Source organism: Enterobacter mori, from assembly GCF_025244905.1.
GTDB lineage: Bacteria > Pseudomonadota > Gammaproteobacteria > Enterobacterales > Enterobacteriaceae > Enterobacter > Enterobacter mori_A.
Window position 1 is genome coordinate 2,761,976 of record NZ_CP104285.1, and the last position, 227,055, is coordinate 2,989,030.

Annotated in this window: 227 protein-coding genes, 7 tRNA genes, 1 pseudogene and 1 other annotated feature (2 of these 236 only partly in view); of the genes and pseudogenes, 96 read left to right on the plus strand and 139 right to left on the minus strand. The window is 55.8% G+C overall.

Translation table 11 applies throughout. The annotated features are described in order from the left end of the window. Nucleotides 1-1,364 carry the 3' portion of a pyruvate kinase gene (gene pyk / locus N2K86_RS13025; RefSeq protein ID WP_010432595.1) on the plus strand. 79 nt of this gene lie to the left of the window's left edge, so 1,364 of the gene's 1,443 nt are visible here — the last part of the coding sequence; its start codon lies off the left edge, out of view; it ends in the stop codon at nt 1,362-1,364. 67 nt (nt 1,365-1,431) lie between these two features. Here pyk and lpxM read toward each other — a convergent pair whose 3' ends face one another. The 3 genes from lpxM to znuA form a co-directional block, all read right to left on the minus strand. Next, nucleotides 1,432-2,403, minus strand: a complete 972-nt coding sequence (gene lpxM, locus N2K86_RS13030) for a lauroyl-Kdo(2)-lipid IV(A) myristoyltransferase (RefSeq protein ID WP_260658874.1) — start codon at nt 2,401-2,403, stop codon at nt 1,432-1,434. A 119-nt stretch (nt 2,404-2,522) separates the two neighbouring features. Next, nucleotides 2,523-3,842 carry a murein DD-endopeptidase MepM gene (mepM, locus tag N2K86_RS13035; protein WP_260658875.1) on the minus strand — a complete coding sequence of 440 codons (1,320 nt, stop codon included), beginning with the start codon at nt 3,840-3,842 and terminating at the stop codon, nt 2,523-2,525. Nucleotides 3,843-3,857: 15 nt separating this feature from the next. Beyond that, nucleotides 3,858-4,802, minus strand: coding sequence for a zinc ABC transporter substrate-binding protein ZnuA (znuA, locus tag N2K86_RS13040; RefSeq protein ID WP_260658876.1), 945 nt, complete (start codon nt 4,800-4,802; stop codon nt 3,858-3,860). 77 nt (nt 4,803-4,879) lie between these two features. Between znuA and znuC the strand changes: the two genes are divergently transcribed. Both znuC and znuB read left to right on the plus strand, forming a co-directional pair. Then, a complete protein-coding gene (znuC, locus tag N2K86_RS13045) occupies nt 4,880-5,635 on the plus strand; it encodes a zinc ABC transporter ATP-binding protein ZnuC (protein WP_260658877.1) in 756 nt (251 codons plus the stop codon). After that, complete coding sequence (znuB, locus tag N2K86_RS13050) at nt 5,632-6,417, plus strand: zinc ABC transporter permease subunit ZnuB (RefSeq protein ID WP_260658878.1); 786 nt, start codon at nt 5,632-5,634, stop codon at nt 6,415-6,417. The genes znuC and znuB overlap by 4 nt, the downstream gene beginning before the upstream one ends. 88 nt (nt 6,418-6,505) lie before the next feature. Here znuB and ruvB read toward each other — a convergent pair whose 3' ends face one another. From ruvB to aspS, 6 genes are all read right to left on the minus strand, one after another. After that, nucleotides 6,506-7,516: a Holliday junction branch migration DNA helicase RuvB gene (gene ruvB / locus N2K86_RS13055; protein ID WP_260658879.1), complete on the minus strand. Its 1,011-nt coding sequence runs from the start codon at nt 7,514-7,516 to the stop codon at nt 6,506-6,508. A gap of 8 nt (nt 7,517-7,524) precedes the next feature. Further along, the gene (gene ruvA / locus N2K86_RS13060) at nt 7,525-8,139 is read right to left on the minus strand and encodes a Holliday junction branch migration protein RuvA (RefSeq protein WP_010432577.1); all 615 of its coding nucleotides are present in this window, start codon (nt 8,137-8,139) and stop codon (nt 7,525-7,527) included. A gap of 81 nt (nt 8,140-8,220) precedes the next feature. Further along, nucleotides 8,221-8,742 (minus strand): crossover junction endodeoxyribonuclease RuvC, encoded by a 522-nt coding sequence (gene ruvC / locus N2K86_RS13065; protein ID WP_003859749.1) that lies wholly within the window; start codon nt 8,740-8,742, stop codon nt 8,221-8,223. Nucleotides 8,743-8,776: 34 nt separating this feature from the next. Further along, nucleotides 8,777-9,517 carry a YebC/PmpR family DNA-binding transcriptional regulator gene (locus tag N2K86_RS13070; RefSeq protein WP_047345933.1) on the minus strand — a complete coding sequence of 247 codons (741 nt, stop codon included), beginning with the start codon at nt 9,515-9,517 and terminating at the stop codon, nt 8,777-8,779. Nucleotides 9,518-9,544: 27 nt separating this feature from the next. Next, nucleotides 9,545-9,988, minus strand: a complete 444-nt coding sequence (gene nudB, locus N2K86_RS13075) for a dihydroneopterin triphosphate diphosphatase (protein ID WP_260658880.1) — start codon at nt 9,986-9,988, stop codon at nt 9,545-9,547. 1 nt (nt 9,989) lies between these two features. Then, nucleotides 9,990-11,762: an aspartate--tRNA ligase gene (gene aspS, locus N2K86_RS13080; protein ID WP_010432570.1), complete on the minus strand. Its 1,773-nt coding sequence runs from the start codon at nt 11,760-11,762 to the stop codon at nt 9,990-9,992. 264 nt (nt 11,763-12,026) lie between these two features. Here aspS and N2K86_RS13085 point away from each other — a divergent pair, with 264 nt between their 5' ends. Genes N2K86_RS13085 through cmoB form a run of 5 tightly spaced genes read left to right on the plus strand, consistent with a single transcriptional unit; the run spans nt 12,027 to nt 15,608 of the window. Further along, nucleotides 12,027-12,593: a hydrolase gene (locus N2K86_RS13085; RefSeq protein ID WP_260658881.1), complete on the plus strand. Its 567-nt coding sequence runs from the start codon at nt 12,027-12,029 to the stop codon at nt 12,591-12,593. Continuing rightward, entirely contained in the window at nt 12,590-13,408 is an 819-nt protein-coding gene (locus N2K86_RS13090) for a DUF72 domain-containing protein (protein ID WP_260658882.1), read from the plus strand. The genes N2K86_RS13085 and N2K86_RS13090 overlap by 4 nt, the downstream gene beginning before the upstream one ends. Nucleotides 13,409-13,460: 52 nt before the next feature. After that, nucleotides 13,461-13,856, plus strand: a complete 396-nt coding sequence (locus N2K86_RS13095; RefSeq protein ID WP_010432562.1) for an MAPEG family protein — start codon at nt 13,461-13,463, stop codon at nt 13,854-13,856. Between the two features lie 40 nt (nt 13,857-13,896). Continuing rightward, on the plus strand, nt 13,897-14,640 hold the full coding sequence (gene cmoA / locus N2K86_RS13100; RefSeq protein WP_260658883.1) for a carboxy-S-adenosyl-L-methionine synthase CmoA: 744 nt from the start codon (nt 13,897-13,899) through the stop codon (nt 14,638-14,640). Beyond that, entirely contained in the window at nt 14,637-15,608 is a 972-nt protein-coding gene (cmoB, locus tag N2K86_RS13105) for a tRNA 5-methoxyuridine(34)/uridine 5-oxyacetic acid(34) synthase CmoB (protein ID WP_260658884.1), read from the plus strand. The genes cmoA and cmoB overlap by 4 nt, the downstream gene beginning before the upstream one ends. Before the next feature lie 181 nt (nt 15,609-15,789). On the opposite strand, the gene cutC is transcribed toward cmoB, so the two are convergent. Both cutC and N2K86_RS13115 read right to left on the minus strand, forming a co-directional pair. Beyond that, a complete protein-coding gene (cutC, locus tag N2K86_RS13110; protein ID WP_260661676.1) occupies nt 15,790-16,533 on the minus strand; it encodes a copper homeostasis protein CutC in 744 nt (247 codons plus the stop codon). Nucleotides 16,534-16,611: 78 nt separating this feature from the next. Then, the gene (locus tag N2K86_RS13115; RefSeq protein ID WP_260658885.1) at nt 16,612-17,172 is read right to left on the minus strand and encodes a VOC family protein; all 561 of its coding nucleotides are present in this window, start codon (nt 17,170-17,172) and stop codon (nt 16,612-16,614) included. A gap of 239 nt (nt 17,173-17,411) precedes the next feature. On the opposite strand from N2K86_RS13115, the gene argS reads away from it, so the two are divergent. After that, nucleotides 17,412-19,145 (plus strand): arginine--tRNA ligase, encoded by a 1,734-nt coding sequence (argS, locus tag N2K86_RS13120; RefSeq protein ID WP_260658886.1) that lies wholly within the window; start codon nt 17,412-17,414, stop codon nt 19,143-19,145. Between the two features lie 75 nt (nt 19,146-19,220). Here the strand turns inward: argS and bglB are convergent, their stop codons facing one another. From bglB to N2K86_RS13200, 16 genes are all read right to left on the minus strand, one after another. Next, nucleotides 19,221-20,360, minus strand: a complete 1,140-nt coding sequence (gene bglB, locus N2K86_RS13125) for a beta-galactosidase BglB (RefSeq protein WP_260661677.1) — start codon at nt 20,358-20,360, stop codon at nt 19,221-19,223. Between the two features lie 4 nt (nt 20,361-20,364). Then, nucleotides 20,365-21,948 carry an MFS transporter gene (locus tag N2K86_RS13130; RefSeq protein WP_260658887.1) on the minus strand — a complete coding sequence of 528 codons (1,584 nt, stop codon included), beginning with the start codon at nt 21,946-21,948 and terminating at the stop codon, nt 20,365-20,367. 261 nt (nt 21,949-22,209) lie between these two features. Beyond that, the gene (gene flhE / locus N2K86_RS13135) at nt 22,210-22,605 is read right to left on the minus strand and encodes a flagellar protein FlhE (protein WP_260661678.1); all 396 of its coding nucleotides are present in this window, start codon (nt 22,603-22,605) and stop codon (nt 22,210-22,212) included. Further along, nucleotides 22,602-24,680, minus strand: coding sequence for a flagellar biosynthesis protein FlhA (gene flhA / locus N2K86_RS13140; RefSeq protein WP_260658888.1), 2,079 nt, complete (start codon nt 24,678-24,680; stop codon nt 22,602-22,604). Before flhA (N2K86_RS13140) ends, flhE begins: the two co-directional genes overlap by 4 nt. Next, the gene (gene flhB / locus N2K86_RS13145; RefSeq protein ID WP_407065233.1) at nt 24,673-25,821 is read right to left on the minus strand and encodes a flagellar biosynthesis protein FlhB; all 1,149 of its coding nucleotides are present in this window, start codon (nt 25,819-25,821) and stop codon (nt 24,673-24,675) included. Before flhB (N2K86_RS13145) ends, flhA (N2K86_RS13140) begins: the two co-directional genes overlap by 8 nt. 148 nt (nt 25,822-25,969) lie before the next feature. Further along, nucleotides 25,970-26,614, minus strand: a complete 645-nt coding sequence (gene cheZ, locus N2K86_RS13150; RefSeq protein WP_029485121.1) for a protein phosphatase CheZ — start codon at nt 26,612-26,614, stop codon at nt 25,970-25,972. Nucleotides 26,615-26,624: 10 nt separating this feature from the next. After that, nucleotides 26,625-27,014, minus strand: a complete 390-nt coding sequence (gene cheY, locus N2K86_RS13155; protein ID WP_010432528.1) for a chemotaxis response regulator CheY — start codon at nt 27,012-27,014, stop codon at nt 26,625-26,627. Nucleotides 27,015-27,030: 16 nt separating this feature from the next. After that, nucleotides 27,031-28,080, minus strand: a complete 1,050-nt coding sequence (locus N2K86_RS13160; protein WP_010432526.1) for a protein-glutamate methylesterase/protein-glutamine glutaminase — start codon at nt 28,078-28,080, stop codon at nt 27,031-27,033. After that, nucleotides 28,077-28,943, minus strand: coding sequence for a protein-glutamate O-methyltransferase CheR (gene cheR, locus N2K86_RS13165; RefSeq protein ID WP_260658889.1), 867 nt, complete (start codon nt 28,941-28,943; stop codon nt 28,077-28,079). The genes N2K86_RS13160 and cheR overlap by 4 nt, the downstream gene beginning before the upstream one ends. Nucleotides 28,944-28,962: 19 nt before the next feature. Further along, a complete protein-coding gene (tap, locus tag N2K86_RS13170; RefSeq protein ID WP_260658890.1) occupies nt 28,963-30,564 on the minus strand; it encodes a methyl-accepting chemotaxis protein IV in 1,602 nt (533 codons plus the stop codon). 44 nt (nt 30,565-30,608) lie between these two features. Next, the gene (gene tar, locus N2K86_RS13175) at nt 30,609-32,276 is read right to left on the minus strand and encodes a methyl-accepting chemotaxis protein II (protein ID WP_260658891.1); all 1,668 of its coding nucleotides are present in this window, start codon (nt 32,274-32,276) and stop codon (nt 30,609-30,611) included. 84 nt (nt 32,277-32,360) lie between these two features. Continuing rightward, nucleotides 32,361-33,323, minus strand: coding sequence for a Csu type fimbrial protein (locus tag N2K86_RS13180; RefSeq protein WP_260658892.1), 963 nt, complete (start codon nt 33,321-33,323; stop codon nt 32,361-32,363). Beyond that, on the minus strand, nt 33,320-35,704 hold the full coding sequence (locus N2K86_RS13185; protein WP_260658893.1) for a fimbria/pilus outer membrane usher protein: 2,385 nt from the start codon (nt 35,702-35,704) through the stop codon (nt 33,320-33,322). Before N2K86_RS13185 ends, N2K86_RS13180 begins: the two co-directional genes overlap by 4 nt. After that, nucleotides 35,680-36,438 carry a fimbrial biogenesis chaperone gene (locus tag N2K86_RS13190; protein ID WP_260658894.1) on the minus strand — a complete coding sequence of 253 codons (759 nt, stop codon included), beginning with the start codon at nt 36,436-36,438 and terminating at the stop codon, nt 35,680-35,682. Before N2K86_RS13190 ends, N2K86_RS13185 begins: the two co-directional genes overlap by 25 nt. A gap of 16 nt (nt 36,439-36,454) precedes the next feature. Beyond that, nucleotides 36,455-37,003 carry a Csu type fimbrial protein gene (locus N2K86_RS13195; protein WP_260658895.1) on the minus strand — a complete coding sequence of 183 codons (549 nt, stop codon included), beginning with the start codon at nt 37,001-37,003 and terminating at the stop codon, nt 36,455-36,457. 12 nt (nt 37,004-37,015) lie between these two features. Further along, nucleotides 37,016-37,588 (minus strand): Csu type fimbrial protein, encoded by a 573-nt coding sequence (locus N2K86_RS13200; protein WP_260658896.1) that lies wholly within the window; start codon nt 37,586-37,588, stop codon nt 37,016-37,018. A gap of 429 nt (nt 37,589-38,017) precedes the next feature. Between N2K86_RS13200 and N2K86_RS13205 the strand changes: the two genes are divergently transcribed. Continuing rightward, entirely contained in the window at nt 38,018-39,283 is a 1,266-nt protein-coding gene (locus tag N2K86_RS13205; RefSeq protein ID WP_042716086.1) for a dicarboxylate/amino acid:cation symporter, read from the plus strand. A gap of 96 nt (nt 39,284-39,379) precedes the next feature. Here the strand turns inward: N2K86_RS13205 and cheW are convergent, their stop codons facing one another. The 6 genes from cheW to flhD (N2K86_RS13235) all read right to left on the minus strand — a co-directional run bounded on the left by cheW (nt 39,380) and on the right by flhD (N2K86_RS13235) (nt 44,800). After that, nucleotides 39,380-39,883 carry a chemotaxis protein CheW gene (cheW, locus tag N2K86_RS13210; RefSeq protein WP_010432502.1) on the minus strand — a complete coding sequence of 168 codons (504 nt, stop codon included), beginning with the start codon at nt 39,881-39,883 and terminating at the stop codon, nt 39,380-39,382. A gap of 19 nt (nt 39,884-39,902) precedes the next feature. Further along, complete coding sequence (gene cheA / locus N2K86_RS13215; protein WP_260658897.1) at nt 39,903-41,927, minus strand: chemotaxis protein CheA; 2,025 nt, start codon at nt 41,925-41,927, stop codon at nt 39,903-39,905. A gap of 4 nt (nt 41,928-41,931) precedes the next feature. Then, entirely contained in the window at nt 41,932-42,861 is a 930-nt protein-coding gene (gene motB, locus N2K86_RS13220) for a flagellar motor protein MotB (RefSeq protein WP_260658898.1), read from the minus strand. Further along, entirely contained in the window at nt 42,858-43,745 is an 888-nt protein-coding gene (gene motA / locus N2K86_RS13225; RefSeq protein WP_008500417.1) for a flagellar motor stator protein MotA, read from the minus strand. The genes motB (N2K86_RS13220) and motA (N2K86_RS13225) overlap by 4 nt, the downstream gene beginning before the upstream one ends. A gap of 123 nt (nt 43,746-43,868) precedes the next feature. Further along, nucleotides 43,869-44,453 carry a flagellar transcriptional regulator FlhC gene (gene flhC / locus N2K86_RS13230; RefSeq protein WP_172411157.1) on the minus strand — a complete coding sequence of 195 codons (585 nt, stop codon included), beginning with the start codon at nt 44,451-44,453 and terminating at the stop codon, nt 43,869-43,871. After that, on the minus strand, nt 44,450-44,800 hold the full coding sequence (gene flhD, locus N2K86_RS13235; protein ID WP_010432485.1) for a flagellar transcriptional regulator FlhD: 351 nt from the start codon (nt 44,798-44,800) through the stop codon (nt 44,450-44,452). Before flhD (N2K86_RS13235) ends, flhC (N2K86_RS13230) begins: the two co-directional genes overlap by 4 nt. Before the next feature lie 370 nt (nt 44,801-45,170). Here flhD (N2K86_RS13235) and N2K86_RS22670 point away from each other — a divergent pair, with 370 nt between their 5' ends. Together N2K86_RS22670 and uspC are read left to right on the plus strand one after the other, a co-directional pair. After that, nucleotides 45,171-45,245 (plus strand): LIM domain-containing protein, encoded by a 75-nt coding sequence (locus N2K86_RS22670; protein WP_407065286.1) that lies wholly within the window; start codon nt 45,171-45,173, stop codon nt 45,243-45,245. Nucleotides 45,246-45,594: 349 nt separating this feature from the next. After that, a complete protein-coding gene (gene uspC, locus N2K86_RS13240) occupies nt 45,595-46,020 on the plus strand; it encodes a universal stress protein UspC (protein ID WP_260658899.1) in 426 nt (141 codons plus the stop codon). 18 nt (nt 46,021-46,038) lie between these two features. Here uspC and otsA read toward each other — a convergent pair whose 3' ends face one another. The 6 genes from otsA to N2K86_RS13270 all read right to left on the minus strand — a co-directional run bounded on the left by otsA (nt 46,039) and on the right by N2K86_RS13270 (nt 52,837). Continuing rightward, a complete protein-coding gene (gene otsA, locus N2K86_RS13245; RefSeq protein WP_260658900.1) occupies nt 46,039-47,463 on the minus strand; it encodes an alpha,alpha-trehalose-phosphate synthase in 1,425 nt (474 codons plus the stop codon). Continuing rightward, nucleotides 47,438-48,241: a trehalose-phosphatase gene (gene otsB / locus N2K86_RS13250; RefSeq protein WP_260658901.1), complete on the minus strand. Its 804-nt coding sequence runs from the start codon at nt 48,239-48,241 to the stop codon at nt 47,438-47,440. Before otsB ends, otsA begins: the two co-directional genes overlap by 26 nt. A 152-nt stretch (nt 48,242-48,393) precedes the next feature. After that, nucleotides 48,394-49,374: an L-arabinose ABC transporter permease AraH gene (araH, locus tag N2K86_RS13255; RefSeq protein ID WP_216357614.1), complete on the minus strand. Its 981-nt coding sequence runs from the start codon at nt 49,372-49,374 to the stop codon at nt 48,394-48,396. A 14-nt stretch (nt 49,375-49,388) separates the two neighbouring features. After that, nucleotides 49,389-50,903, minus strand: a complete 1,515-nt coding sequence (gene araG, locus N2K86_RS13260) for an L-arabinose ABC transporter ATP-binding protein AraG (protein ID WP_260658902.1) — start codon at nt 50,901-50,903, stop codon at nt 49,389-49,391. 70 nt (nt 50,904-50,973) lie between these two features. Then, a complete protein-coding gene (gene araF / locus N2K86_RS13265) occupies nt 50,974-51,963 on the minus strand; it encodes an arabinose ABC transporter substrate-binding protein AraF (RefSeq protein ID WP_260658903.1) in 990 nt (329 codons plus the stop codon). 316 nt (nt 51,964-52,279) lie between these two features. After that, complete coding sequence (locus N2K86_RS13270) at nt 52,280-52,837, minus strand: DJ-1 family glyoxalase III (RefSeq protein WP_260658904.1); 558 nt, start codon at nt 52,835-52,837, stop codon at nt 52,280-52,282. 506 nt (nt 52,838-53,343) lie between these two features. On the opposite strand from N2K86_RS13270, the gene N2K86_RS13275 reads away from it, so the two are divergent. Then, entirely contained in the window at nt 53,344-53,847 is a 504-nt protein-coding gene (locus N2K86_RS13275) for a non-heme ferritin-like protein (protein ID WP_260658905.1), read from the plus strand. 149 nt (nt 53,848-53,996) lie between these two features. Next, a complete protein-coding gene (locus tag N2K86_RS13280) occupies nt 53,997-55,340 on the plus strand; it encodes an anaerobic C4-dicarboxylate transporter (protein ID WP_260658906.1) in 1,344 nt (447 codons plus the stop codon). 40 nt (nt 55,341-55,380) lie between these two features. Here N2K86_RS13280 and N2K86_RS13285 read toward each other — a convergent pair whose 3' ends face one another. The 3 genes from N2K86_RS13285 to N2K86_RS13295 form a co-directional block, all read right to left on the minus strand. After that, on the minus strand, nt 55,381-55,632 hold the full coding sequence (locus N2K86_RS13285; protein ID WP_006176098.1) for a DUF2766 family protein: 252 nt from the start codon (nt 55,630-55,632) through the stop codon (nt 55,381-55,383). 106 nt (nt 55,633-55,738) lie between these two features. Then, nucleotides 55,739-55,822, minus strand: coding sequence for a stress response protein AzuC (gene azuC, locus N2K86_RS13290; RefSeq protein ID WP_003859682.1), 84 nt, complete (start codon nt 55,820-55,822; stop codon nt 55,739-55,741). 234 nt (nt 55,823-56,056) lie between these two features. Further along, nucleotides 56,057-56,695: an RpiB/LacA/LacB family sugar-phosphate isomerase gene (locus N2K86_RS13295; protein ID WP_221550434.1), complete on the minus strand. Its 639-nt coding sequence runs from the start codon at nt 56,693-56,695 to the stop codon at nt 56,057-56,059. 247 nt (nt 56,696-56,942) lie between these two features. On the opposite strand from N2K86_RS13295, the gene yecR reads away from it, so the two are divergent. The 3 genes from yecR (at nt 56,943) to tyrP (ending at nt 59,407) form a co-directional block, all read left to right on the plus strand. Beyond that, the gene (gene yecR, locus N2K86_RS13300) at nt 56,943-57,281 is read left to right on the plus strand and encodes a YecR-like lipofamily protein (RefSeq protein ID WP_260658907.1); all 339 of its coding nucleotides are present in this window, start codon (nt 56,943-56,945) and stop codon (nt 57,279-57,281) included. 202 nt (nt 57,282-57,483) lie between these two features. Further along, the gene (gene ftnA / locus N2K86_RS13305) at nt 57,484-57,981 is read left to right on the plus strand and encodes a non-heme ferritin (protein WP_260658908.1); all 498 of its coding nucleotides are present in this window, start codon (nt 57,484-57,486) and stop codon (nt 57,979-57,981) included. 214 nt (nt 57,982-58,195) lie between these two features. Beyond that, nucleotides 58,196-59,407: a tyrosine transporter TyrP gene (tyrP, locus tag N2K86_RS13310; protein ID WP_260658909.1), complete on the plus strand. Its 1,212-nt coding sequence runs from the start codon at nt 58,196-58,198 to the stop codon at nt 59,405-59,407. A gap of 38 nt (nt 59,408-59,445) precedes the next feature. Here the strand turns inward: tyrP and N2K86_RS13315 are convergent, their stop codons facing one another. After that, nucleotides 59,446-60,114, minus strand: coding sequence for a YecA/YgfB family protein (locus N2K86_RS13315; RefSeq protein ID WP_010432448.1), 669 nt, complete (start codon nt 60,112-60,114; stop codon nt 59,446-59,448). A gap of 426 nt (nt 60,115-60,540) precedes the next feature. Here N2K86_RS13315 and N2K86_RS13320 point away from each other — a divergent pair, with 426 nt between their 5' ends. From N2K86_RS13320 to N2K86_RS13340, 5 genes are all read left to right on the plus strand, one after another. Further along, nucleotides 60,541-61,662 (plus strand): branched-chain amino acid ABC transporter substrate-binding protein, encoded by a 1,122-nt coding sequence (locus N2K86_RS13320; protein ID WP_089598424.1) that lies wholly within the window; start codon nt 60,541-60,543, stop codon nt 61,660-61,662. A 99-nt stretch (nt 61,663-61,761) separates the two neighbouring features. After that, nucleotides 61,762-62,676 (plus strand): ABC transporter permease subunit, encoded by a 915-nt coding sequence (locus N2K86_RS13325; protein ID WP_089598431.1) that lies wholly within the window; start codon nt 61,762-61,764, stop codon nt 62,674-62,676. Between the two features lie 11 nt (nt 62,677-62,687). After that, complete coding sequence (gene livM, locus N2K86_RS13330; protein WP_260661681.1) at nt 62,688-63,962, plus strand: high-affinity branched-chain amino acid ABC transporter permease LivM; 1,275 nt, start codon at nt 62,688-62,690, stop codon at nt 63,960-63,962. Next, complete coding sequence (locus N2K86_RS13335) at nt 63,959-64,834, plus strand: ATP-binding cassette domain-containing protein (protein WP_260658910.1); 876 nt, start codon at nt 63,959-63,961, stop codon at nt 64,832-64,834. The genes livM and N2K86_RS13335 overlap by 4 nt, the downstream gene beginning before the upstream one ends. A gap of 8 nt (nt 64,835-64,842) precedes the next feature. Continuing rightward, nucleotides 64,843-65,547, plus strand: coding sequence for an ABC transporter ATP-binding protein (locus N2K86_RS13340; protein ID WP_260411679.1), 705 nt, complete (start codon nt 64,843-64,845; stop codon nt 65,545-65,547). Nucleotides 65,548-65,630: 83 nt separating this feature from the next. Here N2K86_RS13340 and N2K86_RS13345 read toward each other — a convergent pair. The 6 genes from N2K86_RS13345 to uvrY all read right to left on the minus strand — a co-directional run bounded on the left by N2K86_RS13345 (nt 65,631) and on the right by uvrY (nt 69,166). Beyond that, nucleotides 65,631-65,717 (minus strand) — tRNA-Leu (locus N2K86_RS13345). A gap of 11 nt (nt 65,718-65,728) precedes the next feature. Beyond that, nucleotides 65,729-65,802: transfer RNA gene (locus N2K86_RS13350), tRNA-Cys, on the minus strand. A gap of 46 nt (nt 65,803-65,848) precedes the next feature. Then, a tRNA-Gly gene (locus N2K86_RS13355) sits at nt 65,849-65,924 on the minus strand. Between the two features lie 151 nt (nt 65,925-66,075). Further along, nucleotides 66,076-66,624, minus strand: coding sequence for a CDP-diacylglycerol--glycerol-3-phosphate 3-phosphatidyltransferase (pgsA, locus tag N2K86_RS13360; RefSeq protein WP_260658912.1), 549 nt, complete (start codon nt 66,622-66,624; stop codon nt 66,076-66,078). A 56-nt stretch (nt 66,625-66,680) separates the two neighbouring features. Further along, a complete protein-coding gene (gene uvrC, locus N2K86_RS13365; RefSeq protein ID WP_260658913.1) occupies nt 66,681-68,513 on the minus strand; it encodes an excinuclease ABC subunit UvrC in 1,833 nt (610 codons plus the stop codon). Continuing rightward, nucleotides 68,510-69,166, minus strand: a complete 657-nt coding sequence (uvrY, locus tag N2K86_RS13370; RefSeq protein WP_042714108.1) for a UvrY/SirA/GacA family response regulator transcription factor — start codon at nt 69,164-69,166, stop codon at nt 68,510-68,512. Before uvrY ends, uvrC begins: the two co-directional genes overlap by 4 nt. A gap of 399 nt (nt 69,167-69,565) precedes the next feature. Here uvrY and N2K86_RS22700 point away from each other — a divergent pair, with 399 nt between their 5' ends. Then, nucleotides 69,566-69,646 (plus strand): hypothetical protein, encoded by an 81-nt coding sequence (locus N2K86_RS22700; RefSeq protein WP_419716714.1) that lies wholly within the window; start codon nt 69,566-69,568, stop codon nt 69,644-69,646. Further along, on the plus strand, nt 69,633-69,857 hold the full coding sequence (locus N2K86_RS13375) for a DUF2594 family protein (protein WP_010432421.1): 225 nt from the start codon (nt 69,633-69,635) through the stop codon (nt 69,855-69,857). Before N2K86_RS22700 ends, N2K86_RS13375 begins: the two co-directional genes overlap by 14 nt. 65 nt (nt 69,858-69,922) lie before the next feature. Here N2K86_RS13375 and sdiA read toward each other — a convergent pair whose 3' ends face one another. From sdiA to N2K86_RS13415, 8 genes are all read right to left on the minus strand, one after another. Next, a complete protein-coding gene (gene sdiA / locus N2K86_RS13380; RefSeq protein ID WP_260661682.1) occupies nt 69,923-70,645 on the minus strand; it encodes a transcriptional regulator SdiA in 723 nt (240 codons plus the stop codon). A 223-nt stretch (nt 70,646-70,868) separates the two neighbouring features. Beyond that, nucleotides 70,869-71,621, minus strand: a complete 753-nt coding sequence (gene tcyN / locus N2K86_RS13385) for an L-cystine ABC transporter ATP-binding protein TcyN (protein WP_010432417.1) — start codon at nt 71,619-71,621, stop codon at nt 70,869-70,871. Next, nucleotides 71,618-72,286: a cystine ABC transporter permease gene (gene tcyL / locus N2K86_RS13390; RefSeq protein WP_010432414.1), complete on the minus strand. Its 669-nt coding sequence runs from the start codon at nt 72,284-72,286 to the stop codon at nt 71,618-71,620. The genes tcyN and tcyL overlap by 4 nt, the downstream gene beginning before the upstream one ends. 21 nt (nt 72,287-72,307) lie before the next feature. Continuing rightward, complete coding sequence (dcyD, locus tag N2K86_RS13395; protein ID WP_260658914.1) at nt 72,308-73,294, minus strand: D-cysteine desulfhydrase; 987 nt, start codon at nt 73,292-73,294, stop codon at nt 72,308-72,310. 107 nt (nt 73,295-73,401) lie between these two features. Then, the gene (tcyJ, locus tag N2K86_RS13400) at nt 73,402-74,202 is read right to left on the minus strand and encodes a cystine ABC transporter substrate-binding protein (RefSeq protein WP_100165996.1); all 801 of its coding nucleotides are present in this window, start codon (nt 74,200-74,202) and stop codon (nt 73,402-73,404) included. A gap of 86 nt (nt 74,203-74,288) precedes the next feature. Further along, a complete protein-coding gene (gene fliZ / locus N2K86_RS13405; protein ID WP_010432406.1) occupies nt 74,289-74,840 on the minus strand; it encodes a flagella biosynthesis regulatory protein FliZ in 552 nt (183 codons plus the stop codon). A gap of 54 nt (nt 74,841-74,894) precedes the next feature. Continuing rightward, nucleotides 74,895-75,614, minus strand: a complete 720-nt coding sequence (locus N2K86_RS13410) for an RNA polymerase sigma factor FliA (protein WP_260658915.1) — start codon at nt 75,612-75,614, stop codon at nt 74,895-74,897. A 162-nt stretch (nt 75,615-75,776) separates the two neighbouring features. Beyond that, complete coding sequence (locus N2K86_RS13415; RefSeq protein ID WP_260658916.1) at nt 75,777-77,042, minus strand: FliC/FljB family flagellin; 1,266 nt, start codon at nt 77,040-77,042, stop codon at nt 75,777-75,779. A gap of 269 nt (nt 77,043-77,311) precedes the next feature. On the opposite strand from N2K86_RS13415, the gene fliD (N2K86_RS13420) reads away from it, so the two are divergent. From fliD (N2K86_RS13420) to amyA, 4 genes are all read left to right on the plus strand, one after another. Next, entirely contained in the window at nt 77,312-78,724 is a 1,413-nt protein-coding gene (gene fliD / locus N2K86_RS13420) for a flagellar filament capping protein FliD (RefSeq protein WP_260658917.1), read from the plus strand. Nucleotides 78,725-78,754: 30 nt separating this feature from the next. Further along, nucleotides 78,755-79,165 carry a flagellar export chaperone FliS gene (fliS, locus tag N2K86_RS13425; RefSeq protein WP_010432394.1) on the plus strand — a complete coding sequence of 137 codons (411 nt, stop codon included), beginning with the start codon at nt 78,755-78,757 and terminating at the stop codon, nt 79,163-79,165. After that, nucleotides 79,165-79,536 carry a flagella biosynthesis regulatory protein FliT gene (fliT, locus tag N2K86_RS13430; protein ID WP_260658918.1) on the plus strand — a complete coding sequence of 124 codons (372 nt, stop codon included), beginning with the start codon at nt 79,165-79,167 and terminating at the stop codon, nt 79,534-79,536. The genes fliS (N2K86_RS13425) and fliT (N2K86_RS13430) overlap by 1 nt, the downstream gene beginning before the upstream one ends. Before the next feature lie 98 nt (nt 79,537-79,634). Further along, nucleotides 79,635-81,122, plus strand: a complete 1,488-nt coding sequence (gene amyA / locus N2K86_RS13435) for an alpha-amylase (protein ID WP_260658919.1) — start codon at nt 79,635-79,637, stop codon at nt 81,120-81,122. 63 nt (nt 81,123-81,185) lie between these two features. On the opposite strand, the gene N2K86_RS13440 is transcribed toward amyA, so the two are convergent. The 3 genes from N2K86_RS13440 to fliE (N2K86_RS13450) all read right to left on the minus strand — a co-directional run bounded on the left by N2K86_RS13440 (nt 81,186) and on the right by fliE (N2K86_RS13450) (nt 83,207). After that, nucleotides 81,186-82,172: an IS110 family transposase gene (locus tag N2K86_RS13440; protein ID WP_260658920.1), complete on the minus strand. Its 987-nt coding sequence runs from the start codon at nt 82,170-82,172 to the stop codon at nt 81,186-81,188. A gap of 231 nt (nt 82,173-82,403) precedes the next feature. Then, nucleotides 82,404-82,817 (minus strand): lipoprotein YedD, encoded by a 414-nt coding sequence (gene yedD / locus N2K86_RS13445; protein WP_260661683.1) that lies wholly within the window; start codon nt 82,815-82,817, stop codon nt 82,404-82,406. Nucleotides 82,818-82,892: 75 nt separating this feature from the next. Continuing rightward, nucleotides 82,893-83,207 carry a flagellar hook-basal body complex protein FliE gene (fliE, locus tag N2K86_RS13450; protein WP_010432385.1) on the minus strand — a complete coding sequence of 105 codons (315 nt, stop codon included), beginning with the start codon at nt 83,205-83,207 and terminating at the stop codon, nt 82,893-82,895. Nucleotides 83,208-83,435: 228 nt separating this feature from the next. On the opposite strand from fliE (N2K86_RS13450), the gene fliF (N2K86_RS13455) reads away from it, so the two are divergent. From fliF (N2K86_RS13455) to rcsA, 14 genes and pseudogenes are all read left to right on the plus strand, one after another. After that, a complete protein-coding gene (gene fliF / locus N2K86_RS13455) occupies nt 83,436-85,103 on the plus strand; it encodes a flagellar basal-body MS-ring/collar protein FliF (protein ID WP_260658921.1) in 1,668 nt (555 codons plus the stop codon). After that, a complete protein-coding gene (gene fliG / locus N2K86_RS13460; protein ID WP_089599455.1) occupies nt 85,096-86,094 on the plus strand; it encodes a flagellar motor switch protein FliG in 999 nt (332 codons plus the stop codon). Before fliF (N2K86_RS13455) ends, fliG (N2K86_RS13460) begins: the two co-directional genes overlap by 8 nt. Continuing rightward, nucleotides 86,087-86,794: a flagellar assembly protein FliH gene (fliH, locus tag N2K86_RS13465; protein ID WP_260658922.1), complete on the plus strand. Its 708-nt coding sequence runs from the start codon at nt 86,087-86,089 to the stop codon at nt 86,792-86,794. The genes fliG (N2K86_RS13460) and fliH overlap by 8 nt, the downstream gene beginning before the upstream one ends. After that, a complete protein-coding gene (gene fliI / locus N2K86_RS13470; RefSeq protein WP_010432376.1) occupies nt 86,794-88,164 on the plus strand; it encodes a flagellar protein export ATPase FliI in 1,371 nt (456 codons plus the stop codon). Before fliH ends, fliI (N2K86_RS13470) begins: the two co-directional genes overlap by 1 nt. A gap of 21 nt (nt 88,165-88,185) precedes the next feature. Continuing rightward, entirely contained in the window at nt 88,186-88,629 is a 444-nt protein-coding gene (fliJ, locus tag N2K86_RS13475) for a flagellar export protein FliJ (RefSeq protein ID WP_010432373.1), read from the plus strand. Continuing rightward, the gene (gene fliK, locus N2K86_RS13480) at nt 88,626-89,855 is read left to right on the plus strand and encodes a flagellar hook length control protein FliK (protein WP_260658923.1); all 1,230 of its coding nucleotides are present in this window, start codon (nt 88,626-88,628) and stop codon (nt 89,853-89,855) included. Before fliJ (N2K86_RS13475) ends, fliK begins: the two co-directional genes overlap by 4 nt. 106 nt (nt 89,856-89,961) lie before the next feature. Continuing rightward, nucleotides 89,962-90,432, plus strand: coding sequence for a flagellar basal body-associated protein FliL (gene fliL / locus N2K86_RS13485; RefSeq protein ID WP_010432366.1), 471 nt, complete (start codon nt 89,962-89,964; stop codon nt 90,430-90,432). A 4-nt stretch (nt 90,433-90,436) separates the two neighbouring features. Next, on the plus strand, nt 90,437-91,441 hold the full coding sequence (fliM, locus tag N2K86_RS13490; RefSeq protein WP_010432363.1) for a flagellar motor switch protein FliM: 1,005 nt from the start codon (nt 90,437-90,439) through the stop codon (nt 91,439-91,441). Continuing rightward, on the plus strand, nt 91,438-91,851 hold the full coding sequence (gene fliN / locus N2K86_RS13495) for a flagellar motor switch protein FliN (protein WP_003859592.1): 414 nt from the start codon (nt 91,438-91,440) through the stop codon (nt 91,849-91,851). Before fliM (N2K86_RS13490) ends, fliN (N2K86_RS13495) begins: the two co-directional genes overlap by 4 nt. Nucleotides 91,852-91,853: 2 nt before the next feature. After that, the gene (fliO, locus tag N2K86_RS13500; RefSeq protein ID WP_029485119.1) at nt 91,854-92,228 is read left to right on the plus strand and encodes a flagellar biosynthetic protein FliO; all 375 of its coding nucleotides are present in this window, start codon (nt 91,854-91,856) and stop codon (nt 92,226-92,228) included. Then, the gene (fliP, locus tag N2K86_RS13505) at nt 92,228-92,965 is read left to right on the plus strand and encodes a flagellar type III secretion system pore protein FliP (protein ID WP_042716760.1); all 738 of its coding nucleotides are present in this window, start codon (nt 92,228-92,230) and stop codon (nt 92,963-92,965) included. Before fliO (N2K86_RS13500) ends, fliP (N2K86_RS13505) begins: the two co-directional genes overlap by 1 nt. A gap of 10 nt (nt 92,966-92,975) precedes the next feature. Continuing rightward, the gene (fliQ, locus tag N2K86_RS13510) at nt 92,976-93,245 is read left to right on the plus strand and encodes a flagellar biosynthesis protein FliQ (RefSeq protein ID WP_003859587.1); all 270 of its coding nucleotides are present in this window, start codon (nt 92,976-92,978) and stop codon (nt 93,243-93,245) included. A gap of 7 nt (nt 93,246-93,252) precedes the next feature. Then, nucleotides 93,253-94,045: pseudogene (fliR, locus tag N2K86_RS13515) on the plus strand (flagellar biosynthetic protein FliR); the annotation flags it as partial. Nucleotides 94,046-94,335: 290 nt separating this feature from the next. Continuing rightward, nucleotides 94,336-94,959, plus strand: coding sequence for a transcriptional regulator RcsA (gene rcsA, locus N2K86_RS13520; RefSeq protein ID WP_010432341.1), 624 nt, complete (start codon nt 94,336-94,338; stop codon nt 94,957-94,959). 105 nt (nt 94,960-95,064) lie between these two features. Here the strand turns inward: rcsA and dsrB are convergent, their stop codons facing one another. Then, complete coding sequence (gene dsrB, locus N2K86_RS13525) at nt 95,065-95,253, minus strand: protein DsrB (RefSeq protein ID WP_010432339.1); 189 nt, start codon at nt 95,251-95,253, stop codon at nt 95,065-95,067. 128 nt (nt 95,254-95,381) lie between these two features. On the opposite strand from dsrB, the gene yodD reads away from it, so the two are divergent. Together yodD and N2K86_RS13535 are read left to right on the plus strand one after the other, a co-directional pair. After that, entirely contained in the window at nt 95,382-95,609 is a 228-nt protein-coding gene (gene yodD, locus N2K86_RS13530; RefSeq protein ID WP_120157917.1) for a YodD family peroxide/acid resistance protein, read from the plus strand. 298 nt (nt 95,610-95,907) lie between these two features. Then, nucleotides 95,908-96,708, plus strand: a complete 801-nt coding sequence (locus N2K86_RS13535; protein WP_260658924.1) for a mannosyl-3-phosphoglycerate phosphatase-related protein — start codon at nt 95,908-95,910, stop codon at nt 96,706-96,708. On the opposite strand, the gene dgcQ is transcribed toward N2K86_RS13535, so the two are convergent. The 3 genes from dgcQ to N2K86_RS13550 form a co-directional block, all read right to left on the minus strand. Next, on the minus strand, nt 96,693-98,393 hold the full coding sequence (dgcQ, locus tag N2K86_RS13540; RefSeq protein WP_260658925.1) for a cellulose biosynthesis regulator diguanylate cyclase DgcQ: 1,701 nt from the start codon (nt 98,391-98,393) through the stop codon (nt 96,693-96,695). The genes N2K86_RS13535 and dgcQ overlap by 16 nt on opposite strands. Before the next feature lie 54 nt (nt 98,394-98,447). Further along, nucleotides 98,448-98,630, minus strand: coding sequence for a YodC family protein (locus N2K86_RS13545; RefSeq protein ID WP_010432330.1), 183 nt, complete (start codon nt 98,628-98,630; stop codon nt 98,448-98,450). A 78-nt stretch (nt 98,631-98,708) separates the two neighbouring features. After that, nucleotides 98,709-99,620, minus strand: coding sequence for a DUF808 domain-containing protein (locus N2K86_RS13550; protein WP_260658926.1), 912 nt, complete (start codon nt 99,618-99,620; stop codon nt 98,709-98,711). Nucleotides 99,621-99,798: 178 nt separating this feature from the next. Between N2K86_RS13550 and yedA the strand changes: the two genes are divergently transcribed. Beyond that, a complete protein-coding gene (yedA, locus tag N2K86_RS13555; protein ID WP_108417542.1) occupies nt 99,799-100,713 on the plus strand; it encodes a drug/metabolite exporter YedA in 915 nt (304 codons plus the stop codon). Here yedA and N2K86_RS13560 read toward each other — a convergent pair. From N2K86_RS13560 to N2K86_RS13570, 3 genes are all read right to left on the minus strand, one after another. Beyond that, nucleotides 100,685-101,167 carry a very short patch repair endonuclease gene (locus N2K86_RS13560; protein ID WP_260658927.1) on the minus strand — a complete coding sequence of 161 codons (483 nt, stop codon included), beginning with the start codon at nt 101,165-101,167 and terminating at the stop codon, nt 100,685-100,687. The two genes, yedA and N2K86_RS13560, sit on opposite strands and share 29 nt — an antisense overlap. Further along, a complete protein-coding gene (locus N2K86_RS13565) occupies nt 101,148-102,563 on the minus strand; it encodes a DNA cytosine methyltransferase (RefSeq protein ID WP_313771647.1) in 1,416 nt (471 codons plus the stop codon). Before N2K86_RS13565 ends, N2K86_RS13560 begins: the two co-directional genes overlap by 20 nt. A gap of 61 nt (nt 102,564-102,624) precedes the next feature. Continuing rightward, the gene (locus N2K86_RS13570) at nt 102,625-103,326 is read right to left on the minus strand and encodes a phosphohydrolase (RefSeq protein WP_260661684.1); all 702 of its coding nucleotides are present in this window, start codon (nt 103,324-103,326) and stop codon (nt 102,625-102,627) included. Nucleotides 103,327-103,611: 285 nt separating this feature from the next. On the opposite strand from N2K86_RS13570, the gene ompC reads away from it, so the two are divergent. Further along, nucleotides 103,612-104,799: a porin OmpC gene (gene ompC / locus N2K86_RS13575; protein WP_260658929.1), complete on the plus strand. Its 1,188-nt coding sequence runs from the start codon at nt 103,612-103,614 to the stop codon at nt 104,797-104,799. 56 nt (nt 104,800-104,855) lie between these two features. On the opposite strand, the gene N2K86_RS13580 is transcribed toward ompC, so the two are convergent. Beyond that, entirely contained in the window at nt 104,856-105,719 is an 864-nt protein-coding gene (locus N2K86_RS13580; protein WP_260658930.1) for an N-acetylmuramic acid 6-phosphate etherase, read from the minus strand. A gap of 163 nt (nt 105,720-105,882) precedes the next feature. Between N2K86_RS13580 and N2K86_RS13585 the strand changes: the two genes are divergently transcribed. Further along, on the plus strand, nt 105,883-107,499 hold the full coding sequence (locus N2K86_RS13585; RefSeq protein ID WP_260658931.1) for a sensor histidine kinase: 1,617 nt from the start codon (nt 105,883-105,885) through the stop codon (nt 107,497-107,499). Continuing rightward, a complete protein-coding gene (gene dcuR / locus N2K86_RS13590) occupies nt 107,496-108,215 on the plus strand; it encodes a two-component system response regulator DcuR (RefSeq protein ID WP_260658932.1) in 720 nt (239 codons plus the stop codon). The genes N2K86_RS13585 and dcuR overlap by 4 nt, the downstream gene beginning before the upstream one ends. On the opposite strand, the gene N2K86_RS13595 is transcribed toward dcuR, so the two are convergent. Both N2K86_RS13595 and N2K86_RS13600 read right to left on the minus strand, forming a co-directional pair. After that, the gene (locus N2K86_RS13595) at nt 108,196-109,158 is read right to left on the minus strand and encodes an FAD:protein FMN transferase (protein WP_260658933.1); all 963 of its coding nucleotides are present in this window, start codon (nt 109,156-109,158) and stop codon (nt 108,196-108,198) included. The genes dcuR and N2K86_RS13595 overlap by 20 nt on opposite strands. 58 nt (nt 109,159-109,216) lie before the next feature. Beyond that, nucleotides 109,217-111,997 (minus strand): flavocytochrome c, encoded by a 2,781-nt coding sequence (locus tag N2K86_RS13600; protein WP_260658934.1) that lies wholly within the window; start codon nt 111,995-111,997, stop codon nt 109,217-109,219. A gap of 609 nt (nt 111,998-112,606) precedes the next feature. Here N2K86_RS13600 and N2K86_RS13605 point away from each other — a divergent pair. Both N2K86_RS13605 and fumA read left to right on the plus strand, forming a co-directional pair. Further along, on the plus strand, nt 112,607-114,115 hold the full coding sequence (locus N2K86_RS13605) for an anion permease (RefSeq protein WP_260658935.1): 1,509 nt from the start codon (nt 112,607-112,609) through the stop codon (nt 114,113-114,115). 52 nt (nt 114,116-114,167) lie between these two features. Continuing rightward, entirely contained in the window at nt 114,168-115,817 is a 1,650-nt protein-coding gene (fumA, locus tag N2K86_RS13610; protein WP_260658936.1) for a class I fumarate hydratase FumA, read from the plus strand. On the opposite strand, the gene N2K86_RS13615 is transcribed toward fumA, so the two are convergent. Continuing rightward, the gene (locus N2K86_RS13615; protein WP_260661685.1) at nt 115,806-116,687 is read right to left on the minus strand and encodes a LysR family transcriptional regulator; all 882 of its coding nucleotides are present in this window, start codon (nt 116,685-116,687) and stop codon (nt 115,806-115,808) included. The two genes, fumA and N2K86_RS13615, sit on opposite strands and share 12 nt — an antisense overlap. 118 nt (nt 116,688-116,805) lie before the next feature. Here N2K86_RS13615 and N2K86_RS13620 point away from each other — a divergent pair, with 118 nt between their 5' ends. The 3 genes from N2K86_RS13620 (at nt 116,806) to N2K86_RS13630 (ending at nt 120,464) form a co-directional block, all read left to right on the plus strand. Further along, the gene (locus N2K86_RS13620; RefSeq protein WP_260658937.1) at nt 116,806-118,101 is read left to right on the plus strand and encodes a serine hydrolase domain-containing protein; all 1,296 of its coding nucleotides are present in this window, start codon (nt 116,806-116,808) and stop codon (nt 118,099-118,101) included. Between the two features lie 260 nt (nt 118,102-118,361). Then, nucleotides 118,362-119,657: an MFS transporter gene (locus N2K86_RS13625; RefSeq protein ID WP_260658938.1), complete on the plus strand. Its 1,296-nt coding sequence runs from the start codon at nt 118,362-118,364 to the stop codon at nt 119,655-119,657. A 15-nt stretch (nt 119,658-119,672) separates the two neighbouring features. Beyond that, nucleotides 119,673-120,464, plus strand: coding sequence for a substrate-binding domain-containing protein (locus tag N2K86_RS13630; RefSeq protein WP_407065237.1), 792 nt, complete (start codon nt 119,673-119,675; stop codon nt 120,462-120,464). Here N2K86_RS13630 and N2K86_RS13635 read toward each other — a convergent pair. From N2K86_RS13635 to flgB, 20 genes are all read right to left on the minus strand, one after another. Further along, the gene (locus N2K86_RS13635) at nt 120,439-121,338 is read right to left on the minus strand and encodes a LysR family transcriptional regulator (RefSeq protein ID WP_260658939.1); all 900 of its coding nucleotides are present in this window, start codon (nt 121,336-121,338) and stop codon (nt 120,439-120,441) included. The two genes, N2K86_RS13630 and N2K86_RS13635, sit on opposite strands and share 26 nt — an antisense overlap. Before the next feature lie 101 nt (nt 121,339-121,439). Further along, nucleotides 121,440-121,961 (minus strand): chemotaxis protein CheW, encoded by a 522-nt coding sequence (locus N2K86_RS13640; protein ID WP_260658940.1) that lies wholly within the window; start codon nt 121,959-121,961, stop codon nt 121,440-121,442. Further along, nucleotides 121,958-123,913: a chemotaxis protein CheA gene (gene cheA, locus N2K86_RS13645; protein WP_260658941.1), complete on the minus strand. Its 1,956-nt coding sequence runs from the start codon at nt 123,911-123,913 to the stop codon at nt 121,958-121,960. The genes N2K86_RS13640 and cheA (N2K86_RS13645) overlap by 4 nt, the downstream gene beginning before the upstream one ends. Then, nucleotides 123,900-124,805, minus strand: coding sequence for a flagellar motor protein MotB (gene motB / locus N2K86_RS13650; protein ID WP_260658942.1), 906 nt, complete (start codon nt 124,803-124,805; stop codon nt 123,900-123,902). Before motB (N2K86_RS13650) ends, cheA (N2K86_RS13645) begins: the two co-directional genes overlap by 14 nt. Further along, a complete protein-coding gene (motA, locus tag N2K86_RS13655; protein WP_041909317.1) occupies nt 124,802-125,698 on the minus strand; it encodes a flagellar motor stator protein MotA in 897 nt (298 codons plus the stop codon). The genes motB (N2K86_RS13650) and motA (N2K86_RS13655) overlap by 4 nt, the downstream gene beginning before the upstream one ends. Nucleotides 125,699-125,782: 84 nt before the next feature. Next, a complete protein-coding gene (gene flhC, locus N2K86_RS13660; RefSeq protein WP_041909315.1) occupies nt 125,783-126,358 on the minus strand; it encodes a flagellar transcriptional regulator FlhC in 576 nt (191 codons plus the stop codon). Nucleotides 126,359-126,360: 2 nt separating this feature from the next. Then, a complete protein-coding gene (gene flhD / locus N2K86_RS13665; protein WP_260658943.1) occupies nt 126,361-126,711 on the minus strand; it encodes a flagellar transcriptional regulator FlhD in 351 nt (116 codons plus the stop codon). A gap of 367 nt (nt 126,712-127,078) precedes the next feature. Further along, complete coding sequence (gene fliA, locus N2K86_RS13670; protein WP_260661687.1) at nt 127,079-127,798, minus strand: RNA polymerase sigma factor FliA; 720 nt, start codon at nt 127,796-127,798, stop codon at nt 127,079-127,081. A gap of 158 nt (nt 127,799-127,956) precedes the next feature. Beyond that, the gene (locus N2K86_RS13675) at nt 127,957-129,582 is read right to left on the minus strand and encodes a methyl-accepting chemotaxis protein (RefSeq protein WP_260658944.1); all 1,626 of its coding nucleotides are present in this window, start codon (nt 129,580-129,582) and stop codon (nt 127,957-127,959) included. Between the two features lie 75 nt (nt 129,583-129,657). Further along, nucleotides 129,658-130,548 (minus strand): flagellar hook-associated protein FlgL, encoded by an 891-nt coding sequence (gene flgL / locus N2K86_RS13680; protein ID WP_260661688.1) that lies wholly within the window; start codon nt 130,546-130,548, stop codon nt 129,658-129,660. Nucleotides 130,549-130,558: 10 nt separating this feature from the next. Continuing rightward, nucleotides 130,559-132,199: a flagellar hook-associated protein FlgK gene (gene flgK / locus N2K86_RS13685; protein ID WP_260658945.1), complete on the minus strand. Its 1,641-nt coding sequence runs from the start codon at nt 132,197-132,199 to the stop codon at nt 130,559-130,561. A gap of 107 nt (nt 132,200-132,306) precedes the next feature. Next, entirely contained in the window at nt 132,307-133,227 is a 921-nt protein-coding gene (gene flgJ / locus N2K86_RS13690; RefSeq protein WP_260658946.1) for a flagellar assembly peptidoglycan hydrolase FlgJ, read from the minus strand. Continuing rightward, nucleotides 133,227-134,354 (minus strand): flagellar basal body P-ring protein FlgI, encoded by a 1,128-nt coding sequence (locus N2K86_RS13695; protein WP_313771628.1) that lies wholly within the window; start codon nt 134,352-134,354, stop codon nt 133,227-133,229. The genes flgJ and N2K86_RS13695 overlap by 1 nt, the downstream gene beginning before the upstream one ends. A gap of 1 nt (nt 134,355) precedes the next feature. Then, complete coding sequence (locus N2K86_RS13700; protein ID WP_260661690.1) at nt 134,356-135,042, minus strand: flagellar basal body L-ring protein FlgH; 687 nt, start codon at nt 135,040-135,042, stop codon at nt 134,356-134,358. 64 nt (nt 135,043-135,106) lie between these two features. Continuing rightward, entirely contained in the window at nt 135,107-135,889 is a 783-nt protein-coding gene (gene flgG, locus N2K86_RS13705; protein ID WP_260658947.1) for a flagellar basal-body rod protein FlgG, read from the minus strand. Nucleotides 135,890-135,910: 21 nt separating this feature from the next. Next, complete coding sequence (locus N2K86_RS13710; protein WP_260661691.1) at nt 135,911-136,648, minus strand: flagellar basal body rod protein FlgF; 738 nt, start codon at nt 136,646-136,648, stop codon at nt 135,911-135,913. Nucleotides 136,649-136,657: 9 nt separating this feature from the next. Beyond that, entirely contained in the window at nt 136,658-137,842 is a 1,185-nt protein-coding gene (flgE, locus tag N2K86_RS13715; protein WP_260658948.1) for a flagellar hook protein FlgE, read from the minus strand. A 23-nt stretch (nt 137,843-137,865) separates the two neighbouring features. Next, nucleotides 137,866-138,588 carry a flagellar hook assembly protein FlgD gene (locus N2K86_RS13720; RefSeq protein ID WP_260658949.1) on the minus strand — a complete coding sequence of 241 codons (723 nt, stop codon included), beginning with the start codon at nt 138,586-138,588 and terminating at the stop codon, nt 137,866-137,868. Nucleotides 138,589-138,596: 8 nt separating this feature from the next. Next, nucleotides 138,597-139,001, minus strand: a complete 405-nt coding sequence (flgC, locus tag N2K86_RS13725) for a flagellar basal body rod protein FlgC (RefSeq protein ID WP_252002138.1) — start codon at nt 138,999-139,001, stop codon at nt 138,597-138,599. Between the two features lie 6 nt (nt 139,002-139,007). After that, nucleotides 139,008-139,418, minus strand: coding sequence for a flagellar basal body rod protein FlgB (gene flgB / locus N2K86_RS13730; RefSeq protein WP_044856818.1), 411 nt, complete (start codon nt 139,416-139,418; stop codon nt 139,008-139,010). Nucleotides 139,419-139,655: 237 nt separating this feature from the next. Here flgB and flgA point away from each other — a divergent pair, with 237 nt between their 5' ends. The 3 genes from flgA (at nt 139,656) to N2K86_RS13745 (ending at nt 141,181) form a co-directional block, all read left to right on the plus strand. After that, a complete protein-coding gene (gene flgA, locus N2K86_RS13735; protein ID WP_260658950.1) occupies nt 139,656-140,354 on the plus strand; it encodes a flagellar basal body P-ring formation chaperone FlgA in 699 nt (232 codons plus the stop codon). Nucleotides 140,355-140,426: 72 nt separating this feature from the next. Then, complete coding sequence (flgM, locus tag N2K86_RS13740) at nt 140,427-140,720, plus strand: flagellar biosynthesis anti-sigma factor FlgM (RefSeq protein WP_044856816.1); 294 nt, start codon at nt 140,427-140,429, stop codon at nt 140,718-140,720. Nucleotides 140,721-140,737: 17 nt separating this feature from the next. Next, a complete protein-coding gene (locus N2K86_RS13745) occupies nt 140,738-141,181 on the plus strand; it encodes a flagella synthesis protein FlgN (RefSeq protein ID WP_260658951.1) in 444 nt (147 codons plus the stop codon). A gap of 705 nt (nt 141,182-141,886) precedes the next feature. Here N2K86_RS13745 and fliT (N2K86_RS13750) read toward each other — a convergent pair. The 3 genes from fliT (N2K86_RS13750) to fliD (N2K86_RS13760) are packed head-to-tail and all read right to left on the minus strand — an operon-like array spanning nt 141,887 to nt 144,126. Beyond that, entirely contained in the window at nt 141,887-142,207 is a 321-nt protein-coding gene (gene fliT / locus N2K86_RS13750) for a flagellar protein FliT (protein ID WP_260658952.1), read from the minus strand. Next, the gene (gene fliS, locus N2K86_RS13755) at nt 142,200-142,607 is read right to left on the minus strand and encodes a flagellar export chaperone FliS (protein ID WP_047362948.1); all 408 of its coding nucleotides are present in this window, start codon (nt 142,605-142,607) and stop codon (nt 142,200-142,202) included. The genes fliT (N2K86_RS13750) and fliS (N2K86_RS13755) overlap by 8 nt, the downstream gene beginning before the upstream one ends. Before the next feature lie 43 nt (nt 142,608-142,650). After that, complete coding sequence (fliD, locus tag N2K86_RS13760) at nt 142,651-144,126, minus strand: flagellar filament capping protein FliD (protein WP_260658953.1); 1,476 nt, start codon at nt 144,124-144,126, stop codon at nt 142,651-142,653. Between the two features lie 300 nt (nt 144,127-144,426). Between fliD (N2K86_RS13760) and N2K86_RS13765 the strand changes: the two genes are divergently transcribed. After that, nucleotides 144,427-145,959, plus strand: a complete 1,533-nt coding sequence (locus N2K86_RS13765; protein WP_260658954.1) for a flagellin N-terminal helical domain-containing protein — start codon at nt 144,427-144,429, stop codon at nt 145,957-145,959. Nucleotides 145,960-145,973: 14 nt separating this feature from the next. On the opposite strand, the gene N2K86_RS13770 is transcribed toward N2K86_RS13765, so the two are convergent. From N2K86_RS13770 to N2K86_RS13780, 3 genes are all read right to left on the minus strand, one after another. After that, nucleotides 145,974-146,162: a hypothetical protein gene (locus N2K86_RS13770; RefSeq protein ID WP_260658955.1), complete on the minus strand. Its 189-nt coding sequence runs from the start codon at nt 146,160-146,162 to the stop codon at nt 145,974-145,976. A 322-nt stretch (nt 146,163-146,484) separates the two neighbouring features. After that, entirely contained in the window at nt 146,485-147,648 is a 1,164-nt protein-coding gene (locus N2K86_RS13775; protein ID WP_260658956.1) for a methyl-accepting chemotaxis protein, read from the minus strand. Between the two features lie 113 nt (nt 147,649-147,761). Then, complete coding sequence (locus tag N2K86_RS13780) at nt 147,762-148,253, minus strand: DoxX family protein (protein WP_260658957.1); 492 nt, start codon at nt 148,251-148,253, stop codon at nt 147,762-147,764. 455 nt (nt 148,254-148,708) lie between these two features. On the opposite strand from N2K86_RS13780, the gene N2K86_RS13785 reads away from it, so the two are divergent. Both N2K86_RS13785 and N2K86_RS13790 read left to right on the plus strand, forming a co-directional pair. Next, entirely contained in the window at nt 148,709-149,530 is an 822-nt protein-coding gene (locus tag N2K86_RS13785) for a winged helix-turn-helix domain-containing protein (RefSeq protein ID WP_260658958.1), read from the plus strand. Beyond that, nucleotides 149,496-150,020, plus strand: a complete 525-nt coding sequence (locus N2K86_RS13790) for a hypothetical protein (protein WP_222567039.1) — start codon at nt 149,496-149,498, stop codon at nt 150,018-150,020. The genes N2K86_RS13785 and N2K86_RS13790 overlap by 35 nt, the downstream gene beginning before the upstream one ends. A gap of 3 nt (nt 150,021-150,023) precedes the next feature. Here N2K86_RS13790 and fliR (N2K86_RS13795) read toward each other — a convergent pair whose 3' ends face one another. From fliR (N2K86_RS13795) to fliF (N2K86_RS13855), 13 genes are all read right to left on the minus strand, one after another. Further along, complete coding sequence (gene fliR / locus N2K86_RS13795; protein WP_041909263.1) at nt 150,024-150,803, minus strand: flagellar biosynthetic protein FliR; 780 nt, start codon at nt 150,801-150,803, stop codon at nt 150,024-150,026. Continuing rightward, the gene (fliQ, locus tag N2K86_RS13800) at nt 150,803-151,072 is read right to left on the minus strand and encodes a flagellar biosynthesis protein FliQ (protein WP_041909262.1); all 270 of its coding nucleotides are present in this window, start codon (nt 151,070-151,072) and stop codon (nt 150,803-150,805) included. The genes fliR (N2K86_RS13795) and fliQ (N2K86_RS13800) overlap by 1 nt, the downstream gene beginning before the upstream one ends. A gap of 9 nt (nt 151,073-151,081) precedes the next feature. Beyond that, nucleotides 151,082-151,780 carry a flagellar type III secretion system pore protein FliP gene (fliP, locus tag N2K86_RS13805; RefSeq protein WP_260661692.1) on the minus strand — a complete coding sequence of 233 codons (699 nt, stop codon included), beginning with the start codon at nt 151,778-151,780 and terminating at the stop codon, nt 151,082-151,084. 29 nt (nt 151,781-151,809) lie between these two features. Further along, nucleotides 151,810-152,178, minus strand: a complete 369-nt coding sequence (gene fliO / locus N2K86_RS13810; protein WP_260658959.1) for a flagellar biosynthetic protein FliO — start codon at nt 152,176-152,178, stop codon at nt 151,810-151,812. After that, the gene (fliN, locus tag N2K86_RS13815; protein WP_148383978.1) at nt 152,178-152,561 is read right to left on the minus strand and encodes a flagellar motor switch protein FliN; all 384 of its coding nucleotides are present in this window, start codon (nt 152,559-152,561) and stop codon (nt 152,178-152,180) included. Before fliN (N2K86_RS13815) ends, fliO (N2K86_RS13810) begins: the two co-directional genes overlap by 1 nt. Nucleotides 152,562-152,568: 7 nt before the next feature. Beyond that, complete coding sequence (gene fliM, locus N2K86_RS13820) at nt 152,569-153,561, minus strand: flagellar motor switch protein FliM (RefSeq protein WP_148383980.1); 993 nt, start codon at nt 153,559-153,561, stop codon at nt 152,569-152,571. Nucleotides 153,562-153,566: 5 nt separating this feature from the next. Further along, entirely contained in the window at nt 153,567-154,073 is a 507-nt protein-coding gene (locus N2K86_RS13825) for a flagellar basal body-associated FliL family protein (protein WP_044856802.1), read from the minus strand. Nucleotides 154,074-154,202: 129 nt separating this feature from the next. Further along, on the minus strand, nt 154,203-155,252 hold the full coding sequence (locus N2K86_RS13830; protein WP_260658960.1) for a flagellar hook-length control protein FliK: 1,050 nt from the start codon (nt 155,250-155,252) through the stop codon (nt 154,203-154,205). Then, the gene (gene fliJ / locus N2K86_RS13835) at nt 155,249-155,698 is read right to left on the minus strand and encodes a flagellar export protein FliJ (protein WP_260658961.1); all 450 of its coding nucleotides are present in this window, start codon (nt 155,696-155,698) and stop codon (nt 155,249-155,251) included. The genes N2K86_RS13830 and fliJ (N2K86_RS13835) overlap by 4 nt, the downstream gene beginning before the upstream one ends. Nucleotides 155,699-155,710: 12 nt before the next feature. Beyond that, complete coding sequence (fliI, locus tag N2K86_RS13840; RefSeq protein WP_044856799.1) at nt 155,711-157,075, minus strand: flagellar protein export ATPase FliI; 1,365 nt, start codon at nt 157,073-157,075, stop codon at nt 155,711-155,713. Beyond that, nucleotides 157,072-157,776 carry a flagellar assembly protein FliH gene (locus tag N2K86_RS13845; RefSeq protein ID WP_260658962.1) on the minus strand — a complete coding sequence of 235 codons (705 nt, stop codon included), beginning with the start codon at nt 157,774-157,776 and terminating at the stop codon, nt 157,072-157,074. Before N2K86_RS13845 ends, fliI (N2K86_RS13840) begins: the two co-directional genes overlap by 4 nt. Beyond that, nucleotides 157,763-158,749 (minus strand): flagellar motor switch protein FliG, encoded by a 987-nt coding sequence (fliG, locus tag N2K86_RS13850; protein ID WP_260658963.1) that lies wholly within the window; start codon nt 158,747-158,749, stop codon nt 157,763-157,765. Before fliG (N2K86_RS13850) ends, N2K86_RS13845 begins: the two co-directional genes overlap by 14 nt. Then, nucleotides 158,749-160,428 (minus strand): flagellar basal-body MS-ring/collar protein FliF, encoded by a 1,680-nt coding sequence (gene fliF / locus N2K86_RS13855; protein ID WP_260658964.1) that lies wholly within the window; start codon nt 160,426-160,428, stop codon nt 158,749-158,751. The genes fliG (N2K86_RS13850) and fliF (N2K86_RS13855) overlap by 1 nt, the downstream gene beginning before the upstream one ends. Before the next feature lie 263 nt (nt 160,429-160,691). On the opposite strand from fliF (N2K86_RS13855), the gene fliE (N2K86_RS13860) reads away from it, so the two are divergent. Genes fliE (N2K86_RS13860) through N2K86_RS13895 form a run of 8 tightly spaced genes read left to right on the plus strand, consistent with a single transcriptional unit; the run spans nt 160,692 to nt 167,642 of the window. Next, nucleotides 160,692-161,015, plus strand: coding sequence for a flagellar hook-basal body complex protein FliE (gene fliE / locus N2K86_RS13860; RefSeq protein ID WP_260658965.1), 324 nt, complete (start codon nt 160,692-160,694; stop codon nt 161,013-161,015). Nucleotides 161,016-161,031: 16 nt separating this feature from the next. Further along, nucleotides 161,032-161,886, plus strand: a complete 855-nt coding sequence (locus tag N2K86_RS13865) for a CheR family methyltransferase (protein WP_260658966.1) — start codon at nt 161,032-161,034, stop codon at nt 161,884-161,886. Then, nucleotides 161,883-162,932, plus strand: a complete 1,050-nt coding sequence (locus N2K86_RS13870) for a protein-glutamate methylesterase/protein-glutamine glutaminase (protein WP_260658967.1) — start codon at nt 161,883-161,885, stop codon at nt 162,930-162,932. Before N2K86_RS13865 ends, N2K86_RS13870 begins: the two co-directional genes overlap by 4 nt. Before the next feature lie 18 nt (nt 162,933-162,950). Next, complete coding sequence (gene cheY, locus N2K86_RS13875) at nt 162,951-163,337, plus strand: chemotaxis response regulator CheY (protein ID WP_260658968.1); 387 nt, start codon at nt 162,951-162,953, stop codon at nt 163,335-163,337. 5 nt (nt 163,338-163,342) lie between these two features. Then, entirely contained in the window at nt 163,343-163,981 is a 639-nt protein-coding gene (cheZ, locus tag N2K86_RS13880) for a protein phosphatase CheZ (protein ID WP_260658969.1), read from the plus strand. A gap of 18 nt (nt 163,982-163,999) precedes the next feature. Further along, nucleotides 164,000-165,145, plus strand: coding sequence for a flagellar biosynthesis protein FlhB (flhB, locus tag N2K86_RS13885; RefSeq protein ID WP_260658970.1), 1,146 nt, complete (start codon nt 164,000-164,002; stop codon nt 165,143-165,145). Further along, complete coding sequence (flhA, locus tag N2K86_RS13890; protein WP_260658971.1) at nt 165,145-167,238, plus strand: flagellar biosynthesis protein FlhA; 2,094 nt, start codon at nt 165,145-165,147, stop codon at nt 167,236-167,238. The genes flhB (N2K86_RS13885) and flhA (N2K86_RS13890) overlap by 1 nt, the downstream gene beginning before the upstream one ends. Continuing rightward, entirely contained in the window at nt 167,235-167,642 is a 408-nt protein-coding gene (locus N2K86_RS13895) for a flagellar protein FlhE (protein WP_260658972.1), read from the plus strand. Before flhA (N2K86_RS13890) ends, N2K86_RS13895 begins: the two co-directional genes overlap by 4 nt. Before the next feature lie 42 nt (nt 167,643-167,684). Here N2K86_RS13895 and N2K86_RS13900 read toward each other — a convergent pair whose 3' ends face one another. Then, nucleotides 167,685-169,343: an autotransporter outer membrane beta-barrel domain-containing protein gene (locus N2K86_RS13900; protein ID WP_260658973.1), complete on the minus strand. Its 1,659-nt coding sequence runs from the start codon at nt 169,341-169,343 to the stop codon at nt 167,685-167,687. 87 nt (nt 169,344-169,430) lie between these two features. Between N2K86_RS13900 and N2K86_RS13905 the strand changes: the two genes are divergently transcribed. Further along, nucleotides 169,431-169,655 carry a hypothetical protein gene (locus tag N2K86_RS13905; RefSeq protein ID WP_260658974.1) on the plus strand — a complete coding sequence of 75 codons (225 nt, stop codon included), beginning with the start codon at nt 169,431-169,433 and terminating at the stop codon, nt 169,653-169,655. Nucleotides 169,656-169,996: 341 nt separating this feature from the next. On the opposite strand, the gene traF is transcribed toward N2K86_RS13905, so the two are convergent. Then, entirely contained in the window at nt 169,997-171,202 is a 1,206-nt protein-coding gene (traF, locus tag N2K86_RS13910; RefSeq protein WP_407065287.1) for a conjugal transfer protein TraF, read from the minus strand. A gap of 184 nt (nt 171,203-171,386) precedes the next feature. Further along, the gene (locus N2K86_RS13915) at nt 171,387-171,785 is read right to left on the minus strand and encodes a DUF1090 domain-containing protein (RefSeq protein ID WP_260658976.1); all 399 of its coding nucleotides are present in this window, start codon (nt 171,783-171,785) and stop codon (nt 171,387-171,389) included. A 294-nt stretch (nt 171,786-172,079) separates the two neighbouring features. On the opposite strand from N2K86_RS13915, the gene mtfA reads away from it, so the two are divergent. Then, entirely contained in the window at nt 172,080-172,877 is a 798-nt protein-coding gene (mtfA, locus tag N2K86_RS13920; RefSeq protein WP_260658977.1) for a DgsA anti-repressor MtfA, read from the plus strand. Here the strand turns inward: mtfA and N2K86_RS13925 are convergent. Further along, the gene (locus tag N2K86_RS13925; RefSeq protein ID WP_260658978.1) at nt 172,874-174,088 is read right to left on the minus strand and encodes an MFS transporter; all 1,215 of its coding nucleotides are present in this window, start codon (nt 174,086-174,088) and stop codon (nt 172,874-172,876) included. The two genes, mtfA and N2K86_RS13925, sit on opposite strands and share 4 nt — an antisense overlap. Before the next feature lie 138 nt (nt 174,089-174,226). Between N2K86_RS13925 and N2K86_RS13930 the strand changes: the two genes are divergently transcribed. From N2K86_RS13930 to N2K86_RS13955, 6 genes are all read left to right on the plus strand, one after another. After that, entirely contained in the window at nt 174,227-175,969 is a 1,743-nt protein-coding gene (locus N2K86_RS13930) for an IucA/IucC family protein (protein ID WP_260658979.1), read from the plus strand. After that, complete coding sequence (locus N2K86_RS13935) at nt 175,969-176,916, plus strand: GNAT family N-acetyltransferase (RefSeq protein ID WP_260658980.1); 948 nt, start codon at nt 175,969-175,971, stop codon at nt 176,914-176,916. The genes N2K86_RS13930 and N2K86_RS13935 overlap by 1 nt, the downstream gene beginning before the upstream one ends. Then, nucleotides 176,913-178,655, plus strand: coding sequence for an aerobactin synthase IucC (gene iucC / locus N2K86_RS13940; RefSeq protein WP_260658981.1), 1,743 nt, complete (start codon nt 176,913-176,915; stop codon nt 178,653-178,655). The genes N2K86_RS13935 and iucC overlap by 4 nt, the downstream gene beginning before the upstream one ends. After that, a complete protein-coding gene (locus N2K86_RS13945) occupies nt 178,652-179,977 on the plus strand; it encodes a lysine N(6)-hydroxylase/L-ornithine N(5)-oxygenase family protein (protein WP_260658982.1) in 1,326 nt (441 codons plus the stop codon). The genes iucC and N2K86_RS13945 overlap by 4 nt, the downstream gene beginning before the upstream one ends. Nucleotides 179,978-180,003: 26 nt before the next feature. Then, nucleotides 180,004-182,193, plus strand: coding sequence for a TonB-dependent siderophore receptor (locus N2K86_RS13950; RefSeq protein ID WP_260658983.1), 2,190 nt, complete (start codon nt 180,004-180,006; stop codon nt 182,191-182,193). A gap of 164 nt (nt 182,194-182,357) precedes the next feature. Beyond that, nucleotides 182,358-182,433, plus strand: a tRNA-Asn gene (locus N2K86_RS13955). A 54-nt stretch (nt 182,434-182,487) separates the two neighbouring features. Here N2K86_RS13955 and N2K86_RS13960 read toward each other — a convergent pair. From N2K86_RS13960 to N2K86_RS13975, 4 genes are all read right to left on the minus strand, one after another. Beyond that, nucleotides 182,488-182,820, minus strand: a complete 333-nt coding sequence (locus N2K86_RS13960) for a type II toxin-antitoxin system PemK/MazF family toxin (RefSeq protein WP_260658984.1) — start codon at nt 182,818-182,820, stop codon at nt 182,488-182,490. Then, nucleotides 182,821-183,078, minus strand: coding sequence for an AbrB/MazE/SpoVT family DNA-binding domain-containing protein (locus tag N2K86_RS13965; RefSeq protein ID WP_260658985.1), 258 nt, complete (start codon nt 183,076-183,078; stop codon nt 182,821-182,823). A gap of 265 nt (nt 183,079-183,343) precedes the next feature. Beyond that, nucleotides 183,344-184,303 (minus strand): quinone oxidoreductase family protein, encoded by a 960-nt coding sequence (locus N2K86_RS13970; protein ID WP_260658986.1) that lies wholly within the window; start codon nt 184,301-184,303, stop codon nt 183,344-183,346. A 46-nt stretch (nt 184,304-184,349) separates the two neighbouring features. Further along, nucleotides 184,350-184,739 (minus strand): RidA family protein, encoded by a 390-nt coding sequence (locus N2K86_RS13975; protein WP_260658987.1) that lies wholly within the window; start codon nt 184,737-184,739, stop codon nt 184,350-184,352. A 141-nt stretch (nt 184,740-184,880) separates the two neighbouring features. On the opposite strand from N2K86_RS13975, the gene N2K86_RS13980 reads away from it, so the two are divergent. Further along, nucleotides 184,881-185,801: a LysR family transcriptional regulator gene (locus tag N2K86_RS13980; RefSeq protein ID WP_260658988.1), complete on the plus strand. Its 921-nt coding sequence runs from the start codon at nt 184,881-184,883 to the stop codon at nt 185,799-185,801. A gap of 75 nt (nt 185,802-185,876) precedes the next feature. Here N2K86_RS13980 and N2K86_RS13985 read toward each other — a convergent pair whose 3' ends face one another. From N2K86_RS13985 to nac, 4 genes are all read right to left on the minus strand, one after another. Further along, nucleotides 185,877-186,179, minus strand: a complete 303-nt coding sequence (locus N2K86_RS13985) for a helix-turn-helix domain-containing protein (RefSeq protein WP_260658989.1) — start codon at nt 186,177-186,179, stop codon at nt 185,877-185,879. Between the two features lie 4 nt (nt 186,180-186,183). After that, nucleotides 186,184-186,537, minus strand: coding sequence for a type II toxin-antitoxin system RelE/ParE family toxin (locus N2K86_RS13990; RefSeq protein WP_062935980.1), 354 nt, complete (start codon nt 186,535-186,537; stop codon nt 186,184-186,186). Nucleotides 186,538-186,756: 219 nt separating this feature from the next. Continuing rightward, nucleotides 186,757-187,707, minus strand: a complete 951-nt coding sequence (gene cbl / locus N2K86_RS13995) for an HTH-type transcriptional regulator Cbl (protein WP_010432106.1) — start codon at nt 187,705-187,707, stop codon at nt 186,757-186,759. Between the two features lie 96 nt (nt 187,708-187,803). Next, the gene (gene nac, locus N2K86_RS14000) at nt 187,804-188,721 is read right to left on the minus strand and encodes a nitrogen assimilation transcriptional regulator NAC (RefSeq protein ID WP_010432103.1); all 918 of its coding nucleotides are present in this window, start codon (nt 188,719-188,721) and stop codon (nt 187,804-187,806) included. 320 nt (nt 188,722-189,041) lie between these two features. Between nac and N2K86_RS14005 the strand changes: the two genes are divergently transcribed. Continuing rightward, a tRNA-Asn gene (locus N2K86_RS14005) sits at nt 189,042-189,117 on the plus strand. A gap of 133 nt (nt 189,118-189,250) precedes the next feature. Here N2K86_RS14005 and ldtA read toward each other — a convergent pair. From ldtA to N2K86_RS14020, 3 genes are all read right to left on the minus strand, one after another. Then, complete coding sequence (ldtA, locus tag N2K86_RS14010; protein WP_260658991.1) at nt 189,251-190,147, minus strand: L,D-transpeptidase; 897 nt, start codon at nt 190,145-190,147, stop codon at nt 189,251-189,253. Nucleotides 190,148-190,208: 61 nt separating this feature from the next. Beyond that, on the minus strand, nt 190,209-192,902 hold the full coding sequence (locus N2K86_RS14015) for a cation-transporting P-type ATPase (RefSeq protein WP_260658992.1): 2,694 nt from the start codon (nt 192,900-192,902) through the stop codon (nt 190,209-190,211). A 47-nt stretch (nt 192,903-192,949) separates the two neighbouring features. After that, nucleotides 192,950-193,381: a universal stress protein gene (locus N2K86_RS14020; RefSeq protein ID WP_047652428.1), complete on the minus strand. Its 432-nt coding sequence runs from the start codon at nt 193,379-193,381 to the stop codon at nt 192,950-192,952. Between the two features lie 396 nt (nt 193,382-193,777). Here N2K86_RS14020 and N2K86_RS14025 point away from each other — a divergent pair, with 396 nt between their 5' ends. The 3 genes from N2K86_RS14025 to N2K86_RS14035 are packed head-to-tail and all read left to right on the plus strand — an operon-like array spanning nt 193,778 to nt 198,887. After that, nucleotides 193,778-194,863 carry an efflux RND transporter periplasmic adaptor subunit gene (locus N2K86_RS14025; protein ID WP_260658993.1) on the plus strand — a complete coding sequence of 362 codons (1,086 nt, stop codon included), beginning with the start codon at nt 193,778-193,780 and terminating at the stop codon, nt 194,861-194,863. Next, nucleotides 194,863-197,925 carry an efflux RND transporter permease subunit gene (locus N2K86_RS14030; protein WP_260658994.1) on the plus strand — a complete coding sequence of 1,021 codons (3,063 nt, stop codon included), beginning with the start codon at nt 194,863-194,865 and terminating at the stop codon, nt 197,923-197,925. The genes N2K86_RS14025 and N2K86_RS14030 overlap by 1 nt, the downstream gene beginning before the upstream one ends. Next, complete coding sequence (locus N2K86_RS14035) at nt 197,922-198,887, plus strand: acyltransferase (RefSeq protein WP_260658995.1); 966 nt, start codon at nt 197,922-197,924, stop codon at nt 198,885-198,887. The genes N2K86_RS14030 and N2K86_RS14035 overlap by 4 nt, the downstream gene beginning before the upstream one ends. Here the strand turns inward: N2K86_RS14035 and pagP are convergent. Further along, nucleotides 198,884-199,459: a lipid IV(A) palmitoyltransferase PagP gene (gene pagP / locus N2K86_RS14040; RefSeq protein WP_260658996.1), complete on the minus strand. Its 576-nt coding sequence runs from the start codon at nt 199,457-199,459 to the stop codon at nt 198,884-198,886. The genes N2K86_RS14035 and pagP overlap by 4 nt on opposite strands. A 256-nt stretch (nt 199,460-199,715) precedes the next feature. Between pagP and shiA the strand changes: the two genes are divergently transcribed. The 3 genes from shiA (at nt 199,716) to N2K86_RS14055 (ending at nt 204,348) form a co-directional block, all read left to right on the plus strand. Next, on the plus strand, nt 199,716-201,032 hold the full coding sequence (gene shiA, locus N2K86_RS14045; RefSeq protein WP_260658997.1) for a shikimate transporter: 1,317 nt from the start codon (nt 199,716-199,718) through the stop codon (nt 201,030-201,032). A gap of 73 nt (nt 201,033-201,105) precedes the next feature. Next, a complete protein-coding gene (locus tag N2K86_RS14050; RefSeq protein ID WP_260658998.1) occupies nt 201,106-202,560 on the plus strand; it encodes an AMP nucleosidase in 1,455 nt (484 codons plus the stop codon). A gap of 15 nt (nt 202,561-202,575) precedes the next feature. Then, nucleotides 202,576-204,348 carry an aminopeptidase P family protein gene (locus N2K86_RS14055; RefSeq protein ID WP_260658999.1) on the plus strand — a complete coding sequence of 591 codons (1,773 nt, stop codon included), beginning with the start codon at nt 202,576-202,578 and terminating at the stop codon, nt 204,346-204,348. 140 nt (nt 204,349-204,488) lie between these two features. Here N2K86_RS14055 and N2K86_RS14060 read toward each other — a convergent pair. Both N2K86_RS14060 and emmdR read right to left on the minus strand, forming a co-directional pair. After that, a tRNA-Asn gene (locus N2K86_RS14060) sits at nt 204,489-204,564 on the minus strand. A gap of 103 nt (nt 204,565-204,667) precedes the next feature. After that, the gene (gene emmdR, locus N2K86_RS14065) at nt 204,668-206,122 is read right to left on the minus strand and encodes a multidrug efflux MATE transporter EmmdR (protein ID WP_120157882.1); all 1,455 of its coding nucleotides are present in this window, start codon (nt 206,120-206,122) and stop codon (nt 204,668-204,670) included. 161 nt (nt 206,123-206,283) lie between these two features. Here emmdR and N2K86_RS14070 point away from each other — a divergent pair. Then, nucleotides 206,284-206,359, plus strand: a tRNA-Asn gene (locus tag N2K86_RS14070). Between the two features lie 53 nt (nt 206,360-206,412). Further along, nucleotides 206,413-206,745, plus strand: coding sequence for a gamma-glutamylcyclotransferase family protein (locus N2K86_RS14075; protein ID WP_260659000.1), 333 nt, complete (start codon nt 206,413-206,415; stop codon nt 206,743-206,745). Between the two features lie 49 nt (nt 206,746-206,794). Here the strand turns inward: N2K86_RS14075 and N2K86_RS14080 are convergent, their stop codons facing one another. From N2K86_RS14080 to dacD, 4 genes are all read right to left on the minus strand, one after another. Next, nucleotides 206,795-207,130, minus strand: coding sequence for a DUF496 family protein (locus N2K86_RS14080; RefSeq protein ID WP_010432067.1), 336 nt, complete (start codon nt 207,128-207,130; stop codon nt 206,795-206,797). Between the two features lie 158 nt (nt 207,131-207,288). Continuing rightward, the gene (locus tag N2K86_RS14085) at nt 207,289-208,347 is read right to left on the minus strand and encodes an FUSC family protein (RefSeq protein WP_260659001.1); all 1,059 of its coding nucleotides are present in this window, start codon (nt 208,345-208,347) and stop codon (nt 207,289-207,291) included. A gap of 91 nt (nt 208,348-208,438) precedes the next feature. After that, a complete protein-coding gene (gene sbmC / locus N2K86_RS14090) occupies nt 208,439-208,912 on the minus strand; it encodes a DNA gyrase inhibitor SbmC (RefSeq protein WP_010432063.1) in 474 nt (157 codons plus the stop codon). 118 nt (nt 208,913-209,030) lie between these two features. Then, entirely contained in the window at nt 209,031-210,203 is a 1,173-nt protein-coding gene (gene dacD, locus N2K86_RS14095; RefSeq protein ID WP_260661693.1) for a serine-type D-Ala-D-Ala carboxypeptidase DacD, read from the minus strand. A gap of 192 nt (nt 210,204-210,395) precedes the next feature. Between dacD and sbcB the strand changes: the two genes are divergently transcribed. Next, nucleotides 210,396-211,832, plus strand: a complete 1,437-nt coding sequence (gene sbcB / locus N2K86_RS14100; RefSeq protein ID WP_407065238.1) for an exodeoxyribonuclease I — start codon at nt 210,396-210,398, stop codon at nt 211,830-211,832. Nucleotides 211,833-211,940: 108 nt separating this feature from the next. Here the strand turns inward: sbcB and N2K86_RS14105 are convergent, their stop codons facing one another. The 4 genes from N2K86_RS14105 to N2K86_RS14120 form a co-directional block, all read right to left on the minus strand. Next, nucleotides 211,941-213,299: an APC family permease gene (locus N2K86_RS14105; protein WP_260659002.1), complete on the minus strand. Its 1,359-nt coding sequence runs from the start codon at nt 213,297-213,299 to the stop codon at nt 211,941-211,943. Continuing rightward, nucleotides 213,289-213,351, minus strand: coding sequence for a membrane protein YoeI (gene yoeI, locus N2K86_RS14110; protein ID WP_099458931.1), 63 nt, complete (start codon nt 213,349-213,351; stop codon nt 213,289-213,291). Before yoeI ends, N2K86_RS14105 begins: the two co-directional genes overlap by 11 nt. A gap of 219 nt (nt 213,352-213,570) precedes the next feature. Continuing rightward, a complete protein-coding gene (locus N2K86_RS14115) occupies nt 213,571-214,500 on the minus strand; it encodes a LysR substrate-binding domain-containing protein (RefSeq protein ID WP_260659003.1) in 930 nt (309 codons plus the stop codon). 41 nt (nt 214,501-214,541) lie between these two features. Beyond that, nucleotides 214,542-215,366: an SDR family oxidoreductase gene (locus N2K86_RS14120; protein WP_260659004.1), complete on the minus strand. Its 825-nt coding sequence runs from the start codon at nt 215,364-215,366 to the stop codon at nt 214,542-214,544. A gap of 173 nt (nt 215,367-215,539) precedes the next feature. Between N2K86_RS14120 and hisL the strand changes: the two genes are divergently transcribed. The 9 genes from hisL to hisIE all read left to right on the plus strand — a co-directional run bounded on the left by hisL (nt 215,540) and on the right by hisIE (nt 222,756). Further along, complete coding sequence (gene hisL, locus N2K86_RS14125; protein WP_099516347.1) at nt 215,540-215,590, plus strand: his operon leader peptide; 51 nt, start codon at nt 215,540-215,542, stop codon at nt 215,588-215,590. Beyond that, nucleotides 215,566-215,689 (plus strand) — a sequence feature (His leader region). Its footprint overlaps the gene before it by 25 nt. 45 nt (nt 215,690-215,734) lie before the next feature. Beyond that, nucleotides 215,735-216,634 (plus strand): ATP phosphoribosyltransferase, encoded by a 900-nt coding sequence (hisG, locus tag N2K86_RS14130; protein ID WP_028018500.1) that lies wholly within the window; start codon nt 215,735-215,737, stop codon nt 216,632-216,634. A 5-nt stretch (nt 216,635-216,639) separates the two neighbouring features. Further along, entirely contained in the window at nt 216,640-217,944 is a 1,305-nt protein-coding gene (gene hisD, locus N2K86_RS14135) for a histidinol dehydrogenase (protein WP_260659005.1), read from the plus strand. Next, a complete protein-coding gene (gene hisC / locus N2K86_RS14140; RefSeq protein WP_260659006.1) occupies nt 217,941-219,002 on the plus strand; it encodes a histidinol-phosphate transaminase in 1,062 nt (353 codons plus the stop codon). The genes hisD and hisC overlap by 4 nt, the downstream gene beginning before the upstream one ends. Further along, entirely contained in the window at nt 218,999-220,066 is a 1,068-nt protein-coding gene (gene hisB, locus N2K86_RS14145) for a bifunctional histidinol-phosphatase/imidazoleglycerol-phosphate dehydratase HisB (RefSeq protein WP_260659007.1), read from the plus strand. Before hisC ends, hisB begins: the two co-directional genes overlap by 4 nt. Continuing rightward, entirely contained in the window at nt 220,066-220,656 is a 591-nt protein-coding gene (hisH, locus tag N2K86_RS14150; RefSeq protein WP_260659008.1) for an imidazole glycerol phosphate synthase subunit HisH, read from the plus strand. The genes hisB and hisH overlap by 1 nt, the downstream gene beginning before the upstream one ends. Beyond that, nucleotides 220,656-221,393: a 1-(5-phosphoribosyl)-5-[(5-phosphoribosylamino)methylideneamino]imidazole-4-carboxamide isomerase gene (gene hisA / locus N2K86_RS14155; protein WP_260659009.1), complete on the plus strand. Its 738-nt coding sequence runs from the start codon at nt 220,656-220,658 to the stop codon at nt 221,391-221,393. The genes hisH and hisA overlap by 1 nt, the downstream gene beginning before the upstream one ends. After that, nucleotides 221,375-222,151, plus strand: a complete 777-nt coding sequence (hisF, locus tag N2K86_RS14160; RefSeq protein ID WP_260659010.1) for an imidazole glycerol phosphate synthase subunit HisF — start codon at nt 221,375-221,377, stop codon at nt 222,149-222,151. The genes hisA and hisF overlap by 19 nt, the downstream gene beginning before the upstream one ends. Next, nucleotides 222,145-222,756, plus strand: a complete 612-nt coding sequence (gene hisIE, locus N2K86_RS14165; protein ID WP_260659011.1) for a bifunctional phosphoribosyl-AMP cyclohydrolase/phosphoribosyl-ATP diphosphatase HisIE — start codon at nt 222,145-222,147, stop codon at nt 222,754-222,756. The genes hisF and hisIE overlap by 7 nt, the downstream gene beginning before the upstream one ends. Nucleotides 222,757-222,795: 39 nt before the next feature. On the opposite strand, the gene wzzB is transcribed toward hisIE, so the two are convergent. Then, nucleotides 222,796-223,776, minus strand: coding sequence for an LPS O-antigen chain length determinant protein WzzB (gene wzzB / locus N2K86_RS14170; protein ID WP_260659012.1), 981 nt, complete (start codon nt 223,774-223,776; stop codon nt 222,796-222,798). 193 nt (nt 223,777-223,969) lie between these two features. Between wzzB and N2K86_RS14175 the strand changes: the two genes are divergently transcribed. Continuing rightward, on the plus strand, nt 223,970-224,974 hold the full coding sequence (locus N2K86_RS14175; protein ID WP_260659013.1) for an NAD-dependent epimerase: 1,005 nt from the start codon (nt 223,970-223,972) through the stop codon (nt 224,972-224,974). Nucleotides 224,975-225,026: 52 nt separating this feature from the next. Here N2K86_RS14175 and ugd read toward each other — a convergent pair whose 3' ends face one another. Both ugd and rfbA read right to left on the minus strand, forming a co-directional pair. Beyond that, nucleotides 225,027-226,193, minus strand: coding sequence for a UDP-glucose 6-dehydrogenase (gene ugd, locus N2K86_RS14180; RefSeq protein ID WP_216357561.1), 1,167 nt, complete (start codon nt 226,191-226,193; stop codon nt 225,027-225,029). 228 nt (nt 226,194-226,421) lie between these two features. Beyond that, nucleotides 226,422-227,055, minus strand: partial view of a glucose-1-phosphate thymidylyltransferase RfbA gene (gene rfbA / locus N2K86_RS14185; RefSeq protein ID WP_260659014.1) — the 3' portion only. The gene runs 248 nt beyond the window's last position; 634 of the gene's 882 nt are visible here — the last part of the coding sequence; its start codon lies beyond the right edge, outside the window; it ends in the stop codon at nt 226,422-226,424.

Below are 227,055 nucleotides of genomic sequence, written 5' to 3' on the forward strand. Positions count from 1 at the left end.
TTATCGCCGCGGGTGCCAACGTGGTGCGTATGAACTTCTCTCACGGTACGCCAGAAGACCATAAATTACGTGCCGATAAAGTGCGTGAAATCGCAGCTAAACTGGGTCGCCATGTTGCCATTCTCGGTGACCTCCAGGGTCCCAAAATCCGCGTATCGACCTTTAAAGAAGGCAAAGTCTTCCTCAATATCGGCGATAAATTCCTGCTGGATGCCAATCTGAGCAAGGGCGAAGGCGACAAAGAGAAAGTGGGTATCGACTATAAAGGTCTGCCTGCTGACGTTGTGCCTGGCGACATCCTGCTGCTCGATGACGGACGCGTACAGCTGAAAGTCCTCGAAGTACAGGGCATGAAAGTATTCACCGAAGTAACCGTCGGTGGCCCGCTCTCGAACAATAAAGGCATCAACAAACTCGGCGGCGGCCTCTCAGCAGAAGCGCTGACCGACAAAGACAAAGCGGATATCGTGACTGCGGCGCAAATTGGCGTTGATTACCTTGCCGTCTCCTTCCCGCGCTGCGGCGAAGACCTGAACTATGCCCGTCGTCTGGCGCGTGATGCAGGCTGCGATGCGAAGATCGTTGCCAAAGTGGAGCGTGCTGAAGCCGTGTGCGATCAGGACGCGATGGACGACGTGATTCTGGCCTCTGACGTGGTAATGGTTGCCCGTGGTGACCTCGGCGTGGAAATTGGTGACCCGGAACTGGTTGGGATTCAGAAAGCGCTGATCCGTCGCGCGCGTCAGCTGAACCGCGCGGTGATCACCGCGACCCAGATGATGGAGTCCATGATCACTAACCCAATGCCAACCCGTGCGGAAGTGATGGACGTGGCTAACGCCGTGCTGGACGGTACCGATGCGGTCATGCTGTCTGCGGAAACCGCTGCGGGCCAGTATCCGGCAGAAACCGTGGCCGCCATGGCGCGCGTGTGTCTGGGTGCTGAGAAGATCCCAAGCATTAACGTCTCTAAACACCGTCTGGACATTCAGTTCGACAACGTGGAAGAAGCGATTGCGATGTCTGCGATGTACGCAGCCAACCACCTGAAAGGCGTGACTGCTATCATCACCATGACCGAATCTGGCCGCACCGCGCTGATGACCTCACGTATCAGCTCCGGCCTGCCGATCTTCGCCATGTCCCGTCACGAACGTACGCTGAACCTGACGGCGCTGTACCGCGGCGTTACCCCGGTTCACTTCGACAGCACCAATGATGGCGTCGCTGCCGCGCACGATGCAGTGAACCTGCTGCGCGACAAAGGTTACCTGGTGTCCGGTGATATCGTCATCGTGACGCAGGGTGATGTGATGAGCACCATCGGCTCAACCAACACCACCCGCGTATTAACCGTCGAATAATAACGGCTAACTGTGCGTTCCCCTCTCCCCTTTGGGGAGAGGGTCAGGGTGAGGGGGGGAAGTTTTTTTATTTCTTCGGGAAAAGCTCTTTACGCTTGTACGGCTCTGTTTCACCCGGTTTACGCGTTTTCAGCAGCTTAAGTATCCATGTGTACTGTTCGGCATGCGGCCCCACCAGGATTTCCACCTCTTCATTCATACGCCGCGCGATAGTGCGATCGTCTGCGGTCAGCAGGTCATCCATCGGCGGACGCACCTCAATGCTCAGACGATGCGTTTTGCCGTCATAGACCGGGAACAGCGGGATCACGCGAGCACGGCAAACCTTCATCAGGCGACCAATCGCAGGCAGCGTGGCTTTGTACGTTGCAAAGAAATCGACAAACTCGCTGTGCTCCGGGCCGTGGTCCTGATCCGGCAGATAATAGCCCCAGTACCCCTGACGTACCGACTGAATAAACGGCTTGATGCCATCGTTTCGCGCATGCAAACGTCCGCCAAAACGACGACGCACCGTGTTCCAGACAAAATCATAGATCTTGTTGCCCTGGTTATGGAACATCGCCGCCATTTTCTGGCCCTGAGAAGCCATCAGCATCGCCGGAATATCAACGCCCCAACCGTGAGGCACGAGGAAAATAACTTTTTCGTCGTTGCGACGCATTTCTTCGATGATTTCCAGCCCTTTCCAGTCGACGCGGTCGACGATCTTCTCAGGCCCTTTCAGCGCCAGTTCGGCCATCATCGCCATTGCCTGCGGCGCGGTAGTGTACATCTCATCAATGATGGCTTCGCGCTCGGCCTCGCTTTTTTCAGGAAAACAGTAGTAAAGGTTGATCTGCGCGCGACGGCGGGCGCTCTTGCCTAAACGCCCGGCCAGACGGCCAATTTTACCCAGAACGGGATCGCGCACGGAAGCAGGCAGCAACGCTATGCCAGCAAAGGCATAAACCCCAAGCCAGGCGCCCCAGTTGCGCGGATGGCGAAAAGATTTTTCAAACTCAGGAATGTATTCAATATTGTTTTTTTTGGTTTCCATGCTGGTTCCAGGGTCTGGTGACGCAAAAATATATTCAGATAGTGTAGCGAGGCAGCCGCTTGCGTACAAAAGAAAAAGCCGGCGCATACAGACGCCGGCTTCATTAACAAACAGATGGTTTAATCAAAGCGCAGCTGTGGCAACACCTCTTTGACCTGTGCCAGGTAATCGGTACGATCTTTACCCGTCAGACCTTCGGTACGCGGCAATTTCGCCGTCAGCGGATTCACGGCCTGCTGGTTGATCCACACTTCATAATGGAGATGCGGGCCGGTTGAACGACCGGTGTTACCCGAAAGCGCAATGCGGTCGCCACGCTTCACTTTCTGGCCAGGCTTAACCAGCAGCTTACGCAGGTGCATATAGCGCGTGGTGTAAGTACGACCGTGACGGATAGCCACGTAATACCCTGCCGCACCGCTGCGTTTTGCCATGACCACTTCGCCATCGCCAACCGACAGCACTGGTGTACCTTGAGGCATCGCGAAGTCTACACCACGGTGCGGCGCAACGCGTCCGGTGACAGGGTTAAGACGGCGCGGGTTGAAGTTTGATGAGACACGGAACTGCTTAGCCGTTGGGAAGCGCAGGAAGCCCTTCGCAAGCCCCGTACCGCTGCGGTCGTAGAACTTACCGTCTTCGGCACGGATCGCGTAATAATCTTTGCCATCAGAGCGTAAACGAACGCCCACCAGCTGGCTCTGCTCACGCTTGCCGTCCAGCATTTCACGGGACATCAGCACGGAGAATTCGTCGCCTTTTTTCAGTTTGCGGAAATCCATCTGCCACTGCATGGCTTTGATCACCGAGCTGATTTCAGCGCTGGTCAGCCCGGCATCGCGCGCGCTGGAAACAAAGCTCGCCCCGACGGTGCCGTTCATCACGCTGTTAACCCAGTCGCCCTGCTGCAGTTCGCTGGTCATTTTGAAACCGTTTGCAGTGCGATCGTAAGTGCGGGTTTCGCGGCGGGACATCTCCCAGGTCAGACGTTGTAAATCGCCATCTGCGGTTAAGGTCCAGGAGAGCTGTTGACCAATTTTCAGATTACGGAGATCTTTGTCCGAGGCCGCGAGCTGGCTGATATTCCCCATGTCGATACCGTACTGGTTGAGCACGCTGCTCAGCGTATCACCGGTTGACACGACATATTCATGGATACCTGCTTCATTGGAGATTTTATCGTCCAGTTCATCCTGCGGGATAGCTTCATCTTCCTGAGCAGCCTGGTCGATAGGTTCACTGGCCTCAGGCAACAGCGAACGGATCTCACTTTTCTCAAGCTCGATGGTTTTAATGATAGGGGCAGAACTCGGGTGGTAAACATAGGGCCGCCAGACGGCGACCGCTAAGGTGAGAACTGTAAGCGACCCCAGCATAACGCGATGGGGTCGAGGCAGATTGTTAAATGCCAGGGCGACAGAGCGGGCTATCTGTTGCACGTATTCACTTCCTCGTTAATCTCCTTTCAGGCAGCTCGCATACTGATTCGCCAGTTGGCTGAGGAACTGCGAATAGCTCGCTTTGCTCAACTGGATGTTCGTACCTAGCGGGTCAAGGGTTCCCATGCGCACGGATGTTCCCCTGGCCACGGCTTCTACGACCGCTGGCCTGAACTGTGGCTCAGCAAAAACGCACGTCGCTTTTTGCTCAACCAACTGTGTTCTGATTTCATGTAAACGCTGCGCACCAGGCTGAATTTCAGGGTTGACGGTAAAATGCCCCAGCGGGGTCAGGCCGTAGTGTTTTTCGTAATAGCCATAGGCGTCATGAAAAACGAAATACCCTTTTCCTTTTAGCGGTGCGAGCTCGGTAGCCACCTGCTTGTCGGTTGCAGCTAATTGAGCCTCAAACGCTTTCAGGTTGGCGTCGAGTTGGACTCGACTTTGCGGCATAAGTTCCACTAATTTGTCATGGATTGCAACCGCCGAGAGCCGCGCTATCTCTGGGGAGAGCCAGAGATGCATGTTGTACTCGCCGTGATGGTGATGCTCGTCACCTTTTTCGTCGTGAGCATGATCGTGGTCGTGTTCGTCACCCTCGTCCTCAGAGCCTTTCATCAGCAACGGTTTAACGCCTGACAGTTCGGCAATGGTGACCTGTTTGTTAGCAGGAACCTGTTTAGCCGACTTCTGCATAAACGCTTCCATTTCCGGACCAATCCAAACAACTAAGTCCGCGTTTTGTAAGCGTTTTACATCAGACGGGCGCAATGAATAATCGTGCTCGGATGCACCATCCGGGAGCAGAACCTCGGTCTCAGTCACCCCATCTGCAATGGCGGCGGCAATGAATCCAAGCGGTTTTAGCGAAGCGACAACGGCGGCGTTAACATCTTGTGCTGTTGTCCCCCAAAGCGCAGCGGATAATGCTGCGAAAAGAAGCGTATTTTTATGTAACATAATGCGACTAATCATCGTAATGAATGCGTGGAATGTGATATTATAACATTCGTTGACTTCTGCAAGCTTAAATTAACATGACGACTTTGGTTTCTCTTGAAAATGTGTCGGTATCATTCGGTCAGCGCCGCGTCCTTTCTGACGTGTCACTGGATCTAAAACCCGGCAAAATTCTTACGCTGCTTGGCCCTAATGGCGCAGGCAAATCTACGCTCGTGCGCGTGGTACTGGGTCTGGTGGCCCTCGATGAAGGTGTTATCAAACGTGAAGATAAACTGCGTATCGGCTATGTGCCGCAAAAATTACACCTGGACGCCACGCTGCCGCTGACGGTCAGTCGCTTTCTGCGTCTGCGCCCGGGTACCCGTAAGGCCGATATCCTCCCGGCGCTGAAACGCGTACAGGCAGGCCATCTTGTCGACGCCCCTTTACAAAAGCTTTCTGGCGGTGAAACCCAGCGCGTGTTGCTTGCCCGCGCACTGTTGAGCAGCCCGCAGCTGCTGGTACTGGATGAACCCACCCAGGGTGTGGACGTGAACGGTCAGGTTGCGCTTTATGATTTGATCGACCAGCTACGTCGTGAGCTTGATTGCGCGGTGTTAATGGTCTCTCACGATCTGCATCTGGTGATGGCGAAAACTGACGAAGTGCTATGTCTGAATCATCACATCTGCTGCTCCGGCACGCCGGAAGTGGTCTCGATGCACCCGGAATTCATCTCAATGTTCGGCCCGCGTGGTGCTGAACAGCTGGGGATTTACCGCCATCATCATAACCACCGCCATGATTTACAGGGACGAATTGTCCTGCGCCGGGGAAACGGACACTCATGATTGAACTGTTACTGCCCGGCTGGCTGGCCGGGATTATGCTTGCCTGCGCCGCGGGCCCGCTGGGCTCGTTTGTGGTGTGGCGCAGAATGTCCTATTTCGGCGATACGCTGGCCCATGCTTCTCTGTTAGGTGTGGCTTTTGGCCTGTTACTGGACGTCAATCCTTTCTACGCGGTGATTGTGGTCACGCTGCTGCTGGCGGCCGGTCTGGTCTGGCTGGAGAAACGCCCTCATCTTGCGATAGACACGTTGCTTGGCATTATGGCGCACAGTGCCCTCTCTCTCGGCCTGGTGGTCGTCAGTTTGATGTCGAATATCCGCGTTGACCTGATGGCATACCTGTTTGGTGACCTGCTGGCCGTGACGCCGGAAGACCTCATCTCTATCGCCATCGGCGTGGTGGTGGTGCTCGCTATTCTGCTCTGGCAGTGGCGTAATTTGCTGGCGATGACCGTCAGCCCGGACCTGGCGTTTGTCGACGGTGTGAAGCTGCAGCGCGTGAAGCTGCTGCTGATGCTGGTGACGGCATTAACCATCGGCGTGGCGATGAAGTTCGTCGGTGCGCTGATTATCACGTCGCTGCTGATCATCCCTGCGGCAACCGCGCGTCGTTTCGCTCGTACGCCTGAGCAGATGGCCGGTGTGGCCGTTATTATCGGGATGATTGCGGTAACGGGTGGGTTAACCTTCTCGGCGTTCTACGACACGCCAGCGGGGCCGTCAGTGGTGCTGTGTGCGGCGGCGCTGTTTATCTTCAGTATGATGAAAAAGACCGCGCAGTAGTCAGAATATCCCCGGTGGCGCTTCGCTTACCGGGGCTACAAAGGCCAAATTGTAGGCCGGGTAAGGCGTAGCCGCCACCCGGCATTATTTACGGCATTGCCGGTGGCGTAATGCCGAAATGGTTCCATGCCCGCACCGTTGCCATCCGCCCACGCGGCGTACGCTGCAGGAAGCCCTGTTGGATCAGATACGGCTCCAGCACATCCTCAATCGTCTCTCGCTCTTCTCCGATTGCCGCCGCCAGGTTATCCAGTCCGACCGGGCCGCCAAAGAACTTGTCCAGTACCGCCAGCAGTAGCTTACGGTCCATGTAATCGAAGCCTTCCGCATCGACGTTCAACATATCCAGCGCCTGGGCGGCGATCTCTGCGGAAATCGTGCCATCATGCTTCACTTCGGCAAAATCACGCACGCGGCGCAGCAGGCGGTTAGCGATACGCGGCGTACCGCGGGAACGCTTCGCCACTTCAAACGCGCCCTCTTCGCTCATCTCCAGACCCATATAGCGGGCGCTACGGCCAACAATATGCTGGAGATCGGGCACCTGGTAAAACTCCAGGCGCTGCACGATGCCAAAACGGTCGCGCAGCGGAGAAGTTAACGACCCGGCGCGCGTCGTGGCGCCAATCAGGGTAAACGGCGGCAGATCGATTTTGATGGAACGTGCCGCCGGACCTTCGCCGATCATGATATCCAGCTGGTAGTCCTCCATCGCCGGATAGAGCACCTCTTCTACAACCGGCGACAGGCGGTGGATTTCATCGATAAACAGCACGTCGTGCGGCTCAAGGTTGGTGAGCATTGCTGCCAGATCCCCCGCTTTCTCCAGCACCGGGCCGGAAGTGGTGCGCAGGTTAACGCCCATTTCATTAGCAACGATATTCGCCAGCGTGGTTTTACCTAACCCCGGTGGGCCGAAAATCAACAGATGATCGAGCGCATCGCCGCGAAGTTTTGCCGCCTGGATGAAGATCTCCATCTGGGAACGAACCTGCGGCTGGCCGATATACTCATCAAGCAGTTTGGGGCGGATCGCGCGATCCACCAGGTCATCTGCCTGAATTGTGCCTGCCGATACCAGGCGGTCTGCTTCAATCATCCTTTACCTCACAATGCAGCGCGCAGCGCTTCACGAATCAGGGTTTCACTGCTGGCATCCGGTTTAGCAATTTTACTCACCATACGGCTGGCCTCCTGAGGTTTATAGCCCAGCGCCACCAGCGCAGCAACCGCTTCCTGTTCCGCATCGTCATCCGACGCAGGCGCGCCTGGGGACGTCAGCACCAGGTCGGCCGCCGGGGTAAACAGATCGCCGTGCAGACCTTTAAAGCGGTCTTTCATTTCGACAATCAAACGCTCGGCGGTTTTCTTGCCGATACCCGGCAGTTTAATCAACGCAGCAGGATCTTCACGCTCAACGGCATTCACAAACTGTGGAGCGGACATGCCGGATAAGATCGCCAGCGCCAGCTTCGGTCCGACGCCGTTGGTCTTAATCAGCTCGCGGAACAGGGTGCGTTCCTGCTTGTTATTGAAGCCGTACAGCAGCTGAGCATCTTCACGCACCACAAACTGGGTAAAGACTATCGCCTCTTTGCCCGCGTCTGGCAGCTCGTAGAAGCAGGTCATCGGCATATGGACTTCATAGCCCACGCCACCCACTTCCAGCAGCACTAACGGGGGTTGTTTTTCAATGATGATGCCTCTGAGTCTGCCTATCACGTGACGCTCCTGCGTTCTGGAAAAATATTGACTGGCGACATAATAAAAAAAGGCTGGATGTTTATCCAGCCTGATTTGTCATTATCGTAACCTGCCTCTCGCCAGATTGAGCCGCGACTCGCTCATCTGCATCGCGTTCTGGCTGACGTGACAGTGGGTAATCGCAATGGCCAGCGCATCCGCGGCGTCGGCCTGCGGGTTCGCGGGAAGCTTCAGCAAAGTGCGCACCATGTGCTGCACCTGGCTTTTCTCCGCGCTACCAATACCCACCACCGTCTGCTTAACCTGTCTTGCAGCATATTCGAATACCGGCAAATCCTGGTTCACGGCAGCAACGATGGCAACGCCGCGCGCCTGCCCGAGCTTGAGCGCCGAATCGGCGTTTTTCGCCATAAAGACCTGCTCAATGGCGAAATAGTCGGGCTGAAACTGGGTGATGATCTCCGACACGCCCGCATAAATGAGCTTCAGGCGCGACGGCAGATCGTCAACTTTGGTGCGAATACAGCCGCTGCCCAGGTAGGTTAGCTGGCGTCCAACCTGACGGATAACGCCATAACCGGTGACGCGTGAGCCTGGGTCAATCCCGAGAATAATCGACATCACGCGTCTCCTGTAACGGATTTATACGCTCTCATTAGAGAGTCGCTGCAACCTCATCAGAGATTTCACCGTTGTGATACACTTCCTGCACGTCGTCGCAGTCTTCGAGCATGTCGATCAGACGCAACAGTTTTGGTGCAGTTTCTGCATCCATGTCCGCTTTGGTGGACGGGATCATGGAGACTTCAGCGTTATCCGCTTTCAGGCCAGCCGCTTCCAGCGCGTCGCGCACGGCACCCATCTCTTCCCACGCGGTGTAGACGTCGATAGCACCGTCATCAAAGGTCACCACGTCTTCCGCACCGGCTTCCAGTGCCGCTTCCATGATCACATCTTCGTCGCCTTTCTCGAAGGAGATGACGCCTTTTTTGCTGAACAGGTAAGCCACGGAACCGTCAGTGCCCAGGTTGCCACCGGTTTTAGTGAACGCGTGGCGCACTTCCGCAACGGTGCGGTTACGGTTGTCGGACAGGCACTCAACCATCACCGCCGTACCGCCAGGACCGTAACCTTCATAAATGATGGTTTCCATGTTCGCGTCTTCATCGCCGCCCACGCCACGTGCAATAGCACGGTTCAGGGTGTCACGCGTCATGTTGTTCGACAGCGCTTTATCCACAGCCGCACGCAGACGCGGGTTAGAAGCAGGGTCGCCGCCGCCCAGACGTGCTGCTGTCACCAGCTCGCGAATGATTTTGGTAAAGATCTTACCGCGCTTGGCATCCTGTGCCGCTTTGCGGTGTTTGGTGTTGGCCCACTTACTATGACCTGCCATAAAAAGTTCTCCAAAAATCGCGCCTTCTCAGGCTGCGTTAATTACAAATTCTTCAATCGCCTGCCGGTTGCTCCACGACTTGGTGAGTGCGGCGGCATCCGCCGCATTCACCCAGCGGTAGGTCAGGTGTTCAGTGAACACGACCTCCCGTTCGTGGGGTAGCGCAAGACAGAACCACGATTCCGTATTGCGTTCGATACCCGGCGCATAGCGATGACGTAAATGGCTAAAAATTTCAAACTCCACCGTGCGCTGACAGTCCTTCAGGGTCAGTTGCTCGCGAGCAACATCAATGGCGACCTCTTCCTTTACTTCACGCGCGGCGGCCTGCGGTGCGGTTTCCCCCTCTTCCAGACTGCCGGTAACCGACTGCCAGAAATCAGGATCGTCGCGCCGCTGCAACATCAGCACCCGCTTCGTGTCTTCTGCATAAATGACCACCAGGACAGAAACGGGAAGCTTATATGCCATATCAGTTTTTCTCTTCCTTCTTCACCACTTCAATGCCCAGCTCAGCCAGAGAGGCCGGGTTGGCAAAGCTTGGCGCTTCGGTCATCAGACACGCGGCAGCAGTGGTTTTCGGGAAGGCAATAACATCACGGATGTTATCGGTGCCGGTCAGCAGCATGGTCAGACGGTCAAGACCAAATGCCAGACCCGCGTGTGGAGGCGTGCCGTATTTCAGAGCATCCAGCAGGAAGCCGAACTTCTCGCGCTGCTCTTGCTCGTTAATGCCGAGAATGCCAAACACGGTCTGCTGCATTTCGCCGCTGTGAATACGCACGGAACCGCCACCCACTTCGTAGCCGTTGATAACCATGTCATAAGCGTTCGCGACCGCGTCTTCCGGCGCCGCTTTCAACTCTGCCGCGCTCATGTCTTTTGGCGAGGTGAACGGGTGGTGCATCGCGGTCAGACCGCCTTCACCGTCGTCTTCAAACATTGGGAAGTCGATCACCCACAGCGGCGCCCATTTGTTTTCGTCGGTCAGGCTCAGGTCTTTGCCGAGCTTCAGACGCAGCGCGCCCATCGCATCCGCAACGACTTTCTTATTGTCCGCGCCGAAGAAGATCATGTCGCCGTCCTGCGCACCGGTGCGCTCAAGGATCGCTTCCACGATGTCTGCGTTCAGGAATTTCGCCACCGGGCTGGTGATCCCTTCCAGACCTTTCGCGCGCTCGGTCACTTTAATATAGGCCAGACCTTTCGCACCGTAGATCTTAATGAAGTTGCCGTAATCGTCGATCTGCTTACGGCTCAGGGCAGCACCGCCCGGAACGCGCAACGCCGCCACGCGACCTTTCGGATCGTTCGCCGGGCCCGCGAATACCGCGAACTCAACGGCTTTCACCAGGTCTGCCACGTCCACCAGCTCCATCGGGTTGCGCAGGTCTGGTTTATCAGAACCGTAACGGCGTTCGGCTTCGGCGAAGGTCATGATTGGGAAGTCACCCAGCTCAACGCCTTTCACGTCGTTCCACAGGCCGCGCACCAGCGCTTCCATCACTTCACGCACCTGCTCGGCGGTCATGAAAGAGGTTTCGACGTCGATCTGGGTAAATTCTGGCTGACGGTCAGCGCGCAGGTCTTCGTCGCGGAAGCATTTCACGATCTGATAATAGCGATCGAAGCCGGACATCATCAGCAGCTGTTTAAACAGCTGAGGAGACTGTGGCAGCGCGTAGAATTTGCCTTTGTGGACGCGGGACGGGACCAGATAATCGCGCGCGCCTTCCGGCGTGGCTTTGGTCAGCATCGGGGTTTCGATATCGAGGAAACCGTGGTCATCCATAAAGCGACGCACCAGGCTGGTGATTTTCGCACGGGTTTTCAGTCGCTGAGCCATCTCCGGGCGACGCAGATCCAGGTAACGATACTTAAGACGCGCTTCTTCAGTGTTGACGTGGTTTGAGTCCAGCGGCAGCGCTTCAGCACGGTTGATAATAACGAGGTCAGACGCCAGGACTTCAATCGCACCGGTCGCCATGTCTGCGTTAACGTTTTTCTCGTCACGCGCACGCACGGTGCCGGTGACCTGAATGCAGAACTCATTACGCAGCTCAGAAGCCAGCTTCAACGCCTCGGCGCGATCCGGATCGAAGAACACCTGAACGATACCTTCGCGGTCGCGCATATCGATGAAGATAAGGCTACCAAGATCACGACGACGGTTGACCCAACCACACAGGGTAACCTGCTGCCCGACGTGGGACTGACGCAGCTGCCCGCAATATTCTGTACGCATGAGATATCCCTTAATTAGCCGCAGGCTGATTGTCGCCTGTCTTGCAGGCCACGATGTCGCAGCTTTCTGTATGTCACAACTGGATGAAAAAAGGCGGCTATTATACTGGAAATTCCGCCGGACGATAAGAGAGAAGCGCGGCCTGACGCTCGTTTGCTGCACTCTTATTGCGTATTCTCACAAAAATTAACAAAATTATCCGACCGATAACAGGCCATCACGTCGTAAGGTGTAGCCGACGCTATTCATTTAACTGGAGTAACTATGCTGACACTTGATGCCACCAAAACTGCACTTGTGGTGATTGATTTACAGGAAGGGATCCTCCCCTTTGCCGGTGGCCCACATACCGCTGACGATGTGGTCAGCCGTGCGGCCCGCCTCGCGGAAAAATGCCGCGCCAGCGGTGCGCCTGTTATCATGGTACGCGTCGGCTGGTCAGCGGATTTCGCCGAAGCCTTGAAACAACCGGTCGACGCACAGGCTGCCGCGCACGCATTGCCGGACAACTGGTGGACATATCCTCTCTCGCTCGGCAAACGCGACAGCGATATCGAAGTCACCAAACGCCAGTGGGGCGCGTTTTACGGCACCGATCTGGAGCTACAGCTGCGCCGTCGCGGGATCGACACCCTTATCCTGTGCGGGATCTCCACCAACATCGGCGTGGAATCTACGGCCCGCAATGCCTGGGAATTAGGTTTTAACCTGGTGATTGCAGAAGACGCGTGCAGCGCGGCATCTGCGGAGCAGCATCAGGGCAGCATGACCCACATCTTCCCGCGCATTGGTCGCGTTCGCAGCACAAGCGAGATTTTAAGCGCCTTATGATGTACGTGGGCCTGCCCCAGTGGTCGCACCCGAAATGGGTGCGTCTGGGCATCACCAGCCTTGAAGAGTATGCCCGACACTTCAACTGCGTCGAGGGTAATACCACGCTGTACGCGCTCCCCAAAGCAGAGATTGTCGAGCGCTGGCGGGAACAAACCACGGACGCGTTTCGCTTCTGCTTTAAATTTCCGGCGACGATCTCCCACAACGCCGCGCTGCGTAACTGCGGGGACTTAACCGAAGAGTTCTTTACGCGTATGTCCCCGCTGGCCAACCGGATTGGCCAATACTGGCTCCAGCTTCCTGCAACCTTTGGCCCCCGCGACTTGCCCGCGCTGTGGCAATTCCTGGATGCTCTGCCCCGTGAATTCACCTACGGCGTTGAAGTGCGGCACCAGGACTTCTTTGCGAAAGGTGAGGCCGAACGCGCACTCAATCGCGGTCTTCTAGAACGTTCCATTAACCGGGTGATCCTCGATAGCCGTCCGGTACACAGCGCAATTCCACACAATGAGGCTATTGTGGATGCCCAGCGCAAGAAGCCAAAAGTCCCGGTGCACGCCATCGTGACCGCAAAAAATCCAATGGTCAGATTCATCGGCAGCGATAACATGCAGCAAAATCAGGACATGTTTGCCGTCTGGCTGCAAACGTTAGCGAAATGGGAGCAAACGACCACGCCCTATCTTTTCCTGCATACCCCCGACATTGCCCAGGCTCCCGAACTGGTCGATGCTCTCTGGCAGGCCTTGCAGGCCGCGGTACCGTCCGTCGGCAGCGCCCCTTCTATTCCACAACAATCTTCTCTTTTTTAAGGAAGGCACTTATCATAGAGAGGTGCCATCTGCCAAATAACAGGGAGTTTGTATGGTCAGCGCGCTGTATGCGGTGTTAGGTGCATTACTGCTGATTAAGTTTTCATTTGATGTTGTGCGCCTGAGAATGCAATACCGCGTCTCCTACGGTGACGGTGGTTTTTCCGAACTGCAGAGCGCCATTCGCATTCACGGTAATGCGGTTGAGTACATTCCCGTCGCGCTGATCCTGCTGCTGTTTATGGAAATGAACGGGGCAGAAACCTGGATGGTGCACGTCTGCGGCCTGCTCCTGATTGCGGGTCGGTTAATGCATTATTATGGCTACCACCACCGCGTATTTCGCTGGCGTCGTTCCGGCATGAGCGCGACCTGGTGTTCGCTTGTGCTGATGGTGCTGGCTAACCTTTGGTATATGCCGTGGGAGTTGGTTTTCTCCTTCCGTTAGCGCACAATACGCCCCTTTATTTTTCCCGGATTTTTACGTTATGTCAGATCGCGACACGCTTTTTTCCGCGCCTATCGCCAGCCTGGGCGACTGGACCTTTGATGAACGGGTAGCCGAAGTCTTCCCGGATATGATCCAGCGCTCTGTTCCCGGTTACTCCAATATTATTTCTATGATCGGCATGCTGGCTGAACGTTTCGTTCAACCCGGCACGCAGGTCTATGACCTGGGCTGTTCGCTCGGCGCGGCAACGCTGTCGATCCGTCGTAACGTACGTCAGGATGACTGCAAAATCATTGCCGTCGATAACTCTCCGGCCATGGTAGAACGCTGTCGCCGCCACATTGACGCCTATAAAGCACCCACCCCTGTCGAGGTGGTGGAAGGCGATATTCGTGATATCGAGATCAAGAACGCGTCGATGGTAGTACTGAATTTTACCCTGCAGTTCCTGGTGCCTGAAGACCGCCAGCTGCTGCTGGACAAAATTTATAACGGTCTGAACCCCGGCGGCGCGCTGGTGCTCTCAGAGAAGTTCAGCTTTGAAGACGCTAACGTGGGCGAACTGCTGTTCAACATGCACCATGATTTCAAGCGTGCGAACGGCTACAGCGAGCTGGAGATCAGCCAGAAACGCAGCATGCTCGAAAACGTGATGCTGACGGACTCCGTAGAAACCCACAAGGCGCGCCTGCGCCAGGCGGGATTTGAGCACAGTGAACTGTGGTTCCAGTGCTTTAACTTTGGCTCTCTGGTGGCGCTGAAAGCTGAGGATGCAGCATGATTGAGTTCGGCAATTTCTATCAGCTGATTGCAAAAAATCATCTCTCCCACTGGCTGGAAACTCTGCCTGCGCAAATCGCCACCTGGCAGCGCGATCAGCAGCATGGGCTGCTAAAGCAGTGGTCCAACGCGGTGGAGTTTCTGCCGGAACTGACGCCGCACCGTCTGGATCTGCTGCACAGCGTGACGGCGGAAAGTGAAGAGCCGCTCCCTGCCGGGCAGATAAACCGCATCGAGACCCTGATGCGTAACCTGATGCCGTGGCGCAAAGGGCCGTTCTCGCTGTACGGTGTGGACATTAATACCGAATGGCGCTCAGACTGGAAATGGGATCGCGTTCTGCCACATCTGTCCGACCTGAGCGGGCGCACCATTCTCGACGTGGGCTGCGGCAGCGGTTATCACATGTGGCGCATGATTGGTGCGGGTGCGCATCTGGCGGTCGGTATCGATCCGATGCAGCTGTTCCTGTGCCAGTTTGAAGCGGTGCGTAAACTGCTGGGCAATGACCAGCGCGCGCACCTGCTGCCGCTGGGCATTGAGCAACTCCCTGCCCTGAAAGCCTTTGATACCGTCTTCTCCATGGGCGTGCTGTACCACCGTCGTTCCCCGCTTGAACATCTCTGGCAACTGAAAGACCAGCTGGTCAGCGGCGGCGAACTGGTGCTGGAAACGCTGGTGATTGAAGGTGATGAACATGCCGTTCTGGTGCCGGGCGATCGCTACGCGCAGATGCGCAACGTCTATTTCATTCCTTCCGCGCTGGCGCTGAAAAACTGGCTGGAAAAATGCGGGTTTGTGGATGTGCGGATTGCGGATGTCAGCGTGACCTCTCTCGAAGAACAGCGCCGCACCGACTGGATGATCACCGAATCGCTGGAGCAGTTCCTCGACCCGGCCGACCACAGCAAAACCATTGAAGGCTACCCGGCTCCGATGCGTGCAGTGTTGATTGCGACAAAGCCGTAGATTTTACCCCTCACCCCGGCCCTCTCCCCAAGACCGCTCCGTGCAGTCCCCTCTCCCCTTTGGGGAGAGGGTTAGGGTGAGGGGCAAAGAATAAAAAAAGGCCCCTGTTGAAATTGCAGGGGCCTGGTACAAGCAAGCATCATATTGGGCGACATGATGCGCGGTAAAAATCGGTACGTTGCTACACGTGATGACGTTCAATCAACGATTTCATTACCGCAACCGACTCTCCCTCTACACCGTAGCGTGAGTACTCATCCGCTTCAGCATCCGTCGACATAGACAACCCTGTATTGCGATAACGCATGGGTGACGGTATCCATTGACCTGCCGAGCTGTGAAGCTCTTCTACCCCTGCGTCTAAAAACAGTTCCAGATTGCTGGCGCGTACTCCTGCGCCCGCCATGATTATTGGAACACCGGAATGTGCTTTTAGTTCCGTAATTAATTGCAGTCCTTTTTCCGCTGACGACTGCTGACCCGATGTCAGAATGCGCGCCACGCCAAGTTCTCCAAGCGTTTCAAAGGCCTGAAGCGGATCTTTACACATATCAAATGCACGATGAAAAGTGACTACCAGCCCCTGCGCGGCGCTCATGACCTGACGCATGCGCGGTATATCAATATTGCCGTCTTCATCCAGTAGACCGGTAACCATCCCCGGGAACCCCAGTTCCCGAACGAGCGCGATATCATCAAGCATGGCACTGAACTCGCCCGCCGTGTAACAAAAATCACCGCCGCGCGGACGAATAATCGGGTGAACGGGAATGGTGATGGCCTGACGGGCAGACTTCAACACGCCGCAGGAGGGCGTCAGCCCGCCCTCTTTCGGTGCCGCGCACAGTTCAACGCGGTCAGCTCCGTGTTTTTGCGCGGTGACGGCACACTCCACGCTGTAACAACAAATCTCCAGCAGCGCCATGTAATCCTCCTTAAATTTCACTCAACGCACCATCATGGCACGCCGCCCTATTTCAGTCCTGGCGTGAATTCACAACTCTTACGCTTCACTGGCGACGATCTGTTCGATCGTCCACGGATGGAACTTCACCGTCACCTGTCCGTCCGTCACCGCAAGCGTCGGGTTGGGTAAACGCTCGCGCTCACCTTTCGGGGAACTCGTTTTCACAAAAATGCCCGGCTGGCTTAAGCCCTCGTCGGATAACAGCGCCAGCGCGCGCGCGCTCAGCGTTTCAGGCTCGCCCGGCAATACAATTTCGATGTGCTCCCAGCCTTCATGCGGATAACGTTTCTCACCCGGCCACGGCAGTTCGACCACGGTGAATTGCCAGTGCGCGACACACACCGGTTCATGCAGTTTGAACAGGCAGATTGGTCGACCGTTAATGATATTCTCAGATAGCAGTTCACCGCACTGCTCGAAACCGCGACGCCAGCGCTCGGCTGTCGCATTCTGGTGACAGCGCAGAGAGATGTGATCGGCCTCAAGCGGTGCGATCTCCAGACCCAGGCGGGTGGCAAGTTCTGTGAACGCCTGAGTGAAGCGCGGTAAATCTGCGGAAATATCATGCAGTTCGTCAATGGTTTGCCAGTTCGCCATATGTCAGTCTCTTATCATGTCGCAAAGCCGCTAATTTACTCTGTTCCCCTCTTTCGACCAACCGCAGAATAGGGGTTTTTACGACTGCATGATTATGCACACCTTCTTAGCCTGGATTCTGTACTATCTTCAGCCCCCGCAATGCTGACGCCAGAGGGCATTTGCAGTATACTCCCGCCCTAAATTCTTTAACGGGCGCGGGTCGTTGTTCCCCCGCACCAAAAACGTAAGGTATCCAGGTGAATATTCAGGCTCTTCTCTCAGAAAAAGTCAGTCAGGCACTGATTGCCGCAGGCGCGCCTGCGGATTGCGAACCGCAGGTTCGTCAGTCAGCAAAAGTACAGTTTGGCGACTATCAGGCTAATGGCGTGATGGCAGTGGCTAAAAAACTGGGCATGCCGCCGCGACAGCTCGCTGAGCAGGTACTGACGCATCTGGATCTTTCCGGCATTGCCAGCAAAACCGAAATCGCCGGTCCGGGCTTTATCAACATCTTCCTCGAGCCTGCGTTCCTGGCAAGCCACGTTGACGCTGCGCTGAAATCAGACCGTCTCGGTGTGAGTCAACCGAAGGCGCAGACCGTCGTGATCGACTACTCCGCGCCAAACGTGGCAAAAGAGATGCACGTTGGCCACCTGCGCTCCACCATTATCGGTGACGCCTCCGTGCGTACCAATGAATTCCTCGGTCATAAAGTGATCCGCGCGAACCACGTGGGCGACTGGGGAACCCAGTTCGGCATGCTGATTGCTTACCTGGAAAAACAGCAGCAGGAAAACGCAGGCGAGATGGCGCTGGCGGACCTGGAAGGGTTCTACCGTGAAGCCAAAAAACACTACGACGAAGACGAAGCCTTTGCCGAGCGCGCACGTAGCTACGTGGTAAAACTGCAGGGCGGCGATCGATACTTCCTCGAGATGTGGCGCAAGCTGGTTGACATCACCATGTCCCAGAACCAGCTGACCTATAACCGCCTGAACGTCACCCTGACCCGCGACGACGTGATGGGTGAAAGCCTCTACAACCCGATGCTGCCTGGCATTGTGGCAGACCTGAAAGCCAAAGGTCTGGCGGTAGAGAGCGAAGGTGCAACGGTTGTGTTCCTTGATGAGTACAAAAACAAGGAAGGCGAACCGATGGGCGTCATCATCCAGAAAAAGGATGGCGGCTATCTCTACACCACCACCGATATCGCCTGTGCGAAATACCGTTACGAAACCCTGCATGCTGACCGCGTGCTGTATTACATCGACTCCCGCCAGCACCAGCACCTGATGCAGGCGTGGACTATCGTACGTAAAGCCGGTTACGTGCCGGATTCCGTACCGCTGGAACACCACATGTTCGGCATGATGCTGGGTAAAGACGGTAAGCCGTTCAAAACCCGCGCGGGCGGTACCGTTAAGCTCTCCGACCTGCTGGACGAAGCGCTGGAACGCGCCCGTCGCCTGGTCGCGGAGAAGAACCCGGACATGCCTGCTGACGAGCTGGAAAAACTGGCTAACGCTGTCGGTATCGGCGCGGTCAAATACGCGGACCTGTCCAAGAACCGTACCACTGACTATATCTTCGACTGGGATAACATGCTGGCATTCGAAGGCAACACTGCGCCCTATATGCAGTATGCCTACACCCGCGTGCTCTCCGTGTTCCGTAAGGCAAGCATCGACGAAAGCGTGCTGGCGAACGCCACGGTGAGCATCACCGAAGATCGCGAAGCACAGCTGGCAGCGCGCCTGCTGCAGTTCGAAGAGACGCTGACGGTTGTGGCACGCGACGGTACGCCGCACGTGATGTGTGCTTATCTGTACGATCTGGCGGGTCTGTTCTCCGGCTTCTACGAGCACTGCCCTATCCTGTCCGCAGAAAGCGAAGCGGTTCGCAACAGCCGCTTGAAGCTGGCGCAGCTCACGGCGAAGACCCTGAAGCTAGGTCTGGATACCCTGGGTATCGAAACCGTAGAACGCATGTAAAAACAAAACCCGGCGCAAGCCGGGTTTTGTTTTGTAGCCCCGGCAAGCGCAGCGCCACCGGGGATATCCACAGGTTCAGAAGTATTTCCGCAAATACTCCGTCAAACAGAGAATCGCCATCGCCTGCCCATACGGCATCGACGTCAGCGGGATCTGGCGATAAAACTCAAGATCGCTTCCCATCCCCGTACCGAAGGACGTTTGCAGCAGCTCCCCTTCCGGTGAGATATTCTTCACGATACCGCGAATGGCTTTTTCTGCCACTTCGGCATACTCCGCGCCGACATAGCGCTTGCGCACCGCTTTCAGAATGCCGTAGGCAAACCCGGCGGTGGCTGACGCCTCAAGATAAGAGTCTGGATCGTCCAGCAGCGTATGCCACAGCCCACTCTCGTCCTGACATTTCGCCAGCGCCGCAACCTGCGCGTTCAGCACCTGCACCAGATAGCGGCGCACGGCGTTGTTTTCCGGCAGGTCCACCAGCTCGAGAAAGTCCGGGATCACGATGGTCAGCCAGCTGTTTCCGCGCGCCCAGCGGGCATTGGCGAAGTTATGGTTGCCGTCATAGCTCCAGCCGTGGAACCACAGGCCGGTCTCCCGATCCATCAGGTTTTGCACGTGCAGCAGGAACTGATAGACCGCCTCTTCAACGTACTCCGGTTTATTGAGCAGCTTGCCAATTTTCGCCAGCGGCAATACCGTCATCATCAGCGTATCATCCCACATCTGCTGATGGTTCTCTTCCGCGAGGGTGATGTGCTGCATGCCGCCGCGATCGGTACGCGGCATCTCATTCATCGCCCATTCCGCCCAGCTTTCCAGCCACGGCAGCCAGGCCGGGTTTTTCGTCTCTTCGTAGCGATAGGCCAGCGTCAGGAACGGTGACATGGTATTGACGTTTTTGGTGGTTGCGCCTTCCGCAAAACGGTCGGCAAACCAGCCGTCGATAATCTCGCGCATACCTTCGTCGCCCGTCTGGCAGTAGTACTGCCAGATCCCGTACAGGCCGACGCCGTGCGTCCATTCCCATCCGGCCCAGCCTTTGGTGTCGATCACGCGCCCGTCGTCCAGCCGCAGCAAAAATTGCCCGGTTTTGTCGTGGATATTGACCAGGTTATGCGTCACCTTTTGAATCAGCGACTTCAGCTCATCCCTGGCGATAAAGCGCTCGGGCTGACGCAGTAACGGGCTATGTTTGACAGGCCAAACTTTCATCATCTTAACCTCTGTTGTATGTCGAATTCAGTACCGCGCGATCCTTCAGCGAAGGTGCCGCCGGTTTATTACGATTCAGATAACCAATATTGTTGTTGCCCCACAGTGACTCGTAGGGCATACCGGCCAGCATTTCCACGGTCTCGCGGGCCTGCGGCGTGGCAGCGTCTGGCATCGCCCGGCCGGACTCCCGCATTTTCGCGGTCTCTTCGCGCAGCGTGCTGTGGGTCTGCAAATTGAGTTTGAAGCACAGGGAAACGAGGAAGCCGCAGAACAGCACCAGAATGGTGCCCACGCTCAGGATCATCAGAATGGTGTGGCTCACTTCCGCAGGCTGCACTTTCTGGCCGCTGACAAAGCCGGACATCTGCATCACGATGCCCACCAGCATTACCGCACCGGCCTGAGACGCCTTACGGGTCAGGGTCATGATGCCGGCAAAGATCCCCTCGCGGCGCTGGCCGGTGATCACTTCATCGACGTCAGCAATGTAGGTGTAGGTATTCCACGGAACGTAGTTGATACCGCCGCGACCCAGCCCAGCCACCGCAGAGATCAGCAACAGCAGTGAGTAAACGTCGCTCAGACCCGCGTAGTAGAGCACGGCGTAAGAAATCGATGCCAGACCAAACAGCACCACCACCATGCGATAAGACGGCGCAGGCCCGAAGCGAATGCACAGCGGGATCATCCCGATTACCGCCAGGAACTGGAAGATGGCCATCGTGCCCAGCAGGTTAGACGCCATTGACGCTTCCTGCATCAGCACGAACACCACGTAGTAGGTGAACACCGCGTTAAAGACGTCCTGCGCGATGTAGCCGCCGAGGTACATGCCCAGATGCTGGCGGAAAATCTTGATGCGCAGCGTCGAGCTTAATTCCACAAACAGACGGTTCAGGCTCTGGCCCAGCGTCAGCTTCTTCTTCTCTTCTTCGGCACGGAGCGCCGCTTCAGACCACTCCTCACGCGGGCGCTCCCAGGTAAAGAACCAAACGAAGGTCAGCATCAGCGCGCAGAGCACAGAGAAAACCAGGCTTGCGTAGAAGAAGGAAACCGCATTGTCTTTCCCGAAGTGGGTCAGCAGGATCCCCGGCAGGAAGGAGGCCAGAATGGCGGACATCTGCGCCATAGAGATACGCGCCCCGGAGAACTTGGTTTTCTGTTTAAAGTCGTCGGTCATTTCCGGCACCAGCGTTTCGTACGGCACCAGAATCATGGTGTAGACAATATCAAACACCAGATAGGTCAGCAGGTAGTACCAGAAGCTCATGTCCCCCACCCACATCAGCGAGTAGCTGAACACGCACGGAATACCCAGCAGGATAAAGAACTTACGGCGACCAAAGCGCTTACCGAGCCATGTCGAACCAAAGTTATCCGTCAAAAAGCCCATCAGCGGGCTGACAACGGCATCCAGCACCCTTGCGGCGGCAAAGATGAACGTTGCTTCAATCGGTGTGAGTCCACAGAAGGTGGTATAAAAATACAAAAGCCAGGCCGCCGTCAGCGCGGTGGTACCCGCCCCGAGGAAATCGCCTGACCCGTAAGCAAGATAATTTGCGAGTCCAATTTTACGTGTTTTCATTGCCGTCCACCCTAATCAGTTTTGGGAGACTCCCTGTAAGCAAACCTCGTCCGGGAGTTTTTACACGGCTACAGTAAAAGTATCGACTTATTGAAACCTTTCTGTTTCTGCCATCGCACAGGGGTGAATGGCAAAAATGCAAAGAGTATCGTCACGCGTGTCACTGATTTATAAAACAGCGTTTCTATTTCATCAAAAGGTGAGGTCAATTTTGCGAGCCAGCCATCAGATTTGATTGAAGGCTGGCGAAAAGGCAGGCAATTAACGGTAGTTGACGATGACGGAATTGCTCTGAACTTTCAGCGCCGGGATCAGGCGACCGCCACCCGGCACCTCCCAGATAAAGCGTAAAGGCTCGACGGCGGGCACACCGTTGAACGCCTGGGTCGTACCGCTTTCACCGTCTATTTCGGTACAGCGCGTCTGGGAGCAGAGACGCACCCGCAGCCCGGCGGGCGTTGGGCCAATCAGCTTATAGTTCCAGACCACCAGCGTCATGAGGCCAGAAGCCGGTTCCGACGGCGACAGCGGACGCGAAGACATTGCCACCCCGCGATTGCTGAGGGTGACGCCCATGCTGCTGGCCTGCCACGTCCCCTCACCTGCGGCCTGGGTCGCCAGCGGGAAAATGAGTATCCATAGCCACTTGCGCATTATTTTCCTCCAATGGTCGCCGTCATACGAATATGGCGATTGTCCGACAGCTCCATATTCGACAGCACCACCAGCTGGTTCAGGCTACGGCGCAGGAAGCGTGAAAGCAGCGGCCGCAGAGCATGATTGACCAGCAGAACCGGCGGCGCACCGAGCATCTCCTGACGCGCCAGCGCCTCCTGGGTCTGCGCCAGCAAGCGGTCGGCCAGACCCGGCTCAAGGCCACCACCGCCCTGCAACGCCTGCAGCAGCAGACGCTCAAGCGGCGTATCAAGGCCAATCACCTGCACTTCTCCGGTGCCAGGGAACCACTGCTGGGTGATCGCACGGCCCAGCGCCACGCGTACCACCGCCGTCAGCTCGTGCGGATCGCTTTGCAGCGGCGCATGCTCGGCCAGTGTTTCCAGGATGGTGCGCATATCGCGGATCGGCACCTTCTCATCGAGCAGGTTCTGCAGCACCTTGTGCAGCGTGGTTAACGTCAGCACGCCCGGGACCAGATCTTCCGTCAGCTTCGGCATCTCCTGCGTCACGCGGTCAAGCAACTGCTGCGCTTCCTGACGCCCAAACAGCTCGGCGGAGAACTGACCAATCAGATGGTTGAGGTGGGTCGCCACCACGGTACTGGCTTCAACAACGGTATAGCCCTGAATCTGCGCCTGCTCTTTCAGGGCGCTCTCAATCCAGATAGCCGCCAGGCCAAAGGCAGGATCGATGGTTTGCTCGCCTGGCAGCGTGCCCGCGGCGGTGCCGGGGTTGATCGCAAGCCAGCGGCCCGGATAGGCATCACCGCTGCCAATTTCGACCCCCTTCATCAGAATGCGGTAGCGCGCGGGCGGCAGGTCCATATTGTCGCGAATGTGGACAACCGGCGGCAGGAAGCCCATATCCTGGGCGAATTTTTTACGGATGCTGCGGATACGCCCCAGCAGTTCGCCATCCTGCTGGAAGTCCACCATCGGGATCAGGCGATAGCCCACTTCCATCCCCAGAGAATCTTCCAGCTGCACGTCGTTCCAGGTGGCCTCTACGGCCTGGGTATTCTCCGGCATTTTCACCGGCACGGGCTCTGCTGCCGGTTTCATTTCACGACCGCGCATCCACCAGGCCAGGCCCAGCAAACCCGCGGTGAACAGCAGGAACACCAGGTTTGGCATGCCCGGTACCAGGCCGAGCAGGCCCAGCACCGCCGCCGCCAGCAGCATCACGCGCGGGTTGCTGAACAGCTGCCCCACCATCTGCTCACCCACGTCCTGATCGGTACTGACGCGGGTGACGATAACACCCGCTGCGGTCGAGATAACCAGCGCCGGGATCTGGGCGACCAGACCGTCACCGATGGTCAGCAGCGTATAGCTTTCCGCCGCGTGGCCCATGTCCATCCCGTGCTGAAGGACGCCGACAAGCAGCCCCCCGACCACGTTGATGACCATGATCAGGATGCCTGCGATGGCATCGCCGCGCACAAACTTACTGGCACCGTCCATCGAACCGTAGAAGTCCGCTTCCTGCGTCACCTCCGCGCGGCGCTTTTTCGCTTCATCTTCTGCGATAAGCCCGGCGTTCAGGTCGGCGTCGATCGCCATCTGCTTGCCCGGCATCCCGTCCAGCACAAAGCGCGCACCGACTTCCGCGATACGACCCGCACCTTTGGTGATAACCATAAAGTTGATGATCACGAGGATGACAAACACCACGATACCGATGGCAAAGTTACCGCCCACGAGGAAGTGGCCAAAAGCCTCAACCACTTTACCCGCCGCCGCCGCGCCGGTATGGCCTTCCATCAGAATGATACGGGTAGACGCCACGTTCAGCGCCAGTCGCAGGAGCGTGGTAAACAGCAGAATGGTCGGGAACGCCGCAAATTCCAGGGTGCGCTGGGTGAACATCGCCACCAGCAGCACCATGATGGACAATGCAATGTTGAATGTGAAAAGCAGATCGAGAATGAATGCCGGGAGCGGCAGTACCATCATCGACAGTATTAGCAGGATGAGAATCGGCCCGGCAAGGATCTGCCATTGGGTCGATTTCAGGTTGCCGGGCAGGCGCAACATTGCCACCAGATTAGCCATCAGTGTCCTTCTCGTTCAAAAAATCCAGCGCGTCAGGCACCGGAAGGTTTTCAGGTTTCACAGGTCGTTGACCGCCAGCCAGACGCCAGCGTTTTAATTGCCATACCCAGGCCAGCACTTCCGCCACGGCGGCATAAAGTTGACCTGGGATCTGCTGCCCAATTTCCGCATGGCGGTATAAGGCACGCGCCAGCGGCGGCGCTTCAAGAATGGGAACACGGTTTTCGGTCGCGATTTCACGGATACGCAGCGCAATCAGCCCTGCCCCTTTCGCCACCACTTTCGGCGCGCTCATTTTGTTTTCGTCATACTGCAGCGCAACGGAGTAGTGTGTCGGGTTGGTGACAATCACATCGGCTTTAGGCACGTCTTCCATCATGCGTCGGCGGGCAGCCGCACGCTGCATCTGGCGGATACGCCCTTTCACGTGCGGGTCACCTTCCATCTGCTTATATTCATCACGAATATCCTGACGTGACATGCGCAGCTTCTTGAAATGGCTATAAAGCTGGAAGATAACGTCGAAGCCCACCATCGGGATGATACTGAGCACCACCAGCAGCGAGCACAGGCCTATGAGGTTCATGGCATTGCTCATGGCACTCAGCGGCGATTCGCTGATAAGGCGCATCATATCTGGCCAGTTGTGCAGCAGATAAAACCCTGCGGCGCTCCCCATCAGGGTGGATTTGAGGATCGCTTTAATCAGTTCTGCCCCGGTCTGGGCAGAAAACATACGCGCAATACCGGGAAACGGATTGAGTTTAGAAAACTTGGGTTGCAGTGACTTACCGCTGAACACCAGCCCGCCCAGCATGATCGGCGACACAATCGCCACCAGCACCACGCCGGTAATCAGCGGCAGTAAAGCGATCATCGCGCCTTTAATCAGAATAATAATTTGGCCAAGAATGAGATTGGGATCGTTGACCATGCTGTGGTCAAAACGTAACCCCGCAGAGAGCATGCCCGCCAGTCTGCGGGCAAGCGACTCCCCACCCAACCAGATAATGCACACGCCTACGATAAGGATCAGCAGGGATGTCAGTTCTCGGGATCGGGGGATCTGCCCTTCCTCACGCGCTTTTTCAAGTCGGTGGGGTGTGGGGGCTTCCGTTTTGTCGTCGTTCTCTTCTGCCACAATGCATGCTCAGCCCATTACGTCACGGGTATCATGCCAGCACGAGGAAAATCCAATGGCGGGAAAAGCCCGTTTATTCGGGCTCTTTTCGGGGATTCTGTCGTAAAACGCCTCAGGCAGCGTGAGCCCCCTGAGGCGGAATAGCGCATCAGAAACCGAGACTGTCCAGCAGGTCGTCCACCTGGTCCTGGCTTGCCACAACGCCCGCTTTGGTGGCGTCGAGCTGTGGGCCATTGAGGAGGCTTTCGTTCTCGCGTTTCGGACGGGCAGCCGGTTCCGGGATGTTCTCCAGCAGCACCATCAGCAGCTGACGTTCAATCTCCTGAATCACATCCATCATGCGCTTGATAACCTGACCGGTGAGGTCCTGGAAATCTTGCGCCATCATGATGTCCAGCAGCTGCGCGTTGGTGAAGCTGGTGTGGCCCGGCACATCGCCCAGGAACTGGCGGGTATCCGTCACCAGTTCGCGCGCGTCAGCCAGCTCGATAGGATTTTCAAACCACTCATCCCAGCGCTGGGTCAGCGCTTTCGCGCCCTTCTCCATCGCGTCCTGGTGCGGCTGTGACGCTTCAACGCTGTTCAGCGCACGCTCAGCGGCCTGCGCGGTCATCTGCACAACGTAGTCCAGACGGTCACGTGCATCAGGAATCGCTTCTGCAGCTTCAGCGATAGCCTGATCCAGCCCCAGTTCACGCAGGCTGTCGCGCAGCATGCGCGTCAGGCTACCAATGCGGGCGATAATGTCGCTCGGTGAATGTTCTTCAACGGGTTTCATAGCAGGTTGCAACATATCCATCACCTCACATGCCGAGTTTCTCGAAGATCTTGCCGAGCTTCTCTTCCAGGGTTGCTGCAGTGAATGGCTTCACCACATAGCCGCTTGCGCCCGCCTGGGCGGCTGCAATGATGTTCTCTTTTTTCGCTTCTGCGGTCACCATCAGCACCGGCAGTGACGCCATACCGGCATCCGCACGAATGGTTTTCAACAGTTCCAGACCGTCCATGTTCGGCATGTTCCAGTCGGAAATCACAAAACCAAAGCCACCCGCCTGCAGTTTGTTCAGCGCATCAACGCCGTCTTCTGCTTCTTCAACGTTGTTGAAGCCCAGCTCTTTCAACAGGTTACGCACGATGCGACGCATGGTGGAAAAGTCATCCACAACCAAAAATCTGAGCTCTTTGTCCGCCATAAAACTACACTCCTCTTTAAATACGTATTGCCTGTCCGGCACTGATTTTCGCCAGCATCTGCTGGCTTACCTGGCTAAGATCGACCACTTCGCTCACGCCACCCATATTGATGGCCTCGCGCGGCATGCCGAACACCACACAACTTGCTTCATTCTGCGCAATCGTCCAGGCGCCAGCCTGGTGCATCGCAAGCATTCCGGCGGCACCGTCGTTGCCCATCCCCGTCAGGATCACCCCCACGGCGTTGCGCCCCGCATGTTTCGCCACCGAATGAAACAGCACATCCACTGACGGACGGTGCCGGTTAACCGGCGGTCCGTCATGAATTTTGATTTGATAGTTCGCGCCGCTGCGCGACAGCTCCATATGCTTATCGCCCGGCGCGATGTACGCATGTCCCGGAAGCACGCGCTCGCCGTCTTCAGCTTCTTTCACGCTGATCTGACACAGTTTGTTCAGACGTTCAGCGAACGAGCGGGTAAATCCCGGCGGCATATGCTGCGTAATGAGAATACCCGGACTTGAAAGCGGCAATGGCTGGAGTACATGACGAATTGCCTCTGTTCCTCCGGTTGACGCCCCAATCACCAGCAGTTTTTCCGAGCTGAGTAACGGACCGGCCTTCAGTGTTGCCGGTGCCGACATCGGTTTGTGCGCCGCAAGCTTCGCCCGAGACGCGGTGCGGATCTTCTCAGCAATCATCTCGCTGTAGGCCAGCATCCCTTCGCGGATGCCGAGCTGCGGCTTGGTAACAAAGTCCACCGCCCCCAGCTCCAGCGCGCGCAGGGTGATTTCCGAGCCCTTCCCGGTCAGGGAGGAGACCATCACCACCGGCATCGGGCGCAGGCGCATTAATTTTTCAAGGAAATCGATGCCATCCATGCGCGGCATTTCGACATCCAGCGTCAGTACGTCGGGGTTATATTTTTTAATTAAATCCCGCGCTACCAGAGGATCAGGGGCGGTCGCCACCATCTCCATATCGCTGTGGCTATTGATGATTTCAGTCATGATCTGGCGCATCAGCGCCGAATCATCGACAGACAATACCCTGATTTTACTCATGCTTTTTCCTTACTCAGCGCATATACCGTTTGCCCACGCAGGCTAAACTCACGCACGAGGTTGCTGAAGTTTTCCGAGTGCCCGGCAAACAGTAAACCGTCAGGCAAGAGCTGCGGAACAAAGCGACGCAAAATGTCCTGCTGCGTCGTTTTATCAAAATAGATCATGACGTTACGGCAAAAAATGGCGTCGAAAGGACCCGGCACGTTGTACTGCTTATCCAGCAGGTTAACGGGCGCGAATTCGACGCAGTTCGCCAGCTCCTGGCGTACGCGTACCAGGCCTTCATGCGGGCCCGTGCCGCGCATGAAGTAACGCTGCAGCTGCTGAGGCGAAAGCGTTTTCAGTTCATCCTGCCGATAAACACCATTACGCGCCTTCTCCAGCACCTCGGTGTCGATATCGCTGGCGTAGACTTTCCAGCGTCCTGGCGCCATACCCAGCGTGTCTGCAAGGGTGATCGCCAGTGAGTACGGCTCTTCACCCGTCGAGGCGGCCGCACTCCAGACGCGATACTCGCCGCTGCGTCGACGCGCGTGGTCCGCCAGCACCGGGAAGTGGTGAGCTTCACGGAAAAACGCCGTCAGGTTGGTGGTTAACGAGTTAATAAAAGCCTGCCATTCGGCGCTGTTCTGGTTCGCTTCAAGCATGCTCAAATAGCGACCAAAATCATCCAGCCCAAGCGTGCGCAAGCGCCGCACCAGTCGGTTGTAGACCATGTCTCGCTTATGATCCGCAAGCACGATCCCCGCACGCTGGTAGATTAACTGACATATCCGACGAAAATGCGCGTCGGACAGCGCGAGGCGCTGTGTCATCTGTAACAATAATGACGTTTGCCCTGAGGGCGTGGGTGATGTCATAGCGCCTTCTTAATCACATTCAGGATACAACTGGCACGGCCTGTGACCGCCCGACTTCTGTTACTGCTTCAACGTGCTCTTTGACATTAAACACCGCGACCAGCCCGGTGAGATGGTCGGCCTGGTTTGCCAGCTGGTCGGTCGCGGCTGCCGCCTCTTCCACTAACGACGCGTTCTGCTGCGTGACCTGATCCATCTGGCTGACGGCCTGGGCCACCTGCTCGATCCCACGGCGCTGCTCATCCGACGCCGAGGCGATTTCCCCCATGATGTCGTTAACCCGGGTGACGGAAGTGACTATTTCAGTCATGGTTTTCGCCGCCGTATCGACCAGGGCAGATCCCTGCTGAACACGGGAGACCGACTCTTCTATCAGCCCTTTAATCTCTTTCGCCGCGTTGGCGCTGCGGCTCGCCAGGTTGCGCACTTCGCCCGCAACGACCGCAAACCCGCGACCCTGCTCGCCCGCACGCGCCGCTTCAACGGCGGCGTTGAGCGCCAGAATGTTGGTCTGGAACGCGATACCGTCAATCACGCTAATGATGTCGCCAATTTTCTGCGAACTGGCGGCGATATCCTGCATGGTACTGGCCACGTGAGAGGCCTGGTCGCCCCCTCGCTTCGCCGTCATCGCCGCCTGTTTTGACAGATCCGACGCCTGACGCGCGTTGTCGGCGTTCTGGCTTACCGTCGCGGTCAGTTGCTCCATACTGGCCGCCGTCTGCGCCAGCGAGGCCGCCTGCTGTTCGGTACGGGATGAGAGATCGTTATTGCCTGCTGCAATCTCAGAGATCCCGGTGTGCATGGCATAACTGCCCTGCCGCACGTCGCTCACCGTTTCCCGCAGCGAGCCCTGCATCGCCTTCAGACTGGCAAAGATTGCCGAAATTTCGTTCTTCCCGTACACCGCCACCGGACGCGCAAGGTTGCCTTTTGCGATGCTGTCGAAGTGGCTGCTGATAATCGCCAGCGGTTGCACAATCATCCTGCGTGCCCAGAACAACGCGCCGCCGGTCAGCATCCCCGCCAGAATCACGACCACGGCAAAGATCACGCCCGACATGTGATAGCTGGTACGGCTCGCTTCACCGGCACGTTGAACAGACTGGTTAATATCCTGCTGCCACGCGTTAAAGCTGCCGTCAAACGCCGCCTGAGACGCCTGTACCGGCGCGGTCATGAAATCCGAAAGCTGGTTGTTCTCAAGCCAGGTCGCCTGGTGATCCAGATCGCTGTACCACTGTTCAAAATTCTTTTTCATGGCCGCTTTCAGCGCTTTCTCTTTCTCGCTGTCGGTGGCCTGCGCCGTGAAGGCTTTAAACTGCGCGTCAGCCTGCTTCAGGCTGTCGCGCGCGGTCGCCATCAGCGCCTTGATGTCATCCGGCGGATAGCTCAGCGCGGTCAAGGTACCTGCCTTGTTCAGCGCAGTGCTTGCCTGCAGCAGCACGGCACGGGTTTGTGCCAGCGCGGAGCGCTGCTGATTACTCGCCTCGACTTCCTGCAAATTCTGATAACCATCGCGAAACGCCCAAAAAGACAACCCGTTACTGCCAACCTGCAACACACCGCAAAGGATCAGAATCAAAAACAGTGTGGTCGAGATACGAATACGATTTAACATCCACGCTCCCATCAAGCGGCAAGCAGCCGCGGTTTAATTGTCAGTCAAAATGTTTCCCAGTTTTTATCTTGTCCGGTCGTCGCGGTACGCGTAGGTGTTGCTGCCGTTGCTGCGGCGGGCGCACGATACATCGTATGTGAATCGACCGTTTTTGCTGCGAGTGAAGCGAGACGAAACGCCGAGACGGCCATCTTCAGACGGCTCGCCTGGTCCTCCAGCGCAGCGGCCGCCGCAGCGGACTCCTGCACCAGCGCGGCGTTTTGTTGTGTCACGCGATCCATTTCCGATACCGCCAGGGCGACCTGGTCGATACCACGACTCTGCTCATCAGATGCAGAGGCGATTTCACCCATGATGTCCGTTACGCGGGTAACGGCATTCACGATGTCATTCATGGTCTCCCCTGCGCTTTCTACCAGCACGGAGCCGGTATCCACGCGGGAGACAGAATCTTCAATCAGGGCTTTGATCTCTTTCGCCGCATTGGCGCTGCGGCTGGCGAGATTACGCACTTCACCGGCCACCACCGCAAATCCGCGGCCCTGTTCTCCGGCACGGGCCGCCTCAACGGCGGCGTTCAGCGCCAGGATGTTGGTCTGGAAGGCAATGCCGTCGATAACGCTGATGATGTCGGCGATTTTCTTCGAGCTGTCGGCGATTTCGTGCATGGTTTTCACCACACCATCCACCACGCGACCGCCGCGCTGCGCCGTCTCAGAGGCGCTTTCTGCCAGCTGAGACGCCTGACGGGCGTTGTCGGCGTTCTGCTTCACGGTGGCCGTCAGTTCTTCCATGCTGGCTGCGGTCTCTTCCAGAGCAGACGCCTGCTGTTCCGTACGGGAAGAGAGGTCGTTATTCCCCATCGCAATTTCGCTGGTGCCGGTATAGATAGCCTCGGATCCGTTACGCACGTTGGTAACGGTCTCCACCAGCGAGCGCTGCATATGGTCAACGCTGTTTGCCAGTTCGGTGATCTCGTTGCGCCCGGAAACGGTCAGCGTTTTGGTCAGATCGCCTGAGGCGATGTCGCGGATATGCGCAATCACGCGGCCCAGCGGGTTGAGAAGAATGTGACGAATGCCGTACCAGACGGCCACCAGCACGATGACCAGCGCCAGCGCCAGCACGGCCATCTGCCATTTGGCGAAACGGTAGTCGTTCTGGCTTTCAGTAAATGCGGAGTGGTACAAGTTGCTGCTGGCTTTAGCATACTCACCCAGCGCCGCGCCGAGTGCGTTTTGCATCCCCTGCGTCGGCTGAGCGAAATAGGCATCCATGTTGCCGCTCTCCAGGAACTGGATCAGCTCCGTCAGCCCGGCAAAGTAGGCGTTGTATTTCTCATCAATGTTGGCGCTCGCCTGCTCCATCGCAGGCTGCGGGGCAATCTTTTTGAAGGCGTCGTAATGTTTTGCCGCGTCGGCAAGCGTGGCACGCGCGTTTTTCAACAGATCCGTTTTCGCGCTGCTCTGCTGATTGTTTGGATCCATCATCATGCGCGCGGACGAACGGCTCAGGTTAATACGCGTTTGCAGCATCAGATCCCACGTCGTGGTCAGTTCACTCTGCTGCAGCCGCAGATCGTTCGAGGCCACGAAGCTGTCCTGGTTCTGTTTTAACGACGAGAAAAAGAGGCTACCGGAAATAAGCTGAAGAAGTGCGAAAATGACCAGCACCATCATGAGCATTGTGACAACGCGGATACGGTTCAACATACAACACCTTCTCATAGATTTATTAACGGTGTTATCGGCACAGGCCACAGGAACTTTACATTTGCGAAAGGGAAAAGCGCGGGCTTAAAACGCCACGTCGACAATCAGCGTATCGGTGTAGGTTCCGGCGGGAGGCGTGGCCTGGCTGGTCAGGACTTTTGCGGTGTAGTTATAGGTACGCAGTAAACCGTCGGTGCTGACCTGCGACGATGTCGCGCTGGTCCAGCGTTCGCTGCCGCTGCTGCCCCAGCGGTTGGTGGTGGCTTCTTTATAAATGTCATAACTCATGGTGTTACTGCCGCTGACCATCCGGCGGACATTATTGAGGGCGTTGGCACCATTATTAATGCCAATGGTGTAGGTGCTGCCTTTGGTGCAGGTGACGGCAATGGCCTGCGAGACGGTAGGGAAACTTTGTACCAGCGGTGCGCTGTTGAAGTTCACGTCCGGCGTGGTCATGGCGCTGCAGTCGTTGGTGACGGTCATGTTAAGCAGAATGCTGGTCGTTGCGGTTCCCGTTTGTGGGGTGGTACACAGACCCAACACGCCAATCGAGCAGACGTTATAGTTGATGCTGAAGGTCAACAGCACCTGATACGGACCGGCCGTGACGTTTTGTCCGGGCACCGTTCGGAAATAAAGAGGAATGTTGTACCGTTTTGACCCCAGCAGGCCGAGGAGCGTGTTACCACTCCATGTATATGCCTTACTGATTTGCACTTCACTGCTGCTTGCACATCCCGACAAACCGCATAAGCGCGTGGGGATCACATCCGTAATGGCCGCGTTGTCGGTGCGCTTCATCGTGGCACGACTGTTCCCCGATACGGACGCCGCTGTGTAGTTAAGCGTCACCGAGTCATTGGTCAGGAGATTGAGCACGGCATCACACGCCACCACCAGCGTGCCGGTCGTTTCAACCTCGCCCGTGCCGCTAAGGGCGAACGAGGTGACGCTACCAAACGACGCATTGACCGTACTGACGGTGCACGCCGCCCAGCCGCCGCCGGAAAACAGCAGCAACATCCACAGCAGCAGGCGCCTCATGGCCCCTCCCGGCACACCAGTGGACCGTAGGTTTGCAGCTTGTGCTCCGGATTGGCGCCCACGGTCAGCGTGGCTTTGCAGCGTTTTCCGTTAGGTGATATCACCTCGAGCGGATTCACGTCGCTGAGATTTTCCAGCCAGGCGATGCCGTCATACCCCACCACCGCGTTGCTGCGCGAGACGCGTCGGACCTGGCTTCCCACCGGCAACGCTTGTCCGTGCTCATCATGCAGAATAACGCTGGCCACCCGCTCCTGCTCCATCGGGAAATCGACCAGATAGCCGCTGTGACGGCGAATGGCGATCCGGCGCTCCGTCTCTTTCAGGCGGGTATCCGCGGGGAGATTCAGGGTATCAATCCGGTAACTTGCCGGGTAATACGCCGACACCCCGCTCACCAGCAGGTAACCGTTGTTATTGGTTTTACCGACGGGCTGGTTCTCATAGCTAACGGGCACGTCCGGGTGACCGTCGGTACTGATTACCACAAACGCATCGTTGATTTTGTTCGCCGCAAACAGCTCGCCGTCCATAAGCACAACGGATCCCATCGCCTCGCCCCACCAGGTCATGGTGTCCCTTTCGCCATAGCCGCCGCCCTGCAGCTCTATGTTGTTATTGCGCCAGCCCAGCGTCCCCTGTTGATAATCACTGGATCTTGACTGGTTGGCCCAGGCCATGTTCCAGCTGAACCCTCCGTCAGAGGGCATGGAGTGGTTGTAGTTAATGCGCTGGGTGCTGCCTGCGTCCGGGGTGTTTTCAACGGTGACGGCAGCGCTATCGCGCTCCCCTAGCGGCACCTGTAGCGACAGCGCGACGGTCCAGTCTCCGCGCTGCCGATCCCGGCTGCCGGCGAGATAAATACTGCTTGCGCCCCACAGGTTGCGGCTCCAGGAGAGATTAAGCAGCTCGGTTTTTTGACCGTCAAAACTCTCCACGCCGATCCAGGCCGCGCCGATGTTGCCGTACTGTCCCAGATTGAAGGTGAGAGAATACTGGTCCGTATTGCGGCTGAAGCTGGCAATGGGTTTATCGTTTTCGTCATAGACCGTCGGCTGGTCGTAAAGGGCGAGGTTGCCAAAGCCGCGGTCGCGACGCGTGTGCTGGGTGGCGACGCTAAACTCGCTGGTACTGTACTGGTAGCCCCAGTTGATTTGCCCACCCTCGTCACCGCGCATGCGGCTTTGCGAGTAAGCGGTATTCACCACGCCAAGCTGACCGAGTTTTATCACCGTTCCCGCCCCGCCCAGCGCCAGCTCCTGCGCCCCTTCCGCATGACCCTCCAGCGTCAGCCAGTCCGTCATCCCATAGCGATACGAGCCGCTGCCTGCTGCCGAACCGTAGTCAAAATTCTTGATACCGTAATTACGCCGCAGGCTGCCCAGGGTCACGGCACCGTCGCTCAGCCCTTGTTTAAGCAAGTCGCTGGTGACGTAAAACGGGAGCGTGGTGCTCACCTGTCGCCCCAGCGCATCCGTCGTGACCAGCACCGCATCCCCGGCGCCGTTGATATAGGGCAGATTAGTCAGGGTGAAGGGGCCAGGCTGAAGCTGCGTTGAGCCGGAACGATAGCCGTTGATAAAGAGATCGACCGAAGTGGGTACCGCGGCTTCCCCCGCGAACTCGGGCAACGGCCATGTCACCAGGTCTGGGCGCAGGGAGAAATCCCGCCCGACACTCACCCCGCCCATCCGCACGCTGGAGCTCCAGCTCAGGGCATCGCTGATCACATCCCCGGCGCTCCAGCTCATCGCGTCATCTTCATTCGTGAACAGCAGGGTCGTGTCATAGCGAACATACCCTTCCTGCTGGCCGTCGTTACCGGTGAAGTTTTCCCGGGCGTAGCCGGTGGAGGAAAAAGAGCCGTTCTCGTTGAAGTAGCGGAACTCATGCCAGAGGGACGCCTGACCGCCGATATGTTCCGTGTGGTTGGTGTAGAGATCGTAATTCAGCAGCGCCCCGCGCCCGAAGTGCGGTTTGGCCTGTGCCGTTTGCGCGCTGAAAGGGGTCACGCGGGCCGTCACCCAGTCGCGGGGAACGGTCAGCAGCAGACGCTGCGCGGCGCTGTCGTACTCCACACGAACCCGATCAAGCGAGGAGAGATTCACCTCTCCGGTGGGAACATGCGCAGGCGGCAGCCCCGCGCGCAGCAAATCGGCGCTGGAGATAAAGAAAGCGCCTTTACGCTGCGTCACCGGCACCACCAGACCGGTATCGTAGTGGTTAAGCACGAGGGCAAGCTGGAAGACTGCTTCATCATTTATCGCCTGTGCCTGGGGAGGCGGCGGCAAACTATCGTCGCCGGGCTCGGCCAGGGTCGCGGAACTGACGCAAAGCAGTATCATCATCGCTGGCTTCAGTTTACGGGCGTCGACTGCCATTGTGCGTCCCTGGCATTAATCTGCGCGCTCATCCGCTCTGGCTGACGAACGCCAGCGGGTACCGGCCAGCTGCGGGTACTGCCCGGGAGGACGTAACCCAGTAATCCCTCCGCTACCGTGCGTTTCTGCCCCCCCTGCTCCAGCGTCACCTGGCTCAGCCTGACATGAACATCCCCCCGGTTTCGGACCTCCAGAGCAGGCTGTCCACTCGCCTGCGTCACCCGCCAGCTCAGGTTTTGGGTCTCAGCCAGCGCGTGGTGTGCGCCCTCTTTTATCGTCGGAACCCCTTGCCCATACACAAACAGAGGGATGGAGTAGCGCATCTGCAATTTGAGGCCGATGCTGGGTTCGGCTTTAGCATCTGGCTGGGGAATTTCATCCACGATGATGCGGTAAGCCTGTTCGATACCTGCGGGAACTGAAGTCTGTTTGATAAGGCGAATAAGCTGCTTGCTGCCAGTGCCAATCGTGACGATCGGCGGGCTGGCGACCACGTCCTGCTGCGCGGTATAACGCTCGTGTCCGTCCACCTGTTTCCAGCGCACGATGCGGACCTGCATCGTCGTGGCGCTGTTTCCCTGGTTCTGGATCCACAGTTCGGTGGCGTTGGCGTCCGCAGCCAGCCACGGATCGATCGGCCACAGCAGGATGGTGGCCGCCGCCTGCGCCTGCCCGGTTGCCACCGTTATGCTCAACGCGCCCGCCAGACAAACGGGTCTGAAAAATGGCTTCATCAACACTCTCCCTTTATTACCATGACAAGGTCACGGTGAGCTGATCGGAATAGGTTCCCGCCGGGCTAAAACCGGTCAGTAGCGCCACGCCAAAAAGCGGCAGCGCGATGTTATTGCTGTTGGTATAGGTCACCGGTATCGCCTGGTTGACGCCAATTTCGCTGTTCGCGGCCAGCGAACTGCTGCTGTAGAGCCGGTACGGCACCAGTTCCGTTCCACCGGACCGCTTCATGCGGCGAACGGATGAATAATTTTGACCGCCATTAATGCTCATGCTCAGCGCCACGCCCGGCGTACAGGCGATGGACAGCGCCCCGTTTGGCACAAAGCTGGTACTGACCGGCGCGCTCTCGACGCCGTTATGGCTGCCAAAATCCAGCGTGCCGAAAAGCCCGCCGCTACCGGTAGCCACCGCACATCCGGGTACAATCGTCGCGCTGACCTTAAAGGACTGAGATGTCACCGCCTCCGCCGTCGGCATCATGAGCAATACGACCATCAGCGTGAAAAAAGGGTGCACGCGTCCCTCTGCGCGTTTGCGCAGACGTTTCAACGTTGCCTTCATTGCGGTGGAGGACTAGTAGGTGACGCTGACGTTAATCGTGTCGGTGTAGGTCCCCGGTACGACCGTCACGCTGTTGCCGCCGCCGGTAATACGCCCGTAGAGGGTATAACTATCCACCCCTCCGGCCGTAGAGGCGATCGGCAACGCGGCGTTATTGGCAATCACGGTATTAAACCCGCTGTCGCTGTACAGGCTGTAAGCCACGCCCTGTGCCGTATTGGACGTGTTAACCAGATAGCGCGCAGGGGTTCCTGGCGTGCCGACAACGGTGCCGGGGGCCGTGGAGTTGGTGTTGCCGACGATTGCCACCGTATAGCTGGCGGTTGTGCACTGAATGGTGAAGGTGTTTCCGCCGCTGGCACCGGAGAGCTGCGTGGTCAGGGTAGAAAACGTGGCGGGATGGGTCCCGAAATCGAGTGTCCCGAAGTTAATGCCGCTTTGCGCGGGCGATCCGTTTATCAGACACCCGTTTGTCAGCGTCAGCGTCGCGCCGATGGTGCCGCTGCTGGTCACGGCCAAAGCCTGAGGGGCTATTATCGCAGCCAGTAACGAGCCTGCGCAGATCAAAAGGCGTTTTCTTTTCATTTACCACTCTCCAGAAGACGTCGCCGTTCCCTTGCCACATTTTATTTTTGCTGTTCAAGATGTTAGCCCCGCTTAAGGTTCCTCTGAGGGGGTTATTGAGAATTTAGTTTACGGATATCGCTTCGACCACCTTCCCCTTTACACATAAGCCATATGTCTTATTGACTCCCTATTTTCATAAATAACAGGGAGTTAAATTGATTCAGGCGGCGATTTTGTTTGATCAGCAGAGAATATATCCATTAAAGTGTGATCTTAATCACAATATATCGTCGGCACATTCACAACAAATTTAATAAAACTTAAAAAGGAGTTGTATCCCCCTACGCTTTGCGTCAATTTATGGGCCGAATAATTTCCCGCTTCGTAATAAAAAATTTATATGTATCGACGCGGGCAACATCTGAAGCGCATAGAGGGTCCTTTTTCGTGGCAAGTGCAAACAAACTCACACTCTTCATCGTGATATTCATGCTGGCGGGTATTCTTTCAGGGGCAGCAATTCATGAATATGCATCTGCGGATGCCATCAAAGCCTGGTCGGATAATATTACCCTTCTGACCGATATTTTCCTCCGTCTGATCAAAATGGTGATCGCGCCCCTTGTCTTCAGCACGCTGACCGTTGGCATTATGAAGCTGGGCGAAACCTCCACCATTGGCCGCGTAGGCGGCAAAGCGATGGTGTGGTTTATCAGCTCATCCGTGCTCTCTATTCTGGTGGGGCTGTTTATCGTCACCCTCGAGCATCCCGGCAGCGGTCTGAACCTGACGGTTCCGACAGAAGCTGTGGATACCGGCCTGGCCGTCAGCGGCATGACGCTGAAAGCCTTCCTGTCGCACACCATTCCGACCAGTATCGCTGGGGCGATGTCGAACAATGAGATCCTGCAGATTGTGGTGTTCTCGATGTTCTTCGGCATTGCTGGCGCATCGCTGGGGCAGAAATTCAACGCGCCGCTGGTGGCCGCGCTGGATGTGGTTTCCCATATCATGCTGAAGGTCACGGGTTACGTGATGTACGTTGCTCCGCTGGCCATTTTCGCGGCGATCTCTTCCGTCATCGCCACGCAGGGTCTGGGCATTCTGCTGAACTACGCCTCCTTTATCGGCGGCTACTATGTGGCGATCCTGCTGACCTGCATGGTGCTGCTGGCCGTGGGTTACATGGTGCTGAAAAAAGAGGTGTTTCGCCTGGTCAGCATGCTGAAAGATCCGGTCCTGGTGGCCTTTACCACCAGCAGCTCTGAAGCCGCCTACCCTAAGACGCTGGAACAGCTGGAGCGTTTTGGCTGCTCGCGCAGTATTGCCTCTTTCGTCCTGCCGATCGGTTACTCCTTTAACCTGGTAGGCTCGATGGTGTACTGCTCTTTCGCTTCGATGTTTATCGCCCAGGCATACAACATTCACCTGAGCTTCTCGGAAGTGACGGTTCTGATGCTGACCCTGATGCTGGCGTCAAAAGGCATTGCGGGCGTACCGCGCTCGTCGCTGGTGGTGCTGGCGGCAACGATCCCAAGCTTTAATATTCCGGTGGCCGGTATTCTGCTGCTGATGGGCATCGACCACTTCCTGGATATGGGCCGCTCGGCGATTAACGTTCTGGGGAACGGGATTGCGACGGCGATGCTGTCGCAGAATGAAGGTGCGCGGGAAGCGGAAGCAGAAGCTGAGCTGGTAAAGCAGGAAGCGTAATGGCATGAAAAAGCCGGGTGGCGGCTTCGCCTTACCCGGCCTACAAATGGCTCGAACACGTAGGCCGGGTAAGCGTCAGCGCCACCCGGCTTTGTTTTATGCTACATGGCTCGCGGCGATATCCAGCAGCGCCATCTCGTCGCTGTTCAGCAGCTTCTCAATGTTCACCAGAATCAGCATACGCTCGCCGAGCGCGCCCAGGCCGGTCAGGTATTCGGTCGACAGCGTGACCGCAAATTCCGGCGCAGGACGAATCTGGTCAGAAGTCAGGGAGAGCACGTCAGATACGCCATCCACCACGATACCCACCACGCGCTGTCCCAGGTTGAGGACGATCACCACGGTGTTGTCGTTATACTCCACGTCGCCCTGGCTGAACTTCACGCGCAGATCGACGATAGGCACGATCACGCCGCGCAGGTTGGTCACGCCTTTGATAAACGCAGGCGTGTTAGCGATGCGGGTAACCTGATCGTAACCACGAATTTCCTGCACTTTCAGGATATCGATGCCGTACTCCTCATCGCCCAAAGTGAATACCAGGAATTCCTGCCCTGATGGCTCGCCCGCCAGCTTCGTTACATTACTCATACCGGTCATGTTTTTACCTTCTACTTAATCAGGCGGCTGTGTACGCCACACGTTGTTCACGATTTAATCCCTGAAGCGCCGACACATCGACGATCAGCGCCACGCTGCCATCACCCAGAATGGTCGCAGCAGAAATACCCGGCACTTTGCGGTAGTTGCTTTCGAGGTTCTTCACCACCACCTGGTGCTGACCAATTAGCTGATCGACCAGCAGCGCGTAGCGGCGACCGGCACTTTGCAGGATCACCACAATGCCCTGCGTGGCTTCGGTTTTGGCGCCGTCCACTTCGAACACTTTCCACAACTCAACCAGCGGGAGATACTCGCCGCGCACTTCCAGCACGCGCTCGCCGCCCGCCAGCGGATGCAGATCTTCTTCACGCGGCTGCAGAGATTCCATCACCGCGTTCAGCGGCAGAATGAAGACTTCGTCCGCCACTTTGACTGACATACCGTCAAGGATCGCCAGCGTCAGCGGCAACAGGATGCGAATGGTGGTGCCAGAGCCCTGTTTAGACTGGATCTCAACGTGGCCGCCCATCTCCTGGATGTTACGTTTCACCACGTCCATGCCCACGCCGCGCCCGGACACGTCGGTCACCTGCTCGGCGGTTGAGAAGCCCGGCGCGAAGATCAGCATGCCCACTTCTTCGTCGGTCATGTTTTCGTTAACCGCCATGCCCTGCGAAATCGCCTTCGCGAGAATGCGCTCGCGGTTAAGACCCGCGCCGTCATCGGTCACTTCGATGCAGATGTTCCCGCCCTGATGCTCCGCGGAAAGAATCAGGTTTCCGACAGGTGATTTCCCCGCCGCCACGCGGTTTTCCGGCAACTCAATGCCGTGGTCGAGGCTGTTACGCACCAGGTGCGTTAACGGGTCAATGATGCGTTCAATCAGGCTTTTGTCCAGCTCGGTGGAGCTGCCCATCAGCGTCAGTTCAATCTGCTTATTGAGCTTACTGGCCAGGTCGCGCACCAGGCGCGGGAAGCGGCTGAAGACGTATTCCATCGGCATCATACGGATGGACATCACCGATTCCTGCAGATCGCGGGCGTTACGTTGTAACTGACCCATGCTGGTGATGAGATCGCCGTGGGTCACCGGGTCCAGTTCGTTAGAACGTTGCGCCAGCATCGACTGGGTGATCACCAGCTCACCCACCAGGTTAATCAGCTGATCAACCTTCTCAACCGCCACGCGGATGCTGGTGGACTCGCTGGAGCGCGCGGCAGGTTTTTCACCGCGGGCCGGTGCAGCCGTATCTTTCGGCACGGCTTTCAATGCAGGCGTGGCCGTTACGACGGCAGGTGCGGCCGCTTCAGCGACCTCTTCCACTGCGACAGGGACGTCGACCGCCGCAGTTTCAGTTTCAAAGGCAATTTGGTCGGCTTCGATAACAAAGCACAGCACCGCCACAATATCGTCCTGACTGATACCGTCATCCAGCGTCGCGGCAAGGCTGTCTTTGCCTTTCACCACGTTGCTCAGTGTCGCCAGGTTACCCAGTTCTTCTTCGAGAAGGTTGACTTCGCTCTCTTTAAGACGGGACAACACCACGCGCAGCTTCGCCGGATGGGCGGCAACGGGCGCAGCGTCCTGCGCGGCGATGGCATCAACAACGCTCAGCTTCGCCGCCGGTACGGCAGCGACCACGTCACCTTTTGCTTCCAGCGCCAGCTGGCGCAGTGCATTGCAGATGTATTCAAAGCTGGCGGCATCAGGCTCTGCCGAACTTTTATAGGCGTCGAGCTGTTCCTGCATAATATCTTTGGTTTCCAAAAACAGGTTGATAATGTCGGTATTGAGCTGCATCTCACCGCGTCGTGCTTCATCCAGCAGGTTTTCCATTAAATGGGTCGTTTCCTGCAAAATGGTAAATCCAAAGGTCCCTGCACCACCTTTAATAGAATGCGCTGCACGGAAAATGGCATTGAGCTGCTCTGAATCCGGTGCTTCAGGCACCAGGTCCAGCAGGTGTTGCTCCATATCGGCCAACAGTTCATCGGCTTCATCAAAAAATGTCTGGTAAAAATCGCTAATATCCATGCTCACGCTATCACCTCGGATTGGCTGGTGGCGATGTTGGAACGGCAGCCGAAGGAACGGCCCCAGGCTGTTTTAAATCGTCCAGTGACTCATTCTGACTTTCGGCGTTTTCATGCAGGATGGCCTGCTCCGCCTGCTGGTTCAGCACTAAAAGACTGATACGACGGTTGATGGCGTCGTCCGGCCCGCGGTCGGTGACGCGCATGGTTGCTGCCATGCCGACCACACGCAGAACCTTGCCATCATCAAGCCCACCCGCCACCAGCTCGCGACGCGAGGCGTTGGCACGATCGGCAGAAAGCTCCCAGTTGCTGTATCCCTTCTCACCGCTGGCGTACGGGAAATCATCCGTGTGGCCTGACAGGCTGATTCGGTTAGGAATGCCGTTCAGTACCGGGGCGATGGCGCGCAAAATATCGCGCATATACGGTTCCACTTCCGCACTCCCGGTTTTAAACATTGGGCGGTTCTGGCTATCGATAATCTGAATACGCAGCCCCTCCTGCACCAGGTCGATTTTCAGATGCGGACGCAGCGCGCGCAGCTTCGGGTCCGCTTCAATCAGCTGATCGAGATCGCCACGCAGTTTTTTCAGGCGCGCCTGTTCCATCCGTCTTTTCAGCTCGTCGATGTTCGGCTCTTTTTTCACTTCACCCTTCTGCTGGGTGTAATCATCGCCACCGCCGGGGATCGGGCTGTCGCTGTTGGAGATACGCTGCCCGCCCGTCACCGCCGTTGCCAGCGGCGTTCTGAAATATTCCGCAATCTGGATCAGCTCTTTCGGGCTGGAGATGGAGATCAGCCACATCACCAGAAAGAACGCCATCATGGCAGTCATAAAGTCGGCGTAAGCAATTTTCCACGAGCCGTGGGAACCGTGTCCGTGCCCCTTATGCTTGCGCTTTTTTACGATGACGATCGGATGGGACTGGTTTTTCATGCGTCCTCAGTTGTCGTCTGTTGGTTTGGATTTTTCACCGCACGCACGTGTTCTTCAAGCTCGATAAACGACGGACGCTCGCTGGAGTACAGCGTCTTACGGCCAAATTCGACGGCGATCGGTGGTGCGTAACCGTTAAGGTTGGAGAGCAGCGTAATCTTCACGCACTGCATCATTTTGGTGGTTTCCGCGCTCTTTTGACGCAGCACGCTCGCCAGCGGAGAGATGAAACCGTACGCCAGTAAGATACCGAGGAAGGTACCGACCATCGCGTGGGCAATCAGCGCACCTAACTCAGCCGCAGGACGATCCGCCGAGGCCAGCGCGTGCACCACCCCCATCACCGCCGCAACGATACCAAACGCCGGAAGCGAGTCGCCCACCAGCGCCAGGCTGTTTGCTGGCACTTCAGATTCGCTTTCGTGGGTTTCGATCTCTTCATCCATCAGCGCTTCAATTTCGAAGGTGTTCATGTTGCCGCTGATGATGAGGCGCAGGTAATCGACGATAAAATCCAGCATCATCGCGTCAGCCAGGATACGTGGATAGCTGGCGAAGATTTCGCTCTCTTTCGGGTTTTCGATGTCACGCTCCAGCGAGAACATGCCCTGCTGACGGGACTTCGCCATCAGGCGATAGAGCAGCGCCAGCAGATCCATATACATGCTTTTGGTGTATTTCGAGCGACGGAACAGCAACGGAATCGCTTTCAGCGTGCCCTTGATCGATTTACCGTTATTACCAACGATAAAAGCCCCTACCCCTGCACCGCCGATGATAATAAGTTCAGCCGGTTGATAGAGTGCTCCAAGGTGCCCGCCGGTCATCATGTAACCGCCGAAAACTGTACCGAGAACTACCAGGTAACCTAATAAGATAAGCACGACATCATCCTTCCGCTAGTGACTAAGGCAGGACGTTCATTTCGACAGCGTTACCGAAATGCGGGGTAAAAAAAAGCAGCGGTAATTGCTTACCGCTGCTGGAATCTTGCCCACACGTTCGGGTTAAACAGCTTGTTCGATCTGTTCATCCAGCAGTTGTGGAATAATATCGGCAGCATCCCGGGAAAGTTTACGTCTTTTTACGGCACGGGATGGAGGCTGGCATAAACTACAGGCGAAGCTGCCAGCAGGCTGATGAGCATGGGTAATAAAATTGCCATCGCAGCAGTTGCAGCGAGACAGTTCAAGCATTCCGCTTTCAACAAAACGCACCAGCGTCCATGCGCGGGTCAGTGCCAGCAGGGGTCCATCTTCCTGCTGAGGGCATTGTTCAAGGTAAAGTTTATACGCTTTGATCACGGCATCGACGCCGCTACACAAACCGGTTTTCAGAAGGTACTGCCAGGCGTTACAGAACATCGACGCATGGATGTTCTGCTCCCAGGTCATAAACCAGTCCGTTGAGAACGGCAGCATTCCTTTAGGCGGTGGACTACCACGTAATTCTTTATACAGTTTGATGAGACGACCACGGCTCAGCTGAGTCTCGCTTTCCAGCATTTGTAAACGAGCACCCAGCGTAATCAGCTCCATTGCCAGCTGTATATCACGCGCTTCCTGAACAATGCTTTTCTCGCTCATTTTTATGCCCTTTTCTTACGGGCAACGTCATCAGGCTGGCTGATTTCGCTGAGCAATCGTGTGGAGAGAAGAATACCGGTATGGACCTGTTGAAGATCGTCAACGCGGGATTCCTGGGTCAGACGCGTGATTGTCTGCGGATTATCAAAGCGGAACTGGCAAACGAGTTGATTCGTTTCTGCCAGCTTGACCATTTGCGGGAGCGTTAATCCACCCAACATGGTTGCCATCTCTTCGTTAATACCCAGACGAAACATCGCGGACGCTTTGTCCTGACTAATCAAACGCTGCGCGAGCAGTAAATATGACAAATTGATGTCATAGATATGTTTTAGCAACTCGGATGTATGCATTGTTCCCATCCCGAATAACCAACTATTATTTTTATGCGGAAAGACCGCACCCCGTGATGTCGCCGGGAAATCACCCGGTATAAAAAAGAAAAGGCTAAATGCATAGTTGAATTTAGGTTTGTATTCAGCAAAACGTACAACAGCTGAAACGCAGCTGCGCCTCATATCGTTTTATCATTTCTTACAAATAACTAAGATTTTTCCTAATTCGACGCAAACTCTACTCGTCAGTTTTGACACATACAATGCAGCCATCCTCAAATTTAAAAAAAATGTGATCTACGTCACACAATTTAAGTGAATATTCTCCATAAATCCATCAGTATGACTTGTAATTTGGTCAATATTTAACCAAACAAGACTGTTTTATATTCTTGAAGAGCGAATACTCATGCAGGCGTATGAACAGATATGGCATAGCAATTGCTTTTTCTGCTTATATTGACTACGCCAATCATTCACATCGCGTACATCGGGCAGTCACACTTCAATTACTTAATAAAAACATACGGTTACGAAAGAAGGACATAAAATTCATTTCACTGCGTGATCATTCAAATTGTGTTTATAACAGGTTAAAACGATTTAACGCGACTGACTTAAAAAAGTGTGATTTACGTTAAGTTGTTAATTTTTTTCATTTAGACACAGTTTGCAATTATTCTTCTTATAAGAATAATTAATGAATAATTATGATAAGCTTCACACTAATGACTTATTCACCCCTTGCGGAAGTCTTGAAATCGGGGTAAAGCTGAAGAAACCTTGTTGTTCAGACATCAAAGGAGCGCGTGATGAGTTACACCCATCTTCTTGTTTCTGTTGCGGTTTCTCCGGAAAGTCATCAGCTCGTCGCCCGTGCCGTTTCTATCGCCAGACCCACCAATGCCCGCATCAGCCTGATCACACTGACAGCCGAACCCGAAATGTACAATCAACTGGCTGCCCCCATGCTGGAGGATATTCGTGAGGTTTTGCAGGAAGAAACACAGCAGTTTCTGCGAGAACTGGTAGAAAAGGCAAAATATCCGGTTCACCAGACCATTATTGCCACCGGGGAATTAAACGAACATATTCTTAGCCTGTGCCAAAAGCAGAATATTGATTTGGTGATCTGCGGTAATCATAACCAAAGTTTTTTTTCTCGTGCGGCATGTTCGGCGAAATCGATTGTCGCCTCAAGCCAGGTGGATGTGTTGTTGGTTCCTCTCGGGGGCTAATAAAGCCCCCGAGGAATATCACGCCAGTTTAGGGAAAGTCGCGATCTTTTTTTGCAGCTGTCCCTCATGGCTCTGCGGTTCAATTTCACGCAAATTGTCTATAAAACGTGCTTGCCAGTGGTTAATATCATTTTTACGGATGGTCTCCATCATCTCCGCATGGCGCGATATACGCTCCGCGAGCGGCATGGTTAAGGCGCGATGGAGGGCGTTCGCCACGTCATCGCGATCGTAAGGGTTAACGATGAGTGCTGAAGTAAGCTCATTCGCCGCACCGGCAAATTGAGACAGCACCAGTACCCCAGGGTCCGCAGGATCTTGTGCTGCGACATACTCCTTTGCCACCAGATTCATCCCGTCACGCAGGGGTGTCACCAGCCCGACATCCGCATAGCGGAAGACCTTCATCAGGATCTTGCGCTCAAAGTGTTGATTCAGATAGAAAAGGGGTGTCCAGCCCAGCTGTCCGTAGCGGCCGTTGATGCGCCCTGCTTCGGTCTCCAGCTGGTGACGAATATCCTGATAAGCCTGCACCTCGCCGCGTGACGTCGGCGCTATCTGCGTATAGCGAATTTTGCCGTGATGCTGCGGATATTTCTCCAGTAACGTCTCATACGCCAGGAAGCGCTCCGGTAAGCCTTTGGAGTAATCGAGGCGCTCTACTGAAAAGATATTCTTAACGTTTTTAAGCTCATTCTTCAGCTGTGCCAGTTTTGGCGGCAGCGGGCCAGACGCTTGTTCGGCGATCTCTTCCGGCTCGATGCCGATAGGATAAACCTCTGTATGGAAGGTTTTACCCCAGGCCGTGTGCGATTTTCCGCCATGCGTGACCAGCCGCGTTTTACCCGACACGCTGTCGAGGAACGCCAGCCTGTCATTTTCAGTCTGGAAGCCCAGCAGGTCGTAATCCGCCACCGCCTCCAGGATCTCGTCATGCTGCGGCAGCGCGGTGAAAATCTCCGGCGTCGGGAACGGGATATGCAGGAAGAAGCCGATACGGTTGTTGACGCCGCGTCTTCTCAGCTCTCTGGCAAAGGGCAAAAGATGATAATCGTGGATCCATAAAATATCGTCTTCTTTAATTAAAGGCAGCAGTTTATCGGCAAGCAGCGCATTGACGCGCATATAGCCTTCATAAGACTCCCGTTGGAATTTGACCAGGTCCAGGCGGTAGTGGAAGGCTGGCCACAGCACGGCATTGGAGAACTCGGAATAGTATTCGTTATAGTCCTGTTCGTTCAGGGCGAAAGAGGCCCACGTAATGTTGCCGCGCGAAACTTTCTTAAGCGGCTTCTCTTCGTTACTGATTTCCCCACTCCAGCCAAACCAGAGTCCTCCAGCGGCTTTTAAGGCACCTAATACCCCCACCGCCAGGCCACCCGCGCTGGCTTTTTTATCATCCGGCGGTGCAATGCGATTAGAGACGACGATTAAGCGACCCATATAGATTTCTCCCGTTGTGTTGCGCTATTTGTTGTTGTTGCTGGTTAGCGACGTCAGATATCCACTGCCAGACGCTGGCGACGCTTTCCAGCCGCCATCCGGCACACGTTTCTCCAGGCCCGACTTTGACAGACATCCCGCCGGCCTTATTTACCACCATAAACCCGGCCTCATCGGTCAGGTCATCCCCCAAAAATACCGGCTTTCGCCCCTGAAAAGGCGGCTCGGCCATAAACGCCGCAATAGCAGCGCCTTTGTTGATCCCTTCAGGTTTAATTTCAATGACACACTTCCCCGGCTGCAATGCGAGTTCCGGGTGCGCATCGGCCACGCTGCGGGCAATGGCAAAGACTGCCGCTTCGTGATGCGGTGCCTGACGATAGTGCAGAGCAAAGGCCATACCTTTGGCTTCCAGCTCGGTACCCGGCAGCGCCTCCAGAGCAGAAGAGAGATGAATATGCAGCGACTGAATTAAGGCATCGGGGAGTGAGACAATATGCTGTTGATCATGGATATCGCGGCGCTCCGCTCCGTGTACACCGGCCAGCGGAAAGTGATATGGACTGGCGAGCACGTCCAGCTCGGCCATTGAGCGCCCTGAAATCAATGCCAGTGCTCCCTCGTTCATCCGTGAGAGCTGCTGCAAATTCTCTAACACCGTATCCGGTACGACGACCTCATCAGGATGCGGTTTTATCCCGGCGAGTGTTCCGTCGAGGTCAAAAAAGAAAGCAAATTTTCCGGGCAGTACAGGCGGTGCGGTTAACAAGTCAGCCACCCTTTTCCTCCTTACAGTGAGTAAACAGCCATGTAAGTATAGACAGTGTGACGGTGCTCGCCATTTGACAACCGCCCCGACAGTAAAACTGGCGGGGCGGTTAAAGGGTCAACTATGGTTATTAGTTGACCAATAAAAAGCGCGGGAAGGCGTTAAAGGGTACGCTTCGCTTTTTGCTTGTAACGGTCGAAAATCACGGCTGCGAGCAGGATCAGACCACGCACCACGTACTGTGAGAACGGCGAAATATTCAGCAGGTTCATGGCGTTCTCCACCGTCCCCAAAATCAGGATACCGGCCACCACATATGAGATTTTTCCGATGCCGCCTTTCAGGGAAACGCCCCCTAAAACGCAGGCTGAGATGACGATCAGCTCATAACCAATGGAGGTCATCGGCTGGCCGCTGGTCATGCGCGACGCCAGAATGATCCCTGCGGCTGCGGAGACCAGCCCGGAGAGCACAAAGATAATGATCTTGGTGCGCACCACCGGAACCCCCGCCAGACGCGCCGCCTCTTCATTCCCGCCAATCGCCAGGGTGTTACGGCCAAACGTGGTGCGGTTAAGCAGGAAGCCAAACAGGATCAGGCACGCGACCGTCAGCCAGATTGGCGCGGGCAGACCCAGCCAGTTGGCATAGCCCAGGGTAAAGAAGCGCTCGTCTTCGATCCCCACGGCTTTCCCGTCGGAGATGATATAGGCCAGACCGCGCACAATTTGCATGGTCGCAAGCGTCGTGATCAGGGCGTTAATCTTCAGGCGGGCAATCACAAACCCGTTCACCAGGCCACTCAGCACGCCGAGCATCAACCCTGCAAAGACGCCAATCCACAGGCTCTCGGTCATGTTGATGACGACTGCCGTGGTCACGCCTGCGCAGGCGATGACCGAGGCCACCGACAGGTCAAAATCGCCCGACGCCAGGCAGAACAGCATGCCGCAGGCCACCATGCCGGACATGGAGATTGCCAGCCCCAGCCCCTTCATATTAATGAAGGTGGCAAAGTTCGGCACAAAAATCGCGCAGGCGAGGAACAGCGCGGCAAAGACGACCAGCATACCGTACTGGTCCCAGATGCGGCCAAAACTGAAGGCCGACTTCGGCGCTCCGGATGTAGTTACAGAGGACATCATTGACTCCTTACTCAGGCGACAGCCTGGCTAACTTTAGGCATGGCGAGACTCAACGCCTGTTGTTCATTCGCCTGTTCATGCAGCAACTCACCGGCAATTTCACCTTCACGCATCACGACGATGCGGTCGGCAACGCCAAGCACCTCCGGCAGATCGCTGGAGGCGAACAGCACCGCCACGCCGCGTTTTGCCAGTTCATAAATCACGTTGTAGATTTCGTGTTTCGCCCCCACGTCGATACCGCGCGTCGGCTCATCCAGCAAAATGACCTTCATATCTTCCGACAGCCAGCGGCCCAGAATGGCTTTTTGCTGATTACCTCCGGAGAGATTCATGATCAGCTGCTCCGCCCCCGGCGTTTTGATGTTCAGCGAGCGGATATGGTGGTCGGCGTTGCTCGCTTCCCAGCCGTCATTGATCAGGCATCCCGCGCGGATGTATTTGCGTCTTGCAGAGATATTGATGTTGTCGCGTACCGAGTGGACCGGAATGATCCCCTCCGCCTTGCGATCTTCCGGGCAGAGCATCATGCCCGCATTGATCGCGTGAGCGGGCTTCTGGATATCGATTTTTTGCCCGTCAATGTAAACCTGCCCCTGTGCGATCCGCGTGCCGCCAAACAACCCTTTCATCAGCTCGCTGCGCCCTGCCCCGACAAGACCAAACAGCCCGACGATTTCCCCGCTGCGCACCGAAAGAGAAATCGGCGTGCGCACGCCGGGCGCTTTAACGTTATCCAGACGCAGGCGCTCCGGGCCGTACTCGCGCGGCTGCCAGTGGTAAATATCGCCCAGCTCGCGTCCGACCATCGCCTGAACCAGCTGGTCATGGTTAACCTGCGCCATGTCCGTGAACGTCCGCACGTAGTGACCGTCCTTAAACACGGTGATGGCATCGCTTAGGGCAAAGATCTCCTCCATACGATGCGAAACGTACAGAATAATGCGCCCTTCTTTGCGCAGCTCGCGGATCACGCGGAACAGATTTTCAATTTCACGGGCAGAAAGTGAACTGGTCGGTTCATCAAAGGCGATAATCTTGGCGTTACGCGCCAGCGCCTTGGCAATTTCAACCATCTGCCACTGGCCGATGGAGAGATATTTGAGGGGCGTTTGCGGATCAACATCCAGCCCAAGGTGTTTAAGCTGCAGCCCCGCTTCGTAATTGAGTAGCGAACGATTCACCACGCCGCTTTTGTGCGGAAGCTGACCTAAATAGATGTTCTCTGCCACGGTCATTTCAGGAATGAGGTGCAGTTCCTGATAGATGATGGCGACCCCGGCATTGAGTGCCGCCGTCGTATCGGCAAATGCCACTTCTTCGCCGCGTATAGCCAGCGTGCCGGTTGTGGGGGTGTAGTTACCGCTGAGAATTTTCAACAGCGTGGATTTTCCCGCGCCGTTCTCCCCCATCAGCGCGTGAACCTGACCGGCATGACAGTCGAAGCTGATATCGGTCAGCGCGTTAACACCGGGGAACGTTTTCCCGATGCCGCGAAAAGAGAGATAGGGATCTGACTGTTGCATAACGACTCCGTGATTCCTGTAGTGTGTACGTCTGGCCCCTCAGGTGAATGAGGGGCACAATCACAGCGTATTACTTACCGCCCAGTCCTTTTTTCGCCAGCTCCTCTTTGAAGTTGTCGCGGGTGATCAGCACCACGTCGGTCACTTCGGTGAATTTCGGCGGTTCAGCCCCTTTGGTCACCCAGTTGTAGAGCATTTCGCTCGATTTGTAGCCGTGAACATCCGGGCTTGGCAGCAGCGAGCCATAGAAGCCGGTCGCCTGCGCTTTGGACAGTTCGCTGACCGCGTCCACGCCGTTGATGCCGATGCCGATAACATCAGGCGCTTTGAAGCCCTGGCCTTCGGTTGCGCGCACGCCGCCCAGCACGGTGTTATCGTTCATGCCAACCACCAGCCAGTGTTTCACTTCAGGATGCTGAACCAGCATGGAGTTTGCTGCATCAAAGGCACCGGGAATGTCGTTAGATTTGGTCGGCACTTTATAGATCTGCTTTTCCGGGAAGCCGGCCGCTTTCAGGGCGTCCATTGAACCGGTAGTACGACGACGCGCCGTGTCCAGCTCGTCAGCGGTAATCGCCATCACGCCGGTTTCTTTTACATCCCAGCCGCGTTTTTGCATCTCTTTATAGAGTTCCTGGCCCTGACGTTCACCGATTTTGGTCGCCGCCATCATCACCAGCGGTACGCTATCCATCGGCTTGCCTTTGGCATTGACGAACTGGTCATCAACGGCAATGACCTTCATGTCGTAACCGCGCGCCTTCGCGGCAATGGCAGAACCCAGCTTCGGATCCGGCGTACAGATAACGAAACCTTTCGCCCCGCTGGCCGCCAGGCTGTCAATGGCATTCAGGGTTTTTTCACCGTCCGGCACGGCGATTTTAATGACTTCAAAACCTAAATCTTTCCCGGCCTTATCGGCGAATTTCCACTCCGTCTGGAACCAGGGTTCTTCGGGCTGTTTTACCAAAAAACCGAGTTTTAAATTCTCAGCCATAGCGGATTGTGACATAACGGCAGCCAGACCGATGGCCGCCAGCGCTTTAGTAAATTTGTGCATGGTAAACTCCAGCTTTAGTATTCTTTTCTGTAGGGAATATCAGCGTGCTTCGTATTTAATCGGACTTAAAACAAGGCATTAGCGCTTACCTCGTTATAAGCGTTAGTGCTGGTGATAGTTTTAGCGGGAAATTAATCATCCATAAGAGAGCGGCATCACACCGCAGAATTACAGTAATTGCGTACATAAATTCAGCGGAAAATGACATAAAAACGGCAGGAATTGTCAGACAATTAAAATGAGGTTAAGCAGAATAATCCATAAGATTAGCCAAGAAGTCCCTGACAGCCGGACGCTGCAGCGCCCGGCGAGAAATTTACCAGGCGTAATAGATGTGATCCGCGTGATCGCGGGCAGGCGCTTCGTCACCCAACAGGCGAGCAGAAAGGGTCAGCGCGAAGTCAAACGCGTGGCCCAGGCCTTTACTGCTGATCAGGTTTTTATCCTCTACGACTGGCGCATCAACGTATTCTCCGTCAGTGACCGTCTCCCATAATTCTCCCGAGCATACGTAACGCCGCCCCTTCAGCAGCCCATTTCCGCCGAGCACGCGCGCCGCGGCAGAACAGATTGGGCAGATCAGTTTACCGTTTTCATCATGGGTGGACACGAAACGGATAACCTCCGGGCTAGCGGCCAGATTGACGCTGCCCTGCGGGCCTCCGGGTAAAACCACCGCGTCATAAAGCGTGTCCAGACGTTCGGCCAGGGTACTGTCAGCCACCATCGGAATATTATGGTAGCTCACCACCGCACGGGACTCTGCGCAGGCCAGGGTTTCCACCTCAATATTCAACCGACGCAGAATATCAATCGTAATAATTGCTTCTGCTTCCTCAAAACCAGGTGCCAGCAGCACCGCAACGTTCGCCATGTTAACCTCAGTGAATGGAACACATTAAAACACTGTTTCATTTTCACAAAGTCATCAGGAACAATCCTGCACGGCGATCACATTACTGGCATTTTTCCAAAAATTGATTTAGCGCAACTTTACGCCTATAGAATATATTATGAATTAATCATGCATATTTGTTCTATTCGCAGAATATTCTTTTATCAGACTATTTAACGCTGTAATTCCAGAGCAGTAAATATATCAACACACTGCAAAATCAATCACTTATTGATATGTTAATTTATATCTATCTGTTTGAGATTCTGTACTATATTAAAATTTGTAATGTATGGTAAATACGGGAGGATTAAGAGTTTTCTTAATCCAGAGAAAAGGGTATGCTTATTTATATCGAACACAGGATGTGAATATTCGGTCAACTTCCGTCAATGCAGAATGCCCTTCTGCCATGTGATTTTATGTACCTGCCGGGTCAGGTTTAGCTGCGGACATCACGTCCCACAGTCAATAAGGATATGAGTATGACTACCCAAACGATGATGCAAAAACTGAATGCCCAAATGAACCTGGAGTTCTACGCCTCCAATTTGCACCTGCATTTGAGTGCGTGGTGCTCCGAAAACAGTCTTACTGGTTCAGCCACGTTCTTTCGTACTCAGGCACAAAGTAACGTCACGCATATGATGCGCGTCTTTAACTTTCTGAAAGCTGTAGGGGCAAACCCTATCGTAAAAGCCCTGGACACGATCGACGATAGCTACACTTCGCTGGAAGAATTGTTCCAGAAAACGCTTGAAGAGTATGAACAGCGTTGCAACACACTCAGCAAACTGGCCGATGAAGCCAAAGCGCAGCACGACAGTATTACCCTGAAATTCCTGCGCGATATGGACAAAGAGCAACAACAGGACGGCACGTTGCTCAAAACGCTTGCGGACGAACTCCGCAATGCGAAACATGCCGGTTTATGCCCGGAGCAGACTGACCGTCATCTGCTCGACATTGTCACCGTTCAGCGTCACTGAGCGTTACTGACCTGCTCCTGACCGGGGCAGGTTCCTCTCACAACCTCCTGCTTTGTCTGAGATTTAACAAATCAGATCTTGCTCCCAATGAATAACCCTACATCGTGTAATGATTTATTTAATTACATAATGTTTGACGAGGGAGCATCATGATCACCATTGAGTTTATTGTTGTTATTGCCTGTCTGCTGGTCGGGACCCGCTTTGGCGGGATGGGACTGGGGCTAATAAGCGGTATTGGCCTGTTTATTCTGAGCTTCATTTTTGGGCTTCAACCCGGCAAACCGCCGGTTGACGTGATGCTGACCATTCTCGCGGTGATTGGCTGTGCGGCCACCCTGCAGACTGCCGGTGGTCTGAATGTGATGATGCAGTTTGCCGAACGTCTGTTGCGCAAACACCCTCAGCACATCACGCTCCTCGCCCCCTTTACCACCTGGATGCTGACCTTTCTGTGCGGTACGGGCCACGTGGTGTACACCATGTTCCCCATCATTGCGGATATTGCGCTGAAAAAAGGGATCCGCCCGGAACGCCCCATGGCGGTAGCCTCCGTGGCCTCGCAAATGGCCATCACCGCCTCGCCTGTATCGGTCGCGGTTGTGTCGCTGGTGTCGATTCTCGGCGCGCAGCACGGAATCGGTCACGCGTGGGGGATCCTGGAAATCCTCGCCGTATCAGTTCCCGCCTCGCTGTTTGGGGTAGCGATTGCGGCCCTGTGGAGTTTGCGTCGCGGCAAAGATTTAGCGGATGACGTGGAGTTTCAGGAAAAACTGAAAGATCCGAAACAGCGAGAATTTATCTATGGCAGCACGGAAACGCTCATGAATCAGCGCTTCCCGAAACAAGCCTACTGGTCGACCTGGATCTTCTTCACCGGGATTGCCATCGTGGTTCTGCTCGGTGCCGTACCTGAATTGCGCCCTGCTTTTGAGGTAAAAGGCAAAATGGCGGCGCTTTCGATGAACCTTGTCATTCAGATGATGATGCTGATTGCCGGTGCTGTCATGCTAATGGCCTGCAAGGTGAATGCCTCTGCCATCTCGAACGGTGCGGTGTTTAAAGCGGGAATGGTCGCGATCTTCTCGGTGTTTGGCGTAGCGTGGATGAGCGATACCTTTTTCCAGGCGCATCTGGATGAACTGAAAATGGCGCTGGAAGGGGTCGTCAAAAGCCACCCGTGGACCTATGCCATTGTACTGTTTCTGGTTTCTAAACTGGTGAACAGCCAGGCGGCGGCGTTAACTGCGGTTGCACCGATGGGGTTAATGCTGGGCATCGATCCGAAAATGCTGATCGCCTTCTTCCCGGCCTCCTACGGCTACTTTGTCTTACCGACCTACCCCAGCGATCTGGCCTGCATTGGCTTTGACCGCTCAGGCACCACCCGCATCGGCAAATTTATCATTAACCACAGCTTCATCCTGCCGGGGCTGATTGGCGTGAGCTGCGCCTGTGCGGCGAGCTACCTGCTGGTCCAGACTTTCTTCTGATCGTATCTCGGGCGACTGACAGGGTCGCCCGTTTCACGGCTTAGTGAGACTCGCCCTGCGGGGTGAATCGCAGCTCAATCAGTGCGATGGCTTTCTGAATTGCGCGAAGCGTAACCGGATCGGCCGCCGCGGGATGGCTGGTAAAATCGATGTTTTTCAGCTGGGTCGACATTTTTTCACGCACTTCGACAGGCGCGATAACGTCAATCACATCAAGGATTTGCTTAATAACCAACTGACAGGCAACGACGTCAGAGACCAGTTCCTGATCGGCGCTCAGGTTTTGTGACATGGGGTTTCTCCTTAGTTAAAGGCCGCCATAGTAGCAAACCGAGCGCCCTTTCATCTCTTTCTCGTCACCCGCAGGCATAAAAAAACCTGCCGAAGCAGGTTTTTTATCAGAACATCGCACCCGGTGGGACGTCTTTGAAAGTCGTGCAGTAGTTAGCCCACATGCTTTTCAGGATTTTGCGCAGTTTCATTATGATGCTCCAGTAACGTGTTATGCAGGTGTTATTGTCAATGCGCTTATAATATGACCGCCATCACAAAAATCAATCATTTTGTGATGAACATCACACCAACAAATCCACCAGTGCTACAACAATGTTACGAAAAAAGCCGCAAAATCCACAGGTTACGTCCATATAAATTCCAGTAAATTTTTATAAAAAATTTTGATACGTCTGGAAAATTATGGATGCCATCGCAAATTGTTAACCAACAATCCCACGCACGAAAGCTTCGATCTCTTTATCCTGGCAGTTTTCAAAGAAACACTGCTGGAAGCGCTGGCCGGATACGGCGGTTTTCACCAGTTCAGGATCGATGGCGCGCAGGGTATCGAGGTAATTTTCTTTCACCACCGCCGCTTTCACCTGATTCAGGATCCCCGCGTTACGCACCTGCGGCTCTTTACGCTCTGGCGGATAACCCTCGCCGTTACGACCCGTGAAGGCTTTCTCAAAGATAAAGCGCACGTTCAATTCAGCGCCCCAGCCAAAACCTTTGGCAAATGGCAGGGACAGCGCGTTGCCGTTGTTGATCTGCGCAAACAGGAAGGCGTCAGCAGGATCGATGCAATAGCCGCAAATCACGCCCGGATGGATATTCAGCGACATCAGCGCCCCCTGGCCGGTACCGCAGCCGGTCACGACAAAATCCACGGCTCTGGCATTCAGCAGAATGCTCGCCATAATGCCCAGATGGATATAAGTAAGATGGTGATCGTTCTCGTCGCTCATCCCGACGTTATACACCGGGAAGCCTTTTTCATCGGCAACGGCTTTTAGCTCATTGAGGATGATGGGGTTTTTAGCTGCCTGGCTGTTTTCCATCATCAGCGCAATTTTCATCGTGTCTCTCCTGAATGTGTGGCGGACAAGCCCGCTGTGGATACCTTATCCTCTTAACCTTACTATCAAACAAACACTCTTTCAAATTAAGTGAAAATGTGTTTTAAAAAACGCAATTGGGCTCACAGTTTCGTGACCTGATGCTGTTCGTTGCGAAGAGAAAGGCTTGATCTTCGGGCTATTCGAGGCATTGACTGGAACGGTGGAAGTTAAAATAGCGTATTTCCCTCTTCACGCAGAGTGAACCATGAAAAGAGTAATCATCGCCGGAACGATCCTGCTTGTCGCGGGGTGCAACGTTAACCGTCAGGCGGAGGTCAGTCACCTTGACGCCCCCAACGGGATTGTCCGACTGGACTACGGCCAGGCCATGCTGCAAAACGCCCATTCCGACGCGTATGTGAATAACGGCACCGCAGTAAAAGCCTGTCAGAGCATGGGGTATGCTACCGCCTCCGCCTACGGTCAGCCTGTCAAAACCTGTACCCTGATTAGCGGATCGCTGTGCCTGAACGAGAGCATGACCATTCAGTATAAATGCATGGGCTATGCCGTTAATCCTAACGCCACGAATCCATGGTATTAATGTCGTCTGCCAGCACCGCTGGCAGTTTTTTTAATTAAGAACACAAATAATTCTCATTAATAAATATAAAAAGTGCCAATGCGTGTTATTCCCATTCGTATTTTTAAATAAACAAATATTTATTTTACGTTTTGCAAATAATTAAATAACAAATTATAGTGTCGCTCATTGTGAACCAGAAATAATAAACCGGAGCGCCACCATGCTGAAAACTGAAATGATCGACAAGCTCAATGCTCAAATGAACCTTGAGCTTTATTCATCCCTTCTTTACCAGCAGATGAGCGCCTGGTGCAGCTATCACAGCTTTGAAGGGGCCGCCGCGTTTCTGCGTCGTCACGCACAGGAAGAGATGACGCACATGCAGCGTCTCTTTGATTATCTGACGGATACGGGCAGCCTGCCGCACATTGATACGGTTGCCTCTCCGGTTGCTGAATACGGTTCTCTTGATGAACTGTTCCGCGCCACTTACGAGCACGAACAGCTGATCACCCAGAAAATTAATGAACTGGTTCACGCTGCAATGACCGGCCAGGATTATCCGACCTTTAATTTCCTGCAATGGTACGTCGCTGAGCAACACGAAGAAGAAAAACTGTTTAAATCCGTGCTGGATAAATTGTCTCTGGCCGGTAAATCAGGAGAAGGTCTTTACTTTATTGATAAAGAACTGGCGACCCTCGATACGCAAAATTAATTCCCACACGGTGCTGAACTCTCAGCACCGTTTTAATGCCCCCCTCTACTTATTACCTCTCCCGTTCGCCTCCACAATTCAACATATGCCTCCCCCTCGCCAAGTCGTAAACTTAAAATTACACACGTTGTAACGGTGATTTGACGAGTTCACACTTTTCCCTTACTCTGCGCCGCAGATTAGGTCGCGATTAAGAATCGTTGTAGAGGAAAGCGTGAAAAACAGAGCTCTGGGAAGTATTTTCATCGTCGCAGGAACGACGATTGGCGCAGGAATGCTGGCCATGCCGTTGGCGGCCGCAGGCGTCGGATTTGGCGTAACGTTATTGCTTCTCGCCACACTCTGGGCGTTGATGTGTTACACCGCTCTGTTGTTACTGGAGGTTTATCAGCACGTCCCTGCCGATACGGGTTTAGGTTCGCTGGCTGCACGCTACCTGGGACGTTATGGCCAGTGGGTTACCGGCTTTAGCATGATGTTCCTGATGTACGCCCTGACGGCTGCCTACATTAGCGGAGCCGGAGAACTGATCGCGTCCAGCGTCAATGACGGGTTTGGCACACACATTACGCCCGGCACAGGCGCTGTCTTTTTTGCGCTCATCGGCGGCGGCGTGGTGTGTATCGGCACATCGCTGGTCGATCTCTTTAACCGCTTTCTGTTCAGCGCCAAAATTATTTTCCTGGTTGTGATGCTGGTTCTGCTCGCGCCACACGTTCACAAGATTAACCTGCTGACGCTGCCGCTGGAAAAAGGGCTGGCGCTTTCCGCGATCCCGGTGATTTTCACTTCGTTCGGTTTTCACGGCAGCGTGCCGAGTATCGTCAGCTATATGAATGGCGATACCCGCAAGCTGCGCCGCATCTTTATCATCGGCAGTGCGATTCCGCTTGTCGCCTACATTTTCTGGCAACTGGTCACGCTGGGCAGCATCGACTCCTCAACCTTTATCGGCTTAATGGCTGCGCATTCCGGCCTGAATGGTTTCCTGATGGCGCTGCGTGAGGTGGTGACCTCTCCACACGTCGAACTGGCGGTACATTTGTTCGCTGACCTGGCGCTGGCGACGTCGTTTTTGGGCGTGGCACTCGGCCTGTTTGATTATCTGGCCGATCTGTTTCAGCGCCGCAATACCGTTGCCGGACGCTTGCAAACGGGTGCAATTACCTTTCTGCCGCCACTGGCCTTTGCGCTGTTTTACCCGCGTGGCTTTGTGATGGCGCTGGGCTATGCGGGTGTGGCGTTATCCGTCCTCGCGCTGCTGTTGCCTTCCCTGCTGGCATGGAAGAGCCGTCAGCAGCATCCTCAGCAAGGTTATCGCGTGGCGGGGGGTAAACCGCTGCTGTGCATCGTGTTTACCTGTGGCGTGGTGATTATTCTGGTGCAATTCCTCATCGCAGCGGGAATGCTGCCGGAAGTGGGGTAATAAAAAAGGGGCTACGATGTGCCCCTTTCTTTTCTTTATTAATGCAAACAACAGCTCTTGAACTTCTTCCCGCTGCCGCACGGACAAGGATCGTTACGCCCGACCTTCGTGCCGTTAATAATCGGCTTTTGTGTTTCCTGCTGCTGCGGGTTGGCAACCCAGTAGTTGTATAAACGCAGCGCCGCGGGCTGGATGCTCTCGATGCTGGCGGTATACTCCTCTTCGGTCAGTTCATCCAGCTTTTCGCTGCCCTCTTCCGTCCCGTGCAGGGCAATCACATCCAGATCGGCTTTCAGTTCGTCTGGCAGGGATGACCAGTCGGTCAGCGCCACGCCGCGCATGTAGCCATAGCACCACTCCTCAACCACGGTGTAGCTCTGCCCATCAACGTCGTTAAAACCAAACATGGGCTCGAACTGATCCGGATACTCGCTCAGGCGCTCAGCAATGTCGTTCATATGCTTAAAGCAGAGATCGATAAAACGGTTCATTTCACGATCGTTTTTCCAGCGCGGAATGTACTTCTCGCCGCCCCAGACCGCTACCAGCCAGGCATCGGGTTCAACCACCCTTGGGCCGGAAAGCACTGCGGTAAGCATGCCGTCCAGTTCGGACACGTCAATCACGGACGCATCGTCATGACCGTAAGACATTAACGTCTCTTCCAGCCACTCCATTTCGCTTTCATTTAATGGGCCTTCAGTCATTGCTGACACTCCTGATAAAAAAGGAAAAGATCCTAACACATATCGTACGCCTTTCCTGGTTGAAGTTGCGGTCTTTATTGCTGCAAAAACGTGCAAATCGTGACCCTTGCACAACTTATGGGCTTTGTTGTTAACGAGATGTGATCTCCGCTGTAATTTCAGTGCGTCCCGCAAGGCAGCGTAAATCGGCGCTCTATACTCAACTATGTCGCAACCCGGTCAATGGGTTAACCATTCTGGCAACGATTTTGCTTAATGTTCTGCGCGCAAACTGCGCATGGAAACCTCGCCGTATTAAGCAGGATGTGGCCTGGATTTTGTTCGTTTAGTGCATGTTGTTCTCGATCTTATTTATAGATTGGCTGCGCCGTAGGGCGTTTGGGTTGACGCCGTGGTGCAAAAACCTCTTTGCTAAGGAACACAATAATGTCGCTGAAATTTATCAGAAGTCCTCTTTCTCTTGTGTTAGCCGGTTGTCTGGTGACGGCATTTTCCGCCCAGGCCGATATTGTGATTGGCGTGGCCGGGCCGTTTACAGGTCCAAATGCCACCTATGGCGATCAGTACTGGCATGGCGCAACGCAGGCCGCAGAAGACATTAACGCCGCGGGAGGGATCAACGGTGAGAAAATTAAGCTGGTTCAGGGAGATGATGCCTGCGAGCCTAAACAGGCTGTTGCCGTCGCTAACCGTTTAGTCGACCAGGATAAAGTCAATGCGGTTGTCGGCCATTTCTGCTCCTCTTCCACCATGCCCGCCTCAGAGGTGTATAGCGATGCGGGCATTATTGCCATCACCCCCGGTTCGACTAACCCACTCATTACCGAGCGCGGCATGAGCGATATGTTCCGCATGTGCGGCCGGGACGATCAGCAGGGGCAAGTCGCCAGCGACTTCATCATCGACAAGCTGAAGGCCAAACGCGTGGTGATCATTCACGATAAAGACACCTACGGTCAGGGGTTAGCGGACGCCACCAAAGCGGCGCTTGCCAAACGCGGCGTGAAGGATGTGATGTATGAAGGCTTATCGCGTGGGGAAAAAGACTTTAACGCGCTGGTAACGAAAATTGGCGCGCAAAAACCGGACGTGGTGTTCTTCGGGGGCTGCCACCCTGAAGCGGGACCGCTGGTGCGCCAGATGCGCGAACAGGGTGTACAGGCCAAATTCTTCTCAGGGGACTGTATCGTCAATGAAGAAATGGTCACCGCCGCGGGTGGCCCGCAGTACACCAACGGTATCTATATGACATTTGGTAAAGATCCTCGCCTGATCCCGGACGGTAAAGCGGTGATTGAGAAATTCCGCGCCGGTAAATTCGAACCAGAAGGCTACACCCTTTACTCCTATGCCTCCATCCAGGCCATTGCCGCTGCCTTCAAGGCCACCGGAGGCAAAGACTCCGCCAAAGCCAGCGAGTGGCTGAAAGCTAACGCCGTCGACACGGTGATGGGCAAAAAAGCCTGGGACAGTAAAGGCGATTTAAAAGTGTCTGACTACGTGGTTTATCAGTGGGACGACAAGGGAAAATATAAGGAAGTGCAGTAACGGGACGGAGTCACGCTCAACGTCGGCAGGTTCGCCTGCCGACGCGGAATACACATCGGGCTGCACGCGTCGTGCGGCCTATAAAAAGAGCGCGCGATGATGAGTACATTCTTCCTGCAACAGTTAATCAACGGATTAACGCTGGGCTCCGTCTACGGCTTAATCGCCATCGGCTACACCATGGTGTACGGCATCATTGGCATGATCAACTTCGCCCATGGCGAAGTGTATATGATCTCGGCCTATCTCTGCGCCATCGGGCTGGCCCTGCTGTCATTCTTCGGTCTCGAGTCGTTTCCCCTGCTGATACTGGGCACGCTGGCGTTCACCATTGTGGTGACGGGCGTGTATGGCTGGACGATTGAGCGCATCGCCTATAAACCCCTGCGAAACTCCACCCGACTGGCACCGCTGATCTCCGCCATCGGGATGTCGCTGATTTTGCAAAACTACGCCCAGCTGAGCCAGGGCCCCCGTCAGCAAGGCGTGCCAACCATGCTGGACGGCGTACTTCGCGTGCATCTGGGAGAAGGTTTCGTCCAGATCACCTACACCAAAATATTTATTCTGATCGCCTCGTTCGCCGGCATGCTGCTGCTCACCTGGATAATCAGCCATACCCGGCTGGGGCGGATGTGTCGTGCGGTGCAGCAGGATCGTAAAATGGCCTCCATCCTGGGGATCAATACCGACAGGATTATTTCGCTGGTTTTTGTGATCGGCGCGGCGATGGCCGGGCTGGCGGGCGTATTGATCACCATGAACTATGGCACGTTTGATTTCTACGTGGGATTTGTCATCGGGATAAAAGCCTTTACGGCGGCGGTGCTGGGCGGTATCGGCTCTCTGCCAGGCGCCATGCTCGGCGGGTTGATACTGGGGGTGGCGGAAGCGCAATTTTCCGGAATGGTGAACTCGGATTATAAAGACGTGTTCTCGTTTGGGCTGCTGGTATTGATCCTGATTTTCCGTCCTCAGGGTCTGCTGGGCCGCCCTGTCGTGGCGAAGGTGTGAGGGTGACGACGATGACATCTGCCGGTTTCTCCCTTAAACGCTGCATTCTGGATTCCGTATTTTCCGGACTGGTTGCTCTGATTATCTTCGGCCCTATCGCTGGGGTGGTTCTCGACGGTTACAGCTTTAACTTTGCCGGACAACGGCTGGCGTGGATGATTGCCATCGTCATGCTGGGCCGCTTTTTGCTGAGCATCTTCCTGCAGACCGCCCCTGGCGCACGTTTCCAGGCGAGGTTTGAAGCAGACAGCGCAGGGGTGTATGTCCGCCCTCCCGGATACAAGAGCCGCATGCGCTGGATTATTCCGCTGGTTATTACGCTTGCGATCTGCTTTCCGTTTGTGGCGACCAAATACGTGCTGACCGTCGCTATTCTGGGGCTGATCTATGTCCTGCTCGGCCTCGGGCTGAATATTGTGGTTGGCCTTGCGGGACTGTTGGATCTGGGGTATGTCGCCTTTTACGCGATTGGCGCGTATGGCCTCGCGCTGGGGTATCAATATCTGGGGTTAGGGTTCTGGAGCATGCTGCCGCTGGCGGCGCTGATGGCCGCCGCCGCCGGTGCGCTGCTTGGCTTCCCGGTGCTTCGCATGCATGGGGATTATCTGGCAATCGTGACGCTCGGGTTTGGCGAGATTATCCGCCTGGTGCTCAATAACTGGCTGACCTTCACTGGCGGCCCAAACGGCGTTTCAGCCCCTGCCCCAACCTTTTTTGGTCTGGAGTTTGGCCGACGCGCCAAAGAAGGCGGCATCCCCTTCCACGAGTTTTTCCATCTGACCTATAACCCGAACATGAAGTTTATCTTTATTTACGCCGTGCTGTTTTTGGTGGTGCTGATGGTGCTCTACATCAAGCACCGCCTGACGCGAATGCCGATTGGTCGGGCGTGGGAGGCATTACGAGAAGATGAAATTGCCTGCCGCTCAATGGGCCTTAATCACGTGCTGGTGAAGCTTTCTGCTTTTACGCTGGGGGCATCAACGGCCGGGATTGCGGGGGTATTCTTTGCCACCTATCAGGGATTCGTTAATCCCACCTCCTTCACCTTTTTTGAATCCGCACTGATTCTGGCCATCGTGGTACTGGGCGGGATGGGTTCCACGCTGGGCGTTGTGCTGGCCGCCTTTGTCCTGACCGTCACGCCGGAACTGCTGCGCAGCTTTGCCGAGTATCGCGTCCTGCTGTTTGGCGTGTTGATGGTGGTCATGATGATCTGGCGTCCACGCGGTTTGATCCGCATTAACCGCAGTGGCTATGCCGTGCGTAAGGGTGTTGCGCCATGAACGGAACCATATTACGCGTTGAGCACCTGATGATGCACTTTGGCGGGATTAAAGCGTTAAATGACGTCAACCTTGACGTACAACGCGGGTCGATTACCGCCCTCATCGGGCCTAACGGCGCGGGGAAAACAACCGTGTTTAACTGCCTGACGGGCTTCTACAGGGCGTCCGGCGGCTCTATCTTATTCAATACCCGCAGTAAAACCACCAATGTGATTCAGGTTCTCGGTCAAAAATTCCAGCCCGGGGACTGGATTAACCCGACCCGGCTAGGGTCGCGTCTTTTCTACAAAATGTTCGGCGGAACACACCTGGTTAACCGCGCGGGCCTGGCGCGCACGTTCCAGAATATCCGCCTGTTTCGCGAGATGTCGGTTGTCGAAAACCTGCTGGTTGCACAGCATATGCGTGTCAATCGCAATCTCCTCGCCGGTGTGCTCAATACCCCCGCCTATCGTCGGGCGGAAAGTGATGCCCTCGATCGTGCATTTTACTGGCTGGAAGTGGTGGATCTGGTGGATTGCGCCAATCGCCTCGCGGGCGAAATGTCTTACGGTCAACAACGACGCCTCGAAATTGCCCGGGCAATGTGTACGAGTCCGGAGATGATCTGCCTTGATGAACCTGCCGCAGGCCTGAACCCGGTGGAAACGCACAAGTTAAGTAACATTATCCGTTTTCTGCGCAACCACCACGACATCACGGTACTGCTGATTGAGCATGATATGGGGATGGTCATGGAGATTTCGGACGATATTATTGTGCTCGACCACGGAGACGTCATTGCACGGGGAAAACCAGAGCAGATCCAACATGATGAAAAAGTGATTGCCGCCTATCTGGGCACCGAAGAGAGCGAGGTTAACCTGTGAACGAAACGATGCTGGAATTTCGGGAGGTGGACGTTTTCTACGGCGTGATCCAGGCACTGAAACAGGTTTCCCTTGAGGTTAACAAAGGTGAAACCGTGGCGCTGATTGGCGCTAACGGTGCAGGAAAATCGACATTATTGATGTCTATATTTGGCCAACCTCGGGTCCGTAATGGGCAGATCCTGTTTTGCGGAGAGGATATCAGCCATAAATCCACCCACTACGTCGCGTCCGGCGGTATCGCCCAGGCGCCCGAAGGACGGCGTATCTTCCCGGATATGACGGTGGAAGAGAACCTGCTGATGGGCACAATTCCGATTGGAAACCAGTTTGCATCTGAAGATATGCAAAGCATGTTCGACCTTTTCCCCCGTCTCAAAGAGCGGCGTAAACAGCGTGCGATGACCATGTCCGGCGGAGAACAGCAGATGCTGGCGATTGCGCGTGCATTAATGAGCCGCCCTAAGCTGCTGTTGCTGGATGAGCCCAGCCTGGGATTGGCTCCAATCGTGGTGAAACAGATTTTCCAGACGCTGCGCGAGCTGGCACGCAACGGCATGACCATTTTTCTGGTTGAGCAGAATGCGCACCACGCGCTGAAGCTTTCCGACCGCGGGTACGTGATGGTCAACGGACAGATCCGGCTGAGCGGCAGCGGCGAGGAGCTGCTGGGGAATCAGGAGGTCAGGAAGGCGTATCTGGGTGGGGTTTGAGCGTTAAATTACAGGCACAAAAAAACCACCTTTCGGTGGTTTCACGACACTGCTTATTGCTTTGATTATTCTGCTTTTTCCCATGGTAGCCGGAGTGGGACTTGAACCCACACAGCGCGAACGCCGAGGGATTTTAAATCCCTTGTGTCTACCGATTCCACCATCCGGCCAGGGAAGAAAGTGGAGGCGCGTTCCGGAGTCGAACCGGACTAGACGGATTTGCAATCCGCTACATAACCGCTTTGCTAACGCGCCGTAAAACTTTTCATACTGACACCCGCTATTGCGCATGTCTTTAATCTGGAGCGGGAAACGAGACTCGAACTCGCGACCCCGACCTTGGCAAGGTCGTGCTCTACCAACTGAGCTATTCCCGCATGTCATCAAGTTGTTTCTAACCACTTGATTTCATTATCGTCCGGCTAGCTGTGCCGCCGTTCGATGCGTTGCATTCTACTGATATGTCGTTTTGAGTCAACGTTATTTTTTGCATCCCCGGATCGTTTGCTGAAAATTACGTCGAAACGATCACTGTTCAAGCAAATCTCCGCGCGCCGCGTTCAAATACTGCAGCATTGACCACAGCGTCAGCACCGCAGCAACCCACAGCAGACCGATCCCCGCCCACTCAACCCAGGCGTTAGGACGCCACAGCATCCAGACCAGCGACGCCATCTGCGCGGTAGTTTTTACTTTACCGATCCAGGATACCGCCACGCTGCTGCGTTTGCCCATCTCCGCCATCCACTCGCGGAGTGCAGAAATAATGATTTCGCGGCCAATCATGGTTGCAGCAGGCAGCGTGACCCACCAGGTGTGATAATGCTCGGCCACCAGCACCATCGCGATCGCCACCATGACTTTATCGGCCACCGGATCGAGGAACGCACCAAAGCGGGTGCTTTGATTCCAGCGGCGCGCAAGATATCCGTCAAACCAGTCCGTGACGGCGGCGATCAGGAAAATCAGCGCACAGGCGAAGGGAGCCCAGACGACCGGCAGGTAAAACGCCAGTACAAAGAACGGGATAAGCACGACGCGAAAAAGAGTGAGCAACGTAGGGATATTAAATCGCATGATGACGGTAACTGTCTGTTGTCAGTAAAATTTAGCTCTATGTTGCTACAGAGCCCTCAATGTTTCAACGAGTAGTAGATCTTTTCTGCCAGCCCTTGCGAAATACCCGGCACTTTTGCAATTTCCTCCATGCTGGCATTGAGTAATCCTTGCAATCCGCCCATATACTTCAGCAGCATTTGACGACGTTTTGGTCCAACGCCTTCGATGGTCTCCAGCGTGCTGGTATTTTTGACCTTCGCCCTTTTTTTACGGTGGCCGCCGATCGCGTGATCGTGCGATTCATCGCGGATATGCTGGATCACATGCAGCGCAGGCGAATCCGGCGGCAGGCTAAAGCCCTCACCTTCCGGCTCAAAGAAAAGCGTTTCCAGACCCGCTTTACGATCCGCCCCTTTCGCCACGCCCAACAGCAGCGGATGGTTTTTATCCCACTCGACGTCGAGTGATTCAAACACCGCCTTCGCCTGCCCGAGCTGCCCTTTTCCGCCGTCGATAAGGATCACGTCCGGGATCTTGCTCTCTTCGATGGCTTTACCATAGCGTCGACGCAGCACCTGGTTCATTGCGGCATAGTCATCCCCCGGCGTGATCCCGGTGATGTTATAGCGGCGATACTCCGCCCGCAGCGGACCGTTGGCATCAAATACCACGCAGGAGGCCACGGTCTGCTCACCCATCGTATGGCTGATGTCAAAACACTCCATACGTTTCACTTCCGGAAGCTTCAGAAGCGTAGCAAGCGCGGTTAAACGCTGATTGACCGTCGACTGCTGGGACAGTTTAGTCGTCAGCGCCGTCGCCGCATTGGTGCGTGCCAGCTTCAGATAGCGTGCACGGTCCCCGCGCGGTTTCGTTTGAACATTCACCCGACGCCCGGCCAGTTCAGACAGGGAATCCGCCAGCAGGGTTTTATCGTCGAGATTAAAATCAAGCAGGATCTCAGAGGGCAGCGTGCGCATCTGGCTGCCCTGAAGATAGAACTGTCCAACAAATGTCTCGACCACTTCACCCAGTTCCGTACCGCCCGGCACTTTCGGGAAGTAGCTGCGGCTGCCGAGCACTTTACCCTGGCGAATGAACAGGACGTGAACGCAGGCCAGCCCGTTGTCAAAGGCCACGCCAATCACGTCCAGGTCGTCACCGGTATTGGAGACAAACTGCTTTTCAGTTACGCGGCGTACGGCCTGAATTTGGTCACGAATACGCGCAGCCTCTTCAAACTCCAGCGCTGCGCTGGCTTTTTCCATTCGCGCGATAAGCCGGGTGAGAACCTGATCGTCTTTCCCCGCGAGGAATAAGCGGACATAGTCTACCTGCTGGGCATACTCTTCTTCGCTGACCAGACCCGCTACGCACGGACCCAGACAGCGACCAATCTGGTACTGCAGGCACGGACGCGAGCGGTTACGGTAAACGCTGTTTTCACACTGGCGGATCGGGAAGATTTTTTGCAGCAGCGCCAGCGTTTCACGCACGGCATAACCGTTCGGGAACGGGCCGAAATATTCACCCTTCGCATGCTTCGCGCCCCTGTGCATCGCCAGACGAGGATGGGTATCCCCGCTCAGGAAAATAAAGGGATAGGATTTATCATCACGCAGCAACACGTTATAGCGGGGCTGATACAGTTTGATGTAGTTATGTTCAAGCAGCAGCGCTTCCGTCTCGGTGTGCGTGACGGTGACATCAATATTCTGAATGAGTGCGACCAGCGCTTCGGTTTTGCGGGAGGCAAGATTGCTGCGGAAATAGCTGGAAAGGCGTTTTTTGAGATCTTTCGCCTTACCCACATAGATAACCGTACCGCCAGCGTCGTACATGCGATATACGCCTGGCTGGCTGGTGACGGTTTTTAGAAATGCTTTTGAATCGAACGCTTCATTCACTGACTTATTAACGACTCCGCATTACACAGACCATGACGAATGGCCAGATGAGTCAACTCGACATCACCGTGAATGTTCAGTTTACTGAACATCCGATAGCGATAGCTGTTCACCGTTTTCGGGCTGAGATTCAGCTGTTCAGAGATCTCATTCACTTTCTGACCTTTAGTGATCATCAGCATAATCTGCAACTCGCGCTCAGACAAACTGGCAAACGGCGATTCCGTTTTTTCAGGTTCAATCTGGCTCAATGCCATCTGTTGTGCAATGTCTGAGGCGATGTAACGCTGCCCGGCAAACACGGAGCGAATCGCATTCACAACTTCCTGTGGTGCGGCGCCTTTACTCAGATACCCGGCGGCCCCCGCCTGCATCACTTTCGCGGGCAGCGGGTTTTCGGTATGTACGGTCAGCATGATGACTTTGGTATCAACAAAGGTACGGGCGATTTTACGTGTTGCTTCAAGCCCACCAATGCCGGGCATGTTCATATCCATCAACACCACGTCGGCCGAGTTTGTGCGACACCATTTCACGGCATCTTCACCACAGCAGGCCTCACCGGCAACTTTAATACCCTTTATATCTTCAAGAATGCGTCGTATCCCTGCGCGCACCAGTTCGTGGTCATCAACAAGAAGGACGTTGATCAAAGGAAATGTCTCCAGAATAGGGATAACGCTACTGACTACTTATTGCGTTTATATTAACGGTTTTCCTCGCAAGATTAAAACGTTAAAAAACGTGCTATACGATTACGTTCTCGTTTTTGGAAATTAGCCTGTACAGCAAGCGGAAAGAAAACCCAGGCGGCCTGGGCTTTTGCGTCTATTTTTAAGCATCTGTATTCAAAAAGTTACAAAAACAGGGGCACAGCACCGGCTTAAAAACAGTTCTAAACTTTTTGTAACAACAATTAACGGCAAACGAACCGGCGATGACAATAAATTGGGAATATCGCAGAGGAGACATTAGCTGTGGGTATTGTTTACGTAAATAAACAAAATGCGGAAAAGTACGAAAAACAACCACTGCTTTTTTTGTCACGGCTTGTGGTATACTCCGCGGCCTTGACTTTCATCGTCGCGCTCGAGCGCTGTTTTATATTGAGGAAAATAAATGAGCTCACCTGATTTCGCCACTGCGGAAAATAACCAAGAACTGGCACAGGAAGTAAACTGTCTGAAAGCGCTGCTGACGCTCATGTTACAGGCAATGGGTCAGGCTGATGCGGGCCGTGTGATCCTTAAGATGGAAAAACAAATCGCGCAGATGGAAGACCAGGCTGAATCAGCCGTATTCGCCAATACTGTTAAGCAGATTAAACAAGCTTACCGTCAGTAAAAAAAACGGCTGGATGCGGTGCATTCAGCCGTTATCTCGTCTGTCACGCAGAACGTGTTGTCTCTTCAGATCAGTCCTGTCGCCGCCGCGTAACAGGCTATCTGCGTCTTGTTTGGCGCGTTAAATTTCTTCTGCATATTCTTCTGATGGAAATTAACCGTATTCTCCGATATCGAGAGAATAATCGCTATTTCTGCAGACGTCTTTCCTTCCGCAGTCCACTTCAGAATTTCCCGCTCACGCTTGCTGAATTTCATTTCAGGCGGCATGACCATCTCATGTTCAAAACGCAGCAGAGACGTTAAGGCCATTTGAACCAGCATTTGCAGGCGCAACTCTATTTCTTCGCAGCTTAACTTATCCGCCTGAGCGCGAGTACGTGATACAGACAGGAAACCGAGCGCATGATTAGGCAGCATCAAACACTGCGTAATTCCCGCACGCAAACCGTGGTCCCGCGCGCCGTCCCAGAGTGCCTGAGCATCAGCGAATAATTCATCCGTCCAGGGTAAATGCCCCTGAATGAAATTCTCTGGTTTCAGCACCGGATCGATGGCGAAAAAATTCTCTGACTTATATTGCGCCATCCATTCCTGCGGATAACTGGTTTGGACCGAAATCCGGGGGCGCGTAAAGGGGACAGGATGACGAACGCAAAGTGAGAAATAATCAAATTCGAGTGCCTGCGTTTGTCGCTGAAGTTCTTGATATACCTCGTCGGCACAGGACATTTCCTGAAACCGGAGGAAGCAATCCCGTCGCCAGTTGAAAAAGTCTGAATCCCTCATACTTACCGAATGAAGCCTCTGATAAAGATAATCATTATTATGGTGAATATAACCTAACACATAAATCTTATTTGTTTATACAAAATATCGTCCAACGTACCTTAATCTTTAGATTTAATACGGTTAATCTGAACACGGGTGGAATAAAAGAACTACGAACACGCGTTTAGAGGCGAATAATTTGCCCCAGAAGAAAAATCTGGAGCAAATTACTGCAAAAATGCTACTGCATGAGGAATTTTTCGAGGAACTGGCGGGTGCGGGGCTGTTGCGGGTTCGCAAACAAGCTTTTCGCTGGCCCCTGCTCAACAATGCGGCCCTGATCCATAAAAATTGCCCGGTCTGCAACATCACGCGCAAAGCTCATTTCGTGAGTCACAATCACCATTGTCCGTTTTTCCTGCGCCAGTTGGCGAATGGTATTCAGCACTTCCCCCACCAGCTCGGGGTCAAGCGCGGAGGTGGGCTCATCGAACAGGATTACATCCGGGCGCATCGCCAGCGCGCGCGCAATGGCCACACGCTGCTGCTGTCCCCCCGAAAGACGGCGCGGATAGCTGGTTTCCTTACCGGCCAGCCCAACCTTCGCCAGCAGCTCCCGTGCACGGGTGGTGGCCTCTTCTTTTGGCTCCCCCTTCACGATGACCGGCCCTTCAATAATATTTTCCAGCACCGTACGGTGCGGGAAAAGGTTGAAGTTCTGGAAAACAAAACCGACATGCTGACGTAGACGGCGAATTAAGCCTTTCTGCTGGCTAATGGATTTCCCGGTATCAATCGTGATATCCCCTACGCGGATCGTTCCGCCTTCAGGCTGTTCAAGGAGATTGATACTGCGCAGCAGCGTGGTTTTACCCGAGCCACTCGGCCCGATGATCGCCACCACTTCGCCCTGCTCTACTTCCAGATCGATACCGTGGAGCACCGTTTGTCCGTGGAATTTTTTCACCAGGTTTTTAACGTCGATTGCACTCATTTCGGATCACGCTCCTGGCGGTTAAGCTGGTTTTCAAAATAGTTCTGCAGGGCGGAAAGCACCGTCGCCATCACCCAGTAAATCAGTGAGGCCGCAAGATACATCGTGAACACTTCCAGCGTCCGCGAGGTGATCAGCTGCGCCTGACGGAACAGCTCCGGCACCTGAATGGTGGCCGCCAACGACGTATCTTTTACCAGGCTGATAAAGCTGTTGCTCAACGGCGGTAACGCTACGCGCGCGGCCTGGGGCAATATCGCCCGACGCAGGGTTTGCCACGGCGTCATCCCGATACTGGCTGCCGCTTCCCACTGCCCCTTATCAATGGAGGAGATGGCCGCACGCAGGGTTTCGGACGTGTAGGCTGCGGTATTTAATGACAGACCAATCATCGCCGCCGGAATGGGGTCAAGCTCAATACCGAACTGCGGCAAACCGTAGTAGATCATAAAGAGCTGGGCGATAAGGGGCGTGCCGCGGAATACAGAGATGTAAAAACGCGCCAGCCAGCGTACCGGCAAGACGGGCGACATGCGCATTAACGCCAGCACGAACCCAAGCACCAGGCCGAAGAACATCCCTCCGATACTGAGTTGAAGCGTAAACACCGCCCCCTTAAGCAGGAACGGCAGTGAATCAATAACCAGTTGAATACTTTCGTGCATTATTATTTTTCGACCTGATTTTTAGACATGAGGATGATAGGCAAACAGCGCAGGCGCCCCGCCAGTGTGTACAAACAAGATCGGACCTTCATCCTTAAAGCGCTTCTGTGCAATGCCGTCTATCAGCCCCGCCATCGCCTTACCGGTATAGACCGGATCAAGCAGAATGCCTTCGAGGCGTGCCAGCAATTTCACCGCTTCCATCCCCTCTTCATTTGGCGTGCCGTAGCCTGGCGCAAAATAGTCATCCCAGAGCAGAATGTCTGCCTTTGCTTTCAGTTCCAGTTGTTCTGCCACCGCCTGCTGTAAAGTAACCACTTTCGGCTTCTGATCTGCAACGCTGCGGGACACCGTCACGCCAATCAGCTCAACATCCGGCAGCTGTTGCTCCAGCCCCACCGCCAGCCCGGCATGGGTTCCGGCACTGCCGGAGGCGACAACGACGGATGAGAGATTCACCGCGCCCTCGCATTGCTGAGCAATTTCCAGCGCGCTTTCTACATAGCCCAGTGCGCCCAGCGCGTTCGAGCCACCGACAGGAATAACGTACGGACGAAAACCCTGTGCTTCCAGACGCGTGGCCAGTTCGTCGAGCTGCGCGGTCGGGTCGGTCAGGGCGTCGACCATTTCAACCTGCACGTTAAACAGATCCAGCAGGAGACGGTTACCGTTTGTCAGATAGTTTTCTGCGTGCGTCCCGATCGGGTTTTCCAGCAGCGCAACGCAGTGAAGGCCAAGTTTTGCCGCCACCGCCGCCGTCTGGCGCACGTGGTTAGACTGAATTGCCCCAGCGGTGATCAGCGTGTCCGCCCCTTCGCGCAGCGCGTCTGCCGCCAGAAACTCCAGCTTGCGCAGCTTATTGCCGCCCATCGCCATTGGCGTCACGTCATCGCGCTTGATAAAAATGTCGCGCCCTAAATAATCAGAAAATCGGGGTAAATACTCAAGCGGCGTGGGCGCGCCGATAAACTCCAGGCGGGGAAAGCGCGTTAAATTCTGCAGTGACATGGTTCCTCCGGTAACGCTAATTCATATGATATTTTTCATTATGCACGCAGACGCGTAAGAAATAAAAAAGGCGCTTTTAAAAGCGCCTTTTTTTATGGGTCAAAGACTTATTTGGTGACGTCAGCGCCGAACCATTTCTCAGAAAGCGCTTTCAGGCTACCGTCTTTCTGCATGTCAGCAATCGCGGAATCGATCGCTTTCACCAGGTCTTCGTTACCTTTACGGATGGCAACCCCTGCTTCCTGGCGAGAGAACGCATCACCCGCAACGGCCAGGGTATTGTTGGTTTTCTTCACCAGATCCAGCGCGGCCAGGCGGTCAACCAGAATGGCGTCGATACGGCCCACGCGCAGATCCTGGTATTTGGTCGGGTCATCATCATAGGTGCGAATATCCACGCCCTGCACGTTCTGGCGCAGCCACTCTTCATAGTTGGTACCCAGACCGACGCCGACTTTCTTCCCTTTCAGGTCCGCAGCCGTTTTAATCCCGCCTTCGTTACCTTTCTTCACCAGCGCCTGAATACCGGACACGGTGTACGGCGTGGAGAAGTCATACTTCTTCTTACGCTCGTCAGAAATGGTCACCTGGTTGATCACCACATCAATACGTTTTGAATCCAGCGACGCCAGCATGCCGTCCCATTTGGTCGGCTTCAGAGACGCTTTCACGCCAAGGTGTTTCGCCAGCTCTTCAGCAAATTCCACTTCGAAACCGGTCAATTTACCGTCGTCACCCTGGTAGCTGAACGGAGGATAGGTTCCTTCCAGCCCCACCAGCAGCGTACCGCGCTCTTTTACTTTATTCAGCAGGTTTTCCGCGGCGAACGTTTTCACGCTCATGCCCGCAACCAGCGCAACGGCCATAACACCCATCAGCGCCTGACGACCCAGAAGTGCAAATTTCATAAATACCCCGATATAGTGGAATTTTTACGTAGTGTAGAGAAATCGCCTGCAACGTCAAAGGCGACTGCGCTACATCTTATTCTTTTTTAATATATATCAGAAGTTGTTCCGGCGTGGGCTTTCTGCTTCACGACACCCGGCATCTGTACCTTATATTGTGCATACTTGCGCAGCGCAATCCGGTAGTTGTTGGTGCTGGTCGCAGGCAGCCACGGCTCCAGATTTTCATCCAGATAACCGGTTTTCAGCAGATCGCGAGAAATATTGTTGACGGTCAGATGTTGCCCAAGGCGTCGCAGGCGAACCACATATTCGCGAACGGTGCCGTGGCTCATCTCCGTTTGTTCAAACAGGAATTGCTTGAAGCCGATAATATCGAAGAAGTCGCTTTGCTCTTTGCAGTGGAGATCGCCACAGAAACGGCAAAGCGCCACCCACTCTTTTTGCTCTTCGAGCCAGGCGGCTTCATCCATCAACGTGTCGAGGCGGGATATCGCAATTTTGTTCACGATTTCGCCACGACGAACCAGCGTGATACGGTCGAGTAATTTATTACAGTGGGCGCAATGCGTCTGGCTGTGTTTAAAGTCTTTCAGGTAGCGGCTTAAAGGCCGTCTTTTAGATTGCTGCACCGTCATGATAACTCCTGGTTGTCAATACGTTGTGCGGCATTTCCCAGGTGAATCAATCACCTATAACTTACCCAGTTTCGTGCGTAAGCGCTTGATGGCCTGGCTGTGCAGCTGGCTAACCCGAGACTCCCCCACCTCCAGTACCGCACCAATCTCCTTGAGATTGAGCTCTTCCTGGTAATAGAGGGTCAACACCAGCTGTTCGCGCTCTGGTAAAGCTTCAATCGCTTCCATCACGCGCTGGCGTAAATTCCCTTCCATTAAATGGTGTAACGGGTTTTCTTGCTGATGCTCATCCGTCACCAGCTCGATGCTATCGCCATGCTCTTCGCGCCACTCGTCATAGGAGAAGAGTTGGCTATTATTGGTATCGAGCAACATCTGACGATACTCTTCAACAGCAATGCCAAGACGATCCGCCACTTCAGTTTCCGTCGCGTTACGCCCCAGTTCCTGTTCCAGCTGCCCCATCGCATGCGCCACTTCGCGCGCGTTGCGGCGAACACTGCGCGGCACCCAGTCTCGGCTGCGCAGCTCGTCCAGCATCGCCCCACGAATACGCTGAACTGCGTAAGTCGTAAATGCCGTTCCTTGCAGAGCGTCGTATCGGTCAACTGCATTCAATAACCCGATACCGCCCGCCTGTAGCAGATCGTCCAGTTCCACGCTCGCCGGCAAACGCACCTGGAGGCGCAATGCTTCGTGACGCACCAGCGGAACATAACGCTGCCACAGCGAGTGTTTATCCATTACACCATCAGCGGTATAGAGTGAATTCACGATAAACAGCCCTGCGTTAATTGAGTTATCGGCATGATTATCCGATTCTGCAGGGGTTTCAATTGGGTGAATAGTGGGTGAAATGAGGGGTTATTTGGGGGGTTATGCAAATAGCGCTAAATAAAAACCCCGCCGAAGCGGGGTTTAAGCATTATCAGGCGATTAGCCCTGCAGCAGAGACAGAACCTGCTGAGGAACCTGGTTAGCTTTGGACAGCACGGAGTTACCGGCCTGCTGGATGATCTGCGCTTTAGACATATTTGACACTTCGGTCGCATAGTCGGCGTCCTGAATACGGGACTGCGCTTCAGACAGGTTGGTGGTGGTGTTGTTCAGGTTGGTTACAGCAGAGCTCAGACGGTTCTGTACCGCACCCAGTGAAGAACGGAATTTATCAACAGACGCGATAGCTTTGTCCAGCAGAGCCAGTGGATCTGCAGTTGACACGCCTTTGAACTCGCCCGCTGCGTTCAGGGTAACAGTCTGTGCGTTGTTCAGAGTACCGCCCGCACCGCCATCAGCGATAGCAGCGCCAGTCAGGGAGTAGTTTTTACCCTGAACTTCAGCGTAACCTGCAGCAGCGCCAGCAGCGTCTGCGCCAACTTTAACTGCAACACCAGTCAGAGTACCGGTACCACCGTTAGCATCGGTATAGGTGATGTCAGCGGTGTTCACTTTCACGCTGCCAGTTGCATCGTCAACAGACACAGCGTAGTTGTCAGAACCAGAAGAAACCACGTAGGTCGCAGTAGATGCGCCAGCTGGAGTCTGCACGTTGTGCAGAGTCAGGCTCTTCGCGTCCACGCCCAGAGTAGTAGCAACTGCGCTCAGGTCAACATCTTTCAGAGCACCGCTCGCGCCAACCTGAGTGATAGAATCGCTCAGTTTCAGTGCGTTGTTAGAAACGGAGAAGCCGTTCAGACCCAGAGTAGAAGAGTCGATCTGCTGCAGGTCGATGGAGATAGTCTGGCCGTCGTTTGCACCAACCTGAATCGCCATAGAACCGTTTTTAGCCAGTACGTTCACGCCGTTGAACTGAGTCTGACCAGATACGCGGTCGATTTCAGACAGACGGGATTTGATTTCGTCCTGGATTGACGTCAGGTCAGAATCAGAGTTAGTACCGGTAGTCGCCTGAACGGTCAGTTCACGAACACGCTGCAGGTTGTTGTTGATTTCAGACAGCGCGCCTTCAGTGGTCTGTGCCAGAGAGATACCGTCGTTAGCGTTACGTGCAGCCTGAGTCAGACCTTTGATGTTAGACGTGAAGCGGTTAGCGATAGCCTGGCCCGCAGCATCATCTTTAGCGCTGTTGATACGCAGACCGGAAGACAGACGCTCAATAGAAGAAGACAGAGCAGACTGGTTCTTGTTGATGTTGTTCTGAGTGATCAGCGAGAGGCTGTTGGTATTAATGACTTGTGCCATGATTTCGATTCCTGTTGTTCATCAAATCTGTTTGGTTAGATTTGGGTTTCCACCCTTCGGCTTCATCGCCGTCAAAGGTGTTATCGTCTGGTCCAAAACAACCTTTAGATTTTTTTTCAGGATCTCGATAATTTTTTTAGCCACGGAAATACTCTTCTCTATTACCGTTATTCCCGCCATTAAAAAAAAGAAATTAACCGTAAACTTTCACGCATAAAGGCCGATAACCCCACTATTCGTTCTACGTGTCGATAGATTAAGGAATAAATATGGCAAGTATTTCATCATTGGGGATTGGTTCGGGTCTTAAGTTAGCAGACATTCTGGATAGTCTGACCACGGCCGAAAAAGCGCAGCTGACGCCGATTTCCAAACAACAGACATCTTATACCGCCAAGCTTAGCGCTTACGGCACGTTGAAGAGTTCACTGGAAGCGTTTCAGACCGCTAACACCGCGCTGAATAAAGCTGACCTGTTTACGGCCACCAGCACGGCGAGCAGCACCACGGCATTCAGCGCCACCACGACGGGCAGCGCCATTGCGGGTAAATACACCATTAGCGTCTCTCAGCTGGCGCAGGCGCAGACGCTGACCACTAAAAATACCCAGGCGGACTCTAAAACCGCCATTGCCACCGCGGACAGCAAAATTACGTTTACCGCTGGCAACGGTAAAGATCCGGTGACCGTGGATATCAGCGCGGCAAACTCCTCGCTGACCGGCATTCGTGATGCCATCAACAAAGCGGATGCGGGCGTGACCGCAAGTATTATTAACGTCGGTAATGGTCAGTATCGTTTGTCTATTACCTCTACGGAAACCGGTGCAGATAACGCAGTCAGCATCAGCGTGAGCGGCGATAGCGCCCTGCAAACCTTTATGGGTTACAACGGCACCAGCACCGACGCCAGCAACGGCATGACGGAAAGCGTTACCGCGCAGAACGCCAAGCTGAAGGTCAACAACGTTGATATTGAAAACAGCAGCAACACCATCAGTGATGCGCTGGAAGATATCACCCTGAACCTGAATGACGTCACCACCGGTAACCAGACGCTGACGATCACCAAAGATACGTCCAAAGCCGAAACGGCAATGAAAGCCTGGGTGGATGCGTACAACACGCTGCAGGACAGCTTTGCAACCTTAACCAAATATACGGCGGTGGATGCAGGCACAGATTCACAGGATTCCAGCAACGGTGCCCTGCTTGGGGACAGCACGCTGCGTACGATCCAGACCCAGCTGAAAACCATGCTCAGCAACACCGTGGGCGGTACCACCTATAAAACGCTGTCGTCATTGGGCATTACCACTGACCCAAGCTCCGGAAAACTGGAGCTGGACAGCGATAAGATGAAAAAAGCGCTGACGGATAACCCGACAGCCGTGAAAGACCTGGTTGTCGGTGACGGTAAAACCACCGGGATCACCACCACCATGGCCACCCAACTGACTGACTGGCTCTCCAGCAAAGGCATTATCCAGGCAGCCAAAGATGGCGTCAGCAAAACGCTGAACAAGCTGACGGATCAATACAACGCCGTGAGCGAGCGTATTGACGCACGCGTGGCACAGTATAAAGCCCAGTTTACTCAACTGGACGTACTGATGACCTCGCTGAACAACACCAGCAGCTACCTGACGCAGCAGTTTGAAAATACGTCCAGCAGCAAGTAGTAAACGCTAAACGAACCCGAGGGGGATAACATGTACGGCGCAAAAGGCACGCAAGCCTACGCAAAGATAGAGGTTGAAAGCGCGGTGATGAGCGCCAGCCAGCAGCAGCTGGTTATCATGCTATTTGATGGAGCCCTCAGCGCGCTGGTTCGCGCGCGTCTGTTCCTGCAAGACGGTAATATTCCGGCAAAGGGGTTGGCACTCTCGAAAGCCATTAACATTATTGAAAACGGGTTGAAGGTTGGCCTGGTGGACAATAACGGTGATGAGCTTACGCAAAACCTGATTGCCCTTTATGCCTATATGGTACGTCGCCTCCTGCACGCCAACGTGAATAACGACGCCAGCGCCATCGAAGAGGTGGAAACATTGCTGCGCAATATCGCTGACGGGTGGAAGGAGGTTGCGGGTACGCCACAACTGATGCAGGACGCCGTCTAATGAGTAATGCACCGCAACTCTATACCCTTTATCAGCAACTCCTTGAGCAGAGCCAGTTGATGTTGCGACTGGCTCGCCAGGGTTTATGGGATGATCTCATTACTTGTGAAACCGATTATGTCAACGCGGTGCACTCGCTGGCTCGTCTTACGCAGGAAGCGGAACCCTCTGCACAACTGCAGGAGCAACTTCGACCGACCCTGCGCGTGATCCTCGACAATGAAAGCCAGGTGAAAACATTGCTGCAGTCCAGAATGAATGAACTGGCTAAAATGGTGGGCCAATCCTCCATTCAGAAAACCGTTCTTTCCACCTACAGCAACCAGGGCGGTCATGTCCTGGTCCCGCAAAGTAATAGCGATCTCAATTAGCCATGTAGCTGGCGAACGAACGTTTCCCGCTTCGTTCGCCAGGCATTTCTGCAAAACGTACTCCATACTTGAGTTTCGCGACCTCATGGAGACGGTGCATGCGCAATCCAACCTTACTGCAATGCTTTCACTGGTATTACCCCGCTGGCGGTGAATTGTGGCGAGAAGTCACGGCTTTAGCCCCTAACCTCAACGAAATCGGCATTAACATGGTCTGGCTACCTCCGGCGTACAAAGGCGCATCGGGGGGATACTCGGTGGGCTACGACTCTTACGATCTGTTTGATCTCGGCGAATTCGATCAAAAAGGCAGCGTCGCCACCAAATACGGCGATAAAGCACAGCTGCTGGAGGCCATCGACGCGCTCAAAAGCAACCAGATTGCCGTGCTGCTGGATGTGGTGGTCAACCACAAAATGGGGGCGGACGAGAAGGAGCCTGTTCGCGTCCAGCGCGTTAATGAACAGGATCGCACCCAAATCGAAGAAGAAGTCATCGAGTGTGAAGCCTGGACGCGCTACACCTTCCCTGCCCGCGCCGGGAAATACTCGCAGTTCATCTGGGATTACAAATGCTTCAGCGGCATCGATCACATCGAAAACCCCGATGAAGACAACATCTTTAAAATCGTCAACGACTATACCGATGAAGGCTGGAATGACCAGGTCGATGACGAAATGGGGAATTTCGACTACCTGATGGGCGAGAACATTGATTATCGCAATCGCGCCGTCACCGAGGAGATCAAATACTGGGCGCGCTGGGTGATGGAGCAAACGCAGTGTGACGGTTTTCGTCTGGATGCGGTAAAACACATTCCGGCCTGGTTTTATAAGGAGTGGATTGAGCACGTGCAGGAGGTGGCGCCGCAGCCGCTGTTTGTTGTCGCGGAATACTGGTCGCACGAGGTGGATAAACTGCAGAACTACATCAATCAGGTAGACGGCAAAACCATGCTGTTTGATGCGCCGTTGCAGATGAAGTTCCACGAGGCGTCGCGTCAGGGGCGCGACTATGACATGAGCCAGATCTTCACCGGCACGCTGGTGGAAGCCGATCCGTTCCATGCGGTAACGCTGGTTGCCAACCACGATACCCAACCCCTGCAGGCACTTGAAGCCCCGGTGGAAGCCTGGTTTAAACCGCTCGCCTATGCGTTAATTCTGCTACGCGAAAACGGCGTGCCGAGCGTGTTCTATCCGGACCTCTTCGGTGCCAGCTACGACGATACCGGCGGTGACGGTGAGACATACCATATTGATATGCCCGTGATTGAACAACTGCATGAGCTGATCCTTGCCCGCCAGCGTTTTGCCCACGGTATTCAGACGCTGTTTTTTGATCATCCTAACTGTATCGCATTCAGCCGCAGCGGGACCGACGACGCGCCGGGTTGCGTGGTGGTCCTTTCCAATGGCGATGACGGGGAAAAAGTGATTTGTCTGGGAGAGAATTACGGCAATAAAACCTGGCGTGATTTTCTGGGCAACCGCGAGGAAACCGTGACCACGGCGGCGGATGGTGAAGGGACGTTCTTCTGTAACGGGGGAAGCGTCAGCGTGTGGGTAATAGAGGATACGCTTTAGTAACAATGCCGGGTGGCGGCTTCGCCTTACCCGGCCTACGGGACGGTACTTTTGTAGATACTGTTATGCCACGCAAGCATTTTCCTGATGCAACGTGACATCGAACGGGCGTCCTGACTTCAGGACGCCATACGCCACCTGCGCCAGCTTACGCATCATCGCTCCGATTATCAGCTTCGCTCCCTTACCGTTCTTTTCCAGACGCGCCCTGAATCCTTTTCCCCACTCCGTTTTGTACAGCGCCACCATCGCGGGCATATACAGCGCCCGGCGAAGCGAGACATGGCCAGCCTTACTCATCCTGCTTGCCCTGTTTACGCTGCTTCCGGATTCATGTTGCCGCGGTGTCAGCCCTGCGAACGCCGCGAACTGCCGCGCCTGCCCGAACCTGTCCTTCAGTCCCACATACGCCAGCAGCACGGCGGACGTCTTTTCACCGATACCCGGTATGCTGTCCAGCAGTTTTCGCCGGTGCTTCAGGTCCGGGTCGTCATCCGTCAGGTCCTTTATCTGTTTCTCCAGCCGCTTCAGCTCCGCTTCCAGCCACAGAAGGTGCGCATCAATGCTCGGCATCTGCACCTCCCGCGCCGTCTCACGGCGGTTCAGCTCCTGCGTGTGCATGTCCGTCAGGGACTGATGCCGCAGTACCAGCGCCCGCAACGCGCGCTCCACCGGATGCGGTGCCTCCCAGGCTGCCGGACGCTTCTGCCGGCAGAACTCTGCCAGCATACGGGCATCCACGGCATCGGTTTTACTGCGCAGGCCTTCGCTCTGCGCAAAGGCTTTACCCAGAGCCGGGTTGATGATGGATACGGTGAAACCGGCATCGCTGAGGGAAGCCGCGACGTCTTCCATATAGGTGCTGGTCGCCTCCATGCAGATGTGGGCCGGAGCCACATTATGGCTGCGGAGCCACCTGAGCAGCTCCTCGTGACCTTTAGGGGTGTTAGTAAACTTTTTGCTGCGGTGACGGCCATCAGGTCGCAACACATCGACATCCAGCTTAGCTTTGGAGACATCGATACCAATAAAGTGAAGTTCCTGTTCCATAGTGAAACCAACCTTGTGAATGCGGATTACCGGGAAAACCGGTCCATGATACTGTCCGGTTTGTCACTTGTGGAGAAGGGGCAGTCCACTGCAGGGATCTACAACACAGGCTCGAGGCCTAAGGCCGGGTACGGCATGTGGACTGCCTGACAGAAAGAACTGGCCGGTTCTTTCTGTACGGGAGGATAATACAAGGCCGGGTAAGCGTCAGCGCCACCCGGCAAAAAACGGCTAAGGAAGTTTACTCTCCAGCGGATTTTTGCTCAGGTAATTCGCACACTCTAGCGTTGGACGATCCACTTTTTGCAGTTCCATACCATCATACTCAAGCGTTGCGCCATCACGCTCCAGCGGATAGATATCCAGCTTGCTGGTCACGTTGTAGTAATCATCCGAACGCAGCATAATCTTGCCCGGCACCGCCACCACGCGCTGCCATTGACGGCAATCCAGCGTATCGCCCTCTTCCGTCACCACCAGCGTGGCAATCGCCTCCGGGCTCACCATCTTGCTTTGAGGCCCTTTTGACTGCCAGTACCCTGCCAGATGCGACGGTACAGGATGCTTGATGACTTCCTGATAATTATCAACCTGAACACAGCCGGTTAACGCCAGAAGCGCACCCACAATTGCTATTTTTTTCATCATCTTTCCTGCGTGGGAAGAAAAAAATATTGTGGCATTAAAGCGGTATGGGTGCCAGCGCAAGATCGGCAGGTTTTACACCTGCATGGACATCACGTCCTGATAGGCCGATACCAGCTTATTCCGCACCTGGAGGCCCATCTGCAGAGATACCGACGCTTTTTGCAGATCGGCCATCACATCATTGAGCGCCACGCCCGGCTCACCGAGCGTAAATTTTTCCGCCTGCGTCCGGGCGGCGTTCTGCTTGTCGCTGATACGGTCAAGCGCGGCGTGCAGTTGCCCCGCAAAGCTGATGGTTGAAGGTTCATCCATCACGTTCTGATTACGCGCCGTCATTGCCGTTGCCTGCAGCTGACTGATGACCCCTTCAATGCCCTGTATAGCCATGACTTTCCCCTGGATGGATTTTTACGCGGTCAAGACTAACAGCTTGTCAATCAGATAATGGCGGTAAATAGCGTTAAAAAACCAGGTTATTTGACGCATAGAAAATCCCGAATCATCAAATAATGGCAGGGCCATCAATATGGAACTTTTGTCGTGTTTGCCGACCCGGGAGTCAGTTTTGTTTCTCTACACGAATAACGTAAACCACCAGGATTTAAGAGGTGCGCAATGAGTGCAACAGCATCGACAGCGCCACAGAATAAATCACTCGAGTGGATGAACCGCCTTCGCGCGAACCCTAAAATCCCGTTGATCGTGGCAGGCGCTGCCGCCATTGCGATCCTTGTTGCGATGGTCCTGTGGGCGAAAAGCCCTGATTACCGCACGCTTTACAGTAACCTTTCCGATCAGGATGGCGGTGCCATCGTCACCCAGCTTACCCAGATGAACATCCCTTATCGCTTTGCCGATAACGGCGGCGCGCTTGAAGTGCCAGCGGATAAGGTGCATGAGCTTCGCCTGCGCCTGGCGCAGCAGGGCCTGCCGAAAGGCGGTGCGGTCGGTTTCGAACTGCTGGATCAGGAAAAATTCGGTATCAGCCAGTTCAGCGAGCAGGTGAACTACCAGCGCGCGCTGGAAGGTGAACTGGCCCGTACCATTGAAACCCTAGGCCCGGTGAAGAGTGCGCGTGTGCACCTTGCCATGCCTAAACCCTCTTTATTTGTTCGTGAACAGAAATCCCCTTCTGCCTCCGTAACCGTCAACCTTGAACCTGGCCGCGCGCTGGATGAAGGGCAAATCAGCGCGGTTACGCACCTGGTCTCCAGCGCGGTCGCAGGTTTACCGCCGGGTAACGTGACGCTGGTGGATCAGGGCGGTCATCTGCTGACGCAAAACAACAGCGCCGGTCGCGATCTGAACGACGCGCAGCTGAAGTACGCGGCCGATGTGGAAGGTCGTCTTCAGCGCCGTATCGAAGCGATACTGGGCCCGGTCGTCGGTAACAGCAACGTGCATGCGCAGGTTACCGCGCAGATCGATTTTGCAAATAAAGAACAAACGGAAGAGCAGTACAGCCCGAACGGCGATCCGTCTCAGGCGGTAATGCGTTCTCGTCAGATTAACTCGAACGAGCAGGTGGGCGGCCCCTACCCTGGCGGCGTGCCGGGCGCGTTGTCTAACCAGCCTGCCCCGGCTAACGCGGCACCGATTTCAACGCCTCCGGCCAACCAGCAGAATGCACAGCAGACAACCTCAACGGCAACTAACGCAGGACCGCGTACCAGCAGCCGCAACGAAACCACAAACTACGAAGTGGACCGTACTATCCGCCACACCAAACTGAACGTGGGGGATATTCAGCGTCTGTCTGTTGCCGTCGTGGTGAACTACAAAACCCTGCCGGACGGCAAGCCTCTGCCGCTGACGGCCGAGCAGATGAAGCAGATTGAAGATCTGACCCGCGAAGCGATGGGCTACTCCGAGAAACGCGGCGACACGCTTAACGTGGTCAACTCACCGTTCAACTCGGTTGATGAAAGCGGTGGCGAACTGCCGTTCTGGCAACAGCAGGCGTTTATCGATCAGCTGATGTCCGCAGGCCGCTGGCTGCTGGTGCTGATTGTCGCCTGGCTGCTGTGGCGTAAGGGCATTCGTCCTCAGCTCCAGCGCCGTGCTGAAGCCGAGAAAGCCGCACTGGAACAGATGAATAATCGCCAGGAAGTGGAAGAAGCGGTTGAAGTGCGCCTCAGCAAAGACGAGCAGGTGCAGCAGCGCCGCGCTAACCAGCGTATGGGCGCAGAGGTCATGAGCCAGCGCATTCGCGAAATGTCAGACAACGATCCGCGCGTCGTCGCGCTGGTCATCCGCAGCTGGATGGGTAACGAACATGAGTAATACGCTTACAGGTACCGATAAAAGCGTCATCCTGCTGATGACCATTGGCGAAGACCGCGCGGCAGAGGTGTTCAAACACCTCTCGCAAAGAGAGGTGCAAATCCTCTCTGCGGCCATGGCCAACGTGCGGCAGATCTCCAACAAGCAGTTGACCGAAGTGCTGGCGGAATTTGAGCAGGAAGCCGAACAGTTTGCGGCGCTCAACGTCAACGCCAACGAATACCTGCGCTCCGTGCTGGTCAAGGCGCTGGGCGAAGAGCGTGCCGCCAGCCTGCTGGAAGATATTCTGGAAACCCGCGATACCGCCAGCGGTATCGAAACGCTCAACTTTATGGAGCCGCAGAGTGCCGCCGATCTTATTCGCGACGAGCACCCGCAGATTATCGCGACCATTCTGGTTCACCTCAAACGGGGCCAGGCAGCCGATATTCTGGCGCTGTTCGAAGAGCGTCTGCGTCACGATGTGATGCTGCGTATCGCCACGTTTGGCGGTGTCCAGCCAGCCGCGCTGGCGGAGCTGACCGAAGTGTTGAACAACCTGCTCGACGGCCAGAACCTCAAGCGCAGCAAAATGGGCGGCGTGAGAACGGCGGCCGAGATCATCAACCTGATGAAAACGCAGCAGGAAGAAGCGGTCATCACGGCGGTGCGCGAGTTCGACGGCGAGCTGGCACAGAAAATTATCGACGAGATGTTCCTGTTCGAAAACCTGGTCGAAGTGGACGATCGCAGCATCCAGCGCCTGCTCCAGGAAGTGGATTCCGAATCGCTGCTTATCGCCCTCAAAGGTGCCGAGCAGCCGCTGCGCGAGAAGTTCCTGCGCAACATGTCCCAGCGTGCAGCCGATATCCTGCGCGACGACCTGGCCAACCGTGGTCCGGTGCGTCTGTCTCAGGTGGAAAACGAGCAGAAAGCTATCCTGCTTATCGTTCGTCGACTGGCCGAAACCGGCGAGATGGTGATTGGCAGCGGAGACGACACCTATGTCTAATGAGCTGCCGTGGACGCGCTGGACGCCCGACGATCTGGCACCTCCCCTCTCCGAGTTTACCCCCGTCGCGATCTCGTCCGATGAGGGCGAGATCGATACCGCGGTACCCGAGCTGAGCGAAGAAGAGCAGCGTGCGCAGATGCTGGCACAGATGCAAATGCAGGCGCACGAACAAGGCTTTAACGCCGGTCTGCACGAAGGACGGCAGAAAGGCCAGGAGCAGGGTTATCAGGAAGGGCTGGCAAAAGGGCTGGAGCAAGGCATCGAACAGGCGCGTCAGCAGCAGGCGCCGCTCAATGCCCGTATGCAGCAGCTGGTGAGCGAGTTCCAGCACACGCTGGACGCGCTCGACAGCGTGATTGCGTCGCGCCTGATGCAGATGGCGCTGGAAGCCGCGCGTCAGGTGATCGGCCAGACGCCAGCCGTCGATAACTCGGCGCTGATTAAACAGATTCAGGGTCTGCTCCAGCAGGAGCCACTGTTCAGCGGCAAACCGCAGCTGCGCGTACACCCGGACGATCTCCAGCGCGTGGAAGAGAGTCTTGGCGCGACGCTCAGCCTGCACGGCTGGCGGCTGCGCGGCGATCCCTCGTTACACCATGGCGGGTGCAAAGTCTCTGCGGATGAGGGCGATCTGGATGCCAGCGTCGCCACCCGCTGGCAAGAACTGTGCCGCCTGGCAGCACCGGGAGTTGTCTGATGACCGCACGCCTTACCCGCTGGCTCAACACGCTCGATAACTTTGAAACGAAGATGGCGCAACTGCCATCCGTTCGTCGTTATGGACGTCTGACCCGCGCCACCGGCCTGGTGCTGGAAGCGACGGGCCTGCAGCTTCCGCTGGGTGCCACCTGCGTTATTGAGCGTCAGGACGGGCTGGAAATGCGTGAGGTCGAAAGTGAAGTGGTCGGATTTAACGGCCAGCGCCTGTTCCTGATGCCGCTCGAAGAGGTGGAAGGCATTCTGCCCGGCGCGCGCGTCTACGCGAAAAACAGTTCAGGCGACGGTCTGCAAAGCGGCAAGCAGTTACCGCTTGGGCCAGCGCTGCTGGGGCGCGTGCTGGACGGCAGCGGCAAGCCGCTCGACGGCCTGCCCTCGCCGGACACCACCGAAACCGGGGCGCTGATCACCCAGCCGTTCAACCCGCTGCAGCGTACCCCCATTGAGCACGTGCTGGATACCGGCGTACGCCCGATTAACGCCCTGCTGACCGTGGGACGTGGACAACGTATGGGCCTGTTCGCCGGGTCCGGCGTGGGGAAATCCGTCCTGCTCGGCATGATGGCGCGCTATACCCAGGCCGATGTGATCGTTGTGGGGCTGATTGGCGAGCGTGGACGCGAAGTCAAAGACTTCATCGAAAATATCCTGGGTGCGGAAGGTCGCGCCCGCTCGGTGGTTATCGCCGCCCCGGCGGATGTATCACCATTACTGCGTATGCAGGGTGCCGCCTACGCGACCCGCATCGCCGAAGATTTTCGCGATCGCGGTCAGCACGTTTTGCTGATCATGGACTCCCTGACCCGTTACGCGATGGCGCAGCGTGAAATCGCGCTCGCTATCGGTGAGCCTCCGGCCACCAAAGGTTATCCGCCTTCGGTATTCGCCAAGCTCCCGGCGCTGGTCGAACGCGCGGGGAACGGCATCAGCGGCGGCGGCTCGATCACCGCATTCTATACGGTGCTGACCGAGGGCGATGACCAGCAGGATCCGATTGCCGACTCTGCGCGTGCGATCCTCGACGGTCACATTGTGCTGTCGCGCCGTCTGGCCGAAGCGGGGCATTACCCGGCGATTGATATTGAAGCATCCATCAGCCGCGCAATGACGGCGCTGATAACCGAGAAGCACTACGCCCGCGTGCGTAACTTCAAACAACTGCTCTCCAGCTTCCAGCGCAACCGCGATCTGGTGAGCGTTGGGGCGTATGCCAAAGGCAGCGATCCGATGCTCGACAAAGCGATTGCGCTCTGGCCGCAGCTGGAGGCGTTTTTGCAACAAGGCATTTTTGAACGCGCCGACTGGGAAGACTCAATCCAGGCTCTGGATCTGATTTTCCCGCAGGTGTAACACAGGTGGAGGGCGAAGGTCATGGCGCAAAACAGCGCGTTATCAACGCTAAAAGATCTGGCTGAAAAAGAAGTTGATGATGCCGCACTGCAGCTCGGCGCAATGCGACGCGGGTGCCAGCAGGCTGAAGAGCAACTGAAGATGTTAATCGACTATCAGCATGAATATCGCACCAACCTGAATACCGATATGACGCAGGGCATTGGCAGCCAGCGCTGGATCAACTATCAGCAGTTTATCCAGACGCTGGAAAAGGCGATTGAACAACACCGCCTGCAGCTTAACCAGTGGACCGAAAAAGTGGATACCGCGCTCAACTTCTGGCGCGAGAAAAAACAGCGGCTGCAGGCCTGGCAAACGCTACAGGACCGACAGGTCGCGGCGTCAACCCTGGCGGAAAACCGCCTGGATCAGAAGAAAATGGATGAGTTTGCCCAGCGCGCATCAATGAGGAAACCGGAATGATCACACTGCAACAACTGCTGATGACCGACAGCGACCTGTCAGGCGGCACGCAAACGGGGAAAGGCGCCGAGGATGCGCAAGACTTTCTTTCTCTGCTGGCGGGCGCGTTGACCGATGCGACCGGTCAGGGCAAAGATGCGCCGCTGACCCTGGCTGATTTGAAAGCCGCTGGCAGCAAGCTGTCCAGGGTGGCGCAGCAGGAAACAGGCGAGACCACCCTGCAGGCCAAAATTGCCGACCTGCTCTCACGCCAGGAGACGCTAACCGCCGACGATGACGCGGCGAAAACCACTGCGCTGCAAACGCTGGTGTCCGGGCTGATGCCGACGACCAACGGTGATGCGTTAAAGACGCTGACGCACGCGTCCGCAAAAGATGACGGCAAAACCGATCTCAGCGAAGACGAACTCGCGGGGCTCAGCGCGCTGATGGCGATGTTGCCGCACCAGCAGACGACAACACCCGTGACGACGCAGGCAACCCATGTCGACGGCGTTGCCGCTCAGGCATCCCTCACCTCCGCACTTCCGCAAACGCTGAAAAACGTGTTGCCCGGCAAAGATAATAGCCAGACTCAGGCGGCGTCTCAGCCTGTGGCACAAACGGCTGACGCTGCTCTTCCCGCCAGCGTACCCGTGACGCCTGCGGTCGCGGCGGCGGCTGAGAAACAGGACATCGCGAGCAGCGCGTCGTCATCGTCAACCTCGCCCACCGCAACCCTGGCACCGATCCTCAGCAGCCACGCGTCCTCACAGCCTGCTGCAACCGTTGCCACCGCGCCGGTACTGAGCCAGCCGCTCGGCACCAGCGAATGGCAGCAGACGCTGAGCCAGCACATCACGCTGTTCACGAAGCAAGGCCAGCAGACCGCTGAGCTGCGCCTGCACCCGGAAGACCTGGGCCAGGTGCAAATCTCGCTTAAACTGGATGATAACCAGGCACAGCTGCAGATGGTGTCTCCGCACAGCCACGTGCGCGCGGCGCTGGAGGCGGCACTGCCGGTCTTACGCACCTCTCTGGCGGAAAGCGGCATTCAGCTTTCGCAGAGTAGCGTCAGCAGCGAGAGCTTCGCTGGACAGCAGCAATCCTCATCACAGCAGCAACAGCAGGCTTCCCGCTCGGGCCAGCACGGCGCGTTCAATGAAGAGAGTGATGAGTTATTGCCGACCCCTGCCGCCCTGCAATCCGCCGCGCGCGGAAATGGCGCAGTGGATATCTTCGCCTAAACGCCAGAGGTAGCGTGATTATTCCCGTCTTTTCCACGCTTTGAGATAAGGCGGACACGGGATAATCACCCTATTAAGCTGTACCGAAACAGGAAGCTCGTATCAGATGACTGACTCCGCTATCACCAAAAAAAGTAAGCGCTCCATCTGGATCCCGCTGTTGGTGTTGATCACGCTCGCCGCCTGCGCTACCGCGGGCTATAGTTACTGGCGTATGCAGCAGGAACCGACTGCCGCTGCTGCCAAAGCTGAAGCGCCACCGCCTCCGGCTCCCGTGTTCTTCCCGCTGGACACCTTCACCGTCAACCTGGGTGATGCGGATCGTGTGCTTTATGTTGGCATTACGCTGCGCCTGAAAGACGAAGCGACTCGTTCTCGTCTGAACGATTATCTTCCTGAAGTGCGTAGCCGTCTGCTGCTGCTGTTCTCTCGTCAGGACGCTTCGACGCTCGCTACCGATGACGGTAAGCAAAAACTGGTCGACGCCATCAAACAGACGCTGTCGACCCCGCTGGTAAACGGCCAACCTAAGCAGGAAGTCACTGACGTTCTGTATACAGCCTTCATTCTGCGGTAACGACATGGGCGACAGTATTCTTTCTCAGGCAGAAATCGATGCGCTGCTCAACGGCGACAGCGATAAAAGTGATGATCCGCAACCGGGTCTGAGCGGCGACGACAATATTCGCCCCTATGACCCGAATACCCAGCGTCGCGTGGTACGTGAACGTCTGCAGGCGCTGGAGATCATCAACGAACGTTTTGCGCGTCAGTTCCGTATGGGGCTGTTTAACCTGCTGCGTCGTAGCCCGGATATCACCGTCGGCGCGATCCGCATTCAGCCGTATCATGAGTTTGCCCGCAACCTGCCGGTGCCAACCAACCTTAACCTGATCCATCTGAAGCCGCTGCGCGGCACCGGTCTGGTGGTGTTTTCACCAAGCCTGGTGTTCATTGCGGTGGATAACCTGTTCGGCGGCGACGGGCGTTTCCCGACCAAAGTGGAAGGCCGCGAGTTTACCCATACCGAGCAGCGCGTCATTAACCGCATGCTGAAGCTGGCGCTGGAATCCTATAGCGACGCGTGGAAGGCGATTAACCCGCTGGAAGTGGAGTACGTCCGTTCCGAGATGCAGGTGAAATTTACCAATATCACCACCTCGCCGAACGATATCGTCGTTAACACGCCGTTCCATGTTGAAATCGGCAACCTGACCGGTGAGTTCAACATCTGCCTGCCGTTCAGCATGATCGAACCGCTGCGCGAGCTGCTGGTGAACCCGCCGCTGGAGAACTCGCGCCACGAAGATCAGAACTGGCGTGAAAACCTGGTCCGCCAGGTTCAGCATTCGCAGCTGGAGCTGGTGGCGAGCTTTGCCGATATTCCGCTGCGGTTATCTCAGATCCTGAAATTACAACCCGGCGACGTTTTGCCGATAGAAAAACCCGACCGCATTATTGCCCATGTGGATGGTGTCCCCGTGCTGACCAGTCAGTACGGCACAATTAACGGCCAGTATGCGTTACGCGTTGAGCACTTGATCAACCCGATATTGAATTCGCTGAATGAGGAACAGCCCAAATGAGTGACATGAACAATCCGTCCGATGAAAACAGCGGAGCACTGGACGATCTGTGGGCTGACGCGTTAAACGAGCAAAAGACAACCCCGACGAAAAGCGCGGCGGACGCGGTATTCCAGCAGCTGGGCGGCGGCGACGTCAGCGGCACGCTGCAGGATATCGACCTGATCATGGATATCCCGGTTAAGCTGACGGTTGAGCTGGGCCGCACCCGTATGACCATTAAAGAGCTGCTGCGCCTGACGCAGGGTTCCGTGGTCGCCCTTGACGGCCTGGCCGGTGAGCCGCTGGATATTCTGATCAACGGTTATCTGATTGCTCAGGGTGAAGTGGTGGTGGTTGCTGATAAGTACGGCGTACGCATCACCGACATCATTACGCCATCCGAACGTATGCGTCGTCTGAGCCGTTAAGCATGAAAACCCAGGCAACAATGTCCCAACCCTCCGCGGTACCTGGCTCACCGCTGCTCCAGGTGAGCGGTGCCCTGTTCGGCATTATTGCCTTCATTCTTATTGCGGCCTGGCTGGCTAAGCGCTTTGGTCTGGCGGGCAAAACCGCCGGGACTCGCGGCCTGAAGGTCAGCGCCAGTACCACGCTGGGGCCACGCGAGCGCGTGGTCATCGTCGACGTGGAAGATGCGCGTCTGGTGCTGGGAATTACCGCTTCAAACATCAATGTCCTACATAAACTGCCGCCCGCCCCTGTCACAGGTGACGAACGCGCAGAAGCCCCAGCGGATTTCCAGTCCGTTATGAAGAGTTTGCTTAAGCGTTCCGGGAGATCCTGATGCGCCGTTTGTTATCCCTTACGCTTGCGGGTGTTGGCCTGTTTGCTCCCGCGGTCTATGCGCAACTGCCCGGACTGGTTTCGACGCCGCTCGCCGGAGGCGGTCAAAGCTGGTCGCTTTCGGTTCAGACGCTGGTGTTCATCACCTCTCTAACCTTTATTCCGGCCATTCTGCTGATGATGACCAGCTTCACCCGCATCATCATTGTTTTTGGCCTGCTGCGAAACGCCCTGGGAACCCCTTCCGCGCCGCCCAACCAGGTGCTGCTGGGTTTGGCCCTGTTTTTGACCTTTTTCATTATGTCGCCGGTGATCGACAAGATTTACACCGACGCCTACCAGCCGTTTAGCGAAGATAAAATCTCGATGGAGGTTGCGCTGGAGAAAGGCGCGCAGCCGCTGCGTGAATTTATGCTGCGCCAGACGCGTGAAGCGGATTTAGCGCTTTTTGCCCGCCTGTCCAACACCGGCGAGCTTCAGGGACCGGAAGCGGTGCCGATGCGCATTTTGCTGCCAGCCTATGTGACCAGCGAGCTAAAAACCGCGTTCCAGATTGGCTTCACTATTTTCATTCCGTTCCTGATTATCGACCTGGTGATCGCAAGCGTCCTGATGGCGCTAGGGATGATGATGGTGCCCCCTGCAACCATCGCTCTGCCCTTTAAGATCATGCTCTTTGTGCTGGTCGATGGCTGGCAGCTGCTGGTCAGTTCGCTGGCGCAGAGTTTCTACAGTTGAGGAGCGCGCAATGACGCCAGAATCGGTCATGATGATGGGCACGGAAGCGATGAAAGTCGCGATTGCCGTTGCCGCCCCGCTGCTGCTTGTTGCCCTCGTGACCGGTCTGATCATCAGTATCCTGCAGGCTGCCACGCAGATTAACGAAATGACGCTGTCGTTTATCCCGAAAATCATTGCCGTGTTCGTGGCGATTATCGTCGCCGGGCCGTGGATGCTGAACCTGCTGCTGGACTATATGCGCAACCTGTTCACCAATCTGCCGTACATCATCGGCTGATATCACGATGCTGCACTTCACCAGCGATCAATATGTCCAGTGGCTGGGCGTCTACTTCTGGCCGATGCTGCGCATTATGGCGCTCATCTCGACCGCCCCTATTCTCAGCGAGAAATCGATACCCAAGCGCATCAAAGTGGGCCTGGGGATCGTCATCACGATTATTGTCGCCCCATCCCTGCCGCCGGTTGATATCCCTGTATTTTCCGCAAACGCCGTATGGGTGGCGCTTCAGCAGGTGATGATCGGCGTAGCCGTTGGGTTTACCATGCAGCTCGCCTTTGCGGCAGTGCGTACTGCGGGTGAGCTGATCGGCCTGCAAATGGGGTTATCCTTCGCCACCTTCGTCGACCCCGGCAGCCACCTCAACATGCCGGTGCTGGCGCGCATCATCGATCTGCTGGCGATGCTGCTGTTCCTGTCGTTTAACGGCCACTTATGGCTTATCTCAATGCTGGTGGACACCTTCCACACGTTGCCGATTGGCGAAAATCCGGTTAACAGCAACGCGTTTCTGGCGCTGGTGCGTGCCGCCGGGCTGATTTTTCTCAACGGGCTGATGCTGGCGCTGCCGATCATCACCCTGCTGCTGACCGTTAACCTGGCATTAGGCTTACTGAACAGAATGGCGCCGCAGCTTTCCGTGTTTGTCATTGGTTTTCCCGTAACGTTGACGGTCGGTCTTTTATTAATGTCATTGCTAATGCCACTTATCGCCCCCTTCTGTGAACATTTATTCAGCGAGATATTCAACCTGTTAGCGGATATTGTCAGCGAACTGCCTCGCAAATAATAGTCCTCACACTCCATATTGTCTTTCTGAGGATATTCCTAAAATAAAACGCGAAAAACATCTTCCAGGATATATCTGACGCGGTTTAAATGTTTCTAACCATCTCACAATACTTAATATTTACTTTACTTTAAGAAGATTCCTGGCAAATTATAAGTAACTTTACGGGATAGTGAGTTCGCCTGAAAGTCTTTGTCATGCTCACAGGTTTTATTTGGTTTTTTCCATCCCGTATGGCTGTTTATGAGCTCTCAGGCAGATGGTGAATTATCGTTACGCATTGAGTGAGGGTATGCCATGTCAACGATCATTATGGATTTATGCAGCTACACCCGGCTAGGGTTAACCGGGTATCTGGCAAGCAGAGGGGTAAGAAAGAGAGACATCAACGATGCACACACCGTTGACGAACTCGAAGCCGCTTGTGAAGCACACAAGCCTGGCGTGGTGTTTATTAATGAGGACTGTTTCATTCACGATCCAGCCAACAGTCAGCACATTAAGCAAATCATTAATCAGCATCCTAAAACGTTGTTTATTGTTTTTATGGCGATCGCCAATATTCATTTCGACGAATATTTGTTGGTCCGTAAAAATTTATTGATCAGTTCTAAATCGATTAAACCCGAGTCGCTGGATGACATTTTGGGTGATTATTTGAATAAAGAAGTTAAGAATGTAGGAGCGGTTAACTTACCCACCCTATCATTAAGCAGAACTGAATCAAGTATGCTCAGAATGTGGATGGCTGGACAAGGGACAATTCAGATCTCGGACCAGATGAATATCAAGGCAAAAACGGTTTCGTCACACAAAGGAAATATTAAAAGGAAAATTAAAACGCATAATAAGCAAGTGATCTACCACGTCGTTCGCCTGACCGATAATGTCACAAACGGAATTTTCGTTAATATGCGCTGATCTGCGCAAGACCTTCTGTACCCTACCTGCGATCTCTGGCCTGGCCAGAGATTTTTGCATTTTCAGCCGCATGGGCCGGGGACGGGAACGCCGCCCGACACCACGCTATTCTGCTGCTTCTACAAAAATACCATCCTCATGTCCCAGCTCGTTAAAGAACCAGATGCCGAGCGGGTAGTCTTCCAGTGAAACCAGGTACATTACGCCTTCGCTAAACTCTTCTATTGCCAGCACCACACCCGGGCGGCGCGGCCCACCGTCCGTTTTAACGGTTACCCGATCGTTGACCTTCATACATTCCTCCTGTGGTTTTGAGCCAGTGTAGAACAAAACGCATTAACTGGCACCGATGCCCGGCGCGAATGGTGTTTTTGTGTGCGGTCTATACTTATGGATGGACACGGTTGCATGAGGACCCCGTAATGAAGACCGATAAAGAGTACAGCGACACCATCAAGCGTGAGGTGGAGGTGGATGTCGATGCCCTGCTGGCCGCAATCAATGAGATCAGTGAGTCCGAAGTTCGCCGCTCAGACGATGAGTCAGACAAAGTGATTGTGAACGGAAGGGACTATCACACTTACCGCGAGCTGGCCGAAGCCTTCGAGCTTGATATTCATGACTTCAGCGTGTCTGAAGCGAACCGGTAAGATGAAAAAAATCCCGGTCATGGGGATGGCCGGGATCAAACTTGCTTATGCAAGAAGCACTTGAAAATTCGTTACACCAGGAAATCTGATGTAGAAACAACACTATCCTCAACGGATTTGTCTGACAAGCATATATTCTCCTGGCGAATATAATATTTTATACATGTGAATTTTAGTTATGAGCAGCAACATGCGCCGCGTGTGGGTTACGCAGGAACGATTCCGTCAAACCGCTCTCCCGACACAGTCTTTTTTAGGAATAATCTTAGAAAGCGCTCGTCAGCTATCAGGAGTCCTTATGCCTTCGCTTCAGAAGCCACTGCTGATTTTCACCGATCTGGATGGGACCCTGCTGGATATTCATACTTATGACTGGCAGCCTGCCGCCGCATGGCTGGAGCGGCTACAGGATAAACAGGTCCCCGTTATCCTTTGCAGTAGCAAGACGGCGGCTGAAATGCTCGACATCCAGCAGGAGTTAGGCCTGGAAGGACTGCCATTCATTGCGGAAAACGGGGCGGTCATTCAGCCTGATGTTCGCTGGGATCCTCCTGCCCGACGCATTACAGGGATGGCACATCATACGATTCGTCACGTCATCGAGCAGATCAGGCTGCAAACGCACGTTAAATTCACCACCTTTGACGACGTGAATGAACGGGTAATCGGTGAATGGACGGGACTGACGCCTTCCCGTTCGCTGCTTGCGCGCAGGCATGAAGCGTCCGTGACGTTAATCTGGCGCGACAGCGATGCGCAAATGACGCGCTTTGAAGAGGCGCTGGAACCGCATGGCTTGCAGTGTGTGCAGGGGGCAAGATTCTGGCACGTCCTGGACGCGCGCTGCGGCAAGGATGTGGCGGTAAAATGGCTTACTGAACAGTATCGTCTGCAGGAGCGTGTTGCGTGGACATCACTTGGGCTGGGCGATGGTCCCAACGATGCCTCGCTGTTAGACAGCGTCGACTTTGCGGTAGTGGTCAAAGGCATTAACCGCCAGGGCATTTCGCTGCAGAACGATAGCCCAGAACGGGTTTATCACACCCAGCTTCCCGGTCCCGCGGGCTGGCGCGAAGGGCTCGATCACTTCTTGTTGTGATCGCGCCAGACGACGCAGTTGCGTCCCCCCTGCTTTGCCTCATACAACCGCGCATCGGCAATGGACTGCAGCTGCTCAAAATTATAGTTACCCCTCTCCTGCGCGCTGCTGACGCCCAGTGAGGCACTGATGCGCAGAGTGACGCACTTCTTAACCAGAATCTCTTTGCTGTCGATACGTGCGCGGATCCGCTCAGCAACATTTGCCGCTTCCTCAAGCGTCAGGCCAGGGAGCACGACACAAAACTCCTCGCCACCCACACGGCCGCCCACGTCATTGGTGCGCAGCGCACTCGCAATCAATCCTCCGGCGTGCGACAACACTTTATCCCCTGCCTGATGCCCGAAGCGGTCATTGATGCCCTTGAAATGGTCCAGATCGATCTGGATGACAGAAAACGGCAGGGACTGCTGCTGGCATTGCTTCGCAAGGGCTTTCGCCCGTTCAAACAGCGCCCCACGATTATTCAGGCGGGTCAGCGGATCGTGCCAGGCCTGCCACTGAAGCGAGTGTTGAAGCGTATACATATTGCTGACCATACGCCGGATCACGAGCCAGGAGATCAGCAGCATGGCGGTGAAGAGTGCCCAGAGTAGCGCCAGCACAATACTGATGCTGCCGAAATCCCCGCGAACCCCCTCATGTAGCGTATGCACGCGCAGGACTACGCCCTCAAAATGATCGAGCCGTTCCCAACTGATAAAGCGGCTCCCCAGACGAATCCCCCCCTCCGTGTCGGACTGGATAGCGTGAGCTATCTGCGCCAGCTCGCTTTCATCGAAGTGGTTAACCTTGCTTTCAGGTGATTCTGAGGTCGCAATCATATTGAGGCGCGTGTCGTAAAGCTGGTATTCACCTTCTGTATGGCTGTCCATGGCCTCCATCAGCAGCTGTTTCATCGTGTCAACGCTGATATCCATCGCCACCACGCCATACCAGTAATGGTCGTAATAGATCGGCACGCTGGCAGTAATAAGCCGCTTGTTCCCGATATATGACGACGGAGGCGAAATAAACCAGCGAACGGCACGTGCGCGGTTTTCACGCTCAGACTGCTGTGAAAACCAGGGCTGCGTGACCAGCTGATAATAGCGGGGAGAAATATCTCTCGGTTGTACAGGCGTATCGGTCGCTATAAAGAACCCTGCGCGGGAAACATACAGCACCCGCTCCATGTTACTGCTGTGCGATGACGCCAGACGCAGGAGGTACCCCACTTCGAGGGCAGCAGAGAGTTCGTTTGCCAGGCGCTCGTTATCACGGTTGAGCAGTGTGGTTTTTTCAACAAACGCATCGGACACACCGTTGATGGGTAACGTGCGATTTTCGTCCACCGCAATTTGCCAGTTTGTGGTGTTCCGCAGGGTATTAAAACGCGTCACCGCATTGTGCAGCACACCGAATGCCAGCGGTGTTTGCAGCGCATCGCGCATGCTGTGACGGAAGAAAAGCATTTTATCGACGTTGTACTGCAACTGCCTGTCCATGGCATTTGCGACCGTTTCCAGATGGTTACGCTGGCTGGAGATATAGGCATCTTCCAGTACCACCACTTCACGCCAGGTGAGGAGCGTGGAAAAGACCAGGACAATAATAAAGCAGAGATTAACAATCAGGCCGGGATTGCTACGCTGATGCAGCCATTGCTGAAGAGATCGTTTTACAACATAGGTATCGCGCTGCACACACACTCCCTGGATGCCACATAAAAACGCCCGGCGAACCGGGCGTTAGAGTGATTAAGCCTTCTCGCGATGTTGCCGTCCGTCCCCCGGCTGAAGCTCGTCTTCACGAAACGCTTCCCGCTTGATGCCATAACCATCATGCCACCGGCACTCCACCATACCACTGGAATAACCTGTGACAATCATACGCGGACCACCGTTCTTCGGCTTAACTTCATCACTGACCAAAAAGACCATACCCGCCTCCTGTATCAGGGTGAAACTTTTTCAATTTAGACGAGGAATGGCCTTTTTGCATCCCTGGTCGGGTAGCAATTAGTGCGAGGCTCCACGCATTTTTTCGACTGCTTTTACGGCAGCGACCACGATGGCGCCAATGATAAAGCCCAGCACCAGGTTCAACAGCGTCGGCAAAATAGCGGCGACAATCGCCCCCTGCGCCGAGGCAAAATGCTCAATCGCATGGTGCAGCGGTGCAATACCGTGCACGACAATCCCGCCGCCGACGAGGAACATGGCCAGCGTACCCACGACCGACAAACTTTTCATCAGCCAGGGGGCCAGCGTCAGCAGGCTTTTACCGATACCGCGTGCTACCGCGCTCGATTTCTCCTCCAGCCAGTAGCCGATATCATCCAGCTTGACGATAAGCCCCACCAGGCCGTAAACGCCCACGGTCACCAGAATCGCAATGCCGGAAAGCACCATAACCTGATTGACCAGCGGTGCTTCTGACACAATACCCAGCGTAATCGCCACGATTTCGGCCGAGAGAATAAAGTCGGTGCGGACAGCCCCTTTCACTTTATCACGTTCGAACGTCATAGGATCCTGAGCGGCAAGGGCCTCCAGACGCTGCTGGCGCACCTCTGGCGTGTCGCTCTCTTTACGTGAGGCAAAAGAGTGCAGGACTTTCTCGACCCCCTCGAAGCACAAAAATGCGCCGCCAATCATCAGCAATGGCGTGATGGCCCAGGGGATAAAGGCGCTGATCAACAACGCGAGCGGAACGAGGATCACCTTATTGATAAAGGACCCCTTCGCCACGCTCCATACCACCGGCAACTCCCGGTTAGCCTTTACGCCAGTGACCTGCTGCGCGTTCAGCGATAAATCATCCCCCAGTACACCGGCGGTCTTTTTGGCCGCCAGTTTTCCCATGACCGAGATGTCGTCCAGCAAGGTGGCAATGTCGTCCAGTAATGTTAATAAGCTACTTCCTGCCAAAATCTCTATCCTTCTTTTTTTGCTAATTAAGTGAATAGTATGGAACAAAACCGCACACCCGGAAACAGGCACCTGACGTCAACAAAAAATTCACATTCAGACCACAATTAAAGCACTCGCCAGACCGATAGTTTTGACGTTTACTATGAGCGAACTTTTTATTTCGACGTGAGGGACTATGCGTTTCCGGCAACTATTACCGCTCATTGGAGCACTTTTTTCGCTGTATATCATCTGGGGATCCACCTATTTTGTCATTCGAATCGGTGTGGAAAGCTGGCCCCCGTTGATGATGGCAGGGATCCGCTTCTTCTCTGCGGGCGTATTGTTGATAACGTTTTTGCTGCTGCGCGGCCACAAGCTTCCCCCACTCCGCCCGCTGCTCAACGCGGCCCTGATTGGCTTTCTGTTGCTGGCCGTTGGGAATGGTGCCGTGACCGTGGCGGAGCACCAGAATGTACCGTCCGGGATAGCCGCCGTGGTGGTGGCCACCGTCCCGCTGTTTACCCTCTGCTTTAGCCGCCTGTTCGGTATCCGCACCCGCAAGCTGGAATGGCTGGGGATCGGCATCGGGCTTGCGGGGATCATCCTGCTCAACAGCGGTGGCAACCTGAGCGGAAATCCATGGGGTGCGCTGCTGATCATGGTTGGCTCCATGAGCTGGGCGTTTGGCTCCGTCTACGGTTCGCGAATTGAACTGCCGTCCGGCATGATGGCAGGCGCGATTGAGATGCTCGCCGCGGGTATCGTGCTGCTGATTGCCTCGACGCTGATGGGCGAGAAACTGACAACGATGCCGGACCTGTCTGGCTTCCTGGCCGTGGGGTATCTGGCACTCTTTGGCTCCATTATTGCCATTAACGCCTATATGTTCCTGATCCGCAATGTCTCCCCGGCCGTCGCCACCAGCTACGCATACGTGAACCCGGTAGTCGCCGTGCTTCTCGGTACCGGTTTTGCGGGAGAAGTGTTATCTACGGTTGAATGGCTGGCGCTGGGTGTGATTGTTTTTGCGGTGGTGCTGGTGACATTGGGCAAATATTTGCTGCCTGCGAAACCGGTCGTCACGCCGTGCGAGGTGGAGAAACCTTAATCCCCTGCGTATCGATCTGCGCGGCCTCAGCGCCGCCGCAGATCCACTCTTCCAGCCGCTCTGTCAGGTCCAGATCGCTCAATTTTAGCCTGCCGCGCAGGGCGCACTCCCACACCACTAATACCCGCCAGCCCTGAGAAAGAAGCGTCGCCATATCGCGTTTATCCCGTTCTACATTCTTGCCTATCTTCTCCAGCCAGAAATCGGTTCGCGTTGCGGGAACCTTGAACAGGTAGCAGTTGTGATGGTGCCAGAAACAGCCGTGGGTAAAGATAATGCACTGCCAGGCGTCGAGGATGAAATCGGGACGCCCGGCGAGCGCGGCATCCTGGACGCGAAAATCAAAACCGGCCTGCGTCAGTAATCCCGCCAGCCGTTTTTCAATGGCTGTATCACGCGTGCCGATGGCACGCATGTTTTTACTGCGCGTCGCTTTATTGTGTACGTCCGTCATTGACGGCCTCGCTCTGACGCAGCGCCACAGCCTGTTTAATGCGTGAGGCCAGCAGTTTTGCCACCGCCGCAAACACGGGCACCACCACCGAGTTACCGAACTGGCGGTAAGCCTGGGTATCTGACACCGGGATACGGAAACTGTAACCCTGCGGCGACTCAAACCCCATCAGCCGCGCACACTCACGCGGGGTTAAGCGACGTGGGCGGTGGCGTTGATTCTGCGGATCGTCAAAGTCTTTTTCACCCAGCGCTTTATCCCAGCCTCTGTCGATAAGGATCTCTGCACCATCTTTGTAATAACGCGCCGACAAGGTACGGGTCACGCTGTCTGGATTCGTTGGGTTCACCATGCCAAAACCGAACCCATTGCCTTTGGCCTGGTGCTTTTTGGCATAACGGTAGAGGTATTTCCACAGTACCGGCGTCAGGATAAATTTGGCGTCAACGGCGGGCTCCAGCAGATCGGCCACGCTCGGTCGGCGCGCCGGATATAGCGACGGGATATCCCGCAGGGTGAAATCCCCTTTCAGATTGAGGTCCCGGCGGAAACCTACCAGCACGATACGTTCGCGATGCTGCGGCAGGAAATATTTACCGTCGATGATTTTCGGATCGTCTGCGCCCATGTCCTGCGCATCGGCCACGTCGTAGCCCAGTTCATCCAGCGTTTGCATAATGATACGGAAGGTTTTCCCGCCATCATGGCTTTTTAAGTTTTTGACGTTTTCCAGCACAAAAATAGCCGGACGACGGGCATCAATAATTCGGACCACGTCAAAAAACAGCGTGCCCTGGGTATCACAGGCAAACCCGTGGGCGCGTCCCAGGGCATTTTTTTTCGACACCCCGGCGAGCGAAAAAGGCTGGCACGGGAAGCCTGCCAACAGCACGTCGTGCTCAGGAACGGTTTGCCGAATATGCTCTGCGGCCTCTTCATCGCTGACGCCGCTTTTGTGGCTTAGGGTCACATCGCGGATGTCAGCGTTGAAATGGTGTTCATCAGGATCGCAATACCAGTTGGCCTTATAGGTACGCACCGCGTGTTTATTCCACTCGCTGGTAAACACGCACTGTCCGCCAATGGCTTCAAAACCGTGGCGGATGCCGCCAATACCGGCGAACAGATCGATAAAGCGGAACGCATAGTCTGGATGCGCGGCGGGAGGACGCGGCAGCAGATTTTGCAGATAACGGAACTCGCCGTCGCTCATGCGGAGCCCTGCCCTGTCGCTTATCAGCAGCCTTTTGAGTATTGCCGGACTCCAGTGACTCTCGCCGTGGGCCGCCAGCTGGTTGGCGAGGGTCTTAACATCATAGATATCCAGCAACTGCCGCAGTAATGCCTGCACGGCTGCCGTTGATTTTTCAGCCTGCGCTGGCGCGGGCTCAATCACTGATCGTATTTCCTGCATTCTCTTAACCGGGCAATAAAGACTGGAGACAGATTACCACAGTTTACCGGCTCACACTCCGACGGAAGCGGCTCAATACCTGGCCATCCAGCCCCAGGCAGTCGCCCTGCAGTTCAGCGCTCAGCTTCGCCATAAACTGGATTAGAAAATCAGCGTTATGTCGGGCAAGCTCACGCCCCACTTCGGTTTGCATCGTCTCAGGCAGGCGCAGCAGCTTCGTCTGGAAGTGATCGAGGGCGAAGGCTTTGTCGTCGACATCACGGGAATTCGCAAACGGATCGCGCGCATCAAACAGTGCGACACCCAGCGCACCGGATACGGCAAAAACGCGCGCCAGACCGATAGCGCCTAAGGCTTCCAGCCGGTCGGCATCCTGGACGATTTTGGCCTCGGGACTTTGTGGCGCAATCCCGGCGCTGAAGCTGTGCGCTTCAATGGCGTGTTCCACCGCGGCATACCTGTCTGGCGGAAAGTCCGGGAAATCGCGCTGCAAAATATCATGCGTTTTACGCGCCGCCAGCCGTGAGGACTGGCTGCGTTCGGGATGATTTTTCGGCATGCTGACAATGTCGTGAAAGTAGCAGGCAGCCATTACCACCAGCGGGTCAGCGTTGTAATGAGGCATTATTTTCTGCGCCGTCATCCAGACGCGACGAAAGTGTGAAATATCATGCGCAGTGTCGTCGGAAGCGTGATGTCCATCAAGCCAGGATTCGAAGCGCTGTTGCCACTGAGTGAGTTCCATCATCCTTTTCTGTTACGAAAAATGAGGGTGAATTATAACATAGTCAAATTTAATTAATTGAAAAATAGACGCACGAAATACTTAATAATAATTACCCACTATATTTTCAATCAATTAATTCACATGAAAAATAAAGAGATTGTTAGAAATAATTTGCAATATTTTTACCAATTTAATTACATTTATTTTTGAACCAAATTACCCAGCCATAGAATAGTATCAAATACGTAATTACGGAGGGTGATTACATATATTCATGTAAATTATTTTTAAAGGGAATATATAATGAAAAGAAAAGTTCTGGCAATTCTTGTACCCGCATTATTAATGGCTGGCGCAGCAAATGCAGCTGAGATGTACAACAAAGATGGCAACAAAGTCGACCTGTACGGTAAAGTCGATGCCCGTCATACCTTCTCAGATAACGCGGGCGACGACGGCGATGAAACCTATGTGCAGATTGGTTTCAAGGGCGAAACACAGATTACCAACGACCTGACGGGTTATGGCCAGTGGGAATATAAAACCTACGCTAACGATACCGAAGGTGCGGGTGATACCTCTTTTAACCGTCTGGCCTACGCGGGCCTGAAATACGCTGATTTCGGTTCCTTTGATTATGGCCGTAATTACGGCGTCGTGTATGACGTTGAAGCCTGGACCGATATGCTGCCAGTATTTGGTGGCGATTCCTATACCTGGACTGACAACTATATGGTTGGCCGTACTAATGGTGTGGCGACCTATCGTAATAATGATTTCTTCGGTCTGGTTGATGGTCTGAATTTTGCGCTGCAGTATCAGGGCAATAATGAAGGCGGTCCACACGAAGATCAAAACGGTAATAATATCGACGTTCAGGAAGGCACTAAAAACGGTCACGACGACGTGCGCTTCCAGAACGGTGACGGCTTCGGCATGTCCACCACCTATGATTTCGGTTTCGGTCTGACGCTGGGTGCAGCCTACTCTTCCTCTGACCGTACCAACGAGCAGGTTGCCTATGGCGCAGGCAGTTACAACCGCTTCAGCAAATACGCAGGGGGTGACCGCGCAGAAGCCTGGACCGTTGGCGCGAAATATGATGCTGAAGGCGTCTACCTGGCGATGATGTATGCGGAAACCCGCAACATGACCCCATACGGTAATGACGGCATTGCTAATAAAACTCAGAACTTTGAAGCCGTAGCACAGTATCAGTTCGACTTCGGCCTGCGTCCATCCCTGGCATGGGTATACTCTAAGGGCGTTGATCTGGGTGGCAACGACTATCACCCAGGCAATGGGTATGACTATGTGGATCAGGACCTGGTTAACTACATTGACCTGGGTATGACCTACAGCTTCAACAAGAACTTCTCCACCTATGTCGATTATAAAATCAACCTGCTGGACGAAGATGACGCGTTCTACAACGACAACGGCATCGCGACCGACGACATCGTTGGCGTAGGCATGACCTACCAGTTCTAACCTCCAAAAATACTCAAGCCCGCATTCGCGGGCTTTTTTTATGCAACGGTGAAATGTTATGGCGCTTCCTGCAACGCCACGCGAATAAACCCGTTATTCTGCGCCAGCAGTTCATGCGCCTTCCAGGCATCCAGCCCTGTCAGTACCATCAACACCGCCGTTTTGCAGTTATGGTTACAGCTCTCGAGCGCCGCCTTCGCTTCAGTCCGGGTGCATCCGCCCGCTTCCATCACTATCGCGATTTGCCGTTCAGACCATTTGGTGCTGGTTGCCTCCAGATCCACACGCAGGTTGCTGTAGACTCGCCCGGTCCTCACCGCCAGCCCTGTGGTCACCATATTGAGGATCATTTTTTGCGCGATCCCCGCTTTGGCATTGGCGTATCCCGCCACCACATCAGGCCCCAGTTCAGGCGCAATCACCCTACTCGCTAGCTGTGCCGCCTCACTTTGCGCATCACCTGTAATCACCGCGACCGGTGAACCCAGCGACCATGCATGTCGCATGGCTCCCCATACCCACGGCGTTTTTCCGCTGACGGTCACCGCCAGCATCATGTCGTGCTCGCCAAAGTTAAGCGCCTGCAGGTCGGCGACGCCGCGCTCGTAGCTTGCCGCATCACCGTCCGTCGTAATGGCGATAACGGGATGTTTACCCGGCGCATACTCATCAGCCGCCTGCCTTGCGATACGTCCTGAGGGCCCCGCGCCAACGAGCGCCAGCCGCCCGCCATGACTGAGCGTAGCCGCAGCGTTATCCACCACGTGCGCAATCGTTGTTAAGAAAGGGGTAATAGCAGAAGAGATTTGTGCATCATCCTGGTGAATGACGTTCAGCATATCCAGCGTGGACAATCTGTCGATATTCATCGTGCTGGCGTGCCGTCTTTCCTTGACCGAACCGGTAAGCATAATGCTCATAAACAGCCTCCTTATTATGAGTACCCACACACTATAAAGCGTTTTATATAGGTCACATGAGAGGAGGGTCACGAAAAGAGGACCAAACGCATGCTTTTACATGGCTTTAAGAAAAGCGCGTCATCAGCGATAATTACCTCTTTATAATCATCGCGGAGTGTTGATGAGCGATTTGCAGCCCTTCCCCCTGACGCGCAAGCGCCCTATGAAACTGAACACCCTCGTCACGTTGATGGTGTGCGCGATTATCGGTTCCGTGCTGCTGGTGGTCTTTGCGCTCTATTCAGTGCAAATCACCCGTGCGACCCGCGATGATGTCAAAGACACCGCGCTCGGCATTGCTCGCACCCTTGCGGACAGCCCTGAAGTCAAACGCGGCCTGATGCAGGCGCCCCAGGCGGATATTATTCAGCCCCTCGCCCAGGCGGTGACAAAGCGTAACGATCTGCTGTTTACGGTGGTCACTGACATGCGCGGGATCCGCTACTCTCACCCGAACGAAGCGCTGCTGGGGCTACATTTTATCGGCGACGATTTAACACCTGCGCTGGAAGGTAAAGAGAATGTCTCCGTCAACCGAGGCGCGCTCGCCGAAGCGCTGCGCGTTTTTACGCCCGTCTATGACGCGCAGCAAGAGCAAATCGGCGTGGTGGTGGTAGGCATCTCCCTCAATAAAGTTGAAGAGCAAATCACCCGCGGGCGACTTAACGCCCTCTGGACCGTGTTATTCAGCATATTAATGAGCTCGCTGGCGATCTGGGGTCTGGTCCGCGTGCTCAAACGCATCCTGTTTGGGCTGGAGCCGTACGAGATTTCCGCGCTGTTTGAACAACGTCAGGCGATGCTGCAGTCGCTCCGGGAAGGCGTTCTGGCGGTAGATATTCACGGGCGCGTGACGATGATTAACCACACTGCCAGAGAGATTTTGCTCCTGCCGTCGGGTAAGCAGACTGAAAACGCCAGCGAACCGCTGCTGGCGAGCCTGCGCGAAGTGTCAAAAAGCGGGATTGCGCGTCAGGATCAGGAGATCAGCTGCAACGGACGGTTATTGCTCTGTAACATGGTGCCCGTTAAAAGCCAGAATCGGGTGATCGGGGCGATCAGCACCTTCCGCGATAAAACGGAAATTAGCCAGCTGATGCAGCGAATCGATGGGATGGTCAACTACGTCGATGCCCTGCGCGCCCACACTCATGAATTTATGAATAAACTGCACGTGATCCTTGGCCTGCTGAATATTAAGCGCTATGACAAACTGGAGGAGTACATTCTCCAGACGGCGCATAATTACCAGATGGACATTGGCACCATCCAGAGCAAAGTCAAATCACCGGTTATCGCAGGCTTTTTGCTGGGTAAAATTCAGCGAGCCAAAGAAGCAGGCATCACGCTCACGCTGGCAGATGAGTGCCAGATACCGGATACCGCGAATGAAGAGCAGGTTGCGGTGCTGGTCACCGTGCTCGGTAACTTAATTGAAAATGCACTGGATGCAATGGAAGGCCAGCCAGAAGGCGAAATCACTCTGCTGTTACACTATCAAAATGGCTGGCTCAGCTGCGAAGTCAGCGACGATGGCCCCGGTATCAATCCGGTTCAGCTGGAGGCTATTTTTACAAAGGGCTTCTCAACGAAAGGTGAAAATCGGGGCGTTGGGCTGTTCCTTGCACGTCAGCAAATCCAGAATCTGGGCGGCGATATCACCGTCGAATCTGAGCCTGGCGTATTTACCCAATTTTTTGTTCACATCCCCTGGGATAGCGAGAGGAATATCGCGTGATAAATGTATTAATTGTCGATGATGATGCCATGGTAGCCGACCTCAACCGTCTGTACGTTAACCGTGTTGAAGGCTTTAGCTGCAGCGGCGTCGCCTCCACGCTCAACCAGGCCGAGGCCATGATCAATAACCCGAACCAGCCCGTCGATCTGGTGCTGCTGGATGTCTACATGCAGCAGGATAACGGGCTCGATCTCCTGCCGATCATCCGTGCGTCAGGCCGCCCGATTGATGTGATTATGATCTCGTCAGCGTCTGATGCGAACACTATCCAGACCTCCATGCATTACGGCGTAGTGGATTACCTGATCAAACCGTTCCAGTTCCCGCGTTTTGAAGAGGCGCTTAACGGCTGGAAGGCAAAGCGCAGCCTGATGGGGTCCCACCAGTATTATGAGCAGGCAGACGTGGACAGACTGATCCACGGCGGTGCGCCGGAACTCGCCGACAGTAAAAAATTGCCGAAAGGGTTAACGCCGCAAACGCTGCGCACGATCTGCCAGTGGATCGACGCGCACCCGGAGATGGAGTTTTCCACCGATGACCTGGCGAACGCGGTCAATATTTCGCGGGTGTCTTGCCGTAAGTATTTAATCTGGCTGGCGCAAATCAACATTCTGTTCACCAGCATTCACTACGGCGCGACCGGGCGTCCGGTGTATCGCTACCGGCTGCAGCCGGAGCAAACGGGGTTACTCAAACAGTATTGTCAGTAACGCGATAGCCTTTATCCAGCAGCGTGAAGCGGAAGTGGTGCATCGAGGAGATCACCACTTCTTTTGTTTTGGTCACAAAAATCGCTTCGATATCAGGACGAGCGCGCAGCGCAGCGCAGCCCTTTTCAACGCCCATGCCGTACATCAGCGTGGTCCAGATATCGCCATCGATGGAATCTTTCGACACGATGGTGACGCTGTCCAGCTCGTTGTCCAGCGGATACCCGGTACGCGGGTTGAGGATATGGTGATAGCGCCTGCCATTTTGTTCGAAGTAGCGCTCGTAAGTTCCCGAGGTCACGACGGATCGGTTCTCGACCGCCATAGCGCCAATCAGCGCATCACCGGCGAACGGTTTTTTTAACCCGACGCTCCAGCCCCCTTCCGGTGAGCCTAAGGTCTGGATGTTTCCGCCGAGATTAATCAGCCCCAGATCGGCGCCCTCTTTGTGCAGATAATCCCGTACCCTGTCGGCAATATAGCCTTTCGCAATGGCCCCCAGGTCAATCTCCATTCCCGCTCTCACCAGAAAGACGCTGCTGTTCGCTTCATTCAGCACCACATCCGCAGGATCGGTTATGCCCAGCAGTGCCGTAATTTCATCAGCAGGCGGAACGCTATCGCCGCGAAAGCCAATTTTCCAGCGTTTCACCAGCGGGCCGATGGCCAGGTTAAACGCGCTGTCTTTAAGCACGCTTGCCGCTTTCGCACAGCGAATCAGCTCAAACACCGGACGGCTGACGGCAACCGGATGCTGACCGGCCGCATGGTTGATATCCATCACCTGCGAATGCGCACGGTTAACGGTAAGCAGATCTTCGTACTGTTTGATCAGGCGAAACACGCGGGACGCGAGGGCTTCGTCATGGGAAAAGAGTTTGAGGAGGATGGGCGATCCCATCAGGACGGCGGAGTAGCTGTAAACGCGATGGTCATCAGGCATAGCATGAGTCCTCAGATGTAGCCCCGGCAAGCACCGCGCCGCCGGGGAAACAGGAGCCTTACCGCATTTTCGAACGCAGAGCCGCCTGATGTCCGGCAAGGGTACCAAAAATAATGATATCTGCCACTGCGTTACCGCCGATACGGTTACCGCCGTGGATCCCGCCGACCACTTCACCAGCCGCAAACGCCCCTGGCAGCACGTTGTGGTTGCTGTCCAGCACGCAGGTTTCGGTGTTGATGGTCACGCCGCCCATGGTGTGGTGCACGCCCGGGGCAATCTGAATGGCGTAGAACGGCCCTTCATTGATTGGGGCACGCAGCGCGGTGGTACGACCAAAATCATCATCGTGCTGTTTTTCAACGAAACCGTTGTAACGTTCCAGGGTCGCCAGGAAAGCGTGGTGATCCATACCCAGCGCTTCAGCCAGGGCTTTTGGCGAGCTGGCGCTGGTCACGAAACCTTTCGCGATGTACTCATCCGCCGCTTTATTTTTAGTGCGGACATGCTCATCAAAGACGATCCAGGCATATTTCTCTGGCAGAGCGATGATTTGCGCCGAGACTTTATCGCGGGTCGACATTTCGTTGTAGAAACGCTCCCCTTTCTGGTTCACCAGAATCGCACCGCCGCCGCGGATGGATTCGGAAATCAGATACGAGGTTTTCTGCTCAACGGTTGGGTGGATCTGGATTTCGCCCATATCCACGGTGCCTGCCCCGATGCGCTCCAGCAGCGCGATGCCGCCCCCCGTTGCCCCTTTATGGTTGGTAGTGACGAACCCTTCCAGGTCCGGACGGTATTTGACCACCATCTGGCTGTTGGCGCTGAAACCGCCCGTCGCCACAATCACGCTTTTGGTGGCTACGGTGAGCGTTTCGTTCTCTTCGGTAGTCAGGCGCACGCCGGTCACTTCACCGTTCTCGAAGATAATGTCGCTGACGGAGGTATCCAGCATCACGTCGATGTTGCGTTTGTTGACGTTACGCACCAGGCCGCTGATCAGGTAACCCCCTACCGCAGAGCCGTCTTTTGGACGGTGCGTACGGTCGATGCTCATCCCGCCGGTAGTGGTGATGTCGTTAAGCATAATGCCGCGCGTTGCCAGCCACTCGATGGCTTCTGGCGCATTTTCCACAAAGCGACGCAGCAGTTCCGGGTTGTTCTTGTTGCCGCCGCCTTTCAGGCTCTCCTGGTAGAACAGCTCTTTGCTGTCCTGAATGCCTTTCACGCGCTGGAAGCGGGTTTCGGCGGCGTTCATCCCGGCAGAGGCTTTGATGGTGTTCCCGCCGATGGTTGGCATTTTCTCGACGATCAGCACGCTTGCGCCTTCGTCGTGAGCCTGAATCGCTGCCGCAAGACCTGCACCGCCGCTACCGATCACCACCACGTCCACACATTTGGTTTCGTTCGGGTCAACGCCCTCTTCTGCCGCCAGCGCTTTGCTGGATTTCAGCATCGCTTTGGATACGGCTTTCTTCACCGCTTCGCTCTGGCTGGTTGCGCCGGTGATGGCATCCACGTGCGGGGTGTTAGCGTCCAGAATGCGGGTACGGATCTCTTCAAAGCTGGTCACAAACTCAACGTCTTCACCCGGGCCAGAGGCCAGTTCGATGTCGGCAATGCGGTCGGTTTCGAGGCTGACGTTAATCACCAGCTCGTTGGCATCGTCCTGCACTTTCTCAGTGAAGGTGCCTGGTTTGAATTTAGATTCCCCCATGCTCATGTCGCGGATCATCGCTTCCACCAGCGAGAAGCGCCACAGCGGTTCAGGGATGCTCAGCGCCTCGCGCTGGGTGCTGTCCATAAACAGCTCAAGGCTTTCGCCCGCTGCGATGCGGTCGGTCCAGTCAGGGTACGCAATGGTCGCACGACCAACGGCAATCAGATCGTAACCATGGTCCAGCGCTTCATTGACGTCAGCGGCATTCACCACGCCGCCCACGCCCATCACCGGCACCTGCGCCAGCGTTTCAGAACGCATCGCGCAGTATTTTTCGATAAGCGGCGTTGGGTCCTGGGTGTCGACAATGGAAGGACGCAGGGTCGCGCCGACGGAGAAGTGCAGATAGTCCACGCCGCGCGCCGCCAGTTTTTCCAGCAGGTACATGGTGTCGTCAAAGCGAATGCCGGGGACTTCCATCTCTTCTGGCGAGAAGCGATAGCCAATGATAAACGCGTCGTCCGCGTACTGGCGCACCATTTTGTGGGTGATATCCAGCACGGCCAGCGGGAATTTCGCGCGGTTATCGCGGCTGCCGCCCCACTCGTCGTCACGCTGGTTTGAATTCGGAGAGTAGAACTGTTGAATCAGATAGGTGTTTGCCCCGTGGATCTCCACACCGTCGAAACCGGCCTGAATGGCGCGGCGCACGGCTTCACCAAACTTGCCGATCATGCCTTCCACTTCTGCAGCGGTCAGGGCTACCGGCGTTGCGGCACCTTCACGTGGTGCGGCAACGGCGCTTGGGCCAACCGGCGTGCGGCCACCGATCAGTTTTGGGTCGACCATGCGGCCGCCGTGGTAGATCTGCAGCAGGGCTTTAGAGCCTTTAGATTTAATCGCCTCCGCGATTTTCGCCAGCCCGGCGATTTTTTCGTCGTTATCGATGCCGATTGCGCCCGGGAAGGCAAGGCCGAGATCGTCAACAAAGCAGCACTCGACAATAATGGTCCCGATGCTGCCAGAACGCGCCCGATAGTACTCCACCAGCTCGCTGGTGACAGTGCCATCATAGTAGCCCGTACAGGTTGTCATGGGAGCCATTAACAAACGGTTTTTCAGTTCAGTGCCATTCGGTAATGTGAAGGGGCTTAGAATACGTTCGTTAGTGCTCATAATAAAAACTCCAAACTTTAAAAATTAAGAATTCGTTATCGGGCTCAGTTTTATTTCGCGTTTTTATGCCGATGTCATGATAGTAATATAATGATTTTTTTAGTTTCTAAAGTTATTACGTTAGTTAAAAAACTATTTAATCCCCTCGATAACATTAATAACACATTGGTGTTAGCAACAATAATTCATCTGTTCACAATAATTTAAAATTCGTTAAAATAGAAATGGTCTTACCATGGAACCAAAGGCAACACAAAACAAATAATATCAACAACTTAACATGAGAAGTATTTTTATTATGTTATCAGATTGATAAATTAAATCTTAATAAAGCATAATACCCACATACGCCTGAGTGGTTATTAAAAAAAGAATAAAAATAAGACGGCAATTCTGTTTTCTTGATCGCGATCAATAGTCATGGCATCCAAAGGCGCAATATATAAACATCATATTTTTTAATTTAACGCACACCAACATGCGTTAAACCTTTATTTCAGAAACGACAAAAACGCACCTTAAATAACTAAATAAAGCAAAAGAAACTAAAGAAATCGAATTTGTCATTTCAGCATAAAAAGCATTCTTAACAACTTAAGACGTGAAACTATGAATACAAAAACTGCTGTAACGCCTCCTGTGGCGAATCAGGCATCAAATGGAAAAGCAAAACGACTGCTTATGATGGCGCTGCCCATCGTTGTCGCCGTACTGCTGCTGTTTGTTCCCGTTCCTGAAGGGTTGCCGCCTTACGCATGGCACTACTTCGCTATCTTTGTTGGCGTGATCGTGGGTTTGATCTTCGAACCGCTGCCGGGTGCGGTGATCGGTCTGACCGGCGTGGTCGCCATTGCCCTCTGCAGCCAGTGGGTACTCTTCAGTCCGGAACAGCTGGCTGACCCGAAATTCAAGCTGGCAGGTGCCTCCTTTAAGTGGGCGGTGAGCGGTTTTGGTAACTCAACCGTCTGGCTGATCTTCGGTGCCTTCATGTTTGCCGCAGGCTATGACAAAACCCGCTTCGGCCGCCGTCTGGCGCTGATTCTGGTGAAGTACCTGGGCCGTCGCAGCCTGACGCTCGGTTACGCTATCACCTTCGCGGACCTGCTGCTGGCACCGTTTACCCCGTCCAACACCGCACGTAGCGGCGGGACTATCTACCCCATCATCGCTAACCTGCCGCCGCTGTACGGTTCAAAACCTAATGACCCAAGCGCGCGTAAGATTGGTTCATATCTGATGTGGGTGGCGATCACTGCGGCCTGTATCACCAGTTCGATGTTCCTTTCTGCTCTGGCACCTAACCTGCTGGCGCTGGCGCTGGTGAAAAGCACGGTTGGGATTGATATCTCCTGGGGGACCTGGTTCCTCGCCTTCCTGCCGCTGGGCGTGCTGCTGATTCTGACCATGCCGCTGCTGGCCTACTGGTTCTACCCGCCAGAAGTTAAAGTGAACAACGAAGTGCCGCTGTGGGCGACCCGTGAACTGGAGAAACTGGGCAAACTGTCGCGCAACGAAATCCTGCTGCTGGTGTTCGTATGCTGCGCGCTGATGATGTGGATCTTCGCTGCCGCGTGGATTGAACCTGCAATGGCTGCCCTGCTTATCGTTGGCCTGATGCTGTGGACCGGCGTGCTGGAGTGGAACGATATCACCGGTAACAAAGCCGCATGGAACACCTTCGTCTGGTTCGCCACGCTGGTAGCGCTGGCGGATGGCCTCTCCTCCACCGGCTTTATTAGCTGGCTGGGTAAAGAGGGTGGTCTGTTAATGAGCGGTATCTCGCCGGGTGTGGCTACCATCGTGCTGCTGCTGGCGTTCTACCTGCTGCACTACCTGTTTGCCAGCACCACCGCGCACACCACGGCGCTGCTGCCAGCGATGCTGACCATCGCCTCCACCATCCCGGGCATGAATATGGAAGTGTTTGTTCTGCTGATGGTGACCTCGCTGGGCGTGATGGGGATTATCACCCCGTACGGTACTGGCCCAAGCCCGATTTACTACGGTAGCGGCTACCTGCCAACCAAAGACTACTGGCGCCTCGGCACCATCTTCGGTGCCATCTTCCTGGCGGCCCTGCTGCTGATTGGTTATCCGTGGATGTCCATGATGTTCTGATTCCTGACCGCCGGGCTAATCCTCCGGCGGTTTTATTTTTTTGGAGCAAGCTATGTCAAACAAACAGTTTTTTTATCAAGACCCCTTCCCTCTCGCGCATGACGACACCGAATATTACCTGCTGACTAAAGAGCACGTTTCCGTTGCCGAATTCGACGGTCAGGACGTGCTGAAAGTGGAGCCAGAAGCCCTGACCCTGCTGGCGCAGCAGGCCTTCCACGATGCTGCGTTTATGCTGCGCCCTTCCCATCAGAAGCAGGTCGCCGCCATTCTTAACGACCCGGAAGCCAGCCAGAACGACAAATACGTTGCCCTGCAGTTCCTGCGTAACTCTGAAATTGCCGCAAAAGGCGTGCTGCCAACCTGTCAGGATACCGGCACCGCGATCATCATGGGCAAAAAAGGCCAGCGCGTCTGGACCGGCGGCGGTGACGAAGCGGCCCTGAGCCAGGGCGTGTATAACACCTACATCGAAGATAACCTGCGCTACTCGCAGAATGCGGCGCTGGATATGTATAAAGAGGTGAATACCGGCACCAACCTGCCCGCGCAGATTGACCTCTACAGCGTGGACGGGGACGAGTATAAATTCCTGTGCATGGCGAAAGGCGGCGGTTCCGCCAACAAAACCTATCTCTACCAGGAAACCAAAGCGCTGATCACTCCGGCGAAGCTGAAAAACTACCTGGTTGAGAAGATGCGCACCCTGGGCACCGCAGCCTGCCCGCCGTACCACATTGCCTTTGTTATCGGCGGCACCTCAGCGGAAGCCACGCTGAAAACCGTTAAACTGGCTTCCACCCGCTACTACGATGCGCTGCCAACCGAAGGCAACGAACACGGTCAGGCGTTCCGTGATGTTCAGCTCGAACAGGAACTGCTCCAGGAAGCACAGAACCTGGGTCTGGGCGCGCAGTTTGGCGGCAAATACTTTGCCCACGATATTCGCGTGATCCGCCTGCCGCGCCATGGTGCCTCCTGCCCAATCGGCATGGGCGTCTCCTGCTCCGCTGACCGTAATATCAAAGCGAAAATCAACCGCGACGGGATCTGGATTGAGAAGCTGGAACACAATCCGGGCCAGTATATTCCTGAGTCCCTGCGTCAACAGGGGGAAGGAGAAGTGGTCAGCATCAATCTCGACAAGCCGATGAATGAGATCCTGGCGCAGCTTTCCGCGCACCCGGTCTCCACCCGCCTGTCGCTGAACGGCACCATCATCGTGGCGCGCGATATCGCCCACGCGAAGCTGAAAGAACTGCTCGACAACGGGGAAGAACTGCCGCAGTACGTTAAAGATCACCCGATTTACTACGCAGGCCCGGCGAAAACGCCAGAAGGTTACGCGTCTGGCTCACTCGGCCCGACCACCGCGGGACGTATGGACTCCTATGTGGACTTACTGCAATCCCACGGCGCGAGCATGATCATGCTGGCGAAAGGTAACCGCAGCCAGCAGGTAACGGACGCCTGCCATAAACACGGCGGCTTCTACCTCGGCAGCATCGGCGGCCCGGCAGCGGTACTGGCGCAAAACAGCATCAAGAGCCTGGAGTGCGTGGCGTATCCTGAGCTGGGTATGGAAGCCATCTGGAAAATTGAAGTGGAGAACTTCCCGGCCTTTATCCTGGTGGATGACAAAGGCAACGATTTCTTCCAGCAAATCCAGAACAAACAGTGCAAAGGTTGCTCACAGCGCTGAGCGTTTCCATAGTGCCGGCAGCAGCGACAACGTATCATTGATCCTCTCGCGCTTGTCGCTGCCCGGCTTCCAGATGGTCACTATCGTCTGACTAATCCCCTGGCTGCCCACTTCCGTGTGCAGCCTTTTTACCTTTTTCCACTCCTGCGCCTGAAAATGGGTCGGCAGAAATCCCCAGCCGCACCCTTGCTCCAGCAGACCGCGTAACATTTCCAGATCATTTGTAAAAAGGGTATGTCCGGAGATTTGCAAACGACGCGCAACCGGCTCATCAGATGCCGCATGCATGATGACCTGCGGCACCAGAGAGAGGTCGAGCAGCGAAAGCGGCGATGTACTCTCGCAAAAAAGCGAGGTCGCGGCGTAAAAGTCCATATCAATCGCCCCCAGCGCCCGCCACTCCATCTCATTGCCTACGCTGCGATTGCGCGCCTGGCAGATACCTAAATCCGCCTCTCCGCTCGCCAGCATGGCTTCCGCCTCGTCACGCGACGCGCTGGTCAGGCTCAGGCGTATGTTTTGGGTTGCCATGTTTTCTATCAGCGCCTGCAGAAAATCCCGGGGAGTGAAAGGATCGTAAACGAGGGAAATGTCCTGCGTCGCGCTGTCCGGAACCGCTCTGGCAAAAGCCTCAAAGGCCCTGACCTGCCGCATCAGCAGGTGCGCCTGTCGCTGGAGCTGCTCCCCTTCCGGCGTTAATTGCAGGTGGCGTCCCTCGCGCAGGAACAGGGCATAGCCCAGACCGTCCTCCAGAAAATCGATCAGATCGCGCAGGGTGGTGCGATCTTTTCCGAGCTTGCTGGCCGCCTTCATCAGGCTGCCGTGCTCAGCCACGGCGGTGAACGCCTCAAGCTGGGCAAACGAATACATCAATGTCGCCACACCACACTCCCGTTAATTTACGGGGGGATTTTCCCCCATAACGCGTTTTTTATTATAGGCCGCGGGTTCTTAAACTGAAGTCCTTCCTGAGCCAAACGAGATACATATGAAAATCAAAACAAACCGCACGCTGCTCGCGGCGCTGGTTGTCAGCAGCCTGCTCTCGCCCGCCGTCATGGCGGCCTGCAACGGTACCGACCTCACTACCTGTCCGGCACCTTTCGATGCCAAACTGCCGGATGCGCATACCATGCTGACCTGGAGCCAGTCCGACCGCGTCGTGGGCTTTCGTAATGACTACCGCAACTATGCGGGAGACGTGTTCCGCCACGGCAACGCTACGCCGCTGCTGGCGGCAGACAAACCGCTCACCGATGCCCGCTACCAGGTTAACGGCAAGACCTGGAACCTTCAGGATTACCTGAAACGCCAGAACGTCAGCGGTATGCTGGTGCTGAAGAACGGCAAAGTGGCCTATAAATATCTGGGTGAAGGCAATACCGACTCCACGCTCTGGACCTCACGTTCCGTGGGCAAATCCGTGGTCTCGGCGCTGGTTGGGGTCGCGATCAAAGAGGGCAAAATTCGCTCCCTTGATGACCTCATCACCCAATACGAACCGGATTTGAAAGCCACCGCATGGGACGGCGTGACGCTGAAAGAGCTCACCACCCACACCTCCGGCGTGGCGTGGAATGAAGACTATACCGACCCGAAATCGGACTTCGCTCAGCTGACCCAATGTGAAGCGAAACCGGGAACCTATGACTGCGTGCGCACGCTGGTGAAAGGGTTACATCGCGAACACCCGGCGGGCGAAAACTGGTCATACTCCTCGGGCGGCGCATGGCTACTGGGTGACGTGCTTGAACGCGCCACCGGCATGACGCTTGCGGCGTATCTGGAGAAAAGCATCTGGCAACCCTACGGGATGGCGAGCGACGGCGTATGGCATGCCTACCGCAAGGGCCAGCACGACGTCGGCGCCCACGGCTTTAACGCCACGCTGGAAGACTGGGGCCGCTTCGGGGAATTTATCCTGCATAACGGTACGCTTCCCTCAGGCAAACAGATCCTGCCTGACGGCTGGGTGAAGGAGTCCGCAGACTGGACGCAGGCAACGGGATCGGTGTCGAAGGCGCACCCGCAAGGGTTGTACGGCTATCAGTGGTGGAACAACGAGGTGCCCGCTACGGCCACAGACGTTAAGCCAGCGGTGCAGGACTCCCTGAAAGATTCACTGTGGGCGCTGGGGATTTTTGGCCAGATGATTATGGTGAATCAAAAGGAAAACCTGGTGATCGTCCAGTGGTCCACCTGGCCGCAGGCGGAACCGTCATTCAGCGCCCAGCCGCTGGAAGCGTCGCTGATGTTTAGCGCGATAGCGAACGCGCTACGCTGAATAGAATAAGCCAGGCCCAGCCTGGCTTATCTTCTGCGCAATGTCACAAAACAGGGATATCAGCCACTTAGCAGAATGCGGTGAATGAAAAATCAATTAATTGTTAAGTTATTGTTAGAAACGTAAATCCTGGTCAACGTCCTGTCATTGATGCACGCCACGCATCAGTTCATGCGCGATTTGCGCTTATTAATTTCCGTTTAATGAGCCAGTTTTCAGAAACAGACGGACAACACGTCAATAATAAACTGGAGACTACGATGATTTCCTCAACCCCACCTGCAACCGTTCGCGCAAGAGCGGGCGCGATACTTCGCGTCACCTCCGGCAACTTCCTTGAGCAATTCGATTTTTTCCTGTTCGGGTTTTATGCCACCTACATTGCGCATACCTTCTTCCCGGCGAGCAGTGAATTTGCCTCGCTGATGATGACCTTCGCCGTCTTCGGCGCGGGCTTTTTGATGCGCCCCATCGGGGCAATCATGCTCGGCGCGTATATTGATAAGGTTGGCCGCCGCAAAGGGCTGATCGTCACGCTGTCGATTATGGCGGCGGGAACCTTCCTGATCGTGCTGATCCCCTCCTATGAGAGCATCGGCCTGTGGGCGCCGCTGCTGGTGCTGATAGGGCGCTTGCTGCAGGGCTTTTCCGCCGGGGCGGAGCTTGGCGGGGTGTCGGTCTATCTGGCGGAAATCGCCACGCCGGGCCGCAAGGGCTTTTATACCAGCTGGCAGTCCGGCAGCCAGCAGGTGGCGATTATGGTGGCGGCGGCAATGGGCTTTGCCCTGAACGCACTGATGGAAGAGAGTGCCATCCGCGAATGGGGCTGGCGCATTCCGTTCCTGTTTGGCTGCTTAATCGTGCCGTTTATTTTTATCCTGCGCCGCAGGCTTGAAGAGACGGAAGCGTTTCGCGCGCGCCGCCACACGCTGGCGATGCGTCAGGTCTTTACCACCCTGCTGGCGAACTGGCCGGTTGTGGTTGCAGGCATGCTGATGGTGGCGATGACCACCACCGCGTTCTATCTGATCACCGTCTACGCGCCGACCTTCGGCAAAAAAGTGCTGATGCTGAGCGCCTCTGACAGCCTGCTGGTCACGCTGCTGGTGGCGATCTCTAACTTTATCTGGCTGCCGGTGGGCGGCGCGCTGTCGGACCGCTTCGGACGCAAACCGGTACTGATTGCCATGACGCTTCTGGCGCTGGCGACCAGCTACCCGGCGCTGACGCTGCTGGCGCAGTCCCCAAGCTTCTCCATGATGCTGAGCGTGCTGCTGTGGCTCTCTTTCCTGTACGGCCTGTATAACGGCGCGATGATCCCGGCGCTGACGGAGATCATGCCCGTTGAAGTGCGCGTGGCCGGTTTCTCGCTGGCGTACAGCCTCGCTACCGCTGTCTTCGGCGGGTTTACGCCGGTCATTTCGACGGCGCTGATTGAGTACACCGGTGACAAAGCCTCCCCGGGGTACTGGATGAGCTTCGCGGCGGTCTGCGCCATGCTGGCAACGCTCTATCTCTACCGTCGCAGCGCGCTGCATCTGCAAACAGCCCGTTAATCCGGAGAGGATGATATGCACACATTTATGCGTTCAGGACTGACCGGGCTGGTATTGCTGGCAACCAGCGCAGCGGCGCTGGCCCAGGAGGTGACCGTTATGATCTCGGGCGGTTTTAAAGCCGCCCTGGAAAAGCTCGCGCCAGAGTATGAAGCCAAAAGTGGCGACCGCATTGTGCTGATCCCGGGGCCATCCATGGGACAAACGCCCCAGGCCATCCCCAACCGCCTGGCGCGCGGAGAAAAAGCGGACGTGGTGATTATGGTCGGGGATGCGCTGGCGCATCTGGCGAAGGACAGGATGGTCAAAGAGGGCTCGCGCGTTGAGCTGGCGGATTCGCCCGTCGGCGTGGTGGTGAAAGCAGGCTCGCCGGTGCCGGATATCGCCACGGAGGCCACCCTGCGCCAGACCCTGCTGAAGGCGAACGCTATCGCATACTCCGACAGCGCCAGCGGGCGGTATGTGCAAACTCAGCTGTTTAAAAAACTGGGGATTGAAGAGCAGGTTGCGGGAAAAGCGCACAAGGTTGAGCGGATCCCGGTCGCGTCGGAAGTGGCAAAAGGGAAGTACAGCATCGGGCTCCAGCAGGTGAGCGAGCTGCTGCCTGTTCCGGGGATAACCTTTGTCGGCAAGCTCCCGGATAATCTGCAATACATTACCCGTTTTGCCGGTGCAGTGACGGCCCACGCGGATCATCCCTCAGAGGCAAAAGCGCTGCTGGATTACCTCGCGTCAGCCAGCGCGCGGGAGACGATAACCGCTACCGGGATGATCCCCGTCGCTACGCCGCGCGATAGCGCGCGGTAATCAGCGTTTCCAGCTCGGCGGCAATCCATGACTGAATACGCCCGCTGCGCCGAATCAGCCCGACGGTGCGTTTGACTTCGGGTTCGGTCAGCGGGATCTGCGTCAGAATCGAATGTTCAGCGTTCGGCATTGACATCGCGGGGACGGCCGCAATGCCAATCCCCGCCTCCACCATCCCCAGCATCGTGGTGACGTGGCGCGTTTCACAGATCCCCGGACGCTCGGGCTTCATGTGGCCGAGCATCTGGTCGAGCAGGTTGCGGTTTCCGGAGGTGATATCCAGGCTGATGTAATCCTGCTGAAAAAACGCCTGCCAGGTCAGATTCTTACGCCCCGCCAGCGGATGATCGCGACGGCATGCGGCAACGTACACATCCTCCACCAGCGGAATGAACGCGATCTCCGGCTGCAGGCTTCTCGCAAAGCAGATACCAAAATCCGCCTGACCGCTGGTCACCGCCTCAATGACATTCCCCGCGCTGCTGTCGATAAGCTTAATGCGCACGCGTGGATAGCGGCTGTGGAACTGGCGGATAACCTCGGGCATAAAATGACAGGCAGCCGAAGGCACAGTGGCGACGGTGATCAGCCCGGTGCGCTCCTCGCTCACCTTGTCGATATCGGCCAGCATCGACTCCACGTTTTCCAGAAGCACCCCACAGCGCTCGGCAAAGGTTTGCCCGAAGAGCGTCAGCGTCACGCGCCGGGTGGTTCTGTCGAACAGTTTGGCCCCCACTGCCGCCTCCAGCTTTTCGATGCGGCGGCTTAAGGCAGACTGAGAAATGCAGATAGATTCTGCCGCAATACGGAAATTACCGTATTCCACCAGGGCTCTGAAGGCGTAAAGATCGTTGAGGTCGAAATTGACGGGCATACTTTCTGGCAATCCTTAGCGCTTTCTGGAAACTCGAACATTCATAATAGCGAGTTATGCATCAGCGGCAACCTTCGCCGCTGATGTGCGCCCGGAAAGTGCTATGCGCAACAGTGTTCGTCGATGTATGACTCGGCCGCCGACTCTACCAGCGCCATCTCCTCGCGGCTCAGCAGCTTCTCAATATTCACCAGAATAATCATTCGGCTGTCGAGCACCCCCAGCCCAAGCAGGTAACGGCCGGAGAGTACCGAGGCCACGTCCGGGGTCGGCTTGATGTTATCCACGTCAATCGACAGCACGTCCGCCACGCCGTCAACCACAATGCCCACCACGCGGTCATTCAGATTGAGCACAATGACCACCGTTTTGTCGTCCTGCGACGGGTCAGGCAGTTCAAAGCGCACGCGCAGATCCACAATCGGCACTATCACGCCGCGCAGGTTAGTGACGCCGGTAATAAAGTTCGGCGCGTTCGGAATGCGCGTCAGGCGGTCGCAGCCGCGGATCTCCTGCACTTTGAGAATATCAATGCCGTACTCTTCGTCGCCCAGGCGGAATACCAGGTACTCCTGTGCGGTAACGTCAGCGGCGGTGGGTTTACTGGCGGTTGCTACAGTCATGCTATTACCCCCTCCCTCTGGGGTTGTGGAACGTTGAGCGTCGACAGCTCAACCACATCAAGGATCAGCGCCACGCTGCCATCTCCGAGGATGGTCGCCGCGGAGACGCCAGGCACTTTGCGGTAGTTATGTTCAAGATTCTTCACCACCACCTGCTGCTGGCCGATAAGCTGATCGACCCACAGCGCATAGCGGCAGCCCGCGCTTTGCACGATAACCACAATACCGTCGTCGGCAGGCGCTTCGCCCGCCACCGAGAGGCGCTGGCGCAGCAGCACCAGCGGCAGATATTCACCGCGCACCTGCAGCAGCCGCTCTTCACCCACAAAGCGGCACAGCATCTCGTCGGTTGGGCGCAGCGATTCCATCACCGCGCCCAGCGGCAGAACGTAAATCTCGTCCCCCACCTTCACCAGCATGCCGTCGAGGATCGCCAGCGTCAGCGGCAGGATAATGCGGATAGTCGTTCCGGCACCGGGCGTTGAGAGCACGTCCACGTGGCCGCCCATCGCCAGAATATTGCGTCGGACCACGTCCATGCCCACGCCGCGCCCGGACACGTCCGTCACGCTCTCGGCGGTGGAAAAACCGGCGGCGAAGATCAGCATCCACACGTCGTCATCGCTCATGGTGTCGCTGATGGCCATCCCCTGCGAACGGGCTTTGGCGAGGATTTTTTCCCGGTTAAGGCCAGCCCCATCGTCGCTGACTTCAATCACAATATTGCCGCCGTGGTGCTCAGCGGAGAGCATCAGGTTTCCGGTCACCGGTTTCCCTTTGGCAACGCGCGCCTCTTTCTCTTCAATACCGTGGTCGAGGCTGTTACGCACCAGGTGGGTAAGCGGGTCGATAATGCGCTCGATCAGGCTCTTATCCAGCTCGGCGGACCCGCCTTTGAGCGTCAGTTCGACCTCTTTATTGAGACGGGAGCCCAGGTCGTGCACCAGCCGCGGGAAGCGGCTAAAGACGTAATCCATCGGCATCATACGAATGGACATTACCGACTCCTGCAGCTCGCGGGTGTTGCGCTCCATCTGCGCCACGCAGCCGGACAGCAGATCGTAGCTGGCCGGGTCGAGGGTTCTCGACAGCTGGGAGAGCATCGCCTGAGTGATGATCAGCTCGCCGACCTGGTTGATGATCTGGTCAACTTTGCTCACCGCCACGCGAATGCTGCCCGACTCCTGATTCGCCGCCCGCGAGGCTGGCGACGCTTTTTTGGCGACGGCCTCCGGCGCGGCAGCCGGTTTTTGCTCCGGCTCTGGCGCAGGTGCGGTCAGGGGCTCTGCGGGGTTCACCTCAATTTGCTTACTGTCGAGTACAAAGCAGAGTACGGCGGTGATATCGTCCCCCGAGGCGGTGGTCAGCAGCGTGACCGTCATGCTGTCCGGCGTCGTCTCGACGTGCGTAATCTCGCCCATATTGGTCAGCTCGTCGCGCAGCATCGTCTGCTCGCGCTCCCCGACGTTATGCAGGGTCACCACCAGCGAGGTTTCCGTCTCCTGCGCCGCGCTGACGGGCTGCGGTGCTGCGGATTCAGGGGTTGCCGCTGGCGGCGCGGGCTGTTGGCCCTCAAGGGCAATCTCCCTCAGGGCTTCACAGATATAGCGATAACGGGCTTCATCAGGCTCCTGCGAAGACTGATAGGCTTCCAGCTGCGCTTGCATAATGTCCTTACATTCCAGAAAAAGGTTGATGATTGACCGACTGAGCGCCCTCTCCCCTGCCCGCGCCTGATCGAGGAGATTTTCCAGCAGGTGAGTTGTCTCCTGTAAAGCACTGAAGCCAAAGGTGGCCGCGCCCCCTTTCAGCGAGTGAGCCGCGCGAAAGATGGCGTTCAGCTGCTCCAGGTCCGGCGCCGCGACGTCAAGCTGCAGCAGCAGCTGTTCCATTTCGGCCAGCAGCTCTTCCGCCTCGGTAAAAAAAATCTGCGAAAAATCATTCATGTCCATCGGTATAACCCTGCACGTTTTGCAGATTGATATCGTTCAGCACGCCGTCTGCGCGCTGGGCATGAGTATCCTCCAGGCGGATCTCCTGCTCTTTCGCGCGACTAAGGACCAGAATGCTGATGCGGCGGTTGACGGCACTCTCAGGCGACGAGTTGTCCAGCGGCATCCGGCTGGCGGTGCCGATCACGCGTAAAAAGCGCTCATCGCTTAGCCCACCGCGGACCAGCACCCGACGGGCGGCGTTGGCGCGCCCGGCGGAAAGCTCCCAGTTGCTGTAGCCGCCATCGCCCCCGGCATACGGCAGCGAGTCGGTATGCCCCGTCAGGCTCAGCGCGTTGGGCAACTCCTGAAGCAGCGGCACCAGGGCCTGCAGAATGCCGTTCATATAGGACTCCGGCAGTTCGCTACCGACGCGGAACATCGGGCGGTCCTGCGAGTCGGTGATCTGGATCAGCAGGCCGTCGTTCGTGAGGTTCAGCAGAATGTTGGATTTAAAGTTATTCAGCCGGGGATCGGTTTCGATCATCTTCTGCAGCTTCTCTTTCGCCTGCTTCAGGCTTTCAAAGCGCTTGTGCTTGTCAATCGCGTTGATTTGCCCTTTGAATACTTCGCCCTGCCGCTTGAGGATGTCATCCCCACCCCCGGGGATGACGCTGTCGCTGAGGCTGGTTTTATCACCGTTCGCCATCGACGGCTTAAGCGGCATACGGAAGTAATCCGCAATCAGCTCTCTTTCCATGTCCGTGGACTGGGAAAGCAGCCACATGACCAGAAAGAAGGCCATCATCGCGGTCATAAAATCGGCATAGGCAATCTTCCACGTCCCGCCGTGATGGGCATGTTTCTTCTTTTTGCGCTTACGTGAAATGATGACAGGCGTGACGTTCTTCATGCGGCGCTGTCCGAGGCTTTGGTTTTCAGCGTGGCGTTAGATTTGACCTCGCGCACGTGCTCTTCCAGCTCTTCAAACGACGGACGTTCGCTGGTAAAGATGGTTTTACGGCCAAACTCCACCGCAATCTGCGGGGCGTAGCCGTTCAGGCTGGAGAGCAGCGTCACCTTGATGCACTGCAAAATTTTGACCTGATCGGAGCTTTTCTGACGCAGCAGCGTCGCCAGCGGCAAAACAAAACCATAGGCAATAAGAATACCGAGGAAGGTGCCCACCAGCGCGTGACCAATCAGCATCCCCAGCTCGGCGGCCGGGCGGTCAGCAGAACCCAGCGCATTCACCACCCCCATCACCGCCGCCACAATACCGAAGGCCGGAAACGCATCGCCTACGGTATTCAGACTGTGGGCCGGCACTTCCAGCTCTTCTTCGCAGGTTTCAATCTCTTCATCCATCAGGGCTTCGATTTCATGAGAATTCATGCTGCCGCCAATCATCAGGCGGAAGTAGTCGAGGATAAAGTTGGCGAGCATCGGGTCGCTCATCAGGCGGGGATAGGCGCTAAAAATATCGCTGTTCTGCGGATCTTCGATATCCTTTTCCAGCGACATCAGCCCGTGAACACGGCTTTGCGACAGCAGCAGGAACATCAGCGCCATCAGGTCCATATAGACCGCTTTGTTATAGCGCTTGCCCACGAAGACTTTCACCAGCGCTTTTCCGGTGGCCTTTAGGGATTTCACGTTGTTACCGACAATGAACGCCCCGACGCCAGCACCGCCGATAATCAGCAGCTCCAGCGGCTGAAACAGCGCCATCAGATTACCGCCGGACAGAATAAAGCCACCAAAAACGGTCAGTATGACAACAAGATAGCCAACAATAACTAACACACTCTCTCCTTTTACTTTTTTGACCGATGCCGGTTGTCCCGGCATCAGGTAAACGCCATCTTGCGCACAGCTGTCCGTCAGGGATTACGCCGTCATGATTTCTGGCGAGATCGCGTTCCTTAACAATCCGGTGTTATTCACCTGGGATTTCTTCAGCGCACGCGACGGCGGGCTGCACAAGCTGCAGGTAAATGGGTTTTTAATAAACTCGGTGGTGACGACAAAACCTCCGCCACACACGCTGCAGGCTTTACGCGAAATAATGCCGCAGTCGATAAAACGTAATAATGTCCAGGCACGCGTCAGCCCCAGTACCGGCTTCTCATCAGCACAGGTACTGCACTGCTCCAGATAAAGACGATAGGTCTTCATCAACATTTCAATCGAGCGACCCTGCTCGGTCTTTTTTAAATAGAGGTAAATGTTGTAGAACATAGAAGAATGAATATTCTGTTCCCACGACATAAACCAGTCTTCGGAAAACGGCAGCATGCCTTTCGGCGGTGGGCAGCCGCGTAATTCTTTGTATAAACGAAGCAGACGACGACGGCTCAGCGACGTTTCCGACTCCAGTACCTGCATTCTTGCGCCAAGGGAAATTAAGCCCATGGCAATGTTGACCTCATCAATTTCCTGCAGCAGACTTTTTTCACCACACATAATTATGCCCCCTCAGCGGTAATGGCTTCTTCTTCGCTTAAGGCGTTAAGAAGATTGGTCGACAAAATAATGCCGGTATGAATTTGCTGCAGTGCTTCAATACGTGAATCTTTGGTCAGATTTTCAATCACCACTTCATCGTCAACGCGCAAGCGACAAATAAGCTGATTGGTGGCCGCCAGCTTCATTAACTGCGGTAACGACAGTTCTTTCAGGTTATCAATTGTCCCTTCAGACAATCCAAGGCGAAAACCCGCCGCAAATTTATCCTGGCGGATCAGCTGCTGGGCCAGCAGAAGATAGGACAGGTTAATATCATGAATAGTCTGCAGGTACTCGTCAAAATTAGACACAGGCGAAAACTCCCAATGTTATTTAGCCATCAGCTGGCATGTCAGTTTAGTCAGATAACGTTTTCGAACTGATGCAGAGAGTCTTTTGGCATTGATATTCACTCAGGTAAGTCAATCTTCCTCAGTAAATGAATGACAATCGTGTCAATGCCAAAGGAGGCTGCATCACAAAACTGGCAAAATCATAAACACTAAGTATTTTCCGAACAAGCGACAGAAATTTCTCTAAATCCCTGAATTGCTGTTAACCCGTTGATTTAAAGAATTAATAAAGGGTTATTAAACCTTATTAAACCTTGATATTAACGATTAACCCTGCATTAAAGGCTGTATTAACAAGATTAATGTTAATGCCTTGTAATTATCTCTACGCCGATTCCATTCGACTGCGTAACCTTTTAACCGCCAGACTGTGCAACTGACTCACGCGTGTTTCCGTAATCCCTAAAATCAGCCCAATCTCTTTCATATTCACATCCTGAAGATAATAAAGCTGCAGTAATTGCTGCTCTCTCTCGGGGATGAACTGAATATGCCCGGCGATCTGCTCCATCAAATTTTCCTTGATGGTGTCATTTAGCGGATTAAGCTGCTCATGATCGTCACCGCTCGTTTCCCAGCTATCAGCATAATTTTCCTGCAACTCGTCAACCGAGTACATCTGGCTGGTATTATTATCCGCCAGCATCTGCTGAAATTCCTGCAATGGCACGCCCATGCGCTCCGCAATTTCAGCTTCCGTCGCTTCCCCACCTTTTTCCTGCTCTATTTGCTGAATAATGGCGACAATTTCACGCGTATGGGTTCGTACCCGCCGCGGAACCCAGTCGCTTTCCCTCAGCTCATCTAATAATGCCCATTTTACCCGCTGGGTGATCCACGCGGTGAGCGTCACCCCTTTTTTCGGGTCAAAGCTTTCGACTGCGCTTAAAAAACCAATCGAACCCGCCTGAATTAAATCATCCAGCTCGACGCTGGCAGGAAGCCGCTTATGTAACCGCAACGCTTCCTGCCGCACCAGATAGTGATATTTAGACCAGACTACCGATTTATCTTCCAGCCCTTCGGCCGTGTAAATACCATCCACGATTGCATTCCACCTGCTATTCTCTGCGAGAATTATCCGGTGAAATGGCGCATTCAAATAGTGCAATAAGCCTTTATAAAAATGCGCATTCTGTTACTTCATTTGCATTAACGGGCTATTTTAATAAACAGCGCCATTAATGATGGTAATTAATAAGATTAAAAGGTTTCCCACTGGGCCAGGTCAGGCTCTTTTTGACGCCGTGGCTTATCAGGCTCTTCAGCCACGTTCACCATGGTGCTCTCCTGGTTCAGCCTGAACTGCGCTACCAGCCGCTCCAGCGCGTCGGACTGGGCTTCCAGATCGCCCGCCGCCATCGCCGCCTCTTCCACCATGGCCGCGTTCTGCTGGGTCACCAGATCCATTTCGTTAACCGCCTGCGAAATCTGGTTTATACCTGCACTCTGCTCGTCCGAGGCCGACGTGATTTCGCCCATGATCTGCGTCACCTGCGACACGGACGTCACGATCTCCTGCATCACGGTGCTGGCCTGCCCCACCTGACGCGAGCCGATATCAATATTGCTCACGCTGGTGTTAATCAGCTGGTTAATCTCTTTCGCAGCATCGGCGCTGCGTTTTGCCAGGTTACGCACCTCTTCCGCGACGACCGCGAAGCCGCGTCCCTGCTCACCGGCGCGCGCCGCTTCCACCGCCGCGTTCAGGGCCAGGATGTTGGTCTGGTTGGCAATACTGTCAATCACGCCGTTGATGTCGGCAATCTGACGCGAGCTGGTGGTGATCTGCGCCATGATCTGCTCCAGGCTCTGCATCACTTCGCCGCCGTTATGGGCATTGTTGCTGGCGCTTTCCGCCAGCTCGCGGGCCGCGTGGGCGTTGTCGGCATTCTGGCGCACGGTGGTCTTGATCTGCTCCATGCTCGCCGCCGTCTCCTGCAGCGCCGCCGCCTGCTCTTCGGTGCGGGAGGAGAGATCGTTATTGCCGTGGGCAATTTCCTGGGCGTTGGTGTGGATACGCTGCACGCTGTCGCGGATCCCGAGGATCGTGCTGGTCAGGGAGGTACGCATGCTCTCCAGTTCGGTCAGCATATTACCGATTTCATTCTGGCTACCGCTTTCAATCTCCTGGCTGAGATCGCCCGCCGCCACGCGGCGCAGCATCTCTACCGTCGTCTCCATACGACGTACCAGGGTGTGGCGCAGCCAGAAACGAATGGCGAACAGCAGACCGACGGCCAGAACCATCACTACAATCCCGACGCCCAGCATGATCTGGTAGCCGCGCTCGGAAGCTTCAATATAGCTCAGGCTCAACCGGGCGCTGGCATCGCTGTACTGATCCACCTTATTACGCAGCGCGGTGCGCAGCTCCATATCATGTTCCAGCGAACCGGTATACCCTGCCGGGTTTTGCAGGTAGCCCAGCTTATTTTCGGCAACCTTGTACACTTCGTTAAAAGCCGTATTCACCTCGGCGGCCAGGCGGCTCTCTTCCGGGGTATTGAACGGCGACGCCATAAAGGCATCCATATTACGGCGCGCAATTTTCACCACGTTCAGCGTGTGTTTGGCCACGTTCTCAGAGACCGGATTACCCAGCGCCGCCTGCAGCATCAGGCCGTTGGTATTGGCCATCACCGCGCTGATGTTATAGGCCGCATCGCGCATCTGATCGTTATTATCAGAGGCCACGACAATGCGTTTAAAATTGGCGTTATTAGAGACCGCGTCATAGACGGAATAGGCTGTTACGCCGAACAGCATCACCGCAAACAGACCAATAATAAGGCTGATTGCGCTATATATTTTAAGTTTCGTTAACATAGTTTCTCACCCGCCGCGCACAGCTTAACCGTACGCGGTGGCGCCTGAAAAAAGGGAATTAAACGGGTTGGGACGTCACATATTAAACAGATTCATCTTCTGCATATTTTTATAGACGTACATCGAGGCGTTAAACGCCAGCTCGGACATTTGCGACTCCGACACCAGCGACACCAGCATGCTGGTGTCGGCGCCGATGGCATCCTGTACTTTGACAATGGTGTCGTTAATCAACACGTCGCCAGTGAGATCCAGAGCGTCAAGCTGCTGCATGTTGGTGCCGAGCTCGGCCTGGGCTTTCCCAAGGCGGTCGATACCCGCGTCGATGCCTTGACTGGCGGCGGTGAGGGCAGCGTCAAAGCCCGCCGACCCCGATCCCGCTATCAAGGCCGCGACGGCATCATTCAATACCATAAAAATATCATCAAAAATTTCATCGCCGAGGTGGCCCGTTTGCATTTCCGTTCCATCGGCAACGGTCTGTTTACGCGCTTCATTACCTCCGCGATAATTGCCGACTTCATCAAAAGCGGGCGTATCGGTTTTAAATCCGGAGAAAATATAGCGACCGCTGCTGTCGCGGCTGTTTGCTAAATCCAGCAGATTTTCGCGGATCCCTTTTATCTCTTCGCCCAGTGCCCGGAGATCTTCATCGGAATAAGCGCCATTTCCGGCCGCCACTATTTTTTCCTTCAGGGTGGTGGTCATCAAATTACCCACCCCGTTCAGAATATGGTCCTGAAACTCCAGCGCGCCGCGCGCGCGGGAGCGCACGCTGCTGTACATCTCCAGCTTTGCCAGCGCGTCCTGATGTTTTACCGCATCGGTCGCGGCGGTTGGGTCGTCCGAGGCTTTGAGCAGCGTTTTACCCGCAGACATCCGCAGATAAGCCTCATTACTTTGGCTCATGCGTTTTGTCATCGCTTCCGAACTTTGCTTGTACATATAAAGCGTACTTAATCGCATCATCTTTTCCTTATCGGATGGCCAGCAGGGCATCAAACATGGCGGTCGCCGTTTTCAGCAGCTGCGCGCTGCCGTTGTAGTACTGGCGGAACATATCCAGGTTGATATATTCCTCGTCCATGTTGACCCCGGATAACTCCTGTTTGGTGTCATATTTGGTGCGTAAATCGCCTTCGGCACTGGTGGCATAGGATTTCACCTCGCGGGCGCTTTCACCGATTTTGCCTGCCAGGCTGGCATAGGCTTCACTGAGCGTGTTATTGCCAATTAATGCTTCATTCTGGATTTCCAGCATCTTTTCGAGGTTTTTGTTATTCCCCTCTCCGCCCGTCGGGTCGGCAGCCGCAAAGTCCTGCGCGCTGGCGAGCTTACGGCTGATGCCTTCGGCTGCGCCCGCCATCGGGTTAAGCGAGAATTTATCCCCCGCAACGGCGGAGGAAGGGTCCGGAAGGGTAATTTCGATACCATCGAACTTTAACGCTCCTGGTAGTGCAGCGGGATCGAGAGGTACGGTACGACCATCGGCCCCTTTCACCACCCAGTTTGCGCCATCAAAGCTGATGTCATAGTTCTCCGACTTCACCTCTTTGAAATTGGTCACCGCGATCTGATCAAGCGCGTCGCTGCCCCCGTTTTTGGCGTTCGCGATAGCGTGGATATCCGGCAGAGAGAAGAGATCGCCACCAGGATCACCCCCAGGCGTAAGCCCTTCGCCGTGCTGCTCGTTCATCCGGTGCGCCATCATAAAGGCGATCTGATCCAGATCCTGACGCGCGACGGTGAGATCCTCGTTGCGGAATTTGAACAGCCCGCCCAGACGCCCTTTGGTGATGGCGTTTTCATCCAGCGGCGACGCTTTGCCGTTCGCATCCACGTACGACACAATCATCTTGTTGGGATCGGCATCCGACGGAGAGGTTTCCAGCTTGTAGGCCGTGCCGCCAGAAACCAGCGGACGCCCATCGGGTAGCGTGACGCTCACCCGACCTGAAATCTGATCCTCGGTGACGGTAATCCCCAGCTGTTCACTCAGCCCTTCCAGCAGCGCATCGCGCTGGTCGAGCAGATCGGCAGGCGGCGCGCCGTTCCCCTGATGACGCTCCAGCTGCTTGTTCAGCTCTGCCAGCTGTTCGGTATAGCTGTTGATCTCTTTGGCGCTGCGCTCAATCTGGGTATTGGTGCTCTTTTCAAGCCCGGACAGTCGTTTGGCGCTGGCGTTATAGCGGTTGGCCAGCACGTCAAGGGAGGTAAACACCGCCGCACGCGCCGGGCCATCCGCCGGGTCGCCGCTCAGCGTCGCCATATCCTTAAACAGCTTGCCCAGCGAAACGGAGACGTTATCCGATTCATCCGCGAGCATGTTATCGATATCCGCCAGCTGCTCCATGCGTCCGGTGAAGGAGGCGTAGCCGGAGAGCGAGTCACGCAGCTGGTTGTTGGCGAAGGCATCATAGGCACGCTCTACGCCGCTGGCGCGGGCGCCATAGCCGTAAAATCCCTGCGCGGTCGACATGCCGCCAAGCTCACCGATAATCAGGCTGCGGCGGCTATAGTTGCCGGACATGCCGTTGGTCAGGTTATCACCGGTCACCCGGATCGCGGCCTGCGCCACGCTGATGCCGTTTCTGGCTAAATTAAATAGGTTATTCATACGTTCTGGATATTCCCTGATTGCGGGCCCGGGTTCGCATCCGGGCCAGAAAGTTCATGGCTCTTTTTATTTCATCGGTGATTCAAAAATTCTCTAAAACATCTTTGTCAGAAAATAGTGTCGATATCGTTTTTATAGGCATTCACGCCCTGCTGAATATCGCCTTTTACCTTCTGAATAATGGTGATGAGCTTTTTCGCGTAGGCCGGGTCGGTCGCGTAGCCGCCCGCCTGCAGCGCTTTCGCCCCCTGCTCTGCTGAATCTGACTGCACCACGCCGCGATAGCGCGGGTTTTTGGTCAGCAGCTTCGCGTAGTCCGAGAGCGCATGTTCATAGGAGTCGTAGACGCGGAACGCGGCTTTCACCTTCTGCTTCACACCGTTGATATATTCAGTGGTGGTGATTTCGGTAGTTTTGCCGCGCCAGTCGCCCGTGGCCTTAATGCCGAACAGGTTGTGGCTCGGGCTGCCGTCAGCGGCGGGGATTTCCCGTTTCCCCCAGCCGGACTCCAGCGCCGCCTGCGCCAGAATCAGATGGGGATGCAGCCCGCTCTGCTGTGCAGCCGCCTGGGCCGGGCGCAGCAGACGGGATATAAACGGATGCGCCCCTTCGACCGGTTTGGCAAATGACACCGGCGCAGGCAGACGCAGCGGGCCGGTGGCGGGCGCAGACGACAGACCTGGGCGTAAAACATCGCGCCCCGACGGGGCGACTACCGGGGCATCGCTTTCGCCCCCCAGCTGGCGAACGATAAGATCGGCAAAGCCGAGCTGACCACTCCCGGCAATGTTTTGCGCAACCTGCTGATCGTGCATGGCGGTGTACATCTCTGAAGACTGGCTGCTCAGCAAATCGTCCTTAAAGGTGGCATCACGCATGCTCTTCATCATCATCTGCACGAAAATACCCTCCATCTGCTTCGCCGCCGCCTTCAGCGTGCCGGGCGTCTGCCGCCCGGCCTCCCGTTTCAGCGTGTCCAGCGAGCGGACGTCAAAGGCGGGTTGATCGAACTTGTCGAAGGCGTTCATCAGTTCACCTCCAGCTTCGCCCGCAGACAGCCGGCGTTTTTCATCGCCTGCAGAACCGACATCAGCTCGTTCGGCGTCGCGCCCAGGCTGTTCAGGGCGCGGATCACCGCGTTCAGTTCGGTACTGCTGCGCACGTGCTGCAGCGAGCCGCCGCTGTCCCGTACCGAGATATCCGTCTGCGGCACCACCACCGTCTCCCCGCCGCCAAACGGCGTATCCGGCTGGCTGATGATGTTGTTCTGCATCACTTCAACCGTCAGGGAGCCGTGCGCCACCGCACAGGAATCGAGCGACACGTGGCGGTTCATCACCACCGATCCGGTGCGCGAATTCACAATCACCTTCGCGTCCTGCACGTTCACCTTCACGGGGATGTCCTGAATGTTGGCGAGGAAACGCACGCGGGACGGGCCGTCCGGCGGCGCGAACAGACGCACGGTGCGGGCATCTTCCGGCAGCGCCGCCCCGCCGCTGTAGCGCTGGTTGATAGCGTCGCTGATCTGCTGCGCCAGCGAGAAATCGGTCTCGTTCAACTGCAAACGCACGATGTTCTGGGTCGCGAAATCGTTCGGCACTTCACGCTCGACGGTTGCCCCGCCGCTGATGCGCCCGCCGTTAAGCTGGTTCACCTGCACGCGGCTGCCGCCCGCCTGCGCGCCTGCGCCGGAGATCAAAATATTGCCCTGGGCGATGGCGTAGATCTGGTTATCCGCCCCTTTAAGCGGGGTCATCAGCAGCGTACCGCCGCGCAGGCTTTTGGCGTTACCGACCGACGAGACCACAATGTCCAGCTTGTCGCCGGGACGCGCAAAGGGGGGCAGCTCGGCGGTCACCATCACCGCCGCAATGTTTTTCAGCTGCATATTGGTGCCTGCGGGTACGGTGATCCCCAGCTGGGAGAGCATGTTATTCAGGCTCTGGCCGGTAAACGGCGCCTGCATGGTCTGGTCGCCTGTACCGTCAAGGCCGACAATCAGGCCATAGCCCATCACGGAGTTAGAACGCACGCCCTGCACCGTCGCCAGGTCGCGAATACGTTCCGCGTGTCCCACTTTGGGTAGCGCCAGCGTCATGCCATACAGCAGGATGCTGAGAAAAAACAGGATAGATTCTTTTTTCATGGTCATATCAGAAAGGAGAAAGGTTCAGGAACAGGCGTTGCAGCCAGCCCATGTTCTGCGCTTCGTTGATGTAGCCGTTGCCGACGTACTCAATGCGCGCGTCCGCCACCTGGGTGGAGGGCACGGTATTGCTGCCGCTAATGGTGCGCGGGTTCACCACCCCGGAGAAGCGGATGAATTCGGTGCCCTGGTTGATGGCGATCTGCTTCTCGCCCACCACGCCGAGGTTGCCGTTGGGCAGCAGTTCTTTCACGGTCACGGTGATGGTGCCGGTAAACGTGTTACGCGCCGCCGCGCCGCCTTTGCCTGCGAAGTCATTCGTGCCCTGGGCTTTGAAATCCGCCTTCCCGTCACCCAGCCAGCTACCGGCCCCCGTCGGCACGGCAAGCAATTCCATCCCGGCCGATCCATTACGGTTGGCACTGGCGGAGGAACTTTTGCTGGCGCTCACGTTCTCCTGCAGCAGGATGGTCAGCGTATCGCCCACGTTACGCGGGCGGCGGTCTTCGAACATCGGCTGGTAGCCGTAGTTCATCCCCTGCCCTGCCTGAAACAGTGAGCCGCCGGTCGCTGCCGGTGCCATCGGTAATGGTGTTGCCGTTGTCGGGCCTTCAACAAGGGGCTTTTGCATAATGTGCGCGCAGCCGCTAAGCAGCAGCGCGCTGGCCAGCAGCGCGGCTGCCGGAATGTGCATAGACAATATTTTCATTTCAGTGTCGATAAAAAGTCTGGCCGCGCGAGCGGCCAGAGAGAGGACATTACAGCTGGGAAAGGCGCTGCAGCATCTGGTCGGATGCCGAGACCGCTTTGCTGTTGATTTCGTAGGCGCGCTGCACCTGAATCATGGTCACCAGCTCTTCCGCCACGTTGACGTTGGAGATCTCCACGTAGCTCTGCTTCAGCGTGCCCGCGCTCTCCATGCCGGGGTTCAGCTCGTTCGGCGCGCCGGAAGACTGGGTCTCTTTGTAGAGATTGCCGCCGATGCTTTCGAGCCCCGCGTTATTGACGAAGGTGGTCAGCGTCAGCTGGCCAATCTGCTGCTCTTCCGCCTGACCGGGCACCTTCACGCTGACGATACCGTCGCTGCCGATATTCAGTTTGGTGGCATCCTGCGGTATCACGATGCCCGGCTGAATCGGATAGCCTTCGGCATTCACCAGCTGGCCGTCCGGGCTTTTGCCAAAGTGGCCGTCGCGGGTGTAGGCGGTGCTGCCGTCCGGCATCTGCACCTGGAAAAAACCTTCACCTTCGATGGCGACATCATACTCATCCCCGGTTGGGTTTATGTTCCCCTGGGTGTGAATACGCTGGGTGGAAACCGGACGCACGCCGGTGCCCAACTGCAGGCCGCTCGGCAGGGTGTTCTGCTCGGTCGACTGCGCGCCAGGCTGGCGCATGTTCTGATAGAGCAGATCCTGAAACACGGCGCGCTGACGCTTAAAGCCGTTCGTGTTGACGTTCGCCAGATTGTTGGAAATGACGTCCATATTGAGCTGCTGTGCTTCCAGCCCGGTTTTTGCGATCCATAAAGAACGAATCATATTGTGGCTCCTTGCGCGAATTTAGCTCACGCTTAATAGCTGATTGGCCTTCTGGGCGTTCTCGTCGGCGGTGCGGATCACCTTCATGTTCATGTCGAAGCCGCGTGAGTTGGCGATCATCGCCGTCATGGCCTGCACCGGGCTGACGTTGCTGCCCTCGATGGCCTCCGGCGTCAGGCGCAGGGTTTCATCCTGTGCCAGCATCTCGCCGCCCGCCGCGCGGAACAGCCCGTCGTCGCCGTGAACCATGCTGTTCATGTCGGCGTTAACCAGCTTCAGTCGGCCAACGGGCACCAGCATCGTCGGGTCGTCGCCCATACCGAGCGCCGACACGGTGCCGTCGCTGCCGATGGTGACGTGAGACTGCGGCGGCACTTCCAGCGGCCCGCCGTCGCCCATCAGCGGACGGCCGTTGACGCTCAGCGCCCCGTCCTGATCCACTTCGATGGCGCCGTTGCGGGTATAGCCTTCGCTGCCGTCGTCCAGCGCCACCGCCAGCCAGCCGTCCTGCGGCAAGGCCACGTCCAGGCTGCGCCCGGTGTGGGTAATCGGCCCCATGGTGGTGTCATGAAACGGTGTCGACTCTGCCACCAGCGCGCGGGTGCGCAGGGTTTCCCCTTCAATGGGCACCGAGCGGAAGGCCGCCAGCTGGGCCCGAAAGCCTGCGGTAGAGCTGTTCGCCAGATTGTTAGAGGTGACCGCCTGGCGGTTGAGCGCCGCGTTGGCGGCACTCATGGCGGTATAAATAGCGCGATCCATCATTCAGCCTTAACGCAGGTTAACCAGCGTCTGCAGGACTTCAGACTGGGTTTTGATGGTTTGCGAGTTGGACTGGTAGTTTCGCTGGTAGACGATCATGTTGACCATTTCGTTGCCCAGCTCCACGTTGGAGGACTCCAGCATGCCGCCGGTGACTTTCCCGAAACTGCCGGTGCCCGAGGTCCCCAGGAATGGCTGGCCGGATTGCACGGTTTCCGCCCACAGGTTGTTGCCCTGCTGTTCCAGGCCGCCCGCGTTGGCAAAGTCTGCCAGCACCACCTGCGCCACGGTCTGACGCTTGCCGTTGCTGTAGATGGCAATCACTTCGCCCGTGTCGCTGACCTGATAGCTGTTAAATTTACCCGGTGCTTGACCGTCAATCTCGCCGAGCATCACCTGGGTATCGCTGGCGTACTGCGTGAGTTTGCTCAGATCCATGGTTAGAGACAGGTCGTTACCGCCACCGACCCCATCACGATTAATGACCAGGTTCTGCGCGCCAGTAAGTTTGCCGTCAACGAATTTAAGATCGTGAGTTGCAAACCCATCTGCCGCTTTTGAATCCTCGGAATATGCCTTCCATTCACCGTCTCCCGTATGGACAAAATAGACTTTGATGGTGTGCTTATTGCCCAGGTTATCGGTTGCTTCAACTTCACTGACGTGGTTGTAGGTGTCAGGATCGTCTGCGGCAAAATCCTCGGTAATGGTTTTATCATCTGACTTCAGGTTGCCGGTCAGAGAGCCTTTGGTTGACGCCGCTGGCGGCATATCGTCGGTCGGGATGCGAATAGGTCCTACCTGGGCACCTGGGTTGATCACCCCATCCGTCGCCTGATAGCCGGTCAAAAACAGCTTGTTGGTTTTGTTGACGATAAAGCCGTTTTCATCCTGCTCAAACTGGCCGTTGCGTCCGTAGAAAACGCTGCCCGCCTGGTCGACCATGCGGAAAAAGCCACGACCTGAAATCCCCATATCCAGCGCGGAGGTGCCGTTCATCAGCGGGCCGTCGCCCATATCCTGGTTGACGCCCGCCACCTGCACACCCATCCCGGTCGAACCGGCAAAAATATCGGCGAAGGAGACGGAGCCTGCTTTAAACCCGACCGTCTGGGAGTTGGCGATGTTGTTACCCACCACGTCCAGCGCTTTTGCCGCGGCACTCAGGCCGCTAAGACCTTGTGAAAAACCCATAATTAATTTCCAGAAAGTAATGACTATTTTTGAATGACAAAAACTTTGCCCATGCCAATCGGATCGTTATTCAGCAGATGCAGAATCGGTCCGCTCGGATCCATCGTGACGCCCTGAACCTGATCCTGAACCAGACCAAACACTTCCGGGTTTTCCCCCTCAGGATTGCTGGCCTCAAAGGAGAGGGTGTATTCCCTGTCGCGCGGCGGCCACGGCCCCGGCTCCGGCTCCGGCTTAAAGTTTTCCAGGTCCTCGAGGTTGTAGGTGTTCATGCCCTGCTTCACGTTCTTCAGCTCTGCGGTGTACGCCTCGTTGCCGTCGTGCAAGGTGACGGTCACCGTTTCGGCATCGCCTCCTAATACAAAGTGGAAGTCGTCCGAGCCGCCAGGGCGCTCTGCACCCACCTGGTGGATACCAATGCCTTCTGGTTCGCCAAAGGAGACCTTCGCCTCCCCTTCAATCAGCACGCTACGCCCTACCCACGAGGAGGCGCTCATGCTGCCGAGCTGGATCATCATCGCCTGCACGCCCGCCACGGAGCTGTTGAGCTTCTCCACGCCCGCCGCCATGTTGAACTGCGCCAGCTGCGAGGTGAGCTGGTTGTTATCCATCGGATTGGTGGGATCCTGGTTTTTCATCTGCGCCACCAGCAGGTTCATAAACTGGTTCGACAGATCCGCCGCGCTGTTGCCGGTGCCGGTGCCATCCGCACCGCCGTTATTGTTGTTAATCGAAGAGACCGCCATATGCGTCCTTACTGACCAAGCGTTAATGTTTTCAGCATCAGGCTTTTGGCGGAATTCATCACTTCCACGTTGGCCTGGTAGCTGCGTGAGGCGGAAATGGTGTTCACCATCTCGTTCATGACGTTGACGTTTGGCATCCGCACGTAGCCTTGTTCATCAGCCATCGGGTTGCCCGGTTCATAAACCAGGCGGTCCGGCGCGCTGCTCTCGACTACGTCGCTAACCTGCACGCCGCCGATCTCCTGACCGGCAGACGCGTCAACGGAAAAGACCACCTGACGCGCGCGGTAGGGTTGGCCGTCCGGCCCCGCCACGCTGTCGGCGTTGGCCATATTGCTGGCGCTGACGTTTAGACGCCGGGACTGGGCCGCCATCGCCGAACCCGAAATATCAAATACGCTAAAAAGCGACATCGTTGATTACCCCTGACTGAGCACAGTCATCATTTTTTTAATATCCGCGCCAAGGAACGTCAGTCCCGACTGATATTTCACGGCGTTATCCGCGAAATTGACGCGCTCGCGATCCATATCCACGGTATTACCGTCGGCACTCGGCTGATCCGGTATGCGATACAGCACATTCGCATCGTCAAACGGCATCGCTTTACCTTCAATATGCTTCTGTGACGTTAATGCCAGGGATACGGGAGATTTCGCCATCGTGTTATTTTCCATGGCGGCTTTTAGCTGCTGAGTAAAATCAATATCGCGCGCCTTGTAGCCCGGCGTGTCGGCATTCGCAATATTTGAAGCCAATATATCCTGGCGGCGCGACAGCAAACCTAACGCCTGCTGTTGAAAGCGAAAGGCGTCATCAAGTTTATTCATGACAACAGCACTCCTGTCTTGCGTTAATTAAACTGCGATAGTGTAGTCAGCGCTGGTGAAATATCACACTGCGAAGACCCGACAGAAATAAGCCTATTTAGGGAAATAGAAATAATCCTAATAACGTTAACGCGACGATAGATTTAATTACCTGCAAAAGCGTCATTATTTGAAGCAATAAAACCCAGGTGCCTGCGTATATAATTTAGCCATCACAGATATGATTAAGGCAATACGATGAAGCTCCGAATAATTAGCACGGCGGTGGCCGCTTTGCTCTTTTCTGCATCCGCCGCAGCCAGCGTACCCTCTGACCAGACGGCAAAGCAGCGGCTGATGCTTAAACTGGATGCGCTGGTCCCACAGCCTGAAGACGGTAGCGACATCGTGCGCACCGTCACCCTGCTCGCCGCACCCGCGCAGCTCGCCGCCGTGTGCGATAACCCGAAGCTGAGCCTGGTGGGAAGCAACAGCCGTCTGACCGGCAAACGCACCGTGCTCGCGCAGTGCGGCGCGCGTCGCCATTTCCTGCCGGTTCGCATCAGCGCACAGGGCACCTGGTGGGTGGCAAGCCAGAGCCTGCCCGGCGGGGCGATTGTCCAGCGCAGCGATATCGAGCCGGTTACCGGCAGTCTCGACCACCAGCCGGGGGGACTCATCTTTAACGCCGATGAGATTATTGGCCAACGCCTGATCCGCGCCATCGACGCCGGTAAGCCGCTGTTAGAAAACCAGCTGCGCCAGCAGTGGCGTCTGCGCGCCGGGCAGACGGTCGACCTGGTGACGACCGGTTCAGGCTTTCGTATTCGCAGCCAGGGCAAGGCGCTCAACAACGCCGCGGTGGACGACCTGCTCAAAGTCAAAACGGCAGGCGGGCGCACCGTGAGTGGGAAAGTGGGGGCTGACGGGCAGGTGATGATTATTTCACAACAATAAATTTTAGGTTTTCTGTGAATCACCGATGAAAACAATATTGAGTACAGAACATGTTTACCTGAGAGGACCACCATGAGCATCAACAGCAGCCAGACCACCGCGCCGATTGCGAAAATCGCCCCCACTCAGGATCTGCGCGCCCGCACGCAGCCTCAGGAGAGTGACGCTGCGGCAAAACGTTCGGACAAGCGTGACAACACCAACGTCACCCTGAGCGAAATGACCAAAAAGATCCAGACCGACGACAGCCGCGACGTGGACTACGCGCGCGTCGCCGAGCTTCGCGCCGCGCTGTCGGCAGGTACCCTGCGCATTGAGCCTGAGAAAATCGCTCAGGCGATGGTGCAGGACATGTTTCAGTTTTAACCGTAAGCAGGCCCCCTATGGACAAGCTTTACCCGATACTCGCGCAGATGAAAACGTCTCTGGATGAGCTGGAGGCGATCATGATTGAAGAGGTCAATCAGCTCAACCGCACGCAGATCAACCCGGTGTCGCTGCAGGTGTTGGCGGATAACAAAAACCAGCTGCTGTCGACCATTCAGTATTACGACGATATGCGCCGTCAGCAGGAGCAGAGCTGCGGCACGGAAGCCCCCTACCCGGGGCTCGGCAAGCTGTTTGCCAGCTGGCAGCAGGTGCATGAGAAGGTGCGCAGCACAAAGTCGCTGAATCAAAAGGTGGAATCACTGCTGGAAAGTCATATGAAGAAAAATCAGCATATCCGCAAGGCCATCGACCACGTGGGCCACGCTAGCACGCTCTATGGTCCCGCGGGGGAATCCAGCCAGCTGCCCGCGGGCCGCAAGTACAACATCAGTATCTGATCGTTCCTGTCTGCGTTGTCCTCTTTTGCCCGCCTCTGGTGGGCTTTTTTTTGCCCGGCTGTAAATCGCTGAGGCATTCCCGACAAGCCAGGGAATAAACCGAGGGCACCGCTAAGCGGCGCTTGAGCCGCCATGGCACGTTCGCAGGTCATGCCGTTACAGAGTAGAAAGGAACATGAAGTGAACGGAATGACCACTTCAGCCGTATGTTCCCCCTCACCCCAGCCCTCTCCCTCAAGGGAGAGGGGGTCGTCCGTGCTGGCATTAGCCCCTACGGGGAGAGGGTCAGGGTTCCTGCCTGCGTTGTTCTCTTTTTCCCGGCGGCGCTTCGCTTGCGCGGGCCTACGAGCTGACAGTCCCCTCACCTCTACGGCTGAGGGAGCCCCGACAAGCCAGAAGGAATAAACCGAGGGCACCGCGAAGCGGCGCTTGAGCCGCCATGGCACGTTCGCAGGTCATGCCGTAACAGAGTAGCAAGGAACATGAAGTGAACGGAATGACCACCTGAGCCGTATGTTCCCCCTCACCCCAGCCCTCTCCCTCAAGGGAGAGGGGGTCGTCCGTGCTGGCATTAGCCCTTATGGGGAGAGGGTCAGGGTTCCTGCCTGCGTTGTTCTCTTTTTCCCGGCGGCGCTTCGCTTGCGCGGGTCTACGGGCTGACAGTCCCCTCTCCCCTGCGGGGAGAGGGTTAGGGTGAGGGGGAAATTAAACAGCAGTGTAAGATTTTGCCACGCTGCTGGTTTTGCGCATGGCGGAGAGTTCGGTGCTGATGGTGCTCAGTCGCCCCTGAATGGCGCGTGTTAAGAGGGCATCGTTCTCAATCAGGGTCGCCAGCCGGGCGCTGACCGACGTTTTAGTGTGCTGTGCCAGCTGAGTTAAATCGATATCACACAGCGTTCTCATTCCCATGGTGTACGCCACGGACTCGTCAAGAAACACATCCCACTCGCCGGCATTGGCCTGCTGCCGCAGCTTCGCATTGCTGATGAGCAACTCATCAATCAGCGCCATCACGTCGTTATCCATGTTTCACCTGCTTGTGCTGCGGGGCGATGGCCTGCCAGGTTTCCTGCATCCCCGTCATCAGGGCGATGAGGTGCGGCAGCTTTTCACCGGATTTGTTGAGATTCGCCTCCAGCAGCGTACGGGAAATATACTCGTACAGGCTCTCCAGCTCTTCGGCGATTTTCCCGCCCTTCTCGTGATCCAGCCCGGCGCGCAGGCCGTTGTCGATAATATTGATGGCGCGGGAGATCATCTCGCCGCGACGGGCGATATTGCCCGACTGGAAATAAATCTCTGCCCGCTTCATGGCGTTAATCGCCCCGTCATAGAGCAGGACGATAAGCTGATGCGGCGTCGCGCCAGCGATCTGGCTGTCGAGAGAGACAGCGGTGTAGGCACTGTTGCCCGTTTTGGTGTACATCGTCAAATCCTGCCGGGCAGCGCTCTGCCCGGGATAGTAGTGATTAAACCAGCCCCGCCAGCGACTGCTGCAACCGGGTGCTCATGCTGTTCATATCGCTCATGGCCTTATCCAGGCGCTGATACTCTTTTTCTCTGCGCAGCATGGTCTCTTCAATGCGTCGTTCAATGGCCGTGATCTGCTTGCCGATGCGCTTTTCCTGATCGCGCAAGGTGTCCAGTGCGGTTTCGATCACGCCTTCTTTCTTCTCAATCGACTTTTTGTCACCAAGATAGGTATTAAAAATCCCTTCCATCCGGTCCTTAATTCCCTCTTTACCACCTTTACCGAGGAACAGCGCTTCAACCTCTTTCGGGTTGTCCTTCAGGGCGGCATCAAGCTTTTTGCTGTCGATGGTCAGGGTGCCGAGCGTACCGGTACGCTCATCGCCGGTTTTACCGTCAAACGTGACGGTAATCCCTAATTTACCCAGCGTCTGAATGACATCCCCAACCTCGGGATAGCTGCCCGTCACGGTGGCTTTCAGCTCGCTGGTCAGTCGACGTAAGGAACCGTCGCTGAACAGGGCGCCGTTGGAAGCGTCAGGCTGAGGCAGAGCGTCCGAATTGCTGTCACGATCGGGAGCCGTATATTTGGTGGCACCGGCGACGGTGGTGAGGTAGCTGTTGTAGTTTTTGACGAACTCTTCAATCAGCGTTTTCACCTTTGAGGTATCTTCTGTGATGGTCAGAGATTCGGTTTTGTAGTTTTCTGGGTCGTCTGGATCGAGTCCAGATTCCTTCAGTTCCGATACTTCACGCAGCTCAAGCGTCACGCCGGTGATCAGGTCATTAACCGTATTAGAACTTCGGATAATGGATTTCCCATTGAGAATAATTTCGGCATTCTGGAACTCCGTTTCAACATCCGCACCTTCAAGCTTTGCCTTTAACTGCGCATTACCTGCAACCTCTACCTTCATTTCCCCGGCTTCACCGGTTTTTTTCGACGTCAGAACCAGCCTGTGCTTCCCGTCCTCAATGGTCATCACCTCTGCAACCACATCACCCTTCTGGTCATTGATCTTATTGGCAATCTGATCGAGAGAGGTTTCATCTTTCGCTAAGTCCAGCTCCAACGGTTTTTCACCCTCTTTCAGGGTAATGGTCACTTTCGCCGCGCTGTTGCCGATGGGTTTATCGCGCGTATCGTTCTCAACCGCCAGCTGATGCGCCTTCGCCAGCTGTTTGACGGCAATGGAGTAGCTGTTAGGGATCGCCCCTTGCCCTGCGGTTGCCTTAAAGGTTTTGTTGTCGCTCACGCTGACGCCGTTAAATCCCTCATCTTCCAGCTTGCCGAGATTGTCCTTCAGCGTGCTCAGCGCGCTGGAAATAGAGCCCCACGCAGAAATCTGCCCTTTATAGGTGGTTTGCTTCTGCTGATAAGGAATGAGTTTTTTCGTAATACCTTTGCGCTCATCCGCCAGCCACTGTTCAAACGGCAGCCCGGACCCCACGCCTAAAAAATTCGTTCCAGCCATAATAATGTTCCTCCAGAAATGAAATAGCTCACGCTATTTTCATCGGGTAATAGAGAAGGAAGTTTAATTTTTCACGGGGGGCACAACAATATGGCAGAAGGGTAAAGACAGTTTCGTGCGCTTATCGCGCCATTACCCTTCGCCATTTAAATAATAGATGTCAAACCTGTCGCCATTTTTCGCCATCAATAAAAAAAGCAAAAAAATAATTCAGTCTTTTTTATTCCCCCCGATGAAAGAAGTATGCGCAACAACGAACGCATATCTCTTATTACCGTTATCACTTAGAAGGATATAACAATGGCACAGGTCATTAATACCAACGCGCTGAGCCTGATGGCTCAGAACAACCTGAACAAATCCCAGTCTTCCCTGGGTACCGCTATTCAGCGTCTCTCTTCCGGTATGCGTATTAACAGCGCGAAGGACGATGCGGCAGGCCTGGCGATTTCCAACCGCTTCACCTCTTCTATCCGCGGTATGACCCAGGCGGCACGTAACGCCAACGACGGTATCTCTCTGGCGCAGACCACCGAAGGCGCACTGGAAGAAGTGACCGAGAACATGCAGCGTATCCGCGAGCTGACCGTGCAGGCGAAAAACGGCACCAACTCTGCAAGTGACCTGGACTCCATCAAGAAAGAGATCGGCACCCGTCTGGAAGAGATTAGCCGCGTAGCGGAAACCACCAACTTCAACGGCGTGAAAGTCTTTGACGGTTCCAAAGAGAAAATCACCATTCAGATCGGTGATAAAGACCAAGACACCATCGATATCAAACTGAGCAAGCTGGATATGGAAACGTTGGGTCTGGACGAGTTCATGGCCGACTTCGCAAGTATTGGTATTACGGTGAATGGCGTGGGGATTACGGCAGCGAGCCAGTTTGAAAAGAAAGGGACAGATGCTCCAGTAGATACTCAATTTGCTGCCGAAAAAATTGGCGTTACCGATCCGGATGTTGCAGGCAAAAACTATAAATTAATCGCTGCTGATCGAGATGCAATGATTACCGCCGCGACAGGGGTTACCGGTGATGCCGGTGATAAAACGGTTCTCACTTACGAGGACAAAGATACGGGTTTGACGCGTTTCTTTGTGGCAAACAGCACCACCAAAGAGGTACAGGAAGTCAATATTACCTTCACGGTGACCGGCACTGCCCCGGACAAGGAAATTGTAAAAGATACTATCACCGCAGGTGACGTGCAGAATACTGCTGATACCGACATGCTGCTGAATGGTCCGACGAAGCTGGGTACCGCCACGCGCGTTAAAGCCGGTGATACCATTAATTCAAATGGCGCTGACATTACTCTTGATAAGGACATGCTGGAAGCCATTTCAACCGACGTGTTTGGTGAAGACATGGCAACCTCCGGCATGCGCATGTTCTCTGTTGAAGGCGCTGATCCAAATACTTTCTATGCCATCAACAAAGCGGGCAAAGTCAAAGTATTCGAACTGGATGCTGATGGGTCAGTGACTACGGGCAGTGTTGACGATGCTCGAAATGCTGATGCTGATCAAATTGCTAAAGAATCCAGCCGTATCGCTTCTGAAGATCTGCTGGAGCGACTGGATGATGCCCTGACTACCGTTGCAGATTTCCGTGCCGACCTGGGTGCCGTTCAGAACCGTTTCAGCTCCATCATTGCGAACCTGAACACCAACATCATCAACACCACTGAAGCGCGCTCCCGTATCCAGGACGCCGACTTCTCCGTGGAAGTGTCTGCCATGAGCCGTGCGAACATCCTCCAGCAGGCAGGTGTTTCCGTACTGGCCCAGGCGAACCAGGTTCCGCAGAACGTACTGTCCCTGCTGCGTTAATCTGCTTAACCGCCTCAAACACTTACGCGCATGTCATCCATGCGCGGTTGCCCTCCCTGGTGGAGGGCTTTTTTTATTCGATCAACGCAACGCCTTCCTGCGTGCGTATCCAGCGCGTAACAAAAGCGCTCACAGCTGTCGGCGAGATCGGTGAAATCGGTATGATGGTCGAACGGTGTGGTGAAGAGATGATGTAATGCCATAACTTGCCTCCAGTAAACTGTATGAGTGTTTCTCAGTGAGTTTTTAGGAGGTCAATCCCGACGCCAGCTGTGGCTGACGTGAGAGCACCTTACGCCCGGCAATGAGGGATTAGCAGAGTGTCATCAGGGATGAAATTCAAACTTGCGAGGCGTCTTCAGAAAAGCGAAAAAATGGGGTGAAAGGCAGGAGGTCTTGCGCTGTATTTTCCCCCTAACCCCAGACCACTCCCTCAAGGGAGAGGGAATGCTCGGTACAGTTAGCAGGCCGGGCAAGCGCAGCGCCACCCGGCAAAATGCCGCACGATCCAGGAGAAGCCAACGCCTACCCTTTCACCCTCTGAGTCAGCGCCTTCGCCACCGTGTAAACCTCTTCAATCAGCACGCTGTTATTCTGCGTCACCGAAGGTGCCCCGCTTTGCGCCTGCATCATCGCATCGTCAATCAGGGCCCGGAGTTCTTTCGACGAACGCGCGCAGCGGCTCGCCAGGTTGCGCGACTCCACGGCAAACACGCTCTCATCGTTATGAAGGGAATAGCTGTAGGCGCGACTGGCCAGCTGCACCAGCGTGCCGCTGCTGTCGGCAATGTGCAGCGCGGCGTCGTGTAGCGCGTTCATTGCCCGGATCGCGCCCGTGGCGCTTTCGCTCAACACGGCCAGCATATTGGCGTTCGCTTCGGGTACCCGCAGCAGACGTTCATTCTCCTCGGCAATCGTGCTGGCTGCCCAGGCAATCGCGCTCGCCTGCTCGCCAATCTCCTGCATCAGCGGCGGCAAATGCGCGCCCTGCTCGGTTTTCAGCTGCGACGGTAGCTCTTCGTTGAGGCGGGAAAGATGCTGGTTCAGGCTGCGAAGCAGGGTCAACGTAGAGACCAGCAGCAAGGCCGCCAGCGGCCACGGCTTATGCAACAGAATGCCCGGACGCTCGCCCATTCGCCGGGTGGGCACGTCAATGGCAAGCAGCCACGGCCTGTCGGGAATGGGCATCACCACCAGCGTATGCTCGCCGCTGGCGCTGCGAAAATGGGTATGTCGCAACCCGCCATCCGACTGGGCAACCAGCGCACGCAACGGCACCGCCATCGGCAGGTTAATATCGTTGAGGGACTGTACCGTCGGCGCACCGGCGGCATCGCCGATGATGCGTCCGGTGTCGTCCACAATCCAGGCGCGACCGCCAAGACGTTCGCCCGTCTCTTTGACCAGTGCATTGAGAAATTGACGGCTGCTGCCCGTCTCTTCGGCACTCTCCGTCTCGCCCGGCGCGCTTTTGTCCAGCGCGAAGCTTTTAAGGGTGACCACGCTTTCGGTCATTGAACGCTGCTGCGCTTCAACACGATCGAGCTGCTCGCGCAGTTGGGTCGCCAGGACATCAACCTGCGTGCGCAGGCGCTGCCCCTCCGTGCGAATAAACCACGGCATGACGCCAGCCTGCACCAGAATCACCAGGGTAATGAAAATAACGACCAGTATGACAATAAAAACCATAACATCAGCGCCTGTTCTTTTAACGGCAGCACAATGCTGCCTCTACAGGGCTATTTTATTATGCAGGCATCAGGAAATATGCCCTTCAAAGCGTTGATAACCGCGCACTTATGTTAACCCTCGACAAAAACAATTTTGCGGACCTTCTGCCAGCGTTTGACCAGCCAGCCGTCGAGGCTGCAAAGGGTGCCGCCCCAGGTCAGCGGGAACAGGCAGAGCACGATATAGAGCGTCTCGGGCAAATAAAACAGCCAGCTCAGCCATGAAATCAAATTCAGCCCGCGTGGAATGGTGTAAATCCCAATCGTGACCAGCGCCACGCTGCTGATGACCATTAATACCAGCGCGCTAAAGCGGCTGAACAATCCCAGCGTCAACAGCAGCCCCATGCTGCACTCGAAGAACGCCACCACCACCGCCATAATGACCGGGAAAGGGATCCCCGCATCGTGCAGGGTATCCACCATCAGCAGCTGGTTCTCAGGAACAAATAATTTATTAAACCCGGCAGAAAAGAAAAATACACCTGTCACCAGACGACAGAGAAATACGGGAAACATGGCCGGCATATCGGACGTATGCATAAAACGCTTAAGAGAGAACATCGGTCATCCTTGTTAAGAAAATGAATACTGTTTAATAAATTCAATAACCTGCTTTTTACTCAGTATAAATTCGCAGACCTCGTGCGCAACCGCCGCCCCGCCATTTCCGGCACAATTAATAACTTTATTCATATTAAAAATGATTAATCAAAAGTGATAACAGCGTCTCATTATCAACGCTGCTGACGCCGCGCACGCGCAGTTAAAATGGTAACCAATTGGTTTTAATGTGATTAAAGCGCAACCACTCATAACGTTATTTTTTGTGTGGTTAAAACACCGCAATTAATAACCTTAAATCTATTAAGGCTTATTTTACATAATGGTTGCAAAAAGATGACGTAAGACATAAAAAGCATGTCGCTCTGGCTCCCGGCTAGCAATAACGTGCATTCATTACTATTAATTACATTAGCCAGAAGCGATACCCAATACACCAGAAGAATCAAATAACTATGCTAAACAATATCGCGATTGGATCGTTAGTGACGCTGGATTTGCAAAGCCGTACGCTTGCCCGAACGGATACGCAAGAGACCGTCACGCTTCCCCAAAGCGCATGTCTGTGCCTTGCCGCACTGGTGGAGGCGCATGGGGAAGTGCTTTCCCAGGAACAGCTGATGGAGATCGGCTGGCGCAGCGCCGGGGTGGAGGTCACCGACAATAGCGTGCGGGTGATGATCACCAAGTTACGCCGCGCGTTCGCTCAGCTAAACCTGCAGGAAGCCATCACGCTCATCGCCGTGACGCGCAGCGGCTATCGCCTGCTGGTGCGGGAGAGCGGCAGCGAAGTGGCGCCTGCAACGCCGACACCAGACCTCCCGCAGCAGGAAGCACCCGAACAGGCCGTTGCGCCAGAGGTGCCGCCGACGGTCGAACCCGCCCCGCCGCGCGCGCGCAGCACGCTCATGCAAAAGAGCTGCGTCTCGCTAAGCGGCGTGCTCGTTGGGCTGGTGATTGCGCTACTCCTGCGCGGCATTTTAGATTTTAGCCCGCAGCCGGTGCACTTTGTGCGCTGGAATGGCCCCGGCGTGCCGCCCGGTACCGAGGTGATGGTTCAGCAAGACAAACAGTCGCAGACCGCGCTGATTGAATCCACGCTGCAGACCTATACCCGCCACGTTCTGGCGCGCCGTACCGACGAGAAGCCCGCAGCCGTACTGTATGTGACCACGGGCTCGGAAAAGATGAGTAAATTCCAGGGGCTTATTGCCTGCCAACAACCCTTTAAGGATTCAGGGAATGACTGCGAATCGTTCTATTTTCGCCATTATTAAATCGCCGCTCGCGCTGCTGTTTCTTGGCGGCGTTATTATCGGGACCGGCGCCATGGCGCTGTACGGGTTTTATACCTCGCCCTACAAGGAGGCCTGTATTGCGCCGACCTCGTATTACATTATTGAGGACGATAACAACGCGACGCTGGCGCGCGGTATCTACCGGTCTTACCGTGACGGCCTGTTCAACGGGCATACCACCTATATCGGCAGCATTAGTCACTTCAAAGACGGCAAGCGCGACGGGCTGCCGAAAGCCGTCAACCGCGAAGTGCGCTACGACGTTAATATGTCGGGCAAGCGGCTCCATCTGACCGTCACCAGCCAGCACCGCAAGCTCGGCGGCCAGAGCTCGGATGAAGACGTGACCGATTATATCTTCCCGCAAATCAAACCGGGTGAAGAGGCGACCAGCACCGTCTACCTGCTGGACGACAAAGTCCTCGCTTCCGGCACGGAGACCGTCGCCCGTATCGCCTGCATGAATTGAGGGTCAGACCAGCGCCTGAATCAGGCCATCAAGGGTATCAAACCCGAGGGCCATCAGGCGCTCAAAGAACGGTGCCAGCGTTTCGGCAATCAGGAACAGCGCCAGCATGCCGAAGGTCAGCGTCAGCGGGAAGCCAATCACAAAGATAGAGAGCTGCGGCGTCAGGCGGTTTAACAGCCCGAGGATGAAGTTAATGCACAGCAGCAGCGCAATCACGGGTAGCCCCAGCATCAGCCCCTGACTGAAGATCATCCCCGCGTGGGTCACCAGATACATAAACCCGCCCGCGTGCAGCGGCGTGGCGTCAACCGGCAGCGTCTGGAAGGTTTCCGCCAGCAGCGCCAGCAGCCAGAGATGGCCGTTAAAGGCGAGGAACAGCAGCGTCACCAGCAGGTTGAGAAAACGCGAGATCACCGGGCTGTTGCCTGCGCCTGGGTCAAAGAAGGTGGCGAACGAGAGGCCCATCTGCATGCCGATGATTTCGCCGGACATGCGTACGGCGGCAAACAGCAGCTGCAGCGTCAGCCCCATCGCCGCGCCGATAATCACCTGTTTCGCCATCACCCACACCCCTTCCCAGGAGTAGAGGCCTATCTGCGCATCAGGCAGCGTGCCGCCAATCAGGATCGCAATCAACAGCGCCAGGCCCGCGCGCAGACGGGCGCTGACCGCCTTCTCGCCGAAAATCGGCGCAACGTGCAGCAGCGCGGCAATGCGCACCATGATGAAAAAAGTGTGACTGACCAGCCCGTAGAGCTGGTCGAGAGGAAGTCCGAAGGCCATCAGCCAATCACGAAAGGAATGCTGGCGAAGACCGCGCGGGTGTATTCAATAAAAATCTTCATCATCCACGGCCCCAGCGCCACCGCCACGCCAACGATGATCAGGATCTTCGGGATGAAGGTCATGGTCATTTCATTGACCTGGGTGGCGGCCTGCAAAATACTGATGATAAGACCGGTGACCAGCGCGGCCACCAGCAGCGGGGCTGACACCATCAGTCCCACCTTGATCGCCTGCATGCCAATCACCATTACGCTTTCCGGGGTCATGGGTCTCTCCTAACTGTAAAAGCTCTGGGCCAGCGATCCCACCAGCAGCTGCCAGCCGTCGACCAGTACAAACAGCATCAGCTTAAACGGCAGCGCAATGGTGGTGGGCGGCACCATCATCATCCCCAGCGCCATCAGAATGCTGGCGACCACCAGATCGATAATCAGGAACGGAATAAAGATGGTAAAGCCTATCTGGAAGGCGGTTTTCAGCTCGCTGGTGATAAACGCCGGTATCAGAATGCTGAGCGGCACCGCTTCCGGCGAGGCGATATCCGGGGTTTTGGCGATACGGGCAAACATCGCCAGATCGCTTTCGCGGGTCTGGTCGAGCATAAAGACACGCAGCGGTTTCACCCCTTCCGTGAGGGCCACTTCCATGGTGATCTTGTTTTCCTGCAGCGGCTGCCAGGCTTTTTCGTAGATCTGGCTGAACACCGGAGACATGACGAAAAAGGTCAAAAATAGCGACAGCCCCACCAGCACCTGGTTTGGCGGCGCGGTGGGCGTGCCGAGGGCGTTACGCATCAGCCCCAGCACAATGATGATGCGGGTAAAGCCGGTCATCATCAGCAGTACGGCAGGAATAAAGGTAAACCCGCTCAGCAGCAGCAGGGTTTGCACCGGCAGCGTCCAGCCCTCTTCCCCCGCCGGTTTACCGAGGGTGATATCACCGTTGGCCGCCAGCGCACCGGCGGCAGGCAACATCAGGACGAGCGCCAGCAGCAGGCGGCGGTTCACTGCTCACCTCCCGGACGGTACTTCTGGCGCAACTTTTCCAGCATCTGCGGGAAGGTCGCAGGCGCAGAGGTTTGCGGAGCCTGCTCCGGACGCGCCTGCGTCGCAAGGCAGGTAATCTGCGACGCGGTGACGCCCAGCACCAGCCGCTGCTCGCCCACGTCCACCAGCACCAGGCGCTCGCGCGGCCCCAGCGACTGGGTCGCCACCAGGGTCATGTTGCCCTGAGCATCGTTGAGCCGACGCGCCAGCCCGCTGCGGCGGGCAGCCCAGGCCATCACCACCATCAGCAGGATAATCAGGGCCAGCGCGCCGGTGACCGTCATCAGCACCGAGCCGGTCGCCGGGAGGGAGTCAGTGGCGTTCATTAGCGGCTCAGACGGTGCATACGTTCAGACGGCGTGATGATATCCGTGATGCGGATGCCGAACTTATCGGAAACGACCACCACTTCACCCTGCGCAATCAGATAACCGTTGATCAGGATATCCAGCGGTTCCCCCGCCAGCCCGTCCAGCGACACCACCGAGCCCTGGCTCAGGCGCAGCAGCTCTTTGATGGTCATTTTGGTACGCCCCAGCTCCACGGTCATTTTTACCGGGATATCGAGGATCAGGTTCATCTCGTCAGAAAATTGCGGTGCAGCCATGGTGTCGGTAATTCCCGCCGCGTGCTGTTCGCTCATTGCATCACCCCAGAGATTATCAATGGACTGATCGTCAGAACCCGATGAGGTGCTCATATCGCTCATGGGGAAATTACTCCTTGTTTAATGATAGTAATGAAGGCTGAATCATCTGCTCGACCTTCAGGGCATATTGATTGTTAACCTCGCCGTAGCGGGCCGTGAAGACCGGTACGCCACCCACGCTGGCTTCGATAAACTCTTGCTTATCGAGCGCGATAATGTCGCCTTTCTTCATTTGCATCACGCGGGAGAGGCGGGTACCGACATCCGCAAAGCGTGCCGTCAGCTCCAGCTCCGTTTCCCGCATCTGGCTCGCCAGCAGGCCACGCCACTGGGTATCTTCCTGCCGGGAGTTGTCCATCGGCGGGTTACTCAGCAGCTCGCGCAGCGGTTCAATGGTGCTGAAGGGAATACAGATGTTGAATTCCCCGCGGTGCGAGCCGATCTCCACCGAAAACGGCGTGGTGACCACCACATCGTTGGGCGATGAGGTGATGTTGGTGAACTTCACCTGGATTTCCGAACGGATGTACTCCGTTTTGATTTTATAGATTGAACTCCAGGCAAATTCGTACGCCTCGCGCGCCATCGACAGCATGCGATGGATCACGCGCTGTTCGGTTGGCGTAAATTCACGCCCGTCGGCCTTGGTCGGGAAACGACCGTCGCCGCCGAACAGGTTGTCTACGGCCATAAACACCAGCCCCGGCGAGAAGGCCATCAGCGAGGTGCCGCGCAGCGGGTTAAGGTGCAGCAGGTTCAGGTTTGTCGGCACCGGCAGGTTGCGGGCAAACTCGTGATACGGCTGGATCTTAATATTTCCCGCCGTAATATCCGGGCTACGGCGCAGCAGGTTAAACAGCCCCATACGGAACTGACGGGCAAAACGTTCGTTAATAATTTCCAGCGAATGCAGACGTTCACGAATAACCCGGCGTTGCGTATGCGGGTCGTAGGGTTTTATCCCTGCGTCTGTACGGCTGTTATTGAGATCGCTACTGCTCTCAGCATCGGCGTTCAGTAAACGGTCGATCTCATCCTGTGATAAAAAGCTGTCAGCCATAATTATTACCGCAGAATAAATTCGTTAATAAGGACGTCAGTGACGCGAATGGACTGGTTAAACGCCAGCGGTTTATCCAGCTCGCTCTTAATGTTGGTAATCAGGCGGCGTTTCCCCTCGTCGGTGGCTAAATCTTCATAGGTCTGATGGGTGAGCAACATAAATAAGCGGCTGCGGTATTCCGGCAAATATTTTTCCAGTACGGCAAGTGATTGCTGCTCTGCCACCCGAATAGATAAACCCAGGTACAATACCCGGTCGGATTCATTCGCCGTCGGCTTCAGGCTCACGGTAAAAGTATTCATCGAGGCGTAAAGCGGCTCGACTTGCACGGGCGCAGGCGCTGTTTTCACTTCCCCTTCCACCACCACGTCTGCCGGTTTGGCGAATTTCATTTCCCAGAACAGGTAGCCGGAAAACCCGCACGCCGCAACGGCAGTCAAAAACATGAACGTCATCAGAAGCGAGCGAGACCCTCCGCCGCTGGCGACCTTTTTATTTTTATTACTCATTGAACGTACACCTGATAAATAAGAGAAGGCAGCGTACTACCCTCGTGTCAATATGGCGGACATTGTAGTCCATTTAATCATCCTGATAATCAGGCGATAAAATTTCATTCCTGAAGCTAATTCGCCACTTCAGGCAAAGGTATTAATTCCGTATATATTTCCCGGCGTGGTGGTTAATAATGTCGGGACGCTGTCGTCATCGTCCGGCTGCCCTTCGCCCTCCAGCTGGGCCTGCTGCTCGCCCGGCGTATTGTCGCGCTGCTCACCTGCCGCAGCGTACTGTTGTCCCTCGGCGCTGACGTTCGCCTGACCGAGTTGAATCCCCGATTCCGCCATCGCGGCGCGCAGCTGCGGCATTGCCTGCTCCATAGCGTGGCGAATGTGAGAATGCTCGCTGACGATATGAATGTGCGCCTGATCCTGCTGAACGCGCAGGGAAATTTGCAGTGAACCTAGCTCCTCAGGGTGTAGACGGATCTCGGCGCTGTGCAGGCCGTTGCGGCTAAAGATAGCGATATGCTGGCTTACCGACTGCTTCCACTCCGGCGTTTCCGGCGGGTGATTCACGGTAACCACCTGCTGCGGAGCATGGGCAATGCTGGTGCGTACGGCGGCAGGTAGCGCCACGGCACTGACCGGCGCGGTTGATGACATCTCTGGCGTGGCGACCGTTTCGCTCGCGACCGGCGCAGACTGCGCCGTCAGAGGCGTCGTTGTCACCGCGGGTGATTTCTCCGTCACGCTGAGCGGTGTTAACGTTTTACCGCCCGGCGCGTCAGGCTTCTCCCCCACCGCAGGCTTGCCAGGTTCTGGCTTCGCCGCTGTCTCCGCGCCCGTCACGCTGCGGGTAATCAGCTGCTGTAGCTGCCACTGCGGGCTTTCTTCCCCTTCAACTTCTGTGATGGTCACACCCGTCAGTGCCTCCGCCAGCCCCGGCGGGGCCATCAGCAGCGTGTCAGCAATCTCCTCATCATTCCCGACTGTCACCTCCGTGAGCTGTTCCGGCAGCATAGCGGCGGGCAGCATCGCCTCGGGCAGCGCCTGCGGATCCAGACCGGTAAACAGCTGCGCCAGCTTGCCCTCCAGTGCCGGGCCAAAATCCTCGTCAGACAGCAACCCGGCTTTCGGTTTGCCCTGCGCCCCGCCGCCCAGTAACAGGGCAGCAATATCAATGTTCATAGCCTTTCTCTCTTTTGTCCGGCACGCTGCGCGAATTCATCCATCAGCTTTTGTTCATGTCGGCTCTGAACCAGCGCCTGCGCCGTCGCCCGGCGTTCAATCAGCGTTTCAAACGCGTTCAGGCGCTGCTTGTTTTGCACCCAGTTCTGTTTGACCTTGTCGACCGCCTTTTCACAGGCGTCGACATGGCCTTCCTGCTGCTTAACGACCTGCTTCAACGACAAAATAAACGACTGATGATTAACCAGATCCGCCACCGACATGCCGTTGCCCATCATTCCCTGACGCAGGGACTGCTGATACTCCTGCTCGTAGTGCTGCAGCTGTTCATGCTGGGCGACGGCCTGCTGAAGCTGCTGCTGCACGCCGCCCAGCGCGCGGGTGGTCTTTGTCAGCGTCTCCTCTGCCATGTCACGCAGCAGGGTCATTGGGTTGTTTACCTTCATGGCGCCTCCGGGTTAGTCCCTGACGTCCGGGAAGAGCCCGGACAGGGTGTGTACGGCGTCATCATAACCGCTGCGTTCGTGGATCGCCTGGTGGAGGTACGCCTCCAGTGACGGGTATTTGTCGATCGCCAGATCCAGCATCGCGTCGCTGCCTTTAACGTATGCGCCCACGCTGACCAGATCGCGGTTGCGCTGGTACGCAGAAAGCAGCTGTTTGAAACGCTGCACCTTGCGGTACTGGGCGTGCGGGATCAGCTCGGTCATGGCGCGGCTGATCGACGCTTCGATATCAATGGCCGGATAGTGGCCCGCTTCGGCAAGACGACGCGACAGGACGATATGTCCGTCGAGGATCGCCCGCGCGGAGTCGGCAATCGGATCCTGCTGGTCATCACCCTCCGTCAGCACGGTATAAAACGCGGTGATCGACCCGCCGCCCTTCACGCCGTTACCGGTACGTTCCACCAGCGCAGGCAGGCGGGCAAAGACCGACGGCGGATAGCCTTTGGTCGCGGGTGGTTCACCGATGGCCAGCGCCACCTCGCGCTGCGCCATGGCGTAGCGCGTCAGGGAGTCCATGATCAGCAGCACGTTGAGGCCGCGATCGCGAAAATCTTCAGCGATGCGGGTGGCATAGACCGCCCCCTGCATACGCAAAATTGGCGAGACGTCGGCCGGCGCGGCAACCACCACCGCGCGCGCCAGCCCCTGCTCGCCGAGGATATTTTCAATAAAATCTTTGACTTCACGGCCACGCTCGCCAATCAACCCCACCACGATGACATCGGCGGTGGTGAAGCGCGCCATCATGCCGAGCAGCACGCTTTTGCCCACACCGGACCCGGCAAACAGGCCCATGCGCTGGCCGCGCCCCACCGTCAACAGACCGTTGATGGCGCGCACGCCGACATCCAGTACGTTTTTAATCGGGTCGCGATGGAGCGGGTTGAGGGTTGGCGTAAATAGCCCCGCCGACGGATTCCCCGGCGCGGGACGACCATCCAGCGGTCGGCCCTGCGCATCCAGCACGCGGCCCAGCAGATGCGGGCCCACGGGCAGTTGTTTACCGGCATGGCTGTCGTTTTGCAGAGCGTAAATACGCGCCCCCGGCAGGATGCCGTCGACGTGCTCCAGCGGCATCAGAAACAGCGTCTGACCATTGAAGCCGACCACTTCGCTTTCAACCGGGATAATGCCCTGCTCCGTCTGGCGCTCCACGATGCACAACGCGCCAATCGGCAGCTTCAGCCCAACCGCCTCCATCACCAGGCCCGTGGCGCGCGTCAGCTTGCCGTACTGGCGAAAATCCGGCACCTGCGCCAGTCTCTCTTCCACCCGGTCGAGGACGGATAGCCATTTTTTTAGCTGCGCGCTCATTGCGACAGCTCCTCGCGAGCCAGCTGGCAGAGCGCCTGCCAGCGCGTTTCCATACTGGCGTCCACCTCTGCGTCAGGTGACACCACGCGGCAGCCGCCGGACGCCAGCTGCGCGTCCCGGTGCAGCTCCCAGCCCATCGCCGTGAGCGTGTCACCCAGCGCCTGCTCAACCGAGGTAAACGCGTCCGGATTCACATACAGCTTAAAGGTACCGTGGAGCAGCACATCCTGTTTCATCAGGCTACGGATCTGGCTCACCAGGGCCTGGTTATCCACCACGCTGGCGTTGCCGTAGAGTTGCTGCACGGCGGTGAGCGCGAACTGCACCAGACGGCCAGGGATCAGGCTTTCGAGGTTCTCCAGCGCGAGCTTAAAGTGAGTGACCCACTGTTCCGCTTCACGCAGAACCGTCTGCTGTTCCGCGCGCGCCTGCTCCATCCCCTTTGCAAAGCCCGCCTCACGGCCTTCTTTAAGGCCCGCCTCATAGCCCTGCTTGCGCCCCTCTTCCTGTCCCTGCTGCTGTCCCTGCGCGAAGCCCTGCTGCTCCGCCTGTTTCCGCAGGCGTGCCAGCTCGGCTTTCAACTGCGCCTCGGACTGGGCGCTATCCAGCGTCGGCAGCGGCGTTTCAAGGGGTTCCCCGAGCAGATTTTCAGGTTGCCAGCTGTGCCACTCCTGGGCGTGGGTATCCTTAAACGTAGGCATCGTCGCTGCCTCCAATCAGGATCTCGCCAGACTCGGCCAGGCGACGGACAACGTTGAGGATCGTCTTCTGTTCGGCTTCGACCTGCGACAGGCGAACCGGGCCACGGGAGGCCAGGTCGTCGGTCATCAGCTCGGCCTGACGACGGGACATGTTGCGGAAGAACTTCATGCGCAGCGGTTCGTCGGCCCCTTTCAGCGCGATGATCAGCGTCTCGCTCTCGATCTCCTGCAGCAGGCGCTGAATGCTTCTGTCTTCCACTTCCACCAGGTTTTCGAACAGGAACATCTCGTCGATAATCTTCTGCGCCAGCTCGCCGTCGAATTCGCGTACCGCCTCGATGGCCGCCTCTTCCTGGTGAGACTTCATCAGGTTGAGGATCTCTGCCGCCGGACGCACGCCGCCCATCTTGCTGCGCTTCAGGTTTTGACCGTGGAGCAGGTTGTTCAACACTTCGGTGAGCTCCTGCAGCGCAGCAGGCTGTACGCCACCAAAGGTGGCGATACGCAGCATGATGTCGTTACGCTCGCGGTCGTCAAATTTGCCCAGCACGTCCGCCGCCTGGTTACGCTTCAGATGCACCAGGATGGTGGCGATGATCTGCGGATGCTCTTCGCGAATCAGATCAAACACCGCCTGCGGATCCATAAAGTTGAGCGTCTCGATACCGTTGGTGCCCTGATGGGTATCCAGCAGATCTTCCAGCAGCGACGAGGCGCGCTCTTCACCCAGCGCTTTGACCAGCACGCTGCGCAGATAATCGTTGGTGTTGAGGCTCAGAGCCGCGTACTCGCTGGAGTCTTTCTTGAAATCTTCCAGCACGGCAGCCATCTGATCGTGGGTAAAGCCCGCCATATTAACCATCGAACTACTGATCTGCTTTACCTCGTGGGCGTTGAGGTGCTTGAACACCTCCGCCGCCAGGACATCTCCCAGCGTCAGCATGACGATGGCGCTTTTTTCTGAGGCATTCATTATTTAGGCTCCTTACTCATCCACTGGCGGATCACGAGGGCGATAACGCGCGGCTCCTGCTCTGCCAGCTCACGCAGCTGTTGACCATTGAGTTCCGTATCCACCCGCTGCTGGGCACGGTGGCGGTTGCTTTTCTCCGCGGCACGTTTTTTCGCCGCGATCTCTTCCTCTCGCGCCTCTTTCTCCATCTCCAGACGACGAATAGTGGTCTCCTGGTGGCGGAACCAGGCTGGCTGGACCAGCTTGCGCCACATGATCCAGCCGATAATGGCAATCACCAGATAGCGGGCAATGGCCATCAGCAGCGCGTAGAAACGATCCTGCTCCCAGAATGGCGGCACCGACTCTTCCACTACGCCGTTAAACGCGGAGTTGAGAATATTGACGCTGTCGCCGCGCGCGGCGTTGTAACCAATCGCCTCTTTCACCAGGGCGTTGATGCGGGTCAACTCCGCCTCACCGATCGGGCCGGGTTTACCCTCTTCACCCTGCGGCAAATGGTTGATGACCACGGCCACCGAGAGACGTTGAATACGACCCGTATTGGATTTGGTATGGGTTAGCGTGCGATCCACCTCAAAGTTGGTGGTCTCATCACTGCGGTTGTTATACGGCTGGGCTGGCTCGCGGTTGGCGCTGTTACCGGTGGTTTTCTCTTTATTGTCGTCCGCCGGGGTGTTGAGCGGCTGGGTCAGCGGTGCGGTGGCCGGTGCGGGTGGCGTATTGCTCAATGCCCCCGGCACGCCGCTTGCGCCGCGGCGATTGCCCTGCTCGGAGAGGCTCGCCTGGCGGCTGCGGATCGCCATTTTTTCAGGCTCGCTGTTCGGCTGATACTGCTCCAGCGTCTGCTCCTGCTCGGTGAAGTCAATCTGCGCCGTGACCTGCGCGCGAATATTTTCGTCCCCCACCAGCGGGGCCAGAATGCGCTGAATACGCTGCTGGTAGTCACTCTCAATGTCGTTGGTGTATTTCAGATGCGCCGTTTGCAAGCCGCGCACGCCGCTTTGGGTCAGCAGGTTACCGCGCTGATCGACAATGGTGACGCTCTCGGCAGAAAGCCCGGTGACGGCGCTGGAGATCAGATGGGTGATGGCCACCACCTGGCTGTCGTCAAGGGTGCGGCCCTGCAGCAGGTTCACGGTGACTGAGGCGGTCGGTTTTTTCTGTTCCCGGACAAACATCGACGGTTTCGGCGTAGCCAGATGCACGCGCGCGCTCTGAATAGGCCCGAGATTTTCAATGGTGCGCGCCAGCTCGCCCTCCAGGGCGCGCTGGTAGTTCACCTGCTCGGTAAACTGGCTGACGCCGAACTTCTCCTGATCGAGCAGTTCAAAGCCCACCGAACCGCCTTTCGGCAGCCCCTGCTGCGCCAGCTTCATCCGCACTTCATGTACCTGGGATCCTGGTACCATGATGACGCCACCGGCGGTATCAATGCGATAAGGGACGTTGAGCTGCGAGAGCTGCGCAACGATCGCGCCGCCCTCTTCATCACTGATGTTGCTGAACAGCACCCGGTAGTCCGGCTCCTTTGCCCAGAACATTAAGGCGATGATGACGGAAAGCGCCGCAGCGCCGCAAATCACCAGCAAAAGCTTCGGGCTGCTGCGAAGTGAGGACAGTATTGATTTAATTCGCTCTGCCGGATTGTTGGTTAAATCATTTAGTGTGGCACTCATGCCGTATTCCTGTATGAAATAGCACGCATCGGTGATGCGCGTCAGCTCACGAAATTCGCGAGAGTGATGTCGACGATTTCAAAAATATAAGAATTTTTCAGGCGGGCATTATCGTCTGAAAGACGTTTTTTTTAAGGATAAATAAGCTCAAAGTTCTGTCGGCTTATTGGATTTTCTGAGGTTTTTATTCGCGTGTTAAGCTGTCGACGTTTAAAAGATGTGCAACAAACAGCAGTTTTTATCTCATTTACCAGGAATTGAACATGTCAGCAACATTAATGCATGGCGTACTCGATCAAATTCAGCGTCAGGCGCAGCAGGTCGGCGGGCCGTCTACTCGCCTCCAGTCTCCGCGCGGCGACACGCCCTCTTTTTCTGACGTTTTATTTAACAGCATTAACGAAATAAATAAAACCCAGGTCGAGGCAAAGAGCAAAACACAGCAGTGGATGTCCGGAAGTCAAGATATTGCCCTGAATGACGTGATGCTCGCGATGCAGAAGTCTTCTATTTCATTCAGCTTTGGTATGCAGGCGCGAAATAAAATGATCGGCGCGTATCAGGAAATAATGAATACACCGGTTTAAGGTCTGCTCCTATTCTATGAGTGAAATTATCAGCACTTCTGCACGCTTATCCCTGAATACGCTTTCTTTGACCGACAGCGAATTACAGCGTGTCGGGAAATTAATTTATCAGCGCGCCGGAATTGTCGTCAACGCGCAAAAGCGGGAGATGATTTTTAATCGTCTCTCCCGTCGCGTGCGCACGCTGGGTCTTGCCACGTTCAGCGACTATATCGGCCTGCTTGAGTCGCACTCAGAACACCCGGAATGGCAGAACTTTATTAACGCGCTGACGACCAACCTGACCTCCTTTTTCCGCGAGGCGTATCACTTCCCGATCCTCGCGGGACATGCGCGCCAGCGCGCGTCGGGCTATCGCGTCTGGTGTACCGCCGCGTCAACGGGCGAAGAGCCTTGCTCTATCGCGATGACGCTGCACGAGCTGTTGGGCGCGTCGGTGGCCGGGCCGCGCATCTGGGCGTCGGATATCGACACGGAGGTGCTGGCAAAAGCGGAAGCGGGCGTTTACCGGCTGAGCGATCTGGATACGCTGACGCTGGCGCAGAAGCGTCACTTCTTTCTGCGCGGCACGGGCGACAACAGCGAGTGGGTGAAAGCCAGACGGGAGCTTCTTTCCGCCATTCACTATCAGCAGCTTAATTTACTGGACGAGAAGTGGTCCGTACCCGGGCCGTTCGACGCCATTTTCTGTCGCAACGTGATGATTTATTTCGACGCGCCGACGCAGCAGCGCCTGTTGCAGCGCTTTGCGCGTCTGCTTAAGCCCGGCGGCCTGCTGTTTGTGGGCCACTCGGAACATTTTAACCACGCACATATTCCGCTGCGCCTGCGCGGGCAGTCGGTGTATGAACTGACGGAGGCCACACGGTGAAGGCGATTCGTGTGCTGGCGGTCGATGATTCGGCCCTGATGCGTAACATGCTCAGTGCGGTAGTCAATCAGCAGCCTGATATGGAAATGGTCGGCACGGCGCCGGACGCGTTTATTGCCCGCGAGCTGATTAAACAGCTCAACCCGGACGTGCTGACGCTGGATATCGACATGCCAGGGATGGACGGGCTGGAGTTTCTCTCCCGCCTGATGCGCCTGCGCCCGATGCCGGTCATTATGATTTCCTCCCTGACCACCCGTGGTTCGAAAGCGACCATGAGCGCGCTGGAGCACGGCGCGGTCGATTTTCTGCCCAAGCCGGAACACCGCAGGGCAGAGAATATCGATACCTGGAGCCAGCTGGTGGTGGAGAAGATCCGCGTCGCCGCTCGGGCAAAACTGGCACCGCACAGCCCCGTCACCCGACCGGTGCTCGCCGGTATTCCCGTGCGCCAGCAGAGCATCATCGCCATTGGCTCTTCCACGGGCGGCACGGAGGCGCTGCGTCGGGTGTTGATGCCTCTGCCGGTCAGCACGCCGGGGATTGTCATCGCCCAGCATATGCCTGCCGGTTTCACCCACTCTTTCGCCCAGCGTCTCGACTCGCTGTGCCAGATTGCCGTGCGTGAAGCGCAGGATGGTGAACCGGTTCGCCCGGGCTGCGCCCTGATAGCACCGGGTGACAGCCACATGGAGATCCTCGGCCAGGACAACGGCTACCGGGTCAGGCTCAGCGATGCCCCACCGGTGAATCGCCATCGCCCCTCGGTGGATGTGCTCTTTGACTCGGTGGCACGTCAGGCCAGCAAACACGCCAGCGCCGCCCTGTTAACCGGCATGGGCGCGGACGGCGCGCGCGGTCTGCTGCACCTGCGCCAGACCGGCGCGTTTACCCTCGCACAGAGCGAAGCCACCTGCGTGGTTTTCGGCATGCCCCGGGAAGCCATTACCCTCGGTGCCGCGAAAAAGGTCGTCGATCTTGACGATATCAGCCAGTGCCTGCTGGACAGTTTTCACTATAAAAATTCGTCTAAAACCGACTCATGACATTAAGGAGATTTCCCCATGTCGGATAAAAACTTGCGTTTTCTGGTGGTGGATGACTTCGCCACCATGCGACGCATCGTACGAAACCTGCTGCAGGATCTGGGCTACAAGCACATTGATGAGGCCGAAGACGGTCAGGACGCGCTCAACAAACTGCGTGCAGGCGGCTTCGATTTCGTCGTCAGCGACTGGAACATGCCAAATGTCGACGGGCTTGAGCTGCTGAAAACCATCCGCAGCGACGCGACCATGGCAAAAATGCCGGTGCTGATGGTGACCGCGGAAGCGAAGAAAGAGAACATCATCGCCGCTGCTCAGGCGGGTGCCAATGGTTACATCGTTAAGCCGTTCACCGCTGCCACGCTGGAAGAAAAGCTCGGCAAAATCTTTGAAAAACTCGGGTAACCCCTATGAACACCCCGTTAAACATGCAGGCGGATAACGCCACAGAGATTTTCGTTCGCATCGGGCAACTGACCCGCCTGCTGCGCGACAGCATGGCCAACCTCGGTCTGGAACAGGCCATCATGGAGGTGGCGGATGCATTTCCGAACACCCGCGACCGCCTGAATTACGTGGTCGGCAAGACCTCGCAGGCAGCCGACCGCGCGCTGACCAGCGTTGAAGTGGCGCGTCCCCTGCAGGAAGGACTGAGCGATAGCGCCACCGCGCTGAGCACGCGCTGGGATGCCTGGTTCGAAAATCCGCAGCCGCTGGACGACGCCCGCGAGCTGGTCAAAGCCACCCGTACCTTTCTTCACCAGGTGCCGGATGTGACCCAGCAAACCAACCGCCAGCTGACCGAAATCATGATGGCGCAGGATTTTCAGGATCTCACCGGGCAGGTGCTGCAGAGCCTGATGCACGTTATTGAGACCGTTGAGAAAGAGCTGATCAGCGTGCTGGTGGAAAACATGAACGAGCGCGATGCGATTGCCGAAGCGGGCGATGCGCACCTGAAGAATGGTCCGCAAATCGATACCCGTGCCGAGGGGATCGTCGCTTCTCAGGAGCAGGTAGACGATCTGCTGGAGTCTCTCGGCTTCTAATCCCGCCGGGCGAAAGGTATGTCAGAACAAAACGACAGCGAAAAAACAGAAGACCCCACACCCCACCGAAAGCAAAAAGCGCGTGAAGAGGGACAGGTTCCGCGATCGCGCGAGCTGACGAGCCTCCTCATGCTGCTGGCAGGCTGGGGGTTAATCATGGTCGCGGGGAGCTGGCTGGCAAAACAGCTGCAGCACCTGCTGCATAACGGTTTGACGTTTGACCGGCTGTTAGTCAGCGACCCGCAGCAGATGCTGCATCACGCCGCATCGCTGCTGGGGATCGCCTTCCTGGCGCTGCTGCCGTTCGTCGGCGGGCTGTTTCTCACCGCCGTCGCCACGCCGTCACTCATTGGCGGCCTGAACATGAGCGCTAAGGCCGTGAAATTTAACCTGAAGAAGCTCAACCCGCTGAGCGGCATCAAGCGCCTGTTTTCCGGGCAAATGGTGTCGGAGATGGTGAAGAGCATTCTGAAGGTCACGCTGGCAGCGGTCGGCGGCGGGCTGTTCCTGTGGTTTAACAAAGCGAAGTTTATCAGCCTGATGTTTGAACCGCTCGGCATGGCGCTTAGCGATATCAGCGCCCTGCTGCTGGGCTGCATGCTGGCCATTATTTTATCGCTGATCCCGATGGTGGCGTTCGACGTGGTTTACCAGCTCTGGAGCAACTTTAAAAAGCTGCGCATGAGCCTGAAGGAAATCAAAGACGAATTCAAAAATCAGGAAGGCGACCCGCTGATTAAAAGTAAGGTTCGCCAGCTGCAGCGCCAGATGGCGCAGCAGCGAATGATGAGCGATGTCCCCACCGCCGACGTGGTGGTGAATAACCCGACCCACTATTCGGTCGCCCTGAAGTATCAGGACGGCGCCATGGGCGCGCCGGTGGTGGTTGCCAGCGGCAGCGGATTAATTGCCCTGCGCATCCGCGAGCTGGCCGAAGAGAGCCGGGTCCCCATGCTTGAGGCGCCGCCGCTGGCGCGCGCCCTGTATCGCCATTGTGACCCCGGCACCCCGGTTCCCGCCGAGCTGTACAGCGCGGTGGCAGAAGTGCTGGCCTGGGTTTATGGCCTTAAGCGCTGGCGTAAAGGCTATGGCTTACGTCCGCTGACACCTAAAGATCTTCCCGTTCCCGCGGGGATGGATATTGCACAAGAGAGTAGAGAGTGATGGCCAATATCGCCACCAAATTACGATTACCCAACATGAAGGAAACCCAGTGGCAGGTGCTGGCCGGGCCGGTGCTGATCATGACCATCCTGGCGATGATGATCCTGCCGCTGCCGACCTTTGTGCTGGACCTGCTGTTTACCTTCAACATCGTGCTGTCGATCATGATTTTGCTGGTCGCCATGTTTACACAAAATACGCTGGAGTTTTCGGCGTTTCCGACGGTGCTGCTGTTCTCCACCCTGCTGCGTCTGGCGCTGAACGTGGCCTCCACGCGCGTGATCCTGATGAACGGCCATACCGGCTCGGAAGCGGCGGGTCAGGTGGTGGAGGCCTTTGGTCACTTCCTGGTCGGCGGAAATTTCGCCATCGGGATTATCGTCTTCGTCATCCTGATCATCATTAACTTTATGGTGATCACCAAGGGTGCGGGGCGTATTGCGGAAGTGGGCGCGCGTTTCTCCCTCGACGGCATGCCGGGCAAGCAGATGGCGATAGATGCCGACCTGAATGCCGGACTGATTGGCGAAGAAGAGGCAAAACGCCGCCGTAAAGAGGTGACGCAGGAAGCCGATTTCTACGGCTCGATGGACGGTGCGAGCAAGTTTGTGCGCGGCGATGCCATCGCCGGACTGCTGATTATGGCGATCAATATTATCGGCGGTCTGGTGATCGGCGTGATGCAGCACGACATGTCAGCGGGCGTGGCTGGGGAAACCTATACCCTGCTGACCATCGGTGATGGTCTGGTGGCGCAGATCCCGGGGCTGGTGATTTCTACCGCCGCCGGTGTGGTGGTCACCCGCGTCGCCAACGATCAGGATGTAGGCGAGCAGATGGTGGGCCAGCTGTTTACCTCTCCCCGCGTGATTGTCCTGGCGGCGGGCGTGATTGGTCTGCTGGGTCTGATCCCCGGCATGCCAAATTTTGTTTTCCTGCTGTTTACTGCCGCCCTGCTGGGCGTCGCCTGGTGGCTGCGCGGTCGCGAAGGCGATGTGAAAAAGAGCGGTGGCGTGCAGGCCGATACCGATGCGGCGGAAGATGACGTGGCGCAAATCAACGAGGCGACCTGGTCTGATGTTCAAATGGAAGATACGCTCGGTCTGGAAGTGGGCTACCGCCTGATCCCCATGGTGGATCATGAGCAACAGGGCCAGCTGTTGACCCGCGTGCGCGGTATTCGTAAGAAGTTCGCCCAGCAGATGGGTTTTCTACCCCCTGCCGTGCATATTCGTGACAACCTGGATCTGGCTCCGACGCACTACCGCATCCTGCTTAAAGGGGTCACGATTGGTTCAGGCGACGTTCAGCCGGACCGCTGGATGGCAATCAACCCCGGCTGTGCAGAGGGTGAGGTTCCGGGTACACCGTGCACCGAGCCCACCTTTGGGCTGCCTGCCCTGTGGATTGACGAAGTTCACCGTGAGCTGGCGCAGACGCTGGGCTACACGGTGGTCGACCCGAGTTCAGTGGTGGCTACGCATCTTAACCATCTTATCAGCACCCATACCGAAGAGCTGTTTGGCCGCCAGGAGGCGCAGCAGTTGCTCGATCAGATCACCAAACAGTCTCCTAAGCTGATTGAAGATTTGATCCCAGCGGTTATCAGTCTGACCACGTTACACAAAGTGCTGCAGAACCTGCTTGCCGAGCGTGTGCCAATCCGCGATATGCGGACCATCATCGATACGCTGGCAGAGTTTGCCACCGCCCAGAGCGATGCCGACGAGCTGACCACTCGCGTGCGTGCGCGTCTCTCCCGCGCCATTACCCAACAGTGGTTCCCGGGCGACGGGGATATTCAGCTGATTGGGCTGGATTTGTCGCTGGAGCAACTTCTGGTACAGGCAACCCAGAGCGGTAGCGCCATCGAACCGGGCATTGCGGAAAACCTGATGAAGCAGACCGAACAGGCGCTGCAGCATCAGGAGGGATTAGGCGCACCGCCGGTGCTGCTGGTCAATCCGGCCCTGCGCCTGATGCTGTCCCGCTACCTGCGTCGTATTTTCCCTCAGATGGCAGTGCTGTCCAGCCAGGAGATCAATACCTCGCGCAACGTGCGGATGACGTATCTGATTGGAGGAAAAGGATGAGGAAATTTGGGCTCGGGCTAATTTTGGCCTCGCCGTTGGCGATAGCGGCTGACGGCTCCTGGAGCAACCAGAGCTTTGGCGGCACGCTGACCCACGGCCAGCAGGTACTGATAAGCAAACCGGTGCAAAGCGCCTCTCCCCTGCCTGCGGGTGCTGTGGCATCCCGCATGAACTGGAAAATTTCTTCACACGGCCTTCCCCCCGCCGGGTTTCGCATTCGCCTGTGCAGCGCCACGCGCTGTCTGCTGCTGCCCGGCGTTGCCGGGGAAATGGCGCTGCCTGCAGGCATGCCTGCAGAGGGCCCTTTTCGTTTTGAGTATTATGTTAAGGCTGGCGGTCGACTCGACGCTCCGCTGACCGTACTGAGTAATCAGATCACGGTGAGTTATCGCCACTCTCGTTAAGCCTGTGCTTTACCGGTTTGCCGGTAAAGCACAGGGCACGACTTAGAAATCGACGCGCAGCCCCACATTCCCCACGATCGGCGATTCAACATGCTCGCTCTTCGCATAGCTCGCATCCAGCCACACCCGAGTTGATGGTGTGAGGATCGCGCTGATACCGCCCGTGAGCTTTCCGCCCGTTCCGGTGAAATCATTCGTAAAGTCATACGCGTCATTAATACGCGTACTGCCGTTCTTCACCAGCCCCTGACTCAGGGCCGCTGTCGCGTAAGGCATAACCTCCATCTCACCCGCCTGCAGACGGGTTGTAAAGCGCAGCCCCACCTCTCCCTGCAGTGAACGTCCGTCACCCGTTTCAGCGGTCATTCCGTTATTCAGTTTGACGCTCTCTGACGGCGTCAGCCAGCCGTTGAGGCCCGCAAAGGGCGCCAGGCGTGTGGTCTCGCTCACGGCAATATGACGACCGGCTTCCAGACCCAGACCGTAGCCCCAGCTGTTCCAGTCGGAGCGCGCCGTGCCGCCATCGCTCATGCGGGCGCTCAGCTTGCTGGCAAAGTGGTTAATCTGCGCTGAACCCGAGGTGTACCAGCCGTCAGCCGCATTCAGCGTCGCGTACAGACCGCCGCCGTAGCTGGTCACCCGGCTCTGCCCCCCGCGCGCATGCTTCACCTGACCGGTTGACTGACTCAGATAAGCCCCGGTGGTGAGTTGACCAGCAGCCAGCTCGGTGACCTTATCGCCTCCCAGCATCATGCCGTTCTGTTCCAGGCGGTAAGCAGAGCCCCATGCGCCGTCCACATCGCTGCGGCCATGCAGCACTGTTCCCCACATGCCGGATTTCTGCGCCAGACGCGCATCGTCAAGGCGCGCGCGCAGGGCGTTAAGCTCATCTTCATGGATAAACTGCGGTGCCGACGCCATCGCGAGCATCGCATCGGTGGAGGAGGACGTCGAGCCTGCCTGAATCAGCTCCCAGTTATTGCCATTACGCACCAGCTGCCGCTGCCAGGCTCCCACGTCAAGGCGCCCCCCGTTAAGGGCAAATTCCGCCTCTCCGCCGCCGGTGCGGACCAGCGCCAGCGCCTCGCGGTTCGCCGCTTCGCGCCCCGTTGCCGCCAGATGCAGGGTGTACTTACCGCTCGCGGTGCCGGAAATATCCAGCAGATCGGCTTCACCGGTGTACAGATCGGCATTCATCATAAAGTGGCCGTTACCCGACAGCGTGCCGAGCGTCAGCGTGTGGTATTCGCCGCCCTCAGCCGGTGCGAATTTTACCGTTCCTCCCGCCATGGCGAGTGTTTTGATATCGGAGCTGGCGGTCATTTCATAGCGCGAAGTGCTGTCCAGGGACAGGGAATGAACATTGGTCATGGTTCCGGAAAGGTGGCTGCCATTGTTGAGCGCGACGTCAACCACGGCGTTATCTTCCGCACGGATAGTACCTGCGGCCTGGCTGGCATCGAGGCTCAGGGAGACATTGCTGTTCTTTTTAGCAATCAGTAGCTCACCCTTTTCAGAACCTGCGGTACTGCCATTTTGCAGTGAGATATCGTGACTGCCTACGTTTGCCTTAAAGGCAGGACCGACGACAGACCAGACGTTAGAACGAATCAATTTAAGCTCATTCGATCCACTTAAATAAAAACCGGCATTCAACCCATTAATCGTGCTGCCAATAAACGCGCCCTTCGCGTTGTTCATTTCAACAGCGCCAGTCGTTCCGGGTATTCCTTGTGTATTGTCAAAAAAGCCATTTTCAACAACACTCTCTCCGTCATAAGTCACAAATTGTTCGACCTTGATATTCTTCGCCGAAAGTTTCGCGTAATCCAGAATAAGCTGACCGCCAATGACAACATTATTGAATTGCCCATCACCTTGCAGCAACGCGGTGTTGATAAACGCATCATCAATATTAGCCGTACCGTCGTACCCCACGTGCAGAACATGCTCTATCCGGCCCCCCTTCATGTCTACGCCCCCCTCAAAAATCTGGATATCACGCGCGATTGAGCCGTTTACGGTTAAGGTCGCCCCATTTATTATGCTATAGTTTTCATTAACAGGGGAATTACCGTCAATCAATGTGTCTTTATCAATAACAGTGTCAGCATAAGCTGCACCGGATGTTCCGATTGTTGCGGCAACAATGGCCAGGCGGAGAAAAGAGTGTTGAAATGAAATTTTCATCAATAACCTTTAGATAAGTTAAAAAGTAAGAAACATGCCTTTCTTCAAATAACTTATCGGTAAAAAAGGTAATGACTAAAAAATAAATATTAGAATTGCGTTAAAATATACGCCCCAATACCGCATTGAGTAAAGGGGACGTAATGTTAGTACGAAGAAGGAACTTAGAAATAAAACGTAAACTGCGCAACCCCGCCAAGGGTACGGGTTCGTCCTGCCATGGCCGTTAAATCAAACTGCATTGATTCCCCGGCTGAAAGGCCCACCCCACCCGTCACAATGCGGTGATCGTTACCGCGCATGTCCACGCGATATCCAGCCCGCAGCTGCATCCGGTCGGTGGCCCGAAATTCGCCGCCAAACGCCGCATACTGGTTTTTATCCGCATACTGGAAATCACTCACGGGCGTCAGATCGATATCGGTACTCAGGGTGACACGTTCTGTCGTCCATGCTGTCCCTGCCGTAACCTGAGGGCGAATGATAAACGCGGGCTGATAGCCGTTAATTTCCCGCGTTTTCACTTTATTCTCGAAGAGATTTTGTGCAGAGAGCGCAACCATCCACTCGGGAGTCAATGCGGCAAAAAAACCCGCATCAATATTGGCGCTCATGGTCTGGTGCTGCCAGTTACCGTCACGCAGATCGGAAGAGTCATAATTATTGATGGCGACGTTATAATTCCAGGTTTCAATCCGCTGGATCTTCGGTGTGATCCCCACCCCGACCCGGGTGTCGCCAATCGAAAATGGATGGGCAATGGAAACACCGTATTCCGTCACCAGTGCCGCCATACCTTCCGCGCGAGACGTTAATTTATCAAGATCGTCTTTGCCCGGAATGATGGTGCCATTCGCCACACCGTCCAGATAATCCAGGTCAGCCTGGCTGATTAACGCACGCGCATGGCCTTTGGCCCAGCTGTTGACGGACAGCGCGATCGGAAGAGAATCATCCGGCACCGCCAGCACCATACCCAAACCGAGGTTCGCGTTGGCCTTTTCGCCGGCGAGCCCGGAAACGACCTCCGCCAGTTTACCTGCCGCCTCCGCTTCGTTACCGCTGCCAAGGGCGTTTTCCAGATTATCCCACGCCGTGGTGACGTCATCGAACCCGTCAATCAGGTTTGCCGAATCGCTGGCCTGCGCGCCAATCGACGGCGCAATCAGGCTTAAACGATCTTCTGCGCGCGAGGTGGCAAGCAGTGCCGGATTGGTTAAGGGAGCCGCACCAAAGTGCGCAGACGCCACGCCGACTCCCCCCATCGCGGTGCTACGGGCATCGAACCCATTTGTCGATGCGCTGGCGTAAGGCGCCAACACAACAACCCCTGCAGTAAGCAGGTAATATGTGCGTAATTTATATTTCATCATTCCGGATAGTATATTTATGCCCAGGTGCTGGGCTAGTGGAGTAATAACCTAATTGCTATGGTAGCAATGAGTTCATTATTTCAATTTTGAAATAATGCTTCACTAATGCGCGCTCATTACCGTAATGAAATATTGCCTACCCGTAGCCTTATTATCGATACCGTTACTGGCGGGTAGCTTTTTATTTCGTTAATTGCGCTTCCGCTTCGAGCAGCTCGGCTCTGGCCTCATCCAGCTTAGCGCGTTTTTTGGCAATCTTATCAGCACGCCCGGACGCGTTTGCCTCCTGTAACTCCTGTTCCCGCTCGCTCACCTTCTGCTGTTTTTTTAATACATCAGCCTCGCGATCTTTTTTGAGCGAAGCGTCAGTACAGGTTGCGACCACTTCTGCGTAGGCTTTTTTTAAGCCCTCCAGGCGATAGCTATTTTCGTGCGTTTCCGCATAGCGCATTTGCTGCTCGATGTTTTGCCGTTTCGCCGCGCACCCCGTTAATGCTTCCTCCGCCAGGGCTGAAAAAGGAATGCTCATGGTCATCATTGCTGCAAACACTATTTTCTTATTCATCTTTTGCTTCTCCACTTATTTTACTCGACTGATTAGAGTAACTTCGGCGGAAGGAAGATTTTCTGAAATTTTTATCGTTGACGATGCCAACAGGACAGGACTGCCCATCATCCGATCTTGCCTATGGGAGTTTTGTCACTGAAACAAAACGGCATAAGTGTTTGAATAGCGACCGAGAGAGGGGTCTGGCACGTGCGGAAAAATTCCCCTCTGCTCCGTTTTATTGTTGCCTTCATGCCGGGTTCTTTGGCATGTTAACAGCACATCACCTTCCCATTTTGTTCATGTGACGAGTTTGCGAGCAAAGCGATGATTAAGTGGCCCTGGAAAACGAATGAGGCTGGCCGGGATACGGCGCTGCCGTGGGATGACGCGCTGGCGATCCCTGTTCTGGCTAATCTTAAGCCGGATGAACAATCGAAACTGGTTCAGATGGCGGATCGTTTTTTGCAGCAAAAACGCCTGGTTCCACTGCAAGGGTTCGAGCTGGATGCGCTGAAAAATGCCCGTATCGCCCTGCTTTTCTGTCTGCCGGTGCTGGAGCTCGGCATTGAGTGGCTGGATGGCTTCCACGAAGTGCTGATCTACCCAGCCCCCTTTATCGTCGATGACGAATGGGAGGATGACATCGGGCTGGTGCACAACCAGCGCGTGGTGCAGTCCGGGCAGAGCTGGCAGCAAGGGCCGATCATCCTTAACTGGCTGGATATTCAGGACTCGTTTGATGCCTCAGGCTTTAACCTGATTGTTCATGAAGTGGCGCACAAGCTGGATACCCGCAACGGCGATCGCGCCAGCGGCGTGCCGCTGATCCCGCTTCGTGAAGTGGCCGGATGGGAGCACGACCTGCATGCGGCGATGGAGAACATCCAGGATGAGATAGACCTGGTGGGGGAAAGCGCGGCCAGTATTGACGCCTATGCCGCAACCGATCCTGCCGAGTGTTTTGCGGTGCTGTCAGAGTATTTCTTTAGCGCACCAGAACTCTTTGCCCCGCGCTTCCCGGCGCTGTGGCAGCGTTTTTGCCAGTTTTACCAACAGGATCCGTTGCAACGTCTGCGGCGAAACGAAGAGCCAGGCGGTAATACGTCCCGCCAGGTCCATTAAGCTTTTTCAGCATGGGGACGCGCGGAGCAGCGTACCCCTATGCTCAGCAGCAAAAACAGCAGCGCCATTCCCCATGCGGCAGCAATTAAAAACGACTCACCATAAAAGCGGGTCACGACAGGCACCAGCATCGCACTCACCCCGTATCCTAACGTATGGCTGGTGGCGATAACTCCCGCCCCTTTCCCTGTCGTCAACCTGTCGTTCAGCAGCAATTGATACCCTGGCGTTGCCATTGCGGCGCCCAGCGATGTCATCACAATTCCCACGTAGAAAAGCGCGAGATCCGCGACATACATCAGTCCAAGCCCCGTCACCATCAGCACTGCAGCGAGACACAGCAGCGTCATCGGGCTGAAATGCTGCGGGCGAACCACCAGAAACTGGGCGGCGAGCGTGGCCAGTGCAGCCAGGCTCAGCAGCATCGCAACATGATGGCTGATTTGCACCGGGTCGCCCTGTAGCAGCGGATTCAGATGCGGTGACAGGCCAAGCTGCATCAGGCTCACCAGCGCCGCCAGCAGCAGTGCCAGCCCGAGGAACGGCAGCATCGATACCTGTAGCCGGGTCGACTGATGCGCCACCGGCGGCAGCGGCGGATCGGCGGCTTCGCGCAGCACCAGCAGCAGTGCGATGAAGGGCGCTATTGCCATCAGCCAGAGCGGCGCCACCGGGTTAACGCTGAGCATCAGCGCCGCCAGCGGCGGCCCCAGCAGACGTCCGCAGCTGAGACCCGAGCTAATGGTCGCCAGCGCGGCCATGCGCTTATCCAGTCCTGCTCGCTGGATAGCCCACGTCTGTGCGGCGGGCACCAGCCCGGAGACCGTCAGGCCGTACAACGTGCGCGAAAGCACAAGCCCCGCCAGTCCCCACAGGCCATTGAGCATGCCGCCGTTGCTCATCGCCCAGACCACCAGCGCCATCACCAGGAAACTGGCGAGATAGCCACCGAGGGAGGCGACCATAACCACCTTACAGCCGTGCCGTTCGCTCTGACGACCCCACCAGGGAGAGGCGGGTAAAAAGAGCATTGAGCCAAACATCAACAGCCCCGCCCAGACGGAGAGTGAGAGTCCGGTCAGAGAGACCAGCTGCGGCAGCATGACCAGCAAACCATTTTGCCCGATACCTAATAAACCTGCGCACAGCGCCAGGGGCCAGTTCGCTTTCGGGGTGACGTTGTCCATCAGAGTTTCAGAGTATGGGTTCATAAAATTGTGAAGATAGTGTCAATAAATATGTGGAAATTATGAAGTTTATGAAAACAAATATTGCAAAAATAGTTGCGACTGTAAACAGAATGAATATCATAACGAGAATTATTATCAGTCATGGAATGAGGTACTTTTATGCGTGCTCTGCCCCGCTCCGCCGGTACAGACGTTGCGGCCCAGTGTTTTTTGAACGCGCTGCTGCGCGAAACGAAGGACTGGCGCTATCACCCCGCTACCGCTGCGGATGAGTTATCGCAGATTCATATCCCGCTTTCCCAGACCCAGGCTATTCGGGTTCCAGTACGCTATTTTTCCCCCACCCAGCATCACCAGTATCGTTTTCCGGCAACGCTGATCCACGCCGAAAGCGATAGCGGTGACGCCGTCACTTTTACGCAATTGGTTGATTTAATTCTTGAAAAATCATCCGTAAAAGGCTCACTGGATAACGAAACGCTAGCTCGCTTTAAACAGCGCGTTCTTGAAAGCCATGCGCACACCTGGCAGGCGATCGATCTGCGCCACAGCTGGGCAACCTTGCGCGATAAACCGCTGACGTTTGCCGACGCGGAACAGGCGCTGCTGGTCGGCCACGCGTTTCACCCTGCGCCAAAATCTCACGAGCCGTTCAACGAAACCGAGGCGCGTCGCTATCTGCCTGATTTCGCCTCCCGCTTCCCGCTGCGCTGGTTTGCCGTTGAGAGCACGCTCATTGCCGGTGATAGCCTGAACGTCTCCCTGCGCGAACGTCTGCTGCGCTTCGCCGCACAGAGCGCGCCGGAACTGCTCGGCCACTTCACCGACACTCGCTGGCTGCTGCCGATGCATCCGTGGCAGGCCGACTATTTGCTGGAGCAGGCGTGGTGCCAGCGTCTGGCGGAAAACGGTTCACTACAGGACCTGGGTGAAGCGGGCGCGCAGTGGCTGCCCACCAGCTCGTCGCGCTCGCTGTACAGCGAAACCAACAGAGACATGATTAAGTTCTCCCTCAGCGTGCGTCTGACCAACTCCGTGCGCACGCTGTCGGTGAAAGAAGTTAAGCGCGGAATGCGCCTTGCGCGCCTGGCAAAAACGGAACGCTGGCAAGATTTGCAGGCACGCTACCCGACCATGCGCGTGATGCAGGAAGACGGCTGGGCGGGGCTGCGTGACGAAAACGGCATCGTTCAGGAAGAGAGCCTGATGGCCCTGCGCGTCAATCTGCTGTTCGATACGCCAGAGACCCAGACCAACGTGCTGGTGAGCCTGACGCAGGCCGCGCCGGACGGTGGTGACAGCCTGCTTGCCGCGGCGGTGCGCCGTCTGAGCCAGCGTCTGGATTTACCCCTCGACCGGGCCGCCCGCTGCTGGCTCGACGCCTATTGCGATCGCGTGTTACTCCCGCTGTTCAGCGCCGAGGCGGACTACGGCCTTGTCCTGCTGGCACACCAGCAAAATATCCTCGTTGAGATGCAGCAGGATTTCCCCGTCGGGCTTATCTACCGCGACTGCCAGGGCAGCGCATGGACCGAAGGGGCCGATGCGTGGCTGAAAGAGGCGGGCGAAACGGAGGTTGAAAACCGCTTCGGTGAGAGCCAGCTGCTGCGCTACTTCCCGTACTACCTGCTGCTGAACTCGACCCTTGCCGTCACCGCCGCCCTTGCCGCCGCCGGTTTCGACAGCGAGGAGAGCCTGATGTCCCGGGTACGCGACGCGCTGACGGAGCTGCGCCGCACGGCGAAGCAGACCCGCTGCCTCGACTACGTGCTCGACAGCCCGACCTGGAACTGCAAAGGCAACTTCTTCTGCTATCTGCACGATCGCAATGAAAACACCATCGTCGATCCGGCGGTGATCTATTTCGACTTTAGCAACCCGTTTTACAAGGAGAAGGCGTGATGGCCATTGCGAATATCGTCCATTCCGGCTACGGCTTTCGCTGCACAGCCACGGAAAAAAACCTGCCGCTGACGCTGGGTCTTGACGGCAGCGCGGTGCTGGAGCGTCTGAATGGGCTCCCGGACGGCTGGCTGGTCGAGGCGCTGGATCAGCTGTTTGTTGCCGCACCCGCGCTGACCGGCATTACCCTGCCCTGGGCAACCTGGCAGGATGAACCCCAGGCGCAGGCGCTATTTCGTCTGGCAAGCGGAGATTATCTGGCGCGTGAAATCTTCTGGCAGCTGCCGCTGTGGCTGAAAGGCGAACAATCACAGGCCAGCGGCGGGATGCAGTTTGATGAGAGCCGTCAGCTGTACTTCCCGCTGCGTCCTCGCCGCCCGCAGGGCGAAGTGTACCGCCGTTACGATCCGCAAATTAAGCGTACCCTCAGCTTCCGCGTGGCCGACGTGGCGCTCGACGGCGAGCGTTTTACCCAATGGATGAACAACCCGCGCGTGAACGCCTTCTGGGAGATGGCCGGCCCGCAGGCCGAGCAAGAAAGCTACCTGCGTCGTCTGCTTGACTCGACCTACTGCTACCCGGTTATCGGCTGCTTCGATGACCAGCCGTTCGGCTATTTTGAGCTCTACTGGGCAGCAGAAGACCGCATTGGCCGCCACTACCGCTGGCAGCCCTTTGACCGCGGGCTGCACATGCTGGTGGGTGAAGAGCACTGGCGCGGCGCGCAGTACATCCGCAGCTGGCTGCGCGGACTGAGCCACTATCTGTATCTCGATGAACCGCGCACCACGCGCATTGTCGCCGAGCCGCGCTTCGACAACCAGCGCCTGTTCCGCCACCTTGCATCCGCCGGTTTTGACACGGTGAAAGAGTTCGATTTCCCGCACAAGCGTTCGCGCCTCATCATGAGCGAGCGTCACCGCTTCTTCAGCGAGGTGGAACTGTGAACGCGCGCTGGCAGAAAGTGAACCGCGAGATGGTGGCAAAGATCCTTGCCGAGCTGGAATACGAAGGTACCCTGCGCGCTGAGCCGGTTCCGTCGGACGGCTGGCGCATCACCATGGGCAGCGAGTCCTGGCAGTTTCGCGCCGCGCGCGGGATCTGGGGCTGGCTGCATATTGATCCGGACAGTCTGACCACCGCCAGCGGCGATGCCGTGGAGGCGGAAAGCGCGCTCCTGCAACTCGCGAAAGTGCTGGAGATGAGCGACGCGCAAACGGCAGAGCACATGGAGGATCTCTACGCCACGCTGCGCGGCGACATGCAGCTGCTTCAGGCGCGTGAAGCGCTGGACGCGGACGCGCTGATCCACCTCGACCCGGACGAATTACAGTGTCTGATGAGCGGTCATCCGAAGTTTATTTTCAACAAGGGTCGCCGCGGCTGGGGGCTGGACGCGCTGCGTCAGTACGCGCCTGAGTATCGTGGACGTTTTCGTCTGCACTGGGTCGCCGTTCAGCGGGAGCATCTGGTCTGGAGCAGCGACGCCGATTGCGATATCAACGCTCTGCTGGCGAGCGCCATGGACAACGCCGAGCGCGCCCGCTTTGACGCCCGCTGGCAGGCGCTGGGTCTCAACGACGGCTGGCTGCCGGTGCCGCTGCACCCGTGGCAGTGGCAGCAGAAAATTGCCATTCATTTCCTGGCGCAGCTCGCGCGCGGAGAGATGGTGGAGCTGGGCGAGTTTGGCGATGAGTATCTGGCGCAGCAGTCCCTGCGAACCCTCACCAACGCCAGCCGTCGCGCGCCGTTTGACATCAAGCTGCCGCTGACCATCTACAATACCTCCTGCTATCGCGGCATTCCGGGCAAGTACATTGCCGCCGGGCCGCTGGCCTCGCGTTGGCTGCAGCAGCAGTTCGCCACCGACGCCACGCTTGCCCGCTCCGGCGCGCAGGTGTTGGGCGAACCCGCTGCCGGATATCTGTCGCATCCGGGCTATGCCGCGTTGCCGAAAGCGCCCTACCGCTATCAGGAGATGCTGGGCGTAATCTGGCGCGAGAACCCATCCTGTTATTTAGAGGACGGTGAGCAGGCGGTGCTGATGGCGGCGCTAATGGAAACCGACAACGCCGGGCGTCCGCTGATTGACGCGTGGATCCAACGCTCGGGGTTAAGCGCCGACGCGTGGCTGGAAAAGCTGTTTGAAGCAACGGTTCTCCCGTTCTATCACCTGCTCTGCCGCTACGGCGTGGCGCTGATCGCCCACGGCCAGAACGTGACGCTGGTGATGAAGGACTATGTGCCGCAGCGCATCCTGCTGAAGGATTTCCAGGGCGATATGCGTCTGGTGGATGAAGACTTCCCGCAGGCGCAGAGCCTGCCGGAGCAGGTGAAGGCCGTCACGGCACGCCTCAGCGCGGATTACATCATTCACGACCTGCAAACCGGCAACTTTGTGACGGTGCTGCGTTTTATCTCGCGCCTCACCCTGCAATGCGGCGTCAGCGAAACCCGTTTCTACCAGATCCTGGCGCAGGTGTTACACCGCTATATGGCCGCGCATCCGGAGCTTGCGGAGCGCTTCGCGACGTTCGACCTGTTCAAGCCGCAGATTATTCGCGTGATCCTCAACCCGGTCAAACTAACCTTCTCCGAACACGACGGCGGCAGCCGCATGCTGCCGAACTACGTTACCGACCTTGATAACCCTCTTTTTCTCGCCTCCCGGGAGTCCGCGCAATGAAAACCTATGATTTCATCGGCATTGGTATTGGCCCGTTTAACCTCAGCATCGCCGCGCTGGCGGAAGGGCTGGACGGCTTTAGCTCGCTGTTCCTTGAACGCAAGCCGCACTTCTCCTGGCATCCGGGGATGATGGTGCCGGACTGCCACATGCAGACCAGCTTCCTGAAAGACCTGGTCAGCGCCGTGGAGCCGACCAACCGCCACAGCTTCCTGAACTACCTGGTGCAGCGCAAAAAGTTCTATCGCTTCCTGACCACCGAGCAGCGCACCGTCTCCCGCGAGGAGTTTGCCGACTACCTGTGCTGGGCGGCGGAAAACCTCACCAACCTCGCCTTCAGCCAGCAGGTACAGCAGGTGAGCTTTGATGAGAAAAGCGGTCTGTTTGAGGTGGTGACCCAGCGGGATCGCTTCCTGGCCCGCCACGTCTGCGTGGGGATCGGTAAGCAGATCAACCTGCCGGACTGCGTCACGATGCAGGACGATAGCTGCTTCCACGCCAGCGAGATGATGCTGCGTACGCCGGATCTCACGGGCAAGCGCGTTACCGTTGTCGGCGGTGGCCAGAGCGGTGCCGACCTGTTCCTGAATATCTTCCGCGGTGAATGGGGCCAGCCGCGGAGCCTGAACTGGGTATCGCGCCGCAACAACTACAACGCGCTGGATGAAGCCGCCTTTGCCAACGAATACTTCACGCCGGAGTACGTGGACAGCTTCTCCACGCTCGGCGAAGAGGCGCGCCGTCAGATGCTGCACGAGCAGAAGATGACCTCCGACGGCATCACTACCGAGTCACTGCTGGCGATTTACCGCGCCATGTACCACCGCTTCGAAGTGCTGCGTGAAAAACCCTGGGCGCACCTCCTGCCGTCCCGCTCGGTGACGGCCCTCACGCGCCAGGAAAACGGACAGCGCCTGAGCATTCAGCATCATCTCGATGGCGGTCAGGAACAGCTGGAGAGCGACGTGGTGATTTTCGCCACCGGCTACCGCACCGTGCAGCCTGCGTTCCTCGCGCCGCTGTCTCATCGTCTCCATCGGGATACGGATGAAGCCTTCTGCATTAACAACGATTTCACCCTTGAATGGGACGGCCCGCAGAACAACCGCCTGTTTGCCGTAAACGCCGGGATGCACCGTCTCGGCATTGCCGAACCCCAGCTCAGCCTGATGGCCTGGCGCGCGGCGCGAATTCTGAATCGCGCTCACGATGACGAGCCGTTTGAACTGGCGACCACCCCTGGCGTTATCCACTGGCGAAGCACCGCCAGCCCGGAGAGTAGCCAGGTTTTTAAATCTTTAGCAAAAACGACCGAGTACTGACACACACATTCAGGATCAACATAACAATGAAACGTTCTCATCTTTGGGTTTTAAATCCTTGCTTGCTTGCAATGCTTTCTACCTCTGCGTGGGCGGAAGAACAAAAGGAAGAAGATATGGTGGTCTCTGCCAGCCGTGCTCACCGCAGCGTGGCCGAGATGGCGCAGACCACCTGGGTCATTGAACGGGCTGAAATTGAGCAGCAGGTTCAGGGCGGGAAAGAGATTAAAGAAGTGCTGGCGCAGCTGATCCCGGGTATGGACGTCAGCAGCCAGGGGCGTACCAACTACGGTATGAACCTGCGCGGTCGTTCGATGATGGTGATGGTGGACGGCGTGCGTCTGAACTCGTCGCGCAGCGACAGCCGCCAGCTCGACTCTATCGATCCGTTCAACATTGACCGTATTGAAGTGATCTCCGGTGCTACCTCGCTTTACGGCGGCGGCAGCACCGGCGGCCTGGTGAACATCGTCACCAAAAAGGGCCAACCGGATACCGAAGTTGAGTTCCAGACCGGGACAAAGAGCGGATTTAACAGCCATAACGATCACGATGAGAACGTGTCGGCAGCCGTCAGCGGCGGCAACGATAAGGCCTCCGGTCGTCTGTCGGTGTCGTATCAGCGTTACGGCGGCTGGTATGACGGCAACGGCGACGAGGTAATTATCGATAACACCCAGACCGGCCTGCAGTATTCCGATCGTATTGACGTGATGGGCACTGGCACCATCAACATTGACGACCATCAGCAGCTGCAGCTCACCACGCAGTACTACAAGAGCGAGTCCGACGGGAAGCACGGTCTGTTCCTCGGCGAGAACTTCTCGGCGGTGACGGGCAATGCAAAAGCCTACAACAAAGACAACCTCAACTCCGATCGTATCCCCGGTACCGAGCGCCACCTGATCAACCTGCAGTACTCAAATACCGATTTCTGGGGCCAGGATCTGGTCGCGCAGATTTACTATCGCGATGAGAGCCTGACCTACTACCCGTTCCCGACGCTGAGCAAAGGCGCGGTGACCAGCATTGGCGCATCCCAGCAGAAAACCGACTTTTACGGCGGCAAGCTGACGCTGAACAGCAAGCCGGTGGATGATTTGACCCTCACCTGGGGTGTCGATGCCGACCACGAAACCTTCGACGCTAACCAGCAGTTCTTCGATCTGAGTAAAGCGGCGGCAAGCGGCGGTATGGATCTGGAAAATGCCTACAACGTGGGCCGTTATCCGGGCTACAGCATCACCAACCTTGCCCCGTTCCTGCAGGCCAGCTATGACATTGATGCCATCACCCTGAGCGGCGGCGTGCGCTACCAGTACACCGAGAACAAGGTGGACGACTTTGTTGGTTACGCCCAGCAGCAGGCCATCGCTAACGGGAAAGCCACCTCTGCCGACGCGGTGCCTGGCGGGAAAACGGATTACAACAACTTCCTGTTTAACGCCGGGATCCTTGGCCGTCTGACCGAACAGCAGCAGCTGTGGTTTAACTTCTCCCAGGGCTTCGAAATTCCGGACCTGGCGAAGTACTACGGTTCCGGCACCTATCAGCTGGTCGATGGTCACTATCGCCTGCAAAACAGCGTCAACGTAAACGACTCGACTCTGGACGGGATTAAGGTCAACGCTTACGAGCTGGGCTGGCGTTTCACCGGCGACAACCTGCGCACGCAGGTCGCGGCGTACTACTCGCTCTCGGATAAGACCATCACCATCAACAAGAGTGACATGACCATCAACCTCGAAGACGATAAACGTCGAATTTACGGGATTGAAGGCCAGGTGGACTACTTCTTCACCGACAGCGACTGGAGCACCGGCGCGAACTTTAACGCCATTAAGTCTGAGACGCGTGAAAACGGAAAATGGGAGAAGCTGACGGTCGACAGCGCGAGCCCGTCGAAGGCCAGCGCATGGGTTAACTGGGCACCGGGCGACTGGGCGCTGCGCGTGCAGAGCACGCAGACCTTTGACGTGTCCGATGCCGACGGTAAGAAGATCGATGGCTATAACACAATTGATTTCCTCGGCAGCTACGCCCTGCCGGTGGGCAAGGTCAGCTTCAGCGTGGAAAACCTGCTGGACAAAGACTACACCACCGCCTGGGGCCAGCGCGCGCCGGGGCTGTATAGCCCAACCTACGGCGCACCGGGCCTGTATACCTATAAAGGCCGCGGACGTACCTTTGGTCTGAACTACTCCGTACTGTTCTGATCCTGAGCGCCGCCTGCGGGCGGCGCATTTTGCTGTGTAATTTCAACGCGAATTTGCTATAAAATCAGCGATTTGCTGAAATTGTCGGCAAACGAACGAAAAGTTTAAGTTACCCCTTTGACAAGGTGAACGCAGGTCGATAATATTCGCCCCGTTCACACGATTCCTCTGTAGTTCAGTCGGTAGAACGGCGGACTGTTAATCCGTATGTCACTGGTTCGAGTCCAGTCAGAGGAGCCAAATTTGAAAAGCCTGCTTTTAAAGCAGGCTTTTTGCTTTTCTGCGTCTCTGATGTTAATTCAGAATCGCATCCAACCTGGCAAGTACCTCATTTACAACGGCGTCAGGTATGCGTTCCAGCCGCATGCCGTTCCGGGCAGCCATATCAATGGTTCTGGGCTGGTCACAGCAAATAACGCCTGTTGTTTTTGTCCCCGCCCCTTCCAGTGAAACGGTAAAACCAGCCGTACGTGCAAAATTTCCGCCGCTGGTGACGGGAACCACTACCGGTAGCCGGGTCAGCTTGTTAAACAATGCCTTCGACACGATGAGTACCGGACATTTTCCACTTTGCTCGTGACCAGCAATCGGATCCAGTGAAACAAGCCAGATTTCCCCTCTGTCCATTTACAGGATCTCCTTGCCTACCGCAGGCGCAACAACCCATTCCCGATCCTCTTCGCTCATTTCAGCGTGCGGATCGCACTGCGCCAGCAGCTCCTCAAGCGAATAATGAGGACGTTTCTGGGGTTCAATAATCAGGCAGCCATTATTAATGGTCATGCCGACTTCGCTGTCCGTCGACAGCTCCAGCGTTTTCAGCACGGCGGGAGGAACCGCCAGCATGATGGATCCACCGACCTTTTTAAGACGAGTTGTATACATAGCGCACCTCCGAATATTATATTTAAATATAACATTCATGGTGGGAGGTGCGCAATTATTCATCAGACTCATGGTGATTTCCTTTTCGTAATAAAGCTGTTATCCATCTAAGTACACTGCAGGTGGGAACGAAGTGCGTCACTACGAAGGCTGATAATAGAAAAATGTTTTTGCGGTTCAAAGGATTATGGCGAATCGGATAAACGAAATGCGAGGCGCCTTCCGGATCGGGAGAATTTTGGCGCCAGGTTGAGGTCACTCCCCCTTATGGCCTCATAACAACGCGCCCTAGCGGTTTCGCTGTCTCAGCGTATTCGTGGGCCGCGGCGGCGTCAGCCAAGGGGAAGATACGGTCAATGACAACTCTGACGCGCCCTGCCGCTACAGCCTGCAACATGTCGTCCACACTTGTCCGAACGCCGGGTCTTTCAAAAAGAGGGCCCATAAATACCCCCATGAGCGTCTGGTTAGACTGCATTGACGGCCACAAGTCGACAGTCAGGCTGCCACCGCCCGCATTACCGACGAAGACGAGACGTCCTTCCGGCGCGAGTGCAGAGAGCGAAACAGGCAACGTCGTCCCTACCGGATCGATCACGAGGTCAACACCGTTGCCACGGGTGTACTCTCGAACGCGGTCAACGATGTTATCCTCTACACGATCCACGACATAATCGGCACCCAATTCAAGCAACCGACTTCTTCGCTGCGTTCCGCTTGCCACGGCGATAACCGTCGCGCCTGCCTGTGAGGCAAGCTGAACGGCCGCGAGCCCCACGCCACCCGCTGCTGCCTGAATCAGGACGGTTTCTCCGTGCCGGAGCATGCCTCGTGTGAACAGGCAATGATGTGCGGTTCCAAAAGAGATCGGTACCACCGACGCGTCTGCTGCATCCACCCCATCCGGGATAAGCCAGGTGCGTTCCGCGGGCACGGCCCAACGTTCCGCATGCGATCCCTGCATGCTAAAAGCCGTCACTCTGTCCCCAACCCTGCGGCTACGGACTTTCGAACCGACGGCAACAACTGTCCCCGCGGCCGCGTAGCCGACGATCCATGCAGGAAGAGTCGGCGGAGTTGAGCGCCGGTTGATCAGATCTCCCCCTTCAATCGAGATAGCCTCGACAGCAATCAGGACGTCCTCAGGCCCTGCGACCGGATCCGGGACATCGAGATACTGCAGGACGCCGGGAGCGCCTTCCACGTCATAAACCGCTGCTTTCATCAATTTTTCCTCTGTCTTTTTCGACCGGCGGAAAGACCCGCGACGCTCAGGGCAGCCGGGCAATCACCTTAATCTCAAACTGGAATCCGTACAGCCACGTCACGCCGATCCCGGTCAACGTAGGATAAGGCGCTTTCCCCCAATATTCTGGCAGGATACGCCAGATAGCCTCGAGGTTTGACTCAGGATCGACGACAAAGAGGGTAACGTCAACCACGTCACCGAACGTGCAGCCCGCAGCCTTGAGAACAGCATTAAGGTTATCGAATGCCAGCCGAACCTGTGCGTCAAGATCCTCTTCAGGCGAACCATCCTCCCGGCTACCAACCTGCCCCGAAACAAACAGGAAACCGTTGGATTTGATGGCGGGTGAGTACCGATTGCGCTCATAGAGCGCCTGCCGTCCAAAGGGAAAAACTGCTTCGCGTGTTGTCATGTTTGTACCTTTGTAATGGGGCGAAATCTGCCCGGTGAACACAAAGACACTTTACAGGTGCAGGATCCAGCGGATAAACAAGCGACTTTGTCCATCATTGTTTGTAATATCCAAACAATCGGTGAAAAGAGAGGACAAGGGATGGATCGTTTCGATGCGATGCGCGCCTTTGCTCGCGTGGTGGAAGCAGGCAGTTTCACAAAGGCTGCCCAGACGCTTCATATGAGCAAAACCACGGTGACGCAGCTTATTCAGCAACTGGAAGCGCGCCTGCGCGTCAGGCTGCTTCATCGTACCACCCGCAGGCTCGGCGTCACGCCTGATGGCGCGGTCTACTACGAGCGCGTCATCCGCCTGCTGGCGGACATGGAAGATGCTGAAAACAGCCTGTCCAGTTCGGCGATGACGCCCAGGGGACGGCTACGGATAGATGTGCCCACTCCTCTCGCTCGCCTGGTGCTGGTGCCCGCGCTACCGGCTTTTCACGCGCGCTACCCTGATATCCAGTTCGACATGGGCGTAAGTGACCGGGTGGTGGATCTGATCGGCGATAACGTGGATTGCGTACTGCGGGGCGGCGAAATCAGCGACCAGTCCCTGATCGCACGCCACGTCGGTGATTTGCAAATCGGTGTTTACGCCGCACCGAGCTATGTGGAACGCCTTGGCGCCCCTGCGCATCCGCGAGAGCTGGAAAACACGGACCATCGCATAGTGGGATTCTTGTCCTCACGCACCGGTAAGCTCGATCCTCTGATACTGCACGGTGAGAGTGAACATATTGAAATCAAGAGCAGCTATGTGCTTGCAGTGGATGATGGCAACGCTTACCTCGAAGCAGGGCTAGCGGGATTAGGCGTGATTGCGCTGCCGGTCTATATGGCGGCAGCGCATCAGGCTTGTGGCGCCTTAATTCCGCTATTTGAAGATTGGCGTATTGACCCAATGCCCCTGTACCTGGCATTCCCGCCTAACCGCCATGTCAACGCTAAACTGCGCGTTTTTATTGATTGGATCGTTGAATTGATGCAGCAGCATGTCCCCACTTCCACCAAGAAGTAACAACATCTATTCGCTCATCACCGCCGATTGACGGTTATGCTGGCGGTTTTAAAGCATGCTTTTCGCTCTTCTGCCCTACAGCACAAAGTCATAGTGCGAGCCATCTGGCAGTTCAACATCAAGCCGCAGCTTTCCGCCCGCAGCCTCAACGTAGCGTTTGAGTGAAGAGAGTTTCAAATCGCGCCCTGGCTTTTCCATTACCGCAACAGTAGGCTGCTTGATGCCCAACGTCTGCGCCATTTCGACCTGCGTTTTATGTACTTTCTCACGTAACTCAGACAGATGAATGTTGAGTAGAATATCCGTCGCTATCGCCTCAGCGCTGGCGACAACCTCCGGCTTTTCATCCGCTATAAGCTGCTCAAGGGTTCTTCCCATCGCATTATTCCCTCTCTTTTAATGTATTCAGCCAGTGAGTGAATTCCAGGTCAGCAACGAGGAGCATCTCATCGTAGAACCGCTTTTCATTGCCGACTTTATTGCCAGCACAAAGCACGATACCCGTGCGGTTTGGGTCAAATGCAAAAAACGCCCGCAATGGATCGCCCTTACTCTGAATGCGAAGCTCTTTCATGTTGCTGTGACGGGAACCTTTAAGCGTATCAGCGTAGGGTCTCGATAAACCCGGTCCCTTCTCTCTCAATACAAGCAGTGCTGCAAGTACGCAGGCGCGATCGGTATCGTCAAGCGAAGTAAACCAGCGATCAAATCTGTCCGTCGTGTTAATTGTCCACACAAGACCTCCCATCAAATATAGATCAAAAGCTATATACATGCAAAGCTATAGCGATGATTATGCTGAGATGGAAAAGAAGATTCTTGTGGGGTTATGTGAATACTGAATGCGTGCCGGAGTATTTCTGTGTATCTCTTATCGGATATTCATTTTGTTACGAGCAACATCGAAAAAAGCTCAGGAACCCGGCCAGCGCAGCGCTACCGGGCAAGCCAGCAGCTAGATCTGGTAATCAATCGCCACTTCTTCCGGCTCCATCACCTGACGTTTAATCTCGTCCACCGAAAGACCCGCATTGCACAGCTCGATAAAGCGCCAGACATAGTTGCGCTGGAGCTGCCCGCGCTTCAGGCCAAGCCATACGGTGTTGGCGTCAAACAGGTGACGCGTATCAAGACGCACCAGGTTCCCGTCTTCGCGTTCCCCGCTGGACTGCTCCGCCACCAGACCAATGCCCAGACCCAGCTCGACGTAGGTTTTGATCACATCGGAGTCTTGCGCGCTCAGCACCACGTCCGGCGTTAGCCCTTTGCGGTTGAAGGCTTCATCAATGCGCGAGCGTCCGGTAATGCCCTGGCGGTAAGTGATCAGCGGCCATTTCGCAATGTCTTCCAGCGTCAGGGGAGAGACCTGATTCAGCGGATGATCGACCGGGAGTAATAAACTGTGGTACCAGCGGAACCACGGGAACGCCACCAGCAGCGGGTCGTTGCTCAGACGCTCGCTGGCGATGCCGATATCTGCCCCGCCGTTTTGCAGCAGCACTTCAATTTCCTGCGGCGTGCCCTGAATAAGCTCCAGACGGACATCCGGGAAAAGTTCGCGGAAGGCTTTAATCACCGGCGGCAGGCTGTAGCGCGCCTGCGTGTGGGTCGTGGCGATGGTGAGCACGCCCGAGGCGTCATTGGTGAAGAGATCCGCCAGACGACGCACGTTGCTGGCCTCGTTGAGGATCCGCTCAGCGATGGTCAGCAATGCCTTGCCCGGCTCCGTCATCCCAAGCAGACGCTTGCCGCGACGGATAAAAATCTCTATCCCCAGTTCCTCTTCCAGCTCGCGAATATGGCGGCTGACGCCCGACTGGGATGTATAAAGCATGTTAGCGACTTCGGTTAGGTTATAGTCCCGCCTGGCCGCCTCACGGATAATTTTAAGTTGCTGGAAATTCACAATTCACTCCGGCGCATCTGACATAGCTCTATTGTTAGAGTCAGCCGCGCTGCAGAACAAATAATAAAAACCAGCATCTTATTCTTTTATGGAATATCAACTCACGAGCTGGAGTTCACGGTTCTCAAGCGACGGCTTGCTGACCAGCGACATCAAAATCTCTTTTACCGCCTGCGCCTGCGGCGACAGCGATCCGCGTGCGGACATGTTCAGCGACAGCGGCAGGCTCATTGAAGGCGTGGTGATGCGCGCCATCCAGCCGTTTGCCGCACTGCACAGCGAGCGGGCGGCGGACTCCGGCAGAACCGTTACGCCCATTCCGCTGGCAATCGCTGCCGTCAGCGTGGAAATAGAATCAATTTCGCCAATAATTTTGGCCGTCAGGCGGCGCAGGGAGAACGCTTCATCCACGCGCACGCGCACCGCGCTGTAATCGCGCGGCAGGAAGAGATTCATCTCGGCCACGGCGGTTAAATCAACGCTCTGACCCGGACAGTCGCGGGTGCCGACCAGATAAAGATCTTCTTTCAGCAGCGGCTGGCTGGTGATCCCGGCGACGGGAGAGCGATCGTAAAGGACGGCCATATCCAGTTGGCCATTGAGCAGTTTGTCATTCAGTACAGAACCGCTGTTTTCGTGCAGGTAGACCAGCACTTCAGGCAGCTCAGCGCGAACGGCCTGCAGCAGCGGCATGGTGATAGACGATGCCGCAGTTCCTGGCGCTAAACCGATGGAAACGTGCCCGCTCAGGGTCTGGCCCACGTTATTCACCGCCAGCTGCGCCTGTTCACACTGACGCAGGATAGTGCGGGCATGGGTATACAAAATTTTGCCTGCTTCTGTTGGCGTCACGCCGCGCTTGGTGCGGATCAGTAATTGCTGATCCATCTCGCCTTCCAGCGTAGCCACCTGCTGGCTCAGCGCAGGCTGCGCGATATGCAGCACTTCTGCCGCTTGAGTCAGGCTGCCGATATCGACGATTTTTACGAAGTATTTCAGTCGTCTTAAGTTCATTTTGCCCCCTGTTCAAAAAAACTGTGCCGGAACCGGCTGTCGTTGTTGAACTGGTTTTGCAATATGAATGCCAGTTTTGCCCGGCGGTCTGATTTGTTGCTAAGCGGCTGAAAATAAGGAAAGCTAATCATGGATGGGGGTTTATTGACTGAAACAGCGGTTTATGATCTGCCCCATTAGAGGTATGTTCGCACCATGACGGTGCATTACGTTGGCAAAAGCGCCACTTTGCTGATTTTGTCAGCAAACGATCAAAACGTGTTGATCCATCCTTTGACAAGGCGAACGCAGGTCGATAATATGCGCCCCGTTCACACGATTCCTCTGTAGTTCAGTCGGTAGAACGGCGGACTGTTAATCCGTATGTCACTGGTTCGAGTCCAGTCAGAGGAGCCAAATTTGAAAAGCCTGCTTTTAAAGCAGGCTTTTTGCTTTTCTAAATCTGGAAAATTGTCGGGTGGCGGCTTCGCCTTACCCGACCTACGGGACTGTAGGCCCGGTAAGCGCAGCGCCACCGGGCGAAAAGGCTTCACATGCCAATCTTAACCGGCATCCCCGACCGTCGTTCCAGTTCAGCGCCCGCCCCCTCGTTTATCAACTGCGTCCGCTGCGCGGTCGAAATGGGCAGAGGCACTTTCCGGGTTGATTCAAATTCCGCACGGTTACGTGATAACGGCTCGTGAACCTCAACCCAGCGGCTACCGTCCGGCTCGGTAGTCACTTTAACCGGCCGATCGATAAGCTGCACGCGGGTGCCTACGGGCACGTTATCGAAAAGGTATTTGATGTCGTTATTACGCAGACGAATACAGCCCTGGCTCACCCGTAACCCGATGCCGAAATTCGAGTTTGTGCCGTGAATGGCATAGAGTCTGCCGATATAAATCGCATACAGCCCCATCGGGTTATCCGGCCCGGCGGGCACGAACGCAGGAAGCGTTTTCCCCTCTGCCGCATAGGCACGGCGCGTGTTCGGCGTCGGAGACCAGGTAGGCCCCTCCTGCTTAAGCTCAACGACCGTCACCCAATTACGCGGGGTTTCGCGCCCGGCCTGACCGATGCCGATGGGCAGCACTTCAACGGTATTGCTGCCCGGCGGATAATAGTAGAGACGCATTTCCGCCACGTTAACGACAATCCCCTCGCGGACCGTGTCGGGCAAAATCAGCTGCTGGGGGATGGTTAAGGTCGTTCCGGCTTTTGGTAAAAAAGGATCCACGCCCGGGTTCGCTTCCAGCAGGTTGCTCAGCCCCAGACCGTACTGCGCGGCAAAGGCTTCCAGAGGCAGCGTGTTGCCTTCGGGAACGGTGATGATAATCGGGCTTCCCACCAGACGACTGCCTTCCGGCGGGAGTGAATAGGTTACGGCAAACGCACCGGGAACAGCGGCGCACAGCGTAAGGACAAACCAGGTCAGTCGAATCATAGTTTCCTGTGCTCATAAAAAGAGAAAGCCTGGCTCAGGCAGGCTTTCTCAGTTTACGCTATCACGCCTCGGTTTTGCGCCACCTGCGCGTCAGTACTTTTTCCGCCTCGACAATAAGGAACATCACAAAACCAATCAGGAAGGTGATGACCCAGTAGCGGAACGGCAGCGCTTCGGTGCCAAACAGCATCTGCATGAACGGTGCGTAAATGATCAGAAGCTGTAACGCCAGCAGTACGCCGCTCACGATCCAAATCCCTTTGTTCGCCAGCAGGCCTTTACTCAGCGAGAAGCCGTCATTAACGCGGCAGTTGAGCATATAGAACCACTGCGCAGTGACCAGAGTTTGCAGCAGCACGGTGCGGATAAATTCCGCCGAATAGCCGCGCGGCTGTAGCCAGGCTTCCAGCACGAAGGCGCTGATGGCAATCATCAGACCGACAAACACCACGCGCCAGATGGCATAGCCGTCCATCACATGGAGATTCGCCTTTCTGGGTGGCCGGTTCATGATGTCCTTCTCACCCGCTTCAAACGCCAGGCCAAACGACAGCGTTGCCGACGTCGCCATGTTCATCCACAGGATCAGGACCGGCGTTAGCGGGATCAGGTTCCCCGCCAGCAGCGCGATGATGATCAGCAGAGCCTGCGCGATGTTGCTGGGGATAACGAACAGAATGGTCTTTTTCAGGTTATCGTAAACCCGACGTCCCTCGTGCACCGCACTGGCAATGGTGGCAAAGTTGTCATCCGTTAACACCATGTCGGCGGCTTCCTTGGTAACTTCCGTCCCCTTAATCCCCATGGCGATACCCACGTCCGCCCGCTTGAGCGCTGGGGCATCATTTACGCCATCCCCGGTCATGCCCACCACTTCCTGTTTACTTTGCAGGGCCTGCACAAGGCGGAATTTATCCTCCGGGCTGGTTCGGGCGAAAATATCATACTGCTGCGCGGCATCGCTCAGCTGCCGATCGTCCATCGCCTCCAGCTCACGTCCGGTGATAGCGCTTGCCGCGTTACCAATCCCCAGCATTTGCCCGATGCTCATTGCCGTTTGCGGGTGGTCGCCGGTGATCATTTTCACGCGGATCCCGGCCTGCAGACAGTCGGCAATGGCGGTAATAGCCTCCGGACGCGGCGGATCCATCATTCCTGCAATACCGAGCAGGATCACGCCATCCTGCAGGTCCGGGTGATCCAGCTCGCGTTGTCCCTCGTGGGCAGGTTTCCAGGCCGCAGCCACCATGCGCAACCCTTCCCGGGCATACTCCTCAATCTTCCCTTCCCAGTAAGGCTGATCGAACGGCTGCTGTCCGTCATTCGTCTGCTGGTACTGGCAGAGACGGAACAGGACGTCCGGCGCGCCGGTAATTAAAATCACCTCTTCATCACCCAGCCGGTACAGCGTGGACATATATTTATACTGCGAATCAAACGGGATTTTACTGCGCATTTCGGTATCGAGCGGTGGGAGCGGAATTTTCGCCGCCAGCACCTTCAGCGCGCCCTCGGTTGGTCCCCCGGTGATTTTCCACAGTCCCTGCTCGTCTTTGATCAGCTGGCTGTCATTACAGAGGTCAATAGTGCGCAGATAGCGCTCCAGCAGGGAACCCTGCGTCACGCTGACGGGCGTTGGGTCATCTACGGGGTGAATATTCCCCACCGGTTCGTAGCTGTCGCCCTCCACGCGATAGGTTGTGTCAGCGGTAATCACCGCTTTGACCGTCATTTCATTCATCGTCAGGGTGCCGGTTTTATCCGAGCAGATGACCGTCATCGCCCCCAGCGTTTCCACCGTGGGCAGCTTGCGAATGATGGCCTTGCGACGCGCCATGGCCTGTACGCCAAGCGAAAGGATAATGGAAATGATGGCCGGCAGACCTTCCGGCACGGCGGCAACGGCGAGGCTAATAAGCGACAGCACCAGTTCAGAAACCGGCATATCCCGGAACAGGAGGCTAAAGACAAACAGCACCACCATCATCACCAGGATAGTGATGAAGATGGTCTTACCGAGCTTATCCATCTGCACCATCAGCGGCGTGCGGTGCTTTTCAATGTCGGACATCATCTGATTGATGTGACCCAGCTCGGTCTCGCCCCCGGTTGCCACCACCACGCCTTTACCGCCGCCGGAGCTGACGGTGGTGCCTGAGTAGAGCAGATTATACCGGTCACCTAAAGGCAGTTCCCCGCTTAACGCATCGCTGTTTTTCTCAACAACGGTGGATTCGCCGGTCAGGATGGCCTCCTCCACGCGCAGGTTATGCGCTTCAATCACGCGCAGGTCCGCAGGGATACGATCCCCGGCGCGGATCACCACGATATCCCCCGGGACCAGCGCCGTGGTGGGGATCGTTTCATGATTCCCCTGTCGTACCACCACGGCTTCGCTGGAGAGCATATTGCGAATACTCTGCAGTGATTTTTCAGCATTGCTCTCCTGAATATGACCAATCAGGGCGTTGATGATGGCAACCCCAAGGATGACAAACATGTCCACCCAGTGGCCCATAAAGAGCTTAAGCAACGCGGCCACCAGCAGAACGTAAATCAACACATCGTTAAAATGCGCCAGGAAGCGCAGCCAGGCAGGTTTGCCCTTTTTTTGCGGTAACGCATTCTCACCATGCTGCTGAAGTCGGGCGGATGCCTCAGTGCCGCTAAGGCCTTCCAGGGTGGAGTGGATATTCGACAGGGTTTCGTCAACGGTTTGTTGATAATACGGACGTTCAGGTTTTCCTGTTTTCATCGTTCCTTCCTCAGGTTCAATTCAGAAATCACCTTGCTTTTATGTAATTAACGAATAACGAAAACAGGAACATGGGCGTAACGAACAATACTCGCCGCCTCCGATCCTAACAAATGGGTTTGAATATTGGGATTTCTGGAGCCGACAATAATCGCGCCGACAGCAAGTTCATCCGCCAGCTTAATAACCTCATCACGAACGTTCCCGCTACGGACATGGAGATGAACACGTTCTTCTGGCAGATTCAATTTTTTGACCAGGTCAGATAGCTTTTCTTTCGAATTATTAATCATATATTCATCCATTTTGCGCGCATCTGAAATAAAACCACGCGTCAGTTCGGCTGAAAATTTGGGCATGACGTGCAGCAAATGAATGTCACCCGATGCACTTTGCGCCAGAAACTGTGCATGCTGCAACGCTTTATCCGCCAGGCTTGTCTCGTAGACATCCACCGGAACGAGAATGTTTTTATACATATCGAGCATCCTTTTTATAACCAACACGAGAGTGAATGAAGCAAAAAATCGCATTAAATGCAGGGGGTTGCCCTTAATGCCAGTTACGATAAAAAGAGATGGATAATATTAAACGTAGCACAGGAATATCAGGTTTAGCGCTTCCCCACTGATATTGGTTATTTAACATTTATCTTTTCGCCGACTATGCTCATAGTCAGCCACCGCTTCCGACTCATGGAGGAATGTATGTATGGTTTAAGCCTGATCCGACTGGGTATGTTTATTGCCCTTGCCATTATCGCCAGCACGGCGATTGGTTTATTTACCTATATGGTCGTCACTGTTCTGGCAGAATAGTGTCACCCCCTGCCAGGTTATGGAATAAATAAAACAGTTATTTATTAGGGGAATACAGTGAACCGCTACCTCTCTCTTTTACCGTTCGTTTTGTTAACGCTCACGGCGTGCGACCCGAAACCGAAGCAAGCCGCCCCCCTGCCCAGGATGGTAAAAGTGGCGGAGGTGACGGTTCCCGGACACGCCCAGCAGCGCGTTTTTCCCGCCCGCATTGAATCGGGCGATGCCACAGACCTTTCCTTCAAGCGCGCAGGTCAAATTGAAGCGCTTGATGTACGTCAGGGCGCAGCCATCAAACAGGGGCAACAGCTTGCCAGACTGAACGCCCGTGAAGCCCAGCAGCGGGTTAACGACAGACAAACAGCGGCGACGCTGGCTCAGAGGCAGTTCGATCGTTTCCAGACGCTGGCAGGACGGCAGGCCATTTCAAAAGCCGAGATGGACGTGCAGCGCGCGAGCCGAGATTCGGCGAATGCGGCGCTGCAGATTGCCCGTGAAGAGCTGAACCAGATGACGCTCGTTGCTCCCTTCAGCGGGACGGCAGCCAGCGTGCACGTGCGAAACCATCAGGTTGTCTCCGCCGGTCAGCCCATTGCGACGTTAACCCGTACCGATCTGCTGGACGTGGTGTTCAGCATTCCTGAAAACCTGTTTAAGACCTTTGATATCCGCAACGTGCAGTATCGCCCCGTGGTGAGAATCAACGCCATGCCGGATCGTGAATTTACCGCCGTCTACAAAGAGCACTCGGGCAGCAGCGACAGCAATACCCTGACCTGGCAGGTGATACTGACCATGCCGCGGCCCGATGATTTTCCCGCCGTCGGTGGCGTGAGCGGTACGGTGACCATCAATTTAACCAACCTCCCGGCTGGCGCAGACGCTCAGGCGCTGGTCGTACCGGTTGAGGCTGTCTTTAACCCGGACAACAGCCCGCGCAATGAGCCGCACGTCTGGGTAGTGGCGGGAGAAGGCGACACGCTCCATCTTGAAGACCGCAAGGTCAGCGTGGGGCAAGTGAGTACCGAAGGCGTGGTGATCACCAGCGGGCTTAAGGCGGGCGAGCGCGTGGTGGCCGCAGGCGTTGGGGAGCTCCATGCTAACCAGCCGGTGCGTATCTGGACGCGTGAACGGGGACTGTAATGGATATCTCTCGTCAATTTATTAATAACCCTGTTCGCGTCTGGCTAACGATTCTGCTGCTGGGCATCGGGGGTATTTTCGCCCTGTTGAATATCGGCAGGCTGGAAGATCCCGCCTTTACCATCAAAACCGCAGTGGTCGTCACCCACTACCCTGGCGCATCCGCTCAGCAGGTTGAAGAAGAGGTGACGCTTCCGCTGGAGAATGCCCTTCAGCAGTTGCCTTATCTCGACAACGTAAGCTCCATCTCTTCAAACGGTCTGTCGCAAATCACCGTTAACATCGCTTCTCGCTATCACTCGAACGAGCTGCCGCAGATTTGGGATGAACTGCGCCGCCGCGTGGGCGATGCCTCGCGTCAGTTCCCGCCCGGCGTCGTCACGCCCTTTGTGAATGACGATTTCGGCGACGTGTTTGGCTTCTTCTTTGCCATTTCCGGAGATGAATTCAGTAATCCTGAGCTGGTGAGATATGCGGAGCAGCTGCGCCGCGCGTTGATTCTGGTCCCCGGCGTCGCGAAGGTCGCCATCGGCGGGGCCATTAGCCAACAGATCAACATCGATATCTCTCTGACCAAAATGGCTGCGCGCGGCATTACGCTGAACCAGCTTTCCGCCCTGCTCAGCAGACTTAACGTCGTTTCCAGCGCCGGAGACATCACCTCCGGCACCGAATCCATTCGCCTGCACCCGACCGGTGAGTTCGAGAATCTTGATGAACTGGCGGATATCATCATCACGCCTTCCGGCACCGGGGCGGCGACGCGACTGCGGGATATCGCCACGCTGTCGCGCGGGCTGAACGAATCGCCGGCCAGTATCTACCATGCCAACGGCAAAAAAGCCGTCACCATGGGCGTCTCGTTTATTCCCGGCGTGAACGTGATCGACGTGGGCCACGCGCTGGAGGCGAAGCTAAACCAGATGTCGGCGGAAAAACCGGCAGGCATACAGATAGACCTGTTTTACGATCAGGCCGCCGAAGTGGGCCATTCCGTTAACGGTTTTATTATTAACTTCCTGATGGCGCTGGCGATTGTCATCGGCGTGCTGCTGATCTTTATGGGCGTACGCAGCGGGATCATCATCGCGTTTTCTCTCGCGCTCAACGTGCTGGGCACGCTGCTGATTATGTATCTGTGGGGCATTGAGCTGCAGCGCATCTCGCTTGGGGCGCTGATTATCGCCCTCAGCATGCTGGTGGATAACGCCATCGTGATTGTCGAAGGGGTGTTGATTGCCCGACAGCAGGGCTCGCCTCTGCTGACCGCCGTGAACTACATCATCCGCCGCTCCGCCCTGCCGCTGCTGGGGGCGACGGTGATTGCCATCCTGGCGTTTGCTCCTATCGGGCTGTCGCAGGATTCCACCGGGGAATATTGTAAATCCCTGTTCCAGGTGCTGCTGATTTCCCTGATGCTGAGCTGGTTCTCTGCGCTCACCCTCACCCCGGTGCTGATTAAGTGGTGGTTGTTTAAAAACGACAGCGCGCCGAACAACGCTGACGAGTCAGATCCTTACGACAAACGGCTCTATCGCCTTTACCAGCGCCTGCTTAACACACTGTTGCACCATAAGGCACCGACGCTCATTGTGATGGCTGCGCTGCTGGCAGCGTCCATCTGGGGCTTCGGCGCCGTGCGGCAAAACTTTTTCCCGTCGTCAAACACGCCGATTTTCTTTGTCGACCTCTGGCTTCCCTACGGCACCGATATTAAATGGACCGAGAAAATGACCGGCGATATCGAAAAAACCATTAATGGCCAGCCGGGTGTAGAAACCACCGTCTCGACCATTGGTCAGGGAAGTATGCGCTTTATTCTGACCTACAGCGGACAGCGGCAGTACGGCAACTATGCGCAGATCATGGTGCGCATGGACGACCAGCGCAACATCTCGGCCCTGACGCGCCACGTGGACGAGTACATCGCGCGAAACTATCCGCAGGTCAACGCCAGCACCAAACGGGTGATGTTTGGTCCCTCCGGCGACAGCGCCATTGAGGTACGCATTAAAGGTCCCGATCCTGACCGGCTGCGCCTGATTGCCAGCCAGGTAGACGACATCCTCACCCGCGACCCGGCCACGGGCAGCGTCAGGAACGACTGGCAAAACCGTAGCAAGGTGATCCGCCCACAGTACGTTGCCGCATTAGGCCGCGAGCTTGGCGTAGATAAGCAGGACGTCGACAACGCGCTGGAGATGAATTTCTCCGGTAGCCGGGCGGGGTTGTATCGGGAAGGCAGTGACCTGCTGCCCGTAGTAGTGCGCCCGCCTGAGAGCGAACGGCTGGACGCCAATCACCTGAACAACGTGCTGGTGTGGAGCCAGACGCGGCAGCAGTATATCCCGCTAAGTAACGTCGTCAGCCGCTTCTCGCTGGAGTGGGAGGATCCGCTAATTCTGCGCCGCGACCGCTCACGGGTGCTGACGGTGCAGACGGACCCGGACCCGCTGAGCCAGCAAACCTCCGGCGATATTCTTTCCCGCGTGAAGCCGCAGATTGATGCCCTTAGCCTGCCACACGGCTACAGCATCGAGTGGGGTGGCGACGCGGAAAACTCCAGTGAAGCGCAGCAAGGGTTGTTCACTACGCTACCTCTCGGGTATCTGGTGATGTTTGTCATTACGGTTCTGATGTTCAGCTCGGTGAAAAATGCCGTCGCCATCTGGCTGACCGTACCGCTGGCATTGATTGGCGTCACGCCGGGATTTTTAATTACCGGCATTCCCTTTGGCTTTATGGCGCTGATTGGCCTGCTGAGCCTGAGCGGCATGCTGATCCGCAACGGCATTGTGCTGGTGGAAGAAATTGAGCAGCAGAAAGCGCACAGGGTACAGCACGAGGCGATCGTGTACGCCGCGACCTCGCGCCTGCGCCCTATTCTGCTCACCGCGTTTACGACCGTTCTTGGCCTGGCTCCGCTACTGCTGGACATTTTCTTCCAGAGCATGGCCGTAGTGATTATGTTTGGACTGGGGTTTGCTACAATCCTGACGCTGCTGGTACTCCCCGTTATCTATGCGTGTTTCCATCGTAAGGACGAAGCCAAACAACAATGAATGCGACAGGGCTGAACATTATCAAGACGCTGGGCTGTATGACGGCGGTGACCTTCTTTACCATCTACAATACCTGGGATCATTATGATTATGACTATCACTGGATCCTGGGGTTTTTAACCTTTATTTCGACCATCGCCACGCCGCTGTTTTTTGTGGTGTCGGGCTATCTCGACGGACAGTCCCGGCACGGCACCCGCTGGCAGCTGGGTAAAATTAAAAGTCTGGTGATTGTTTTTCTGTTCTGGATAACGATCTACTACCTGTGGGAGCCTTATCAGCGCGGGTATTTAATCCAGCCCTGGTTCGTGTTCGCCTTTGTCGTGATTTACACCTTCCACCCGGCGGTAGAATGGCTTAGCCAGCGGCGAGCGCTGTTCTGCGGCGCGATTGCCGCCCTGCTGCTTTTTTCCTACGGATACGATCTGCTCTCGGCGCTCTATCCTGAAACGCACGTCCTTTCCCTGTCACCGCAGTATCGGCTGTGGACATGGCTGCTGTTTTATCTGACAGGGCAACTCTTCTGCGACCCGAAAATCGCCGAGTGGATTAGCCGCAAAAATGTCGTCAGGGCGGCGGTTGTCGCCATCCCGTTTATCTATCTCTTCACCTGGTTTTACGAGCGCCACTTCTTCTTCGCGCTGTTCAAGGCGGACAGAAACGCCTTTATTCTCACCGGCTCGCAGATCTACATCCTGATTATTGCCCTGGTGGTTGCGGCGAACGGCGTGCGCTTTCGCCGCAACGCCGAATTCAAAGAGTCCATTCTGGCCGCCATCAGCAAAACGATGACCGGCGTGTATATTGTGCACTACTCGGTGTTTCATCTGCTGACGGCGCTGATACCGGTGACCTCCCTCGGCATAAAACTCTCGCTGATTGTGCTCACGTTCGTCACCTCTGTTCTCTTCTCCATGCTGGTATTGTCTAACGCCGTGGCCAAAAAGGTGATCACCCTTTAAAAGCCTAAACGCAGCCAGGCAAAGAGCACGTTGCCGTTATTGTAGGTACCTGGAATATAGGTGAACTGGACGGTAACGCGCTTGTACCCGGCCGAAAACAGCGGGAAGATGAACGGTAGCGGCACGTAGTTGGCAAAATCATCTCGCGCCGTGATGCCCGCTGCGGCACCGAGCCCAAGGCGGAAATCCTTCGCATTATCCAGATACCAACCCTTCTCCCAGCCATAGCCCATCGCGGGCTGCCATTCGTTGTGTGAGTCTTTGAACATCATCGCGAAGAGCGCGCTCCAGTTGCCCTCTTCGTTATAGCGGGAAACGCCCAGCCCGCCGCCCCACGGCATTTCATTGTAATTGTCGGTTTTTTCTTTGTCGTACATAAAGCGAGCGTGCCAGCTCAGGAACGGCAGGTACAGATCGTAACGTTGAGGCTCTTCCCATGTCTGGGAGATATCATCCGTCAGCGCATTCCACCAGCCGCTAATACGCTGTTCTCCATACACTTTCTGCTCAGCATGAAGCGGTGCGGCGAATAAAAACAGGACAATCCAGATGGCCAAAAAGTTGCGTTGCATTGTTTTTCCCTCAGCTTTAGTCACGCAGCGGTTTCTATTACTGTAATCCATTCAGTACTAACCAGAGCCAAACAGACTGATTTATCTCAAGGCAGGGGGAGATGAAATTTATTTATTCAGCGCCTTCCGGAAAGATAAAAACGTTTTCTCAGGCGTTTTGTCGCGGTAGTCTCATAGGTTCCGTTTATATGACGGACGCAATGTGAGTGACCTTTTCTTATACCAATAATTAAAAATCAGTACAGACAGGACAACTATGGACTCCACCCTCATCTCCGAACGTCCCAACGAGGAGACACCTTCGCTCAACCGTGCCCGCCGCGCAGCCTTAGGCAGCTTCGCGGGTGCCGTCGTCGATTGGTATGATTTTCTGCTCTACGGCATCAATGCCGCCCTGGTGTTTAACCGCGAATTCTTTCCCCAGGTCAGCCCCGCGATGGGCACGCTCGCCGCGTTTGCCACCTTCGGCGTCGGCTTTCTGTTTCGCCCGCTGGGCGGGGTGATCTTCGGCCACTTTGGCGACCGCCTCGGCCGGAAACGCATGCTGATGCTCACCGTCTGGATGATGGGGATCGCCACTGCGCTTATCGGTATTCTCCCCTCGTTTGCCTCTATCGGCTGGTGGGCGCCGGTGCTGCTGGTGACGCTGCGCGCCATTCAGGGCTTCGCCGTAGGCGGTGAATGGGGCGGCGCGGCGCTGCTGTCCGTCGAGAGCGCGCCGAAGCACAGGAAAGCCTTTTACAGCAGCGGCGTGCAGGTGGGTTACGGCGTCGGCCTGCTGCTCTCTACCGGGCTGGTCTCCTTAATCAGCCAGCTCACGACCGACGAGCAGTTCCTGAACTGGGGCTGGCGCATTCCGTTCATCTTCAGCATCGTGCTGGTCATCGCCGCGCTGTGGATCCGCAACGGGATGGAAGAGTCCGCGGAATTCGAACAGCAGCAGCGGGAAAAACCGGTCGCTAAAAAACGGCTGCCGGTGATGGAAGCGCTGGTTCAGCATCCTGGCGCTTTTCTGAAAATTATCGCCCTGCGCCTCTGTGAACTGCTGACGATGTATATCGTCACCGCGTTTGCGCTGAACTACTCGACGCAGAACCTCGGCCTTCCCCGCGAGCTGTTCCTGAATATTGGCCTGCTGGTCGGCGGGATAAGCTGTCTGACTATCCCCTGCTTCGCCTGGCTGGCGGATCGGTTTGGTCGCCGTCGCGTCTATATTACCGGGGCGCTGATTGGCACCCTTAGCGCCTGGCCGTTCTTTATGGCGCTGGAGGCACAGTCGATCTTCTGGATTGTCTTCTTCGCCATCATGCTCGCCAACATCGCTCACGATATGGTGGTGTGCGTGCAGCAGCCGATGTTCACCGAGCTGTTTGGCGCAAGCTACCGCTACAGCGGTGCAGGCGTCGGCTATCAGGTGGCAAGCGTGGTCGGTGGCGGGTTTACGCCGTTTATTGCCGCCGCGCTGGTAACCTTCTCTGGCGGAAACTGGCACAGCGTGGCGATTTATCTGCTGGCCGGTTGCCTGCTCTCTGCCGCCACGGCGCTGTTTATGAAAGAGCCGCGCCACGCCTGATCTCACTTTTGTTTCACGGGCGTGTGACATACTATCGGGTAGAGTCACACACCTGTGGAACAAGGAGACAGAGATGAATAATAAGGGCTCCAGCCTGACCCCGGCTCAGGCGCTGGAAAAACTCGACGCGCTGTATGAACAGTCCGTCAACGCGCTGCGCAGCGCCATCAGTGAATACATCGAAACGGGGAAACTTCCCGATGAAAAGGCCAGAACTCAGGGCCTTTTTGTTTATCCATCGCTCTCTGTTACCTGGGACGGCAGTGCCAGCAGTAATCCCAAAACCCGCGCCTACGCGCGCTTTACCCACTCAGGCTGTTACAGCACCACCGTCACCCGCCCTGCGCTGTTCCGCCCCTATCTTGAGGAACAGCTGACGCTGCTGTATCAGGATTACGGCGCGCACATTTCTGTAGAACCTTCGCTGCACGAAATCCCTTATCCGTACGTGATAGACGGCTCGGCGCTGACGCTGGATCGCTCCATGAGCGCGGGGCTGACGCGCCACTTCCCGACCACCGAGCTTTCCCAGATTGGCGATGAGACGGCTGACGGGATTTATCACCCGGCAGAATTTTCTCCCCTGTCACACTTTGACGCTCGCCGCGTGGACTTCTCGCTGGCGCGCCTGCGTCATTACACCGGTACGCCTGCGGAGCACTTCCAGCCGTTTGTGCTGTTCACCAACTACACCCGCTACGTGGATGAGTTTGTCCGCTGGGGCTGTAGCCAAATTCTCGACCCGGACAGTCCGTACATTGCCCTTTCCTGCGCGGGCGGGATCTGGATCACCGCGGAGACCGAAGCGCCCGAGCAGGCTATTTCCGACCTGGCGTGGAAAAAACACCAGATGCCCGCGTGGCACCTGATCACCGCAGACGGACAGGGCATTACGCTGATCAACATCGGCGTAGGCCCGTCAAACGCCAAAACCATCTGCGACCATCTGGCGGTCCTGCGTCCGGACGTGTGGCTGATGATTGGCCACTGTGGCGGACTGCGCGAAAGCCAGCTGATTGGCGATTACGTGCTGGCCCACGCCTATCTGCGTGATGACCACGTGCTGGACGCGGTGCTGCCGCCGGACATCCCGATCCCGAGCATCGCCGAAGTACAGCGCGCGCTGTATGACGCCACCAAAGAGGTCAGCGCTATGCCGGGTGAAGAGGTTAAACAGCGTCTGCGTACCGGCACGGTAGTGACGACGGATGACCGCAACTGGGAGCTGCGCTACTCCGCCTCTGCCCTGCGTTTCAACCTGAGCCGCGCGGTGGCGATTGATATGGAGAGCGCCACCATTGCCGCGCAGGGATATCGCTTCCGCGTTCCTTACGGCACGCTGCTGTGCGTGTCTGATAAGCCGCTACACGGTGAAATTAAGCTGCCGGGCCAGGCCAACCGTTTTTACGAAGGGGCCATCTCTGAGCATCTGCAGATCGGTATTCGTGCGATTGATTTACTTCGCGCGGAAGGCGACAAGCTGCATTCCCGCAAGCTGCGTACCTTCAACGAGCCGCCGTTCCGCTAATAACAAGGAAAAACCATGCACACCACATCACCGCTCTCTGCCCTGCGTCAGTGGCTTGAAGCCAGTCATCTCGACGGAATGATCGTTCCGCGGGCGGATGCCTGGCAGAGCGAATACTGCGCGCCCTACGACGAAAAGCTGGCCTGGCTGACGGGCTTTGACGGCTCGGCCGGTCTGGCTCTGGTGCTGAAAGACAAAGCGCTACTCTTCGTCGATGGACGTTATCAGGTTCAGGCCCGCGTTCAGGTGAATATGGACGAGATTGAGATCCACCATCTTCACAACGAACCGCTGGCTGAGTGGCTGGCGAAAAACGTGGAGGCAGGGACGCGCATTGGCTTTGACGCGATGCTGATGACAAATTCAGAGTTTGAGCAACTGTCTGCCACTCCCTGTGCGCTGGTGCCCCTGGATGCCTCTCCGTTTGACACGCTATGGACTGACCGCCCTGCGGCGCCAGCGGGGCTTATCCGCGAAATGCCCGTTGAGGCCAGCGGTGAAAGCAGCGCAGAAAAACGTCAGCGTGTTGCCGCCGTGCTGGCAGAACACAATGCTGATTTCCTCGCCGTGACGCTGCCGGACAACATCGCCTGGCTGCTGAACGTACGTGGTTCAGATATCCCCTTTAGCCCGGTTCCTCTCTCCTTCGCCCTGCTCAGCCGTGATGGTAGCGTGGAGTGGTTTGTTGACGATGCGAAGCTCGCAGCGTTGCCGGATCCCGTGCGTAATGCCTTCACTCTCGCCCCGCAGAGGGCGTTTATTGAACGCTGCCAGCAGCAGGCTGGGGGCAAACGGGTGCTGGTCGATGCCGATTCTGCGCCTGTTGCATTGCGCTTTGCCATTGAGCCGCAGGGAGAGATCGTCTGGCAGACCGATCCCATCACGCTGATGAAAGCCACGAAAAACCCGATGGAGCTGGCGGGCTATCGCGAATGCCATCATCAGGACGGTGCCGCGTGGGTTAATTTTCTTGCCTGGCTGAGTCGGGAAGTCCCACGACGCGAGGCGGCAGGGAAACCGTTGACCGAACTGGAGGTACAGGCACAACAGCTGGCGTTCCGCAGGCAACAGCCCGGTTTTATTGAGCAGAGTTTTGCGACCATTTCCGCATCGTCGAGCAATGCGGCAATGTGCCATTACCACTCAAGCGAAGCCAGTAACAAGCCCATCGGACATGACCATTTTTATCTGAATGATTCCGGTGGTCAGTACCACAACGGCACCACCGATGCCACGCGCACGCTGGCGTGGGGTAAAGTCGATCCGCAGCAGCGCCTGCACTACACTGCCGTGCTGAGAGGCTTCCTGTCGCTCATTACCCTGCAGTTCCCCTCCGGGACTCAGGGGCATCAGCTGGATGCGTTTGCGCGTCGCCCGCTGTGGGAGATGGGGTTGGATTACGATCACGGTACCGGGCACGGCGTGGGGCATCAGCTGTTGATCCATGAAAATCCACATCGCATCGCCAAAAAGATCAACCCGTGGCCGCTGGTGGCGGGGAACATCATGACCATCGAACCGGGTTACTATCTGGGCGATAGCCACGGTATTCGTATTGAAAATCAGGTGGAGGTTGTGGAGAGCCGTCCGGGGTTCTGCAAGTTTGCCTCGCTGACGCTGATCCCGATTGACCTAAGCCAGGTGGAACTGCATCTGTTGAGCGAGCAGGAAAAGCAGTGGCTGGATGAATATCATCAGCAGGTACGGGAGGCACTGTCACCGCTGGTGGACAGCAATGCACGTCCGTGGCTGGTGGAGGCGACGGCGCCGATTCGTGTTAAACAGTAGTGCGGTTTGTTTGTTGCCCGGTGGCGCTGCGCTTACCGGGCCTACAGTCCCGTAGGTCGGGTAAGGCGAAGCCGCCACCCGACAATTTTTCCAGATTTAGAAAAGCAAAAAGCCTGCTTTAAAAGCAGGCTTTTCAAATTTGGCTCCTCTGACTGGACTCGAACCAGTGACATACGGATTAACAGTCCGCCGTTCTACCGACTGAACTACAGAGGAATCGTGTGAACGGGGCGCATATTATCGATGCTCCCCGATGATGTCAAAGGCAGAATGCAGATTTCCGTTCGTTTGCCGATTTATTCTCCATTTCGCGCATTTGTCAGGCATTCTTCCGTGGATATTTCCATAACCAACGCCCGCTTACCATGCGCCAGTAGAACAGTGCACCGCGCACGGCCCAGTCCAGGAACATACCCAGCCAGACCCCCACGACGCCCATTCCCAGCATAATCCCCAGCGTATAACCCGCCACGACGCGGCACCCCCACATTCCGAGCATGGATACCCACATGGCAAACCGGGCATCGCGCGCGCCTTTTAAGCCTGCGGGTAACACCCAGGACGCGGCCCAGATCGGCATAAACGCGGCGTTGAGCCAAATAAGGATCTTAACCACCTCTTTAACATCGTTTTCGTGGGTGTAGAACGAGGCCATCAACCCGGCAAAAGGCGCGGTTCCCCAGGCGATCATTGTCAGCCCAATGGTCGATAGCCAGAAGACATGCCGGAGCTGACGCTCCGCCTGCCCTATTTGCCCTTTCCCGAGCCGTTTACCGGTGATGATTGTGGAGGCGGAACCAAGGGCATTGCCCGGCAGGTTAATCAGCGAGGCGATGGAGAAGGCGATAAAGTTACCGGCGATAACATCCGTCCCCATACCGGCCACAAACATCTGCGTGAGCAGCTTGCCGCCGTTGAACAGCACCGACTCAATGCTGGCCGGAATACCGATGCCCATCACTTCCCAGATAATGGCAAAGTTAAACGGCCTGAAATAACTTTTCAGCGTGAGGCGCAACGACGGGGTGATCCCCGTCATCAGCACGCCGATAATCGCTGCCGCGCCAATGTAACGCGAAATAGTCAGGCCAAGGCCAGCACCAACAAACCCCAGACCGTCCCAGGAAAAGACCCCGTAAATCAGTACACTACTGATGATGATGTTCAGGATATTCATCCCGCCGTTGATCAGCAGCGGAATTTTGGTATTGCCCGCCCCGCGTAACGCACCGCTACCAATCAGGGCAATGGCCGCCGCCGGATAGCTTAACACCGTCATTTCCAGGTATGTCAGCGCAAGGTCTTTCACCTCACTGGTCGCCTCGCCTGCGACAATATCAATAATTTCTTTGCCGTAGTAATGGATAACCGCCGCCAGAACGATCGAAAAGAGAGTCATGATCATCAGCGACTGGCGTGCCGCCTCGCGCGCGCGTTTCGGATCAAGTTTCCCCAGACTAAAGGCAACGACGACCGTTGTACCCAGATCGATGGCGGCAAAGAAAGACATCACCACCATGTTAAAGCTGTCCGCCAGCCCTACCCCTGCCATCGCCTCTTTGCCCAACCAACTGACCAGGAATGTACTTAGCACGCCCATCAGCAGTACGCAGGTATTCTCCAGGAAAATAGGCACAGCAAGGGGGGTGATTTCACGCCAGAACAGAACACGATAACTTTTACGTTTTGCATACCAGGGCGTGCGCATGATCGCCTGGCGTAAGGGGGCAGTGACGTTCAAAATGGACCTTAGCGAGAAAAGTTGAAACTCCATTTCAAATGATGGGGGAGAAATGGCTATCCTGCAAAGTATTTTCCACAAAAAGATGTGTGGATTTACAACAAACTGACGACAGAATCAGCAATCAGTCGATTTTCCCTAAGATCAGGTTTGACAAAACTTTTTTCGCCGCTAAGATAAGCCTCCACAACGATTCCTCTGTAGTTCAGTCGGTAGAACGGCGGACTGTTAATCCGTATGTCACTGGTTCGAGTCCAGTCAGAGGAGCCACATTTAGAAAAGCCTGCTTTCGAGCGGGCTTTTTGCTTTTCCGGTGAGGATAAATGGACGCACTGTTTGTTTACGGCACACTACGCCCCGGTCACTCTAACGCGCATATTCTTGAAAACATTGGCGGTGAATGGCTGGCCGGCTTCGTATTCGGTACGTTTTACGAACGCGGCTGGGGCGCTGCAGCGGATTTCCCGGGGATTGTGCTCCACCCGGACGGACCCCGCGTCGAAGGCTATCTGTTTATCTCTGATAACCTTGCCGCACACTGGCAAATGCTGGATGAATTTGAAGACGGCTACGATCGGGTTGAGGTCACGGTGACCATCCTTGAGGGTAAACAGGTTAAGGCCTGGGTTTATCAGCTACAGCCGCGTTCTGCGTAATAAAAAAGGCTCTCTGTCACCAGAGAGCCTTTTTCACAATTAGCAGCGATTACTCGCTTTTTGCTTCAGCGTTTTTGATTTCGCCCATCACTTTCAGCTTCTTGGAGATGTCGCGACGCTCTTTGGACAGCTCAGCGTTTTTGATGATGTAGTCATCAACACGGTCTTCATAGTCGCTCTTCATGCTGGCGATGATGCCCTGAATAGCTTCAACGCTCATACCTGGCTTGATGTAGTCGCTCAGGTTGTCGAGCAGCAGAACACGTTTCTGGTTGTCACGGATCTTCTTCTCAACGTCCTGGATTTCACGCTGCAGTTTGTTTTTGCGGCGGAACAGGCGGACGAATTCCAGAACATCCTGGAACGAAGGCTTGGTAGTTTCCATTTTTACACCCCTGATAATGTGAGATTCGGATTCGTTAAGGCAACCGTTGTAACAATAACCTTACTGACAGCGGCTGCGAATGACAATGGCTATATCGTTTAAAGCTATCATAACCCCAATTGCTGCTGAATCGAAGCAGCAGCCGTCACATACGCCTTTTATTTGCGCAGCGCCCGGCAAATAAGGTGCGATAACAGCTCAAGCTGCCGCGCCAGCTCCATGCTCAGCCAGACGTAGCCATGAATGGGCGTTTCCGCCACGTTATCGCCCTGCCGCTCGTTAATAAGCTGCTTTAGTTCTGCCACGATCTCATTCAGCCGCTCGCTGTTCGCCAGTATCGGCTGCGGATTGCCTTCATAGAGCGCATGGGCAATGGTTAACAGAGTTTGCTGCGTCATCTGCTGCGTTTCTTTGAGCGTATGCGCGTTAAGCATCAACAGGTGACTGGAACGAGAAGCCCAGTGCGCGTTGATCTGCAGCTCAAGCATGCAGACCAGATTGCGGCTGACCGTCTGGATCGCTTCAAAAATCGCTTTCTGGATATGGGTTTCTTTGCTGGCGGGCGCGATCAGCCCGCGCATTTTGACGACATCATTGAGGATCTTCTGCAGGTGTTTTTCCAGTCGTGGCCGCTCAACCAGATTCGGGGAAAAGCCGGCCTGATAGACACGGTTAAAGGCCGTCACGTAATTCGCCATCTGAATACGCCAGTGCAGAAAGGCGCGTTGCGGCCAGATCCCCGTAAACAGCATTGCCAGCAGCGAGCCAAGGACCACATCCCCGCTTCGCCACAGCGCCGTGGTCATATCCCCTGCGGGTGCGCCAACCACCACCGCGAGAGTAATACCAATCAGCAGCGCCTGATACGGCCTTTTGCCCAACGCCAGCCAGCCGCAGAGGAACATGGCTGCACCGCACCATGCCAGCATGACCGGAAAGGAGATCAGCTCCAGTTTCAGGGCGATAAGCCCCAGGGCGGAACCTAAAACGGTTCCGCCAATTCGCTCAAGCGCGCGCGGAACAACGTTGCCCCAAAAGGAGATAGGCCCCATCACGACCACCAGCGTAATCAGCGGCCACGTTCCCTCAGGAACATCCAGCAAGCGAACCAGTACAAACGTCAATACGAACGCCAGCGCGATGCGACACCCATGCACCACGCGGTAATGTTTGTACAACCGAATTTCAAACGGCGTTAATGATTTGTCGGGACGCACACCCGCTCTCCAGCTACACGGCAAATCACAATTGTACTGTGTTTTCAGCCGGGTGGATCGCCCCCGGCTAAAAATCCCACTTTTAACAGGGTTAACCCGCTTTATGCTCTACCGCGACGAACATCTCAATGTCCCAGTAGCCGTCTGCATTACCGTCATTGAGATAGCGTTCGAAGCAGGGTTTTGGGGCAATCTGGTATTTATTGTCCTGCAGTAGGGAGTTAAAGAACTGGTACCACGGGGTCGCAAAGTCGTAATTTTCAACGCGTGCCGTCGCGACCGCATAATCCCCGGCCACAATTTCGGTCATCATCACCCCTTCACTGTTATCGGGAATGATAAAGTCGTCGGGTACCGTGACGGCGGTGTCACAGCGCAGTTTTTCTGCCGGGACCTCATCAGGATTATCGTAGTAAACCGCTACCCACTCCAGCGGCTGAATGTGACGCCCATCCACCCACATGACCAGTTGTTCAAAGCCCTGCTTAACGGTTTTTTCCCACGGCCCAACAAGGTGAAAACCTGCGATTTTACGTTTCTGTTGCTGCTTGATGCTGTAGTCCATGCTGCCTCCGTTTATTACTGTATATTTATACACTATAAAGCAGAATGAATATTATCGGCAAACGAGGAGTGTTTATTATGTGAGCAGACTCGCAACCCTGCCAGTCTGCTCAGAAAGGTTAGATGTTGTGATGCAGATAATCGCTCAGACGGGAGAAAATACCGCCTTTATCAACGCGTTCCAGCGTGACCAGCGGCCAGTGCGCCACCAGCTTATCGCGGTCGTACAGCTGAATTTCACCGACCCGCTGATGGGCGGCAATCGGGGCTTCCAGCTCTTTTGTATCCAGCACGTATTTGGCCTTAATGTTTGGCACCTCCGCTTTTGGCAAGGTTAGCCAGAAATCCTGATCGGTTCCCAGATTTACCTGTTCTTTATAACCGTACCAGATCCGCTCGGTCCCCACTTTTTTACCGCTGTGCAGGATCTGCACCGTATCAAAGTTCTGTTGTCCCCAGTGGAGCAGCTTGCGCGCCTGATCTTCACGCCCCTTCGGGCTGTCTGCGCCCATTACCACGGCGATCAAACGACGTTGACCGTCCACCGCGGAGGCAATCAGGTTAAAGCCCGCGCCGGAGGTATGCCCCGTTTTCAGACCGTCCACGTTCATGGTTTTATCCCACAACAAGCCGTTGCGGTTCTGCTGGGTGATCCCGTTCCAGGTCAGGCTTTTCTCGCTGTACATATGATAAAACTCTGGCTCACCGTGAATGATCGCGCGGGAGAGAACGGCCAGATCGTAAGCGGAGCTGTGCTGCCCAGGCGCATCCAGTCCGTGAACGGTTTCGAAATGGGTGTCGCGCAGGTTCAGCTTTTGCACATAGTCATTCATCATATTCACGAACTGCGGCTGACCGCCCGCGACGTGATCGGCCAGCGCCACGCAGGCATCGTTACCGGAGTCGACAATCAGGCCCCGGCTGAGATCGCGGACGGAAACGCGATCGCCCTCTTTCAGAAACATCAGAGACGATCCGTCAAAGACCGGGTTACCTTTTGCCCACGCGTCGCGCCCAACCGTGACGATGTCATCCGGGCTGATGCGATGGCTGTCGATAGCACGATCGACGACGTAGCCCGTCATCAGCTTGGTCAGGCTTGCCGGATTACGCTGTTGATGTTCATTGCCCGCCGTTAATATCTGACCAGTAGTGTAATCCATCAGCACCCAGGACCCCGCCTGGATGGCAGGGGGTTGCGGGGAGAAATCCAGCGGATCGGCAGCCAGCGCAGATGTGATACTCGAAGCAAGTAAAGAAACAGCAATAAACAGACGGCGTTTCAACGGTATATCCTCAGGTCATTAAAAATCGATGACCTTTTTACGGGAGTTCTGCTGTTGTTACCTGCCTTAATTGCAAAAAAATGTGACAGAGTGCATGTTTTTCTCTGACGCTATCTCGCAAATTTCACGCATGACCGCGCTTTTTATTCGGACTGCTTAGCGCGATCGTTTACCATAGCGTCGTGAATTTTTTACAGGATGATATTACTGGTGTCTGATTCTGCCGCGCGCCCAACTTTTTTGTTCCACGATTACGAAACCTTTGGCACCCATCCGGCGCTGGACAGACCTGCGCAGTTTGCTGCCATCCGTACCGACGACGAATTCAACATCATTGGCGAGCCAGAGGTCTTTTACTGCAGGCCTGCGGATGATTATCTGCCGCAGCCGGGCGCGGTGATGGTTACGGGCATTACGCCGCAGGAAGCACGGGAAAAAGGCGTGAACGAAGCGGAATTTGCCCGCCGCATCCACGATCTGTTTACCGTTCCCAATACCTGCGTGGTCGGTTACAACAACATCCGTTTCGATGATGAAGTGACGCGCAATATCTTCTACCGCAACTTCTACGATCCCTATGCCTGGAGCTGGCAGAACCGTAATTCGCGCTGGGATTTACTCGACATTATGCGCGCATGTTATGCTCTGCGTCCTGAAGGCATTAACTGGCCGGAGAACGAGGACGGGTTACCGAGTTTCAGGCTTGAACACCTGACGCGCGCCAACGGTATCGAGCACAGCAATGCCCACGACGCGATGGCGGACGTCTATGCCACCATTGCCATGGCAAAGCTGGTGAAAACCGCCCAGCCGCGTCTGTTTGGGTATCTGTTGAGTCACCGCAGCAAACAGAAGCTGACTACGCTGATTGATGTACCGCAGATGAAGCCGCTGGTACACATCTCCGGGATGTTCGGTGCCTGGCGCGGCAATACCAGCTGGGTTGCGCCGCTGGCATGGCATCCCGACAACCGTAATGCCGTTATCATGGTGGATTTGGCGGGCGATATCTCCCCGCTGCTGGAACTGGACAGCGATACGCTGCGTGAACGGCTTTACACGCCGAAAAACGAGCTCGGCGATCTCCCTGCCGTACCGGTGAAGCTGGTTCACATCAATAAATGTCCGGTGCTGGCGCAGGCCAATACGCTGCGACCGGAAGATGCTGACAGGCTGGGAATTAACCGTCAGCACTGCCTGGATAACCTGAAGGTGCTGCGCGACAACCCACAGGTACGGGAAAAAGTGGTCGCCATCTTTGCCGAAGCCGAACCTTTCGTGCCGTCTGAAAACGTGGATGCCCAGCTGTATAACGGCTTCTTCAGCGATGCCGATCGCGCGGCGATGAATATCGTCCTGCAAACCGAGCCGCGTAACTTACCGGCGCTGGATATTACCTTTGCAGATAAGCGCATTGAAAAGCTGATGTTTAATTACCGGGCGCGAAACTATCCGGGTACCCTGGACGAAGTGGAGCAGGAACGCTGGCTGCAGCATCGACGTAACGTGTTTACGCCGGAATTCCTGAACAGCTATGCGCAGGAGCTGGAAATGCTTTACGGCCAGTATGAAGGGAATGCTGAGAAACAGGCGCTGCTGAAATCCCTGTTCCAGTATGCGCAAGAGATCGTTTGAGTGACGGGTACAAAAAAGCCGGAGACATTGTCTCCGGCTTTTTTTTCGCCCGGTGGCGCTACGCTTACACGGGCCTACGGGTGTACTGGTCGGGCACCCGACATTATGTTACGCAACGTCTTCGTACTGAGGAACCGGGTTACGGAAGCTCTTCGTAACGCAGGCCAGGTAAACCAGACCAATACCGCCCCAGATCAGACCCAGAACCATTGAGCTCTCTTCCAGGTTAATCCACAGTGCACCCACCGTCAGCGCGCCACACATTGGCAGCACCAGATAGTTGAAGTGATCTTTCAGCGTTTTATTACGCTTCTCGCGGATCCAGAACTGAGAGATTACCGAGAGGTTAACAAAGGTAAACGCCACCAGCGCACCAAAGTTAATCAGCGCTGTTGCGGTCACCAGGTCAAACTTAATGGCCATCAGTGCGATTGCGCCAACCAGCAGTACGTTCCACGCCGGGGTACGCCATTTCGGATGAACGTAGCCGAAGAAACGGGTTGGGAACACACCGTCACGACCCATTACGTACATCAGGCGAGATACACCTGCGTGTGCCGCCATACCGGATGCCAGTACGGTTACGCTGGAGAAGATCAGCACGCCCCACTGGAAGGTTTTCCCTGCAACATACAGCATGATTTCAGGCTGTGATGCGTCCGGCTCTTTAAAGCGAGAGATGTCCGGGAAGTACAGCTGCAGGAAGTAAGAGGCACCGATAAAGATCAGGCCGCCAATCAGCGCGGTCAGGAAAATCGCTCTCGGGATCACGCGCTCGGCGTCTTTGGTCTCTTCAGACAGAGAAGAGATACCGTCGAAGCCCAGGAACGAGAAGCACAGGATGGTCGCACCGGTGATCATCGGCACAACGTGCGCGCCTTCAGACCAGAACGGACGGGTGCTGGCCAGCGTACCTGCGCCTTCACCGTGGGACACGCCGTAAATGATCAAGCCCACGATAACCGCAACGATACCCATCTGCAGAATAACAATCAGGGTGTTGAAGTTAGCCACGGTCTTGATGCTGCGCAGGTTAGAGATGGTCATAAAGGCCACCAGCGCCACCACGAAGATCCACGACGGTACGGAAGGTACCAGCGCTTCGAAGTAAATTTTTGCCAGCAGAATGTTGATCATCGGCATGAACAGGTAGTCCAGCAGAGATGACCAGCCCACCATAAAGCCCACCGCCGGGCTAATGGATTTCTGGGCATAGGTATAGGCAGAGCCTGCAGACGGGAAACGGCGAACCAGTTTTCCGTAGCTCAGCGCTGTAAAGAGAATGGCGACCAGCGCAAAGGCGTACGCCGTTGCAACGTGACCGTCAGTAAGGCCTGATACGATACCGAATGTATCGAACAGCGTCATCGGTTGCATATAGGCAAGGCCCATCATAACAACCGGAATCAACGTAAGCGTTTTACGTAATTCCACGCGAGAGGTGTTTGGAGTTGCGTTATGCGACATAGTTATTCTCCTTTACGGTAATAACCGCCACGTAAGCGAAAAATTGCCCCATTTCTTTCTTCCTCAGCGACAACAACTGTCGGATTTTAGTAAATATCTATCCGGTACGAAGCCCGGCCTCTTGGTTTTTAGTTTCGTTTCGTACATGCAAAAAAAAATAACCGACGCCTTTTATATCGTCGATTATTCATTTGTTTGCAGCGGCGGCATTTTGCCCCACATCAGATACAAAAGGCAATAGTTTGCAACGCACCGGGCAATTTTCTTTTTTCTAACTGGCTGATTTCTCGGCGCTGCCCTGAGAGTAAACTGCGGCGATAGCACTATTTGCTAAAATTTCGTCTCGCCACCAGGCGCTGGCAAGCCCGGCTGTTTGTTCGTTCCAGCCCACCCAAACCGATTCGTTGCTGCTTTGAGCAAGTACCTGTTTTTCAACAAGCGCACCGCTATCAATAAAGCGCTGCGCCAGATAGCGCGGCAAATAACCGCACCCCAGACCGCTTATTTGCAGCTCCAGCTTGGTTTTAAAATCAAACACGGTAATCGCCTCTTGCTCATCAAGCAGCTGCGAAGAGACGCCACATTCAGGCCGGGAGCTGTCGCCCACCACAATGGCACGGTAGTTTTTAATAATACGGCGGTTAATGGGCTCTGGTTCATTCGCCAGCGGATGATGGGGCGCGACGGCAAAAATTTGTTCCAGGATACCCAGCCGCGCAAAGCCAAAATCGCTCAACTGAGGGGGCTCATGCAGTGCCCCAACGATGATATCCGCCCTGCCCCGCGTCAGGGCATCCCAGGAGCCGCCCAGCACACCATTAATGAAGATTAACCGGGTCACGCTGTGGCGCTGATAGAACGCTTCGATCAGCGGCGTCAGGAGAGAAAAGGGAAAGGTATCATCCACGCCGATCACCAGTTCGTTTTCCCAGCCCTGATGAAGTTTGATGGCCTGTTTTTCCAGCTCGCGAACCGTATGGAGAACGTCACGCCCCTTTTCCAGCAGCATCTGTCCGGTTCGCGTAAAACGCGCGCGATGTCCGGAGCGATCCAGCAGCTCAATGTTCAGATCGCTTTCAAGTTTATGCACGGTATAGCTGAGCGCCGAAGGCGTTTTATAAAGCTTCGCTGACGCCGCGGCGAAGCTTCCCTCTTTTTCCAGAGCATCCAGAATAATAAGAACATCCAGCAGCGGTTTCATCTTCGCCCCCTTACGGTGTGCGATCGTCTCCGCTGATGGCATTATTCCATGGGCATCACCAGCGGATCGGGATACTGATACTCAAATCCCAGTTCATGACAAATACGATTGCCATCAACAATTTTGCCTTTCCCTTCCCCTTTCGCATCGCCAAAGACTGGCGGAGCCAGACCCAATTGACGAGCCATCAGCGGATAGAAGGTACTTCTCGATGGATGAGAGGGTGCACATATATTATAGATGTGCCCACCCTTCGGAGCCTGTAATAGCAGCTCAATGGCCCCAATAACGTCCTCAAGATGCACGAGGTTGACGCCATGTTGTCCATCCGGAGCCGATTTTCCGGCAAAAAACCGTCCGGGATGGCGTCCCGGCCCCACCAGCCCGGCCAGACGCAGGATATCTACCTGAGTGCCCGGCAGGTTATGCAGCCAGTCTTCCAGATCTTTCAGCACGCGGCCACTCGCGGTTACCGGTTGACGTTCACTGTTTTCCTTCACCGTCCCCTCAACGTCACCGTAGACTGAGGTGGAACTGGTGAAAATGATGCGCGGGATGTGATGCGCCAGCGCGCTGTCGACAATCTCCTGCATCGCCTGCAGATAAAAAGACTCTCCCGGCCCGCTGCGACGGGCAGGTAAAGTGATAACCAGCGCATCGACATCCATCAACGCATCCAGATCGTCAGCATCACAAACCAGTTCGGGCTCAAGGCGCAGCTCAACGCCCTCGATGCCACACATGCGTGCGGCTTCTACCCCATCCGACGTGGTTTTGCTCCCGGTCACCTGCCAGCCTTTCGCGGCTAATGACATCGCCAGCGGCATTCCTAACCATCCTAAACCGACAATTGCGACCTTTTTCATGAAAACTCTCCGCTTACACATGCTTGTATTAAGGCTACGCCAGCCCGGCAGAACACACAATTCATAGCATCAATATGAAATGAATTAATGATCACAAAAAGCCCTTGCAATCTGCCGGGCAAGTGGTTTAGGTTAAAAGACATCAGATGCATAAGCATTCAACGAGAATTTATATGACACGCGTTCCATTTAAAAACCACCATCATCACCATCATCCTGACTAGTCTTTCAGGCGATGTGTGCTGGAAGACGTTTGGATCTTCCAGTGGTGCGCGAACGCAAGAGAAAGCCCCCGGAAGATCATCTTCCGGGGGCTTTTTTTTGGACCGCATTCAGACAGGTTAAAACAGGTTAACGAGGAATAAAGAATGTTAGATAACTCACGTTTACGCATAGCTATTCAAAAATCAGGCCGTTTGAGTGACGATTCACGCGAACTGCTGGCCCGCTGCGGGATTAAAATCAACCTGCACACCCAGCGCCTGATTGCCCTGGCGGAAAATATGCCTATCGATATTCTGCGCGTGCGTGATGACGATATTCCTGGCCTGGTGATGGACGGCGTCGTTGATCTCGGCATCATCGGTGAAAACGTGCTGGAAGAAGAGCTGCTGACCCGCCGCGCGCAGGGCGAAGACCCGCGTTACTTCACCCTGCGTCGTCTGGACTTCGGCGGCTGCCGCCTGTCGCTGGCTACACCGGTCGATGAAGCGTGGGACGGCCCGGCCGCGCTGAACGGCAAACGTATCGCCACCTCCTACCCTCACCTGTTAAAGCGTTACCTCGATCAGAAAGGCGTGCAGTTTAAATCCTGCCTGCTGAACGGCTCTGTTGAAGTGGCACCCCGTGCGGGTCTGGCTGACGCCATTTGTGACCTGGTCTCTACCGGCGCGACGCTGGAAGCGAACGGTCTGCGCGAAGTGGAAGTTATCTACCGCTCCAAAGCCTGCCTGATTCAGCGCGACGGCGACATGGCCGATGCCAAGCAGCAGCTCATCGACAAACTGCTGACCCGTATTCAGGGCGTGATTCAGGCGCGTGAATCCAAATACATCATGATGCACGCGCCGACCGAGCGCCTGGACGAAGTGATTGCCCTGCTGCCGGGTGCTGAGCGTCCAACCATTCTGCCGCTGGCAGGCGATCAGCAGCGCGTGGCGATGCACATGGTGAGCAGCGAAACCCTGTTCTGGGAAACCATGGAAAAGCTGAAAGCGCTGGGCGCGAGCTCTATTCTGGTGCTGCCAATTGAGAAGATGATGGAGTAATGGCCATGAGCTTTAACACAATCATCGACTGGAATACCTGTAGCGACGCACAACAGCGTGAGCTGCTGATGCGTCCGGCAATTTCCGCGTCGGAAAGCATTACCCGTACCGTGGCCGAGATCCTCAATAACGTCAAAACCCGTGGCGACGACGCGCTGCGTGAATACAGCGCGAAGTTTGATAAAACCGAGGTTGGCGCGCTAAAGGTTACCGAACAAGAAATCGCGGAGGCGGAAAGCCGTCTCGGCGACGAGATCAAACAGGCGATGGCCGTCGCGGTGAAAAACATTGATACCTTCCACACCGCGCAGAAATTACAGACCGTTGATGTGGAAACCCTGCCCGGCGTACGCTGCCAGCAGGTGACGCGCCCGGTTGCGTCGGTCGGCCTTTATATCCCTGGCGGCTCTGCCCCGCTGTTTTCAACCGTACTCATGCTGGCGACCCCGGCGCGTATCGCCGGGTGTCAGAAAGTGGTGCTCTGCTCGCCACCGCCGATTGCCGACGAGATCCTTTACGCTGCGAAGCTGTGCGGCGTGCAGGAGGTGTTTAACGTGGGCGGTGCGCAGGCAATTTCCGCGCTGGCCTTTGGCACCGAGTCCATCCCGAAGGTTGACAAGATTTTTGGCCCGGGCAATGCCTTTGTGACCGAAGCCAAGCGCCAGGTCAGCCAGCGTCTGGACGGCGCGGCAATTGACATGCCAGCCGGTCCGTCTGAAGTGCTGGTGATCGCTGACAGCGGCGCAACGCCGGACTTCGTGGCGTCCGACCTGCTTTCTCAGGCCGAGCACGGTCCGGACTCGCAGGTCATCCTGCTGACGCCGGACGCCGATATGGCGAAACGCGTGGGTGAAGCCGTTGAGCGTCAGCTTGCGGACCTGCCGCGTGCTGAAACGGCTCGCCAGGCGTTGTCCGCCAGCCGCCTGATCGTGGCGCGCGATCTCGACCAGTGTATTGCCATCTCTAATCAGTACGGTCCCGAGCACCTGATCATTCAGACCCGCAGCGCGCGCGACCTGGTCGACAGCATCACCAGCGCGGGCTCGGTGTTCCTCGGCGACTGGTCACCGGAGTCCGCCGGCGATTACGCCTCCGGCACTAACCACGTGCTGCCCACGTACGGCTATACCTCCACCTGCTCAAGCCTCGGGCTGGCCGACTTCCAGAAACGGATGACCGTGCAGGAACTCTCCCGCGAGGGGTTTGCATCACTGGCTTCCACCATTGAAACCCTGGCCGCCGCCGAGCGCCTGACCGCCCACAAAAACGCCGTGACGCTGCGCGTTGCCGCCCTGAAGGAGCAAGCATGAACATTGAAGAATTAGCCCGCGAAAATGTCCGTCGACTGACTCCGTATCAGTCTGCCCGTCGCCTGGGCGGTAACGGTGATGTCTGGCTGAACGCCAACGAATTCCCGACGGCGGTGCAGTTCGAGCTGTCGCAGCAAACGCTGAACCGCTACCCGGAGTGCCAGCCGAAAGCGGTTATCGAAAACTACGCCCGGTACGCGGGCGTGAAGCCGGAGCAGGTGCTGGTTAGCCGCGGCGCGGATGAAGGTATTGAACTGCTGATCCGCGCGTTCTGCGAGCCCGGTAAAGATGCGGTGATGTACTGTCAGCCCACCTACGGCATGTACAGCGTCAGCGCGGAAACCTTCGGCGTGGCGTGCCGCAACGTGCTGTCCCTGGAAGACTGGCAACTCGATCTGCAGGGCATCGCCGACAACCTCGACGGCGTGAAGGTGGTTTTCGTCTGCAGCCCGAATAACCCGACCGGCCAGATTATCAACCCGCAGGATATTCGTACCCTGCTGGAACTGACCCGCGGCAAGGCGCTGGTGGTGGCGGATGAAGCCTATATTGAATTCTGCCCGCAGGCGACGCTGGCAGGCTGGATTGAAGAGTACCCGCACCTGGTCGTGCTGCGTACGCTGTCGAAGGCTTTCGCCCTTGCGGGCCTGCGCTGCGGCTTTACGCTGGCCAATAAAGAGGTCATCGACCTGCTGATGAAAGTTATTGCGCCTTACCCGCTCTCCACGCCGGTTGCCGACATTGCCGCACAGGCGCTGGCGCCGCAGGGTATCAACGCCATGCGTGAACGCGTGGCACAAATTCTGGAAGAGCGTCAGTACCTGGTGACGGCCCTGAAAACGATCCCCTGCGTAGAGCAGGTGTTTGACTCTGAAACCAACTACATTCTGGTGCGCTTTACTGCCTCAAGCTCCGTATTTAAATCTTTATGGGATCAAGGCATTATCTTACGAGACCAAAATAAACAACCATCCTTAAGCGGCTGCCTGCGTATTACCGTTGGCACCCGTGCAGAGAGCCAGCGCGTAATTGACGCCCTGAAAGCGGAGAAAGTATGAGTCAGAAGTATCTCTTTATCGATCGTGACGGCACCCTCATTTCGGAGCCACCTACCGATTTTCAGGTCGATCGTTTCGACAAGCTGGCTTTTGAACCCGACGTAATCCCGGTTCTGCTCAAACTGCAGAAGGCTGGCTTTAAGCTGGTGATGATCACCAATCAGGACGGGCTGGGTACGAACAGCTTCCCGCAGGCCGACTTCGACGGCCCGCATAACCTGATGATGCAGATCCTCACCTCGCAGGGCGTGGTGTTTGATGAAGTGCTGATTTGCCCGCACCTGCCAGCCGACGAGTGCGACTGCCGTAAACCGAAAGTGAAGCTGGTTGAGCGTTATCTGGCGGAAGAAGCGCTCGATAAAGCCAACAGCTATGTGATTGGCGATCGCGCCACCGACATCACCCTCGCCGAAAACATGGGCATCGCGGGCCTGCGTTACAGCAGCAGCGATCTCAACTGGGCGAAGATTGGCGAACAGCTGACCAAACGCGACCGTTACTCACACGTTGAGCGCAACACCAAAGAGACGCAGATTGATGTGAAAGTCTGGCTGGACCGTGAAGGCGGCAGCAAGATCCACACCGGCGTCGGATTCTTCGACCACATGCTGGACCAGATTGCGACCCACGGCGGTTTCCGCATGGAAATTACGGTAAAAGGCGACCTTTACATCGACGATCACCACACCGTGGAAGACACCGGCCTGGCGCTGGGCGAAGCCCTGAAGCTGGCGCTCGGTGACAAACGCGGCATCAACCGTTTCGGCTTCGTCCTGCCGATGGACGAGTGCCTGGCACGCTGCGCCATGGACATCTCCGGTCGCCCGCACCTGGAATATAAAGCCGATTTCACCTACCAGCGCGTGGGCGATCTCAGCACCGAAATGGTGGAGCACTTCTTCCGTTCGCTCACCTACACTATGGGCCTGACGCTGCACCTGAAAACCAAAGGCAAGAACGATCACCACCGCGTGGAGAGCCTGTTCAAAGCCTTTGGCCGTACGCTGCGCCAGGCGATCCGCGTTGAAGGTGACGCCCTTCCCTCGTCGAAAGGAGTGTTGTAATGAACGTGGTGATTCTGGATACCGGATGCGCCAACCTGAACTCCGTGAAGTCGGCGATTGTCCGCCACGGCTACGAGCCGGTGGTGAGCCGTGACCCGGACGTGGTGCTGCGCGCCGACAAACTCTTTTTACCGGGCGTGGGCACCGCGCAGGCGGCAATGGATCAGATTCGCGAACGCGAGCTGGTCGATCTGATCAAAGCCTGTACCCAACCGGTGCTCGGCATTTGCCTGGGTATGCAGATCCTGGGCCGCCGCAGCGAAGAGAGCAACGGCGTGGACCTGCTGGGCATCATTGATGAAGACGTGCCGAAAATGACCGACCACGGTTTACCGCTGCCGCACATGGGCTGGAACCGCGTTTACGCCAAAGCGGGCGACCGGCTGTTTCGAGGCATCGAAGACGGCGCGTATTTTTACTTCGTGCACAGCTACGCCATGCCGGTAAACGCGAACACCATTGCCCAGTGCAACTACGGCGAGGCGTTTACCGCAGCGGTACAGAAAGATAATTTTTACGGCGTGCAGTTTCACCCGGAACGCTCTGGTGCCGCGGGCGCGCAGCTGCTGAAAAACTTCCTGGAGATGTGATGATTATTCCCGCTTTAGATTTAATTGACGGCACGGTTGTTCGTCTCCACCAGGGCGATTACGGCCAGCAGCGCGACTACGGTAACGACCCGCTGCCGCGCCTGCAGGACTATGCGGCGCAGGGCGCTGAAGTGCTGCACCTGGTCGACCTGACCGGTGCGAAAGATCCGGCTAAACGCCAGATCCCTCTGCTCAAAAAGCTGGTTGCTGGGGTGAATGTCCCTGTGCAGGTTGGCGGCGGCGTGCGTACGGAAGACGATGTTGCCGCCTTGCTGGACGCGGGCGTGGCGCGCGTGGTGGTCGGTTCTACCGCCGTTAAAGATCCTGATACGGTGAAGGGCTGGTTCCGCCGCTTTGGCGCCGATGCGCTGGTGCTGGCGCTGGACGTGCGAATTGATGAACAGGGTAACAAGCAGGTTGCCGTCAGCGGCTGGCAGGAAAACTCTGGCGTAACGCTGGAAGAGCTGGTCGATATTTATCTTCCCGTTGGTCTGAAGCACGTGCTGTGCACGGATATCTCCCGCGATGGCACGCTGGCTGGCTCTAACGTTTCGCTGTACGAAGAGGTCTGCGCGCGTTATCCGCAGGTAGCGTTCCAGTCTTCTGGCGGTATCGGTGATATCGGCGACGTGGCTGCGCTTCGCGGTACCGGTGTGCAGGGCGTGATTGTGGGACGGGCCTTACTGGAAGGCAAATTTACGGTGACGGAGGCGATTCAATGCTGGCAAAACGGATAATCCCTTGCCTGGACGTACGTGACGGCCAGGTGGTGAAAGGCGTGCAGTTCCGCAACCACGAGATCATTGGCGACATCGTCCCGCTGGCTAAACGCTATGCCGATGAAGGCGCGGACGAACTGGTATTTTACGATATCACCGCCTCCAGCGATGGACGCGTGGTCGACAAAAGCTGGGTCGCACGCGTGGCAGAAGTGATCGACATCCCGTTCTGCGTGGCGGGCGGGATTAAATCCGCTGACGACGCGGCCAAAATTCTGTCGTTTGGCGCGGACAAGATTTCGATTAACTCCCCTGCTCTGGCGGATCCGGAACTCATCACCCGCCTGGCCGATCGCTTTGGCGTGCAGTGTATTGTGGTCGGCATCGACACCTGGTTTGACGATGCCACCGGCAAGTACCACGTTAACCAGTACACCGGCGATGAAAGCCGCACCCGCGTCACCCAGTGGGAGACGCTGGACTGGGTGCAGGAAGTGCAGAAGCGCGGCGCGGGCGAGATTGTTCTGAACATGATGAACCAGGACGGCGTGCGTAACGGCTATGACCTTGAGCAGCTGAAAAAAGTGCGAGCAGTGTGCCATGTGCCGCTGATCGCCTCCGGCGGCGCGGGCACCATGGAACATTTCCTTGAAGCCTTCCGCGACGCGAATGTGGACGGCGCGCTGGCCGCGTCCGTGTTCCACAAACAAATTATCAATATTGGTGAGTTAAAAACGTACCTGGCCGACCAGGGCGTGGAGATCAGGGTATGTTAACAGAGCAACAACAGGCGCAGCTGGACTGGGAAAAGACTGACGGATTATTGCCGGTAGTTGTACAGCATGCCGTTTCAGGTGAGGTGCTGATGCTGGGGTATATGAACCAGGACGCGCTGGCAAAAACGCTCGACAGCGGTAAGGTCACCTTTTTCTCACGCACCAAACAGCGCCTGTGGACCAAAGGGGAAACCTCGGGCCATTTCCTGAACGTGGTCAGCATTACCCCTGACTGCGATAACGATACCCTGCTGGTGCTGGCAAACCCAATTGGGCCAACGTGCCACAAAGGAACCAGCAGCTGCTTTGGTGAGGCGAGCCACCAGTGGCTGTTCCTTTACCAGCTTGAGCAGCTTCTGGCTGAACGTAAAACGGCTGACCCAACCAGTTCATATACCGCGAAGCTGTACGCCAGCGGAACCAAGCGCATTGCGCAGAAGGTGGGCGAAGAAGGCGTCGAGACGGCGCTGGCGGCGACGGTGCATGACCGGGAAGAGCTGACTAACGAGGCGTCGGATTTGATGTACCACCTGCTGGTGCTGCTGCAGGATCAGGAGCTGGACTTAACGGCGGTGATTGAGAACTTACGTAAGCGTCATAAATAAAAAAAGACCGGGGAAACCCGGTCTTTTTTTGTCTGCGAATCAGGCTTTTGGCTTGTAGTTGCGCAGCGCGTTGCGGCCCAGAACCACACCCGAACCGATAATCCCGCCCAGCAGTACGGCAAGGATCAGGGTGATGGCTTTTTTCGGGCTATCGCGACGGATAGGTAAATTCGGTTTCATCACATAACGGTAAACGTGAATGGTGTCCGGGTTCACATTCAGGTTCTGGATGTCCAGTAAGTTTTGTTTGGTCTGGTAGTAAGCGCCAGAGAAAACCAGTGGACGAGACGCTTCGTTATCAATCATTGACTTCAGCGCTTCGCTTCCCAGCAGGAACATGGTTTCCTGGGTTACATCCTGAGTTTGCTGAATCTGAGGCGTCGTGATTTTTGCCGCTTCTGCGTTTTTCAGGGCCTCGGTGATCTGTTTGATACGCAGATCTTTTTGCTCCTGAGACACTTTCTCCTGGTTTTCCAGGGAGTCGTTCAGCGTGGTGATCTGTTGCTTGATGTTGTCTCTGAGGTCGAGAGTCAACTCTTTTGCGGTTTGCTCGTCAACCTGCTGGATGTACTGCGCCAGCTGCTTTTGAGCCGCTTCGGCGGATTCACCCTGATAGGTGACGGTTAAAGGCAATGCCTGTCCTTTAACCGTAGAATCGATGGTCAGCTTCTCTGAAATCTCCTGGTTTTCCAGCGCCTGAGCTAAAGCTGAAAACGAAGAGTTGAAGCGGCCAATGGCACGGTTCTGAATATCGAGCATTGACGGTGCAGCACCACCGTAAAGGATATTCAGTGCATTTGCGTAAGTCGCAATCTGAGCCGCATCGGGCTGGGCAATGATAGCAGATGAGGTCCATTTCTCTTTTGCTACCGTAATATATACGCCTGCTAATACGATAAAGACAGCGATAAACGCCCCAATTACCCACTTTCCACGCCACAGTTGCAGCACTAAATCAAGTAAATCAATTTGCTCCGGGTCAGTACTGCGAGTGACCAGGCTATTGTTGTTTTGTGTCATACAATCCCTAACAGATGAAAAGGGCAAAAAAAAATTATGTTTACGTAGTTTATCTGTTGCTGGGGATTTTTCTATAGGAATTCGATGAGTTATATCGGAAAGATGGGTTATGTAACTTATGCGCTACGCGCTATCATAGACAAATTCTGATGCCTCAGGCATCAACAAGAACGAAGCGTTAACGAGGAAAGATATGAAATTTTTGGTAACGGGCGCAGCAGGCTTTATCGGTTCACATGTCAGCAAGCGACTACTGGACGCTGGCCATCAGGTCATCGGCATTGATAATCTGAATGACTATTATGATCCGAACCTAAAGCTGGCACGTCTGGATCTGCTCAACGCCGATAATTTCACCTTCCACAAGCTGGATTTGGCCGACCGTGAAGGTATGGCCGCGCTTTTCGCCAACGAGAAATTTGACCGTGTGATCCACCTGGCCGCTCAAGCTGGCGTACGCTACTCGCTGGAAAACCCGCACGCCTATGCAGATGCTAACCTGGTTGGCCATCTCAACGTGCTGGAAGGCTGCCGCCATAACAAGGTTCAGCACCTCCTGTATGCCTCTTCCAGCTCCGTTTACGGGCTGAACCGTAAGATGCCGTTCTCAACTGACGACTCAGTGGATCACCCGGTTTCACTGTATGCGGCGACCAAAAAAGCCAATGAGCTGATGTCGCACACTTACTCGCATCTCTACAATCTGCCGACGACCGGGCTTCGCTTCTTTACGGTGTACGGTCCGTGGGGACGCCCGGACATGGCGCTGTTCAAGTTCACCAAAGCGATGATTGAAGGCAAGAGTATCGATGTCTACAACTACGGCAAGATGAAGCGTGACTTCACCTACATTGATGATATCGCTGAAGCGATCATCCGCCTGCAGGATGTGATCCCTCAGGCTGATGCGAACTGGACCGTCGAGACCGGTTCACCAGCGACCAGTTCCGCACCGTATCGCGTCTACAACATCGGTAACAGCTCGCCTGTCGAGCTGATGGATTACATTACCGCGCTGGAAGATGCGTTAGGTAAAAAGGCAGAGAAAAACATGATGCCCATCCAGCCCGGTGACGTACTGGAAACCAGCGCCGATACGAAGGCGTTATATGACGTGATTGGTTTTAAACCGCAGACCTCGGTAAAAGATGGAGTGAAAAACTTTGTCGACTGGTACCGTAATTTCTATAAGGTTTAATACAAAAAACCCGGCGCATGAGCCGGGTTTTTTATGTGCGGTAGACGGGTGATTAGTCGCTACCAAACAGATCGCGGGTATAAACCTTATCCGCCACGTCTGCCAGCTCTTCCGCCATACGGTTCGAGATAATCACATCCGCTTCTTTCTTGAAAGCGTCCAGATCGCGGACCACGCGGGAGTGGAAGAACTCGTCTTCCTGCATCGCGGGTTCATAGATAATGACCTGCACGCCTTTCGCCTTAATACGCTTCATAATCCCCTGAATGGAAGATGCGCGGAAGTTATCAGAGCCGCTCTTCATGATCAGACGATAGACGCCCACCACTTTCGGCTGACGCGCAAGGATAGAATCAGAGATGAAGTCTTTACGCGTGCGGTTGGCATCCACAATCGCAGAAATCAGGTTGTTTGGCACCGCCTGATAGTTTGCCAGCAGCTGCTTGGTATCTTTTGGCAGGCAGTAACCGCCGTAGCCAAACGACGGGTTGTTGTAATGGTTACCGATACGCGGGTCGAGGCACACGCCTTCGATGATCTGGCGGGTGTTCAGGCCCAGACTCTCTGCATAGCTGTCCAGCTCGTTGAAGTAGGCCACGCGCATTGCCAGATAGGTATTGGCGAAGAGCTTGATCGCCTCGGCTTCGGTGGAGTCAGTGAACAGTACCGGAATATCTTTCTTGATTGCGCCTTCCTGCAGCAGTGCGGCGAAGCGCTCCGCACGCTCAGAGCGCTCACCGATCACGATACGGGATGGGTGCAGGTTATCGTATAACGCCCTGCCCTCGCGCAGAAACTCTGGCGAGAAGAAGACATTATCAATACCCAACTCTTCTTTAATCGATTTGGTGAAGCCTACCGGAATGGTCGATTTGATGATCATCACCGCTTTTGGGTTGATTGCGATAACGTCTTTGATCACCGCTTCCACGGTTGAGGTGTTGAAGTAGTTAGTTTTAGGGTCGTAATCCGTTGGTGTGGCGATGATGACGAAATCTGCGTCGCGGTAGGCGTCTTCTTTGTCCGTCGTCGCGCGGAAATTCAGCGGCTTATTTGAAAGATAATCCTGGATCTCTTTGTCGACGATCGGAGATTTCTTTTGGTTAAGCATATCCACTTTGGCCTGTACAATATCCAGCGCGACCACTTCATGGTTCTGCGCAATCAGGATACCGTTTGAAAGGCCAACATAGCCTGTTCCGGAAATGGTTATTTTCATTCGTTTGGCTTCTTCAGTATGAGTTTCTGGTGACATTCAAACAGTCACCACAATGATTAACTGGTGGTTTTTTATCGCTAACGCTATTTCACTGTCAAGGTTATCCCTGGGCGGACAGACGCACTTCCCCCTGACTGGAGGTTGCCTGAACAGGGCTCGAAGCGCCTTTCTTCCAGCAACATTGCGCTTTTTCACGAGGCCGCAGACGTTATCACAAGCAGGTTCAAATCAGACTAATCCCTTAGTCAGATTTAGCAGGTATTGCCCATAGCCGGTCTTTTTCAACGGCTCTGCAAGTGCACGAAGTTGTTTCTCATCGATAAAGCCTCTGCGGAATGCAATCTCTTCAGGACAAGACACTTTCAACCCCTGCCGCTCTTCGATAGTGGCGATGAAGTTACTCGCTTCAATCATGCTCTGGTGCGTCCCAGTATCCAACCATGCATAACCGCGTCGCATCATCGCAACGGATAATCTTCCCTGCTGCATATAAAGCCGGTTGATATCGGTAATTTCCAGTTCGCCCCGCGCAGAAGGGCTTAAGCTCTTCGCCATCTCAATGACATCGTTGTCGTAAAAATAGAGGCCCGTTATGGCGTAGTTACTTTTCGGATGCTGAGGTTTTTCTTCAAGACCTATCGCTGTACCCTCTTTGTCGAACTCAACCACGCCGTAACGTTCTGGATCGCTGACGTGATAGGCAAATACGGTCGCTCCATCTTCCTGGCTGGCGGCGCCCTCAAGCAATCGGGGGAGATCGTGACCATAAAAAATATTATCCCCTAAAACTAGCGCACAGTTGTCCTCACCGATAAACTCTTCACCAAGGATGAACGCCTGAGCTAAACCGTCAGGGCTTGGC

Excerpts from the sequence above, each read along its gene's own strand:
- sbcB (WP_407065238.1), top strand. The coding sequence starts at position 210,396 with ATGATATTACTGGTGTCTGATTCTGCCGCGCGCCCAACTTTTTTGTTC.
- fliP (WP_260661692.1), bottom strand. The coding sequence starts at position 151,780 with ATGTTGCCTGCCGCCGGTGCGCTGGCGGCCAACGGTGATATCACCCTC.
- tar (WP_260658891.1), bottom strand. The coding sequence starts at position 32,276 with ATGTTGAACCGTATCCGCGTTGTCACAATGCTCATGATGGTGCTGGTC.
- N2K86_RS13160 (WP_010432526.1), bottom strand. The coding sequence starts at position 28,080 with ATGAGTAAAATCAGGGTATTGTCTGTCGATGATTCGGCGCTGATGCGC.
- N2K86_RS13640 (WP_260658940.1), bottom strand. The coding sequence starts at position 121,961 with ATGACTGTAGCAACCGCCAGTAAACCCACCGCCGCTGACGTTACCGCA.
- cheZ (WP_029485121.1), bottom strand. The coding sequence starts at position 26,614 with ATGTTGCAACCTGCTATGAAACCCGTTGAAGAACATTCACCGAGCGAC.
- motB (WP_260658898.1), bottom strand. The coding sequence starts at position 42,861 with ATGAAAAACCAGTCCCATCCGATCGTCATCGTAAAAAAGCGCAAGCAT.
- hisD (WP_260659005.1), top strand. The coding sequence starts at position 216,640 with ATGAGCTTTAACACAATCATCGACTGGAATACCTGTAGCGACGCACAA.
- araG (WP_260658902.1), bottom strand. The coding sequence starts at position 50,903 with ATGCAACAGTCAGATCCCTATCTCTCTTTTCGCGGCATCGGGAAAACG.
- N2K86_RS14080 (WP_010432067.1), bottom strand. The coding sequence starts at position 207,130 with ATGGAAACTACCAAGCCTTCGTTCCAGGATGTTCTGGAATTCGTCCGC.
- flhB (WP_260658970.1), top strand. The coding sequence starts at position 164,000 with ATGTCAGAACAAAACGACAGCGAAAAAACAGAAGACCCCACACCCCAC.
- yedA (WP_108417542.1), top strand. The coding sequence starts at position 99,799 with ATGCGTTTCCGGCAACTATTACCGCTCATTGGAGCACTTTTTTCGCTG.
- N2K86_RS13780 (WP_260658957.1), bottom strand. The coding sequence starts at position 148,253 with ATGTTCTCTCTTAAGCGTTTTATGCATACGTCCGATATGCCGGCCATG.
- N2K86_RS13570 (WP_260661684.1), bottom strand. The coding sequence starts at position 103,326 with ATGGAACTCACTCAGTGGCAACAGCGCTTCGAATCCTGGCTTGATGGA.
- N2K86_RS13700 (WP_260661690.1), bottom strand. The coding sequence starts at position 135,042 with ATGCACATTCCGGCAGCCGCGCTGCTGGCCAGCGCGCTGCTGCTTAGC.
- fliE (WP_260658965.1), top strand. The coding sequence starts at position 160,692 with ATGTCAGCAACATTAATGCATGGCGTACTCGATCAAATTCAGCGTCAG.
- hisIE (WP_260659011.1), top strand. The coding sequence starts at position 222,145 with ATGTTAACAGAGCAACAACAGGCGCAGCTGGACTGGGAAAAGACTGAC.
- N2K86_RS13130 (WP_260658887.1), bottom strand. The coding sequence starts at position 21,948 with ATGAAAACACGTAAAATTGGACTCGCAAATTATCTTGCTTACGGGTCA.
- N2K86_RS13545 (WP_010432330.1), bottom strand. The coding sequence starts at position 98,630 with ATGGTCTTTTTGGTCAGTGATGAAGTTAAGCCGAAGAACGGTGGTCCG.
- N2K86_RS13280 (WP_260658906.1), top strand. The coding sequence starts at position 53,997 with ATGATCACCATTGAGTTTATTGTTGTTATTGCCTGTCTGCTGGTCGGG.
- flgL (WP_260661688.1), bottom strand. The coding sequence starts at position 130,548 with ATGCGATTAAGTACGCTTTATATGTACAAGCAAAGTTCGGAAGCGATG.
- znuA (WP_260658876.1), bottom strand. The coding sequence starts at position 4,802 with ATGTTACATAAAAATACGCTTCTTTTCGCAGCATTATCCGCTGCGCTT.
- tap (WP_260658890.1), bottom strand. The coding sequence starts at position 30,564 with ATGTTAAATCGTATTCGTATCTCGACCACACTGTTTTTGATTCTGATC.
- fliO (WP_260658959.1), bottom strand. The coding sequence starts at position 152,178 with ATGAACGCCACTGACTCCCTCCCGGCGACCGGCTCGGTGCTGATGACG.
- fliD (WP_260658917.1), top strand. The coding sequence starts at position 77,312 with ATGGCAAGTATTTCATCATTGGGGATTGGTTCGGGTCTTAAGTTAGCA.
- aspS (WP_010432570.1), bottom strand. The coding sequence starts at position 11,762 with ATGCGTACAGAATATTGCGGGCAGCTGCGTCAGTCCCACGTCGGGCAG.
- flgK (WP_260658945.1), bottom strand. The coding sequence starts at position 132,199 with ATGAATAACCTATTTAATTTAGCCAGAAACGGCATCAGCGTGGCGCAG.
- fliO (WP_029485119.1), top strand. The coding sequence starts at position 91,854 with ATGAAAACCCAGGCAACAATGTCCCAACCCTCCGCGGTACCTGGCTCA.
- N2K86_RS13190 (WP_260658894.1), bottom strand. The coding sequence starts at position 36,438 with ATGAAGCCATTTTTCAGACCCGTTTGTCTGGCGGGCGCGTTGAGCATA.
- cheY (WP_260658968.1), top strand. The coding sequence starts at position 162,951 with ATGTCGGATAAAAACTTGCGTTTTCTGGTGGTGGATGACTTCGCCACC.
- ompC (WP_260658929.1), top strand. The coding sequence starts at position 103,612 with ATGAAAAGAAAAGTTCTGGCAATTCTTGTACCCGCATTATTAATGGCT.
- N2K86_RS13115 (WP_260658885.1), bottom strand. The coding sequence starts at position 17,172 with ATGGCGAACTGGCAAACCATTGACGAACTGCATGATATTTCCGCAGAT.
- fliI (WP_010432376.1), top strand. The coding sequence starts at position 86,794 with ATGACCGCACGCCTTACCCGCTGGCTCAACACGCTCGATAACTTTGAA.
- N2K86_RS13720 (WP_260658949.1), bottom strand. The coding sequence starts at position 138,588 with ATGGCGGTCTCTTCGATTAACAACAATAACGGCGGTGCGGATGGCACC.
- fliJ (WP_010432373.1), top strand. The coding sequence starts at position 88,186 with ATGGCGCAAAACAGCGCGTTATCAACGCTAAAAGATCTGGCTGAAAAA.
- shiA (WP_260658997.1), top strand. The coding sequence starts at position 199,716 with ATGGACTCCACCCTCATCTCCGAACGTCCCAACGAGGAGACACCTTCG.
- wzzB (WP_260659012.1), bottom strand. The coding sequence starts at position 223,776 with ATGACACAAAACAACAATAGCCTGGTCACTCGCAGTACTGACCCGGAG.
- nudB (WP_260658880.1), bottom strand. The coding sequence starts at position 9,988 with ATGGCATATAAGCTTCCCGTTTCTGTCCTGGTGGTCATTTATGCAGAA.
- N2K86_RS14075 (WP_260659000.1), top strand. The coding sequence starts at position 206,413 with ATGGACGCACTGTTTGTTTACGGCACACTACGCCCCGGTCACTCTAAC.
- N2K86_RS13825 (WP_044856802.1), bottom strand. The coding sequence starts at position 154,073 with ATGAGTAATAAAAATAAAAAGGTCGCCAGCGGCGGAGGGTCTCGCTCG.
- fliZ (WP_010432406.1), bottom strand. The coding sequence starts at position 74,840 with ATGACGGTGCAGCAATCTAAAAGACGGCCTTTAAGCCGCTACCTGAAA.
- lpxM (WP_260658874.1), bottom strand. The coding sequence starts at position 2,403 with ATGGAAACCAAAAAAAACAATATTGAATACATTCCTGAGTTTGAAAAA.
- N2K86_RS13980 (WP_260658988.1), top strand. The coding sequence starts at position 184,881 with ATGGATCGTTTCGATGCGATGCGCGCCTTTGCTCGCGTGGTGGAAGCA.
- dcyD (WP_260658914.1), bottom strand. The coding sequence starts at position 73,294 with ATGTCACTGCAGAATTTAACGCGCTTTCCCCGCCTGGAGTTTATCGGC.
- N2K86_RS13340 (WP_260411679.1), top strand. The coding sequence starts at position 64,843 with ATGCTGGAATTTCGGGAGGTGGACGTTTTCTACGGCGTGATCCAGGCA.
- N2K86_RS14030 (WP_260658994.1), top strand. The coding sequence starts at position 194,863 with ATGGATATCTCTCGTCAATTTATTAATAACCCTGTTCGCGTCTGGCTA.
- znuB (WP_260658878.1), top strand. The coding sequence starts at position 5,632 with ATGATTGAACTGTTACTGCCCGGCTGGCTGGCCGGGATTATGCTTGCC.
- N2K86_RS13535 (WP_260658924.1), top strand. The coding sequence starts at position 95,908 with ATGCCTTCGCTTCAGAAGCCACTGCTGATTTTCACCGATCTGGATGGG.
- N2K86_RS13865 (WP_260658966.1), top strand. The coding sequence starts at position 161,032 with ATGAGTGAAATTATCAGCACTTCTGCACGCTTATCCCTGAATACGCTT.
- tcyL (WP_010432414.1), bottom strand. The coding sequence starts at position 72,286 with ATGCACGAAAGTATTCAACTGGTTATTGATTCACTGCCGTTCCTGCTT.
- N2K86_RS14020 (WP_047652428.1), bottom strand. The coding sequence starts at position 193,381 with ATGTATAAAAACATTCTCGTTCCGGTGGATGTCTACGAGACAAGCCTG.
- fliT (WP_260658952.1), bottom strand. The coding sequence starts at position 142,207 with ATGGATAACGACGTGATGGCGCTGATTGATGAGTTGCTCATCAGCAAT.
- N2K86_RS13335 (WP_260658910.1), top strand. The coding sequence starts at position 63,959 with ATGAACGGAACCATATTACGCGTTGAGCACCTGATGATGCACTTTGGC.
- pagP (WP_260658996.1), bottom strand. The coding sequence starts at position 199,459 with ATGCAACGCAACTTTTTGGCCATCTGGATTGTCCTGTTTTTATTCGCC.
- hisF (WP_260659010.1), top strand. The coding sequence starts at position 221,375 with ATGCTGGCAAAACGGATAATCCCTTGCCTGGACGTACGTGACGGCCAG.
- N2K86_RS13180 (WP_260658892.1), bottom strand. The coding sequence starts at position 33,323 with ATGAGGCGCCTGCTGCTGTGGATGTTGCTGCTGTTTTCCGGCGGCGGC.
- N2K86_RS13415 (WP_260658916.1), bottom strand. The coding sequence starts at position 77,042 with ATGGCACAAGTCATTAATACCAACAGCCTCTCGCTGATCACTCAGAAC.
- N2K86_RS13315 (WP_010432448.1), bottom strand. The coding sequence starts at position 60,114 with ATGACTGAAGGCCCATTAAATGAAAGCGAAATGGAGTGGCTGGAAGAG.
- ldtA (WP_260658991.1), bottom strand. The coding sequence starts at position 190,147 with ATGATTCGACTGACCTGGTTTGTCCTTACGCTGTGCGCCGCTGTTCCC.
- flhA (WP_260658888.1), bottom strand. The coding sequence starts at position 24,680 with ATGGCTAATCTGGTGGCAATGTTGCGCCTGCCCGGCAACCTGAAATCG.
- N2K86_RS13770 (WP_260658955.1), bottom strand. The coding sequence starts at position 146,162 with ATGGCATTACATCATCTCTTCACCACACCGTTCGACCATCATACCGAT.
- uspC (WP_260658899.1), top strand. The coding sequence starts at position 45,595 with ATGAGTTACACCCATCTTCTTGTTTCTGTTGCGGTTTCTCCGGAAAGT.
- flgG (WP_260658947.1), bottom strand. The coding sequence starts at position 135,889 with ATGATTCGTTCTTTATGGATCGCAAAAACCGGGCTGGAAGCACAGCAG.
- yedD (WP_260661683.1), bottom strand. The coding sequence starts at position 82,817 with ATGAAAAAAATAGCAATTGTGGGTGCGCTTCTGGCGTTAACCGGCTGT.
- N2K86_RS13950 (WP_260658983.1), top strand. The coding sequence starts at position 180,004 with ATGAAACGTTCTCATCTTTGGGTTTTAAATCCTTGCTTGCTTGCAATG.
- N2K86_RS13970 (WP_260658986.1), bottom strand. The coding sequence starts at position 184,303 with ATGAAAGCAGCGGTTTATGACGTGGAAGGCGCTCCCGGCGTCCTGCAG.
- fliL (WP_010432366.1), top strand. The coding sequence starts at position 89,962 with ATGACTGACTCCGCTATCACCAAAAAAAGTAAGCGCTCCATCTGGATC.
- flgB (WP_044856818.1), bottom strand. The coding sequence starts at position 139,418 with ATGAATAAACTTGATGACGCCTTTCGCTTTCAACAGCAGGCGTTAGGT.
- N2K86_RS13285 (WP_006176098.1), bottom strand. The coding sequence starts at position 55,632 with ATGTCACAAAACCTGAGCGCCGATCAGGAACTGGTCTCTGACGTCGTT.
- fliN (WP_148383978.1), bottom strand. The coding sequence starts at position 152,561 with ATGAGCGATATGAGCACCTCATCGGGTTCTGACGATCAGTCCATTGAT.
- fumA (WP_260658936.1), top strand. The coding sequence starts at position 114,168 with ATGTCAAACAAACAGTTTTTTTATCAAGACCCCTTCCCTCTCGCGCAT.
- fliH (WP_260658922.1), top strand. The coding sequence starts at position 86,087 with ATGTCTAATGAGCTGCCGTGGACGCGCTGGACGCCCGACGATCTGGCA.
- sdiA (WP_260661682.1), bottom strand. The coding sequence starts at position 70,645 with ATGAGGGATTCAGACTTTTTCAACTGGCGACGGGATTGCTTCCTCCGG.
- N2K86_RS13275 (WP_260658905.1), top strand. The coding sequence starts at position 53,344 with ATGACTACCCAAACGATGATGCAAAAACTGAATGCCCAAATGAACCTG.
- N2K86_RS13975 (WP_260658987.1), bottom strand. The coding sequence starts at position 184,739 with ATGACAACACGCGAAGCAGTTTTTCCCTTTGGACGGCAGGCGCTCTAT.
- fliI (WP_044856799.1), bottom strand. The coding sequence starts at position 157,075 with ATGAGCGCGCAGCTAAAAAAATGGCTATCCGTCCTCGACCGGGTGGAA.
- otsA (WP_260658900.1), bottom strand. The coding sequence starts at position 47,463 with ATGGGTCGCTTAATCGTCGTCTCTAATCGCATTGCACCGCCGGATGAT.
- N2K86_RS13695 (WP_313771628.1), bottom strand. The coding sequence starts at position 134,354 with ATGACCATGAAAAAAGAATCTATCCTGTTTTTTCTCAGCATCCTGCTG.
- N2K86_RS13195 (WP_260658895.1), bottom strand. The coding sequence starts at position 37,003 with ATGAAGGCAACGTTGAAACGTCTGCGCAAACGCGCAGAGGGACGCGTG.
- livM (WP_260661681.1), top strand. The coding sequence starts at position 62,688 with ATGACATCTGCCGGTTTCTCCCTTAAACGCTGCATTCTGGATTCCGTA.
- fliP (WP_042716760.1), top strand. The coding sequence starts at position 92,228 with ATGCGCCGTTTGTTATCCCTTACGCTTGCGGGTGTTGGCCTGTTTGCT.
- fliF (WP_260658921.1), top strand. The coding sequence starts at position 83,436 with ATGAGTGCAACAGCATCGACAGCGCCACAGAATAAATCACTCGAGTGG.
- N2K86_RS13085 (WP_260658881.1), top strand. The coding sequence starts at position 12,027 with ATGCTGACACTTGATGCCACCAAAACTGCACTTGTGGTGATTGATTTA.
- N2K86_RS13615 (WP_260661685.1), bottom strand. The coding sequence starts at position 116,687 with ATGTATTCGTTTGCCCAGCTTGAGGCGTTCACCGCCGTGGCTGAGCAC.
- fliG (WP_260658963.1), bottom strand. The coding sequence starts at position 158,749 with ATGAATGCCTCAGAAAAAAGCGCCATCGTCATGCTGACGCTGGGAGAT.
- ugd (WP_216357561.1), bottom strand. The coding sequence starts at position 226,193 with ATGAAAATAACCATTTCCGGAACAGGCTATGTTGGCCTTTCAAACGGT.
- traF (WP_407065287.1), bottom strand. The coding sequence starts at position 171,202 with ATGAAATATAAATTACGCACATATTACCTGCTTACTGCAGGGGTTGTT.
- flhC (WP_041909315.1), bottom strand. The coding sequence starts at position 126,358 with ATGTGTGGTGAAAAAAGTCTGCTGCAGGAAATTGATGAGGTCAACATT.
- araH (WP_216357614.1), bottom strand. The coding sequence starts at position 49,374 with ATGTCCTCTGTAACTACATCCGGAGCGCCGAAGTCGGCCTTCAGTTTT.
- hisB (WP_260659007.1), top strand. The coding sequence starts at position 218,999 with ATGAGTCAGAAGTATCTCTTTATCGATCGTGACGGCACCCTCATTTCG.
- cmoB (WP_260658884.1), top strand. The coding sequence starts at position 14,637 with ATGATTGAGTTCGGCAATTTCTATCAGCTGATTGCAAAAAATCATCTC.
- N2K86_RS13625 (WP_260658938.1), top strand. The coding sequence starts at position 118,362 with ATGATTTCCTCAACCCCACCTGCAACCGTTCGCGCAAGAGCGGGCGCG.
- ruvC (WP_003859749.1), bottom strand. The coding sequence starts at position 8,742 with ATGTCGATTATTCTCGGGATTGACCCAGGCTCACGCGTCACCGGTTAT.
- N2K86_RS13775 (WP_260658956.1), bottom strand. The coding sequence starts at position 147,648 with ATGGTTTTTATTGTCATACTGGTCGTTATTTTCATTACCCTGGTGATT.
- fliS (WP_047362948.1), bottom strand. The coding sequence starts at position 142,607 with ATGTACACCAAAACGGGCAACAGTGCCTACACCGCTGTCTCTCTCGAC.
- N2K86_RS13580 (WP_260658930.1), bottom strand. The coding sequence starts at position 105,719 with ATGAGCATTATGCTTACCGGTTCGGTCAAGGAAAGACGGCACGCCAGC.
- flhA (WP_260658971.1), top strand. The coding sequence starts at position 165,145 with ATGGCCAATATCGCCACCAAATTACGATTACCCAACATGAAGGAAACC.
- N2K86_RS13620 (WP_260658937.1), top strand. The coding sequence starts at position 116,806 with ATGAAAATCAAAACAAACCGCACGCTGCTCGCGGCGCTGGTTGTCAGC.
- N2K86_RS13440 (WP_260658920.1), bottom strand. The coding sequence starts at position 82,172 with ATGGAACAGGAACTTCACTTTATTGGTATCGATGTCTCCAAAGCTAAG.
- znuC (WP_260658877.1), top strand. The coding sequence starts at position 4,880 with ATGACGACTTTGGTTTCTCTTGAAAATGTGTCGGTATCATTCGGTCAG.
- fliM (WP_148383980.1), bottom strand. The coding sequence starts at position 153,561 with ATGGCTGACAGCTTTTTATCACAGGATGAGATCGACCGTTTACTGAAC.
- N2K86_RS13895 (WP_260658972.1), top strand. The coding sequence starts at position 167,235 with ATGAGGAAATTTGGGCTCGGGCTAATTTTGGCCTCGCCGTTGGCGATA.
- N2K86_RS13090 (WP_260658882.1), top strand. The coding sequence starts at position 12,590 with ATGATGTACGTGGGCCTGCCCCAGTGGTCGCACCCGAAATGGGTGCGT.
- azuC (WP_003859682.1), bottom strand. The coding sequence starts at position 55,822 with ATGAAACTGCGCAAAATCCTGAAAAGCATGTGGGCTAACTACTGCACG.
- N2K86_RS13765 (WP_260658954.1), top strand. The coding sequence starts at position 144,427 with ATGGCACAGGTCATTAATACCAACGCGCTGAGCCTGATGGCTCAGAAC.
- cheZ (WP_260658969.1), top strand. The coding sequence starts at position 163,343 with ATGAACACCCCGTTAAACATGCAGGCGGATAACGCCACAGAGATTTTC.
- N2K86_RS14115 (WP_260659003.1), bottom strand. The coding sequence starts at position 214,500 with ATGAAACCGCTGCTGGATGTTCTTATTATTCTGGATGCTCTGGAAAAA.
- N2K86_RS13605 (WP_260658935.1), top strand. The coding sequence starts at position 112,607 with ATGAATACAAAAACTGCTGTAACGCCTCCTGTGGCGAATCAGGCATCA.
- N2K86_RS14035 (WP_260658995.1), top strand. The coding sequence starts at position 197,922 with ATGAATGCGACAGGGCTGAACATTATCAAGACGCTGGGCTGTATGACG.
- N2K86_RS13630 (WP_407065237.1), top strand. The coding sequence starts at position 119,673 with ATGCACACATTTATGCGTTCAGGACTGACCGGGCTGGTATTGCTGGCA.
- fliK (WP_260658923.1), top strand. The coding sequence starts at position 88,626 with ATGATCACACTGCAACAACTGCTGATGACCGACAGCGACCTGTCAGGC.
- N2K86_RS13325 (WP_089598431.1), top strand. The coding sequence starts at position 61,762 with ATGAGTACATTCTTCCTGCAACAGTTAATCAACGGATTAACGCTGGGC.
- cheY (WP_010432528.1), bottom strand. The coding sequence starts at position 27,014 with ATGGCGGACAAAGAGCTCAGATTTTTGGTTGTGGATGACTTTTCCACC.
- N2K86_RS14050 (WP_260658998.1), top strand. The coding sequence starts at position 201,106 with ATGAATAATAAGGGCTCCAGCCTGACCCCGGCTCAGGCGCTGGAAAAA.
- nac (WP_010432103.1), bottom strand. The coding sequence starts at position 188,721 with ATGAACTTAAGACGACTGAAATACTTCGTAAAAATCGTCGATATCGGC.
- N2K86_RS13710 (WP_260661691.1), bottom strand. The coding sequence starts at position 136,648 with ATGGATCGCGCTATTTATACCGCCATGAGTGCCGCCAACGCGGCGCTC.
- hisG (WP_028018500.1), top strand. The coding sequence starts at position 215,735 with ATGTTAGATAACTCACGTTTACGCATAGCTATTCAAAAATCAGGCCGT.
- N2K86_RS14105 (WP_260659002.1), bottom strand. The coding sequence starts at position 213,299 with ATGTCGCATAACGCAACTCCAAACACCTCTCGCGTGGAATTACGTAAA.
- N2K86_RS13965 (WP_260658985.1), bottom strand. The coding sequence starts at position 183,078 with ATGTATACAACTCGTCTTAAAAAGGTCGGTGGATCCATCATGCTGGCG.
- N2K86_RS13790 (WP_222567039.1), top strand. The coding sequence starts at position 149,496 with ATGACTGCGAATCGTTCTATTTTCGCCATTATTAAATCGCCGCTCGCG.
- amyA (WP_260658919.1), top strand. The coding sequence starts at position 79,635 with ATGCGCAATCCAACCTTACTGCAATGCTTTCACTGGTATTACCCCGCT.
- N2K86_RS13985 (WP_260658989.1), bottom strand. The coding sequence starts at position 186,179 with ATGGGAAGAACCCTTGAGCAGCTTATAGCGGATGAAAAGCCGGAGGTT.
- hisC (WP_260659006.1), top strand. The coding sequence starts at position 217,941 with ATGAACATTGAAGAATTAGCCCGCGAAAATGTCCGTCGACTGACTCCG.
- dsrB (WP_010432339.1), bottom strand. The coding sequence starts at position 95,253 with ATGAAGGTCAACGATCGGGTAACCGTTAAAACGGACGGTGGGCCGCGC.
- pgsA (WP_260658912.1), bottom strand. The coding sequence starts at position 66,624 with ATGCGATTTAATATCCCTACGTTGCTCACTCTTTTTCGCGTCGTGCTT.
- fliN (WP_003859592.1), top strand. The coding sequence starts at position 91,438 with ATGAGTGACATGAACAATCCGTCCGATGAAAACAGCGGAGCACTGGAC.
- motB (WP_260658942.1), bottom strand. The coding sequence starts at position 124,805 with ATGAAGAACGTCACGCCTGTCATCATTTCACGTAAGCGCAAAAAGAAG.
- N2K86_RS13785 (WP_260658958.1), top strand. The coding sequence starts at position 148,709 with ATGCTAAACAATATCGCGATTGGATCGTTAGTGACGCTGGATTTGCAA.
- N2K86_RS14055 (WP_260658999.1), top strand. The coding sequence starts at position 202,576 with ATGCACACCACATCACCGCTCTCTGCCCTGCGTCAGTGGCTTGAAGCC.
- hisA (WP_260659009.1), top strand. The coding sequence starts at position 220,656 with ATGATTATTCCCGCTTTAGATTTAATTGACGGCACGGTTGTTCGTCTC.
- yecR (WP_260658907.1), top strand. The coding sequence starts at position 56,943 with ATGAAAAGAGTAATCATCGCCGGAACGATCCTGCTTGTCGCGGGGTGC.
- yodD (WP_120157917.1), top strand. The coding sequence starts at position 95,382 with ATGAAGACCGATAAAGAGTACAGCGACACCATCAAGCGTGAGGTGGAG.
- fliQ (WP_041909262.1), bottom strand. The coding sequence starts at position 151,072 with ATGACCCCGGAAAGCGTAATGGTGATTGGCATGCAGGCGATCAAGGTG.
- N2K86_RS13745 (WP_260658951.1), top strand. The coding sequence starts at position 140,738 with ATGGACAAGCTTTACCCGATACTCGCGCAGATGAAAACGTCTCTGGAT.
- fliQ (WP_003859587.1), top strand. The coding sequence starts at position 92,976 with ATGACGCCAGAATCGGTCATGATGATGGGCACGGAAGCGATGAAAGTC.
- cheR (WP_260658889.1), bottom strand. The coding sequence starts at position 28,943 with ATGACATCACCCACGCCCTCAGGGCAAACGTCATTATTGTTACAGATG.
- N2K86_RS13185 (WP_260658893.1), bottom strand. The coding sequence starts at position 35,704 with ATGGCAGTCGACGCCCGTAAACTGAAGCCAGCGATGATGATACTGCTT.
- ftnA (WP_260658908.1), top strand. The coding sequence starts at position 57,484 with ATGCTGAAAACTGAAATGATCGACAAGCTCAATGCTCAAATGAACCTT.
- N2K86_RS13900 (WP_260658973.1), bottom strand. The coding sequence starts at position 169,343 with ATGAACAACGCGAAGGGCGCGTTTATTGGCAGCACGATTAATGGGTTG.
- N2K86_RS13070 (WP_047345933.1), bottom strand. The coding sequence starts at position 9,517 with ATGGCAGGTCATAGTAAGTGGGCCAACACCAAACACCGCAAAGCGGCA.
- cheW (WP_010432502.1), bottom strand. The coding sequence starts at position 39,883 with ATGACCGGTATGAGTAATGTAACGAAGCTGGCGGGCGAGCCATCAGGG.
- N2K86_RS13935 (WP_260658980.1), top strand. The coding sequence starts at position 175,969 with ATGGCCATTGCGAATATCGTCCATTCCGGCTACGGCTTTCGCTGCACA.
- flhD (WP_010432485.1), bottom strand. The coding sequence starts at position 44,800 with ATGCATACATCCGAGTTGCTAAAACATATCTATGACATCAATTTGTCA.
- cheA (WP_260658941.1), bottom strand. The coding sequence starts at position 123,913 with ATGGACATGAATGATTTTTCGCAGATTTTTTTTACCGAGGCGGAAGAG.
- fliE (WP_010432385.1), bottom strand. The coding sequence starts at position 83,207 with ATGGCTATACAGGGCATTGAAGGGGTCATCAGTCAGCTGCAGGCAACG.
- mtfA (WP_260658977.1), top strand. The coding sequence starts at position 172,080 with ATGATTAAGTGGCCCTGGAAAACGAATGAGGCTGGCCGGGATACGGCG.
- N2K86_RS13270 (WP_260658904.1), bottom strand. The coding sequence starts at position 52,837 with ATGGCGAACGTTGCGGTGCTGCTGGCACCTGGTTTTGAGGAAGCAGAA.
- flgE (WP_260658948.1), bottom strand. The coding sequence starts at position 137,842 with ATGGGTTTTTCACAAGGTCTTAGCGGCCTGAGTGCCGCGGCAAAAGCG.
- tcyJ (WP_100165996.1), bottom strand. The coding sequence starts at position 74,202 with ATGAAATTTGCACTTCTGGGTCGTCAGGCGCTGATGGGTGTTATGGCC.
- N2K86_RS13595 (WP_260658933.1), bottom strand. The coding sequence starts at position 109,158 with ATGCCTGATGACCATCGCGTTTACAGCTACTCCGCCGTCCTGATGGGA.
- fliS (WP_010432394.1), top strand. The coding sequence starts at position 78,755 with ATGTACGGCGCAAAAGGCACGCAAGCCTACGCAAAGATAGAGGTTGAA.
- tcyN (WP_010432417.1), bottom strand. The coding sequence starts at position 71,621 with ATGAGTGCAATCGACGTTAAAAACCTGGTGAAAAAATTCCACGGACAA.
- araF (WP_260658903.1), bottom strand. The coding sequence starts at position 51,963 with ATGCACAAATTTACTAAAGCGCTGGCGGCCATCGGTCTGGCTGCCGTT.
- N2K86_RS13925 (WP_260658978.1), bottom strand. The coding sequence starts at position 174,088 with ATGAACCCATACTCTGAAACTCTGATGGACAACGTCACCCCGAAAGCG.
- flgA (WP_260658950.1), top strand. The coding sequence starts at position 139,656 with ATGAAGCTCCGAATAATTAGCACGGCGGTGGCCGCTTTGCTCTTTTCT.
- N2K86_RS13635 (WP_260658939.1), bottom strand. The coding sequence starts at position 121,338 with ATGCCCGTCAATTTCGACCTCAACGATCTTTACGCCTTCAGAGCCCTG.
- N2K86_RS14120 (WP_260659004.1), bottom strand. The coding sequence starts at position 215,366 with ATGAAAAAGGTCGCAATTGTCGGTTTAGGATGGTTAGGAATGCCGCTG.
- fliJ (WP_260658961.1), bottom strand. The coding sequence starts at position 155,698 with ATGAAGGTAAACAACCCAATGACCCTGCTGCGTGACATGGCAGAGGAG.
- flgM (WP_044856816.1), top strand. The coding sequence starts at position 140,427 with ATGAGCATCAACAGCAGCCAGACCACCGCGCCGATTGCGAAAATCGCC.
- N2K86_RS13945 (WP_260658982.1), top strand. The coding sequence starts at position 178,652 with ATGAAAACCTATGATTTCATCGGCATTGGTATTGGCCCGTTTAACCTC.
- bglB (WP_260661677.1), bottom strand. The coding sequence starts at position 20,360 with ATGAAAGTTTGGCCTGTCAAACATAGCCCGTTACTGCGTCAGCCCGAG.
- N2K86_RS13560 (WP_260658927.1), bottom strand. The coding sequence starts at position 101,167 with ATGACGGACGTACACAATAAAGCGACGCGCAGTAAAAACATGCGTGCC.
- fliF (WP_260658964.1), bottom strand. The coding sequence starts at position 160,428 with ATGAGTGCCACACTAAATGATTTAACCAACAATCCGGCAGAGCGAATT.
- N2K86_RS13320 (WP_089598424.1), top strand. The coding sequence starts at position 60,541 with ATGTCGCTGAAATTTATCAGAAGTCCTCTTTCTCTTGTGTTAGCCGGT.
- N2K86_RS14015 (WP_260658992.1), bottom strand. The coding sequence starts at position 192,902 with ATGAAAACAGGAAAACCTGAACGTCCGTATTATCAACAAACCGTTGAC.
- fliR (WP_041909263.1), bottom strand. The coding sequence starts at position 150,803 with ATGGCCTTCGGACTTCCTCTCGACCAGCTCTACGGGCTGGTCAGTCAC.
- fliD (WP_260658953.1), bottom strand. The coding sequence starts at position 144,126 with ATGGCTGGAACGAATTTTTTAGGCGTGGGGTCCGGGCTGCCGTTTGAA.
- N2K86_RS13600 (WP_260658934.1), bottom strand. The coding sequence starts at position 111,997 with ATGAGCACTAACGAACGTATTCTAAGCCCCTTCACATTACCGAATGGC.
- N2K86_RS13200 (WP_260658896.1), bottom strand. The coding sequence starts at position 37,588 with ATGAAAAGAAAACGCCTTTTGATCTGCGCAGGCTCGTTACTGGCTGCG.
- fliT (WP_260658918.1), top strand. The coding sequence starts at position 79,165 with ATGAGTAATGCACCGCAACTCTATACCCTTTATCAGCAACTCCTTGAG.
- N2K86_RS14175 (WP_260659013.1), top strand. The coding sequence starts at position 223,970 with ATGAAATTTTTGGTAACGGGCGCAGCAGGCTTTATCGGTTCACATGTC.
- N2K86_RS13675 (WP_260658944.1), bottom strand. The coding sequence starts at position 129,582 with ATGTTAACGAAACTTAAAATATATAGCGCAATCAGCCTTATTATTGGT.
- flgJ (WP_260658946.1), bottom strand. The coding sequence starts at position 133,227 with ATGAACGCCTTCGACAAGTTCGATCAACCCGCCTTTGACGTCCGCTCG.
- hisH (WP_260659008.1), top strand. The coding sequence starts at position 220,066 with ATGAACGTGGTGATTCTGGATACCGGATGCGCCAACCTGAACTCCGTG.
- ruvB (WP_260658879.1), bottom strand. The coding sequence starts at position 7,516 with ATGATTGAAGCAGACCGCCTGGTATCGGCAGGCACAATTCAGGCAGAT.
- fliM (WP_010432363.1), top strand. The coding sequence starts at position 90,437 with ATGGGCGACAGTATTCTTTCTCAGGCAGAAATCGATGCGCTGCTCAAC.
- N2K86_RS13295 (WP_221550434.1), bottom strand. The coding sequence starts at position 56,695 with ATGAAAATTGCGCTGATGATGGAAAACAGCCAGGCAGCTAAAAACCCC.
- N2K86_RS13830 (WP_260658960.1), bottom strand. The coding sequence starts at position 155,252 with ATGAACATTGATATTGCTGCCCTGTTACTGGGCGGCGGGGCGCAGGGC.
- emmdR (WP_120157882.1), bottom strand. The coding sequence starts at position 206,122 with ATGGAGTTTCAACTTTTCTCGCTAAGGTCCATTTTGAACGTCACTGCC.
- N2K86_RS13375 (WP_010432421.1), top strand. The coding sequence starts at position 69,633 with ATGAGCTCACCTGATTTCGCCACTGCGGAAAATAACCAAGAACTGGCA.
- N2K86_RS13585 (WP_260658931.1), top strand. The coding sequence starts at position 105,883 with ATGAGCGATTTGCAGCCCTTCCCCCTGACGCGCAAGCGCCCTATGAAA.
- fliG (WP_089599455.1), top strand. The coding sequence starts at position 85,096 with ATGAGTAATACGCTTACAGGTACCGATAAAAGCGTCATCCTGCTGATG.
- N2K86_RS13930 (WP_260658979.1), top strand. The coding sequence starts at position 174,227 with ATGCGTGCTCTGCCCCGCTCCGCCGGTACAGACGTTGCGGCCCAGTGT.
- flgC (WP_252002138.1), bottom strand. The coding sequence starts at position 139,001 with ATGTCGCTTTTTAGCGTATTTGATATTTCGGGTTCGGCGATGGCGGCC.
- cmoA (WP_260658883.1), top strand. The coding sequence starts at position 13,897 with ATGTCAGATCGCGACACGCTTTTTTCCGCGCCTATCGCCAGCCTGGGC.
- rcsA (WP_010432341.1), top strand. The coding sequence starts at position 94,336 with ATGTCAACGATCATTATGGATTTATGCAGCTACACCCGGCTAGGGTTA.
- sbmC (WP_010432063.1), bottom strand. The coding sequence starts at position 208,912 with ATGGACTACAGCATCAAGCAGCAACAGAAACGTAAAATCGCAGGTTTT.
- N2K86_RS13845 (WP_260658962.1), bottom strand. The coding sequence starts at position 157,776 with ATGCCTACGTTTAAGGATACCCACGCCCAGGAGTGGCACAGCTGGCAA.
- N2K86_RS13095 (WP_010432562.1), top strand. The coding sequence starts at position 13,461 with ATGGTCAGCGCGCTGTATGCGGTGTTAGGTGCATTACTGCTGATTAAG.
- N2K86_RS13960 (WP_260658984.1), bottom strand. The coding sequence starts at position 182,820 with ATGGACAGAGGGGAAATCTGGCTTGTTTCACTGGATCCGATTGCTGGT.
- cutC (WP_260661676.1), bottom strand. The coding sequence starts at position 16,533 with ATGGCGCTGCTGGAGATTTGTTGTTACAGCGTGGAGTGTGCCGTCACC.